General features: G+C 46.1%; 233 protein-coding genes, 1 tRNA gene and 1 pseudogene (1 of these 235 cut by a window edge). 54 read left to right on the top strand and 181 right to left on the bottom strand.

Translation table 11 applies throughout. The features are described 5' to 3' along the window. The 44 genes from ftsH to AOA56_RS06785 form a co-directional block, all read right to left on the bottom strand. Positions 1–1,354, bottom strand: partial view of an ATP-dependent zinc metalloprotease FtsH gene (gene ftsH, locus AOA56_RS07000; protein WP_053769243.1) — the 5' portion only. 488 nt of this gene lie to the left of the window's left edge; only the first 1,354 of its 1,842 coding nucleotides appear in the window; the start codon lies at positions 1,352–1,354; its stop codon lies beyond the left edge, outside the window. Positions 1,355–1,462: 108 nt separating this feature from the next. Further along, positions 1,463–1,972 carry a GNAT family N-acetyltransferase gene (locus AOA56_RS06995; RefSeq protein WP_024731882.1) on the bottom strand — a complete coding sequence of 170 codons (510 nt, stop codon included), beginning with the start codon at positions 1,970–1,972 and terminating at the stop codon, positions 1,463–1,465. A 130-nt stretch (positions 1,973–2,102) separates the two neighbouring features. Continuing rightward, entirely contained in the window at positions 2,103–2,855 is a 753-nt protein-coding gene (locus AOA56_RS06990; RefSeq protein WP_053769242.1) for an aminoglycoside phosphotransferase family protein, read from the bottom strand. Between the two features lie 93 nt (positions 2,856–2,948). Beyond that, the gene (adhE, locus tag AOA56_RS06985; protein ID WP_053769241.1) at positions 2,949–5,561 is read right to left on the bottom strand and encodes a bifunctional acetaldehyde-CoA/alcohol dehydrogenase; all 2,613 of its coding nucleotides are present in this window, start codon (positions 5,559–5,561) and stop codon (positions 2,949–2,951) included. Between the two features lie 234 nt (positions 5,562–5,795). Further along, positions 5,796–6,323, bottom strand: coding sequence for a bL17 family ribosomal protein (locus AOA56_RS06980; protein ID WP_024731880.1), 528 nt, complete (start codon positions 6,321–6,323; stop codon positions 5,796–5,798). A gap of 107 nt (positions 6,324–6,430) precedes the next feature. Further along, on the bottom strand, positions 6,431–7,390 hold the full coding sequence (locus AOA56_RS06975) for a DNA-directed RNA polymerase subunit alpha (RefSeq protein WP_024731879.1): 960 nt from the start codon (positions 7,388–7,390) through the stop codon (positions 6,431–6,433). A 39-nt stretch (positions 7,391–7,429) separates the two neighbouring features. Further along, positions 7,430–8,023, bottom strand: a complete 594-nt coding sequence (rpsD, locus tag AOA56_RS06970; protein WP_024731878.1) for a 30S ribosomal protein S4 — start codon at positions 8,021–8,023, stop codon at positions 7,430–7,432. A gap of 22 nt (positions 8,024–8,045) precedes the next feature. After that, complete coding sequence (gene rpsK, locus AOA56_RS06965; RefSeq protein WP_024731877.1) at positions 8,046–8,441, bottom strand: 30S ribosomal protein S11; 396 nt, start codon at positions 8,439–8,441, stop codon at positions 8,046–8,048. 35 nt (positions 8,442–8,476) lie between these two features. Continuing rightward, positions 8,477–8,845: a 30S ribosomal protein S13 gene (gene rpsM, locus AOA56_RS06960; protein WP_024731876.1), complete on the bottom strand. Its 369-nt coding sequence runs from the start codon at positions 8,843–8,845 to the stop codon at positions 8,477–8,479. Positions 8,846–9,115: 270 nt separating this feature from the next. Then, positions 9,116–9,229 (bottom strand): 50S ribosomal protein L36, encoded by a 114-nt coding sequence (rpmJ, locus tag AOA56_RS06955; protein WP_003022746.1) that lies wholly within the window; start codon positions 9,227–9,229, stop codon positions 9,116–9,118. A gap of 115 nt (positions 9,230–9,344) precedes the next feature. After that, positions 9,345–9,563: a translation initiation factor IF-1 gene (infA, locus tag AOA56_RS06950; RefSeq protein WP_004607275.1), complete on the bottom strand. Its 219-nt coding sequence runs from the start codon at positions 9,561–9,563 to the stop codon at positions 9,345–9,347. A gap of 25 nt (positions 9,564–9,588) precedes the next feature. Continuing rightward, positions 9,589–9,837, bottom strand: coding sequence for a KOW domain-containing RNA-binding protein (locus tag AOA56_RS06945; RefSeq protein ID WP_024731875.1), 249 nt, complete (start codon positions 9,835–9,837; stop codon positions 9,589–9,591). 9 nt (positions 9,838–9,846) lie between these two features. Then, positions 9,847–10,614, bottom strand: a complete 768-nt coding sequence (gene map / locus AOA56_RS06940; RefSeq protein ID WP_024731874.1) for a type I methionyl aminopeptidase — start codon at positions 10,612–10,614, stop codon at positions 9,847–9,849. Between the two features lie 2 nt (positions 10,615–10,616). Continuing rightward, on the bottom strand, positions 10,617–11,261 hold the full coding sequence (locus AOA56_RS06935) for an adenylate kinase (protein ID WP_053769240.1): 645 nt from the start codon (positions 11,259–11,261) through the stop codon (positions 10,617–10,619). Between the two features lie 71 nt (positions 11,262–11,332). Continuing rightward, positions 11,333–12,649 carry a preprotein translocase subunit SecY gene (gene secY, locus AOA56_RS06930; protein ID WP_024731872.1) on the bottom strand — a complete coding sequence of 439 codons (1,317 nt, stop codon included), beginning with the start codon at positions 12,647–12,649 and terminating at the stop codon, positions 11,333–11,335. After that, positions 12,650–13,090, bottom strand: coding sequence for a 50S ribosomal protein L15 (rplO, locus tag AOA56_RS06925; RefSeq protein ID WP_053769239.1), 441 nt, complete (start codon positions 13,088–13,090; stop codon positions 12,650–12,652). Between the two features lie 23 nt (positions 13,091–13,113). After that, positions 13,114–13,296 (bottom strand): 50S ribosomal protein L30, encoded by a 183-nt coding sequence (gene rpmD, locus AOA56_RS06920; RefSeq protein ID WP_024731870.1) that lies wholly within the window; start codon positions 13,294–13,296, stop codon positions 13,114–13,116. A 14-nt stretch (positions 13,297–13,310) separates the two neighbouring features. After that, on the bottom strand, positions 13,311–13,820 hold the full coding sequence (gene rpsE / locus AOA56_RS06915) for a 30S ribosomal protein S5 (protein WP_024731869.1): 510 nt from the start codon (positions 13,818–13,820) through the stop codon (positions 13,311–13,313). 22 nt (positions 13,821–13,842) lie between these two features. Next, positions 13,843–14,211 carry a 50S ribosomal protein L18 gene (gene rplR, locus AOA56_RS06910; protein WP_024731868.1) on the bottom strand — a complete coding sequence of 123 codons (369 nt, stop codon included), beginning with the start codon at positions 14,209–14,211 and terminating at the stop codon, positions 13,843–13,845. A gap of 17 nt (positions 14,212–14,228) precedes the next feature. Then, complete coding sequence (rplF, locus tag AOA56_RS06905; protein ID WP_024731867.1) at positions 14,229–14,771, bottom strand: 50S ribosomal protein L6; 543 nt, start codon at positions 14,769–14,771, stop codon at positions 14,229–14,231. 191 nt (positions 14,772–14,962) lie between these two features. Beyond that, positions 14,963–15,364: a 30S ribosomal protein S8 gene (gene rpsH, locus AOA56_RS06900; protein ID WP_024731866.1), complete on the bottom strand. Its 402-nt coding sequence runs from the start codon at positions 15,362–15,364 to the stop codon at positions 14,963–14,965. A gap of 147 nt (positions 15,365–15,511) precedes the next feature. Then, positions 15,512–15,697 (bottom strand): type Z 30S ribosomal protein S14, encoded by a 186-nt coding sequence (locus AOA56_RS06895; protein ID WP_024731865.1) that lies wholly within the window; start codon positions 15,695–15,697, stop codon positions 15,512–15,514. A gap of 15 nt (positions 15,698–15,712) precedes the next feature. Then, positions 15,713–16,252 (bottom strand): 50S ribosomal protein L5, encoded by a 540-nt coding sequence (gene rplE / locus AOA56_RS06890; RefSeq protein ID WP_024731864.1) that lies wholly within the window; start codon positions 16,250–16,252, stop codon positions 15,713–15,715. Positions 16,253–16,275: 23 nt separating this feature from the next. Continuing rightward, the gene (gene rplX / locus AOA56_RS06885; RefSeq protein ID WP_048620767.1) at positions 16,276–16,587 is read right to left on the bottom strand and encodes a 50S ribosomal protein L24; all 312 of its coding nucleotides are present in this window, start codon (positions 16,585–16,587) and stop codon (positions 16,276–16,278) included. A 14-nt stretch (positions 16,588–16,601) separates the two neighbouring features. Then, entirely contained in the window at positions 16,602–16,970 is a 369-nt protein-coding gene (rplN, locus tag AOA56_RS06880; protein ID WP_024731862.1) for a 50S ribosomal protein L14, read from the bottom strand. 36 nt (positions 16,971–17,006) lie between these two features. After that, a complete protein-coding gene (gene rpsQ, locus AOA56_RS06875; protein WP_024731861.1) occupies positions 17,007–17,261 on the bottom strand; it encodes a 30S ribosomal protein S17 in 255 nt (84 codons plus the stop codon). 14 nt (positions 17,262–17,275) lie between these two features. Continuing rightward, on the bottom strand, positions 17,276–17,482 hold the full coding sequence (gene rpmC / locus AOA56_RS06870) for a 50S ribosomal protein L29 (RefSeq protein WP_024731860.1): 207 nt from the start codon (positions 17,480–17,482) through the stop codon (positions 17,276–17,278). Continuing rightward, a complete protein-coding gene (rplP, locus tag AOA56_RS06865) occupies positions 17,472–17,909 on the bottom strand; it encodes a 50S ribosomal protein L16 (RefSeq protein WP_024731859.1) in 438 nt (145 codons plus the stop codon). Before rplP ends, rpmC begins: the two co-directional genes overlap by 11 nt. Further along, positions 17,909–18,565, bottom strand: a complete 657-nt coding sequence (gene rpsC / locus AOA56_RS06860) for a 30S ribosomal protein S3 (protein WP_024731858.1) — start codon at positions 18,563–18,565, stop codon at positions 17,909–17,911. The genes rplP and rpsC overlap by 1 nt, the downstream gene beginning before the upstream one ends. Positions 18,566–18,576: 11 nt before the next feature. Continuing rightward, the gene (rplV, locus tag AOA56_RS06855; RefSeq protein WP_048620766.1) at positions 18,577–18,963 is read right to left on the bottom strand and encodes a 50S ribosomal protein L22; all 387 of its coding nucleotides are present in this window, start codon (positions 18,961–18,963) and stop codon (positions 18,577–18,579) included. Between the two features lie 29 nt (positions 18,964–18,992). Then, positions 18,993–19,274, bottom strand: coding sequence for a 30S ribosomal protein S19 (gene rpsS, locus AOA56_RS06850; protein WP_024731856.1), 282 nt, complete (start codon positions 19,272–19,274; stop codon positions 18,993–18,995). 25 nt (positions 19,275–19,299) lie between these two features. Continuing rightward, entirely contained in the window at positions 19,300–20,142 is an 843-nt protein-coding gene (gene rplB / locus AOA56_RS06845; protein ID WP_053769238.1) for a 50S ribosomal protein L2, read from the bottom strand. 66 nt (positions 20,143–20,208) lie between these two features. Continuing rightward, on the bottom strand, positions 20,209–20,508 hold the full coding sequence (gene rplW, locus AOA56_RS06840; RefSeq protein WP_024731854.1) for a 50S ribosomal protein L23: 300 nt from the start codon (positions 20,506–20,508) through the stop codon (positions 20,209–20,211). Beyond that, positions 20,508–21,128 carry a 50S ribosomal protein L4 gene (gene rplD, locus AOA56_RS06835; RefSeq protein WP_024731853.1) on the bottom strand — a complete coding sequence of 207 codons (621 nt, stop codon included), beginning with the start codon at positions 21,126–21,128 and terminating at the stop codon, positions 20,508–20,510. Before rplD ends, rplW begins: the two co-directional genes overlap by 1 nt. A gap of 30 nt (positions 21,129–21,158) precedes the next feature. Then, positions 21,159–21,839: a 50S ribosomal protein L3 gene (gene rplC / locus AOA56_RS06830; protein ID WP_024731852.1), complete on the bottom strand. Its 681-nt coding sequence runs from the start codon at positions 21,837–21,839 to the stop codon at positions 21,159–21,161. A gap of 75 nt (positions 21,840–21,914) precedes the next feature. After that, positions 21,915–22,232 (bottom strand): 30S ribosomal protein S10, encoded by a 318-nt coding sequence (rpsJ, locus tag AOA56_RS06825; RefSeq protein ID WP_024731851.1) that lies wholly within the window; start codon positions 22,230–22,232, stop codon positions 21,915–21,917. Between the two features lie 688 nt (positions 22,233–22,920). After that, the gene (locus AOA56_RS06820) at positions 22,921–23,385 is read right to left on the bottom strand and encodes a glycine/sarcosine/betaine reductase component B subunit (protein ID WP_024731850.1); all 465 of its coding nucleotides are present in this window, start codon (positions 23,383–23,385) and stop codon (positions 22,921–22,923) included. 42 nt (positions 23,386–23,427) lie between these two features. Then, positions 23,428–24,198, bottom strand: a complete 771-nt coding sequence (gene prdD, locus AOA56_RS06815; RefSeq protein ID WP_024731849.1) for a proline reductase cluster protein PrdD — start codon at positions 24,196–24,198, stop codon at positions 23,428–23,430. 108 nt (positions 24,199–24,306) lie between these two features. Further along, a complete protein-coding gene (locus tag AOA56_RS16870; protein WP_024731848.1) occupies positions 24,307–24,552 on the bottom strand; it encodes a proline reductase in 246 nt (81 codons plus the stop codon). Between the two features lie 27 nt (positions 24,553–24,579). Continuing rightward, complete coding sequence (locus AOA56_RS16865) at positions 24,580–25,032, bottom strand: glycine/sarcosine/betaine reductase selenoprotein B family protein (RefSeq protein WP_024731847.1); 453 nt, start codon at positions 25,030–25,032, stop codon at positions 24,580–24,582. Next, on the bottom strand, positions 25,029–25,319 hold the full coding sequence (locus AOA56_RS06800) for a CBO2463/CBO2479 domain-containing protein (protein WP_024731846.1): 291 nt from the start codon (positions 25,317–25,319) through the stop codon (positions 25,029–25,031). Before AOA56_RS06800 ends, AOA56_RS16865 begins: the two co-directional genes overlap by 4 nt. A 22-nt stretch (positions 25,320–25,341) precedes the next feature. Continuing rightward, positions 25,342–27,207 (bottom strand): D-proline reductase (dithiol) proprotein PrdA, encoded by a 1,866-nt coding sequence (gene prdA, locus AOA56_RS06795; protein ID WP_053769237.1) that lies wholly within the window; start codon positions 27,205–27,207, stop codon positions 25,342–25,344. A gap of 113 nt (positions 27,208–27,320) precedes the next feature. Then, the gene (gene prdC, locus AOA56_RS06790) at positions 27,321–28,649 is read right to left on the bottom strand and encodes a proline reductase-associated electron transfer protein PrdC (protein WP_024731845.1); all 1,329 of its coding nucleotides are present in this window, start codon (positions 28,647–28,649) and stop codon (positions 27,321–27,323) included. A 176-nt stretch (positions 28,650–28,825) separates the two neighbouring features. After that, positions 28,826–28,923 (bottom strand) — tRNA-Sec (locus AOA56_RS06785). A 316-nt stretch (positions 28,924–29,239) separates the two neighbouring features. Between AOA56_RS06785 and AOA56_RS06780 the strand changes: the two genes are divergently transcribed. Then, positions 29,240–30,274: a proline racemase family protein gene (locus AOA56_RS06780; RefSeq protein ID WP_048620762.1), complete on the top strand. Its 1,035-nt coding sequence runs from the start codon at positions 29,240–29,242 to the stop codon at positions 30,272–30,274. A gap of 110 nt (positions 30,275–30,384) precedes the next feature. Next, the gene (locus AOA56_RS06775) at positions 30,385–30,972 is read left to right on the top strand and encodes a TetR/AcrR family transcriptional regulator (RefSeq protein ID WP_024731844.1); all 588 of its coding nucleotides are present in this window, start codon (positions 30,385–30,387) and stop codon (positions 30,970–30,972) included. Positions 30,973–30,990: 18 nt separating this feature from the next. Here the strand turns inward: AOA56_RS06775 and AOA56_RS06770 are convergent, their stop codons facing one another. The 10 genes from AOA56_RS06770 to yedF all read right to left on the bottom strand — a co-directional run bounded on the left by AOA56_RS06770 (position 30,991) and on the right by yedF (position 42,131). Next, entirely contained in the window at positions 30,991–32,973 is a 1,983-nt protein-coding gene (locus AOA56_RS06770; RefSeq protein ID WP_024731843.1) for a sodium-translocating pyrophosphatase, read from the bottom strand. Positions 32,974–33,111: 138 nt separating this feature from the next. Beyond that, the gene (locus tag AOA56_RS06765; protein WP_053769236.1) at positions 33,112–33,348 is read right to left on the bottom strand and encodes a putative Se/S carrier protein; all 237 of its coding nucleotides are present in this window, start codon (positions 33,346–33,348) and stop codon (positions 33,112–33,114) included. Next, positions 33,345–33,551 (bottom strand): sulfurtransferase TusA family protein, encoded by a 207-nt coding sequence (locus AOA56_RS06760; RefSeq protein ID WP_048620760.1) that lies wholly within the window; start codon positions 33,549–33,551, stop codon positions 33,345–33,347. The genes AOA56_RS06765 and AOA56_RS06760 overlap by 4 nt, the downstream gene beginning before the upstream one ends. Before the next feature lie 52 nt (positions 33,552–33,603). Then, positions 33,604–34,704, bottom strand: coding sequence for a YedE family putative selenium transporter (gene yedE, locus AOA56_RS06755; protein WP_024731840.1), 1,101 nt, complete (start codon positions 34,702–34,704; stop codon positions 33,604–33,606). Positions 34,705–34,724: 20 nt separating this feature from the next. Further along, on the bottom strand, positions 34,725–35,864 hold the full coding sequence (locus AOA56_RS06750; protein WP_053769235.1) for an aminotransferase class V-fold PLP-dependent enzyme: 1,140 nt from the start codon (positions 35,862–35,864) through the stop codon (positions 34,725–34,727). 168 nt (positions 35,865–36,032) lie between these two features. Next, complete coding sequence (locus AOA56_RS06745) at positions 36,033–36,938, bottom strand: selenium metabolism-associated LysR family transcriptional regulator (RefSeq protein WP_053769234.1); 906 nt, start codon at positions 36,936–36,938, stop codon at positions 36,033–36,035. Further along, positions 36,935–38,851 carry a selenocysteine-specific translation elongation factor gene (gene selB / locus AOA56_RS06740; RefSeq protein WP_053769265.1) on the bottom strand — a complete coding sequence of 639 codons (1,917 nt, stop codon included), beginning with the start codon at positions 38,849–38,851 and terminating at the stop codon, positions 36,935–36,937. Before selB ends, AOA56_RS06745 begins: the two co-directional genes overlap by 4 nt. 30 nt (positions 38,852–38,881) lie before the next feature. Continuing rightward, positions 38,882–40,276: an L-seryl-tRNA(Sec) selenium transferase gene (gene selA, locus AOA56_RS06735; RefSeq protein ID WP_024731836.1), complete on the bottom strand. Its 1,395-nt coding sequence runs from the start codon at positions 40,274–40,276 to the stop codon at positions 38,882–38,884. Positions 40,277–40,306: 30 nt separating this feature from the next. Continuing rightward, on the bottom strand, positions 40,307–41,356 hold the full coding sequence (gene selD, locus AOA56_RS06730; protein ID WP_082349889.1) for a selenide, water dikinase SelD: 1,050 nt from the start codon (positions 41,354–41,356) through the stop codon (positions 40,307–40,309). 169 nt (positions 41,357–41,525) lie between these two features. Beyond that, complete coding sequence (gene yedF, locus AOA56_RS06725) at positions 41,526–42,131, bottom strand: sulfurtransferase-like selenium metabolism protein YedF (protein ID WP_024731834.1); 606 nt, start codon at positions 42,129–42,131, stop codon at positions 41,526–41,528. 257 nt (positions 42,132–42,388) lie between these two features. Here yedF and AOA56_RS06720 point away from each other — a divergent pair, with 257 nt between their 5' ends. The 5 genes from AOA56_RS06720 to AOA56_RS06700 all read left to right on the top strand — a co-directional run bounded on the left by AOA56_RS06720 (position 42,389) and on the right by AOA56_RS06700 (position 46,203). Then, complete coding sequence (locus AOA56_RS06720; protein ID WP_024731833.1) at positions 42,389–43,255, top strand: class I SAM-dependent methyltransferase; 867 nt, start codon at positions 42,389–42,391, stop codon at positions 43,253–43,255. Beyond that, positions 43,252–43,866: a carbohydrate-binding family 9-like protein gene (locus AOA56_RS06715; RefSeq protein ID WP_242843440.1), complete on the top strand. Its 615-nt coding sequence runs from the start codon at positions 43,252–43,254 to the stop codon at positions 43,864–43,866. Before AOA56_RS06720 ends, AOA56_RS06715 begins: the two co-directional genes overlap by 4 nt. A 60-nt stretch (positions 43,867–43,926) precedes the next feature. Then, positions 43,927–44,658 carry a glucosamine-6-phosphate deaminase gene (gene nagB / locus AOA56_RS06710; RefSeq protein ID WP_024731831.1) on the top strand — a complete coding sequence of 244 codons (732 nt, stop codon included), beginning with the start codon at positions 43,927–43,929 and terminating at the stop codon, positions 44,656–44,658. A 72-nt stretch (positions 44,659–44,730) separates the two neighbouring features. Further along, complete coding sequence (gene nagA / locus AOA56_RS06705) at positions 44,731–45,846, top strand: N-acetylglucosamine-6-phosphate deacetylase (protein WP_048620756.1); 1,116 nt, start codon at positions 44,731–44,733, stop codon at positions 45,844–45,846. Positions 45,847–45,864: 18 nt separating this feature from the next. Then, the gene (locus tag AOA56_RS06700) at positions 45,865–46,203 is read left to right on the top strand and encodes a hypothetical protein (RefSeq protein WP_034594257.1); all 339 of its coding nucleotides are present in this window, start codon (positions 45,865–45,867) and stop codon (positions 46,201–46,203) included. Positions 46,204–46,334: 131 nt separating this feature from the next. On the opposite strand, the gene AOA56_RS06695 is transcribed toward AOA56_RS06700, so the two are convergent. From AOA56_RS06695 to AOA56_RS06650, 11 genes are all read right to left on the bottom strand, one after another. After that, a complete protein-coding gene (locus AOA56_RS06695; RefSeq protein ID WP_048620755.1) occupies positions 46,335–46,991 on the bottom strand; it encodes an HAD family hydrolase in 657 nt (218 codons plus the stop codon). Between the two features lie 21 nt (positions 46,992–47,012). Continuing rightward, positions 47,013–47,171 (bottom strand): hypothetical protein, encoded by a 159-nt coding sequence (locus AOA56_RS16110; protein ID WP_167337748.1) that lies wholly within the window; start codon positions 47,169–47,171, stop codon positions 47,013–47,015. A gap of 105 nt (positions 47,172–47,276) precedes the next feature. Next, positions 47,277–48,206 (bottom strand): serine O-acetyltransferase EpsC, encoded by a 930-nt coding sequence (gene epsC, locus AOA56_RS06690; protein ID WP_024731827.1) that lies wholly within the window; start codon positions 48,204–48,206, stop codon positions 47,277–47,279. A 181-nt stretch (positions 48,207–48,387) separates the two neighbouring features. Continuing rightward, positions 48,388–49,020 (bottom strand): GntR family transcriptional regulator, encoded by a 633-nt coding sequence (locus AOA56_RS06685; protein ID WP_024731826.1) that lies wholly within the window; start codon positions 49,018–49,020, stop codon positions 48,388–48,390. Next, positions 49,017–50,306 (bottom strand): hypothetical protein, encoded by a 1,290-nt coding sequence (locus tag AOA56_RS06680; RefSeq protein ID WP_053769233.1) that lies wholly within the window; start codon positions 50,304–50,306, stop codon positions 49,017–49,019. The genes AOA56_RS06685 and AOA56_RS06680 overlap by 4 nt, the downstream gene beginning before the upstream one ends. Positions 50,307–50,346: 40 nt before the next feature. Then, positions 50,347–50,940 carry a P-loop nucleotide/nucleoside kinase family protein gene (locus AOA56_RS06675; RefSeq protein ID WP_024731824.1) on the bottom strand — a complete coding sequence of 198 codons (594 nt, stop codon included), beginning with the start codon at positions 50,938–50,940 and terminating at the stop codon, positions 50,347–50,349. A 53-nt stretch (positions 50,941–50,993) separates the two neighbouring features. After that, entirely contained in the window at positions 50,994–52,793 is a 1,800-nt protein-coding gene (locus AOA56_RS06670) for an ABC transporter ATP-binding protein (protein ID WP_053769232.1), read from the bottom strand. Then, complete coding sequence (locus AOA56_RS06665) at positions 52,786–54,519, bottom strand: ABC transporter ATP-binding protein (protein ID WP_024731822.1); 1,734 nt, start codon at positions 54,517–54,519, stop codon at positions 52,786–52,788. Before AOA56_RS06665 ends, AOA56_RS06670 begins: the two co-directional genes overlap by 8 nt. 131 nt (positions 54,520–54,650) lie before the next feature. Then, the gene (gene pepV, locus AOA56_RS06660) at positions 54,651–56,015 is read right to left on the bottom strand and encodes a dipeptidase PepV (RefSeq protein WP_024731821.1); all 1,365 of its coding nucleotides are present in this window, start codon (positions 56,013–56,015) and stop codon (positions 54,651–54,653) included. A 215-nt stretch (positions 56,016–56,230) separates the two neighbouring features. After that, positions 56,231–57,232 (bottom strand): LacI family DNA-binding transcriptional regulator, encoded by a 1,002-nt coding sequence (locus tag AOA56_RS06655; RefSeq protein ID WP_238117678.1) that lies wholly within the window; start codon positions 57,230–57,232, stop codon positions 56,231–56,233. Continuing rightward, positions 57,204–57,899, bottom strand: coding sequence for a Crp/Fnr family transcriptional regulator (locus tag AOA56_RS06650; protein ID WP_048620750.1), 696 nt, complete (start codon positions 57,897–57,899; stop codon positions 57,204–57,206). Before AOA56_RS06650 ends, AOA56_RS06655 begins: the two co-directional genes overlap by 29 nt. 155 nt (positions 57,900–58,054) lie before the next feature. Between AOA56_RS06650 and AOA56_RS06645 the strand changes: the two genes are divergently transcribed. Continuing rightward, positions 58,055–58,795 carry an ATP-binding protein gene (locus AOA56_RS06645; protein ID WP_053769231.1) on the top strand — a complete coding sequence of 247 codons (741 nt, stop codon included), beginning with the start codon at positions 58,055–58,057 and terminating at the stop codon, positions 58,793–58,795. Positions 58,796–58,922: 127 nt separating this feature from the next. Here the strand turns inward: AOA56_RS06645 and AOA56_RS06640 are convergent, their stop codons facing one another. Together AOA56_RS06640 and AOA56_RS06635 are read right to left on the bottom strand one after the other, a co-directional pair. Further along, positions 58,923–60,056 carry a hypothetical protein gene (locus tag AOA56_RS06640; RefSeq protein ID WP_053769230.1) on the bottom strand — a complete coding sequence of 378 codons (1,134 nt, stop codon included), beginning with the start codon at positions 60,054–60,056 and terminating at the stop codon, positions 58,923–58,925. Between the two features lie 118 nt (positions 60,057–60,174). Next, entirely contained in the window at positions 60,175–61,200 is a 1,026-nt protein-coding gene (locus AOA56_RS06635) for a M42 family metallopeptidase (RefSeq protein ID WP_053769229.1), read from the bottom strand. A gap of 194 nt (positions 61,201–61,394) precedes the next feature. On the opposite strand from AOA56_RS06635, the gene ytvI reads away from it, so the two are divergent. Continuing rightward, a complete protein-coding gene (gene ytvI / locus AOA56_RS06630) occupies positions 61,395–62,486 on the top strand; it encodes a sporulation integral membrane protein YtvI (protein WP_048620746.1) in 1,092 nt (363 codons plus the stop codon). Between the two features lie 501 nt (positions 62,487–62,987). On the opposite strand, the gene AOA56_RS06625 is transcribed toward ytvI, so the two are convergent. The 4 genes from AOA56_RS06625 to AOA56_RS06610 all read right to left on the bottom strand — a co-directional run bounded on the left by AOA56_RS06625 (position 62,988) and on the right by AOA56_RS06610 (position 66,463). Continuing rightward, the gene (locus AOA56_RS06625; protein WP_048620745.1) at positions 62,988–63,638 is read right to left on the bottom strand and encodes a GNAT family N-acetyltransferase; all 651 of its coding nucleotides are present in this window, start codon (positions 63,636–63,638) and stop codon (positions 62,988–62,990) included. A 242-nt stretch (positions 63,639–63,880) separates the two neighbouring features. Further along, entirely contained in the window at positions 63,881–65,107 is a 1,227-nt protein-coding gene (locus AOA56_RS06620; RefSeq protein ID WP_053769228.1) for an MFS transporter, read from the bottom strand. After that, positions 65,082–66,215: a radical SAM/SPASM domain-containing protein gene (locus tag AOA56_RS06615; RefSeq protein WP_053769227.1), complete on the bottom strand. Its 1,134-nt coding sequence runs from the start codon at positions 66,213–66,215 to the stop codon at positions 65,082–65,084. Before AOA56_RS06615 ends, AOA56_RS06620 begins: the two co-directional genes overlap by 26 nt. Positions 66,216–66,250: 35 nt before the next feature. After that, positions 66,251–66,463, bottom strand: a complete 213-nt coding sequence (locus AOA56_RS06610) for a hypothetical protein (protein WP_053769226.1) — start codon at positions 66,461–66,463, stop codon at positions 66,251–66,253. 571 nt (positions 66,464–67,034) lie between these two features. Here AOA56_RS06610 and AOA56_RS06605 point away from each other — a divergent pair. Further along, the gene (locus tag AOA56_RS06605; RefSeq protein ID WP_024731812.1) at positions 67,035–67,481 is read left to right on the top strand and encodes an Hsp20/alpha crystallin family protein; all 447 of its coding nucleotides are present in this window, start codon (positions 67,035–67,037) and stop codon (positions 67,479–67,481) included. Between the two features lie 76 nt (positions 67,482–67,557). Here the strand turns inward: AOA56_RS06605 and AOA56_RS06600 are convergent, their stop codons facing one another. The 6 genes from AOA56_RS06600 to AOA56_RS06575 all read right to left on the bottom strand — a co-directional run bounded on the left by AOA56_RS06600 (position 67,558) and on the right by AOA56_RS06575 (position 75,191). Continuing rightward, positions 67,558–68,157 carry an ATP-binding cassette domain-containing protein gene (locus AOA56_RS06600; protein ID WP_053769225.1) on the bottom strand — a complete coding sequence of 200 codons (600 nt, stop codon included), beginning with the start codon at positions 68,155–68,157 and terminating at the stop codon, positions 67,558–67,560. A 1-nt stretch (position 68,158) separates the two neighbouring features. Continuing rightward, on the bottom strand, positions 68,159–68,932 hold the full coding sequence (locus AOA56_RS06595; RefSeq protein WP_053769224.1) for an ABC transporter permease: 774 nt from the start codon (positions 68,930–68,932) through the stop codon (positions 68,159–68,161). Next, positions 68,910–69,944, bottom strand: coding sequence for an ABC transporter substrate-binding protein (locus AOA56_RS06590; protein WP_053769264.1), 1,035 nt, complete (start codon positions 69,942–69,944; stop codon positions 68,910–68,912). The genes AOA56_RS06595 and AOA56_RS06590 overlap by 23 nt, the downstream gene beginning before the upstream one ends. A 126-nt stretch (positions 69,945–70,070) precedes the next feature. Further along, positions 70,071–71,636, bottom strand: a complete 1,566-nt coding sequence (locus AOA56_RS06585; RefSeq protein WP_048620714.1) for a xanthine/uracil/vitamin C permease — start codon at positions 71,634–71,636, stop codon at positions 70,071–70,073. A gap of 24 nt (positions 71,637–71,660) precedes the next feature. After that, positions 71,661–73,391: an adenine deaminase gene (gene ade, locus AOA56_RS06580; protein ID WP_053769223.1), complete on the bottom strand. Its 1,731-nt coding sequence runs from the start codon at positions 73,389–73,391 to the stop codon at positions 71,661–71,663. Between the two features lie 18 nt (positions 73,392–73,409). Beyond that, the gene (locus AOA56_RS06575) at positions 73,410–75,191 is read right to left on the bottom strand and encodes an adenine deaminase (RefSeq protein ID WP_024731806.1); all 1,782 of its coding nucleotides are present in this window, start codon (positions 75,189–75,191) and stop codon (positions 73,410–73,412) included. 362 nt (positions 75,192–75,553) lie between these two features. Here AOA56_RS06575 and AOA56_RS06565 point away from each other — a divergent pair, with 362 nt between their 5' ends. Beyond that, positions 75,554–76,486, top strand: coding sequence for a DMT family transporter (locus AOA56_RS06565; RefSeq protein WP_082349887.1), 933 nt, complete (start codon positions 75,554–75,556; stop codon positions 76,484–76,486). Between the two features lie 76 nt (positions 76,487–76,562). On the opposite strand, the gene AOA56_RS06560 is transcribed toward AOA56_RS06565, so the two are convergent. The 6 genes from AOA56_RS06560 to AOA56_RS06535 form a co-directional block, all read right to left on the bottom strand. After that, positions 76,563–77,534, bottom strand: coding sequence for an ABC transporter ATP-binding protein (locus AOA56_RS06560; protein WP_053769263.1), 972 nt, complete (start codon positions 77,532–77,534; stop codon positions 76,563–76,565). Beyond that, positions 77,534–78,553, bottom strand: a complete 1,020-nt coding sequence (locus AOA56_RS06555) for an ABC transporter ATP-binding protein (RefSeq protein WP_053769221.1) — start codon at positions 78,551–78,553, stop codon at positions 77,534–77,536. The genes AOA56_RS06560 and AOA56_RS06555 overlap by 1 nt, the downstream gene beginning before the upstream one ends. 10 nt (positions 78,554–78,563) lie before the next feature. Then, a complete protein-coding gene (locus AOA56_RS06550; protein ID WP_024731802.1) occupies positions 78,564–79,487 on the bottom strand; it encodes an ABC transporter permease in 924 nt (307 codons plus the stop codon). After that, positions 79,480–80,445: an ABC transporter permease gene (locus tag AOA56_RS06545; RefSeq protein WP_024731801.1), complete on the bottom strand. Its 966-nt coding sequence runs from the start codon at positions 80,443–80,445 to the stop codon at positions 79,480–79,482. Before AOA56_RS06545 ends, AOA56_RS06550 begins: the two co-directional genes overlap by 8 nt. An 81-nt stretch (positions 80,446–80,526) precedes the next feature. Next, positions 80,527–82,143, bottom strand: coding sequence for an ABC transporter substrate-binding protein (locus tag AOA56_RS06540; protein ID WP_053769262.1), 1,617 nt, complete (start codon positions 82,141–82,143; stop codon positions 80,527–80,529). Positions 82,144–82,463: 320 nt separating this feature from the next. After that, complete coding sequence (locus tag AOA56_RS06535; RefSeq protein WP_330376430.1) at positions 82,464–82,931, bottom strand: helix-turn-helix transcriptional regulator; 468 nt, start codon at positions 82,929–82,931, stop codon at positions 82,464–82,466. Positions 82,932–83,225: 294 nt separating this feature from the next. Between AOA56_RS06535 and AOA56_RS06530 the strand changes: the two genes are divergently transcribed. Both AOA56_RS06530 and AOA56_RS06525 read left to right on the top strand, forming a co-directional pair. Further along, entirely contained in the window at positions 83,226–84,023 is a 798-nt protein-coding gene (locus AOA56_RS06530; RefSeq protein ID WP_053769220.1) for a protein-ADP-ribose hydrolase, read from the top strand. A 53-nt stretch (positions 84,024–84,076) separates the two neighbouring features. Then, positions 84,077–84,586, top strand: coding sequence for a nitroreductase family protein (locus tag AOA56_RS06525; protein ID WP_034594318.1), 510 nt, complete (start codon positions 84,077–84,079; stop codon positions 84,584–84,586). Between the two features lie 282 nt (positions 84,587–84,868). On the opposite strand, the gene AOA56_RS06520 is transcribed toward AOA56_RS06525, so the two are convergent. The 4 genes from AOA56_RS06520 to acgA all read right to left on the bottom strand — a co-directional run bounded on the left by AOA56_RS06520 (position 84,869) and on the right by acgA (position 87,877). Continuing rightward, complete coding sequence (locus AOA56_RS06520; protein ID WP_048620818.1) at positions 84,869–85,762, bottom strand: SIR2 family NAD-dependent protein deacylase; 894 nt, start codon at positions 85,760–85,762, stop codon at positions 84,869–84,871. Between the two features lie 50 nt (positions 85,763–85,812). Then, a complete protein-coding gene (locus AOA56_RS06515; RefSeq protein ID WP_053769219.1) occupies positions 85,813–86,487 on the bottom strand; it encodes a 4Fe-4S binding protein in 675 nt (224 codons plus the stop codon). Between the two features lie 19 nt (positions 86,488–86,506). Beyond that, positions 86,507–87,544 carry a radical SAM/SPASM domain protein, ACGX system gene (gene acgM, locus AOA56_RS06510; RefSeq protein ID WP_053769218.1) on the bottom strand — a complete coding sequence of 346 codons (1,038 nt, stop codon included), beginning with the start codon at positions 87,542–87,544 and terminating at the stop codon, positions 86,507–86,509. A gap of 138 nt (positions 87,545–87,682) precedes the next feature. Beyond that, positions 87,683–87,877: an ACGX-repeat peptide gene (acgA, locus tag AOA56_RS06505; protein WP_024731794.1), complete on the bottom strand. Its 195-nt coding sequence runs from the start codon at positions 87,875–87,877 to the stop codon at positions 87,683–87,685. A 195-nt stretch (positions 87,878–88,072) separates the two neighbouring features. Here acgA and AOA56_RS06500 point away from each other — a divergent pair, with 195 nt between their 5' ends. Beyond that, positions 88,073–88,405 carry a winged helix-turn-helix transcriptional regulator gene (locus AOA56_RS06500; protein WP_024731793.1) on the top strand — a complete coding sequence of 111 codons (333 nt, stop codon included), beginning with the start codon at positions 88,073–88,075 and terminating at the stop codon, positions 88,403–88,405. A gap of 16 nt (positions 88,406–88,421) precedes the next feature. Continuing rightward, a complete protein-coding gene (locus AOA56_RS06495) occupies positions 88,422–89,531 on the top strand; it encodes an MBL fold metallo-hydrolase (protein WP_053769217.1) in 1,110 nt (369 codons plus the stop codon). A gap of 60 nt (positions 89,532–89,591) precedes the next feature. Here AOA56_RS06495 and AOA56_RS06490 read toward each other — a convergent pair whose 3' ends face one another. Further along, entirely contained in the window at positions 89,592–92,771 is a 3,180-nt protein-coding gene (locus AOA56_RS06490) for a UvrD-helicase domain-containing protein (protein ID WP_053769216.1), read from the bottom strand. 299 nt (positions 92,772–93,070) lie between these two features. Between AOA56_RS06490 and AOA56_RS06485 the strand changes: the two genes are divergently transcribed. The 4 genes from AOA56_RS06485 to pepT (AOA56_RS06470) all read left to right on the top strand — a co-directional run bounded on the left by AOA56_RS06485 (position 93,071) and on the right by pepT (AOA56_RS06470) (position 98,214). Then, on the top strand, positions 93,071–94,036 hold the full coding sequence (locus AOA56_RS06485; RefSeq protein ID WP_053769215.1) for a dipeptidase: 966 nt from the start codon (positions 93,071–93,073) through the stop codon (positions 94,034–94,036). A gap of 24 nt (positions 94,037–94,060) precedes the next feature. Further along, a complete protein-coding gene (locus AOA56_RS06480; protein WP_048620695.1) occupies positions 94,061–95,638 on the top strand; it encodes a YfcC family protein in 1,578 nt (525 codons plus the stop codon). A gap of 13 nt (positions 95,639–95,651) precedes the next feature. Beyond that, entirely contained in the window at positions 95,652–96,875 is a 1,224-nt protein-coding gene (gene pepT, locus AOA56_RS06475; protein WP_053769214.1) for a peptidase T, read from the top strand. 112 nt (positions 96,876–96,987) lie between these two features. Further along, entirely contained in the window at positions 96,988–98,214 is a 1,227-nt protein-coding gene (gene pepT, locus AOA56_RS06470) for a peptidase T (protein ID WP_053769213.1), read from the top strand. On the opposite strand, the gene AOA56_RS06465 is transcribed toward pepT (AOA56_RS06470), so the two are convergent. Then, on the bottom strand, positions 98,189–98,800 hold the full coding sequence (locus AOA56_RS06465; protein WP_024731788.1) for a TetR/AcrR family transcriptional regulator: 612 nt from the start codon (positions 98,798–98,800) through the stop codon (positions 98,189–98,191). The two genes, pepT (AOA56_RS06470) and AOA56_RS06465, sit on opposite strands and share 26 nt — an antisense overlap. A gap of 89 nt (positions 98,801–98,889) precedes the next feature. Here AOA56_RS06465 and pepV (AOA56_RS06460) point away from each other — a divergent pair, with 89 nt between their 5' ends. Next, positions 98,890–100,266 (top strand): dipeptidase PepV, encoded by a 1,377-nt coding sequence (gene pepV, locus AOA56_RS06460; protein ID WP_024731787.1) that lies wholly within the window; start codon positions 98,890–98,892, stop codon positions 100,264–100,266. A 112-nt stretch (positions 100,267–100,378) separates the two neighbouring features. Here pepV (AOA56_RS06460) and AOA56_RS06455 read toward each other — a convergent pair whose 3' ends face one another. From AOA56_RS06455 to AOA56_RS06400, 12 genes are all read right to left on the bottom strand, one after another. After that, on the bottom strand, positions 100,379–100,909 hold the full coding sequence (locus AOA56_RS06455; protein ID WP_024731786.1) for a hypothetical protein: 531 nt from the start codon (positions 100,907–100,909) through the stop codon (positions 100,379–100,381). Beyond that, the gene (locus AOA56_RS06450) at positions 100,900–101,526 is read right to left on the bottom strand and encodes a DnaJ domain-containing protein (protein WP_024731785.1); all 627 of its coding nucleotides are present in this window, start codon (positions 101,524–101,526) and stop codon (positions 100,900–100,902) included. Before AOA56_RS06450 ends, AOA56_RS06455 begins: the two co-directional genes overlap by 10 nt. Then, complete coding sequence (locus AOA56_RS06445; protein WP_024731784.1) at positions 101,507–102,364, bottom strand: DUF5685 family protein; 858 nt, start codon at positions 102,362–102,364, stop codon at positions 101,507–101,509. The genes AOA56_RS06450 and AOA56_RS06445 overlap by 20 nt, the downstream gene beginning before the upstream one ends. 64 nt (positions 102,365–102,428) lie before the next feature. Continuing rightward, entirely contained in the window at positions 102,429–103,775 is a 1,347-nt protein-coding gene (locus AOA56_RS06440) for a diguanylate cyclase domain-containing protein (protein ID WP_053769212.1), read from the bottom strand. Next, the gene (locus AOA56_RS06435) at positions 103,768–106,059 is read right to left on the bottom strand and encodes a bifunctional diguanylate cyclase/phosphodiesterase (protein WP_082349884.1); all 2,292 of its coding nucleotides are present in this window, start codon (positions 106,057–106,059) and stop codon (positions 103,768–103,770) included. The genes AOA56_RS06440 and AOA56_RS06435 overlap by 8 nt, the downstream gene beginning before the upstream one ends. A gap of 141 nt (positions 106,060–106,200) precedes the next feature. Continuing rightward, entirely contained in the window at positions 106,201–106,560 is a 360-nt protein-coding gene (locus tag AOA56_RS06430) for a hypothetical protein (RefSeq protein WP_024731781.1), read from the bottom strand. A 68-nt stretch (positions 106,561–106,628) separates the two neighbouring features. Next, positions 106,629–107,078 (bottom strand): NUDIX hydrolase, encoded by a 450-nt coding sequence (locus AOA56_RS06425; protein WP_053769210.1) that lies wholly within the window; start codon positions 107,076–107,078, stop codon positions 106,629–106,631. 25 nt (positions 107,079–107,103) lie between these two features. Next, the gene (locus AOA56_RS06420) at positions 107,104–107,820 is read right to left on the bottom strand and encodes a Type 1 glutamine amidotransferase-like domain-containing protein (RefSeq protein WP_053769209.1); all 717 of its coding nucleotides are present in this window, start codon (positions 107,818–107,820) and stop codon (positions 107,104–107,106) included. A 149-nt stretch (positions 107,821–107,969) separates the two neighbouring features. Next, positions 107,970–109,838: a beta-L-arabinofuranosidase domain-containing protein gene (locus AOA56_RS06415; RefSeq protein WP_152334137.1), complete on the bottom strand. Its 1,869-nt coding sequence runs from the start codon at positions 109,836–109,838 to the stop codon at positions 107,970–107,972. A gap of 21 nt (positions 109,839–109,859) precedes the next feature. Next, the gene (locus AOA56_RS06410; RefSeq protein WP_048620686.1) at positions 109,860–110,690 is read right to left on the bottom strand and encodes a carbohydrate ABC transporter permease; all 831 of its coding nucleotides are present in this window, start codon (positions 110,688–110,690) and stop codon (positions 109,860–109,862) included. 12 nt (positions 110,691–110,702) lie between these two features. Continuing rightward, positions 110,703–111,587, bottom strand: a complete 885-nt coding sequence (locus tag AOA56_RS06405) for a carbohydrate ABC transporter permease (protein WP_024731777.1) — start codon at positions 111,585–111,587, stop codon at positions 110,703–110,705. Positions 111,588–111,660: 73 nt separating this feature from the next. Next, complete coding sequence (locus AOA56_RS06400) at positions 111,661–112,935, bottom strand: ABC transporter substrate-binding protein (RefSeq protein ID WP_024731776.1); 1,275 nt, start codon at positions 112,933–112,935, stop codon at positions 111,661–111,663. 196 nt (positions 112,936–113,131) lie between these two features. On the opposite strand from AOA56_RS06400, the gene AOA56_RS06395 reads away from it, so the two are divergent. Next, positions 113,132–114,022, top strand: a complete 891-nt coding sequence (locus tag AOA56_RS06395) for a helix-turn-helix domain-containing protein (protein WP_024731775.1) — start codon at positions 113,132–113,134, stop codon at positions 114,020–114,022. Between the two features lie 137 nt (positions 114,023–114,159). Next, positions 114,160–114,801, top strand: coding sequence for a PepSY domain-containing protein (locus AOA56_RS06390; protein ID WP_053769207.1), 642 nt, complete (start codon positions 114,160–114,162; stop codon positions 114,799–114,801). A gap of 158 nt (positions 114,802–114,959) precedes the next feature. On the opposite strand, the gene AOA56_RS06385 is transcribed toward AOA56_RS06390, so the two are convergent. From AOA56_RS06385 to AOA56_RS06335, 11 genes are all read right to left on the bottom strand, one after another. Continuing rightward, entirely contained in the window at positions 114,960–116,321 is a 1,362-nt protein-coding gene (locus tag AOA56_RS06385) for an MATE family efflux transporter (RefSeq protein ID WP_053769206.1), read from the bottom strand. 157 nt (positions 116,322–116,478) lie between these two features. Then, positions 116,479–118,893 carry an ABC transporter permease gene (locus tag AOA56_RS06380; RefSeq protein WP_053769205.1) on the bottom strand — a complete coding sequence of 805 codons (2,415 nt, stop codon included), beginning with the start codon at positions 118,891–118,893 and terminating at the stop codon, positions 116,479–116,481. Beyond that, positions 118,890–119,564, bottom strand: a complete 675-nt coding sequence (locus AOA56_RS06375) for an ABC transporter ATP-binding protein (RefSeq protein ID WP_053769204.1) — start codon at positions 119,562–119,564, stop codon at positions 118,890–118,892. Before AOA56_RS06375 ends, AOA56_RS06380 begins: the two co-directional genes overlap by 4 nt. A 112-nt stretch (positions 119,565–119,676) precedes the next feature. Then, positions 119,677–120,909: a sensor histidine kinase gene (locus tag AOA56_RS06370; protein ID WP_053769203.1), complete on the bottom strand. Its 1,233-nt coding sequence runs from the start codon at positions 120,907–120,909 to the stop codon at positions 119,677–119,679. Beyond that, positions 120,906–121,610 carry a response regulator transcription factor gene (locus AOA56_RS06365; RefSeq protein ID WP_024731768.1) on the bottom strand — a complete coding sequence of 235 codons (705 nt, stop codon included), beginning with the start codon at positions 121,608–121,610 and terminating at the stop codon, positions 120,906–120,908. The genes AOA56_RS06370 and AOA56_RS06365 overlap by 4 nt, the downstream gene beginning before the upstream one ends. 27 nt (positions 121,611–121,637) lie before the next feature. Beyond that, positions 121,638–122,402, bottom strand: a complete 765-nt coding sequence (locus tag AOA56_RS06360) for a class I SAM-dependent methyltransferase (protein ID WP_053769202.1) — start codon at positions 122,400–122,402, stop codon at positions 121,638–121,640. Between the two features lie 72 nt (positions 122,403–122,474). Beyond that, positions 122,475–123,371, bottom strand: coding sequence for a Cof-type HAD-IIB family hydrolase (locus tag AOA56_RS06355; RefSeq protein ID WP_048620679.1), 897 nt, complete (start codon positions 123,369–123,371; stop codon positions 122,475–122,477). Between the two features lie 194 nt (positions 123,372–123,565). Next, positions 123,566–123,823, bottom strand: coding sequence for a sporulation transcriptional regulator SpoIIID (spoIIID, locus tag AOA56_RS06350; protein ID WP_024731765.1), 258 nt, complete (start codon positions 123,821–123,823; stop codon positions 123,566–123,568). Between the two features lie 142 nt (positions 123,824–123,965). Beyond that, positions 123,966–124,718 carry an MmcQ/YjbR family DNA-binding protein gene (locus tag AOA56_RS06345; protein WP_053769200.1) on the bottom strand — a complete coding sequence of 251 codons (753 nt, stop codon included), beginning with the start codon at positions 124,716–124,718 and terminating at the stop codon, positions 123,966–123,968. 19 nt (positions 124,719–124,737) lie between these two features. After that, positions 124,738–125,760, bottom strand: coding sequence for a DUF7309 domain-containing protein (locus tag AOA56_RS06340; protein WP_053769199.1), 1,023 nt, complete (start codon positions 125,758–125,760; stop codon positions 124,738–124,740). 39 nt (positions 125,761–125,799) lie between these two features. Then, a complete protein-coding gene (locus AOA56_RS06335; protein WP_053769198.1) occupies positions 125,800–126,432 on the bottom strand; it encodes a metallophosphoesterase in 633 nt (210 codons plus the stop codon). 77 nt (positions 126,433–126,509) lie between these two features. Here AOA56_RS06335 and AOA56_RS06330 point away from each other — a divergent pair, with 77 nt between their 5' ends. The 6 genes from AOA56_RS06330 to AOA56_RS06305 all read left to right on the top strand — a co-directional run bounded on the left by AOA56_RS06330 (position 126,510) and on the right by AOA56_RS06305 (position 132,816). Then, positions 126,510–126,851: a hypothetical protein gene (locus AOA56_RS06330; RefSeq protein WP_053769197.1), complete on the top strand. Its 342-nt coding sequence runs from the start codon at positions 126,510–126,512 to the stop codon at positions 126,849–126,851. 121 nt (positions 126,852–126,972) lie between these two features. Further along, the gene (locus tag AOA56_RS06325) at positions 126,973–127,359 is read left to right on the top strand and encodes a YbaN family protein (RefSeq protein WP_053769196.1); all 387 of its coding nucleotides are present in this window, start codon (positions 126,973–126,975) and stop codon (positions 127,357–127,359) included. Further along, complete coding sequence (locus AOA56_RS06320) at positions 127,360–127,725, top strand: nitrous oxide-stimulated promoter family protein (protein ID WP_048620673.1); 366 nt, start codon at positions 127,360–127,362, stop codon at positions 127,723–127,725. After that, positions 127,718–129,451, top strand: a complete 1,734-nt coding sequence (locus AOA56_RS06315; RefSeq protein ID WP_053769195.1) for an ABC transporter ATP-binding protein/permease — start codon at positions 127,718–127,720, stop codon at positions 129,449–129,451. The genes AOA56_RS06320 and AOA56_RS06315 overlap by 8 nt, the downstream gene beginning before the upstream one ends. Then, complete coding sequence (locus tag AOA56_RS06310) at positions 129,448–131,103, top strand: amino acid ABC transporter ATP-binding/permease protein (RefSeq protein ID WP_053769194.1); 1,656 nt, start codon at positions 129,448–129,450, stop codon at positions 131,101–131,103. The genes AOA56_RS06315 and AOA56_RS06310 overlap by 4 nt, the downstream gene beginning before the upstream one ends. A 378-nt stretch (positions 131,104–131,481) precedes the next feature. Then, on the top strand, positions 131,482–132,816 hold the full coding sequence (locus AOA56_RS06305) for a hemolysin family protein (RefSeq protein WP_024731757.1): 1,335 nt from the start codon (positions 131,482–131,484) through the stop codon (positions 132,814–132,816). 120 nt (positions 132,817–132,936) lie between these two features. On the opposite strand, the gene AOA56_RS06300 is transcribed toward AOA56_RS06305, so the two are convergent. The 11 genes from AOA56_RS06300 to pepT (AOA56_RS06250) form a co-directional block, all read right to left on the bottom strand. Then, entirely contained in the window at positions 132,937–133,365 is a 429-nt protein-coding gene (locus AOA56_RS06300) for a hypothetical protein (RefSeq protein ID WP_053769193.1), read from the bottom strand. Positions 133,366–133,374: 9 nt separating this feature from the next. Beyond that, positions 133,375–133,968: a TetR/AcrR family transcriptional regulator gene (locus AOA56_RS06295; RefSeq protein WP_024731755.1), complete on the bottom strand. Its 594-nt coding sequence runs from the start codon at positions 133,966–133,968 to the stop codon at positions 133,375–133,377. Between the two features lie 101 nt (positions 133,969–134,069). Continuing rightward, positions 134,070–135,191 (bottom strand): carboxynorspermidine decarboxylase, encoded by a 1,122-nt coding sequence (gene nspC / locus AOA56_RS06290; RefSeq protein ID WP_053769192.1) that lies wholly within the window; start codon positions 135,189–135,191, stop codon positions 134,070–134,072. Between the two features lie 10 nt (positions 135,192–135,201). After that, the gene (locus AOA56_RS06285; protein ID WP_053769191.1) at positions 135,202–136,404 is read right to left on the bottom strand and encodes a saccharopine dehydrogenase family protein; all 1,203 of its coding nucleotides are present in this window, start codon (positions 136,402–136,404) and stop codon (positions 135,202–135,204) included. An 18-nt stretch (positions 136,405–136,422) separates the two neighbouring features. After that, positions 136,423–137,280, bottom strand: a complete 858-nt coding sequence (gene speB, locus AOA56_RS06280) for an agmatinase (protein WP_053769190.1) — start codon at positions 137,278–137,280, stop codon at positions 136,423–136,425. Continuing rightward, positions 137,270–138,121 (bottom strand): polyamine aminopropyltransferase, encoded by an 852-nt coding sequence (gene speE / locus AOA56_RS06275; protein WP_048620667.1) that lies wholly within the window; start codon positions 138,119–138,121, stop codon positions 137,270–137,272. The genes speB and speE overlap by 11 nt, the downstream gene beginning before the upstream one ends. Positions 138,122–138,124: 3 nt before the next feature. Continuing rightward, positions 138,125–139,579: an aminotransferase class I/II-fold pyridoxal phosphate-dependent enzyme gene (locus tag AOA56_RS06270; protein WP_053769189.1), complete on the bottom strand. Its 1,455-nt coding sequence runs from the start codon at positions 139,577–139,579 to the stop codon at positions 138,125–138,127. 404 nt (positions 139,580–139,983) lie between these two features. Next, positions 139,984–140,406 carry a bacteriohemerythrin gene (locus AOA56_RS06265; RefSeq protein ID WP_024731749.1) on the bottom strand — a complete coding sequence of 141 codons (423 nt, stop codon included), beginning with the start codon at positions 140,404–140,406 and terminating at the stop codon, positions 139,984–139,986. Between the two features lie 28 nt (positions 140,407–140,434). Then, a complete protein-coding gene (gene rpiB / locus AOA56_RS06260; RefSeq protein WP_024731748.1) occupies positions 140,435–140,884 on the bottom strand; it encodes a ribose 5-phosphate isomerase B in 450 nt (149 codons plus the stop codon). Between the two features lie 203 nt (positions 140,885–141,087). After that, a complete protein-coding gene (locus AOA56_RS06255) occupies positions 141,088–142,587 on the bottom strand; it encodes a YfcC family protein (protein ID WP_024731747.1) in 1,500 nt (499 codons plus the stop codon). Positions 142,588–142,607: 20 nt separating this feature from the next. After that, complete coding sequence (gene pepT / locus AOA56_RS06250) at positions 142,608–143,828, bottom strand: peptidase T (RefSeq protein WP_053769188.1); 1,221 nt, start codon at positions 143,826–143,828, stop codon at positions 142,608–142,610. 209 nt (positions 143,829–144,037) lie between these two features. Here pepT (AOA56_RS06250) and AOA56_RS06245 point away from each other — a divergent pair, with 209 nt between their 5' ends. The 4 genes from AOA56_RS06245 (at position 144,038) to AOA56_RS06230 (ending at position 147,092) form a co-directional block, all read left to right on the top strand. Beyond that, complete coding sequence (locus tag AOA56_RS06245; RefSeq protein ID WP_024731745.1) at positions 144,038–144,739, top strand: helix-turn-helix domain-containing protein; 702 nt, start codon at positions 144,038–144,040, stop codon at positions 144,737–144,739. Positions 144,740–144,755: 16 nt separating this feature from the next. Then, a complete protein-coding gene (locus tag AOA56_RS06240; protein ID WP_053769187.1) occupies positions 144,756–145,526 on the top strand; it encodes a Cof-type HAD-IIB family hydrolase in 771 nt (256 codons plus the stop codon). 74 nt (positions 145,527–145,600) lie between these two features. Continuing rightward, on the top strand, positions 145,601–146,554 hold the full coding sequence (locus AOA56_RS06235; protein ID WP_053769186.1) for a radical SAM protein: 954 nt from the start codon (positions 145,601–145,603) through the stop codon (positions 146,552–146,554). After that, positions 146,544–147,092 carry an HdeD family acid-resistance protein gene (locus AOA56_RS06230; RefSeq protein ID WP_024731743.1) on the top strand — a complete coding sequence of 183 codons (549 nt, stop codon included), beginning with the start codon at positions 146,544–146,546 and terminating at the stop codon, positions 147,090–147,092. Before AOA56_RS06235 ends, AOA56_RS06230 begins: the two co-directional genes overlap by 11 nt. 91 nt (positions 147,093–147,183) lie before the next feature. Here AOA56_RS06230 and AOA56_RS06225 read toward each other — a convergent pair whose 3' ends face one another. The 11 genes from AOA56_RS06225 to AOA56_RS06175 all read right to left on the bottom strand — a co-directional run bounded on the left by AOA56_RS06225 (position 147,184) and on the right by AOA56_RS06175 (position 157,826). Beyond that, positions 147,184–147,570 (bottom strand): aldose epimerase family protein, encoded by a 387-nt coding sequence (locus tag AOA56_RS06225; protein ID WP_053769185.1) that lies wholly within the window; start codon positions 147,568–147,570, stop codon positions 147,184–147,186. Further along, on the bottom strand, positions 147,536–147,754 hold the full coding sequence (locus AOA56_RS16630; RefSeq protein ID WP_053769184.1) for an aldose epimerase family protein: 219 nt from the start codon (positions 147,752–147,754) through the stop codon (positions 147,536–147,538). Before AOA56_RS16630 ends, AOA56_RS06225 begins: the two co-directional genes overlap by 35 nt. A 13-nt stretch (positions 147,755–147,767) precedes the next feature. After that, the gene (locus AOA56_RS06215; protein ID WP_053769183.1) at positions 147,768–148,970 is read right to left on the bottom strand and encodes a class I SAM-dependent rRNA methyltransferase; all 1,203 of its coding nucleotides are present in this window, start codon (positions 148,968–148,970) and stop codon (positions 147,768–147,770) included. A 273-nt stretch (positions 148,971–149,243) separates the two neighbouring features. Beyond that, entirely contained in the window at positions 149,244–149,606 is a 363-nt protein-coding gene (locus tag AOA56_RS06210) for a heavy-metal-associated domain-containing protein (RefSeq protein WP_053769182.1), read from the bottom strand. 215 nt (positions 149,607–149,821) lie between these two features. Beyond that, positions 149,822–150,979 carry an ABC transporter substrate-binding protein gene (locus AOA56_RS06205; protein WP_053769261.1) on the bottom strand — a complete coding sequence of 386 codons (1,158 nt, stop codon included), beginning with the start codon at positions 150,977–150,979 and terminating at the stop codon, positions 149,822–149,824. Between the two features lie 71 nt (positions 150,980–151,050). Then, positions 151,051–151,824 (bottom strand): ABC transporter ATP-binding protein, encoded by a 774-nt coding sequence (locus AOA56_RS06200; RefSeq protein ID WP_053769260.1) that lies wholly within the window; start codon positions 151,822–151,824, stop codon positions 151,051–151,053. Next, on the bottom strand, positions 151,824–152,897 hold the full coding sequence (locus AOA56_RS06195; protein ID WP_053769181.1) for an ABC transporter permease: 1,074 nt from the start codon (positions 152,895–152,897) through the stop codon (positions 151,824–151,826). Before AOA56_RS06195 ends, AOA56_RS06200 begins: the two co-directional genes overlap by 1 nt. Before the next feature lie 343 nt (positions 152,898–153,240). Further along, a complete protein-coding gene (locus AOA56_RS06190) occupies positions 153,241–154,185 on the bottom strand; it encodes a DMT family transporter (protein ID WP_053769180.1) in 945 nt (314 codons plus the stop codon). Between the two features lie 18 nt (positions 154,186–154,203). Next, entirely contained in the window at positions 154,204–155,145 is a 942-nt protein-coding gene (locus AOA56_RS06185; RefSeq protein ID WP_053769179.1) for a putative ABC transporter permease, read from the bottom strand. 15 nt (positions 155,146–155,160) lie between these two features. Continuing rightward, positions 155,161–155,805 carry an endonuclease III domain-containing protein gene (locus AOA56_RS06180; RefSeq protein WP_024731734.1) on the bottom strand — a complete coding sequence of 215 codons (645 nt, stop codon included), beginning with the start codon at positions 155,803–155,805 and terminating at the stop codon, positions 155,161–155,163. Between the two features lie 11 nt (positions 155,806–155,816). Further along, a complete protein-coding gene (locus AOA56_RS06175) occupies positions 155,817–157,826 on the bottom strand; it encodes a glycoside hydrolase family 31 protein (RefSeq protein WP_053769178.1) in 2,010 nt (669 codons plus the stop codon). 176 nt (positions 157,827–158,002) lie between these two features. On the opposite strand from AOA56_RS06175, the gene AOA56_RS06170 reads away from it, so the two are divergent. The 5 genes from AOA56_RS06170 (at position 158,003) to AOA56_RS06150 (ending at position 161,539) form a co-directional block, all read left to right on the top strand. Beyond that, a complete protein-coding gene (locus tag AOA56_RS06170; RefSeq protein ID WP_053769177.1) occupies positions 158,003–158,854 on the top strand; it encodes an ABC transporter ATP-binding protein in 852 nt (283 codons plus the stop codon). Then, positions 158,851–159,582 carry an ABC transporter permease gene (locus tag AOA56_RS06165; protein ID WP_053769176.1) on the top strand — a complete coding sequence of 244 codons (732 nt, stop codon included), beginning with the start codon at positions 158,851–158,853 and terminating at the stop codon, positions 159,580–159,582. Before AOA56_RS06170 ends, AOA56_RS06165 begins: the two co-directional genes overlap by 4 nt. 71 nt (positions 159,583–159,653) lie before the next feature. Continuing rightward, positions 159,654–160,028, top strand: a complete 375-nt coding sequence (locus tag AOA56_RS06160; protein ID WP_048620817.1) for a GntR family transcriptional regulator — start codon at positions 159,654–159,656, stop codon at positions 160,026–160,028. 3 nt (positions 160,029–160,031) lie between these two features. Then, positions 160,032–160,895, top strand: coding sequence for an ABC transporter ATP-binding protein (locus AOA56_RS06155; protein ID WP_053769175.1), 864 nt, complete (start codon positions 160,032–160,034; stop codon positions 160,893–160,895). Further along, positions 160,892–161,539 carry an ABC-2 transporter permease gene (locus AOA56_RS06150; RefSeq protein ID WP_053769174.1) on the top strand — a complete coding sequence of 216 codons (648 nt, stop codon included), beginning with the start codon at positions 160,892–160,894 and terminating at the stop codon, positions 161,537–161,539. The genes AOA56_RS06155 and AOA56_RS06150 overlap by 4 nt, the downstream gene beginning before the upstream one ends. A gap of 63 nt (positions 161,540–161,602) precedes the next feature. Here AOA56_RS06150 and AOA56_RS06145 read toward each other — a convergent pair whose 3' ends face one another. From AOA56_RS06145 to AOA56_RS06130, 4 genes are all read right to left on the bottom strand, one after another. Then, positions 161,603–162,688 (bottom strand): M24 family metallopeptidase, encoded by a 1,086-nt coding sequence (locus AOA56_RS06145; protein WP_024731727.1) that lies wholly within the window; start codon positions 162,686–162,688, stop codon positions 161,603–161,605. A gap of 197 nt (positions 162,689–162,885) precedes the next feature. Further along, the gene (locus AOA56_RS06140; protein ID WP_024731726.1) at positions 162,886–163,194 is read right to left on the bottom strand and encodes an MGMT family protein; all 309 of its coding nucleotides are present in this window, start codon (positions 163,192–163,194) and stop codon (positions 162,886–162,888) included. 27 nt (positions 163,195–163,221) lie between these two features. Beyond that, complete coding sequence (locus tag AOA56_RS06135; RefSeq protein WP_053769173.1) at positions 163,222–165,108, bottom strand: heavy metal translocating P-type ATPase; 1,887 nt, start codon at positions 165,106–165,108, stop codon at positions 163,222–163,224. A 101-nt stretch (positions 165,109–165,209) separates the two neighbouring features. Further along, positions 165,210–165,428, bottom strand: coding sequence for a cation transporter (locus tag AOA56_RS06130; RefSeq protein WP_024731724.1), 219 nt, complete (start codon positions 165,426–165,428; stop codon positions 165,210–165,212). A 232-nt stretch (positions 165,429–165,660) separates the two neighbouring features. Here AOA56_RS06130 and AOA56_RS06125 point away from each other — a divergent pair, with 232 nt between their 5' ends. From AOA56_RS06125 to AOA56_RS06115, 3 genes are all read left to right on the top strand, one after another. Then, positions 165,661–166,044, top strand: coding sequence for an ArsR/SmtB family transcription factor (locus AOA56_RS06125; RefSeq protein ID WP_048620653.1), 384 nt, complete (start codon positions 165,661–165,663; stop codon positions 166,042–166,044). Beyond that, complete coding sequence (locus AOA56_RS06120; RefSeq protein WP_053769172.1) at positions 166,045–167,073, top strand: helix-turn-helix domain-containing protein; 1,029 nt, start codon at positions 166,045–166,047, stop codon at positions 167,071–167,073. Positions 167,074–167,275: 202 nt separating this feature from the next. Next, positions 167,276–169,930: a heavy metal translocating P-type ATPase gene (locus tag AOA56_RS06115; protein ID WP_053769171.1), complete on the top strand. Its 2,655-nt coding sequence runs from the start codon at positions 167,276–167,278 to the stop codon at positions 169,928–169,930. A gap of 83 nt (positions 169,931–170,013) precedes the next feature. On the opposite strand, the gene AOA56_RS06110 is transcribed toward AOA56_RS06115, so the two are convergent. Continuing rightward, entirely contained in the window at positions 170,014–170,613 is a 600-nt protein-coding gene (locus AOA56_RS06110) for an HD domain-containing protein (protein WP_024731720.1), read from the bottom strand. 211 nt (positions 170,614–170,824) lie between these two features. Here AOA56_RS06110 and AOA56_RS06105 point away from each other — a divergent pair, with 211 nt between their 5' ends. Beyond that, the gene (locus AOA56_RS06105; protein ID WP_024731719.1) at positions 170,825–171,010 is read left to right on the top strand and encodes a ferritin family protein; all 186 of its coding nucleotides are present in this window, start codon (positions 170,825–170,827) and stop codon (positions 171,008–171,010) included. 11 nt (positions 171,011–171,021) lie between these two features. After that, positions 171,022–171,282: a spore coat protein gene (locus AOA56_RS06100; protein WP_238117680.1), complete on the top strand. Its 261-nt coding sequence runs from the start codon at positions 171,022–171,024 to the stop codon at positions 171,280–171,282. 194 nt (positions 171,283–171,476) lie between these two features. On the opposite strand, the gene AOA56_RS06095 is transcribed toward AOA56_RS06100, so the two are convergent. From AOA56_RS06095 to asnS, 3 genes are all read right to left on the bottom strand, one after another. After that, complete coding sequence (locus AOA56_RS06095) at positions 171,477–172,448, bottom strand: P1 family peptidase (RefSeq protein ID WP_053769259.1); 972 nt, start codon at positions 172,446–172,448, stop codon at positions 171,477–171,479. 17 nt (positions 172,449–172,465) lie between these two features. Next, complete coding sequence (locus AOA56_RS06090; protein ID WP_024731717.1) at positions 172,466–173,011, bottom strand: GNAT family N-acetyltransferase; 546 nt, start codon at positions 173,009–173,011, stop codon at positions 172,466–172,468. 72 nt (positions 173,012–173,083) lie between these two features. Then, positions 173,084–174,484 (bottom strand): asparagine--tRNA ligase, encoded by a 1,401-nt coding sequence (asnS, locus tag AOA56_RS06085; RefSeq protein WP_270521466.1) that lies wholly within the window; start codon positions 174,482–174,484, stop codon positions 173,084–173,086. A gap of 1,099 nt (positions 174,485–175,583) precedes the next feature. Here asnS and AOA56_RS06075 point away from each other — a divergent pair. From AOA56_RS06075 to AOA56_RS06065, 3 genes are all read left to right on the top strand, one after another. Continuing rightward, a complete protein-coding gene (locus tag AOA56_RS06075) occupies positions 175,584–175,781 on the top strand; it encodes a type II toxin-antitoxin system HicA family toxin (RefSeq protein WP_024731713.1) in 198 nt (65 codons plus the stop codon). 38 nt (positions 175,782–175,819) lie between these two features. Then, entirely contained in the window at positions 175,820–176,224 is a 405-nt protein-coding gene (locus AOA56_RS06070; protein ID WP_024731712.1) for a type II toxin-antitoxin system HicB family antitoxin, read from the top strand. Between the two features lie 68 nt (positions 176,225–176,292). Then, a complete protein-coding gene (locus AOA56_RS06065) occupies positions 176,293–176,553 on the top strand; it encodes a competence protein TfoX (RefSeq protein WP_051411831.1) in 261 nt (86 codons plus the stop codon). Positions 176,554–176,920: 367 nt separating this feature from the next. On the opposite strand, the gene AOA56_RS06060 is transcribed toward AOA56_RS06065, so the two are convergent. The 19 genes and pseudogenes from AOA56_RS06060 to AOA56_RS05980 form a co-directional block, all read right to left on the bottom strand. Continuing rightward, on the bottom strand, positions 176,921–177,340 hold the full coding sequence (locus AOA56_RS06060; protein ID WP_024731710.1) for a very short patch repair endonuclease: 420 nt from the start codon (positions 177,338–177,340) through the stop codon (positions 176,921–176,923). A 15-nt stretch (positions 177,341–177,355) separates the two neighbouring features. Next, positions 177,356–180,595: a type ISP restriction/modification enzyme gene (locus AOA56_RS06055; RefSeq protein WP_024731709.1), complete on the bottom strand. Its 3,240-nt coding sequence runs from the start codon at positions 180,593–180,595 to the stop codon at positions 177,356–177,358. After that, positions 180,595–181,650, bottom strand: a complete 1,056-nt coding sequence (locus tag AOA56_RS06050) for a DNA cytosine methyltransferase (protein ID WP_024731708.1) — start codon at positions 181,648–181,650, stop codon at positions 180,595–180,597. Before AOA56_RS06050 ends, AOA56_RS06055 begins: the two co-directional genes overlap by 1 nt. A 1-nt stretch (position 181,651) precedes the next feature. Further along, the gene (locus AOA56_RS06045) at positions 181,652–182,956 is read right to left on the bottom strand and encodes a DNA cytosine methyltransferase (RefSeq protein ID WP_053769169.1); all 1,305 of its coding nucleotides are present in this window, start codon (positions 182,954–182,956) and stop codon (positions 181,652–181,654) included. Then, a complete protein-coding gene (locus tag AOA56_RS06040; RefSeq protein WP_024731706.1) occupies positions 182,937–183,191 on the bottom strand; it encodes a helix-turn-helix domain-containing protein in 255 nt (84 codons plus the stop codon). The genes AOA56_RS06045 and AOA56_RS06040 overlap by 20 nt, the downstream gene beginning before the upstream one ends. Positions 183,192–183,610: 419 nt before the next feature. Further along, on the bottom strand, positions 183,611–185,005 hold the full coding sequence (gene rlmD / locus AOA56_RS06035) for a 23S rRNA (uracil(1939)-C(5))-methyltransferase RlmD (RefSeq protein WP_053769258.1): 1,395 nt from the start codon (positions 185,003–185,005) through the stop codon (positions 183,611–183,613). Between the two features lie 162 nt (positions 185,006–185,167). Then, positions 185,168–186,252, bottom strand: a pseudogene (locus AOA56_RS06030) (M42 family metallopeptidase). 24 nt (positions 186,253–186,276) lie between these two features. After that, positions 186,277–187,626, bottom strand: coding sequence for a metallopeptidase TldD-related protein (locus AOA56_RS06025; RefSeq protein WP_053769168.1), 1,350 nt, complete (start codon positions 187,624–187,626; stop codon positions 186,277–186,279). Continuing rightward, a complete protein-coding gene (locus AOA56_RS16310; RefSeq protein ID WP_238117688.1) occupies positions 187,623–188,423 on the bottom strand; it encodes a TldD/PmbA family protein in 801 nt (266 codons plus the stop codon). The genes AOA56_RS06025 and AOA56_RS16310 overlap by 4 nt, the downstream gene beginning before the upstream one ends. Positions 188,424–188,558: 135 nt before the next feature. After that, positions 188,559–189,011 carry a PmbA/TldA family metallopeptidase gene (locus tag AOA56_RS16305; protein ID WP_238117681.1) on the bottom strand — a complete coding sequence of 151 codons (453 nt, stop codon included), beginning with the start codon at positions 189,009–189,011 and terminating at the stop codon, positions 188,559–188,561. Positions 189,012–189,027: 16 nt separating this feature from the next. Beyond that, on the bottom strand, positions 189,028–190,026 hold the full coding sequence (locus AOA56_RS06015; protein ID WP_082349881.1) for an ABC transporter ATP-binding protein: 999 nt from the start codon (positions 190,024–190,026) through the stop codon (positions 189,028–189,030). Next, complete coding sequence (locus tag AOA56_RS06010; protein ID WP_024731700.1) at positions 190,026–190,931, bottom strand: ABC transporter ATP-binding protein; 906 nt, start codon at positions 190,929–190,931, stop codon at positions 190,026–190,028. Before AOA56_RS06010 ends, AOA56_RS06015 begins: the two co-directional genes overlap by 1 nt. A 15-nt stretch (positions 190,932–190,946) precedes the next feature. After that, positions 190,947–191,522, bottom strand: coding sequence for an ABC transporter permease (locus AOA56_RS16625; protein ID WP_330376422.1), 576 nt, complete (start codon positions 191,520–191,522; stop codon positions 190,947–190,949). A gap of 66 nt (positions 191,523–191,588) precedes the next feature. Continuing rightward, positions 191,589–191,900, bottom strand: a complete 312-nt coding sequence (locus tag AOA56_RS16620) for a hypothetical protein (protein ID WP_330376421.1) — start codon at positions 191,898–191,900, stop codon at positions 191,589–191,591. A 10-nt stretch (positions 191,901–191,910) separates the two neighbouring features. Next, positions 191,911–192,834, bottom strand: coding sequence for an ABC transporter permease (locus tag AOA56_RS06000; protein WP_024731699.1), 924 nt, complete (start codon positions 192,832–192,834; stop codon positions 191,911–191,913). Positions 192,835–192,904: 70 nt separating this feature from the next. Beyond that, positions 192,905–194,359, bottom strand: a complete 1,455-nt coding sequence (locus AOA56_RS05995; protein ID WP_238117689.1) for a peptide ABC transporter substrate-binding protein — start codon at positions 194,357–194,359, stop codon at positions 192,905–192,907. A gap of 435 nt (positions 194,360–194,794) precedes the next feature. Then, complete coding sequence (locus AOA56_RS05990; protein ID WP_162224688.1) at positions 194,795–195,580, bottom strand: MurR/RpiR family transcriptional regulator; 786 nt, start codon at positions 195,578–195,580, stop codon at positions 194,795–194,797. Positions 195,581–195,673: 93 nt separating this feature from the next. Next, positions 195,674–196,618: a 3'-5' exoribonuclease YhaM family protein gene (locus tag AOA56_RS05985; protein ID WP_024731698.1), complete on the bottom strand. Its 945-nt coding sequence runs from the start codon at positions 196,616–196,618 to the stop codon at positions 195,674–195,676. Positions 196,619–196,639: 21 nt separating this feature from the next. Further along, on the bottom strand, positions 196,640–197,905 hold the full coding sequence (locus tag AOA56_RS05980) for a S1C family serine protease (protein WP_024731697.1): 1,266 nt from the start codon (positions 197,903–197,905) through the stop codon (positions 196,640–196,642). A 143-nt stretch (positions 197,906–198,048) separates the two neighbouring features. On the opposite strand from AOA56_RS05980, the gene AOA56_RS05975 reads away from it, so the two are divergent. The 3 genes from AOA56_RS05975 to AOA56_RS05965 are packed head-to-tail and all read left to right on the top strand — an operon-like array spanning position 198,049 to position 202,558. Beyond that, complete coding sequence (locus AOA56_RS05975; protein WP_024731696.1) at positions 198,049–200,424, top strand: endonuclease MutS2; 2,376 nt, start codon at positions 198,049–198,051, stop codon at positions 200,422–200,424. A gap of 10 nt (positions 200,425–200,434) precedes the next feature. Then, a complete protein-coding gene (locus AOA56_RS05970; RefSeq protein WP_024731695.1) occupies positions 200,435–201,136 on the top strand; it encodes a response regulator transcription factor in 702 nt (233 codons plus the stop codon). 3 nt (positions 201,137–201,139) lie between these two features. Then, on the top strand, positions 201,140–202,558 hold the full coding sequence (locus tag AOA56_RS05965; RefSeq protein ID WP_024731694.1) for a sensor histidine kinase: 1,419 nt from the start codon (positions 201,140–201,142) through the stop codon (positions 202,556–202,558). A gap of 113 nt (positions 202,559–202,671) precedes the next feature. Here AOA56_RS05965 and AOA56_RS05960 read toward each other — a convergent pair whose 3' ends face one another. Beyond that, the gene (locus AOA56_RS05960) at positions 202,672–203,808 is read right to left on the bottom strand and encodes a substrate-binding domain-containing protein (protein ID WP_024731693.1); all 1,137 of its coding nucleotides are present in this window, start codon (positions 203,806–203,808) and stop codon (positions 202,672–202,674) included. 188 nt (positions 203,809–203,996) lie between these two features. On the opposite strand from AOA56_RS05960, the gene AOA56_RS05955 reads away from it, so the two are divergent. Together AOA56_RS05955 and AOA56_RS05950 are read left to right on the top strand one after the other, a co-directional pair. Next, the gene (locus tag AOA56_RS05955) at positions 203,997–204,194 is read left to right on the top strand and encodes a DUF362 domain-containing protein (RefSeq protein WP_390497844.1); all 198 of its coding nucleotides are present in this window, start codon (positions 203,997–203,999) and stop codon (positions 204,192–204,194) included. 186 nt (positions 204,195–204,380) lie between these two features. After that, entirely contained in the window at positions 204,381–204,902 is a 522-nt protein-coding gene (locus AOA56_RS05950) for a helix-turn-helix domain-containing protein (RefSeq protein ID WP_024731691.1), read from the top strand. A gap of 75 nt (positions 204,903–204,977) precedes the next feature. Here AOA56_RS05950 and dnaB read toward each other — a convergent pair whose 3' ends face one another. From dnaB to AOA56_RS05930, 4 genes are all read right to left on the bottom strand, one after another. After that, positions 204,978–206,324, bottom strand: coding sequence for a replicative DNA helicase (gene dnaB, locus AOA56_RS05945; protein ID WP_048620642.1), 1,347 nt, complete (start codon positions 206,322–206,324; stop codon positions 204,978–204,980). A gap of 41 nt (positions 206,325–206,365) precedes the next feature. After that, the gene (gene rplI, locus AOA56_RS05940; RefSeq protein ID WP_024731690.1) at positions 206,366–206,818 is read right to left on the bottom strand and encodes a 50S ribosomal protein L9; all 453 of its coding nucleotides are present in this window, start codon (positions 206,816–206,818) and stop codon (positions 206,366–206,368) included. Next, positions 206,815–208,875, bottom strand: a complete 2,061-nt coding sequence (locus AOA56_RS05935; RefSeq protein ID WP_024731689.1) for a DHH family phosphoesterase — start codon at positions 208,873–208,875, stop codon at positions 206,815–206,817. The genes rplI and AOA56_RS05935 overlap by 4 nt, the downstream gene beginning before the upstream one ends. 96 nt (positions 208,876–208,971) lie before the next feature. Further along, a complete protein-coding gene (locus tag AOA56_RS05930; RefSeq protein ID WP_024731688.1) occupies positions 208,972–209,619 on the bottom strand; it encodes a hypothetical protein in 648 nt (215 codons plus the stop codon). Between the two features lie 162 nt (positions 209,620–209,781). Between AOA56_RS05930 and AOA56_RS05925 the strand changes: the two genes are divergently transcribed. After that, positions 209,782–210,429, top strand: a complete 648-nt coding sequence (locus AOA56_RS05925; RefSeq protein ID WP_053769166.1) for a YesL family protein — start codon at positions 209,782–209,784, stop codon at positions 210,427–210,429. Positions 210,430–210,514: 85 nt separating this feature from the next. Here AOA56_RS05925 and AOA56_RS05920 read toward each other — a convergent pair whose 3' ends face one another. Both AOA56_RS05920 and AOA56_RS05915 read right to left on the bottom strand, forming a co-directional pair. Continuing rightward, positions 210,515–211,204: a site-2 protease family protein gene (locus AOA56_RS05920; RefSeq protein ID WP_053769165.1), complete on the bottom strand. Its 690-nt coding sequence runs from the start codon at positions 211,202–211,204 to the stop codon at positions 210,515–210,517. 300 nt (positions 211,205–211,504) lie between these two features. Continuing rightward, the gene (locus tag AOA56_RS05915; RefSeq protein WP_048620633.1) at positions 211,505–212,296 is read right to left on the bottom strand and encodes a helix-turn-helix domain-containing protein; all 792 of its coding nucleotides are present in this window, start codon (positions 212,294–212,296) and stop codon (positions 211,505–211,507) included. A gap of 304 nt (positions 212,297–212,600) precedes the next feature. Between AOA56_RS05915 and AOA56_RS05910 the strand changes: the two genes are divergently transcribed. After that, on the top strand, positions 212,601–213,452 hold the full coding sequence (locus AOA56_RS05910) for a magnesium transporter CorA family protein (RefSeq protein WP_053769164.1): 852 nt from the start codon (positions 212,601–212,603) through the stop codon (positions 213,450–213,452). A gap of 90 nt (positions 213,453–213,542) precedes the next feature. On the opposite strand, the gene AOA56_RS05905 is transcribed toward AOA56_RS05910, so the two are convergent. From AOA56_RS05905 to AOA56_RS05895, 3 genes are read right to left on the bottom strand one after another with little or no spacing between them, the layout of a single operon-like run. Then, positions 213,543–214,544: an ABC transporter ATP-binding protein gene (locus tag AOA56_RS05905; RefSeq protein WP_053769163.1), complete on the bottom strand. Its 1,002-nt coding sequence runs from the start codon at positions 214,542–214,544 to the stop codon at positions 213,543–213,545. A gap of 15 nt (positions 214,545–214,559) precedes the next feature. Beyond that, on the bottom strand, positions 214,560–215,351 hold the full coding sequence (locus AOA56_RS05900) for an ABC transporter permease (RefSeq protein ID WP_053769162.1): 792 nt from the start codon (positions 215,349–215,351) through the stop codon (positions 214,560–214,562). A gap of 4 nt (positions 215,352–215,355) precedes the next feature. Beyond that, entirely contained in the window at positions 215,356–216,147 is a 792-nt protein-coding gene (locus AOA56_RS05895) for an ABC transporter permease (RefSeq protein WP_053769161.1), read from the bottom strand. 66 nt (positions 216,148–216,213) lie between these two features. Between AOA56_RS05895 and AOA56_RS05890 the strand changes: the two genes are divergently transcribed. After that, positions 216,214–216,489 (top strand): helix-turn-helix domain-containing protein, encoded by a 276-nt coding sequence (locus AOA56_RS05890; protein WP_053769160.1) that lies wholly within the window; start codon positions 216,214–216,216, stop codon positions 216,487–216,489. A gap of 85 nt (positions 216,490–216,574) precedes the next feature. Here the strand turns inward: AOA56_RS05890 and AOA56_RS05885 are convergent, their stop codons facing one another. Next, entirely contained in the window at positions 216,575–217,705 is a 1,131-nt protein-coding gene (locus AOA56_RS05885; RefSeq protein WP_053769159.1) for an aldo/keto reductase, read from the bottom strand. Positions 217,706–217,831: 126 nt separating this feature from the next. Beyond that, positions 217,832–220,054 carry a beta-L-arabinofuranosidase domain-containing protein gene (locus AOA56_RS05880; RefSeq protein ID WP_053769158.1) on the bottom strand — a complete coding sequence of 741 codons (2,223 nt, stop codon included), beginning with the start codon at positions 220,052–220,054 and terminating at the stop codon, positions 217,832–217,834. Between the two features lie 98 nt (positions 220,055–220,152). Here AOA56_RS05880 and AOA56_RS05875 point away from each other — a divergent pair, with 98 nt between their 5' ends. Continuing rightward, positions 220,153–220,839 (top strand): YesL family protein, encoded by a 687-nt coding sequence (locus AOA56_RS05875; protein ID WP_053769157.1) that lies wholly within the window; start codon positions 220,153–220,155, stop codon positions 220,837–220,839. On the opposite strand, the gene AOA56_RS05870 is transcribed toward AOA56_RS05875, so the two are convergent. From AOA56_RS05870 to AOA56_RS05835, 8 genes are all read right to left on the bottom strand, one after another. Further along, entirely contained in the window at positions 220,836–222,248 is a 1,413-nt protein-coding gene (locus AOA56_RS05870) for a DUF4340 domain-containing protein (RefSeq protein ID WP_024731674.1), read from the bottom strand. The two genes, AOA56_RS05875 and AOA56_RS05870, sit on opposite strands and share 4 nt — an antisense overlap. 11 nt (positions 222,249–222,259) lie before the next feature. Beyond that, positions 222,260–223,681 carry a GldG family protein gene (locus AOA56_RS05865; protein ID WP_053769156.1) on the bottom strand — a complete coding sequence of 474 codons (1,422 nt, stop codon included), beginning with the start codon at positions 223,679–223,681 and terminating at the stop codon, positions 222,260–222,262. A gap of 16 nt (positions 223,682–223,697) precedes the next feature. After that, positions 223,698–224,405, bottom strand: coding sequence for an ABC-2 transporter permease (locus AOA56_RS05860; protein WP_053769155.1), 708 nt, complete (start codon positions 224,403–224,405; stop codon positions 223,698–223,700). Beyond that, positions 224,402–225,346, bottom strand: a complete 945-nt coding sequence (locus tag AOA56_RS05855) for an ABC transporter ATP-binding protein (RefSeq protein ID WP_024731671.1) — start codon at positions 225,344–225,346, stop codon at positions 224,402–224,404. Before AOA56_RS05855 ends, AOA56_RS05860 begins: the two co-directional genes overlap by 4 nt. A 10-nt stretch (positions 225,347–225,356) precedes the next feature. Then, positions 225,357–226,190 carry a carbohydrate ABC transporter permease gene (locus tag AOA56_RS05850; RefSeq protein ID WP_048620624.1) on the bottom strand — a complete coding sequence of 278 codons (834 nt, stop codon included), beginning with the start codon at positions 226,188–226,190 and terminating at the stop codon, positions 225,357–225,359. A gap of 14 nt (positions 226,191–226,204) precedes the next feature. Beyond that, on the bottom strand, positions 226,205–227,107 hold the full coding sequence (locus AOA56_RS05845; RefSeq protein ID WP_082349878.1) for a carbohydrate ABC transporter permease: 903 nt from the start codon (positions 227,105–227,107) through the stop codon (positions 226,205–226,207). A gap of 124 nt (positions 227,108–227,231) precedes the next feature. Beyond that, positions 227,232–228,578 (bottom strand): ABC transporter substrate-binding protein, encoded by a 1,347-nt coding sequence (locus tag AOA56_RS05840; protein ID WP_024731669.1) that lies wholly within the window; start codon positions 228,576–228,578, stop codon positions 227,232–227,234. A 62-nt stretch (positions 228,579–228,640) separates the two neighbouring features. Further along, on the bottom strand, positions 228,641–230,614 hold the full coding sequence (locus tag AOA56_RS05835) for a glycoside hydrolase family 31 protein (protein ID WP_242843438.1): 1,974 nt from the start codon (positions 230,612–230,614) through the stop codon (positions 228,641–228,643). Positions 230,615–230,686: the final 72 nt, after the last annotated feature.

The raw sequence follows: 230,686 nt of genomic DNA, 5'->3' as shown, positions 1-230,686 counted from the left end.
TCCTTGGGATGATAGTAATCTTCTGTACCGGAGCCGAATGGGTCTGGAGCGCCGCCACAAGCGCATGTCCAACCTCGTGATATGCCACCTGTAATTTCTCCTTATTAGAAAGGACGCGGGTCTTCTTCTCGTAACCCGCAATGACAATTTCCACACTCGCCTCCATATCCGCCTGGGTAGCAAACCGTCTGTGTTCCCGGACTGCCTTGAGAGCCGCCTCATTGACGATATTAGCAAGCTCCGCGCCGGAAGCACCTGCCGTCATCTTGGCAATCTCTTCAAAGTCCACATTATCCGCTATCTTGATCTTCTTTGCATGGACTCTCAAAATATCCGCACGCCCCGCCATATCCGGAAGCTCCACCGGTATCCTCCGGTCAAACCGGCCCGGTCTCAAAAGCGCCGGGTCAAGAGAATCGGGACGGTTGGTCGCCGCAAGAATGACAACGCCCTTGGAGCCGTCAAAGCCGTCCATCTCTGTAAGAAGCTGATTCAGCGTCTGCTCCCGCTCGTCATTTCCATTGATCTGGCCGTCACGTTTCTTTCCAATCGTATCGATCTCGTCGATAAACACGATGCACGGCGCTTTTTCGTTGGCCTGCTTGAACAAATCCCGCACCTTAGCTGCGCCCATACCAACGAACATCTCCACAAACTCGGAACCGGAAATCGAGAAAAACGGCACGCTCGCCTCCCCGGCCACTGCCTTGGCAAGGAGTGTCTTGCCGGTACCCGGAGGACCTACAAGCAGGGCCCCCTTTGGCATGGACGCTCCGATCTCACGGTAACGCCCCGGATTGTGCAAAAAGTCTACAATCTCACTCAAAAGCTCCTTAGCTTCCTCCTCCCCGGCCACATCTGAAAAGTGGATACCTGAGTCGGACTGCACATAAATCTTGGCATTACTCTTTCCCATACCGAAAGCCATAGAATTGGCTCCACCCATCTTATTCGTCATTTTCTTCGCCAGCCAATTACCAATAAAAAGGAAAATAGCAATCGGAATCACATAAGAGAGCAGAAGGCTGATCCATACCGGCATCTGCTCCTCAATATTCTGCGAGAACTTCGCTCCGGCCTCATGCAGACGGTCCACAAGTCCCGGATCATTCATCACTCCAGTCTCGTACACATGCTTCTGATCCTTGTCCGTGAATACGATTTTCGTATCCTGTACCTCCACAAGACCGATTTCCCGCTTCTCTGTCATTGTCATAAATGTCCCATAATCCACTTCCTCCGTCCTCTGCTCCAGTATATTCGGAAAGAGAATCCCATTGAGCAAAAGAATGATCACTGCAACTACAAGCGCATAGATCAGAAACGGCTTCCTGGGGGATTTAACTTCTTTCATAGTGTATCTCCCTTCATTTGATTGTTTTAGTATAGCACTTGAACTGTGTAGAAACCATGGAAGAATTCTAAATCTTTTCTAAAAAAATTATGTAAATCCTTACCATCTTTATAACACGTTCTCATACGCATAGCGCAGGGATCCGTTGATAAGCCAGATCCATCCACAGTAGATGAAGCCATTCTTACAGAGCCAGCTTTGCATGATCTGATTGTCCGGATGCGTATCAATCCGAATGCTGAGCACTCCTCGCCTCCGCGCGGTCTCCCTGGCAAACTCCAGAAAGGCTCCTGCCGTTCCTCTTCTCTTGTACTCATAATGGGTGGCAATCCGGTGGATTACCATATACTTTGTATCTCCCGGCGTCAACCACTGTCCGTTCTCAATCCCGTCATAAGTCTTCTCCTTTTCAAAGGAAATAACCGCTGTGCCTAAAATGATACCCTTCTCCTCCGCCACATAGCTTTGTCCCTTTCTTATATCCTCCAGAATCACCTCCTCGTTAGGATAACCGTCCTGCCACTGGTCAACGCCCTGATCCCGAAACGACTGCTGTGCCATACGGATAATTGTCATCACCTGCCCCAAATCATCCTCTCCTGTCTCTCGAATGATCATCAAATCCCTCCCTTTTCTTACATTGTAACATTCTTTCCTCCTAAACAGTTAAAACTTGTTAGTATTTTTCGTTCAAGGCCAAAAAAACGCCGGATTCCGAAGAATCCGGCGCCATATGATGATAACTGATCTATTGGTAATCAAAGATATCAATCCATTTCATCAAGAACTCTTTTTCCATTACATGTTCCTTGGCAAGCTGTGCCGCGGCAACGATCGGAAGCCACTGCTGTACATACTGCTTTGCCGTATCACTCTTCTTGCAGAACAGATTCATGTATTTATCAGCTATCTTTTGATCTTTTAAAGCGAAAAGCAGGTATGTCATCGCAGCGTCCGCACTGGCGTTGCCCTGGGTAGCATGTGCCCAGTCTACGATGTGAAGGCTTCCGTCCTCGCCAACGATCACGTTGCTTGGATTGTAATCGCCGTGGCATACTTTATGATGCTTTGGCATACTGTCCAGTCTTGTCAGGAGTTCATATCTTGTTGTAGCGTCCACCACGTCTTTCAGGCTGTTGATTTGACGGGCCAGTTTATCTTTGAGCTTTCCTAAAAGCGGTGCGGTCTTGCTGTGGATCTCGAGCTGAAGGTCCACGAACTGCTCCATGTACTCATCTACCTTTTCCGGATGCTCTGCCATCAGTTCTTCCAGTGTTTTTCCTTCTTTATATTCAATCACAAGCGCCCATTTTCCGTCGATCTCATTGACACTCTTTACTTTTGGAATATTCAGTCCTGTCGCTTCCACTCTCGCCTGGTTCAGCGCTTCATTAAAGACGTCTTCCTTCGGATGAGTCGGCTCAAATACCTTTGCGATCCCCTCTTCGCAGCGGTATACTTTTTTGTACGGGCGTTCTACGATTACGTTATCCAGTTTCATAAGATTACCTCCTGTCTGTCAAAACTGTTTTTCATTTATGTCTATGATACCATAAACTCCTGCCGCATCTTGCATATGAAGTACGAGAATCATTTAGTTGCCGTAGTAGGATTTCAGGTAAAGCTCTTTGATTTCGCTCATCAATGGATATCTCGGGTTTGCCCCTGTACACTGGTCGTTGAATGCCTGCTCTACCATCTCATCCAGTGTTGCAAGGAAGTCTTCTTCCTTGATGCCCCATTCTTTAATCGTCTTCGGAATTCCGATCGCTTTCTTTAATTCTTCCAGTTTTTCACAGAATAATTCTACTGTCTGGGCGTCATCCTTTCCGCAGATTCCTGCAAATCTTGCCGCCTCAGCATATCTTTCCTGAGCGTGCGGATACTGGTACTGTGAGAAAGTTCCCATCTTCACCGGTACTTCCGCAGCATTGTAGCGGATCACGTTTGTCAGAAGAAGCGCATTTGCCACACCGTGTGGAATGTGGTGGAACGCACCAAGTTTGTGAGCCATGGAGTGGTTCAGTCCAAGGAATGCGTTTGCAAATGCCATACCTGCCATACAGGATGCGTTCGCCATTTTTTCTCTTGCAACCGGATCGTTTGCTCCCTTATCGTAAGCAGCCGGCAGATAATCAAAGACTGTCTTGATTGCCTTTAATGCAAGACCATCTGTATATTCTGTAGCCATGATGGATACATAAGCTTCAATCGCATGGGTCATCACGTCGATACCGGATGCGCTTGTCAGTCCTTTCGGCTGTGTCATCATGTTGTCCACGTCAACGATTGCCATGTTTGGAAGTAATTCGTAGTCAGCGAGAGGCCATTTTACACCTGTGTCCGCATCTGTGATGATGGCGAACGGTGTTACCTCAGAACCTGTACCTGAAGAGGTCGGGATCGCTACAAAGTAAGCTTTCTCGCCCATCTTAGGGAATTTGTATACTCTCTTACGGATATCCATGAAGTCCATTGCCATGTCTTCAAAGTTTGCTTCCGGATGTTCGTACATTACCCACATGATCTTTGCCGCGTCCATTGCGGAACCACCGCCGAGTGCGATGATCGTATCCGGCTCAAACGCTCTCATCTGGTCTGTACCTTTCATAGCGCACTGTAATGTCGGGTCCGGTGCTACTTCGTAGAAGCATGTGTGCTGGATTCCCATTTCGTCAAGCTTTGCTTCGATCGGTTTTACATATCCGTTTTTGTATAAGAAGCTGTCTGTAACGATAAATGCTTTTTTCTTGTGCATCTCTGTGCCAAGCTCATCCAGCGCTACCGGCATACATCCTTTCTTAAAGTAAACTTTCTCAGGTGTTCTGAACCAAAGCATATTCTCTCTCCTCTCGGCAACAGTCTTGATGTTGATCAGATGTTTTACCCCAACATTTTCAGATACAGAGTTTCCACCCCAGGAACCGCATCCAAGTGTCAGAGACGGAGCAAGTTTGAAGTTGTACAGATCACCGATACCCCCCTGGGATGACGGTGTGTTTACGAGTATACGGCATGTCTTCATCGCTGCCGCGTGTTTTGCCATCTTTTCTTTCTCTGCTGTGTCAACATAGAGAGAAGAAGTATGTCCGTATCCGCCGTCAGCAACAAGCTGTTCTGCCTTTGCAAGTGCCTCGTCGAATGTCATTGCCTTGTACATTGCAAGTACCGGAGAAAGTTTCTCGTGAGCGAACTCCTCGGAGATATCAACGGATTCTACCTCACCGATCAGAATCTTTGTAGTCTCCGGAACATCGACGCCTGCAAGTTTTGCGATCGTGTATGCGCTCTGTCCTACGATCTTTGCGTTCAGTGCGCCATTGATGATGATTGTCTTTCTGACTTTCTCGATTTCGTCTTTCTTTAAGAAGTAGCATCCACGGTAAGCGAACTCTTTCTTCACTTCCTCGTATACGCTGTCCAGAACGGTGACAGACTGCTCAGAAGCACAGATCATACCGTTATCAAATGTTTTTGAATGTATAATGGAGTTCACAGCAAGCTTAATGTCCGCTGTCTCATCGATGATTGCTGGTGTATTACCAGCACCTACGCCGAGCGCCGGTTTTCCTGATGAGTAAGCAGCTTTCACCATTCCAGGACCACCCGTTGCAAGGATGATATCTGCGTCTCTCATTACTTCGTTTGTCAGTTCCAGAGACGGAACGTCGATCCATCCGATGATACCTTCCGGAGCACCTGCTTTTACTGCCGCGTCAAGCACAACTTTTGCAGCCGCAATTGTACAAGCCTTTGCACGTGGATGTGGGCTGATGATGATCGCATTTCTTGTCTTTAATGCGATCAGTGTCTTAAAGATTGCTGTGGAAGTCGGGTTTGTCGTCGGAATGACCGCCGCGATCAGACCGATCGGCTCCGCCACTTTCTTGATTCCGTATGCCGGATCTTCTTCGATCACACCACAAGTCTTTGTGTTTTTGTATGCGTTGTAAATATATTCTGCAGCATAGTGATTCTTGATAATCTTGTCTTCCACAACGCCCATGCCAGTCTCTTCTACTGCCATCTTCGCAAGCGGAATACGCTGTTTGTTTGCAGCCATAGCTGCCTCAAAAAAGATCTTATCAACCTGATCCTGAGTAAAGTCAGCAAATACTTTCTGCGCTTCTTTCATCGCATTGATCTTTGCTACTAATGCGTCCACACTGTCAATGATTGCCGGTGCTTCTTTTTTCTTTGTCGCCATGCTTGTTCTCCTCCTAAACTCAAAACGTTGTTCGTTTCACTGTGCTTAGTATAGTATATCGTTAATTGTTTGTCAATCAATTCTTGATAATTTTTTAACAAGATATTCCCTTTCTCTTTTTTGCATAAAGCAACTTCCATTTTTCACAAATTCCACGGCATTTTGCATGAAAAAAGACGGTCCCCCAGAATTGGGGAAACCGTCTACATTTTTGAATCTTATTCAGATAACATATTATACTAACTCGATGAATACTTCCATCGCAGCGTCACCTTTACGCTGTCCGATCTTTACGATTCTTGTGTAACCACCGTTACGTCCTTCGTATTTCGGAGCGATCTCTGTAAATAATTTATTTACAAGATCTACTTCTTTTGCCGCTTTCTTCTTTCCGTCTGTTACTTCTTTTACCGGAACAAGAACCTTCAGCATCTGGCGGCGTGCATGTAATCTGGAAGGAAGATCCTTTTTGATCTTCTTCTCAACTTCGTCGTATACAGTTACTTTCTTTCCGTCTACTACTTCTTTTACACGCTTTCCGTCAGCGTCTTTACGGGCAACTTTTGCTTTGACAGTTACTTCTTCGTAGTTATCTTTTTCTTTTACAGCCATAGCGATCAGACCTTCAGCAATCTTTCGGATCTCTTTTGCCTTTGCTTCTGTTGTTCTGATCTTTCCATGATTTAAAAGAGCTGTTACCTGGTTTCTTAACAGAGCTTTTCTTAAATCACTTCTTCTTCCAAGCTTTCTATACTTTGCCATTGCTATTTTCCTCCATGTTTTACATCTGATTATGCAACTTCGGGCTTACTAGTCAAATGCCCTGCCGCGCACTTCGGGCTTACCGGCAGAAAATTTGGTATACGTTTCTATTCCTCACCCTGGCTTAGTTCCAAGCCGAGTTCTTTTAATTTTGCCAACACTTCTTCTAAAGACTTCCGTCCCAGATTACGTACTTTCATCATATCCTCAGGAGTTCTGTTTGTCAGCTCTTCCACGGTATTGATTCCGGCTCTCTTTAAACAGTTGTAAGAACGAACCGAAAGTTCCAGTTCATCAATACTCATCTCAAGTACCTTTTCCTTTTCATCGTCCTCTTTCTCAATCATCACTTCAGCAGCCTGAGCCACCTCAGAGAGGTCAATGAAGAGTTTCAGATGTTCGTTCAATACTTTTGCCGCAAGGCTCACGGCCTCGTCCGGAAGCAGGGTACCGTTGGTATATACATCCAGTGTCAGCTTATCGTAGTCTGTAATCTGTCCGACACGGGTATTCTGTACCGTCAGATTGACACGCTCTACAGGAGTATAGATAGAATCAATCGGGATCACACCGATCGGGAGGTCTTCCTTCTTGTTCTTGTCAGAGCTTACATAGCCTCTGCCCTTTGTAATCGTCAGCTCCATGTAAAGCTTGCTGTCTGCTCCACCGTTGAGTGTAGCAATCACAACGTCCGGATTCATAATCTCAATATCAGAATCCACCTGGATATCAGCGCCTGTTACAACGCCTTCTCCTTCAAATTCAATATAAGCTGTTTTGGGTTCGTCTGTTTCTGAAGTGTTTTTAATCGCCAATGTCTTCAGATTCATAATGATCTCGGTAACGTCTTCCTTCACTCCCGGAATGGAACTGAATTCATGCAGAACCCCGTCAATTTTTACCTGGCTAATTGCCGCTCCAGGCAGAGAGGACAGCATAATTCTTCTGAGGCTGTTACCAAGCGTTGTTCCGTAGCCCCTTTCCAGTGGCTCCACAACAAATCTGCCATATTTCTTATCTTCTGACATTTCTGTGATTTCGATATTTGGTTTATTAAAATCAAACACTATAAGTTCCCTCCTGCTATCAGCACGTTTTACGGGTTATTATTTAGAATATAATTCGACGATCAGCATTTCATCAACCGGTACATCGATCTCATCGCGTGTCGGAAGCTCTTTTACTGTTCCTTTTAAGCTTTCAGCGTCTGCCTCTAACCAGGCCGGTACAAGACGCCCGCCTGTTACCTCGAGGATATCTTTATATCTCTGGGAACCTTTACATTTTTCTTTGATTTCGATCACGTCACCAGCCTTTACAAGGTAGGACGGAATATTCACCTGCTTACCGTTTACAAGTACATGCTTGTGGTCTACGATCTGTCTTGCTTCACGTCTCGTTCTTGCGAAACCAAGACGGAAAATGATATTATCAAGTCTTGTCTCGAGAAGAACCATCAGGTTTGTACCTGTCATACCGTTCATCTGTTTCGCTTTCTTATAGTAGTTACGGAACGGTTTCTCTAATACGCCGTAGATGAATTTCGCTTTCTGTTTCTCACGTAACTGGAGACCATACTCGCTCATCTTTCTGTTTGCTCTCTTTAACTGTCTTTTGGACTTTTTATCAATTCCTAAATAAATCGGATCCATTCCGAGGGAACGGCATCTTTTCAGTACCGGAACTCTATTTACTGCCATGCTCTTATCCTCCTAATCAAAATTAGACTCTTCTGCGTTTTGGTGGGCGGCAACCATTGTGTGGTACCGGAGTTACATCTTTGATGCTTGTTACATCAATACCGCATGCCTGAAGCGCACGGATCGCTGCTTCTCTACCTGAACCTGGTCCCTTTACCATAACGTCTACTGATTTCAGACCATGTACTAATGCTGCTTTAGCTGCTGTCTCAGCCGCCATCTGCGCTGCATATGGAGTAGATTTCCTTGAACCTCTAAATCCCAGACCGCCGGCACTTGCCCATGATAAAGCATTTCCCTGTGCATCTGTCAGTGTAACGATTGTGTTATTGAAAGATGACTGGATATGTGCCTGTCCATGTTCAACGTTTTTCTTGACACGTTTTTTTGTTACTTTCTTTGCAACTTTCTTTGCCATTTAAACTAACCTACTTTCTTGAATATTGTCTATTACTATTTCTTCTTATTTGCTACTGTTCTCTTCGGACCTTTTCTTGTTCTCGCATTGGTTTTCGTCTTCTGTCCACGAACCGGAAGTCCTTTTCTATGACGGATTCCTCTGTAGCATCCGATCTCCTGTAATCTCTTGATATTCAGTGCGATCTCTCTTCTCAGGTCACCTTCTACAACCTGAGTTTCATCGATAACAGAGCTGATCTTTTTAACTTCTTCATCAGTTAAGTCTCTGCATCTCGTGTCAGGATTTACACCTGCTTCTGTTAAAATACGGTTTGCGCTTACTCTACCGATTCCGTAGATATAAGTCAGACCAATCTCTACACGTTTGTCTCTTGGTAAGTCAACACCTGCAATACGAGCCATACTTGTTTCCTCCATTTTACATGTTTTGTTTCATATTGTCTTTAACTGGGGCGTACCGTATTTGACGGAATACTGATGCGCCCAGGCATATCCGGTATGTTAAATATGCCCTTTCCGGCAACCTTTCGGTTAATGACCGCCGGTATTAGAAGCAATATACAATGGCCCTTTCCGCGGTGCCTTGTATATTTAAAATAGCGCTACACACTGCCTGGTGTGTCACACTATCAGCCGCCTAATTCATGTTCCAAATCACCTTGTTGCCAGCAATTAGCCCTGACGCTGTTTGTGCTTCGGATTTTCGCAGATAATTCTGATACTGCCTTTTCTCTTAATAACTTTGCATTTTTCGCAAATCGGTTTTACTGATGATCTAACCTTCATGTCAAATCCTCCTTTCATACCTTGTAAACCTACTGTTGCTGCCGTCTGCACGCACTTCACCCACGAACGGCATCTAATATTATAGTGTTTCTCTCTTCAAAAGTCAATACTTTTTTTACTTATCTCTCCAGATAATTCTTCCCTTGGATAAATCGTAAGGGGAAAGTTCCAGTGTCACCTTGTCACCCGGTAAAATCTTAATGAAGTTCATACGAAGTTTCCCACTGATATGCGCCAGTACCTGGTGCCCGTTCTCTAGTTCCACTTGAAACATCGCATTTGGAAGTTTCTCGACAACAGTTCCCTCAATTTCGATTACGTCAGCCTTTGACATGCTGTTCCTCCTTTTTCAATCCCTTTTACATGTGTTCTTTCTGATATGTTTTTATGAATAAACGGATCGAATCATCCGTCAATTCCTCCGTTTCCAACTTCTCGTGAATAAGCTGGATATGCATGACTTTCTTCGATTTCGGCTTCTCCATGGTACGGAGTGCTCCGTCCGCAAGCAAAAGCATCGGATATCTTTCTTCTATTATAATATACAGTTTTCCTTTATCATGCCCTGCAAGTGATCTTACAAGCGTTCCCGGTTCAAACTTCAACATCTAAGTCTCCTATTTGATGATTTCTTCTGATAGTGTCAGAATCTTCGGTTCTCCTGTGGTGATCAGAATGGTATTTTCATAATGTGCGGAAGGCTTTCCGTCTTTTGTCACCACCGTCCACCCGTCCGGCATCCATCTGACTTTTTCGGTTCCGAGATTTATCATTGGCTCCACCGCCAGCGTCATTCCTGCCCGCAGCTTCGGACCTCTGCGCGGCATCTCAAAATTCGGGATCTGTGGATCTTCATGGAGTTTCGTCCCAATCCCGTGTCCACAAAGCTCTCTCACTACACCGTAACCGAAACGTCTCGCATAGCTGCCGATTGCACGGGAGATATCATAAAGATGATATCCTTCTTTTGCATATCTCATACCTTCAAAGAAGCTTTGTTTCGTGACCTCTACAAGCTTTCGGACCTCCTCATCCGCATCCCCAAGGATATAAGTTCTGGCAGCGTCCGAATGATATCCTCGGTATATCACCCCCGCATCCAGAGAGATGACATCCCCTTCTTTGATAATTCTATGTCTGTCCGGAATTCCATGTACAACTTCCTCATTGACAGACACACAGATCGAGGCCGGATATCCATTATAACCGAGGAAGGAGGGGGTACATCCGAAGCTTCGGATGATCTCCTCCCCCAGGCAATCAATATCAGCAGTTGACATTCCCTCCTGCAGTTTACGGCCAAGTTCTCTATGAACCCGGTCAAGTATTCTGCCTGCTTCAGTCATCAACTCAATTTCTCGGGCTGATTTGATTTTTATAGACATCTTTATTCTCCCAGAATCTTTATAATAGATGCAAATACATCGTCGATGTCAACGGTACCGTCCACTTCACGCAGAATTCCCGCATGATGATAATAATCGATCAGTGGCTGGGTCTGCTCATGATACACATCGAGACGTTTCTGAACCGTCTCCGGCTTATCATCATCTCTCAAAATCAATTCTTTTCTACAGACGTCGCAGATATCCTCCTGCTTAGGCGCTGCATATGCAATGTGATATGTAGCCCCACATCCTACACATGCTCTTCTTCCTCCCATGCGCTTTACGATATTCTCATCCGGTACATCCACATTAATCGCATAGTCCATCTTCTCCCCGAGTGCTGCCAGCGCCTTGTCAAGCGCCTCTGCCTGCGGAATTGTTCTCGGGAAACCATCCAGTACATAACCATTTTTGCAGTCATCCTGCTTTACACGATCTACCACCAGATCCACAACAAGCTCATCCGGTACAAGGAGTCCCTGATCCATATATTCTTTTGCCTTTTTACCAAGCTCTGTACCCTCTTTAATATTCGCACGGAAAATATCTCCCGTGGAAATATGCGGAATCTGATATTTTGAGGCGATCTTTTTCGCCTGCGTTCCTTTGCCGGCTCCCGGTGCACCTAACATAATTACTTTCATACCGCGTACCTCCTTATTATCTCATTATAGAACTTTAACTCGCGAAAAAAACTTTCCGCGAGCTAAAATCATCAGGTATTTAAAAATCCTTTATAATTACGAACAAGCATCATGGATTCGACCTTCTTGATTGTCTCCAGAACGACACCTACAATAATAATCATGGATGTGCCTCCGAATGAAACATTTGCGCCGAATACACCGTTGAAGAAAAACGGAATAATCTGAACGATCACAAGACCGCACGCTCCAATGAAAATAATGTAATTCAGGATCTTTGTCAAATATTCAACCGTAGGTTTTCCCGGTCTGATACCAAGGATGAAACCTCCGCTCTTTTTCATATTGTTCGCGATTTCCATTGGGTTAAATGTAATACTCGTATAGAAATACGCAAAAAATACTGTAAGAAGGATATATACGATCAATCCCCACGAATACTGAATATTAGCCGGATTACACCAATTATTGGAATTCAGACCTTTCAGTATCTCACTTCCGATTCCGCTTCCATCTCCTTTTCCAAGAAAAGAAGCAATGACAATCGGAAACTGCATCAGGGATGATGCAAAGATGACTGGAATGACACCCGCCGTATTCACCTTCAATGGAATATTGGTGGACTGTCCGCCCATCGTCTTTCTACCCACCACTTTCTGAGAATACTGTACCGGAATCTTCCGTACCGCATCCTGCAGAATAATGACGAATACAATGACAACAAGCAGAACCGCAATAATGATAATCGCGGCAAGTGCGGCATTCGCAATGCTTTTTCCCTTGATGAACTGGCTGTACAGTCTCATAAAATCTGATGGTATTCTTGAAAGAATATTAATCAGAAGTACAATGGAAATACCATTGCCGACACCTTTTTCAGTGATGCGCTCACCAATCCACATCAATAATGTAGAACCTGCCGTCAAAGTTACAATGACAACTGCGGCATTTACAAAATTAAATTCCACGAGAAGCCCCTGACGTCCGAACCCGATAGACATAGCAGCGGATTCAATCAACGCAAGGCCTACTGTAAGATAACGGGTAATCGCCGTCATCTTCTTTCTTCCTTCCTCGCCTTCTTTCTGAAGCTCTTCCAGTTTTGGAATCGCAATCGTCAGAAGCTGAACAATAATTGAAGATGTGATATATGGCGTAATGCTCAGTGCAAAAACGGACATCTGTGTAAAGGAGCCTCCGGTGAACGCGTCGAAAAAGTTAAATGCGTCTCCGGTCTGGCTCGCGAAGAAATTCTGAATGTATGACGGATCGACTCCCGGTGTCGGGAGTTCGGATCCGAGCCTTACAACGATCAGCATTAAGAAAGTGAAAAACAATCTTTGTCTGATCTCTTCAACCTGAAATGCCCTGCGGACTGTCTGAAGCAATTAGATCACCTCTGCTTTTCCACCAAGAGCTTCAATCTTAGCTTTCGCGCCTTCACTGAAAGCGTTTGCCTGAACTGTAAGCTTTTTGGTTAACTCTCCATTTCCAAGAATCTTAACGCCATCTCTCGGGTTTTTCACGATTCCTTTTTCGATTAATGTTGCTACGGAAACAACTGTGTCATTCTCAAATGCTTCCAGAGCGCTTACATTGATACCAACGATTTCCTTCGTGTTTCTGTTTGTGAAACCTCTCTTCGGAATACGTCTGTATAATGGCATCTGTCCACCTTCAAATCCCGGTCTTGTTGCTCCGGAACGTGCTTTCTGACCTTTGTGCCCTTTTCCGGCTGTCTTACCATTTCCAGATCCGTGTCCACGGCCTCTTCTGAAATTATCGCTGTGTTTTGAACCATCCGCTGGTCTTAAATTTGATAAGTCCATTATGACACCTCCTTATCTGAATATTAAGCTTCTTCTTCCACTTTTACTAAATGTCTTACCTGCTGTACCATACCTCTTGTTGCAGCATTGTCCGGAAGTACCACTGTCTTGTGCATCTTCTTTAATCCTAATGCTTCAACTGTCTTTTTATGCTTCGGAATGGCACCGATTGTTGATTTCACTAATGTGATTTTCAAATTTGCCATGTTAAACGTCCTCCTTAGCCTACGATCTCTTCAATAGATTTGCCGCGAAGTCTTGCAACGTCCTCTGGAGTCTTTACATTTTTCAGACCATTCAGTGTAGCAAGAACTACGTTCTGCTTATTGTTTGATCCTAAAGACTTTGTACGGATGTTCTTGATTCCTGCCATCTCGATGACAGCACGAGCCGGACCACCCGCGATAACTCCAGTACCTTCCGGAGCGTTCTTCAGAAGAACAGTAGCGCTTCCGAATTTACCATACATATCATGGGTAATACTTTCTTCCTCATTCAGGGCAACTGTAATAATGTTCTTCATTGCGTCTTCTTTTCCTTTGCGGATTGCTTCCGGAATTTCTGCCGCTTTACCTAAACCTGCACCAACATGGCCTTTTCCATCGCCGACAACTACTAAAGCTGTGAATCTGAAGTGACGGCCACCTTTAACAACTTTGGTTACACGTTTGATTGACACTACTTTTTCTTCTAATTCTAACTGACTAGCATCAATATGATTACGTCTCATCTGTGTTTTTCCTCCTCAACTTCTAGAATTCCAGTCCAGCTTCTCTAGCTGCTTCTGCTAATGCTTTGACTTTTCCCTGATATATAAAGCCGCCTCTGTCAAAGACAACTGCTGTAATCCCCTTTTCCAGGGCCTTCTTAGCAATTACCGTTCCAAGATATGCTGCTGCTTCTACATTGTTGGTTTTTTCCAGTTCTGCCTTCACGTCCTTCTGAAGAGTGGAAGCTGATACCAGAGTGTTTCCAACTGTATCATCGATGATCTGAGCATACATATGATTGTTGCTTCTGAATACAGCAAGACGTGGTCTTTCAGCTGTACCGCTGAAACGGTTGCGTAACTTTCTATGCTTGTTTAAACGAACTTCGCTTCTTGATTTTTTGCTAACCATTTTCACACTCTCCTTACTTATTTCTTACCAGTTTTACCAACTTTACGTCTGATCACTTCATCAGCATACTTGATTCCCTTGCCCTTATATGGCTCCGGTCTTCTCTTATCTCTGATTTCAGCTGCGTATTGGCCAACTTTTTCTTTGCTGATACCTTTAACAATGATTTTGTTCTGTCCTTCCAGTACAGTCTCGATTCCTTCCGGATCTTCCATCTCAACCGGATGGGAATATCCAAGGCTCAGTGTCAGTTTATTTCCAGCTTTCGCCGCTCTGTAACCTACACCGTTTACTTCAAGAACTTTCTGGTATCCTTCTGTTACACCGATTACCATATTGTTGATCAGTGTTCTTGTAAGACCATGTAAAGATTTCATTTTCTTTAAGTCGTTCGGTCTTGTAACCACGATTGTATTGTCTTCTTTTTTGATTTCCATTTCAACCGGAAGTTCTCTTACGAGAGTTCCTTTTGGACCTGTTACAGTCACTTTGTTGTTTTCTGCAATTTCTACAGTTACTCCTTCCGGAATTGCAACCGGAAGTCTTCCGATACGTGACATAACGTATACCTCCTACACTTAAATTTTCGGAGCGGACCTGATCCGCTCTGTTTTCAGTTACTGCTGGGATTGTATCCCCTATATAAGGATGTTCTTTTCGCTAGGCTCGAAAGGACCTCGCCAAGCTCAAAGAACGACCTCACACTAACCTCGCACTGCGCTTGCGCTTGTGCTCGCTAAGTGTTCAGTGCCTACCATACAAAGCAGAGTACTTCTCCGCCGACGCCGAGCTTTCTTGCTTCTTTGTCTGTTACTACACCCTGGTTTGTAGAGATGATTGCTGTTCCAAGTCCACCAAGTACTTTCGGAAGATCTTCTTTTCCAGCGTAAACACGGAGACCCGGTTTGGAAATTCTCTTCAATCCTGTGATTACTTTTTCGTTCTTATCTGCACCGTATTTTAATGTAATTCTGATTGTCTTAAAGCTTCCTTCATCAATCAGATCATATTTTACAATATATCCTTCGTTTACGAGGATATCTGCGATTGCGACTTTCATTTTAGAAGCCGGTACATCTACTGTATCATGTTTTGCAGTGTTTGCGTTACGGATTCTTGTAAGCATATCTGCGATTGGATCACTCATAGTCATTTTCAATTTCCTCCTTATGGAATGCTTCCTTTTTGTTTGCTGACTGCGGATATCCTTTTTCAAGGAGTTCTCCGGGCCGTACCGGAGAGCAGCCTTACGCCCCACACGTCTCCCGGAAGGGAGAAATGGGAAAGCAGTGTTTGGGTCTTACCAGCTTGCTTTCTTAACTCCCGGAATTTCTCCTTTGTAAGCTAACTCACGGAAGCAGATACGGCAAATGCCATATTTTCTTAAATATGCATGCGGACGGCCACAGATTTTGCAACGATTGTATTCTCTTGTGGAGAATTTCTGTTTACGCTGCTGTTTGATTTTCATTGCTGTCTTTGCCATGATTTTCCTCCTTTACTACTTTGCGAATGGCATGTTGAACTGTTTCAGTAATTCACGAGCTTCTTCGTCTGTCTTAGCAGTCGTTACGAAGATCACGTCCATACCGCGAACTTTGTCAACCTTATCATATTCGATTTCCGGGAAAATCAACTGTTCTTTGATTCCAAGGGCATAATTTCCTCTTCCATCAAATGAGTTCGGATTTACACCTCTGAAGTCACGTACACGAGGAAGTGCAAGGTTGATCAGACGATCAACGAACTCGTACATCTTTTCACCTCTTAACGTAACTTTACATCCGATCGGCATACCCTCTCTGATCTTGAAGTTCGCCACGGATTTTTTAGCCTTTGTAGTAACTGCTTTCTGGCCTGTAATCGTCTCCAGATCAGAGATAGCAGATTCCAGAAGTTTGTGGTTTTCTTTTGCTTCACCGACGCCCATGTTAATCACAACTTTGTCAAGCTTCGGTACTTCCATAATATTTTTATATCCAAATTTCTTGATCAGAGCGTCTACCATCTCGTTCTGATACTGTTCTTTTAATCTACTCAAAGCGCTGGACCTCCTTTCTCGAATTAATCAATCACTTCGCCTGTTGATTTTGCGTAACGTACCTTTTTGTCTCCGTCCATCTTGAAACCTACTCTTGTAGCTTTCCCTTTGTGAACATACATTACGTTAGATGCATCAATAGGTCCTTCCTGGTGGATGATGCCGCCTTCCTGATTTGCAGCACTTGGTTTTGTGTGCTTTGTCAGCATGTTGACGCCCTCTACCAGAACTCTTCCGTTCTTTCTGTCAACGGAAATAACTTTGCCTTCTTTGTCTTTATCTTTTCCGGCGATCACTTTGACTGTGTCACCCTTTTTAATTTTCATAGTTGACATTCTCAGGTACCTCCTTATAATACTTCCGGAGCCAGAGATACAATCTTCATAAACTGTTTTTCACGAAGCTCTCTTGCAACTGGTCCAAAAATACGAGTTCCTCTTGGGTTTTTGTCTTCTTTGATAATAACAGCAGCATTTTCATCGAATTTGATGTAAGAACCATCTTTGCGACGTGCGCCTTTTACTGTACGGACAACGACCGCTTTTACAACGTCACCTTTTTTAACAACGCCGCCAGGTGTTGCGTCTTTAACAGAAGCAACGATCACATCTCCGATATTTGCATATCTTCTTGTAGAACCGCCCATAACACGGATACAAAGTAATTCTTTAGCACCTGTGTTATCTGCTACTTTTAATCTGCTTTCTTGCTGAATCATGCAGGTAACCTCCTTATATTCTGCTCCATCGTGAAATTATTTCACTTTTTCCATTACTTCCACAAGTCTCCATCTTTTATCTTTAGACAGCGGTCTTGTTTCCATAACCTTTACTTTATCTCCAATGTTGCATTCGTTGTTTTCATCATGTGCCTTTAATTTGTAAGTTCTCTTCACGATTTTGTTGTAAAGCGGGTGTTTCACATGGTCTTCAACTGCAACTACGATTGTTTTGTCCATTTTGTTGCTGATAACCTTACCAACTCTTGTTTTTCTCAGGTTTCTTTCCACGATCTGTTCCCTCCTTACTCAGCTTTTGCCATCTCAGTAATCACGGTCTGGATTCTGGCAATATTTTTTCTTACTTCTTTGATCCTGCTTGTATTTTCAAGCTGATTCGTTGCGTTCTGGAATCTCAGGTTAAAGAGTTCCTTTTTAGCAGCTACTAATTCTTCATTCAATTCTGAAACTGATTTCTTTCTTAAATCTTCTACAAATGCATTAATTTTCACTGTTATCACCGCCTTCTAAATCTGCGCGAGAAACGATTTTACATTTACAAGGTAATTTGTGCATTGCAAGACGCAGCGCTTCACGTGCAACTTCTTCCGGTACTCCGGCAAGTTCAAACATAACACGTCCTGGCTTAACAACTGCTACCCAGTATTCAAGAGTACCTTTTCCGGAACCCATACGCGTTTCAGCTGGTTTCGTAGTTACAGGTTTATCTGGGAAGATCTTGATCCAGACTTTACCGCCACGCTTGATATAACGGGTCATAGCAACACGGGCAGCCTCAATCTGGTTGGAACGGATCCAGCATGGTTCCATTGCCACAAGACCAAATTCACCGTTTGTGATTTTATTTCCGCGTAAAGCTTTTCCTCTCATGGAGCCACGGAACTGTTTACGACGTTTTACTCTTTTTGGCATTAACATTATTTATCGCTCCCTTCCTGATTAGCCTTTGTTGGAAGAACTTCGCCTTTGTATACCCAGACTTTCACACCTACTTTTCCGTAAGTTGTGTCTGCCTCAGCGAATCCATAGTCAATGTCTGCACGAAGTGTCTGAAGCGGAATCGTACCTTCGCTGTAAAACTCTGTACGAGCCATATCAGCTCCGCCAAGACGTCCGGAAACGGATGTTTTCACACCAAGCGCTCCTGCCTTCATTGTTCTGCTCATGCAGGACTTCATGGCACGTCTGAAAGAAATACGGTTTTCAAGCTGAAGTGCAATGTTTTCAGCAACGAGCTGAGCGTCTTTGTCCGGTCTCTTCACTTCTTTGATGTCAACGATAACTTTCTTATCTGTCATCTTCTGAAGCTCTGCTTTTACCTTCTCGATTTCGGAACCGCCTTTACCGATTACCACACCTGGCTTCGCTGTGTAAACGATGATCTTTACACGGTCAGATGCTCTTTCGATCTCGATCTTTGCGATTCCGGCACTGTATAATTTATTTTTAAGAAATTTTCTGATTTTGTGGTCTTCAACCAGATTGTCGCCGAAGTCTTTTTCTGCATACCATCTGGAATCCCAGTCTTTGATGATTCCGACTCTCAATCCGTGTGGATTAACCTTCTGTCCCATGATTGCCCTCCTTATCTTTCATCTAACACAAGTGTAATGTGGCTCATTCTCTTTTCGATTCTGTAAGCCCGCCCCTGTGCTCTTGGTCTGATACGTTTCATTGTAGGTCCTTTGTTTGCATAACATTCTGCAATGTAAAGGTTTTCTGGTGACATACCGTTATTGTTTTCAGCGTTTGCGATTGCTGATTCTAATAATTTCTTGATCAAGCTGGAAGCATATCTTGGGTTATATGTTAAAATACCAAGTGCTGTTGTTACATCCTTACCTCTGATGGCATCCAATACGAAACATGCTTTCTGAACAGAAACTCTTGCGTAGGATAACTTTGCAGACGGTCTCGTGTCTTTATTCGCGTTTCTTTCTCTTTTAATCTGAGATCTATGTCCCTTAGCCATGGATGAACCCTCCTTTCAAATACACGTTATTATCTTACTCTGGATTTCTTTTCGTCTTTTCCATGTCCTCTGTATGTTCTTGTAGCAACAAACTCACCAAGTTTGTGTCCAACCATATCTTCTGTGATATATACCGGAACATGTTTTCTTCCGTCGTGAACGGCGATTGTGTGACCGATCATCATCGGGAAAATTGTGGAACGGCGGGACCAAGTCTTGATAACAGACTTGTCTCCGGATTCGTTCATAGCTTCTACCTTTTTCAGTAAACTCGCATCTGCGAATGGTCCTTTTTTAAGTGAACGAGCCATTAGGTTTAACCTCCTTCAAAACTGTTTATTTGATAGCTTTTCCGTCACGTCTTCTTACGATCAGCTTATTAGACGCTTTGTTTTTCTTTCTTGTCTTAAGGCCAAGTGCCGGTTTGCCCCAAGGTGTAGACGGGCCTGGACGTCCAATGCCTGTCTTACCTTCACCACCACCGTGCGGATGGTCATTCGGGTTCATAACAGAACCACGAACTGTAGGTCTGATGCCCATATGGCGTTTACGTCCTGCTTTACCGATGTTGATCAGATTGTGTTCGCCGTTTCCGACAACTCCAATAGAAGCACGGCATACAAGCGGTACCATTCTCATCTCTCCTGACGGAAGACGAAGTGTTGCGTATTTGCCCTCTTTTGCCATTAACTGCGCGCTGTTGCCAGCGGAACGAACAAGCTGTCCGCCTCTTCCCGGATACAGCTCAATATTGTGAATCTGAGTACCAACCGGGATCTCAGAGAGTGGCAGGCAGTTTCCTACTCTTACTTCTGCATCCGGTCCGTTCATAATGGTCATTCCGTCTGTCAGTCCCTGTGGCGCAAGGATATATGCTTTTTCGCCATCTGCGTAGCAGATCAGGGCGATGTTTGCCGTTCTGTTCGGATCATACTCAACGCCGATTACCTTTGCCGGAATTCCATCTTTATTTCTCTTGAAATCAATGATTCTGTATTTTCTCTTAGCTCCGCCTCCGCGGTGTCTCACTGTGATTTTACCCTGAGCGTTACGACCAGCCGTTTTGCTTTTGGAGACAAGCAGAGATTTCTCTGGAGTTGTCTTTGTAATCTCAGCAAAATCAGATCCAGTCATCTGTCTTCTGGAAGGTGTATATGGGTTGTATGTTTTAATTCCCATTACTGTTTCTCCTTTCGTCTACTAATTATTTGTTTCACGGATTTGCACCGTTTATTTTCTCTAATCTTAGAGTCCCTGGAAGATCTCGATCTCTGCGCTTTCTTCTGTCAGGGCTACGATCGCTTTCTTCGTCTTAGCAGTCTTACCGTATGTCATTCCACGGCGTTTTGTCTTTCCATCGTTGTTCATTGTATTGACACTCTTTACCTTTGTGCCAGCGAACATTTTCTCGACCGCTTCTTTAATCTGAGTCTTGTTTGCTTCCGGATGAACAAGGAATGTGTATTTCTTGTCAGCCATAAGTCCCATGCTCTTTTCTGTAACCACTGGTTTCAGGATTACGTCATAATACTGAATGTTTGCCATTATGCGTACACCTCCTCGATCGCCTCTACAGCAGCTTTTGTAGCAACTACTGTGTTGTATTTCAGGATATCATACACATTGATTGTATTAGTCCGAGCTGTCTTTACATCAGGAATGTTTCTTGCTGAAAGCTCTGCGTTCGTGTTTCCTTCTTCTAATACTACTAATGCTTTGGATACGTTTAAATTGTTTAATGCGTTCTGGAAGTTCTTTGTCTTGATCTCATCGAACTTCATCTCATCTACTACGATGAACTTCTTTTCTTCCACTCTGGATGTCAGGGCGGATTTCAGAGCCGCTCTCTTTTCTTTCTTATTTAATTTGAAAGAGTAATCTCTCGGTGTCGGAGCAAATACCACTCCACCACCTGTCCACTGCGGAGCTCTTGTAGATCCCTGTCTTGCGTGACCTGTTCCTTTCTGTCTCCACGGTTTTCTTCCGCCTCCGGATACTTCAGAACGTGTCTTCGCTTTCTGAGTTCCCTGACGTTTATTTGCAAGCTGCTGTACAACTGCCATATGCACGAGATGTTCGTTCACTTCAACACCGAACACAGCGTCGTTTAAGTCAATCGTACCAACTTCTTTACCTTCGATATTGTAAACAGCTACGTTTGCCATTACTTATGTTCCTCCTTTCCTCTCAAAGACCTAAATGCACTTTACTGTTTCTTTGATTGTTACTAAAGATTTTTTAGGTCCTGGTACGGAACCTTTTACTAAGAGCAGGTTGTTTTCAGCGTCTACTCTTACGATTTCAAGATTCTGAATTGTGATCTTCTTGCTTCCCATGTGTCCCGGCATCTTCTTACCCTTGAATACTCTGCTCGGATCGGAAGCCGCACCGTTGGAACCTGCGTGGCGGTGGAATTTGGAACCGTGAGCCATAGGTCCTCTGTGCTGATTATGTCTCTTAATTGCACCCTGGAATCCTTTACCTTTAGAAATCGCAGTTGCGTCTACCTTATCTCCCACTGCGAAGATATCAGCTTTGATTTCCTGTGCAAGCGTGTATTCTTCTGCGTTGTCAAATTTGAATTCTTTTAAGAATCTCTTTCCGGATACCCCGGCCTTGTCCAGGTGTCCTTTTTCAGCTTTCGTCACACCATTTCTGTGAACAATCTCTTTCTTGCCGCTCTTGTCAATGTTGACAATCTTTTCTTTCTTATCAACGAATCCAACCTGAACAGCTTTGTAACCATCGTTCTCAACTGTCTTGATCTGTGTTACTACACAAGGACCTGCCTGAAGAACGGTTACTGGAGTCAGGACGCCCTGCTCGTTGAAGATTTGAGTCATTCCGACTTTTGTTGCTAAAATAGCTTTCTTCATTATGTTTACCTCCTGTGATTTACAGCGGAACGGAAAATGTATCCGTTCATCCTAAATTTTAGGAATACTGCTTTCTTATTTTTGTTTCATTTTGATATCAATGTACACACCTGCCGGCATTTCCAGTCTGGATAAAGCATCAACCGTCTTCTGTGTTGGTGTGATGATATCAATCAGTCTTTTATGAGTTCTTTGTTCGAACTGTTCTCTGGAGTCTTTGTATTTGTGAACCGCTCTTAAGATCGTTACTACTTCCTTCTTTGTAGGAAGCGGTACCGGTCCGCTCACCTTTGCTCCGTTTTTCTTTACAGTTTCGATGATTTTCTTGGCAGATGCATCAACAAGCTGATGATCATATGCCTTCAGTGTGATTCTCATTACTTGACTTGCCATAAAAAAAGTCGCCTCCTTTTCGTACTTTTAAACTTCAGTACGACAAGCGGTGACTGTACACTCTCCCGTGTGTGTCTGCATCAGACCACACGTTGTTACCATGTTTCAATGGATGTTATTGATTCGTACAGTGACTTGTCGCCAGTTTCCTAACTTGACATTCGCTCCGCGGAAAACCTGCCACTTACGGGCAGCAACCTCACGTTTCATCGCTATCATGTCACAGCTTTTTCAGTATATATGATAGGAAATAAATTTGCAAGCCCTTTTTACAATTTTTTGTATTTTTTTCAGTACACTCTTAGGATACTTTTTTCCGTTAAACTCTTGACACTCACCCGTTCTCATGCTATAGTAGTAATGTATTAGTACATTAAAGTACTAAACGATTGCATTGTAGTGTTGTTGATATTCCCCCAAAATATCAGCGACATCTCCAATTCTTATATACATCCTCTAGTTAGAGATTCCCCAGTTTTGTATATGTAGAAACTACAGTGTAATCAAGAAAACCTCTCAATGACATACCAAAATGAAAGGGCGGATGCGATCACGTATCCGCCTTTTCATTTTCTTCTATCTTCTATGTTATAATCGGGACGATTCTGTCCCGGAATACCGGAGATACTCCCTGTACAGCTCTTCATAGCCCATCGATGCACTTTCCAAAGAAATCCTGCGTGCTTTTCTACCGCTTCCTCATCTTCAGTTTCAACATAGCTGTTGCTTTTCTGGCGTCTATTCTGTCTACAGCGTTTTCACCGACTATATTTGTTTCAATGCCTTCCGGATTTTTGTTCATATCTACAATAGTATCCATATACGGATTGGTTACTACGAACTGAGCCGCCGTTCCGGTAAAGTGGATGCCTACCACCGGAATATTCCGTTTCCCGAGCTGCTCGATTGTATTTGTATAATCCACATCGCTGTTTCCCCATCCATCCGCGGAAATAATTACGCCGTCCGCACGCATTCCTTCTGCCCAGACCGCCGCTCTCGTACCTACGAGAACTTTATCCTGCTGATCCTGTGGTGTTCCTACAATGAGGACACCCATCAGATCCAGTTCCTCATCTGCCGCCACAACGTCAAGCAGAGGATCACGAAAATTATGCAGCGTTGTTTCTTTTGTAGATGGCCCGATTCCCATTCTTCCTCACTCCTTATCTAGCTTTTTATATGCTGCTCCTTGCTACTGCATGGAACGCAAAATCCCGTCCCGGTATTCGTTTGGCGTCACAAGAACCGGCATATTTCCCATGTCGATAATCGAGCGGCTCCCCTCCACGCCGGATGGCTCTTTGGCAAAGAGATGCATATCGTACATAGCTCCCTGTCCTGCCACCTGTTTGATAATCAGCACTTTCTTTTTGCCCGGTCTTACTACATCATAAAACTCGTGGCGTTCTGTGCATTTGTCCCCGTGAAATTTCCTGAGTTGTTCCCGGAATTCCTGAACGAACTCGTCACAGGCCCGATGCGCCGCCGTGACTCCCGCGCGGATCTGACCCATACCCTCCTGAAGAGTTACGTCGAATGTAATCATTGCGTCGTTTTCCCCTGGCGTTCCGGCTTTTCCATATTTCATCTGCTCCAGCAGATTTCCTTCGGAAGACCCAAATTCATGCGTCTGCTTACCCACCGTATCCACACCCGTGAGAATCACATAAACTCCGGTCAGGGTATGAGTGATTCCATCACCAATATCCCCAAGCACTTTCGCTGAAATCGGTATAATATCCATGATCGTATTCGTATACTGATCCCGTTCTTCCGGGCGGATGATCCGAAACGAGATATCAGAAATATATTCTTCTTTTCCACGTTTATATCGTCCGGAACTCTCTTTGTCCACAGTCAAAATACCGTTTTCCGTTACCTCGTTCTCGCTTCCCCACTGAACCTCCCGCACATGGTATGCCTTGATGACGAGCCTGCGAAGCTCTTTTGTTTCTTCTCCCATAGTTTTGTCCCCTCCTGCCATTTTGCTCATTCTTTCTTTATCATACCACAATTCCTTTATATGGAAAACGGGATCTGTACATTTCGTACAGATCCCGTAATTTTTGCATCATACTTTTGCAATATATTCAAATGGAAGTGAGACAACTTTTCCCGGAGTATCAATTGCAACAAGCTGCTCAAGCGTCGCTTTTACAATATCTCTCTGCATATCCGGATTGTTCGGTTCTCCGGCGTTTGCTCCCATCGGTACGAGCGGTGCTACCGCACGTGGTGTTCCTGTCTGACGAACAACAGGTGGAAGGGCTGCGATAATGATAGTCGGAATACCAGCCTCTTCAATCGCTCTCTGCACCAATACTGCAGAGCGGTGGCAGGTACCTCATCCAGCGGTGAGGATTACTGCGTCTACATCCTCTTCTTTGAACATCTGCGCTATGGCCGGACCAGTTTCGTGTTTAAATTTCTCCTGGTTTCCACCGCCGCCCATGAATCCTGCATGTACCGGAGCACATGCTCTGATAAATCCTTCTGCAGCAAGTTCATGGATTCTGTCGATCGGGAACATACAGTTGATGTCTTTGTTTACATCACCGTTATCATATCCACCATGTGAAACCATCAGTTCACTGGATGGTGTTGTATTTTCAATCTTTCTCCATGTGAAGTCTCCGGCAAGATTAAATCTTTCCTGGCTTTTCTTATGGACACCTGCTGCTGTAGCAAGAGCAACGGACATATCTTTGATCTCTTTTGTCACTGGAGCCCATACTGCCGGCGGAGTAATCGGAACAAAAATTTCAGATTGTAAACCTTTCACAACCGTTAAGCTCATTTTGAAACCTCCTCATTATTTTCACTCAGTTCACGCATCTCTTTCTGACGCCTCTTGTAAATATCCAGGTTACTGACGTATTTCTCGTTGATCTCCGGCCCCATCTGCTCTACAAAGCTCATGTTCCAGGCTACTTCCTGTCCAACTTTAATTGGATAGTCCGTAATGAGCATCCGCATCGGAATCTTCAGAAATCCGAGTCTCCCTTTCAGATCTACGCCCACACAGCCGTCATGCACCTCGACGATGACGCCTTCCATTCTGATGATTTTATCTCCATATTTCAGTTCCATACGCCACTACCATCTATTAATCATACTTTTCTTTTCTCTTCTGGCTCATCGGCAGAGACTGTTCGTTTGCGACAAGGTCAATCTTTTCTCCTGTCGCTTTCTGGATCAGCTCGATGTTGTTAGCCTTGACGTTCGGATTCCATTTCTTTTCTGCCGGTTTTACTTCCTCTCCGGACATCGCTGCCTTCAGCATTGCAATCGCACGTACAGCCTCTTCTTTACAGAGAGTATTGCATGCAAGTACTTCATTCTCGATACCGGATTCTGATTTATTGTTATCGACCATGTTTGTCATATACGGATTTCCGACAACAAGCGCACCCTGTACCGCGCAGAAAGATAACCCGACTACCGGGATGCCTCTCTTACCGATTTGCTCGTGATGACTTGCGAAATCAATGTGGTTGTTTCCAAATCCTTCTGTTGTGATAAATGCACCGTCAACATCCAGTGCCTCTACCGTCTGTCCGACACGTTTGGATACATAGAATTTCTCCGCATTGATCTGCGGGCTTCCTACAAAAAGGACACCGCAAAGATCAAGTTCTTCGTCGTGGAGCGCTTCCAGAACAAGCGGCTCCCTCCAGTAATGTCTGGACATCTCTTTGGATGCAGGTCCGATACATGTGAGTGCATGGATACATCCGTCGAGTACCTCCAGCGGAGAAGTCATAACCGGAACATTTCCAAGGTCTACGTTTGGCTTTGCGCCAAGTACGCCAACCGGCTCCATCGGAAGAATCAGGTTGTCATGCATTGCTCCCTGTCCCATGATCTCTTTTACGATAACGACTTTCTTCTTACCCGGATGTCTGAGATGTTCAAACTCTTCTGTATCTACAACAAGAGAGTCGTCCACTTTCTTTAATGCTTCACGGATCTCCTGTGTAATCACATCTGTCGCTGTATGTGCGGCAAGCGGGCCAGGACGCTCCATGTTGGTACCTTCTTTAATGATAACTTCTGTCTTGATGAAGATCTCACCCTTCTCCGGCGCTCCCGGACGTCCCCACATGATGTTCTCATCGAGGAATCCTTCGGAAGAGCCAAACTCACCGATCTGAACTCCGTTAGCGTCTGTTCCTGTCACCATCATAACAACACCATCAAGAACACGCGTTACACCGCTTCCGATTTCAGACTCGCCCTCTTTTGTAGCGATTGGCTGTACGTCCATGATTGTGTTGGAGTATGTGTGATACATCTCCGGTGTGATGATATCGATCTTTAAGCTGTTTACGAGCTCCTGTCCCGCAGCAGCCTCTTCTTCAATACCTTCCCGGATGTAAAGAACAGTTCCGTCGATCTTTGTCTCCGGGCCTCTCTTTACTTCTGTGATGTTAAAGTGCTTTCTTGTAAGTGTTCCCATCACTCTGGCTTCTTTTTCCTCAGCTACAGGTACTGCCTGTACGACCGGTGCAGGTATTCCCGCAGGTGCCGGAGCTGCTGCTCCCCCCATGATTCCAACCGGAATCTCCAGATTGATATCCTTTCCTTCGCCAATGTGAAGCTTGAACACTCCTCCCTGAACGGGAGCCGGTGCGGCAGGTGCGGCAGGTGCTGCCGGTGCCTCTGCCGGAACTTCCTCTGCCTTTGGTGTTTCCTCTTCAACCGGTTCTTCTGCTGCCACTTCTTTGTATCCCTCTACGACATCCGGTGTAAGCGCTGTAAGCGAATCACATGTTTTTTTCAGTTTCGCACCCAGAACCTGTTCAATTGTAAGGACACCTTCCAGATTTAAAAGTCCGGAATCCACCAGATCATCAAAGATCGCCGGATCTTCAAGATTTGCAGCTTCGATGGTGATGCCCTCTTCCGCCCTGCAGCAAAGTACGGCCGGATCTTTTGCGTGAGCTTTCGCTGTTTCAGCTGTAATTGACATGTTTTATTCCCTCCTTGATTTTCTCCTTCGGCTTTTCGCCGTTTTCTATATACAACCACACCGCATGGTGACGCAGAATGTGATGTACTTTTATGCTATACCGTTTCTTAAAACTATTTTCCTTCCGGAAGCTGTTCCACCTGTTTGGACACTCTCAGGAATCTGTATAACGGATGCCCGATCGTTCTCATTACATGGTCTGTCTGATGGAACACTTTCAACTTCATCTTCGGTGCGGATCCCATGACTGTATTGGAGCAGTCTGAGCAGTTGCCGATAATAATATATTCACATCCGTCCTTCTTGAACTGGATATTATTCTTGGCCTGTCCAGGACAGTTGCCCGGTCTCTCACACTTCAGCGGCGCACCAGGTTTATTCTCTATGGCCTGCTTACATCTTGCTACGGATGCTACAACTCCATTCATCTTCTCGCAAATGTCCCTCATGCGAGCCTCGCTGCCGCCGCAGGCGCAGACAAGAAGTCCAACTTTTGCCCCATGAAGATTCGGGAAATCAATGGTGACGATGATGCCTCCCGTTGTTTTCGTAACCGGCGCGTCCTCTGTGGTGGCGCTTCCTGTGAAAGGTCCTCCCATAATGATCTCTCCGTAGAGGCCGTCAATGCCGCCGGATCTTTCGATCATCTCTCCGACACTTGTCCCAACCGGAACATCCATATAAACATGCGGCTCATTTCCGCCGTTTAACTTACCGATCACTGTCATATTCTTTAAGAAGCACGGCTTTCTCTCCTCGATCGCCTCTGTCACTCTGGAGATCGTCTCCACATTCACCACGACCGCATTGGCAGCAGATGGAAGCTGTGTCGTCTCAAGCTCAATGCCAAGGCACTCCCTGACAACCGCACGTTCCTCTCCCATCGGGTAAATATCCGGAAGGAGATGGATTGTCATGGCTTTCTCATCTTTGATTGCGGTGCGGAGCGCGTCAATCGCCTTTTCATTTTTCTTCTTAATAGCAAAAATAGCTTTGTCAGCTCCGGCGATGTCCATACAGTATTTTACACCGCGCACGATCTTGTCGCTCTGCTGTTCGATCTGTCTAATGTTATGGTACAGTCCCGGCTCACACTCTGCCGCATTGATCAGAATGTATCCATGATCCAGATGCGCGTCAAGCTTGATACCTGTCGGGAATCCGGCTCCTCCCATTCCAACAACTCCGGCCGCCTTCACCATCTCAAGCGGTGTACCCTCCGGAATCTTCTCATACTCGTCCGGCTGTTCCTCGTCTGGCCGGATTACAATCCGGTCTTCCTTAATCTCTTCTACCACACCGTATACACTGGAGAAAATATTCGCTCCAAGTCCGGTTGGTTTTGCTACAAGTGTACCTTTTTTTACCAGGTCTCCGGCCTTCACTACCGGCTCACATGGTGCTCCTACGTGCTGACGCAGTAAAAGTTGAATGTTTCCCATAACAACATGCTCCTTTTCTTTATATTTTATGCGGGATGAAACATGCGGCCTGCAAATCCGTTCTTTCTTCCCATCGTGATCCACAGCAATGTTTGTTTATTGATAATATCTATAATGGCATCCCCTCCTGCTGCTGCCGGCGGATGCCTGTAAACCCTTATATCCGGGCTATTTTCTGGCGAGGGCATGTGGGAATCGAACCCACCCAGGACGCTCTTAACGCCCCACACTGGTTTTGAAGACCAGGAAGCACACCAGTTACTCATCTACCCCCATATTTCAAGATACGCCTCTCGACGCATAGACAATTTACCACAGTTCGCGGCAAATTTCAACAAAAATATTTTTATTTTTCAACCACTTGTATTTTAGCAAATAATCGTTGACTTTTCAAGGCTTTTCCCTCATAATTGTAATTACCGACTAGACGGCATACTAGAATAGGGTCTAGTTCCCGTTTTCTTCGACAAAACAGGGATTTTGACAAGACCTCCGAGACAGATTTGGAACTTGATTTTCTCTTTTTTGTCACATTTATATTTATTGACATTTTCTATAAATATTTTTACTTACTCAAAGGAGGATTTTTTATGGAACTGCATCCAAAATTAAACCTTGACAGCTTTGAGGCATCTTTTCTGGCTGTCGATACGCATACTGTAGGAGAGTTTACCCGTATCGTTGTTTCCGGTTTCCCGAAGCTTGAGGGAAATACGATGATCGAGAGAAAGCATTATCTCGCCGAGCATTATGATCATTTCCGTCAGGCTTTGATGTATGAGCCGAGGGGACACCATGATATGTTCGGAGCCATCGTAGTAGAACCGATCAATCCGGAAGCTGACTTTGGAGTATTTTTCATGGATACAGGCGAATACTTGAATATGTGCGGTCACGGAACCATCGGTACAGTCACGGCTCTTATTGAAACAGGCCTGATGCCAGCTACAGAGCCTGTGACAGAAGTTGTACTGGAGGCTCCAGCAGGACTCATCCGCACAAAAGCAGAAGTTAAAAACGGAAAAGTAGTCAGCGTTACTCTGACAAATGTACCGGCTTTCCTTTATAAAAAAGATTTAAAAACTGTTGTAGACGGCAAGGAAATCACCTACGACATCGCATTCGGCGGCAGCTTTTTCGCCCTGATCGATGCGGAACAGCCGGCTCTTAATCTCCATGTAGATCCTAAAACCGTACCATTTTTCCAGGATTTCGGGATGAAGCTTCTTGACAATGTCAACCGTGAAGTTGAGATCCAACATCCGACTCTGGATATAACAAGCGTGGATCTTGCTGAATTCTACTGTCATACCGACACACCAGGATGCAGCCGCCGTAACGTGGTCATTTTCGGAAATCATATGGCCGACCGTTCTCCTTGTGGAACCGGGACAAGCGCAAAACTTGCCACCCTGTACGCAAAAGGTGAAATCCAGATCGGGGAACCGTTTATCTACGAAAGCTTCATAGGTTCCAAGTTTAAAGGCGTTATCCTCGGCGAAGCAAAAGCCGGTGAATATGACGCCATTATCCCGCAGATCACTGGATCTGCCTACATTACAGGCCTTTCCACCTATGTCATCGACAAGGATGATCCTCTGAAATACGGGTTCCAGGTGGGCTAGGCAGATACCTCCGGGGATCTGACTGCAAAAAGGCGGGGCGGCAAACACCGTCCCGTTTTTCTTATTTCTATCAGCCATGTACATCAGCACAACAGAAAGGACTGACAGCCATGCCAAGAAAACGCTCATCAACCAAAAGCCGCATTGTCAAGGCAGCGTGGAATCTTTTTTATAAAAAGGGCTATGATGGGACTACTGTCGAAGATATCATCGCCCTTTCCAAAACTTCAAAAGGTACCTTTTATCACTATTTCAAGGGAAAGGAAGCGCTTTTAAATTCCATCTCAGATCTGTTCGACTCCAAGTATGAGGAGCTCCGATCTGAGATCGATCCGAACCTCTCCGCCTATAATACGCTTCTGTATCTGAATCGGGAGCTATTCCATATGATCGAGACAAGCATTGATGTCAATCTGATTGCTTTTCTCTACTCTTCCCAGCTCATCACGAAAGACCACCGCTCTCTTCTTGACGAAAACCGTCTGTATTTTATGTGGCTCAGAGAAATTATCTCAAAAGCGGTGGAGTCCGGAGAATTCTCCCCGGACTCCTCTACGGATGAGCTGTTAAAGCTCTACGCCATGTATGAGCGTTCCATGATCTATGACTGGGCGCTGTGCAAAGGAACGTATTCCCTTTCCCAGTACAGTTCCCGTCTTCTTCCTCATATGCTCGATACTTTTATTCATGGTATCTGACCTGTCTCTTACTATCTGCTAGAGCAGACTTCCGATGGAAAGGAACAGAGGAGCAAATACAAGGGATACGATCGTCATCAGCTTGATAAGGATGTTGATGGATGGTCCGGATGTATCTTTAAACGGGTCACCCACCGTGTCGCCAACTACGGCAGCCTTGTGCGCTTCGCTTCCCTTTCCACCGTGATGCCCATCCTCAATGTACTTCTTCGCATTATCCCATGCACCACCTGAATTGGACATAAAGACCGCCATCAGTACACCTGTCACAAGCGCTCCTGCCAGAAGTCCTCCAAGTGCTCCTGTTCCAAGAATCAGTCCTGTTGCCAGCGGTGACGCTACCGCCATAATTCCAGGCACCAGCATTTCCTTAAGTGCCGCTGTCGTGGAAATTGCCACGCAGGACTTGTAATCCGGCTTTTCTGTTCCTTTCATAATTCCAGGCATCGCCTTGAACTGTCGTCTTACTTCTTCAATCATCTGATATGCCGCCTTAGATACGCTCTGCATCGTCATGGACGAGAACAAGAACGGCAACATACCTCCGATGAATATACCGATAATAACTCGATTATCCAGAATATCAATCTGATCCAGATGCACCGCCTCTGCATAGGAAACGAACAACGCAAGTGCTGTCAGTGCCGCGGATCCGATGGCAAAGCCTTTTCCGATCGCCGCTGTTGTATTTCCTACAGAATCCAGCTTATCTGTAATCTGACGGACAGACTCATCCAGCCCGGACATTTCCGCAATACCACCTGCATTATCCGCAATCGGTCCGTACGCATCAACTGCCACGGTAATTGCCGTTGTAGAAAGCATTCCGACTGCTGCCAGCGCAATGCCGTAAAGTCCGCAACACTGGTACGCCGTAAAAATTCCCACACAGATCAGAAGCACCGGCGCCGCCGTGGATTTCATTCCAACTGCCATACCACTGATGATGGTGGTCGCCGCCCCAGTCTCAGACTGGGATCCGATCTCCTTGACAGACTTGTAATCCGCGGAAGTATACACCTCTGTAATCATTCCAATGAAAAGTCCTACTGCCAGACCGGAAATTACCGCGCCTGCGGCCCAGAGATTCCCAAACAGAGCGTAGCTGAAAATCAGTGATACAATCACCACAAGGGCACTGGAAACGTAAGTTCCCATTTTCAGCGCTTTATGTGGGTCAGATTTCTCATCTCCCTTGACAAAGAACGTCGCCAGCATGGACGCAATCAATCCCAGCCCGGAAATCAACAGCGGGTACGCGACACCTTTTGTCTTATAGTATACAATTCCAAGTGTCAGCGCGGAAATAAGCGCACCTACATAAGATTCGAAAAGGTCTGCTCCCATTCCTGCCACATCACCAACATTATCGCCGACATTATCTGCTATGACCGCAGGGTTTCTCGGATCATCCTCCGGGATTCCCGCCTCCACCTTACCAACCAGGTCAGCTCCGACATCCGCTGCCTTAGTGTAGATACCACCGCCCACACGGGCAAACAGCGCAATCGAGGACGCGCCGAAGCTGAATCCGGACAGTACGTCAATATCCCCTGTGATGAGGTAAATCACACTTACACCAAGAACGCCAAGACCAGCCACACAAAGTCCCATAACTGCCCCACCGGAAAACGCAATAGAAAGCGCCCGGTTCATTCCGGATTTCATGGCCGCGTTCGCTGTACGTACATTTGCCTTTGTCGCCACCTGCATACCAAAATATCCTGCAAGTGTGGAAAATGCCGCTCCGGCCACAAAACAGATAGCCGTCACGATGCTTCTTGTACCGACGCCGATCAGTACAAAAAGTACAATTACAAAAACTACCAGAATCTTATATTCTGCCATCAGAAACGCCCTGGCTCCTTCCGAAATCGCGTCGGAAATCTCCTTCATCTTTTTCGTCCCAGCTTCCTGCCTTGAAACCTTCATCGCCAGATAAACCGCAAATAACAAGGCCGCAATGGCAAATACCGGAACAAGTTTCATCATCATTGTCATAAACGATCTCCTCCCTTCCTGTATGACATTGTATGATTCTGTTTTGCGCTTTTTGCGGAAAAGCTTCACTTGCCGATGCTTTTTTCCTAAAAAACACAGAACCCGGATTCTCATAATGAAAATCCGGGTTCTCTCTTCTTATACCATGCAGTCATGGAGCTCTTCGTGCTCAATTCCGATCCGATCCATAATACCAATCACCGCGTCTCTCTCTTCTGGTTCAGCGCACCAAGCGAGTCCGCATCCTGCCGAGATCGCCCTCGGTACCGGAATCAGCCTTCCGTTTACTTCATGTTCCTTGCAAGCCTTCTCCATAGCCATCGCGTCTGCTGTCGTATGGAATGTTACTACTAACCTTAATTCTTTCTTTCTCATGGTTCAATCACAATTTCAAATTCAGAGCCCTTTTCTGTCACCGTAACCTTTCTGCCTTTATCTTTTGCGAATTTCTCCACATTGGTTCTCTGATGGGGCTCGCTTACAAGTACCTTTACCGGCTCCGTCGTCCCTTTGATCGCCTCTGCTGTCAGCATGATCGGCTCCGGACAGGAAAGTCCTCTGGCATCTACTTCCTTCATTTCATTATCATCCTTTCTCCTAGAATAACATACCTCAACCTGAATTGCCACACTATTTCGCCATTTTTCGCCTATTGGTCAATGCGATAATAAAACATACAACGATACAAATGATAACCGCGACCTGTCCTGCCGTACTGACTCCGCCTGCTGTAGCTGCCTTGTCCGCTGTCGCCGCACTAGCTGCCGCTCCGGCAAGGCCAAAATTATGAGATACCGCCGCTCCCACAAACAGACCTAAAACAGTCACTGCAGAATCGGAAGATCCCTGTCCTGCCAGAACGAGCTGACGAAGCGGGCAGCCTCCTGCGAGCACTGCAGCGAATCCTACCGCGTACATTCCGAGAATGTTCCATAGATGTGCGGAATGTGCGATTGGCTGTCCACTGAATCCCAGATGGAATCCGCCTGTAGCAAGATTGTAAATGAGCATTACAACAAATAATCCGGCAATTACGGAGATCAAGTCAAAGCTCTTTACAAGAATTATATCCCGGATACTTCCGGCAAAGCACATTCTGGATTTCTGCGCGAACGCTCCGAAGATCAGTCCACCGATCAGGGAAACAAAAATCGGAGCATGAAGCGCTCCCGGTCCTGCCCCCGGCTCGGAAACCGCAAGCAGTGTCGTCGCTACACTTAAAATCAAAATACCAACGAGTAAAAGCGGTAACACAGTTCCACTGGCGGCGTTGGTCTCATGCGCTCTTCCAAGGCTGAAGCCTTTCTTCAGGAAGAAGGCTCCCGTCGCGACTCCCGCCGCAAATCCGATCAGGGCAACCCATGCGTTTAAATCCCCTGCGGACATACGGATCACCATACGAAGCGGGCAGCCAAGGAATGCCAGTGAACCGATCATAATAATCATTCCAAGTACAAACCGAATCAATGGGGAAGATCCGCCTGTAGACCGGTATTCCTTTGTGGCTGCTGAAATCGCAAACGCGCCAACTACAATGCCTACGATCTCCGGTCTTGCGTACTGCACCGCCGAGGCACTGTGGAGCTTGAGCGCTCCCGCCGTATCTCTGACAAAACATGCAATACAGATCGCCATATTAGCCGGATTTCCCATCGCTGCCAGAACCGCTGCTACGATTCCGCAGACCACTCCTGCAAGTGCCAGTTTTTTCTTTGAGTCTGATAAATTCATTCTCTTTCTCCTCCTGTTTCCTATTCTTCTTTTGCGAGTTCTTCGACCGCACGGATGGCAGTCCGGATCTCCTCCTCTGTGTTAAAGTGAGAGAAACTGAATCGTACCGATCCTTGTTCTGACGTACCGAGCGCCTCATGCATCAGTGGAGCACAGTGGCCGCCTGCCCTGGTGGAAATATCATATGTCATCAGCAGTTCATCGCTGACTTCTCCGGAATCGTAGTCCCCGATATTGAGCGTCACAATAGGACAGCGCTCCTTTACATCGAAGTCCCCGTATACCTTGATGCCCGGAATGTTCCGCACGCCCTCATAGAACATCCACATCCACTTCTGCTCTGTTTCCCGGATCTGATCCATCCCGACACGTTCAATGTAGGCAACCGCCGCATTGAGCCCCGCAATCCCGTGTCCGTTAAGTGTCCCCGCTTCCAGAGCCGTCGGCATCTCGGTTGGATGATAGTGGCTGTACGTCTGTACACCGCTTCCCCCTGATTTCAGCGGGTGAATCGTCAGCCCCTCTCTCACATAAAGGCCCCCTGTCCCTTGTGGCCCCAGAAGCCCTTTATGCCCCGTAAAGCAGAGTACGTCAATGTTCATTGTCTTTACATCGATCGGGAATACTCCTGCCGTCTGGGACGCATCTACAATATAGAGAAGCCCGTGGTCGTGAGCCATCTTTCCGATTCTTCCGACGTCCAGCATATTTCCGGTCAGATTAGATCCGTGAGTCGTCACGATGGCCTTTGTCCTGGGCCTGATTGCCTCTTCGATATCCTCATAACGGATTCTGCCTTTCTCATCAGCTTTCACAAACGTCACATCTGTCCCTGCATCCTGCAGATCATACAGCGGACGAAGCACTGAGTTATGTTCCAGCATCGTCGTAATCACATGGTCTCCAGATCCCAGCAGTCCCCGGATCGCCGTATTGAGGCTCTCGGTAGAATTTAAGGTAAAGGCGATCTGCTTCGGCTCATCCGCTCCGAAAAGACGTGCCAGCCGTTCTCTTGCCTCATAGATAATTCTTGCCGCCCCCAGAGACGCTGTGTTGGCCCCCCGTCCCGCATTTCCAAGAGATCCCATTGCATGAACAACCGCCTCGATCATTTCCTGCGGCTTATGCATGGTAGTCGCCGCATTGTCAAGATAAATCATAATCTCCTCCTCCTCTGTTGTAACAGTTCAGTCGATCTCTCATTCCTGAATGTTACCCCTTGCTCTTTAGTATATCTTCTTTGTCAAAGCACGTCTAATTTAAAATGACAATAAAGCGGCCTGCTTATAGACGTATCCTATAAGCAGGCCTTCCTTTCCCATCTGCTTCTACTTTTTAATTTCGTACATTTCCTTTACAACCCGGATAAAACGCTCCGCCGATTTGGAAAGATGGAAATTCTTATTGTATACGATATTAATGTCTCTTCCTTCTCCTTCCCCCGGCACCTTGCGCCACAGCACTTTCCCTGCCCGGATTTCCTCTTCTGCCGCAAGCCTGGAGATAATGGAGATTCCCATACCATTCGCCACGGAACGTTTGATCGCCTCCTGGCTTTCCATACTTGCCACAATAGCGAGACGCTCCACATCAATACCGTACCACTTCAACTGCTTCTCCGCTTCTTTTCTCGTACCGGAACCTTCTTCTCTCATAATGTAAGGCTCATTTTTGAGCCAGCTTAGATCCTCCTTCTCCATAAGCTCACGGTATTTTCCTGTATTCGGCATAATAATAATCAGCTCATCTTTATAAAACGGAATGTATTTGCAAAACTTTCTCTCCAGTACAGTCCCGGAAAATCCGATATCCGCAGCGCCCCCCGCAATCAACTCGATTACCTTGGAGCTGTCTGTCTCGATCACTTTGAACTGTTCTTTCGGATACTTTTCAATAAACCGCGACAGAATCCCAGGCAGAATATACTGTGCCGGGACTGTGGACGCCGCAATCGTGATCTTTCTGACGTCAGACTGTCTCTCCCCGCAGAAACACGCCTCGATCTGTTCTTCCAAATCGATCATCTGCTTTGCGTAGCTGTAGAGGATCGTACCATCCTCTGAAAGACTGACTTCCTTTGTATTTCTGATAAACAGTCTTGCATCCAGTTCTTTCTCTAATGAGGCAATATGCGCGCTGATCGTCGGCTGTGTCAGGTACAGCTTCCTTGCGGCCTTGGAAAAGCTTTTCTTATCCGCGACGCATACGAATGCCTCCAACTGTTTTAAATTCATAGATATGCAACCCTTTCGCTCTCTGCTCCTGTTTTCTTTGTCACTTTCTGACCGTCCATATATTCCAGGATTGGCTTGGCACTCTTTCGGCTCGTATGGAACATATCCCGCACTTCAGCAATCGTAATCATCCCGTCTTTTGCAAGCTTTTTCTTGATCTTCTCTTTTGCCTGTTCCATATAGTCAGCCAGCGTATACATTTCATCGTTGATTTTTACGACAGCACCCTCGGAAATCAGCACCTGGAGGACGTCCTCCTTAGTCCCTTCCGAAAGCTTTGGAAATGTAATCTCAGAAAACCGCACAAAGTCATACCCCGCCTTCTCCAGCGCCTCCAGAATAGTCCGGGACGCTTTTTCAAACTCTGCGTCCTTTGGAATCATATAGTCCGCGCTGTGAAGATACTCTCCGCTTCGCCCGATCTTTCCTTCTTCGGTCAGCATCTCAATATACAAATCAAAGACGTTCGGCTTGACCTGTTTCATAAACCGCATATGAACCTCCGCCTTTGGTATACCAGGACGGTATGGATGTGCGCTGTGGAATGCTCTCAGCTCTTCCCGTATAGCCGCCGTCATGCTCTCCTGCGAGCTGATATGCCATACATATGTCTCTTTCTTCATCAGAAACACAGAGATCCTTCCCTCTTCCCTGAGCTCTTTTATATCTTCTTCCACTTCCTCAAGAGAAAGCGCTGTGATCTTCGCAAGTTCAGAAACCGATACCATGTCTTTCTCATGCTGGCGGATATGCAGCTCAATGACGTCAGCCGAGGATCCAGACTCTTTCTGTCGAAGCTCCTCAATTACATCCGGCTGGAACCGCTTTTTCCATTTCGGATTTGGCTCCAGGATCACGCCTCCCCCTATGGTCTCCATCGGAGAATAGAAGCGCACGACAAACCGGTCGCCTCTTCGCACCGCAATCTCCTCTTCCAGTCGAAGCTGTACAAAACCGCTCTCTCCCGGTCCGATTTCCTCTTTATCCAGAAGAACCGCACGACAGAGTACCTCGCTGGTCCCGGTAAAAAGATGAAGTCTGCTGTTATTCACCAAAATCCTCATAGAGGATGGCAGTACATTCAGACGTACATCCAGCAGATCCGTATTTTTCATATTCTTTGGAGGCGCCAACACGCATCCACGGTGGATCTCCGACTTCTTAATATTGGAAAGATTGATTGCCACACGCTGTCCGGCATAGCAAACGTCCACGCTCTCCCCGTGAACCTGAATGCTGCGGATCTTACATTCTTTTCCGTTCGGGTACATACACAATGTATCTTCCCTGCGGATAATCCCCGCCAGAAGGGTTCCCGTGATAATCGTCCCAAAACCGGACATCGTAAATACACGGTCGATCGGAAGACGGGGAATTGTATGAATGTCCTTCTCCGTTACTTCATTTTCAGTCATTTTCTGGATCATATTCACCAGTTCGGAAAGTCCCTCCCCTGTCGCGGCGGACACCTTCACCACCGGAGCAGACTCCAGAAACGTCCCTTTCAGTTCGTCACGAATCTCCTCTTCCACAAGTTCCAGCCATTCTTCATCTACCAGGTCGCACTTATTGAGGACAATAATACTCTTTTCAATACCAAGCTCGCCCAGGATATCCATGTGCTCTCTCGTCTGCGGCATGATACCTTCGTCCGCCGCGATAACAAGCATAACCAGATCCATTCCGACTACACCTGCTACCATGTTGTTGATGAAGCGCTCATGTCCCGGAACATCAATAATTCCCGCACGGTCCCCGTTTGGAAGATCAAAGTATGTAAAGCCCAGATCAATCGTGATGCCTCTTCTTTGTTCTTCCTCCCATCGGTCTGTATTTCTTCCTGTCAGTGCCTTAATCAGCGTCGTCTTGCCATGGTCAATATGACCGGCCGTTCCTATAATAATGTGTTTCATGCTTTTCATTCCCACTGTCTGTATCGTAATTTATAAAATCTCTTTTAACTCTTCTGTCACAATCTTCATCCGGTCCTCGTCTATGGTCCTTACGTCCATTACGATCATATCATTGAATGTCCTTGGAATAACCGGAATCTCAAGATGGCGCATCGCCGTCTCAAGCTCCGGCACCGTCATCTCGGTTGGCCGGATACAGACTGCCATACTTGGAATCCGCTCAAGCGGGAGAGATCCTCCCCCGATCTGGGATTCGCACGGCTGTAAGGAGATCTCGGCTTTTATCCCGGCTCTTACCAGCATCCTCCTGAAACGAGCCGCCGCCTTCTCTACGTCTTCCCGGGATCTGGTAATCATTCGAAGCACCGGAATTTTCTTCACCGCGTTTTCCTCACTTAAATATTCCTGTAATACCAACTCCAGCGCCGTGGCTGTAAATTTATCGATCCGAAGTGCTCTTGTCAACTGGTTTCTCTTCATCTTGTCGATATACTTCTTCTTTCCGACAATGATACCTGCCTGCGGCCCTCCCAGCAGCTTATCTCCACTGAAGCACACCACGTCCGCTCCCTTGCGGATGGAATCCTGCACTGTCGGCTCGTAGGTCAGTCCGTACTTGCTCAGATCGATGAGTACGCCGCTCCCCAAGTCTTCAATGATCGGCAAATCATATTCCTGTCCGAGCGGAATCAGCTTGTCGATTCCCACGGACTCGGTAAAACCGACAATCCGGTAGTTGCTCGTATGAACCTTTAAAAATGCCTTTGTCTCCTCTGTCACGGCATCCGCATAGTCGGAGTAATGCGTCTTATTCGTCGTTCCGACCTCCACAAGTTTCGCACCGCTTTGCTCCATCACATCCGGAATCCGAAACTTGCCGCCGATCTCCACAAGCTCTCCTCTGGATACAACAACTTCTCCGCCTTTTGCCATAGAACTTAAAATCAGCATCACCGCCGAGGCATTGTTGTTCACCGCCATGGCAGCCTCAGCCCCTGTGATCCTGCACAGCAGCTTTTCAAAATGGGAATAACGTTCCCCGCGCCTTCCCGCCTCCAGATCGTACTCCAGATTGGAATATCCGCAGGCAACCTCTGCCAGCCTTGCCATATGCTCTCTGCTGATCGGGGCACGTCCCAGATTGGTATGCAGAACCGTACCCGTCGCATTGATCACCGGCCGCATATCCGGCGTGTGCATCTTCTCCACCCGGCGAATAATTTCCGGAATCAGCCCGTCCACCAGAATGCAAAGTGTATTCTCCTCGTCAAGTGTACGGATCTGCTCCCGCACAAACTCCGTCTGCTCCCTCACGGCATCCATCACCGTATCTCTGTCAAAGCGGGCAATGGCTTCCTGAATTCTGTCATCTTCCAACAGTATGTCCACCTTCGGAATACTGCGGTAAAATCTGCTTTTGTCCATTTCTTTTCTCCTGCGCTCATCCCACACGTTCTAAACAAGCCGGATAAACGTATTGTCCTCCTGATCTTTTTCCAATACTTCGCCAATCATGGCAACTTTCGTATCCAGTCCCTTTTTCTCAAAATCTTCCATGACAGCATCTGCCTGTTCCGGGGCCACACTGATGAGAAGTCCCCCGGACGTCTGCGGATCATACAGCAGATCCACATAATACTCCGGTGTATCTCCCACATCTACATAACGGCCGGAATGACCTCTGTTTTTGTAGGCTCCCGCAGGGATCAGTCCCATCTTTGCATATTCTTTCGCGTCCTCAAAATACGGAATCTTTCTGACGTCCAGATTCAGGCAAACCTGACTTGCTGTCGCCATCTCCGCACCATGTCCCAGAAGTCCAAATCCGGTGACGTCCGTACATGCGGACACATCATATTTCTCCACAACTTCTTTTGCCTTTTTATTCAGGGAGGACATCACAATCTCCGCCTCATGGATCGCTCTTTGCGACGCCATCTCCGCCTTGATTGCCGTATTGACAACACCGTTTCCGATCTGCTTTGTCAGGATCAGCTTGTCCCCCGGTCTGCAGCCGTAGTTTTTGAAAATCTTCTTCGGATGAACAAAGCCGGAGACGCACAGTCCGTATTTCGGCTCGTCATCCTGGATGGTGTGGCCTCCCACCAGTACGGCGCCAGCCTCCATCACCTTATCCGCCCCTCCTTTTAGGATTTCTCCTAAAATAGAGGGATCCAGACAGTTCGGAAACCCGACGATATTCAGAGCCACTTTCGGCTCTCCTCCCATCGCCCACACATCGCTTAGCGAGTTGGCAGCCGCAATCTGTCCAAACATATATGGGTCATCTACGATCGGAGTAAAGAAATCAACCGTCTGGATCATGGCGATGTCATCCGTCACTTTGTAGATCGCAGCATCGTCCGCCGTCTCTATACCGACGATCAGATTGTCATCATGGAATTTTGGCAGCTTACCCAGAACCTGGGCAAGGGTCTCAGGACCAATCTTGGCGGCTCACCCCGCCGTCTTCGTCATCTGTGTCAATTTTACTTCCTTGATCATCTTGTTTCTTCTTCTCCTTTCGCGTATACTTATAGAAAAAACTTATAACTTGTTTATTATATCATAAACAGACCCAAGTTCAACCGGAAATCTCTGTTTTATTAAGAAAAAACAGGACTGGCGCATTCTGATGCCAATCCTGTCATATATCCGAATACTGTTTGTCTGATTATGGCCGGATCACTTTTGTCGCCTGATCCATCGTCTCCACAATACTGTACATATTCGTCACGGTTCCGACAGCAAGCTTCTCTTTCAGACCGTAGTAGTCAAGGCATGTCCCACATGTCATAATTTCAACGCCCTGAGCTTCCAGGCTCTTTAAGTCCTCCAGTGAGTCCGATCCCTCGGTCGTCAGAGTTGCTCCCCCATTATAGAAGAGCATCGTCTTCGGCAGCTCGTCAAGCTGTGTAACAGCAAAAAGAAAACCTTTCATCAGGACTTTTCCGAGCTCATCATTTCCGCTTCCCATTCTGTCGGAAGAAACAACTACGATTGTGCTGCCTCTCTTGTCCGGTATACAGGAAACTTCCTCACTGTCTTTTGCGGCACAAGCTTCCCCCATCGCAATAAGAATCCGGTACTCTTTCTCCGCCACCTTCTCGGATGTCACCTTGCCGCCTGAGGACTGAGCCATCTTCGTCACGTTCTGAACGGCAATCTCATTGTCTACCAGAACTTCAATCGTATCCGGCCCCGTCATTTCCTTCATTGCGTTTTTTGTTTTAATTACAGGAATCGGACAGCTATCGCCGATTGCGTTTACTTTTATCATCTCTTGTTCCACCTTTCGTGTTTGGTTCCGTTTCTACCGCTTATTTTAACACTAAGCCGATAGACGGTAAACGGATTTACTTATCGGTTTTTCTTATGATATCTATTTGCTTTTTCTATATCTTTACATCCGTTCCTTTCACTACCCAAAAAACATTGAGGTTTTATTTCTTTACTGGTATAATAAACAGGATTATGGAAAGCCATATATCACACCAAAACAAATGACGATATATTTTATAGAAAGGATACATGATCATGTGGATTGCAGATGGTTGGAAAGAATATGAAGTAATAGACTGTTCCGGCGGCGAGAAGCTGGAGCGGTGGGGCGATTACCTCCTGGTCCGCCCGGACCCGCAGGTAATCTGGAATACAAAGAAAGAAAACGAAGGCTGGAAACATCCGAACGGCCACTATCACCGCAGTAAAAAGGGTGGCGGGGAATGGGAGTTTTTTAGTCTTCCCAAGCAGTGGCAGATCCATTACCGGGATCTGATCTTTCATCTAAAACCGTTCAGTTTCAAACACACCGGACTGTTCCCGGAACAGGCGACAAACTGGGACTGGTTTTCCGCAAAAATTCACTCTTCCAATCGCCCGGTCAAAGTACTGAATCTGTTCGCCTATACCGGCGGCGCTACATTGGCGGCCGCAAAAGCCGGAGCACAGGTCACTCACGTGGACGCATCAAAAGGTATGGTATCCTGGGCAAAGGAGAACGCGGCGGCTTCCGGTCTTTCAGACGCACCGATACGCTGGCTTGTGGACGACTGTATGAAATTTGTGGAGCGTGAAATCCGCAGAGGAAACCGCTATGACGCTGTTATCATGGACCCTCCGTCCTACGGGCGTGGTCCGAAGGGAGAAATCTGGAAGATTGAGGATGCCATCCATCCTCTGATCCAGAAGTGCGCTCAGCTTTTATCTAAGGAGCCTTTATTCTTTCTGATTAATTCTTATACAACAGGACTGGCTCCTGCGGTACTGTCCTATATGCTTGAGACAGAGCTGAAGCAATTCCACGGACATGTAAATTCCCAGGAGATCGGTCTTCCGGTGTCATCCAACGGACTCGTGCTGCCGTGTGGCGCCAGCGGACGTTGGGAGTGTGATTACGTATGATGCAGCTTACCATCCTCTCTTCTCCGGATCAGATAACGGAACACGGCACCACATTTTCAGTTTCCCACCTTCTCTGGGGAACCAAGCATGCGCCTGCTGTCACGGGCTCGATTGGTTATGTACAGGAAGATGGATTTTATGTAGAGATGATCTGCGAAGAATCCGATCCGCTGCGCCGGTATGAGGGGCTGTACGCTCCGGTATACCTGGACAGCGCGATGGAGGCTTTCTTCCACTTTCCGTTTGTCGGAAAAAGAAAATCGGAGCCTTCGCCTTACCTCAACCTGGAATTTAACGCAAACGGTGCCCTCCTGGCCCAGTATGGATACAGCCGGACAAAGCGCACGCCCCTCTCTCCGGAAGAGTGCCAAAGTCTCGCATACGAGGCCAGCCTCTGCGGTGATTTCTGGAAGGTCCATTTTCGCCTCCCCCTCTCTCTTCTTAAAAAGATTTACGGAATCACCGGATTTCAGCCGGAAGACTGCTTTTCCTGTAATTTTTACAAGATCTCCGAAGATCCGGACATCGAGCACTACTCGGCTTTCTCCCCGGTACTGACAACAACCCCGGACTTTCACCGGCCAGAATATTTTGCTCCTGTCTCGTTCTGAAAGTACTTTCCTTTTTTATATGCTATACTGTAACTATCAAGCAAAAGGGGGATTTTAACAATGAAATTCTACGAAGAAAAAGATTACGATGCACTGAGCCGGAGAGCTGCCAATATCATCGCAGCTCAGATGACACTGAAACCGGACTGTGTGCTTGGTCTTGCCACAGGCTCCTCACCGATCGGGACCTACAAATGTCTGATTGAGAAATATGAAAACGGAGATATCGATTTTTCGCAGGTGAAGACAGCCAATCTGGATGAGTACAAAGGACTCACAAGAGACAACGACCAGAGCTACTACTATTTCATGCATGAGAATCTGTTTGACCATGTGAACATTGATCCTGCAAACACCAACATTCCGGACGGCACAAAAGAGGACAGCGAAGCAGAGTGTTCCCACTACGAGGAAGTGATCGCTTCCCTTGGCGGCGTGGATCTGCAGCTTCTCGGTCTGGGACACAATGGACATATCGGCTTCAATGAACCGGCTGCAGATTTTCCGCAGGCGACGCACTGTGTCGATCTTCAGGAGCGTACGATCGAAGCAAACAAACGCTTCTTTGCTTCCGCTGACGACGTTCCGAGACAGGCGTATACGATGGGAATCGGTACGATCATGCGTGCGAAGAAAATCCTTCTCGTTGTAAGCGGTCAGGATAAAGCAGAAACAGTGGCAAAAGCATTTTTCGGACCTGTGACACCGGAGGTTCCGGCATCCATTCTACAGTTCCATCCGGATGTGACGATCGTCGGCGATCAGGCTGCTTTTTCAAAAATTCCTCGGTAACATGCAATCAGGGATGCCGTACGGAAAGAGTACTTTCCCCGGCATCCCTTTCTTTCAAAAAGGAGTATCACTATGATTATCAAAAATGTAAAAGTATACGGAGAAGATTTTCAGTTTCATCCCGGAGATGTGGTAATCGAAAACGGCGTATTCTGTGAAACTGCTTCCAATACCGGAGAAGTGATCGACGGAGAAGGCGCTTACGCGATTCCCGGCCTCATTGACATTCATTTCCATGGATGTATGGGTGCCGACGTCTGTGACAATGATCCGGAAGCAATCCGCACCATCGCCGAATACGAGGCCTCTGTCGGAGTCACAACGATCTGCCCCGCCACCATGACACTTCCGGTGGATGATTTAAAAAAGATCCTGTCCACCGTCGCGTCCTACACAAATGAGAGCGGAGCTCATCTTGTAGGTTTGAACATGGAAGGACCGTTCATCAGCGTCTCCAAGAAAGGCGCCCAAGACGAGCGGAATATTATCCCATGTGACGCCGCCCTTTTTCGGGAATTTCAGGAAGCGGCCAGGGGGCTGATCCGCTTCATCGGCGTTGCGCCGGAAACAGGACTCGACCGTACTCTTGATTTCATCCGGGAAGTCAAAGGGGAAGTATCTGTCTCCCTCGCTCATACCAACGCATCCTATACGGATGCGAAAGCCGCATTTGACGCAGGTGCCTGCCATGCGGTTCACCTTTTCAATGCCATGCCAGCTTTCACACACCGGGAGCCGGGGGTTGTCGGAGCTGTCTTTGACAGCAAACACGTCTTTGCAGAGCTGATCTGCGACGGCGTTCACATTCATCCGGCCATGGTTCGCGCTGCTTTCGCAATGATGGGATCAGAGCGGATCTGCCTGATCAGCGACAGTATGCGTGCTGCCGGAATGCCGGACGGCTCCTACACATTAGGCGGACTTGCTGTCAATGTTTCCGGAAAGCACGCCACCCTGGCAAAGGGAGGTGCACTGGCCGGTTCCGTGACGAACCTTGCAGACTGTATGCGTACCGCAGTCAAAGAGATGGACATTCCTCTGGAGGAGGCAATCCGCTGCGCTACCCTCAATCCGGCGCGTGCCCTGCATCTGGAGCACCGCTATGGAAGTATCGCCCCTGGAAAGACCGGAAACCTGGTTCTTTTGAATCCGGATCTTTCCTTAAAGCAGGTCATCGTCAACGGCTAGACAAAGGAGGTGCCGATTTTGAATCATCAGGATTTCAAATCTCGACCCGGATTTCTCTATCGTACCGGAGAGCGCTATTACTATCTTGGCAAATGGATCTGCCTGGAGTGTACGGACTATGAAGTAACGGATTCCCTCTATATGTATGAGCTTGCGTACAAGGAGCACAATCTGTCCGACCTGAATGTTTATTTTCAAAAAATCAGGGCATACAGCGACTTTGCCCTCGTCCCTCCATTTAACAAGGACGAAGTCTACCGGGCGCAGGATCTCCTCCTCGATAGTCTGAATGAAGAGCATACCGAAGATCTACGTCGGCAGATTGGCATGTTTGAGGAGTGCTTCCGGCAGTTTTAAACTGCTTATGCATACTCAACACGTTTCTCCGACAAAGCTCCCCGGTGTAAGTATATCCACTTATCACATTACCCGTAGGAAGAAAGCGCAAAACAGCCGTACAAAGGTCTCAGTTCTTTGTACGGCTGTTATTATGCATTTAAAAGATCAATCACATCTGCAAGGGAGGCGCACTGCCAAGTACAAAGCCTGCGGATCTCTCCGTCCGGCTGTACCAAATCCGGCACAACTATAGTCCGCATCCCGGCTGCGTGGGCAGAACGGATTCCGTTCGGAGAATCCTCAAGCGCCACAGCCTCTTGGGGTGCTGCTCCCAGCGCCTCGCACGCCTTTTGGTAAATCTCCGGGTCCGGCTTGGCATGAGTCACCATATCCCCAAAGACAGCAGCGTCAAAGTAATCCCAAATCCCGCCGTCTTGTAAAAGATGAGTAGAATACTCCCGCCTGGAAGATGTGGCAAGCCCCAGCAGATATCCATGCTCTTTCCCGTAAGATAAAAGAGCCTCTACTCCCGGCTTTTTCGGTACCCCTTCCTTCTCTTTGAGTCTGTGAAAGATTTCCCTGGTCATCTGATTGAACTGCTCCCCCGGAAACTCCTCTCCGAATACGCTCCGAAAATACTCACTCCGTCTTACTACATTAAATCCCAGCGTATGATAAATGTGATCCCCAATCCCAGGATACCCCAACCTTTCTCCGGCAATATACCAGGATTTCTGCACTACCCGCTCCGAGTCAAACAGAAGTCCATCCATATCAAATACCAGCGCCCTAATCTTTGGCTCCATCGTCTCTCATCCTTTCCGCCCCTATAATTTCCCGCTTCCCATAGCATCCTTCACATAGGAGGTCACATCCTCAAGCTTTTTCAGAATTTCCTGGCGCTCTTCCCATTCTTCTCCATGTACGTTAAGATCCACCAGCGCCTGTTTGACTTCTTTTAATTTCATAATAAGTTCCTGTCCCATAAAGTTTCCCTCCTTGTCTGTTTTTCTGTTTTTATTTTACTACTTCCCGCTGCCAAGGTAAAGCAAGATTTCTCCCAGGCAGAACAGCCTCCTTCCCTTTATACTCTAACTTTCCCACTCCCACAGATCCTTCCGGTCTTTCTTCTCTTTCTGCGTCTTGAACACCAGCTCAGCACTCTTGGCGCTCACTTTCGTGTACGCCGGCACCGTTTCCGTAATAAAGGTATTTCCTCCGATGATGCAGTGTTCCCCAATCACAGTCTCTCCGCCGAGAACCGTGGAATTGGAGTAGATCGTCACGTTGTCCCGGATCGTCGGATGACGCTTTAGCCCGGAAAGCTGCTGCCCATTTCTTGTGGAAAGCGCTCCCAGAGTTACACCCTGGTAAAGCTTCACAAAATCTCCGATCTCCGTCGTCTCCCCGATGACAATGCCGGTGCCATGGTCAATAAAGAAATAATCCCCGATCCTTGCTCCCGGATGAATATCGATCCCTGTCCTCCCGTGGGCGTATTCGGACATAATCCGCGGAATGAACGGAATCTTCTCCTCATAAAGCACGTGAGCGATCCGGTATACATACACTGCAAACAGACCCGGATAGGAGAAGATGATCTCCTCCTTACTCTGAGCCGCCGGATCCCCGTCAAATCCGGCTTTCACGTCCTTTAACAACTGCTGTTGAATCTGTGGAATCTGAAGGAAAAAACGATCCGTTACCTCTCGGGCCCGGGCTATCATGTCCTCCTCCCGCCCAGGATCTGCCTCCTGATAGTGCAGTGCAATCGTGATCTGTTCCTTCAGCGCCTCATATAGATGGTTGATCCTGTATCCTACATAATAGGTAGTATCTGGTTCCAGCGCACTGTCCCGACCAAAATATCCCGGAAAAATGATCTGTCTGAGATCTCTTATAATGGCGATCACTGTTGACCGGTCTGGGAGCATCCTCCATTTCTTGGGCATAAAGAGCTCCTCGGTGCGGTAATTTTCATTTAGCTTTGCTGCGACTTCATTGATTGTCTCTTTTTTCATATCGGCTCCATTTTCTTTTTGCTTTATTATAGTACAGTTTCCTTTCAAAGACCATACTTATCACAATAGAAAAAAGCAGGAAGATCTTTCGAAACCTCCTGCTCTTTTATGTGAGTTTGTTATAGCAACAAATGACAACTCCATTTTATTTTAAAGTTGTTACTTTTGCAAGTACTTTTTATCAATCCGGATACATAAATTTCCGAACCCGGTCCGGGCAGTCCTCATCTCCGGTGTAATAGATAATATCATTCTTGCGGAATACAGCCTTCGGCCCAGGAGACATCATCAGCACCCCGTTTCGCCGGATCGCGATTACCGTCGCGAACGTTTCTTGCCAGAAATCCACTTCCCCCACAGTCCGATCCAGATAAGGCGTTTCCTCCGTGACCACCATCTCGTACGGAATAAACGGGTTTGTCGAACGATATCTCTCAATCTGGTCAATCATCTCTGTCAAATAATCATAGAGCACTTCTATCTCCTGCTGCTGTCGCTTTACACTGTCGAGAATATTCCGCTTCAGATTATGGATGGACCGTGTCTTTTCCTGCTGCTGGAGGAAATTCTTCGCATTGTCCATCGATTTGATCAGCACCCCGCTATTCTTCTCGATTGTCACCACATCCCAGTCTGCAAGGATGCACATTGCCCTGCGCGCCGTCTCAGACGAGACGCTGTACTGACTTCCGATGGCAGAACGGGCATAGATCTTCTGACCTTCCTGATAAATGCCATTGACAATCTTGTAGGCAATATCCGTCGCAATCTGCTGATACTTTGGGATTCCGTTATCTGCCCTTTTCTTACTCACACTGTCTCATCTTCCTTTCTTTTCTGGCTCTTTGTCTCATCTTCACGGATCACGGAACAAAGCTCAGGAGATGTGATCTGAGCATCCCAGCAGCTACAGATTCCGTCTTTGTTGCCCTCGCACCAGTTAGAACTTGTGCAGTGCATAATAACGCCCGGGACAGCAAACATCCCGGCGTAACGCCCCGAAATTTTCCCGGCCTCCTGTCCGGCCACATACCCGTTGGAAACAAGGAAATGCCTCGGTGCATATGGTGCGAAATCCCAGTAGCATTCATCGGTTCCATGTCCCGGAACCGAAATGCACCAGTACTTCCGATGAAGAGGCACGAGTCCATCTTCATTTTTCTCTAGCCAAACCGCCCATTCTTTCCATCCGTTTCCGGTGTAAAGGAAATTCTCTTTCCCATCCTCTCCAACATGGAAAATCAGTCCCGTCCGGTCGTGGAATGTCCTTAGCAACTCCACACTCTCCTGGAATCGTTCCGCCATCCCCAGAAACCGCTCGTTTCGCCGAAGCTTTCTGAAATCTGCCCGGAACCCCCGGACTTCCTCTTCTAGCTCTACCGGGATATGTTCCCCGTTTCTCGGAATCTCCTCCATACCTGAAAGAGCCACAAGCCGCATGAAAATCTCCCGCATCCTTGCCGCTACCTGTACCAGTTCTTTCCACATCCAGCGATCCTGCTCATACACGGCTCCTGGAATCCCGATCTCCCCAAGCGTTTCCTCCAGATCCTTTCTAAGCCGTGTCTTCTGCGGCCAGAGCACCTGGATGTCCCCGACCTGATCTCCCCGCTTTAACAGTCGAATCGGACAGGAAATAGTCAGAAGCACTTCCATCAAGCCGGAGAGTGTTACGGCCTTTCCCGGCAGAAAACAGCTCCTGGAGAGATCCTGAAGCAGCAAAAGTGCCAGCAATTCACTCATCCATCGCTCAGAGAACAAATCGGGAAGACAGACTGCCTGAATTCCCGCACTTTCCTCTCTTACAATCTGTAAAAAACCACCGACGTGTTCCGGGTCAAACTGGGTAAGAAAAACAGTACAGCCATTCCTTCGGATATCCCCTCCAATCTCACGAAAGATTCCGGCGCTGTCCCTGCCGTTGATCTTCTTATTTCTCGTCCCACAGTTCACCGCAATTCTTTCATCTCCCTGTCCCAGGAGAAAACACTCTCCCAAGCCCACATTGTACATCTGTATTTCCATCATCCGGCCCTCTCTTTTGTCCTGTCTTTCCTCTGGTCTTCCCCTTACACTTGACAGGAGATTCCCTGTCGCCACGGCGGGAATCTCCTGTGTGTTCATCTGACCGACTCTGATATTAATCTTCGTCCTGAAGCTTTCTTACTACTTCCTTCATAGATTTGCGGAACTCCTCTTCGTTGGAATTGTAGAATAAAAGAAGCTCCTGGTCTTTGCTCTTGTCGTTGAGCTCTTCCGGGATGGAAAAATCCGTCTTTGCCATATATTCATCCCAGTGCGCCAGCTTCCACGTATCCCGATCGCTGTTTCTGCGGATCATTCTCTTCTTGCAGATCTCGGGATCTGTCACGACCCAGACCACATAAAGTCTTGCGTTCTTTCTCATCAGATCCTGGCGGAGGCTCTCCATAAATCTTGGGTTTCTGACCTCCCTGGTGAAGGGTGCATTGATCAGTGCAATATCATCGTACTCCAGTGCGTCTACTGCCATATCGAGAATCGCCGCATACTCATAATCACGAATATGCTCCTCGAAGAAATCCGAACTTCTGTCGTACGGCTGTCCGGCTACCTCAAAGATCTGCCGGCTCAAGATAATGAGCGCATCCTTATCCAGGTATACGACGTGGTTCAGCTCTGCCGCAAGCTTCATGGCAACATAGGTTTTCCCACATGCCGGTGGGGAAGTCACTAAAATGAGTTTCTTTTTCATGGATCCCTACCCCTTTCCTCATATCAATCTATGCTACTATCATACCACAGTGTCTAGAAAACCTCATCAAAATTTTGGCCGGCAAACTGTGAATGATACAGCTTTTCATACATTCCCTTCTTCTCCAGAAGCTCTTCATGCGTTCCCTGCTCCACAATGTCGCCGTCTTTTAAAACAAGGATCATATCCGCATCCCGGATCGTGGAGAGCCGGTGGGCGATGACGAAGGACGTCCGTCCCTGCATTACTCTGTGCATCGCCTCCTGAAGTCTTCTTTCCAGACGGGTATCTACCGAGGAAGTGGCCTCATCGAGAATGAGGATCTGCGGGTCCTTGAGAATCGCTCTCGCTATCGTTAGAAGCTGCTTCTCACCCTGAGAAATATTGTTGGCCTCTTCATTAATCAGAGAATCATATCCCTTTGTCAGCGTCCGGATATAATGATGGACGTTTGCCATTTTCGCCGCGCTGATAATCTCATCTTTTCTGGCATCCAGCCTGCCGTAACGGATATTGTCGTAAATGCTGCCTGAAAACAGCCACGTATCCTGTAGCACAAGAGAAAACAGGGAGCGTAAATCTTCCCGTTTCATGTCCCGGATGTCGACACCATCAATCTTGATGGCTCCGCCCTTTACATCGTAGAAACGAAGAAGTAGATTCATCAGTGTCGTCTTTCCTGCTCCGGTCGGCCCTACGATGGCAACTGTCTGCCCACTCTCGACTTCGACGTTGACATCCTTCATCAGAAGATCTTTGTCATAGCCAAACCGTACGTGCTCAAAGCTGACATTGCCTCCGACGGACGCCTTATCGATCTTCACAGTTCCCTCCTGTACCTCTTCCTCCTCAGATAAAAGTGTAAAAATTCTCCGCAGTGCGGAAAACGCCGCCTGCACCTGGGCAGAAAGCTGAGATACTTGTGACAATGGATCGTTGATCTGCCACACATAACGAATGAAGGCCTGAAGCTGTCCAATGGTGATCACTCCCTGAATCACCTGTAAGCACCCGACCACCGCACAGGTTCCGATCGTTAAGTAAGTCACCAGCGATACACACGGGGAAATCAGAGACGACACAAACTGTGCCTTAAATGCGGAATTCCTCATTCTCTCATTGACGTCCTCAAACTGTCTCGCCACATCCTCCTGTTTGTTGTAACTGATGATCTCATTAAATCCACCGTAGAGCTCTGTGATAGTTCCATTTAACTGTCCTACGGTTTTTTGTTGAAGATCGAAAAGATCCTGTGAGCGTTTGACGAATACTTTCGTAATCAGTATCACAAGTGGGATAATCACAAGTGCAAGCATAGTCATCAGCAGATTGATCCGCAGCATCATCGCAACCGCAAGAATAAATGTCAAAATCCCGCTGATAACTCTTGTAAGCGTCTGTTGCAGCGCATTACTCAGTGTGTCGACGTCATTTGTCACACAACTGAGCACATCCCCGAACGCATGCTCGTCAAAATAACTCACCGGCATCTTCTGGATCTTCTTCTGAAGCGCCCCTCTGAGATCATGCATTGTCTGCTGAATGGCATTTGTCAGAAAGAACGCCGAAGCAAGAAGCAAAAGAGCCCTTGTAAGATAACTGCTTCCAAGCACTGCCAGCACACGGAACACCTTATCAAAATGGACATGTGCTCCGCTGACGCCCTCCAGGATGTCCGACGCGTCATTTGCAAGCTGTGTTGTCGCCATCCCTTCGATGGTCGGATTCATTGTATAGAGTGCTGTGGCCAGAATCGTGGCGAGCACCGCCACCAGAAGTTTTCCCTTGTATGGGCTGATAAAATGACCCATTCCGTTGATACATGCCCTCCAGCTTATCTGTTGTCTATTCATACGCCAGTTCCTCCTCACTCAGCTGAGAAGCCGCAATTTCGTGATATACGCCGCATGTTTTCAGCAACTCTTTATGTGTCCCCTTTCCTACAACCTTCCCTTCATCCAGCACAATGATCTGATCCGCATCCATAATTGTAGACACACGCTGGGCGACGATCAATACAATTTCGTCTGTCATTTCTTTTTTCAGTTCTTTCCTAAGCTTTGCGTCTGTCCGAAAATCCAGCGCGGAAAAAGAATCATCATAAATATAGATGTCGGCATGACGGACAAGTGCCCTGGCAATGGAAAGCCGCTGCTTCTGTCCTCCGGAAACATTGCCCGCACCCTCAACGATCCGCTCCTGAAACTGTCCCGGTTTCTCCATAATAAAGTCGTAAGCCTGGGCCACTTTGGCTGCATGAACGACTTCTTCCATAGTCGCCTCACGGTTGCCGAAGCGGATATTCTCCTCGATCGTACCGCTGAACAGATTCGCTTTCTGGGAGACAAATCCGATCCGGTCACGGAGATGATAGATGTCCATGTCCCGGACGTCCACTCCGTTCACCAAAATCCTTCCCGCTGATACATCATAAAATCTCGGAATTAATTTAATCAGCGTACTCTTACCGGATCCGGTGCTTCCGATGAAAGCAACCGTCTCTCCGGATCCGGCTTCAAAGGAAATATGCTGAAGAACTGCCTCTTCCCCATCCGGGTAAGCAAATGTCACATCATCGAACACAATACTTTTCTTCTCTGTTTCCTTCTTTGTGTGGTCCGGGTGGTTCTCAATGATGGATTCCGTCTTTAATACCTTCCTGATGCGCTTTGCGGATACATTCGCCCTTGGATACATCATAAACACCAGGCAGAACAACAGCACGGAGAACATCGCATGAAATACATAGTCCATAAACGCAATCAGCTTGCCGACCGGTAATGTGCCCGCATCAATCATAAAACTTGCCACCACGTAAATCGCGATGATCGCCATATTCATCATCCAGAAGAAAATCGGATCCGTCGAAGACATTAGCTTGAACAGCTTCTTCGATTGCTTCATAAAGTTTACATTTTCCTCATCAAACCGTCCGGATTCATATTCATCATTATTAAAAGAACGGATGACCCTGATTCCGGTCAGATTCTCTCGAAAAATCCGGTTGATAGAGTCCAGTGAAGATTGCTGTCTCTCACTGATCGGAGAGGAAATCTTCCCCACAATGATCACCCCGATAATAATCAACGGGATCGTGGAGATGATAATCAGCGACAGATTCAACGATGTACGGACTGTGAGCATAAAGCTTACCACAATCATAACCGGGGTCAAAACTGCGGTTCTCAAGATGACGTTCATAAACATCATAATCTGGAATGCATCATTATTGGTTCTTGTAATCAGAGAAGCCACACCGATTTCATTCATCTCGCTGTGGGAAAAGGTCTGCACCTTCCGGAATACGTCCTGTCGGATGTCATGTGCGACTCCGGTGGAAATCCTGGCGCAGCAATAGCCAAGAAGAATCGTTCCGCAGACACCAACAAGCGAGATGACGGCCGTCAGCGCTCCCATCTTCATCAAAAATCCTCTGTCCTCGTTCATCACACCCTGATCGATCATATAGGCAATGATCGTCGGAATCCCCAGCTCGACCAGTGCAAATCCAAAGACAGAAATCACGTTTAAAACGAACCAGAGTTTGTACCGTTTCAGGTACTCCAAAATCAGTTTCAAACTATAACCTCCCTCATGCAAAGTGTTGTAAATCCAATGTATCATATTAAAAAAATTCCGGCAAGAGCGGAAGGCATTTTCGCAAAAAAAAGGATTCCAAAGCTTTGGAATCCCTTTTCCGAAAGACCAATTTATTTCTGTGCGATCTCATACATCGCTGCCGCGATAATCTGGTAAGACAACATCATCTTCTCTACATCGGCACACTCGTTCGGCTGATGGATTACGTCCGGTTCTCCCGGGAACGTCGGTCCAAATGCAACCATATTGTCAAATGCTTTTGCGTATGTACCGCCTCCGATTGCAATCGGCTGATCGTCTCTTCCTGTTTCTTCTTTGTATACTCTCATCAGCTTCTGAATCAGCTCGGAATCCTTCGGCACATATAAGAGCTTTCCTTCCGATTCCACATTAGCGTTCAGTCCATAAGCCTCCGCATGTTTCTTTACATGTTCGATCAGCACTTCCCGATCCCCATTCTTCGGATAACGAATATCCAATGTGAAGAAAAGCTTCTCCGGAGTACAGTCTACTACGCCAAGATTAAGTGTTGTCTGTCCGGTCTCTTCATCTGTCCAGCAGATATCAAGGGATTTCCCATTGGTCTCTGTCCCGATCTTCTCCAGAATGAAGTGGATCATCTGCTCCAGATCTCCGCCGATCCCGGCATCTTTTACTGCCTCAAACAGTTTAACCGCAGCATTGACACCTTTCTCCGGCGTACTTCCGTGAGCGCCCATTCCTTCTGCAACAATCGTTGTCTTGCCGTCTTCTTTGGTAACGGTGATTCCTTCTGTTTCTTTTACATCCAGATCGCCTTCCACTACCATGGTACATCTAGGTGTTACGACATTCTTTGCCGTACCTCCCTGGATGGAAAGGACTTTGATATTGGATGGATTTTCTATCTTTTTTGTTACTTCCCAGAAAGACTGTCCTTTCTCACAAAAGATGACAGGGAACTGTCCGTCCGGTGTAAATCCAATCGCCGGTTTCTCTCCGCCTGCCTCATTGTAATGACGTACACAGGAAGAACCATTCTCCTCGTCGGTTCCGAAAATGACACGGATTCTTCTGTCGATTTTAAGATCCAGGTCTCGAATCGCTTTCAATGCGTAAATCGCGCCGATCACCGGGCCCTTGTCATCCAGGACACCCCGTCCGTACATCTGTCCGTCGTGGATCTCGCATCCAAGCGGCGGGTATTTCCAGCCTTCTCCAAGTGGAACGATATCAAGGTGACCCAGGACTGCCGCCATCTCCTCACCGTCTCCATATTCGATCCATCCCACTTTATTGTCCAGGTTGCCAGTCTTAAATCCAAGCTTCTCCCCCAGCGCCAGTGCGTGATCCAAAGCCTCTTTCGGCCCTCTTCCATATGGTGCGTCCTCTTCCGGAGCGCCCTTGACGCTCTCGATCGCAATACTTTCTTTGAGGGAGGCGAAAATTTCATCTTTAAGCTCCATCATTTTTTCATTCAGTTTTTCATATCCCATTGCTATAACTCCTTTCGCTGAACAACTTCAGCATAGTAACTCACAGAATTATTTTATAATATTCCTCTACAAAAGGCAAGAGATATCAAACGATTTTGGCAGAGCATTTCTTATCATCTGACAAATAAATAACAACTAGAACAACAATGAATTTCCATATCGGAACTTGTAAAGCAATCTTTGCGTTTCTGGATCATATCTACTGAAAAAGTTTTTTAATATTCCACGATCCGGTATCCCAGTTTCATCTGCATCGGCACCTGATTTCCATGCTCAATAGCGTCCAAAAGCATCTCTGCCGCCTTGACTCCGCTTGTTTTATCGTAAAAGTGAACGGTTGTGATACCATCGGAGACTGCTCTTAAAAAGCGGTTGTCACCAAAGCCTGTCACCTGAAACTTTTTTCGTTTGTCGGGCTTTCTTTCTTTTAAAGCCTGCATCACGCCCGCCGCGATCGTATCGGTGGCACATGATAGGATATCGATATCAGGCTCTTTGTCCAAAAGATCCTTTGCCTGATGATATCCGGATTCCACAGAACATTCGGCGAGCCGGTATCGCTCCTTCATCAGTTTGATCCCCTGCTCTCTCAACCCGTCCCGGAAGCCGTCCTCTCTTGCCTGCCCCGCTACCCTGTCATCTCTTGTCACACCGATATAGGCGATCTCTTTCTGTCCGCTTGAAGAGATTTTCTCCGCCAGTGCCTTTGCCGCCCCATAGTCGTCATGATACACGCAGTTTGCCTTATCCGTGTACTGGCCAATTACCACGATTGGCACTCTACTCTGCTCAAAAAACACTTCATGCTTTCTGGAAATAACTGTCGCGATCAGAATGATCCCATCCACCGGATAGTTTTCAAAAAGCCTCATAGTTTCCAATTCTTTGTCCGATTGGTTGTTTGTCACAGTCAAAAGCATCTGGAACTGCTTTTCCGCCAGCACCTCTCCGATGCCATCTGTCACCCTCGCAACGGACTCGGAACTAAGCCTTGGTGCGACCACTCCAATTAGCCTCGCCCTTTTGGTCCGGAGATTTCTCGCCTGGGCAGACGGATGGTATCCCGTCTTCTCGATTGCCGCACGAATCCGCTCCTTTTTCTCCTCGCTTATATACCCGCCATTTAAGTATCTTGAAACAGCCGCACTGGACACCTGTGCAAGCTGTGCAATTTCTTTGATTGTCATGTTACCTATGATCTCCTTTTTCCATTTCATGTACTGCTTCATCCTCTGTATGAAGAATAAAATGATGTTTCCGAAAGGTCAGTACTCCCTCTCTTTGCAGCTTACCAAGCACCGCCGAGAGTGCGCTTCGGTCCGCCGCCAAATAATCCGCAAGCTTCTGCCGGTCAAATGGAATATCAAACTCCCGGCTACCTTGTTTCGCCGCCTGCTCTCCCAGGTAAGAGAGCACCTTCTCCCGCAGGGTTCTTCTGGAAAGGTGGGATACGCGGTTTGCCAGAAACAGGTTTTTCTCGGCCAGGATGTGCATCATATTTTCTACGAGTCTCCCCTTTCCCCTTCCGCCTCCTTCGGGCCGCATCATCTGTCCGTAAGAAATCCACAGGATTCTCGTCTTCTTTGCCGCCTCCACCGTCACCAGAGAGGGCTCCCCGGATGCCGCAAACGCCTCGGCGAAGATCTCTCCTGGAAACCCCTGTGACAGAAGAGTCGTGCTGCCGCTGAATTCTTCTTTCAAAATTACGATTCCGCCCTCCAGCACGATCCCGAAGTCCCTTGGCACTTCCCCGGCAAAGAGCAAGATCTCTCCTTTTTCATAATCCTTCTCTTTCACCTGCATCTCCCGCAGAACCGCCCCCATCTCCGCTTCTGTCAACCCCGAAAAGAGCGGGCACCGGGATAATATCTTTTTTTGCTCCATGTTTCTCCTCCGTTGTGATTACAACCGACTCTTTTTCCAGAGTGTACTATTCTATGTTCAAGAAGTCAAGCTGTTGTCGGTAAAACCAGACCCATCTGTCTGAAGACAGCATACCAATCATTTACCTTGGCAAAATCAGACGAAGGAGGATCATTATGGTCAGAAAAATCATCAAAATCAACGAAGCGCTCTGCAATGGTTGTGGCCTTTGCGCCAAAGCCTGTCACGAGGGAGCTATCGAAATGGTAAACGGGAAAGCAAAACTGGTACACGAGCACTACTGCGACGGTCTGGGGGATTGTCTTCCTTCCTGTCCTGTGGACGCAATCTCCTTTGAAGAACGGGAAGCCCCGGCTTACGACGAGGCCGCAGTCAAAGCAGCCCAGAAAGAAAAGAGAATCCCGCCACAGCAACATGCATTTGACGATACACTTGCCTGCGGCTGTCCCGGCAGCATGGCAAAGCAGATTCGAAAAGAACCTCAGGGAGCCTGTTCACATACACCGACTATGTCCCCATCAGGAAATCCGGGGCAGCTCTCCCAGTGGCCGGTTCAAATCAAGCTGATGCCGACGAACGCTCCCTATTATGACGGTGCTCATCTTTTGATAGCCGCCGACTGTACTGCCTACGCCTACGGCAATTTTCATCAGGATTTTATCCGGGGACGCATCACTCTTATTGGATGCCCAAAACTGGATGAAGGAGATTATACCGAAAAGCTGACCGCTATTCTGTCACAAAATGACATTAAGAGCCTGACTATCGTCAGAATGCAGGTGCCTTGCTGCAGCGGACTGGAACGCGCGGCTGTCCAAGCACTTAAAGGCAGTGGAAAATTCATCCCTTGGCAGGTTCGGGTTATCACCTCGGAAGGCCAGATTCTCGACTACTAACCGGAAACTTATCTTAACACATTTGATACTGCAGCCTGAAATGTATTTCCATCACTGGAAGTGCAAAAAATCAGGAGGACGTTTACGAGCGTCCTCCTTTTTTCATCTTTATATTGTTTTCTGCTCTTTATTTTCGGATCAGCTTTCGGATCACACAGAGCACAATACCTGCAACACTGCATCCGAGAATGATTCTATCCGCACGGTCCACGACTTCCAGCGCCAGCTTAGCCCCTGATAAAACCTGCGGACTTTCCGGAACCAGTGGAATGACAAAGCCTGCCGCTGCCGCCAGAATGGCGAACAGAATAAATGCTGTCAGTCCCCGTCCGGTATCATAGCTTCTGAGACGGTTTCCATCCGGCATCCTCTTGCCTCCAAGGAGCCAGATAGCGGATAAAATACCAAACAAAAGTAAAAATCCTGCAATTCCAAGGTACAATGCCTCGGCATAGTTCCTGTCCGCAGCTACCCGCCAGATCTCCCCCAGCGTATTTCTCTCCGCCCAGAATTCCTCCCAAAGCTTCAGAACAATAATCGCCATCGCCGCAAAACTGCCACATTTCAGAACAATAGAAACTCCTTTTCCTACTGCCCTGCCTGCCGTCTTTCCAGCTCTTCCGGCCGCACGTCCGGCCGCTTTTACCGGTCGGGCCGCCGATCCTTGCTTCTTCTGTCTCGGCTGTGGTTCTCTGTTCTCCCGGCTCTGCTGGCCGGCTCTACCGGCCGACTGATTCTCTCCAAAAGAGCGCCCTTTTTCCGTCTGTCTTCTGCCTTTACTTCCCGCTTCTGTCCTCTTTCTGCCTGCGCTCCCCGGCTGTTTCCGGTTTCCAGTTTCCGGACGCTTTGCCTCTCCGGCTGCCGGTCTCTTCCCACTTCCTGAGAGCTCCCCGGATTTGCCCTGAGGGTCTCTCCTTCTTACCTTCCCATTCGGGCTATCCGAAACTGTCTGTGCTGACTGTCCCTGTGCCTTAGGAGTGGAAACATCTCTTTTATCCTGATTCAGGTTCCAATTCTCCACGTCTCTCCAGTCTTCAATCTCAAACGGCTCGTCATCTTCCTGAGCGCTTGCTCCGTCCATATGTGTCCCGGCCCCGGCAGTTGTCTCGTTTACAGATATATCCGACCAGATCTCCGTTGGTTCCTCCGTCATCATTCCCTTGTCTTCCTCATCCAGCCATTCTACATCCATCCAGTCATCCTGTCCCGGATGTTTCTCCCGACTGATGTGGTCCTTAATCCGTCCTCCCTTATGTTCCATACGTTTGTGTCTCCCCTTCCGTATTTCAGATTTCTTCGGTAACAACAGTATTTTATCATGGATTATTTCGGAAAGACCGGTTTTCACATTTTTTTAAGAAATTTAAGTAATTTGTAACCTATCCCAGATATTCCTCCAGGAGAAGCATCGTATTCTTCACGCCGTCCACATGGCTTCTTTCATATCCGTGAGAAGCGTACACACCTGCCCCGATCAGTCCATGGCGCACATCGTAGCCCGCAGTCAGCGCCGCGTCAGCATCGGATGAATAGTGAGGATACACGTCCACCGCAAAGTCTGCTCCGGATACTTTGGCCGCCTCAATCAGGCTGCTCACAACATCATAATGATAAGGCCCTCTGCTGTCTTTTGCACAAATAGATACCTGATGCTCCTTACATGAGAGGCCGTCTCCGACACATCCCATATCTACGGAAAGCACTTCTTTGACACCGTCCGGAATCGAGGCAGATCCTCCGTGCCCTACTTCCTCAAAAACAGTCATATGAAGGTATGTCCTTCTCTTTGGCGTCACCTGATCGTCTTTCAGATGCTTTGCGTATCCAAGCAGCATTGCTGTGCTGAGTTTGTCATCGAGGAAACGACTCTTGATATAGCCACTCTTTGTGATGACCGTCCTTGGTTCAAAACAGACAAAATCCCCGGCCATAATTCCGAGAGCCTTTGTCTCTTCGTTGGAGTTTGTCATCTCATCCACCACAATCTCCATTACATCATATGTACGCATCGTCTCCGCGTACTTTCCATTGACATGAACGGAAGCATTGCAGAGCTGGCATGTACCGTCATAGATCCGTCCGTCCCGTGTACGGATACGCACCGTCTCTCCCTCTGCGGAATTGGCGCTGATACCACCAACCGGGGAAACTTCCAGACATCCGTTGTCTTTAATCTTAGTGACCATGGCGCCCAGTGTATCAACATGGGACTCTACAAAAATAGCATTGTCTGCATCCTCTCCTCCAAGGTCTGCGATCACGCCCCCTTTTACCGTACGGTGAGCAGGAAATCCGAGTGTTTCAAACTCCTTTAGCAGATAATCTGTCACGTCCTTCGTGTATCCGGACGGGCTGTCGATTGCCAGCAGATTTGTAAGCTGGCCAAGTACATATTCCATATTCATTGGTTGATCTCTCCTTTCTCTGATACTGACTATTATATCATCCTGCGGACCCTTTTTTCTACCCATCCAGGCAAAGGATTTTTGCGGATTTTTGATTTTCTTTTCCCTGCGGTTCCTGTTGACACACCTCCTGTTCTTGGATATTCTTATACTATCAGATTACAATGAATAAATAACGAGGTTACCAAAAAGAAATGGAAAAACGCAGAACATTTATCATCAACTTTTTGTACTTTGCAATCATCGTAGCACTATCCCTTTTCGTGCTGAGATTTGCGTTGACGCTTCTCTTTCCGTTCGTTGCGGCACTGTTTATCTCCTACGTCTTAAGACGCCCGATTGACTTTCTCGCCGCCAAAACCAGACTTTCCCGAAAGGTTTCCGCTATCCTGATCGTTCTGATTTTCTATGTAACGATCGGCACCTTACTTGTGCTTGGAAGCATCCGTGCCTTTTCCTATGTCAGTGACCTGGTACAGCGGCTTCCGCAGATCTATCTCCGCTATGTAAGCCCGGTGATGACGGATCTCTTTGACGAACTAGAGCACGCGCTCTCCCAGGTAGATCCTTCGATTCTGGAGACTGTGGATTATCTGTGGGACCAGCTAATGCAGTCCCTGCGTTCCCTTGTATCAGGCCTTTCACTCAGCAGTATGGAAGTGATTTCCGACTTCGCCTCCTCCCTGCCTATGCTATTTATCAGGCTGGTGCTGATGGTAATTTCAACTTTCTTTATCGCAATGGATTATGAAGCTCTTTCCGCTTTCTGTATGCGGCAGTTAAATGAAAAGGCCCAAAATGTCGTGATGCAGATCAAGCAGTACGTGGTCGGCACCCTTTTTGTCTGTATCCGTTCCTACGCTCTGATTATGAGTATCACTTTCGTGGAGCTGTCTGTGGGACTCACCCTGATTGGCATCCGTAAATCCGTATTCATCGCCTTTTGTATTGCGGTCTTTGATATTCTTCCGGTTCTCGGCACCGGCGGCATCATGATTCCATGGGCTCTGATTTCAGCCATCCTGGGCGATTATCCGGGCGCTGCCAAACTAGCTGTCCTCTATGTATTTATTACTATTGTACGGAATATCATCGAGCCAAAAATCGTAGGCGGTCAGATCGGATTGCATCCGGTAGTGACTCTTGTCAGCATGTTCGCCGGAGTCCAGCTCTTTGGTGTGGTAGGACTCTTCGGTTTTCCGATCGGACTTTCTCTTCTCACTTATCTGAATCGGACCGGCACGATTCACCTCTATCGGACCGGGGATGAAACTAAAAAAATATAAATATGCTGCCAGTAAAAATTTCATACTATACATTCCAAAGCGGTTCATCTTACAAGAACTTAGCATTTTTAAATTTTAAAAAAATTAGCACTCGAGTGTGAAAGCCTTGGAAATGAGCTGGTTTTTATGTTGATGCTGAAAGATATTCTTGCAAGAGTGTGGAAGAACACAGGGAAAAAGAGGCTTGGAAAATAGATAATGGAAACTCAGGGCGGGAAACGGGCAATACGATAGAACCGCTGCCTCCTCCGCATTTATGTTTCAGAAACGGCTGCCGTTGTGAATACTTTTAGGCATTTATAGAACACTTTTGCGTCCGCTTTATCCTATACTTATCCTTTATCTAAGTACCACCAGAAAATGTGTAAATCTGACCACCGGAAACGGTGATCAAAAAATAGAGCAATACTCATGTTTACAATGCTCCTTTCCTGCCAATATACAAAAATCCCCCTTAATATCCTTTGGAATGTATACTTCGTATAAGGTTGGCCGTTTATGTCAATTGTAGCTTACATATCTATATAAAATTTCATATGTAGCAAAACCTGCTTTTTTATAGCATTTAATAGCGGCAAGGTTTTCACTCCAAGTTTGTATAAAAATCAATTTATTTTGAACACTACAGTATGACTTTAAAAATTTACTGCCTAACCCCTTTCTCCGAAATATAGGATTTATCTCATAATCATATATTCCTATGATTTCATCATCCTCAATTGTGCTGAATTTCCCTATCTTTAAATTTTTATACCAAATGAAATAATAATGTGCATTAAATAATTTTTTTCTTTTTATTTCACATTCTTGTTTCCAGTGTTCATAATTTAATTCAGAAAACCGAAAATCTCCATTTGAACTTTTTGTTCCATTAAAGATAAAATTAATATCAAAACAATACTCGGGGATATAATTTTTTAAAATTTCAATCTTTGTGAGTTGGGAATTGGTTTTGTTAGAGATTCTATAACACTTGCTACTAGGTAGGAAATCATTTGAATATACCGCTACAAAATTAAAATCAATTGAATTATTATATGGATGACTAATGAATATATTATTACTACATTTTTTTATTTTACATCCAATACTTTCCATCCATTCCAATTCATTGTTCAGGATTAAGCTAGATAAATCGATATTTTTCATCATTATATTTAACCTTTCCAATTTTCTAAAATATGACATATAATAGAATAGATAATATAATTCCTGTATATTGTAAACCGGTTTTCTCTAGGCTTATTGAACATATAATATAAATAATCCAGACCAGAGTGCTTCACTTGTACGATCATGGATGGAGCTAAAAGTATCCGTTTTGTCATGCCTCATATAGTATAGTTTAGCCTCCATCAATTCCTTGTTACAGTATCATACGTAAATAGTCATTGTTATATTTTTGTAATACTCTTACAATTTAGCCTTATATGATTTAAATTCTTATTAAAAAGCATTAATAATAAACCTATCAAAAATATGCCTGATAAATATAAAAATCCATTTACATAGTTACTTGTGAGGAATTGAGTTCCAATAGCAATGCCGATGGTAGGAGACATCAAGATAAGCGTGTCAATCCCTCCCAGTATTTTCCCACGATTATCCGCATCAATTGTTGTGATGACATAACTAAATAAAGGCTGTGTTAGGGAATCGAACATTCCATATATCAAGAAGAGAAAGCCCGTCAGAAAAAAAGGACATATTGGAATACACAGCATACACACTCCACAAGCCAACATTGCCAGTTTAAAAAGTCTGCTTACATAATGACCAAATTTATTTACAATCATCAAACCAATAATTTCACCTACAGCCATCATTGACTTTATAACCCCAAGGGTAATTGAACTTTTTGATTGAACAGAAAACATGACCGGCAGAATATTCGGTACAAACCCATATGCCAAATTTAATAAAAACATAATGATAACCATGCTCCTTAGCAACGGGGTCTGAAAAATGGAATGATATGAGATTTTTATATCTTTTACTAAAGAAATCATCAAAACTTTGCTGTTGTTAATCCTTTTTACGTTTCCCTTAGAATCACTTAACCGGCTTATTAAAAAAGCACATACAAAAAAACTGGTTGTATCTATTAAAAACAAACCCTTTCCTGAAACCCAGGTAATCATCCATCCTGCCACCGCTGATCCAATAATATAAATTGTCCTGGATAACATTGTTACAGTAGATTGAAATTTGATAAATATTGTCTTCTCGAATCTTTCTGCTGCATAAGTTGTATATGCTGATGAAAACACAGTATTACATATATCATTTAACAGTATGAAAAAAATGCAAAGACTGATATGCTGAATTGCAAAACCGTAAAAACACCAAAACAAAAAAATAATAGCTCCTGAAATACTGTTTACTGCAATCATCAACTTCTTTTTATTAAACCGATCAATCATAATCCCAACGATAAGAGATAAAATCCCCCGGAAAGCGAGGGATCCTCCTATCATATATGCAGCATTCATAATATTTCCAGAGTCATATGTCACTTTCCAAACAATAAACAGATCGAACAGAGTATCCCCGACAAAACTAATCAGGATTGAAAGCGTGAGGGTTTGAAAATCATTATTTTTTATAAATATTTTCTCCATAGTACTCAAGAGCAAACTTATAATAACTACAATTATATTTACAAGGTAAATGATTCGTAGCCTCTGCCCTACATCCACCCCCACAAAAATATTTTAATTCGCATTTTTGACAGCTTTTATTATTATCGACTAAATCTTTTTTTATTAATTCTTTTCTATGAATTAGTATATCATATACTGCCTCCGTATTAAATATATTTGTTATCAAATCCGTTTCTCCATATCTTTTTACACAAGGATATACATTACCATCCGGATGAATACTTAAGGATGTGATTCCCGCTCCGCAGTGCGTTACAGGAAACCCTTCATTTCCGAACATCATATTATCTGCAAACTTTACTATTTCAAAGGCTTCCGTAACATCAATATTATAATGGCTTTGAAGGAAGTCAAGTAATTGACGAAGTTGATCTATTGTTGGCTTCATATCATCCGAGACCTTTTTTACTATAAAAAAACCTGCTGAAATACCTTTTTGATGAAAAAAATGATAAAATTTTTCAGACGTTTTGATAGATTCCCTTGTCAATACCTTCATTATACGTATGTTAATTTTTGCTTGTATTAGGTCAGGTAAAATATCAAAAACTTTAGTCAGTTGTCCGTAACCCCTAGTTTTTGCATTGTCTTCCTCATTTATATCATCCAGACTAATCTGTAAACATATTCGAGGATCATTGAGAAGTGAGATGTTCTGTTTGTCAATAAGTGTTCCATTTGTGACAATAGTAATTTCTGAAATGTTTGGTATGGATTTTATTGATTCTAAAATTTCCCAAAAATTAGAATTACACATTGGTTCACCACCGATTAAAGCTATAGACCGGCAATTTAACTTCACTAACTTTTTTAGGATAATATCATTTTGTTCTTTACTAATATCAATATTTTCACTATGAGAATAGCAATAAGAACAATGCATATTGCATTTTTTTGTAATGTTGTAATAAATTGTATCGAAATAATTTATTTGCTGAATATAGGAGAAATATTCGGCATAATTCTCAAAAAATCCTTTTTTTAATTTTTCATTTTCTGATTTATAATAATAACGAGTAAATTCATCAAAATATATTTTGCCATTATTTGTGTTTATTTCTTTCATTTTTTCCTCCCTAAGGTGCCAGACGAATAAAATATTTATGCTGTTCTTTCTGCCTTCAGATTTTGAGTCGGTTGTATTGGTTTTAAATCAGGAATTCTAGGTGGGCCACTAGCCCCCTTTTTACTAGCACTGCAAGAAAAAATCTTTAAATCCTTCTCCTTAATTTCAGGTTGAAAAGTGTAAGTATTAAATTTTTCATTACTATTTGATACATTATCGCCGTACATTAATAATTGTGAACCTTTCATTATTTTTCCTCCATAATCTCTCGTCTGGCACCAAATTTAGTATGGTATTAGGTCAAAAGCATTTCTCAAACTTACCAACCTACAAATCTTTACACAAATTCTGTATACTTACGGATAATACACATAGTTTCTTTAATATTATATAAAACGGAAAGCCAAGAACTCTGTGTAAATTTTCAAACCAATTTGTTCTACAATACGTTTTATATATAATATTATATTCTTTTACAAAATTCAATAATTTTATTATTTTTCATCATTTTTACATTATTTTTTGTTTTTTTGCGTATTTTAACAAAGCCATTTTATATTTCTGTGCATTTTTCACAAAAACAAAAAGCTCTTTATATATAGACGCATAAATATTTAAAATCTTTCGTTTTTCTAGTTATAAGTTAATGATTTTTTTCAAAAATATTAGCACTCACCTCTTGACACTGCTAATAACGTGTGCTATATTACACATAGAACAAATGGAACGGGTTAAAAAGGCCCCCCACAGTTCTGAAACACCACTCTCCTCCGAGAGTGATTATATAAACATTTTGTCAAATGAAAGGAGACATGACTTATGATGATGCCTAGTATTTTTGGAGAAAACTTATTTGATGATTGGATGGATTTCCCGTTTCATGATGATTTCTTCCGTGGGACTCCTGCTTACAAAAAGAACGCAAAATCAATTATGAAGACAGATATCCGAGACACTGAGGATTCATACGAACTGGATGTTGATCTTCCAGGATACAAGAAAGACGAGATCAGCGCACAATTAAAAGACGGATATCTGACGATCTCCGCATCTAAAAACACAGAGAATGAGGAGAAGGATAAGAAAGGTAACTACATCCGCCGCGAACGCTACAATGGTACAATGAGCCGGAGTTTCTATGTAGGTGATGCCATTCACCAGGACGACATCCACGCGAAGTACGAAGATGGGATTCTGAAACTTTCGATTCCGAAAAAAACAAAACAGGAGGTAGAACAGACCAATTACATCTCCATCGAAGGTTAAATATACAAACATCCTACGGGAAAGGGGACAGTCAAAACAGACTGTCCCCTTTCCTTTTTACTTGTATGAAGTTTTATTACATCTTAAAGAGTCTGCCGCCCATTTTCCCGGCCTCACTCCGGTCATGGGTTACAAAGATCACTGTCTTCCCGAAGCATTGCTTTTTTGTATACTCTATCACCAGCTCTTTCGTCTCCTCATCGAGTCCTTTAAAAGGCTCGTCTAAAAAGAGCACATCCCACTCACTGTAAAGGGCACGTAAAAGCGCTGTCCGCTGCCGCATCCCGCCGGAAAACTCCCGCACCGGCTGATCCTCGCATCCGCCAAGTCCCACCGCCGCCATAGCCTTGCTGATCTTTGCCTCCAACTTTTTGTCTCTGCCCCACGGCTTTTTCCCGCGCACCAGCCGGATATTTGCGGATGCGCTTAAGTTTTCGCACAGCCTATCCTCCTGAAAGACCATACTGATTCTTAAACCTTCCAGCCCTTCAATCTGTCCGGAGTCCACCTTCTCCAGCCCTGCCAGGATGCGCAGCAGAGTCGTCTTTCCTGCCCCGGAGGGCGCCATCATGCATGTAGTCTGTCCTTTTTGAAAAACCGCCGAAAAATCCTCAAAGACCGTGTGATCTCCATAGCTCTTTGAAAGATGTGAAATTCTGATCTGTCCTTGTTCCATCTTATCGCATCCTTTCCAACCTGATAACGGCACCGTCCACCATTGCCAGAAACAGTTTTTCAAACAGCAGGCTGATGAGGACAATCACCACCGTCCATGCAAACAGATCCGGCGTATTGAGATATACCTTGGCATTGTAAAGCTTTTCCCCGATGGAACCGTCTGGAATCCCGATGACCTCTGCCGCCACCCCGGCTTTCCAACAGAGTCCAAGGCCGATGGAACACCCGGTTCTGAAAAACGGCAGTACTTGGGAAACATAAATGTAACGGATCCGCACTGCGTGGGGAAGTGCGAAAACATCTGCCATCTCGAGAAGCTTAGGATCCGTACTGAGAATACCGTCCAACACATTCGTGTAAAGAATAGGAAATACCATCAAAAATGAAATCACTACCGACAAATTCCGGGATGGCACCCAGATGAGCACAAGAATAATAAAGGACGCCACCGGCACTGCCTTGACCACCATTACCGCAGGAGCAAAAAACTCACGGATTCTCTCAAATTTCGCGGAGAGTCCCGCCGCAAGAATTCCGGCCGCTGCTGCAAGAAAAAAGCCTCCCAGAATCCGTACAAGAGAAAAGCCGATGGAGCGCCAGAACTCTGTTTCCATGACAAGTCCGGTCAGTCTTTCCAAAACGACGACAGGGGATACCAGCAGGATCTCCTGTCCTATCCACACACTGACTGCCTGCCACACAAAAAGCCAGACTGCTACAGCCCAGAACCGGATCGTTCTCTTTTTCTTTTTATTCGCTGTAGTAGAACTCATCTTCTGGTAACGAGCCTCCTATCGATTCCGCATTAGCATCATAGAGCACCTTGAGATAACCGGAGAGCTGTTTCTGCATCTCCTCCCCTGTGACGCAGACAATGTTACATTCCGGCAGTGCCTTCTTGGCCACTTCCTCTGTCACAATCTCATACTGCCCCACCAGTTTTGCCGCCTGATCCGTGTCCGCATTGACAAAATCCACAGATGACGCATATCGCTCCAGGAAATCAGATACTGCCTCCGGGTGTTTCTTTACAAACTCAGTACGAGCGATAACCACTCCGGTTAAAAGCGTGCTTTTCTCTTCCTTATTCTCCTGCGTCTTATCCCATTCCTCAGTCAGATCGAGAGCTACACGAATAGCCGGGTTCTTCTTCTGCGCCGTTGTCACAAATGGCTGCGGAAGCATCGCAATTCCACTCGGATCATTGGCAAGTGCCGCTACACATTCAGAGTGCTCGCTTTTCCACTCGATTGTTACATCTGAGGCAGGATCCATACCATTTTCTTTTAAGATATAGTTGAGCGCATATTCCGGAGTGGATCCCTTTCCGCTTGCATAGATCGTCTTCCCTTTCAAATCCGCTGCGGACTGTACCGTTTCCCCATTCTCTACAATGTAAAGAACACCAAGAGTATTGACCGCCAACACCTGCACCTTTCCTTTCGTATTGTTATAAAGTATGGATGAAAGATTCGCCGGAACCGCCGCAATATCCAGATCACCCTGCACCAGCTTTGGTGTTACTTCATCCGCGGAAGCAGCGATTTGAAAGCTGTAATTCTCACTCTTTACCTCCCCCTTGTCTACATCATCCATAAGTTTGACCATTCCCATTGCCGTGGGTCCTTTCAAAGCGGCAATCCGGACATCCACCGGGGTACTGGTTTCTTCCTTCTCTCCCGTATCTTTTATGGTCTCATCACCCTGTGCCTCTCTCGGGCCGCAGCCTACAAGAGCCGCCGCAAACAGAGCCATAACAAGAAGCCATGAACATATTTTTTTCATCATATTCTCCTTTCCTCCTTTTCACATTCACACATCCCTATGATAAGACAATTTCAGGCTCCGGACAAGACTCTTTTCCGTCTGTCCGAAGCCTGATGCTTCTCAAATCAAACCAATATTATAATTTTAAACATACTCAAAATCATCCGGCCCTTTAAACCAGCTATTTCTTCCCAGATGGAGAAGAAACGCAAGCACAGCAATAATCAGATAACCGATCGCAAACAGGGAAGTCGGATAGAATCCAAGCTGTGCGCTGTGTATGAATCCGAAACACGCAAGCACATAGCCGACAAGCGCCGTAACTCCTACTTTGTGAAGCTGTTTCTCAATAATAAAGACGGTCATCGTTCCCAGCAGAATTCCAATAATGATTGCTCCCGCCTTCACTCCCGGCACACCGTTCCACATCACCCCGGCATCCTTAATCATCTGCGTCACTTCCGCATTATACCCAGATGTACCATCCGCCAGTATTTCCGTACTGTATCCCGCAAGACCGGCTACTCCCGTAATCTGAGTGTACAGGTAATCCGCAACCGGAGGAAGCATGGCGACTGCGATAGCCGCATAATGCTTTACCGGGCAATCTTTGAAAGCCTGCGCCACCATAACAACCGCACACCAGAGGAAGGTTACCGCACAGACCGCCGGTGGAACCATGTTGCTCAAAAATGTGAACAATCCAAAAATTCCGGCTGCCCCAAGTACCAGACCCGACACGAGAGAATAACCGATTCCCGCATGAGATTTCTTCAATCCCGCATGACCAAGCCATACCGTATTCGGGATCACACCCCCGCAAATTGCGGAAATCATCGTACAGATTCCATCCGCGAACTGTGTCTCCCGCACATTGTAATTGTCCCCGGCCGCATTGGCCGCTTCTACATTGTCCATCGTTTCGATGAAATTATAAATCTCTACCGGAATCACGATTGTCAGATATGGAACAACGACGGTAAATCCATTAATCAAATGCTGGATACTGTTGACCGGATTTGGGATATAAAATCCGACACCGCTGAAATCCACGGAAGTCCGGCCCAGACAGAACGCATAAATGATACCACCCACAATGGCTACTACAAGCGGCGGGATCTTCTTCGGGAACAGATATCCCCCGAAAATTCCCACAAACGCTACAAACAGAATCGGAAGTCCTACCACCGGATCTCCAAACACATCAAAGACTCCCTGTGTTGCCATCCAGATAAATCCAATTCCAGCTACCGTACCAAGGAGAGCGGCTCTTGGCAGTCTCCGTTTCATCCACGGACCAATGAATCCGCCCAGAGCCTCCACAGCTCCCCCAATAAAGCAAGCCGCGACAGCCGCCGACCATGCGAGCATCGGATCGTCCAACGCATAGTGGAGCGGCATAATCACCCCGTACAGCATAACAAACATAGCCGGAGTGGATACTCCGGAAGGAAGCGCCGTGACATCCGCACGGCCTTCTTTTTTGGAAAGTCGCCGGCCCATAAACGCATAATAAATCCCACTAAGCATCAGTCCAACGGACATGCCCGGTATGACGGCCCCGTATACAATCTCATCCGGCCATCCCAGCACCCCTGACAAAGTCGAAATGACAATCAGATAGTTTACAATATTGTTTGTAATGGAATAAGTCATTCCACCGATATCGCCACGTTGAAACCATGGCACAAGTGTCTTTTGTCTGCTCATCTTCTTTCTCTCTTCCTATTCATTTTATGCTTCTGTACTGATAAACGAAAACGTCGTCACGTCAAACAGCCCCATATCGGTCAATTTGATCTCCGGAATGACTGCCAGAGACATAAAGCAAAGCGTCATCACCGGCTCCACATCCCCGCAGATTCCAAGCTCCGAATATGCCTTCTCATGGATATCCGTCAGCTTCTGATCCACCCACTCCCCGCTGCAGTCACTCATCAGGCCCGCAATCGGCATTGGCATACTTTCAATAACCTGTCCGTCTTTCACAAGAACGATACCGCCCTCTTGTGCAATCAGAGCGTTGACGGCCGCCTCCATTTCCTCGTCGCTGACGCCCACCACAATTATATTGTGGGAATCATGAGCAATGGAAAGCGCGACGGCACCCTCTTTGATTCCATAACCTTTCAGAAAGCCGCACGCTACATTTCCTGTTCCCTGATGCCGTTCTACTACTGCGGTTTTCACGATGTCCACCTTAGGATCCCGGACAAATTCCCCGTTTTCATCCAACTGAATATCCGCCGTCTCTTTCTTTGTCACAACACCGCCGGGAAGGATGCCGATGACATGGACATGCCCTGATTTCAGGTGCATTTTGAATTTCTCCTTTGAGAAATCCTCCACCACAACACTCCCTTTGACGGAGGAAATATCGTGAAGATGGACTTCCTGCAGATAGGTCCCTTCTTCTGCAGTCAGTTCTCCCGCAATCCATACCCGGTTGACATGGAACTCTTTCAAATCGTCAAGAAGTACAAGATCCGCCCGATACCCCGGTGCAATCGCTCCTCTGTCATACAGCCGGAAACACTCCGCCGCATTCAGCGTCGCCATACGAATGGCCGTCACCGGATCCAAACCTTCCTCAACGCAAATTCTCAAGTGATTGTCCAGATGCCCTTCATGGAGAATGGTCTTTGGCTGGCGGTCATCGGAGCAAAGCAGACATCTTCTGCTGTTCTCAGGCGTCACCCCCTGCAGGAGGGTTCTTAAGTTATGGCAAGCGGATCCCTGGCGAAGCAGAATATACATCCCCCGCTCCAGACGATCCTTCATCTCCTCTACAGTAGAGCACTCGTGATCCGCCAGAATTCTCGCCGCCGCATAGGCGTTTAGTTCCTTGCCGGCAATCCCAGGTCCGTGTCCGTCTATGATCTTCCCTTCTTCTTTGGCTGTCATCAACTTATCAAGCACCGCGTCATCCGCACCAATGACTCCCGGAAAATTCATAAATTCACCGAGCCCCAGAATCTCTTCTCTTTTGATCGGTTCTTTCATTTCCGGAGCATTCAAAACTGCACCCGCATGTTCAAACGGGGTGGCCGGCACACAGGAAGGAAGCACGTATTTCACGTCCAGTTTCGTCCCCTTGGCAGCTTCCATCATATAGTTCAATCCCCGGATTCCACAAACATTGACAATCTCATGTGGATCTGCAATGATAGTCGTACCGCCGTGCGGAACGAGCAGACGGCCGATCTCCTCCGGACTGACATAGGAAGATTCAATATGAATATGGCTGTCGATAAATCCAGGCGCCGCATATCGTCCTTCGGCGTCGATCACTTCTTTCCCTTCGTACTCTCCAATTCCCGCAATCTGATCTCCACAGATGGCAATAGATCCTTCTGTGATATTTCCGGAGAATACATTGACAATCTTACAATTTTTGATCACAACATCCGCTGGGATTCGTCCCGCCGCTGTATCAATAAGTCGTTTTAATTCATCCTTTTTCATGGCCGTTACCTTCTTCTTTTATTTTTCCATTACTTCCAGAACAGGTTCAAATGTGGTAAGTGCTGTATAGTCTACCGGACCCGCGTCCGTGATCGCATAATCTGGAATCGCTGTGATCGGCAGGAAAAACATATACATCATCGGATCAGGAAGATCACTTCCAAGACTTCTAGCCGCTTGGTCAATCTTCTTCTCCCATGCCGCAATTTCTTCCGGCTCCAGATCGCTTACAATTCCTCCAACCGGAAGCGGTAAAAATTCCAGAATCTTGCCATCTGCCACAACGACCTGCCCGCCGCCTTGTTCAATCACATAATTAGCCGCAACCGACATATCCTCAGCGCTCACTCCCATGACAACCAGGTTATTGTCGTCCGGCGCCGCAGAGGACGCCATTGCGCCTTTTTTCAGTTTCCAGCCGGAACAAAACGCAAGAGACTTATTTCCGTTTCTACCAAACCGCTCCAAAACAGATACCATCGCTACATCCTGCTCCGGATCCGGCAGAACAATTCCATCTTCTACTTTCAGTACGACGTCTCTTCTTTTTCTTACAAATGGACCTTTGACATCCATAGCCAGTACCTTTGCTTCCCCGTGTCCGATTTCCACCTTGTATTCAAAGTCTGCCGGGATCGTCTTTTTACATTTGAGTTCCCCTTTTAGTATGGAACTTCTCTCCGGCGCGTCTAACTGATAGGTAAGCTTGTGGTCTTTTGCAACCATGTTTCCGTTCGTCATAACTTCCTCCACCTGGAATTCGTGGAGATCATTGACAAAAAGAATATCGGCAATTCTGCCCGGACATATGGAACCTACCAGATGATCAATGCGGTATGCTTCCGCACTGTTGATGGTTGCCATCTGGATGGCCGTCATAGGCTCTACCCCTGCTTTCATCGCAAGACGCACAACATTGTCCAAATGTCCTTTTTCCAAAACATCGCTTGCGGTCACATCGTCTGTACAAAAGCTGACACGGCGTGCAAAAGCCGGATTCACTTCAGTCACAGCCTTCATATTTTCTTCCAGGAAATGTGTGACAGAAGATTCCCGGATCAGCATATGCATTCCCTTTCTCATCTTCTCTACCACTTCCTCGTGGGTGTAGCTTTCATGGTCAAGACGTACGCCCCCGCACAGATAGCCGTTCAGATCGTTCCCTCTTGCCATTGGAGCGCATCCGAATACCGGAAGGCGGTTTTTAAATGCCTCTGCGATTGCCCCCAGGGTATTCTCATCCTCTTCCTGGAGGAACTCTCTTACCGTCTCCCAAACGCCGAAACATTCCGGCCATTTCTGGACTTCCTGATGAACTTCTTTTGTAAAATTAAACGCGACCGTTGATTCCGGAATCGTATACGGAGTCTTATATGGCGCTCCCCAGAATACTTTCAGCGGGCTCTGCTTTACTTCCGCCAGAATCTCTTTTAATCCTTCCAGACCAGATACCGAGATGTACTCATCCAGACCGGAAATCATACTCGTCGTTCCTCTTGGCACAACCGCCTTTGCATAACTTGTGATACTGAGCTTACTACATTCACTGTGAATATGTCCGTCGATCATTCCCGGCACCAGATATCTGCCCTTCGCATCAATGATTTCTGTGTCCGGCCCAATGTACTCTTCCACATCGCCGACCGCCACGATCATATCCTCGTATACGGCGATATCTGCCGGATAGATCTCACTGGACATGACATTAACAAGCATCCCACCGCGGATCACTTTGTGAGCCGGGATCTTTCCCCGTCCCGCACGGATCATTTCCTTCAAATTTTCCACTGTTCTTTCCATTTCAAATCCTCCTTGCACCGCGCTCTCTTTTGAGAGGGTTTTCTTAAAGCTGCCTTTACTTCCCGCCAATTCCCCGGAAAATAAAAAAGATACATCGGCCAGAGGCTAAACAGGTTTCCCGTCCTGCGAATGTATCTTGAAGAATTTTCAACTATATTTGATTGTGCCAAAAGCTTCCGCTTTCTTTCGATTTTCATCATATCATAATCCGATAGGCTTGAAAATATATTAGTATATTATATTTTCAGATGATTATTTATTAGAAATACTTATATTTCATAGCTTTTTCGGCTGTTCTGCATTATAATACAAAAAGCAGCCGCATTTCCGCGGAAATACCCAACCAACAGAAAGGATCTGACATGAAGAGTCATTTTACACCCCATAAAGATATCACAGGCACCCTTTCCATCCTTCTCGCCACATTGTGCTGGGGATTTTCCGGATGTTCCGGTCAGTATCTCCTGCACGATCTGGCTCTCCCAACCCCCGTCGTTCTCTGCATCCGACAGATCAGCGCCGGGATCATTTTGATTGCGCTGGATCTCCTTTTCCGGAAATCCACACAACGGCACGCCTCCTGCCGTTCCTCCATCCGGACATCCAAAAAGGATTTGCTGATACTGATCTTTTTCGCTATTTTCGGTATCTGTCTGACACAGTATACCTTCTTCATGGCGATCTATTATTCTGACTCCGGCACAGCAACCGTCCTGCAGTACTTGTCTACGATCCTTATTTTCCTCGTCACCTGTGTGCGTACAAAAACACTGCCCACAAAGACAGAATCTGCCGCTGTTCTGGCTGCTGTAGCCGGCACTTTTCTTATCAGCACCGGAGGGCGGCCGGGAAATCTTGCCATCTCAGGGTACGCCTTGCTTTTTGGTGTGATCTGCGCTATCTCTTACTCCACCTATACGCTGATTCCGGGACGGATTGTCCGCACGTACGGAGCCAAATATGTAGTGGGGCGCGGGATGCTGATCAGTGGAATTCTCCTCTCCCTTTTTGTCCGTCCATGGACATACGAGATCCCGCTCTCTTCCGAGGTGATCCTTGGCTTTTGCGGACTGATCCTGGTGGGGACTGCGGCCGGATCAACCTTTTATCATTTTGGTGCGTCTCTCTTGTCTCCTGTCAAAGCAGGAACCCTGGCAAACTTTGATCCGGTTTCTTCTGTACTCCTGACCGCCCTTTTGCTTGGTACAACTTTTACGGCAACAGATCTTGCTGGTTTCTTCTGTATCATCGGAGCCGTTTTTCTCTTGCAGCTTTGCCGTGGGAGACTGACGTAACGAAAAGGAAGCAGTGCCAAATCCGTCTTCTCCGGTTTCTGGCTCTGCTCCTTTCTTTTGTCTTTTTTCACTCATGCTATTTCTTCTTGTAAAGATGGCACGCTGTAAAATGTCCCGGCACCGTCTCCATAAGCTCCGGCTCTTCCTGGTGGCACTGCTTGGATGCATGGATGCACCGGGTACAGAATCTGCATCCTTTTGGCGGACTCACCGGACTTGGCGGTTCGCCTTGAAGATGGATCCGGTTCACCGATGCCATCTTTCCCGGCTTAGGCAGAGGGATGGCGGAAAGCAGAGCCTGTGTATAAGGATGCATTGGATGGGAGTACAATTCCTGGGAATCTGCAAGCTCTACTATCTTACCCAGGTACATCACTCCTACCCGGTCCGAAATATGTCTCACCATCGACAGGTCGTGGGCGATAAACACACTGGTAAGTCCCCGTTCCTTCTGAAGCCGGACAAGCAGATTGATAATCTGTGCCTGCACAGATACGTCCAACGCGGAGATTGGCTCATCGCAAAGAAGAAATTCCGGATCCACCGCAAGAGCTCTGGCAATTCCGATTCGCTGCCTCTGACCCCCGGAAAACTCATGGACATACCGCCCTGCGTGTTCCGGATTCAATCCCACCTGACGCAGAAGCCTCTGTACCATCGTCTCTTCCTCCTTTTTGGATGATACCAAATGATGAATCTGCATTCCTTCCGCAATAATATCATGTACTTTCAGTCTCGGATCCAGGGAAGAATATGGGTCCTGAAAAATCATCTGAACCTTTCTTGTAAATTCTTTTCGTTCCTGCTTTGTCTGCTTCCGGATATCCTTTCCATCATAAAGTACTTCTCCGCCCGTGGCATCATAAACGCCGATACAGGTCCGTCCGCAGGTTGTCTTCCCACATCCTGATTCTCCCACAATTCCAAATGTCTCTCCTTTGTAAATGACAAAGGAGACATCATCAACTGCTTTTAGCTCTTTCTTCCCGCCCAGTCCAAAATATTTTTTCAGATGCCGGACTTCCAGAAGCGGTTTTCTTTCTTCCATCATTCTATCTCTCCTTCATCAAATGTGATGTCTGTATAGCCAGATTCTGGATGATACAGCCAGCAGAATACACTGTGGTCTTTGCTGAATGTGTACCGGGGCGCCTCTGTTTCCAGACAGATCTTCATACAATGGCCGCACCGCTCGGCAAACGGACAGCCTTTCGGAGGAAGAATGAGATCCGGCGGGGTCCCTTCGATTGCCACAAGCTTTTGCTTGGACCCTAACTCCATATCCGGTGCCGCTTTCAGAAGCGCCCAGGTATAAGGGTGCTTATGTTTTTCAAAAATCTCTGTACACGTCCCGGTCTCCACTACTTTTCCAGAATACATAACCACAACCCGGTCGGCGCTGTTGGCCACCACACCTAGGTCATGGGTAATCAAAATAACCGTCATGCCAAGTTTTTGCTGAATCTCAACCAACAGATCCATGATTTGCGCCTGGATCGTCACATCCAGCGCTGTGGTCGGTTCATCCGCAATCAGAATTTCCGGATTTCCGGCAAGAGCGGTCGCAATCATCACCCGCTGTCTCATTCCTCCCGACAACTCATGGGGATACTTCTTCACGCATCCCTTGGCGTCGGCAATCCCGACCAGTCTCAGCATCTCCAACACCCGCTTTTTCACTTCATCCTTTCCAGCTTTCTGATGATTTGTGATGTTCTCTGCAATCTGCTTTCCAATCCGCATCGTAGGATTCAGCGCCGTAAGCGCATCCTGAAATACCATGGCACATTTAGCTCCTCGATAGCTTTCCCACTCCTTTTCCGACTGTTCCAGCAGGTTCTTCCCTTTCAGCAGAATCTTGCTCCCTTCCTTGATTTCCCCCGGAGGCACCTGGATCAGCCCCATAATTGATTTGGCCGTCACAGATTTTCCGCAGCCTGATTCTCCCACGATGGCAAGCGTCTCACCCTTTCTCACGGAAAAGCTTACTCCCCGAACCGACTGCACTTCTCCGGCATATGTATAGTAGGATATTTTCAAATCCTCTATCTTCAGTAAATCGTCCATACTCTCACCTCTATTTCGTCATCTTTGGTTCCAGCGCATTACGAAGGGCGTCTCCAAGAATATTAAAGCTCATCACAGTCGCTACGATAAAAATTCCCGGAAAAACCGCAAGCCATGGCGTATCCATAATATAAACCTGGGCTCCTTGAAGCATTGTTCCCCAGGATGCCTTTGGGAGCTGAACTCCCAGTCCCATGAAGCTCAGCGTCGATTCTGTCAGGATAGCCCTCGCCACCGCAAGACTTCCCGCCACAATGATCGAAGAGCTCATATTCGGCACGATATGCCGGAACATGATTCTTACATTACTTGCCCCCAGATGCTTCGCCGCCAGCACAAAATCCCGCTCTTTCAAAGACAGCGTCTCCGCCCTGGTGATTCTGGCAATCTGGCACCACTCAAACAATCCCAGAATAATAACCATGGAATACACTTTTGGCGGAAACAAGGCGTTGATGACTACCATCAGAAGAAAACTTGGCACCGACATAAAGATATCCGTGAACCGCATCAAAAATGCATCCACTTTCCCTCCCATATATCCGCTTACCGTTCCAATCACAGTCCCGATCACGACGGACATAATCATGGAGAGAAAGCCAACGGTCAGGGATATCCTGCCCCCGTAGAGCGCTCTTGTAAAATAATCCCGCCCAAGCTCGTCCATTCCGAACCAGTGCTTGGTAGACGGCGGCTGAAGTTTGCTCAATACATCCTGCTCATCCGGATCATAAGGGCAAAGAGGCGCCAGAAGGGAAGCGATAATAATGATGGCAAGAATCACACAGCATACTATCGCCAGCTTATTCTCCCTAAGAGATCGTAAGACGTCCCGGAACACGCTTCTTTCATATCTAGTCTCTGCCCGTGCCTCTTTCTTTTCCACTTTATCAAAACTATGTTTATCAATTCTTATCGTCTGATTTTTATCCATTATTCTTCCCCATCCCCTGCTTAATTCTCGGATCCGCTACTGCATACAGGATGTCCGCCAGAAAATTTCCCAGAATCAGGATTGTACAGGAGAACATCGTGAATCCCATAATCAGCGGATAGTCTCTGGAGTTCACCGCATCCATGGCAAGCCGTCCGATCCCCGGCCAGGAAAACACACTTTCAATGACAAACGAGCCGCACACCAGCCCTGCCAGATTGATCCCTACCAAGGTGATAATCGGGAGCAGGCAGTTTTTTAGGACGTGGCGGGTCAGGATCCTATATCTGCTCGTCCCCTTAGATCTGGCCGTCAGCACATAGTCCTCCTCAAGCTGTGAAATCGTACTGGAACGTATATATCTCGTAAACACTGCCGTGTTGCTGAAACTAAGTACAACAGCCGGTAGTACCAGGTGACGAAGAAGATCCCACGTCGTATCGACATTGACCGTCCTCATCCCACCGCTTGGTAGAATTTCAAGAGTCAGTGCAAAAATTATAATCAGAATCATTGCCAGCCAGAACTGAGGCACTGAAATACCAAAGTAAGACAAAAAACTGATAATATTGTCTGTCATTTTATTCTTTTTCAGCCCCGCCCAAAGCCCAAGCGGAATTGAGACAAGCAGCGAGATAAGAAGCGCCGCCCCCATCAAAATCAGTGTAGCAGGAAGCTTCTCCGCCAAAAGCTCTGTGACCGGACGATTCTTATAGATGGAGGTACCGAGGTCTCCCCGGACGACATGACCTACCCACGCCACGTACTGCTTTACAATATTTCCATCTACACCATATTCTTCCCGAATTGTCTGAATCTGTTCTTCCGACATCCCTGGTTTTACATAGTTCTGAATCGGATCTCCCGGTGCGGCATGGATAATCAGAAATGAAAAAATACTGACAAGAATCAACACCGGGATGAGCTGCAAAAATCTTTTTATGATATAGTTTCTCATATTTTCTTCCTCTTCCTGTGATACAGATAAGTATCAAGAAAGACCGTTTATTGAAAATTAAATAAACGGTCAGTCTCCTCTCTAATTTGTCATATGAATCTTTGTATAATCCTCAAAAATCGGCACCCTCATAATCTCATTCAGCCCTGTAAATTCCTTTCTTGCCGTAATTACATAGTTGGTATTCGCCATCGGGTACATGGAGTAGTCCTCATTCATCTGTACCTGAAGCTCTTTATAATACTTGTCACGGTCTTCTGTTGTCAGAGCCTGGGATGCTTTCTTCCAGAGTTCTTTTGTCTCCGGACTTACATAAAAACCGATTTCCAGATTGTCACCTGTCCAGGAAGTCAGTTTGGATGCCGGGTCTGCATTTAACTGATCCATTCCGTTTGTCGCGAGATCCCAGGAAGTATCCTCCACCGGAGTTCCTGTGATCCAGGATGCAAACAGGTGCTGGAAAAAAGCGGAAGAGTCCACGCCTTCAATCTCTACGGACACTCCGATCTCTTTTAGCTGCTGCTGTACAATCTGTGCTGTCTCCTTCATATTCGGGCGGTTCTGATTGTAGATATAGTGTAGCGTCTTTTCTGTAAGACCTGTCTCCTCGGCAAGCTTTTTCGCTTCCTCGATATTCTGCTGATATCCTTTCATCTCGTCATTGTAGTAAAGGTTCTCCGGAGAGCAGAAGTTCGTTGCCGGGATAGCAAGATCTTCAGAACCGTATGCTCCCTGCACAATCTCCTCATTATTCAACGCAAGAGCGATAGCCTTTCTCGCATTGATATCTTTCATGTTCGGACTCTGATAATTGTAAGCCATGTAATTCAGACGGCCTTCCGGAATATTGTAAACTGTGTACTCATCATCACTCTGGTACTTTTCAAGCTTTGTCTGACTTGTGATTCGCATCATGGAGAGCTCTCCGCTCTGAAGTGCAGCTTCCTGAGCGCTCTCATCCGGCATCACTTTAATCACCACTTCGTCCAGGCTCGCCGGCTCTCTGTAATAGTCATCATATTTTTCATATACGATGCTCTCGCCCGCATTGATTTCTTTGAGTTTAAACGGTCCAGAGCCAATTCCTTTTGTAAGAGCCTCCGTGTTATCAATGATATGTGTGTTGCCGTCAAATACATGTTCCGGGAAAATCTGAAGACGTCCAAACTCTGTTTCAAATGCACTGTAAGGCTGTGCTAATGTCAGATTCACTGTCAGATCATCTATTTTTTCTGCCGTCAGATCATTTCCATCATATCTGACATTGCTGGCATCTGTTGCATTGGACCCATCCTGCAGCACCTTGATAGAAAAGATCACATCATCTACTGTGATCGGTTCCCCGTCATGCCAAGTCATTCCATCCCTGAGCTTCATCTGATAATGGCATCCATCATCCGCCACTGCCTCCAGACTCTCAGCCAAATACCATCTTGTCTCATCCTTATTTACAATGAACAGCGGATCATAGCACGGACCGTAGGTCATCAGTCTGTCGTCCGCCCCATAGGCATCATACGGGGTCAGACAGTTCGTCGTATCCGCATTGACCGGAACAATAAAGGTTCCTCCGCCTCCTTCACCCCCGCTTCCGCTCGCCTGCTTGTCTCCCTTGCCGCTTTGATTTCCGCCGCATCCGGCAAGCATGGAAACTGCCATCGCTGCTGTAAGAAGCGCAGTCAAAATCTTCTTTTTCACTTTCATTTCCTCCTCGCACAGTAAAAATTCATAAACATTATATTTCCCCCAACATTTTTCTGGCAAATTGTTTTTTATGATATATGCATAGCATTTTTCTATAGATTGTTCTTGCATTTTTAATGCGGAGTTCTGGTTCAGGCGCCTCTTGAAAATATCGACGCCTATATGATGCCACAAGACAATGTGCGAAATACCCGGTACAGCCATCGAACTGGGAGCAAACATTCACCACACATTCCCTATAAAAGTATAATAAAAAGTACTTGCTCACTGTTTCCAATGTGCAGGCACTTTTCTTTTATATTCTCATATCTGTTTTAAGATTTCTTTTCACTTCGTTTCTTCCACACTGTCGCCAGAATATCTTTAAGCACCAGCATGGAATTGAGTTCGTCATATCCGTATTCCTTTTCCAAGCGGATGAGAAGCTTACATAATGCTTCCGCATAGTAGGTGATATTCACTTCTTTCTGGTACGATTCGAGAATCGGGTATTTTTTACTCCACGCTTTTGTCCAGTCGATCTTGTTCGTCACCTCATCACGCATACGCTCGATGGTCTCCTGAATCTCCTGAAGATCCACGTCAAATTCGATCAGTTCATCTAATGCCAGCCCATACAATATCGCAAGCTGCTTTGCCTGCCGGATATCCGGCAGCGTCTCGTCCGTCTCCCATTTAGAAATCGTCTGTCTGCTCACTCCAATCTTTTCCGCTACATCTTCCTGAGAGAGTCCCTTTTTCTTCCTTGCATGGTATAGATTATTTCCCAGATTCATCATCATTCCTCCTGTCCTTTGATGCTTTTTATTCTACCTGTTTTCTGACCTGGTTACCAGCAGTAGTCCTGTACAATTTTGCCCGGTTTGTTGGCAGGGACAGATATCGTCCTTAAAATAGCAGAGCAACACGCTGCCCTGTATGTAAGGTTACTTTTTTATAACTGTTGACTCTCTGTTTTACGCTCTTTATACTCTATAGATAGTTAGAGTAATGGTGAATAATAAAAAGCGGATGGATTACCCTTTGCTCCCCTCAAAGAAGACCGAATTTGTTCGTCAGGAAAGGAAGAATGTGCAATGAATCAGAGCGAACGGAGACTGTATCTGATTAAGTCTCTTTTAAAGGAAGAACCCTCATACCGGAGAACACAGATCCCCCAAGGGACAGAGAAACAGGAACTCCTCCTACGGGGGCTTCTCAATGTACGACCACCCCGCCCGGTGGATGAGGAATTCTTGAAGATTCAGGATGCCTATCTTCAAGAAAAAACAAGAGAAAAAGGTGTAACGGATCTTGCAGATCTGGCCCCACACTCGGACGGCCTCTATCTGTGGCAGGGGGACATTACCGCCTTGAAATGTGACGCCATTGTCAATGCCGCCAACAACGGAATGACCGGATGCTATATCCCTAACCACCATTGTATCGACAACTGTATTCATACATTCAGTGGTGTACAGCTCCGGCTTCTCTGTGAAACGATGATGGAAAAACAGGGCTTTCCAGAACCGACCGGGCGAGCCAAGATTACTCCCGCCTTTAATCTCCCGTGCCATTATATTCTACACACGGTAGGTCCGATCGTATCCGGCCCTCTGACCGAGACACATTGCAGACAGCTTGCTGACTGCTATCATTCCTGCCTGGAACTTGCTTCCTCACATCGTCTGAAAAGCATTGCCTTTTGCTGTATCTCCACTGGCGAGTTCCACTTTCCCCGAGAGAAAGCGGCCCGTATTGCCATACAGAGCGTCCAGGATTATCAAAAGACCGATCCAATCATTAAAAAGGTTGTCTTTAATGTTTTTCAAAAGGAAGACTACGAAATTTACAAGAAACTTCTGACGGATTGTTCAGACGGATTTGATTCTTAATCGTCACGGCAGTATAATAAGAGTAGCGAAATCATATGAAAGGAGTGCATACTGTGAATTGTTCAGAAGTGATTCGTGAAAGACGAAGTATTCGAAAATACAAAGAAAACGTCACCATTCCCCAGGAAGATTTTGAGAGGATGCTGGAAGCCGCCATGATGGCGCCAAGTGCGTGCAACACAAGACCGTGGCAGTTTTTTGTGGTAATAAACAGGGAAATGATCGCAAAGCTTAGGGAGGCTCATCCATTTACTAAAATGCTTTCCACTGCTTCTGCTGCCATTGTAGTCTGTGGCCGTCCGGATCTTCAGGAGGGCGTCTGCAAAGAATTCTGGCCTCAGGACTGCGGCGCCGCCATTGAAAATCTTCTCCTTCAGGCAAAAGACCTGGGATATGGAACCTGCTGGTGCGGATGTTATCCATCTATGGACCGGGTAGAAAAATTGCAGGAGATACTGGGCACGTCGAGTATCCCGGTTGCCATTGTAGCCGTGGGAGAAGCGGACGAAGCCCCGGCTCCAAGGGGACACTTTGATCCGGAACGTGTGACATATCTGCGGTGAATATATCAATTTCTTAGGAGATGACTGATAGATCAATACACATTTCACAGAAATGATGAGGAAGAACCTGAAGCATCTGTTAGAATAAAAGGATCTGGTTTGACAGCTTCTCTTATTATGTTTTCATTTGATAGTCACATAATACAAAATCGAGTCAATCAGGTCAGTGCATCTGACTCGATTGACTCGATTCTGATGTAATTGTTTTGGTAAATAGCTCAACAAGCAATGCAGATAGAATAGAGTATATCTCATATTATAATTACTTTAAATCGGTTATTTTTACTTTAGTTTTTTTAGTATTTCTCCAATATCCCCATCGATACAGACAGAGCGTTCCTCAATTTCTTCTGGTACACAGGTTTCTCCCAGGTTCACACAGACATAAACCGCCTCTTTGTTCTTCGCCGTCATCCTCCAAAAAGAATATTTCACTATCCCCGGCGTATTAAATCCTACCCCCAGTTCCAACAGCAGCACCTTCTCGTTTGCGTGTCTTCTTAGAAAATCCACATAACGGTCAGACGCTTTTTGCCATCCCTCGTCTTCCACAAACGTGTCGTCCGCACGCAAGTTCATCGTCATTGGCCTGCCGCATCTCGGGCAACATGGGATCAGTTCTTCCGGCACACGCATGACCAATCGTCCACACTCTGGAAAAATCAACGTGCCGTCCGCCCCGATCGTAAATCTCTGCGCCAGTACCATCTTTTTGACAATCTCCCTGTTTTCATATGTGCTCCGATGGCATGGCATACTGCACTGAAACAGCCCATAGTCCCCCTGTGTATAGAAAAGCCTGTTCTTATCAAATCCAGTCTTCTGAAAACAATGATCCACATTAGTAGTCAGTACAAAATAGTCTTTGCCCTTCACAAGCGTATGAAGTGTTTGATAGACGCTTTCAGGGGTGTCCATATATCGGTTTATCCAGATATAACGGCTCCAGAATGCCCAGTATTCTTCCAGCGTCTCATACGGGTAAAATCCACCTGAATACATGTCGTGAAATCCGTATCTCTGCTCAAAATCCGCAAAATATCTCTGAAACCTTTCTCCAGTGTAGCTAAATCCCGCAGATGTGGAAAGTCCGGCTCCTGCTCCTATGAGTATCGTGTCCGTATCTGCCCATATTGATTTCAGTTTTTTCATACTCTGCCCCCTTGTGTTGTCCATCGTTCTCTCCGTCTGCTTTATCCGACGTTCTGCCAACATATTCTTTCACCTCATAATCTTTTGACTGCAGAAACCGGGCAATGCTCATAGCAATTTCCACAGTGCAGGCAATGTTCCGGCCGAATCCGGTATGGTACGCCTGGTTCAATACATCTTTGCGGACAGCTTCCCTGGCATATTCCACACCCGATACATGCATCTGTGATACGATATCCTTTCATCCGCACCCTCCTTTTTCCTGGCTCTACGTCTCCTGCTTCGACTTCCGCGGCATTTTCTTGTTTCGTTTCGATTCCACGTCCCAGTATATACGTTTCCCGGAAAATCGGGGAGACTCCCAGATGAAAATACTCGATCTGAGCGTCTCGGATTTCAAAGATAATCCCAATATCTCTTGTCTTCCCAGGATAGACATTAGCCAGGTAGGGCTGTTCGGCAAAAATCAAATCCATCCATTTTTTTTGTTCCTCTTCTGCGGTCTGTTTCGCCCTGGAGGACAACCGGATCATTTCTTTATACTTACTGTACCCAAGGATCTGCACCCGCCCGTCCTCCAACAGTTCGCGGCAAAATTCTTTTCCTCTGGCGGTAAAAAAATAGATAGCGTCCTTCTCATAATGGATCGCACTGATATTGCGGATCTGCGGGGCTCCTTCCAGATCGACCGTCGCAAAAGCGAGCACACCGATGTATTGCAGTTTCTTCAAACATGTTTCTAAATCCATCCTGGCTTCCTCCTCTAACTCACATAGCTATTTCCTTCCAGCACTGTGGATCTGCCGCGTAGAAGTTCCCTGTCTGACCGCTTGCCACAGCCGGACAGCCCCGGCACCAGGCCAGCAATTCACATTTTGCACATTTTTCAAACTTTGTATAGCCTCGGTAAGTTTCCATCTGGCAAACCCAGACATCCGCGATCCGATCAGTAAAGGCATTTCCTACTTTACTGTTCTGTACTCTTCGGCACGCATAAAGATCCCCTGTCGGCAAAATCGTCATATGGCAGTTTCCACAATTACAGCCTCCGTAAACCATTCCATCCTGAGCGTTCTTAGGAATCTGAAACTGTCCTGTCTCATACTCATACAACGTCCAGAGATGATCCTTTTTATTAAAATAGGTATGGCACCTCTGTGCCTCGTACATCTTGAACTTCCGGTCACATTCTTCCAGAAGGCTTCTATAACGAAGAGGCGTAATCCCCACTTCCTTTTCCTCACTGGTCGGGCAATATCTTGCGAAAGCGAACACGTCCGCATCGTGAGCCACTACGATATCGATAATGTCCGGGATCTCATCGATATTCGTACCTGATACTGTCGTCATAATTACAGATCGGATTCCTGCTCTCCGAAGGCAGTCTATTTTCTCCAACGTAATGTCAAAGCTTCCCGGCTTGCGGAACCAGTCGTGAGTCTTTCGCATTCCATCCAGAGAGAGCTGGTATTTCTCACACCCGTATTCTTTCATTCTCCTGCAGGTTTCATCATTTAGATGAAACGGATTTCCAAGAATTGTAAACGGAATTTGATGTTCTTTCATCAACGCCAATAGTTTCCAGAAGTTCGGGTGCAGAATCGGATCGCCTCCAGTCAGATAAAAGTAGGGAAAGCGGTCGTACACCTTACAGAAATCCAAGCAGTTGTAAAATGTCTGTTGTATCTGTTCCCACGTCATCGCATCCAGTTTTTTACAGTTGTCCTCCGAAAAAATATAGCAGTGCTTACACCGCTGATCACATTCGTCTGTGATATGCCACTGAAAAGAAAAATACTGTTTCATTATCCCTCTCCTTTTTTTGATCCCACTCTATCTCGACCGATTTTTGCCGGAGCCCTGTTTCTACACCCCGGCGTACAGCACTGCCGGGGCTTCTCTAATAAATAATATGATATTCTCACATCACTGTTGTAACATGTGCTACTTGTCCGCCGCTCCGCAGGCTGTGCCACATGCCGCAGGTGTTTCTTCCGGTTTGTCCGCCGCTCCGCAGGCCGTGCCACATGCCGCAGATGTTTCTTCCGGTTTGTCCGCCGCTCCGCAGGCCGTGCCACATGCCGCTGCCGTACCTTCTTCCATCTTTTTACTCCAACTGAAAAGATTGAAAAGTGCCATATTGTTGTTCCTCCTTTTGTTTCATAAAACTATTTCCTGTCTGCAAGATCAGTGTACTCTATTCCCTCCGGATACAAAAGTACGCACAATTCTATTACTTAGTTACCTTTTTATAACCCACGGTTTTCACTGGTATGTTCCATTGTGATTTGATATAATATTTCTGATAAAACGATTGAGACGAGGTGACATGAGATGATGACAAAAGAAGAAATGCCTGCCTGCCCGGTGGCGACAACGGTTCAGTTGATCGGAAGTAAATGGAAACTTCTGATTCTTCGGAATCTCCGTATGCGTCCATGGCGGTTTAACGAGCTACGAAGAGATCTGGAGGGTGTCAGCCAGAAAGTGCTGACAGACAGCCTGCGTGCCATGGAGGATGACGGTATTATTACAAGGACAGTTTATCCGGAAATTCCTCCGAAAGTGGAATACGCGCTTTCACCCCTGGGAGAATCCATGTCTCCTATTCTGGACGCGATGGCTCAGTGGGGTACAACGTACCAGCAAATGATGATGAACGAATGACAAAGGAGGTTCCAATATGATCCGAAGTTTCTTACCCGTTGGACAGGGTGCTTTTTATACAGAACAATTTGACTGTGGCATGAACATCGTCTACGACTGTGGTTCTTCGACGGGCAAATCCGCCGTTGAGAAGCAGATCGCCGATACGTTTGAGCCGAGGGAAAAGATTCAGGCGGTATTTATTTCCCATCTGCATGAAGATCACATCAACGGGCTTCCATTTCTTCTCTCCTACTGCTGTGTGGAGAAGATTTATCTGCCGTTTCTGACAGAGGAAGAGATTCTACTGACACGGCTGATTGCTCATCTGGAAAATACCGAATCCACCTTTCTGGCAGATCTTCTTGAAGATCCTTTACAGGCGGTGGAGCAGTATACATTACCCGTGGACACAACGACGCCGGAACTCTTTTCCGTCATGCCTGTGGCCTCCAACCTCAGAAACCGGGGCAATACCACGGCCATCCCCTCGGGAAAAGCTCTGGCGGATTTGAAAACCTCACGGAAAAACTGGGTTTACGTGCCATATAATTTCCAGAATACCCGAAGAAGCAAGGCCTTTTTCCGGGGACTGAAGAAAAACGGATATGACAAAAAGACACTGCAATCCTATCTGGAGACGTCGGACATTTTTTCCTATGACTGGAACGATATCCGTAAGATTTACCAGACATACGCACCAGGAAGCTTGAATTCCAATTCCCTGGTCGTCTACTCCGGTCCACAAATTCCGGACGTCAAAATGGTGCGTCCATATCACTTTTTCCTTCCTGATCTGACGAGTCCGCAGTCTGGACGCAGAAACGCTTATCCTGACGGCTGTCTGTTTCTGGGAGATTACGACGCCAGGACGGAAGACAGCTGGAAAGAGCTGACTGATTATCTCTCTGATTATATGCCATCCGTGGGAACAGTCCAGGTGCCGCACCATGGTTCCAAGCACAATTATAATGAAGCGCTCTCCTGTGGGCAATTCCTTTTGATCATCAGCGCCGGATATCAAAATAAGTACAGACATCCACACGCAAAGGTGCTGAAAGATATGCTGATGAAAAAAGTACTGCATTTTTGGGTGACAGAACAGGTCGGAAGCATGGTACAGTTTCAAATTGACGAAGAAGTATAAAAAAAGAGGAGAACAGTGCTTGATATGCTTTCTGTCCTCCTCTTTTTTGATTAGAATGGATTACTCAAACAGACTCATCTGATGCCATGTCTCCTGCTGTTTTTTCGGGCCCGCTGTTTCTTTTGTGATCCGGTGTTCTGGAATCTCTGCCAGAAATGGGCTCGTTTCACCTGTCGAGGTCAGCACCAGCTCTTCCTTTGCCCTCGTCATACCTACATATAGAAGCCGCCTCTCTTCTTCCCAGTCCGTCTCGTAGTATTCACTTTCCAATGGAATTCTGCCTTTTTCTGCCCCATAGAGGAGCACTGCCGGGAACTCCAGACCTTTGGAACCGTGGAGTGTCATCAAAGTGACAGCCTCGGCGGTATACTGCTTGTCCCCGCACCGTTTCAAGTCGCTCTCCACACCAAACTCCAGCATCTGCAGTAATTCTTCCAGTGTCTTATAGCATACCGCGATCTGAGATAACTTCTCCATTGCTTTTACTTTTTCCATTCCCATCTCATGAATCCATTCATTCAGAATCTCCGCCGGACTTTTTCCTGCAATCCGCTCCTGCCAGGACCGTACCGTCTCCATGAACAGTAGCTCTCCAAGAGGGTTTCCCTGTTCATCTGAAAAAAGAGGACTTGCTTCTTCTCTTACGGCAGTCTGCCCCGAATCCAGAAGGCAGCGGAAAAACGCAGCACTTAAGCGCACCTTCTCGTCCTTTAAAAACGATTCCCTTCCTGCCACCACATAAGGAATCCCCTCTTTTCGCAGGCATGTTTCCAAAAGTTCCCCTTGCCTGTGCGTTCGGTAAAGAACCGCAATCTCATGGAAACTTCGCACCTTCCGTTCTTTCTCCCCGGAGGTTCTCTGCGCCTCCAGCATCCCGACGCCGCCAACCATCCGTCCGATCTCTTTCGCCACGGCGATCGCTTCTCCCATTTCACCTGCTGCCTGTATCAGCCGCACGTTTTCTCCGTCCTCCCTATTCGGATGCAGGATTCTTTTTTCACCCGGATTTTCTGAAATCACTGTCAGGGCACTATCAAGAATTTGAGGTGTACTCCTATAATTTTCATACAGCCGGATCACTTCCAGTTCCGGGAAATCCCCCTTCAGCCGTTCAAAACAAAGAGCGTCTGCCCCACGGAATCCGTAGATCGCCTGATCCGGGTCCCCGATCACAAACAGGCTGGTGCCGCCTTGATTCCACTCTTTCATCAGTTCGTACTGTATCGGATTGATATCCTGGAATTCGTCGATCAGAAGATAATGAAACGGCGCTCTCCACCTCTTTTCATCCGGGTGATCCTTGAGAAGCCGTACAGTCTCCAAAAGCAGATCTTCAAACCCGTACCATTCTTTCTCCCGCATTGCCGCGGCATAAGCCCGGTACGCTGCTTCCCGGTTTCGCTCTATGGTCATTGACTTACGATCGCCTGTCCTTCCTCCCAGAATCTGATCTGCTTTCCATGCTTCCGTCTGGGCAAGAAATGTTTTTGCTTCCTCATCGATCCTGTACTGTGCCAGAATCTCTTTCGCCAGTCCGATACATATTCTTTCGTCCGCCAGGAAAACACTTCGTCCCCGATCCTTCAGGAACTGAAGACAAATCGCATGAAATGTTCCGATCTGTATATCCCGGTTATCTATCCTCTCCCGGATTTCGCCCGCTGCCTCGTTTGTAAACGTCACGGCTGTGATCTCTTCTGGCGGCACCTTTTTATTTTCCAGCAAAAAGGACAGTCTGGCAATCAGTGTTGTCTTTCCGGTTCCCGGTCCCGCGATAACGGCAATCCGTCGTTTTCCGGATACAGACGCCTGTGATTGCTCTGGATTGAGTGCCTCCGGACGCTTCTCCTTAGATAAACGCTTTTTCTCGGAACTCTTCTTTTCCACTACAGGTACGACAGCCAGTTCCCGGCTGATTTCTACGTCTTTTTTCCGATCTTTCTTCTCTGTTTCCCCTGTCAGTCCCAACGTACCTAAGAAATCAATCTGTCCTGCGATTTCGCCCCGCTCCTCTTCATCAAATATCTGAACCTTCCCGTACTCGCCGTCAAAGCCCGGATTCCACCGGACTTTCCCTAACCGAAGCCGTTCGATACCCTCCGCAATCAACCGCCCGGAAATCCGACGGATCTCCTCCACCGGGACATTTCTTAAAATCTCAAACTCTGCGCCCAGCCTTCTGGTCAACTCCTGATATTGTCTCTGCACGCCCTTGCTCGCGGCGCTATGCCCGACAGCCGCCCCGATGATCTCCGGAAGCGGTATCAGACTTTCAAACCTCTTGGCTCCAGGCTTCTGGTAATCCTCCGCCCGGTCTGCCATCTGCTCAATCCGATGGGACACGCCAATGGTAATTTTCCGCCCGCATACCGGACAGATCCCGCCGTATTGTACTGTTTCCTTGGGGCTGAGACAAAGCCCGCATTTGCGGTGCCCATCCATGTGATACTTGCCCTCTTCCGGGAAAAATTCGATCGTCCCAAGAAGTCCTTTTCCAGTATCCAGTGCTGTTTTCAGCGCCTCGTAGGAGAGCTCGGTATCCAGAAGATTCGCCTCTCTCCCGAGCTTCGCCGGAGAATGAGCGTCAGAATTAGAAATGAGCTGAAACCGATCCAGCGCGGACACTCTCCAGTTCATCGGAGGATCCGAAGATAACCCTGTCTCTACGGCGTGGATATGTCCTGCAAGGTCTCCAAAACATTCCTCCACAGAATCAAAACCGGAGAAGGCGCCAAACATGGAAAAGTGCGGCGTCCAAATATGAGCCGGCACATAGATCGCCTCCGGGCAAATTTCCAGAATCATCTCCAACAGATCGTGACAGCTCACACCAAGAATCGGTCTGCCGTCGGAATGGATATTTCCGATTTCTTCCAGTTTCCGGGAGATCACCTCCGCCTGTTCGAGATCGGGAAGCAGAATCAGACTGTGTACCTTCCGCACTTTCCCGTCCTGCTTATAAATCGAGCTGATCTCCCCGGTAATCACAAACCGCGGGATCTGATCGTCCGGCGCCGAATCTTCATGAATCCGGTATTCCTCTTTCAGAACATAGAATCCGTTTTTATCCCACTCCAGCTTTTCCTTTAACTCCTCTCTCCAGGCCGGATGTGTGAAATCCCCGCTTCCTACCAAATGAATTCCTTTTCTCCTCGCCCATAAATCCAGGTGCTCCGGCGTACAGTCCCTGCTTGTCGCCCGGGAATAACGAGAATGAATATGTAAATCCGCAATATACATCGCTTTCGACTCCTCTTTCGTAAAAATAAGACTAAGAAAAGTGTACCTCTCTTTGCTTTTGGGGTCAAGCAAAAGGCTTCCCCTTTTCCTTGCGTTCTGTTCTGTTTCGTCTAAATACCCAAATTTATTTCCACCTTCTCATAAGTAATTCACAAAAATTCTTTCTTTTTAACAAATTAATTGACTAAAATAACGAATCTATTATAAAATACTTGTTACAAGATAGCTGAACATGTTCACCGAATACATTCAATAAACTTGTTCAGTTCTCTGAAATACTTCATACAAAGGAGGGACGCATGAACCTTATTGACTTTCATTGCGACACATTGATGCGTTTATATGATATCGCCCAGCATCCGGATTCCAATGAATCACTCTGGCAAAACAACGGTCAAATCGATGTGTCCAGATTATTAAAATCAGGTTATGCCGCACAGTTTTTCGCATGTTTTTTATGGCTGGAGGGATCGTGTGTAAAAGACAGTTTCTACGAAGATGCCCTTGCCATGGCGGATATTCTGCACCATGAAATCAAACGCCATCCTGAGCACATTGCTTTTGCGGGAAATTTCAAAGACTATCAGGAAAATCGGAAGCGCCACCTGCTCTCTGCATTTTTGACCGTCGAAGAAGGGGGAATTCTGGATGGCAATCTCATGCGGTTAGATGCTCTATACGAAAAGGGAATTCGTATTCTGACACTGACCTGGAATTATGAAAACTGCATTGGTTATCCCAATATCATTCCCAAGTACCGGCAAAAGGGACTGAAGCCATTTGGTCTGGACGTCGTTTCCAGAATGGAAGAACTAGGTATGATCATCGATGTCTCCCATCTGTCCGATGGAGGATTTGAAGATGTCTTTAGCCACAGCAAACGCCCATTTATTGCCTCACACTCTAATGCACGTGAAATCCTGAACCATCCAAGAAATCTTACGGATGAAATGATCCGGAAAATTGCGGAGAAAGGCGGCGTTATTGGTCTGAATTTCGGAGGAGAATTTTTGCAGAAAACCGGGCGCAGTACTGTCGAAGCCATGCTTCCACATATTCGTCACATACAAAATGTTGGCGGGCATGAGGTTCTGGCGATTGGAACCGATTTTGACGGTGTGGAAGAAGACATGGAAATCCGGGGCTGCCAAGACATGCCCTACTTGATCCAGGCTCTGGAAAGGCACGGACTTAGCGCTTCTGAAATTGGGGGAATTTGTTATGAAAATGCGGAGAAATTCTTAAAACGCTACTGGGAAAACTAACAAGAAAAAGGAAGGGAAGAAAAAATGTCTGAAAAGAAAAAGAAAAAACAACTGTCTTTACCGCCTGCACTCATCATTCTTTTTATTGTGTTGGCTTTTATCGTTGTACTGACCTGGTTTGTTCCAGTGTCCACTGTTACTGTCAATGACGCCGGCGAACAGGTCGTGCATTACAACACCATGACCGGAGAAAATGGGGAACTGATTAAAAATGCCGGAACTCAGCCGGCCGGAATCTGGGATCTGTTTCTCGCCCCAATCAAAGGCTTCCAGTCAGGAGCCGACGTCAATTTTTCCATTTTGATTTCCGGTGCGTTTCTGGCAATCATCAATGCAACGGGGGCGATTGACGCAGGAATCGGCGCACTGCTGAAAAAATTGAGCGGAAAAAAATTGATCGCTATCTTGATGTTTATCTTTGCCATGATGGGAACCGTATACGGATCCTGTGAAGAGCTCCCTGCATACGCTCTCGTGTTGATTCCTCTCTGTGTGACTGCCGGATATGATGTTGTAACCGGAATCATGGTTCTTTTCGGCGGCGCCGCCATCGGAAATATGGCTTCTGTCGTCAATCCGTATGCTACCGGCGCAGCCGTGGCTGCCATCGGTAATTCCGATCTCTCCCTTGGAACCGGTATTGTCATGCGTATGGTTTTGTTTATCGTCATGTATATTGTCGGAACACTCATGGTAATCCGGTATGCGGAAACTGTCAAAAAGAATAAAGAACGCTCTGTCATCGCAGGTTGTACCGGAATTAAAGACCTTCGCTCCGGCAAGGAGGAGAGTGGGGCTCTTCCCTTGAACAGACGGCGCGTGATTTCTCTTATCATCTTCGGTCTTATGGTTCTTATTATTGTTTTAGGCTATATTCCGTGGAGTTCTATCCAACTCTCCGATGGTAAAACTATGTACGATGTCGTGAATTATCCTGCCATGTGGATGATGGATCATGTCCCGGCTCTTGGAAATTTCCTTGGTGCGGACAAGTTTACTTATCTGGGAGACTGGTACTTTGATGAATTTTCTATTGTATTTTTGATTGGTTCGGTACTGGTAGCTCTTGTCAATCGAATGACATTAAAAGACTTTGTAGATAACTTCATACAGGGATGCTGTGATCTGTGTTCCCTTACCATTATTGTCGCCGTCTCCCGTGGTGTGTCCGAAATCATGGGATCCAGTACAGAAGGTATGGGAATCACATTTGTATACTGGATTCAGAGCGCGCTTCAAGATGTTCCGGTCTGGGCATTTATTGTGGCTGCCGTTATTGCTTACATTCTGGTCGGACTTCTTCCTCTTGGAACAAGCTCCGCTTCCGGTATTACCATGCCGGTACTTGGCGCTGTAGCAATGGCTTTGTTTGCGGGTTCTTCGATCGGTACCGAGGCCGGACAGATGCTCCTTGTTTCTGCCTTTACGGTAGGATTTAATTTCTGGTTTGTTGTCTATCCAAATGCTCCGCTGATGGGTACTCTGGAACTGACAAATGTACCATATGAACGTTTTTTGAAACTTTCCATTAAGTTTTCCACCGTATTACTACTTGTAGGAACTGTTGTAATGATTGTATCTCCATATTTGGGACTGGTATAAAGGAGGAATTTCCATGAAACCTATTGTAGAACGTTTTTTCCGCTATGTCGGGATTGATACACAATCCACCTGGGAAGCCGAAACTGTTCCGGCCTCCTCCAATGAATTTGTCCTTGGCCAGATGCTTGTAGATGAATTAAAGGCTCTTGGAATTGAGAATGCCTGGATGGATGATAAATCCTATGTATTTGCCAAAATTCCTTCCAACCAGGATCACCCGGTTCCGCCGGTTGCTTTTTTCGCTCATCTGGATACGGCGCCTGACGAAAGCGGAGCCAATGTAAATCCGAGAATTATAGAAAACTGGGACGGTACAGACATTGTTTTAAATGAGGACAAACAGATCATTCTCAGCAAAGAAGAATTCCCTTCTCTCCAAAACAGCATCGGAAAAGACCTGATTGTAACTGACGGCAATTCCCTTCTTGGCGCGGATGACAAAGCAGGAGTAGCCGAAATCATGGATGCGGCAGAGTATCTCTGCACCCATCCAGAGTTCCCTCATGGGGACGTCCTGATCTGTTTTACCCCGGACGAAGAAATCGGAAACAGTACAGAGTATATTCCCATCGAGAATATACCTGCCAAATACGGTTATACGATGGACGGCGGCGAGTTAGGTGAGATCAACTTTGAGACATTCAATGCCGCGACTGCTATCGTCACAATCCATGGCACCGCAATCCATCCGGGTGAAGCAAGAGGAAAAATGAAAAATGCGATCCTTCTCGCCAATGATTTTATCAATCATCTTCCATGGAGAGAGAGTCCGGTAAATACGGATGGATACGAAGGCTTTTATCATGTCACCGATATCAATGGCACTGTGGATCGTGCCCAGTTGACGATCGCTCTGCGCGATTTCACGGATGAGGGATATGCACGCCGAAAACAACGGGTACAGGAAATTGCGGACCACCTCAATCAGTATTATGGTGAAAACACGTTCTGTGTAGAAGTAGATGACTATTATTTTAATATGGGAAAAGAAGTGGAAAAATATCCGGAAGTAAAAGACTATGCGCTCAAAGCGATGGAAATGGCAGAAGTCACACCGGTCATTCTTCCGATCCGCGGCGGTACGGATGGTTCCAGTATTTCCTTTATGGGAATTCCATGCCCGAATATTTTCATGGGATCCGCCAACTCCCACTCCATCTATGAATACTGTACCATTCAGTCAATGGAGAAGGCTTCCGAGATCATCCGCAATATTATCTGGCTGTTTGCGAGGTAGCAGAAAATACCACGGCTGTTTCTTTTCTCATTATTGTTGAAATCTATATTTAGTGATATGATGATAGAAACAATAAATGCAAACCGAAATGTATACAGAAGGGAAGATGACTATGAAGCCAATAATCAGCCGTTTTTTCAGGTACATATCCATCGACACACAGGGGGACGATCAGGCATCCTGCTGTCCAAGTAATGAAAATCAGCGTCTTCTGGCTGATCTCTTGTGCGAGGAGCTAAAAGAATTCGGAGTGACCGATGTCCGGGTAGATGAAAATAGTTTCTTATACGCAAAAATTTCATCCAATCTGGACACTCCCGTGCCTTCTGTGGCTTTTCTGGCACACCTTGACACGAATCCCTGGGTCATCGGCGAACATATCCACCCGCGGATTGTCAGAGAGTATGATGGCGGTGACATTATCCTGAATCAACGTAAGAATCTGGTTTTAAGTCCTTCCAGATATCCGGAACTCCTCTCCCATGTAGGGGAAGATCTCATCGTAACAGACGGTACTACTCTGCTTGGCGCGGACGGAAAAGCGGGTATCACAGAAATCATGGAAGCGGTCCGTTACGTGACGGAGCACCCGGAGCTGAAACACGGTGACCTTTATATTGTATTCACTCCTGATGAAGAGTTAGGATACAGTACAGATTATATCAATTTGAAAGAGATCCCTGCCGATTTCGGATTCACAGTCGAAGGAGGAGGGCTTGGTGAAATCAATATTGAGAACTTTAATGCGGCTACCGCAACAGTAACGATTCATGGACATGGGATTCATCCTGGCGTGGCCAGAAATACGATGAAAAACGCGGTTCTTTTGGCACATAAGTTTATCTCCTGTTTCCCGGAGAGCGAGATGCCGGAAAACACGGACTCCTATGAGGGATATTATCATGTCAGTGATATCCGTGGAGACGTATCCCAATGTATTATGACATACCATATCCGTGATTTCAGTGCGGCCCGATATGAAGAACGCAAAAAACTTCTTGCCAAAACTGCCTCATATCTGAATCTTCACTATGGCGCAGGTACTTTTGAAGTACAGATTGATGATTACTATCTGAATATGAAGAGAAAAATTGACGACCATCCGGAAATTTTGGAAACCGCGAAAAGAGCCGTTACGATGGCCGGAATTACGCCAAAGCTGGTTCCCGTGCGGGGAGGAACAGATGGGGCTGTCATTTCCTTTGCCGGTTTCCCTTGTCCGAATATCTTCTCCGGGGAACAAAATGGCTTCAGCGTATTTGAATATATCTCTGCCCAGACAATGGAAAAAGCGGTGGAAGTCATTATCAATATTATCCGGTTATGTAAAGATTTGTAAGGAACTGCCTTAAATCTTCCAAACATTCTTCTCTCGTTTCGGAAAAAGAGATGTCCTCCGTGACCAGCCAGTGAAAGAGATAGCCCTGAATTTTTACAGCTATCGACTTTGCAAGCTGGTCCGGACCCGCTGTTCCACCAATGCTCTTTTCTTTCAAAAACAAACCTGACGCCTCCCAAAGCAGTTGGAAAAACGGCTGTCCTTCGGAAAGCAGCATGTCTTTCTTCTGTGACAGCGTAATTCGATAGATCTCACTTAAAAGCTCTTTCTCGAAAGAGACCTCCAGTTGTTCCCAAAAAGCTTTCACTAAAAATAATAGCATTTTCTCCGGTGTATCATTGTTCTGGATCGCCGCACTGTCCTGAAGCTTCTGGTTTACCTTGGAATATAAATCCAGAAGGATGTCATCTTTGGAGAGAAAATAAAGATAAAAGGTACCAACGGAAATTTCCGCATTTTGGCAGATTTCACGAATCGTTATTTTACTGTATCCTTTTTTCCGGATCAGGAAAATTGTCGTATCAAATATTTTTTTCTTCGTCAAAACTGCCTGTTCTTTTCTCGTAATATAGTGCTTTTCCTTCAAATGTACACCCCCTTCTGAATCTTTCTAGTTTTTATTTTAATATAGTCGAAAAAAAGTGTAAAGTAATTTTAAATGTAAAGGAGTATCCTATGAATTTCAAACAATCTATTCAAGCTGAAAAAGAAAACATCATCAAAAGTATCTGCCAACTTGTCTCCATTCCAAGTACAGAAGGACGCCCTGCTTGCGGAATGCCTTTCGGAGAAGGTCCCGCCAAAGCACTTCAATATGTGCTGGATCTGGGAAGAAACATGGGATTTCATGTTGAAAATTTCGACAATTACGCTGGACACATTGAATTTGGTGAAGGTGAAAAGACATTGGGAATCCTCTGTCATGCTGATGTTGTTCCATGCGGAGAAGGCTGGATCTGCGATCCTTATGTTCCTGAAATCATTGACGGTATCCTCTACGGAAGAGGCGTGCTGGATGACAAGGGTCCTCTCATTGTCTGTCTCTATGCTATGAAAATCTTGAAAGATTTACAGATCCCTCTGGGCAAAAAAGTCCGGCTGATCGTAGGAACGAATGAGGAAACCAACTGGGGATGTATGGATTACTATTTTAACCAAAAACACGTACCATTCCCGGATCTCGCCTTCACTCCCGACGCTGAGTTTCCGCTGAAATACGCAGAAAAAGGCGTCTTACAATATGAACTTACCATGCCGCTTACCGGGGAAATCTCTTTTTCCGGAGGCAATGCCGTCAATTCCGTACCGGAAACAGCTACTGTACTCCTGCCATCTTCCTGCCTTTCTGATTTGCTCGCAAATCAGTCTGCTCTTGAAAAAGAGTACGGCTGCAAACTTGATATGCTGGCATCTGAGGACGGGATTCATCTCACTGTTTCAGGAACAGCGGCACATGCTGCCCGTCCGGAAATGGGAATCAATGCAATCACTGGTGCCATGGCTGCGGTTGATTCTCTGCACCTCCAGGGTGATCTTGGAGCAGCGGCTGATTTTTATATGAAATATATTGGAAAAGATCTCTCCGGGCAACACATCGGAGCAGGATTTTCAGACAATGAATCCGGTTCCCTGACCTTTAATGTCGGAAAAGTGACTGTGAGAGATCACAGACTGATTCTTTCCATTGATAATCGTGTTCCTGTTACATACTCCTGCCATGATGTCACACTAGCTGTCCAGAAAACGATTGCAAAGACCCCGTTTTCTCTGGAACACGAGTATGCTACAGATTCTATCCTGATTCCACGTGACAGTTTTCTTGTCACGACTCTGATGGATGTTTACAAAAGGATCACCGGAGATATAAACGCCAAGCCGGAAGTAGACGGGGGATGTACCTACGCACGGACAATGCCAAACTGCGTCGCTTTTGGAGCACTTCTTCCTGGTCAGCCGAACACTATGCACGAAAAGAATGAGGGGCTTCATGTCCGTCTGATTGATACCTGGATGGAACTCTATCTGGAAGCCATCTACCAGCTTGCAAAGTAAAATTTGCACCGGTTTATGATAAATCCACAAATATAAAAACAGCCAGCCGCACCGGCGTCCTGCCCTTGGTTCGGCTGGCTGTTCTATTTTCCAGTTCTTCTATATTCAGCTTTTAAAACATCCTTCCCCGGATCTTTGTCCAGACATGTGACTGGACATACTCGTATGCCCGGTCATAGAGAAACAGGGCAATCTGCCCTGCAAGCCAGATCCCTGCTGTCATAGCGAAAGACAGTTTCTTTCCTCCGAGAAGAATCTCATCAAAAAGCACCAGCATCGGAATGTACATAACGTTAAACACAACGTACTTAACCGCCCAAAAAAGGGACTGGCGCTGAGTGCTGGCAGATCGCCCCAGAAATCTCCATGCCTCCTCGATTATCACGATATAGAGTCCCATCGCCGCAAAAGAGAAGACATAAAACTTGTTTGGAGCAATCAAAAATCCCAGCAGGACGTCCGCTACATAAAAAGCCGCGCCCGCTTTCATCCCGAATTCCCGGATGACAATCCCCACGAAAAATGAAGCTGCTGCCAGAAGAAACAGTGTGTTCGTCTCGATGACGCTTCCAAGCGACATACATACGACCGAAAGCGCCAGAAAGAGTCCGCAAAATGCCATCATCTTTCCTTTTACATGCATGAACAAAGATCTCCTCCCATACATTCACATAAGCTGTCCGCAAGCCACAGATCACAACACATATTTCCGGTACCACAGGAAGAATTTCCTCCATAACCGCCTCCATATGGATTGTTCTGATATCTTCTGCTGTTCCAGTCAAGCTGATTTAATAATTGGCGGTACTGCACATTATTCGGCTCCATATTCACTGCCTGGGCGGCATGTTCTCTTGCCACTACCAGATTGCCAATCCCGGCATTCGCTGCTCCGCTCGCATAGTACCACATCGCTGTCCGGTTCGGCATCCGGTCGAGCAGATTCAATGCCTCCCGGTAACGTCTGCTGTTGATATAATTAAAAACCGCCTGCATCTCCACGTCAGTGCTCCCTCCACCGTAGGAAGAACCTCCACCATAAGAATAGCCGCCGGAACTTCCTCCGGATGCACGTTCTTTCATAATTTCATCGTATGCTTCCTGCACTTCTTTGAACTTCTCTTCTGCAAGATCTGCCAATGGATTATTCACATTGGCGTCAGGATGATATTTTCTCGTCAGTTCTCTATATGCTTTTTTTACTTCTTCGTCAGATGCATTCTGGGGAACACCCAGAACATCATACGGATTTTTCGACATTCTCCTGTTCCTTTCTTTCCTTCTTTTTCATCTGAATCAGCTTATAACGATTCCACACTCCATCATACAGGATATTTCGTAAAATGTCTACATCCAAAAGACACGGGAGCTTCTCAAATTCTGCACTGCACTCCGCAATCATCATACAGAGAATCCTTTTGATCCTCTCCTCATAGTCCGGTTTCTCCGACAGAGGAATGAGCGGATTGTAACAATGTTTCTTTTTATCTTCCTCTAAATCATCATACGCATCCATCAAATAGATGAACTTGCCGAGAAAAAATCCGATTTTTCGCAGTGTCTTTTCCCACACATCCTTTCGATAGACAAAAAGCTCCTCCATCATCCGGCCAAAATATCCGGAAATCCGGTCCAGGTCAGTACAATTCTCCTTTTCACATTTACGGATCGCCCGCAGTGTTTTTTGGATGATCCGACTTTGGCGCGGATATTCCTCAATAATAAAACAGGCTTTCCTTTTCAAAACACCCTTTCCAAAGAACGCCGCTGCCTTTTTCTCATCTGCCCAGTCGTCTTCCAGATGATAATACGCCAGCAGAAGATTCATGTCCGCCGCATATTCAGTCATTTCATTTCGCCTCATTGTCTGCTTCTTCACCGGATGCACCTTACACCTGTGCTGCTCTATTCTGCTCTCACATTCATAAAGTGAGGTCAGAAGTAGAATTGCAAAGGTCATGTCATAGGTAAGTGTCATCTGCCCGGAAAAACCGTATTTCTCTTTCAGCGTCTGGCACAGACCGCAGTAATAGGACCGATATTTTCGGAAGTCCTTGATTTTCAGTTCTGGTTCACATACTGTCACATATCCAAACATCACACCACTCCTGTCACATATTCTGTCCGCCCCTCTACCAGGCCTTTCCTCCAGTTCATTTTCTTTATTCTGTCTTCATCTCCACAATCTTGAACTGTCCTTTGCAATTATGCTTCACTTTATATAATACCTGATCCGCTCTTTTATAAAGCTCAAGGAAAGATGTTGTGCGATTATATTTTACGCCGCCAAAAGACAGGGAGGACCGGCTCAGTGGATACTCCTGCTCAATCTTCCTCAGATACCTCTCACTGATCTTCTGAATCTTCTGCTCAATAGCCGCGACACTGCTACAAGGGTAAATGAACACGACGAATTCATCCCCGCCGATCCGGATCACCACATCGTCCCGCCGGAAGAACTGCCTCAGCGAGTCCGCTATATACCTCAACACTTCATCTCCCTCGTGATGCCCGTAAATATCATTAACCGCTTTGAAGTTGTCAATATCCATCATCAGGAAAATATATGGATTCCCGTTTCCGAACCGCTGTGTCACCATGACCTCACCTCCCCTGCGGTTATAAAGTCCGGTGAGCGGGTCGGTTACGGACTCCATGAACAGATGATTCTTAATGCGGACATTTTCCGAAATATCCACAATCAAATTGATGACCGCCTTCTTTTCTCCCTGAATGTCAATGATGCGCCCCCTGTCGTACACCCAAAGGAAATTCCCGTCTTTTTTCAGCATCCGGTACTCGACTTCAAACTCTTTTCCTTCCCTGCACTGCCGTTTCACAGCAGCCATCACTTCTTCCAGGTCCTCTTTCCAGATGCGGTTCAGTACATTGCCCCCCGTTTTTTTCATAAACTCTTCGTATGTATATCCAAGCAGCTCCAGAAGCTTGTCACTCACCAGATAGATCGGATACCCCTCTTCCATGTAGGCTCCGATCAGCCCATTCGGCATCACATCGCAGATCATGTCCCAGATCTCCCTTTTCGAAATCTGATCCAGCTTTCCCCTCGGCTCCGATAGAATGTGGAACGGAAAGCGCTCCTCTTTCTGGATATAGCCTCTGTGTAAAACAGAAATTCTGTAAACACCGTTCTCCCGCAGTACAACAGCAGTCAATTTCGCCATGTAACGTTCTTTCCTGTCCGGAAGAATCAGATGGATCTTACAGGAACAGTCCCACGTATTCTCTCCTCGCGCTTTTTCCCTGTAATCGGAAATCTCATATAACGTCCTGTTCGGTATATGGCGGAGCTTTTCCCTGAAAGAGCGCTCAAAATTCTGCCTGTCAGCTATGGATTCTGCCGTTCCCACGAAAAAGACGTCTTCTGTCAGTAATTCTGCCGCCCGTTTCACGTCCCGCCTGCTCAACGCATATTCATAAAATTGAATCAACGTCTGTAGAACCGGACTTCTGTCTGAGGTCATTCTTGCACTTTCTTTTTCATTCATTAGCCGCACTCCCTCTTTTTATTTTCATATACTTTTCATCAAATTCCACCGTACTTACCGGCCTGCTGTAGTAGAATCCCTGTCCATAGTCGCATCCCAGACGCCGGATCAATGCCTCGTTCTGTTCTGTTTCCACGCCTTCTGCCACAGTCGAAATCTGAAGCCGCTTAGCCAAATCCACTACCTGTGCCATAATAATCTCCTGCCTCTTTCCCTCTTCTCCCGTGATCGCAGACAAGAACACCCGATCCATTTTCAACTCATCAATATGAATCCTTCCAAGTGTATTAAAAGACGAGTATCCACTTCCAAAATCATCCATGGAAATACGGAATCCTTTTTCTTTCAGCAGATCGATTTTACGATTCAATTCTTCCATATTTCCTACCGCAAGCCCCTCCAGAATTTCCAGTGTAATAAGCTCGCTCTTAATATGATACTTTTCCAAAATTCCACAGAGATTTTCGATATAATCCTCCTCATAAAAAAGGAGCTTTGACTGGTTCACTGATATCGGGATCGGCTCTATCCCGTCATCTGTCCATTTCCGTATCTGACGACAGACTTGTTCTACCATATACATATCCAGACGGGCGCAGAACCCATTGCTCTCAAACAGCGGAATAAACTGATTAGGATAAATCATTTTCCCCTCTTCCGTAAACCATCTGACAAGCGCCTCCGCTCCTCCAATCCGCCCGGTTCTTACATCAAACTTCGGCTGCAGGAACATCCGAAACTCCTTATCCCGCAGCGCCTGATACATATGACTCTCAATATAATTCTGCAAAATTTCCTGTTCATGTAATTCCACATCGTACACCCACACGTTGTTCCGGTCCGACCCTTTCGCGGTCTGGAGGGCAAACATTGCGTGCGTCATCATCATTTCCGCGGAACTGTCGTCCCTCCGAACCGCAACACCGCAATAAAGACGAATCTGATAATTATGATGCTGCCCCAGTGAAAAGGCGCTGATCTCCTTCATCATCATGTATATTCTTTTTTTGATTACTTCTTCGTCCTGTTCCAAAAGCATGATCCAGAAAAAATCTCCCGTATCCCGGCAAAAATACTCTCCCGGCCGGATGTTCCTCTCCAGAACCTGCCTGATATAACATAAAAGCATGTCCGCCTGTGCTCTTCCGAAAATTTCGTTAATAAACTTAAACTGATGGATATTCAGTACTCCGACGCTATACTCGCCGGACTCCTGCGTCACTGTTGTCATTTCCTGTATGAAGCGCGCCGCATTATACGCCCCGGTAAGGGGATCGTAATAGGCAAGTCGGATCAGATGTTTGTTATTCTTCCGTAGCATCGTGTAAACATAAAAAATAAGAAAACTATTCATCACCAGTAAAGTAATAAACACAACCCTCGTCACCTGAAGCATCTGATAAACCGGAGCATTGAGACCATGCATCGTATCTACACAAAACAGATACCATCCATTCATTCCCACCGGTTCCAGATAAATCTTGTACGTCGTCCCATCGTATACGAACTCACTGAACACACCTTTGTCCGCATCCATAGCTGTTTTGATTTTCTTCTGTTCCTTTTCGGTAATATAGTCTCCTTCAAAAATGTTGCTTACCTTTTTGTCAACAAGATTTTCTCCCGTTCTAATCAAAAACTTCCCTTCCTTGCCGATCATATGGATATGGCCATGGCCATTCATTGTTGTCTTATCATCCAGGATTTCCTGAAACGCACTGACTCCGTCGGTTGCGCAAAGCGCTCCGACGATCTCGTCTCCATCATAAACGGGCACTGCATAGCCAAACACCTGCTTCTTCATCGAATCGTCATAGTACATTTTGGAGACTCCACTTTCTCCCTGCCATGCCTGTTCGATCACTTCCTGAAAATTTGTTTCCAGATTTTCCACCCGAAGATCTCTTTCGATGTTCTGATTGGCAGTCACACGAATCCCCTCTCCGTTCCGTGTGAAATACCCCATCCGAATAAAGCTGTTATGATTATTGGATTCATAGAGACCTTTGGCAAAAGCCTCCGCGTCGATTTTATCGATCGTGTTGCTGAATTTAAAAAAGCTCGCCAGTGTCTGCAGCGTCTGTAAATCCGAATTCACTTTCCTGAGCACACCCGCCTGATATTCCTCAGCCTCCGACATCATCTGACTTGTCATTGTTCTCTTTTGTACTCTACCCAACGATGCGTTAAGAAGACCGCTTCCAACAAGCAAAATAACGCCGATACCAATCATTACAGCCGTTATTTTTCTCAACTTTCTTATTAATTGTTTTTCACTCATCATCGATCTCCCCTTAATACGTCTTTATCATAAAATAGCATGGTGACAGTGTCAAGAATCGTCGAAGAAAAATATCTCCGGCCAACTCTCAGAAGGCCGGAGAATCATCATCCCTGATAATATCATGTTTCTTTATGATTTCATTTATACCAGAAGCTCATCTTTTTTTGAAAGAATTGCTTCTACAGCCGCACATGCAGGGCAGTCACAGTATGGCTTTCCCTGGGCAACAAGCTCCTTTCCATGAGCTGCAACTTCTTTTGCCTTTTCTACACCAAATACCTGAGCACCTGCCTCAGACTCCGCAAATGCAACAAGCCCATCTGCCGTCACAATGTCCTCCTCCAGCTCAGCGATATAGTTCTTCGTTTCCTTGGCTTCATGCTCTGTTCCGACAGCGTCAAGCCATGCCTGAGCCGCGTCTTTTGCCTCCTGGCTGCATGATGGAGCGGCAATCAGTTCTTTCGTCTTTTCTACTACATAATTTAATGTTTCCTGAGTCATACGGTACACACCCTTTCTTTGAATTTTTCTTCCATTATTGTAACACAATTCTTCCGATACGTCACAATCTATTTTGACGGGATTTCCAGATTCTCCCTCCTTTGCATCTCCCGAATCAGTCTTGGCTGAATCTCCGGATACGTCCAGTCCTGTGGTAACTCTTCTGTAATCAAAATTTTCTCGATCTCACTGTGGAGCTCCGTTTCAAATTCCCTTACTTCCGCCGTGTAGAGCATCCCCATCGTTTCTTCTTCCTCTTTCCCATTGTCATATGCAGCCGCCACCGAGTATACGCAGACCGGAAAAAGATCAAAATCTGTCGCCCCGGTTTCCTCGTAGAGCTCTCTCCTTGCCGTCTCGTCGATTGTCTCTCCCGCTTCCCGGTGTCCGCCAGGAACTTCATACGTCTCCCGCTCCCGGTGCTTACAGAAAACCCATTTCCCATCATGCTTTGTAATGATTACTGCAAACTTCAGGCGACTGTCATCCGCCTTTTCATAAAATCTAACTTTAATCAAAATTCATGTTCCTCTTATTTTGTTTCTAGTTTCTCTTCCATGTGATTGACATTTTCGGGTGCAATTCCTGCCGATTTCCATTCTCAAATAGATAATACGGGCTGTCCCCAATGATCTCGATAGCTAAACCGTTCAGAAAAAGTGTATCCTCCTCGGGCAATGCAATCACAGGACCACGGGTTTCAGAAAAATGGAGTAATGCTTTTGTATATTCTACTGTTCTTGCTTCGTTCTCTTTCTCCGACAAACAGGAACTCTTATTCATGTAATGGGCGAACAAAGACATCCCGTTCAATACATCAAATCCTTTTGTATCCATGAGCCCAACCTCATTTTTGTCCATACTTGCACAACTGTCAATATCATATCCAAAAAGAATCGCCCCGGCACTCCCCCCGAATACAATTCCATCATTTTCAATATACGCTTTGATTTTCCCAAAACATCCACTCGTTTTCAAATCTCTCAGCAATTTGTATGTATTTCCGCCACCAATAAATATGGCGCTGTATTTTTCCAATTCTTTTTTGAAAAGTTCCTCTACGCTTCTCACCATTTCAATCGCCGGCACACGTACCTCTCTCAACTCACCTTGGATCCATTTCTGACAACTTTCATAATTACCCTCCATGGCAAGCGGGATGTAAAGAAGCGGCTTCGTGTGATCCACAATTTGATCCAGCCGCTGATTCGCCATTCGCGTCTGCTCGCCGTCTCCGCCGCCGCATAAGAAAATCCGCATAATAACTCCTCCTTTCACAATTTCATTATATCATCTTTTCGTCCCAAAAGAAATGATCCTTTCTTCCCAAATATCTTTATTATGATTTTATAAATACTTTTACAGTAAAAATCCTCCGGATTGGTTTCCGGAGGACTCATTTTCCTGTCTTATTCATAATATGGAAATTGTGAAATGCGTAAATGGGTACAACCGAATGGGATCAGCGTGATCTCCTCTTCTGGTTCTTCTGTACGCACCGGACTGGTCGGAATGGTTCCCGTATTGCCCCCATACGCTTTCCATTCTTTGACTTTTCTGGCTTTTACTTTCAATACAACCGGGGGATGGTTTTTCTGGAACGGGATTCTCCCCATCATCTGTTCCAATACTTTGACTTCTCCCTCTTTCGCAAGAGCGTAGTTCCATGGTGTGTCCGATGTCACCTCATAGTCTGTGACTCCTCCACATTCCCGGAATCCTTTCCAATTTTCCTGCATATTCAAGGCAAAGACAAGAGGCCCTCTCTCGATAGCAATGCTGTCTCGATACCAGGCCGACCATCTGATTTGAGCCTCCCAAGCTACTGTCACCACATCCCCTGTCTGGAACTGTCTTTCCAGAATCAGAAAGCCGTCTTGTGTCCGCACGGCCTCTTCTTCGCCATTGATCGTAACATGAAATCGTCCACACCACCCCGGAATCCGTATTTTCCACTTTATCGGCACATTCCCTGCTTTGTGAATAAGATATTCTACTTGAAGTCCCGCCGGATAGTCCGTTTTTGTTTCTATTTCAATCATTTCCTCGCCCTCGCCTGTACACAGCCGGCTAGGTGCAAACACCATAGAAACAAGCGTATCCCCTTCTTTGTACCAGAGACTTTGCACAAGCTTCGGCCAAGCCTGATGCATATTCGCCGTACAGCATCCGAAGTTGGGCTCCAGGCCGTATGTATTGGAGTCTTTTTCATTATTAAACCAAGGACGTTCCTCGTTTGTTGCCCGAATCTGATTGGCCTGCTGGAGATACTGATGTCCCGTATAATCTTCCGAAAACATAGCCGGATACGCATTGTAGGCCAGCCGTTCCAGTAAGTCCCCATATTTCGGATCTCCAAAAATCTCCAGACTCATTTCCAAACTGAACATATACTCCGCAATCGAGCAAAGCTCCGCTCCACGGGCCGGATCATTCCCTGCCAGATGCTCATCCCCATTGACAGCACCTGTAACAACGCCATGAAACCGGGTCAGATCCTGGATCGCCTTTTCTAATATTTCTTCTCCGCCCTGATCCCGGAAATAAGTCACCAGTGCCGGATACTTCAAGGCCATCGTCACATTGACAATATGTGTCTGGTGGAACTGCATCAGATCCATCAGAAGATCCTTAGAGAAAAACTCCATCTTCTTCCAATTATAATAGCACTCCGTCGGTCTCACAAATGGAAGATTTGAGAAAAAATCATTCCAGTCCTCTCCCTGGTCGATTACCAGACTTGCCAGATCTCTCAGATACGGCTGAGGATCTCTTTCATAGAGCCATTTTATCGAGACCAGAAGATCTGCAGCTCTTGCTTTCCCCCAGCCTTCCAAAGGCCGATTTGGAAGCTGCTTTCGTTGATAATGAAAATACCGGTGCATAAAAACAAGAATCTCCGGTTTCTCCGTGATTTCATAATACTGAATCAAGGCCTTCAGCATTACCATTCTGGACCACCAGTCTTCCTTACTTGCCCTGGGTCCAAAGTTTCCTTCTTCATCCTGGCTCTGTAACGTCCAGTTTATAAACTTCTCTGCGGTCTTTCTTAGTTTTTCGTCATCCAGATACCAGGAAAGCGGGATAATTCCATCCAAAAAATACGGCGCCCGCTCCCAGTTTTCACCTGTTCCTCCAAGCCATCCACTATAGCTTCCCAGACTGTCCCACATATCATGCAATTTCCCAGAAAGGCCTCCTGCCTGAATTTTTAGTTGCTCCTTTAACCAGCCCAGGGGCATCACTTCCCTGATCCCCATCATCTGCATTTTTTTCATACCTGCGTTTCCCTCCATTGTCTATTTGATTGCTCCGCCGAGCATCCCTTTGATAAAGTACTTCTGTAAAAATACGAACAACACCATAATGGGCGCCAGACCAATCAGGGAACCGGCTGTCAGAAGTCCCCATTCCGTTCCATACTGTCCGATGGCCATATTCGTCAATCCTACATTAAATGTCTTAATCGCTTCATTATTTGCAAATACAACCGCAATCAGGTAATCATTCCACGTCGTATAGGCGGAATAGATGAAAATCGTTGCGATCGATGACCAGGTCGTTGGCATCATGACTCTCCAGAATACCGTCATCTCCCCTGCCCCATCAATTTTCGCCGCGTCCCGCAGCCCATCCGGGATCATATCAAATGCGTTTTTCATCATATATACCGCAAACGGGGTCTGAAACGTGGCATAAATCAGGATCATGGAAAGCCTCGTATTGGTCAAATGCAGGTTTGCCATAATGGAATAAAGCGGAATCATCAGGGTTTGAAATGGTATCATCAACGCCGCAATAATTAGTAACATCCAAATGCGCCCTCCTGCTACTTTCAGTTTGGAAAATGCATATCCTGCCAACAGACTGACAATGGCTACAACAATCATAGTCACCACGGTCGTCACAATGGAATTTTTCAGATAAGTCAAAAATACGCCGTCATTCCTCATGAGAATTTCCTGAAAATTCCCCCAACTGATTCTTTCCGGAAACAGGCTTGGTGGCTGCTCATAAATCTCATTTTTATCTTTTAATGCTGTTATAAACGTCCAGTAAAGCGGCATTAACATAATCAATGCCAGGATCGAATTGGTGATGAATTTTGCCGTTCGATGTTTTCTTTTCATGCCGCACCTCCTCTATTCTGTCGGATCTTTCAAAAGTCTCATCTGAGCAAAACTCAGCGCCAACATGATCATCAGCAGCACAATCGTCATGGCAGATCCATATCCAAAATTATAATATTTAAACGATGTATTATAAATATAATGTACCAGCGTCGTAGTTGTCTCCGTCGGTCCACCTTTTGTCATAATCAGAAATTGTTCAAAGGCCAGTACCGATCCTATTACAGACATGATCAGCGCAAGCCCCACCTGGGGACGGATAATCGGTAATGTAATATGAAAAAACTGTCTGGCTTTGGATGCGCCATCAATCGCGGCGGACTCATAAACCTCTGTGTCCACAGACTGAAAGGCTGCCAGAATAATGAGCATCGAAAATCCTGCCATCTTCCACGTAATCATAAATACGATCGCCGGAAGTGAAGTCTTTTCTGATCCCATCCACAGAATTGCTTCATCAATGATATGAAGCTTCTGAAGAATATAATTCAAAATTCCATACAGATCGTTATAAATCCAAAGCCAGATTAGACTACAGGACGTCATAGAAATGACGACCGGTGAAAAATAGATGGTCCGAAACAGCGTCACACCCTTAAACTTCCCATCAATCAGAAGAGCAAGAATAAACGCCATGAGAAACAGTGCCGGTGTGACAAACAGTGTATACTTCATTGTAAAGAGTAACGACGTCCGGAACTGATCGTCCGCCAACAGTGTCTGATAGTTTCCCAGTCCCACAAATGTTTTTTCACCGAGCAGCGGCCATTCAAAAAACGACATGGCAAGCGACTGTAAAAACGGAAGACAGAAAAATATAAGGTTCATCACAATCACCGGGCAGATGAAGAGAAACGGAATCACGGATCTGTGCAGTTTCCCTTTTTTGTTTTTCATGTTGCACCTCCTTGTTTTATTCAGGAAAGAGTGCCTTTCCGGACAATTCTGCTTCCCAGGCACTCTTTTTGCACTAATTCATAATATCATCGATTTCCTTTGCCGCATTATGAAAGGCGTCCTTGGCCGTTGCCTTTCCCATCAGACAGCTTTGTGTTGCATTAACAAGCGGCTGGTTCATCTCATTATATTTTTCTGATTTGGAAGCTCTCGATACTTCCAGCGCCTGTTTCAGCACATCATAATACTCAGCCTTTTCATTGAAGTATTCATTGTCAAACAAATCTGTTCTTGCCGGAAGCAGACCGTTCTTTGCAAACAGCTCTACCTGCACTTCTTCACTCAGTACATATTCCACAAAGTCCCATGCCTCTTCCTTATGTTTAGACTGATCCATAATAGCGATCAAATCGCCGCCTCCAAAAGAGGAGTATTCTCCGTCGTCTGATCTCGGAATCAGTGATACTCCAAAGTCAAAGTCCGGATACTCTGTCAGGAAAGTATAAAGCTGAGAATTTCCAAGGATTGTCATACTTGCCTTACCGCTTAAGAAAGCATCCTGGGATTCCGACCAGGAATAGGTCGTCACGCCCTCCGGAGTCACATGGTACTCATTCGTCAGATCATTATAAAGTTCAAGAGCTTCTACGGCCTCCGGCTGATTGAGAAGACAGGTTTTCCCATCTTCACTCAACAAATCTCCTCCATTACTCCAGATAAACGGAACAAACGTAAACATCTGCTCACCGCCGCCCGCGTAAGTGTACCCATAATGTCCGTCCCTCGTCAGCTTCTGTGCGTAATCAACCAGCTCTGTCCAGGTTTCTGGTCCTTTGGACGGGTCCAGTCCGGCTGCCTTAAAATGTTCTTTGTTGTAAAACATAACGGAAACATCCGGCGCAAACGGAATCGCATACTGCTTACCGTCACTTTGTCCAAGCTCTACCATTCCTTCACTGAACGCATCTTTAAAATCCAGTGCCTCAAACTCTTCCGATACATCTGACAGCGCGGAAATGGAATTGTAATATGGCGCCAGAATATCATCCAGAGATACAATATCCGGTACTTCTCCGGAGGAGATCGCAAGGGTAAGCTGGTCCGTCAGTTCCGAATCCGGATAAACCACGGCGTTTACTTGCACTTCATCCTGCTGCTTATTATACTGTTCAACCGCTGCTGTCACCGGTGCTTCCATCTGCTCTCTGATCCAGATTGTAACTTCGGTCTTTCCATCCTCTTTTTTGCCGGAATCCGAACTGCCGCTATTTCCCGAACATGCTGCCAAGCCGGCACAAAGCCCAATACTCAGTGCAATAGAAATAAGTCTGTTTCTTCGTTTTTTCATAATCTTTCCTCCTTCTCTTCATTTGTCGCTTTGTTGTCAATATTTAGCTAAATATCTCTTCTATATTCAGATTATAGGTTGCGCACATGAGAAATTCAATGTATACTATTAACATGTTTCTATGATAAATTTAGCATAAATTTATTTATATAATATAATATTTTTAACATTCTCTTTTTCAGAAAGGAGTCCTTCTATGATCTATATGCATTTTGAAAGCCCTCCCACTCCTCACTTTATTTCTGCGGGAGAAGCACTATATAGACGGGGAGACAGACACAAAAAACGATCTTCTATCGGAGTATTTGATATGCTGTTTGTTGTTTCCGGCCGTCTCTATCTTATGGAAGAAAATCAACATTATATAATAGACGAAAATCAACTCCTTATTTTGTCCCCGGACAAAATTCATCAAGGATATAAATTGTGTGATTCTGAGACGAAATTCTACTGGCTGCATATGGGTTGCGCAGGCTCCTACTATGAATCCGAACACCTTCATCCTGCTAAAAAGATTGTCAATAAATCATTATTCCGCGATACGATGTTTTATATTACTCTTCCTAAATACATACAGCTTACCGAGGAAAAAGGGAAACTTCTAAGAAGTTTTATTGAACCGCTTCTGATGTTTTCGATTAATAAATACAGTAATGCTACCGAAAAATTCCGAACCCGGCTCAACCCGCTTCAACAACAGCAACACTTTCTGAATATCCTGAATCTGCTTAACACCGATTCTAAATTCAGTAACGCGCCTGACGACCTGGCGGCCGAAATTATGCAGTATATGCAAAATCATTATCACACTAGCTTTACTATGCAGGATCTGGCTCGAAAATTTAATTTCCATCCAGTTCACATGATCCGGTGTATGAAAAATTCATATCATGTCACGCCGATCCAGGCTCTGACGACGATCCGGCTGGAAAAAGGCAAGGAGCTGCTCCTGACGACTGCGATGAGCGTCCAGGATATTAGCGAAGCAGTCGGCTTTTCCTCCTGCTCCTATTTTATAAAACAGTTTAAGGCGGCTTATCACACAACGCCCAGCCAGTTCCGCCAGGAAATACAATCGCATTTCTAAAAATACAAATAGAGCAGACAGAAAAATAAAAAAATTTTTAATTCTTTCATCTTTCTTTAATCTTGGGACACTATACTGATATCAACAACAAAAAAGAACCCGAAACGATCGGGAAGAGATAGAAAGGAGATTTTATTATGAAAAAAAGATTGATTGTTACTACAACTCTTACCCTCGCGCTCCTCGGACTCGCTGCAGGATGCGGCGGGAGCGATATCGGTGAAGCCAAGGCAAAAGAAATCGCCCTCCAAGACGCGGGCGTGTCTGAATCCGATATTTCCAGATTTCAGTCCTCCAAAGACCGGGACGATGGAAGAACATTATACGAAATCCAGTTTGCATCTGACAATACGGAATATGAATACGAGATCAACGCAAAAGACGGAGAGATTCTTAATTACAGCACGGAAAATCTAAACAACAATGGAAACAGCAACGCCGCGGCCAACGGCACTGATGCGGGTCAGACGCAAAATAATACCCAGAGTAATGCACAGAACAACACGCAGAGTAATGCACAGAACAACACACAGAATAGCGGGCAGAACAATAGTGGAACTACCCAGAATGTAAATGTTCAGATTTCCGAAGCAGACGCAAAAGCAGCCGCTTTAGAGCGTGTTCCGGGTGCTACAGAACAGGATCTTAGAATGGAATTAGACCGTGACGATGGAAAGTATATCTATGAAGGAGATATTATTTACCAGCAGAAAGAATACGAATTCGAGATTGATGCCAATACCGGGAACTTCCTCAAATGGAGCGAAGAACGGGCATAATCCGAATCTGAGGAGAGACTGATCTCCCCAGCACAACAATCAGAAAACGGCTGTTGTACTCTGGTTCCAGGGCCAGTCACAACAGCCGTCTTTTTTGTGCCTTTCATTTGTCCTTTTACCGGCCGCTAGAAAAGCTTCGTACTCCTACGAATTCCATGTTACACGATAGCCTGATGTTTCCATTTTCCGCTTTTCAGCCGGAGAAGGAAACAGACGGCGCGGGCGATCCAGTCTACGATCATGGCTACCCAGACGCCGAATACCCTCATTCCCATATAGCGCCCCAGAATATAACTGAAGACGATACGGAAAATCCACATAGAGGCCACCGATATAATCATACACATCCTTGCGTCTCCTGCCGCCCGGAACATGGCCGGCGTCGTAAAGGACAACGGCCAGATTAAAATGCTGCATACCGCATAGAATGTTACAATCTGTGTTGTCGTAGCCGCCGTGACTTCTGAGAGATGGTATGCTTTCAAAATCCAAGGGAGAACAAGCACAACGATTCCGTTTGTTACAAGCATACTAAGGTATGTAATCCCCATCAGCTTTTTTGTGTAATATTTGACCTGCTCATAATCCCCCGCACCCACACAACGGGCAATCACCGTCGTCACACCAAGAGCGATCGCCATTCCTGGGAGCACCTGAAATGAAGCAATCGTATTGGAAACCGCATTCGCCGCAATAGCAAAAGTTCCAAAGGTAGACACAAGACTTAGGACGATGATCTTTCCGAGCTGAAACATACTGTTTTCCAGGCCATTTGGAATTCCGATTTTCAAAATACTTTTAATCATCTTCCAGTCGAAACGATAAGAAAGCGAACGCTCCATGGATACCACCTGATCCGGACGCATTAAGAGCATTACAATCAAAATCGCCGCTGTCATTCTGGATATGAGAGTCGGAATTGCCACGCCTTCTGTCCCCCGGTGAAAACCATAAATCAGCACTGCATTTCCAGTCACATTGATGACATTCATAATCATGGATACCCGCATAGATACTTCCGAATTTCCCATTGTCCGAAAGATCGCAGCTCCGCCATTGTACAGGGCAATGAATGGGATTGATGCCGCCACAATCATCAGGTAAATATCCGCATGGCGCATAACATCCTCCTCGATCTTGCCAAACACCCCATGAAGAATCCATGATTTACACAGATAAATCAAAATCGTGATAACTACCGCACAGATCGTAATAAACCAGATCAACTGCGTCGCCGCCTGACTTGCTTTCTTTCTCTGCTTCTGTCCCAGATACTGTCCCGCCACAACAGCACCACCTGTTGCCAGTGCCGCAAACACATTAATTAACAGCACCATGATGTTATCTACCAGAGACACACCAGAAACAGCGGCTTCCCCGACACTTGCTACCATAATGCTGTCCGCCATTCCGACCAGCACCGACAGAAGCTGCTCGATCACCAAAGGGATCAAAAGCGCCGTCAGATCCCGGTTACTAAACAAATAACCAGATCTGTCCACCTTCTCTTTTCCTCTCATTTGTAATCCCCCTTTTCACATAAGTTCTATTATAAAACTTCTAAGAGGAGGATACAATCCCTATTATCGTTGAAGTACCAAGAGAGACGTGGGACATATCCCGCTACACCGAAGTTTGTATCGGAATATGTCCCTGATTTACAAATCTACTGCCGATTTATTCCTGATAACGAATCCGTTCTACGATGGATTCTTTTTTAATGTTTCTGCTCAGGATGAAAGAGAGTGAAATCTGTAATGCCGCCAAAATAACGACCATTGCCATAATTTCCACCACCGGGACATGGTAAACGTCGAGCCCGAAGTATCCGTGATCCCTCCCGTAGCAGAAGAGCGCATAACCAGCCGGCATCCCGACAAGGAGCGAAACAAGGATACTGCCCGCGGTGAAGAAAATCCCTTCGCTTCGGAGCATACTGTTCATCTGACTGTTTGTCATTCCTAATGCCTGCATCACACCCAGTTCCCGTTTTCGTGTAACAATGCTGATAATCATAGTGTTTGCCATGTTCATAAAGGCGATAAGCCCCACAAGAAGAAGGAATCCGTATGCAAGGGTTTCAAACATACCGAGGGTGCTTTCTGATGTCTTTAATGTTCCCTGGTAGGTGCTAAACTGGTAATGCTGCTTCTTATCAAGGAGTGTCTGCAGCCCAGATTCCACATCCTTACAGTCCTGTGGGCGGCAGTCCACCCAAATCGTACTGATGCTTTTCCCTGAAAGTCCCATCTTCTCGTAAGTCTTGTCGGTAATGCACCAGTCATAGTTGGTGCTTCCAAATGCTCCTGCCAGTTTGCCTTCAAACGGCGCCTCGCCGCTTCCATTTGCCATGTTCATGGAGACGGTCTCCCCAATTTTATATCCGCTATCTTCCACAAAATAGCTCCAACCATAAAGAATCTCGTCATTGCGGGAAGCACTTTCGTAATCAACCGTTCCCTTTAAGGATCCTTGGTATGCTTCGTCTTCAAACTGTTTTTGATTCAGAACACCAATGGACTGGAGATTTCCTTTCTTGTCCTTCGCATACATCATGTAGCGCACCTGTACGTCCGTCACACCGCTGATATCCTTGATCTGTTCCACCAATTCCTCATCCAATGGATTATCTTTTAAAATAGCATCCAGATTGTTCTCCGGATAGGCGGTATCACTGGTGCTGTAGGTGAGATCAATCTGAAACTGTCCGTACGGGACCTGTTTTCTGGCGTCGTATCTTGTACTGACGTTTCCTGTAAAATTGGCGGCTACGACAAAGAGCACACAAGAAAGCCCCATAGAAATGATAGTAGTGGCAGTACGCTTTCGGTTCATCGCCATATTTGCCTCGGTTAGCTGCCTCACACTCATCTGCTTTTTCCCTTTGCGGATGCCTTTATTCTTTTTCTGGTTTCCCTGGAAACGGATTGCCTCTACCGGGGAGATTCTGGAAATCACTTTCATAGGACGTTTCAACGCAATCCAAACAGTGATGACTGCCGCTGCCGCACAGAGTACAAGAATCGGAATGGAAATCATATTGACCTGCACTCCATCGCCAAACGTCTGGCTCTCCTTGAACCAGAAGTTCATAAAGGCGATAGAAATCCACGTCCCTACTACAAGTCCGGCCGGTACTCCCAAAATCGTGAGTATCATTCCTTCCCGGAACACCAGCTTTTTCATCTGCTTCTTTGTCGCGCCAAGCGCCCGTATCTTTCCATACTCCTGAATTTTCTGTACAAGCCCTACCTGGAAAATATTGTAGATCACCATTACGGCAAAGAATATGACCACCAGTGCGATCATCGCGCAGCCTGCAATCATTTCCATTCCCGGATCCAGCACCCACATGGCGAAATAGGAATTCTCCGACGCGCGTTCCGGATTGATACCACATTCTTTTGCCAGATCTTTGATCGTCATCTCCAAAGTAGAGGAATCCACACTCACATGATCAGATAAGGAAAAATAGGTACTGTACGTCCGTTCTTCCGGCGCATAGAGCGATTCAAAGCAATCCTTGGAAACATACGCGCTGTAGGATTGGTTTTCCTGTTCTTCCATTGTCTGGCTGAGAATTCCACTGATCACAAATTCCTTGGTTTGATATGTTTCATTGGTATTTCTTCGGAATGGGATTTCTACTGTATCCCCGACTTTGGCATCCTCATAGCCAAGGCGCTCAAACATTGCTTTCTGTCCCACAATTTCATTTTCTGCTTTTGGAAACGCTCCGGTTTCAAGCTGTTTTTGAAGGTTTGCCAGATCAATCGTTTCCTCATCCATCCAGACCATAGAAATGGTCCTTTCATTTTTTATTGTTCCAACAGTCGCTGCTCTACCGATACGGTCAAATTCACTTCTCTTTTGCATCTCCTGGATTTGTTCCTCGGTGACGCCCGCATAGGAGCCATAATAAGATCCGTAAAATTCCCGTGCGTTGGTTCTCTGAAATTTTATATTTCCATACCCGAAAGTTGCAATCGCAGAAAGAAGTACGGTCGTAAGGAAAATCGAAAGCACGATGAGGATACTTCTTGTTTTATTTTTTTTGTTATTACTAATTGCAAGTCTTGTTATCATCTTCATCTTAACTCTTCCACCTTTCCGTCTTCGATCACCAGAATCCGGTCCGCAATCTGGGCAATATCTTCGTCATGAGTAATCATTACCAATGTCTGTCCGTATTTTTCTACTGACATCCGAAGAAGTCCCATCACTTCGTCACTCGTCCTGGAATCCAGATTTCCCGTCGGCTCATCGGCAAACAGAATGTCAGGCTTGGATGCGAGAGCTCTTGCAATCGCTACCCTCTGCTGCTGCCCTCCTGAAAGGGTATTCGGAAGATTGTGGAGTTTCTTCTCAAGACCCAGTGTTTTTACAATGTCCATGGCAAACGCCTCGTCCACCTTCCGCCCATCCAAGCCGATCGGGAGTACTATGTTTTCCCACACATTGATGGAAGAGACAAGATTGAACGACTGAAAAATGAAGCCGATCTTTCTTCTGCGGAAAACAGCTAACGCATCGTCCTTATAGGAAAAAATGTCTTTTCCACGGATAAACACTTTCCCGCTTGTCGGCGTATCCAGCCCACCAAGCATGTGGAGCAGGGTACTCTTTCCAGAACCGGATTTCCCCACAATCGCAACAAACTCCCCTCTCTGTATCTCTATGTTGGCGTTTTGTACCGCCCTTACTTCGTTCTCCCCACTTCCATAATATTTACACAAATCCTTTGTTCTCAAAATCTTATCCATATCATCTGATTCCTTTCCTTTCTTTTCTGTCTCCTATCATATCATCTAAGTCTTTCATTTTCCTTTCAAAAAATAAAAAAAAGCCTTACAGTTTTGTAAGACTTCTCTTTTACTAGAGCGGAAGCTGTATCACAAACACGGAACCCGGTTCCTTTGTCATCCTGCGTGCATCCAAAGAAATCGTACCGTTGTGACCCTCGATAATCCTTCTTGCAAGATACAACCCTACTCCGGAACCCTCCTCTTTCTGAACCAGAGGTGCCTCGCCCCGGTAAAACCTCTGAAAGACTTTGTGGTAATTTTCCCGTGGAATTCCGATTCCCTCATCTTTTACTTCCAACCGAAGAAAAGATACGGTCGTGGCCGCCCGGATTGTGACTGTGGATCCAACGGGACTGTACTTGACAGCATTATCCAGAACATTAATCAAGGACTCACACAGCCACTTCGGATCCCGCAAAATCAGGATCTCCTCCAGACCATCTTCCGCATCCATCTCGATTTCAATCTCTTTCTTCCTCGCTTTTTCCCATATGCGGTTGATCGCTTCCAGCAGAACATCAAAGGCCCTCCCCTTCGTCAGCTTCAATTCAATCATGCCTGTCTCCAGCCGTGAAATATTGACCAGCGCCCCGATTAACTGCTCCAGACTCTTCATCTGTCTTTCCAGGCGGCTTTCAAACTCCTTCCGCTCTTCCACGGTAAGATCCTGATTTTTCAAAATTTCCAGACAGGAATGAAGCGCCGCTACCGAAGTTTTAAGCTGATGGGAAATATCGGTGACAAGCGTTTTTGTCTCTTCTTTTTCCTTGTGCGCCTGCTCTTCCACCATTTCCACATAGCTTCCAAGAGATTCCAGCTCATCCAAAAGCCGGTTGTCCACTTCATCTTCCTCATACCAATGCATGAGATCCTGACGGTATACCCCCTCCCGGATCCTGACAAGCCATTCCGACACTTTCCGGCTCTGTGTCAAATTCTCCTGCCTGTTCCTGCGCTTTTCAAAGTACAAAATGACTGCAAAACCAAGCCAGACAACAAAAGCTCCACCGGCAATCCAGACACTGTTTTTCATCATCCGCACTCCCTCCCGGTTATCTGCGGCCGTCTCGTATCCATACTTCTTTAAGATCTCACGCCCTTTGTCAGAGCCCATTGTCTCGCCCTCTTTTAAAATCTGGAACACTTCCTCTTTCGGATCGTCCGACGCAATCAACTGTGCCTCTATGGAAAGGTAATGAAGATACGTCTCGTATTCCCGGAAAATCAGCATCCCGGCGACCATCCCAACCACAAGAAACCCGATGAAAAGTTCTGTGATATACCGTTTTGTGTCCCACCTCATACGCTGCTCCTTTGTCTTGTTTGACAATTCTGATCCCAGATATATCCAAGTCCCCGGATATTGCGGATGTACTGTGGATGCGCCGTATCCGGCTCAATCTTCTCCCGCAGTCTCCTGATATTGACCGCTACAGTATTTTCGTCAGCAAACTCGCCGTCCAAATCAAACAACTGCTCCAGAATTTGATTCTTGGACAGAATCTGCTTCGGGTGCTCCAAAAACAGCTTCAGCATCTTCCACTCATTTTTTGTAAAGGAAATATCCTCCTGTCCTTTTCGGGCACTCATCCGGGACATGGAAAAGAGCAGATCTCCCGACTCCAGCTCGTCTGCCGGACTTTTCTGGTACCGCTTGAAAAAGGCATTGACCTTCAAAACGAGCACCGACAGACTAAACGGCTTCGTGATATAATCATCCGCTCCCGCTTCATAGCCCATAACCTGATCTATCTCCGTATCCATAGCTGTCAGGCAAATCACATGAACCAAACTGGTCTTGCGGATCCGCCGGATCAGATCGAGACTACTCCCGTCCGGCAAATTCACATCGCAGATCATAAGCTTTGGTTCCTGCTTTTGAAACAATTCCCATGCTTCCCGAATTGTCCCGGCGTTTTCGACCTCGTACCCCTCTTTTTTCAATGTAAACTCAATCCCCCGATTGACACTTTCCTCATCTTCCAGCAACAAAATTTCCGCCATGTATGTCTCTCCCTTGTCTGCCCAAATTTACTTCTCTTTTGTAGCCCGCAGCGCCAAAAAAGTTGGGATGCCGTGTTCATGCAGATTGCCCTCACCATTGGTGTCCTCATATAGGTGAGTCAGTCTGAATCCCGCCTGCAAAAGCCCTCCCACCTGCTCTTCTATCGTATGGGAAAACTGAATTCCATCCCCACACTGCATCGCTTCCTGATATAGCACCGGGTCTTTTAACGGATTGTATGGTAGTCCATGCACAAGGCGGGTTTCCGTCTCGTCAAAAATATAATTGATTCCATTATCCACTCCTGCCAGCAAAACACCACCCTTTTTCAATACCCGGTGACACTCTTTCCAGATAGGAAGAACCTCTTCCACATAGCAGTTGGCAACCGGGTGAAAAATAAGATCAAACGTCTCGTCCGCAAACGGAAATTTCTTTGTCATATCCGCTTTCACGATCTCAATCTCGTATCCTTCCCGACGGGCAACCATCTCCTCACTTGCCAACTGCCGGTCTGAATAATCCAGCACCGTACAGATACCGCCACATGCGGCGAAAATCGGCATCTGTTGTCCTCCCCCGGAGGCAAGTCCAAGAATCCGGCTGCCGGAAAGCTGTGGAAACCAGGATTTCGGCACCGGTTTTGTCGGCGTCAGCACCATATCCCAGTCACCTTTCATTGCCCGTTCATAGACTTCGTGAGAGATCGGCATCCCCCAGATCCAGCCATCATCCACCCACTGATCGATGGTCTTTGCATTTTCTTCTGTATAACCTTTCTTCTCTGTCATCACTCTTCCCTCCTTGTGCATCACTTATCCTTCGCAAAACAATTCCTTGCCCCGTATGCACCTATCATTTTCCTATTTGATTCCTTCTTTTTTCAGTAAATCCAATTTCCCTTCCAGTACAAGCTCCATTGCATAAGCCGCACCATCCTCGTCGTTACTCTTTGTCAGGAAACCGGACGCCTCCCTAATCTGCTCATGGGCGTTCGCCATGGCAACCGCCGCGCCAAATCCTGCCCGGAACATAGAAAGGTCATTCAGACTGTCTCCCAGAACCATGACATCTTCCTTCTTGTACCCCAGGCTTTCAATATAACGTAAAATTGCCGGTCCTTTCTGTGCCTCTTCATCTGTCAGCTCCAAATTGTTGAAAAAGGAAGACGCCACTGCAAGTCCCGGAATCCGTTCCACTTCTTTCCAGATATCCTGAATCACTTCCCCGGTTTTCGCAGTAATGAACACTTTATAGATCGGTATCTTCTTCTCCAGAAGCTCCTCCAGACTTTTCACCCGGTTCATCCGCCTCATCAACTGTTGAAACTGCTCGGTGGCCCGGATCTCCTCATCCCTGCTGCCGCCGAAAAACAATCTCGACTCCTCCAGGATCTGCCCCTCCAAATCCTCTGACTCGGTCAACACCAGATCCCTTCCTGTCGTGCAAAATCGAATCGACGCCGGAAACTGACGTACACAGGAAACAATCTCTCCAAAACAGGAAGGATCCATCGGAATTGTCTGCAACAACTCCCCCGCTTCATTCCGAATCTCAGCTCCGCTGCCCGTTACCCAGTCACAGCAAAGCGGAAATCTCTTCAATGTATCCGACGCCGACGGGAAATCCCTCCCTGTAGCAATCATAAAACGGATTCCCGCCCTTTGTACTTTCTGTATGATATCATAGGTTCGCTTCGAAATCGTATGCTCTGAATTCAGAAGTGTCCCATCCATATCTGACGCTATCACCTTTATCATATCATCACTCCCTGCCTGCACACGATAGCCGTAATTATCATAACAAAAGATTTCTTTGATTTCAAGAACCGGGGGTGGGGACATCCGATTTCCCAGAAAGCCGAGAAACATGCCCCTCTATAACGAAAAAGAGAAATGAAGAAGTAAAAAGAGCCAATGTTCCTGGCTTTGCAGCCAAAAACATCAGCTCATTCTTAATACATATGCTTTCCTTTATATTTTTCACGGGTCGCCATTCCACCCCGGATATGGCGTTCGGATTTATTCAGATCCAGCACTTTTCGCGCCTCCCCCGCAAGCTGTGGATTAATCTGTTTCAAACGCTCCGTTACGTCTTTATGTATAGTACTTTTACTTACCCCGAATTCTTTTGCCGTCTGCCTCACCGTTGCATTATGGTCAATGATATAATGTGCGATTTCTACCGCCCTCTCCTCGATATATTCCTTCATAGAATTCCTCTGCACTCACTATTTTTACAATGTATGCAAAGAAATTCAGCATCATTCATACATTTAGATAAAAGGATCCTTTGCCCTTTCCAATAAATCTATTTCTACCTCGGGTTGACTCAGAAACATACAAAATTTCTTTTCACTCACTTTTTTTCAGTGCCTCACTCAGACTATACGGCACTCCTCTCGGCCCTCTGACAGCATAAATACCATATTCTTCTCTCAGCTTCTTCAAAGGAAATCTACCCGGCTCATATCTTTTCAACATTCTTATTTTCATCAATGCGGTGATTGTCAGATTGTGAGCACCATGCTTATATGGAATCTCTGTCTCCAATACCTCACATTGATATAAAATTGCTGAAACAGGAGCCGCTGCATAGATAAATATGGTATCCCCTGTTTTGATACCCCTGCCCTGTTTCCAGTCAATTTCCCGGGTGTCATCAAACGCATGTAATATATCATAATACTTAGGATTTGCAGGAACAATCCATTCCTTTGGCGGTCTGATCTTCTGCTTTTTCTGCTTTGATGCTGTCACCGCATAACTTTCATCGATCCACTGGCATATCTCATCAAAAGGAACCGTGCCATCCAGCAGAATAGAAATCCAGTTGCTGCGACTGATATGATACCCGTAAAAATAACCAGGACGTTGTACGAGCATATTGACAAGCACCGGATCCCCCAGTTTCACATTCACGATATCTACCCGTTCTTCACCTTTTAATCCGAGTTTCTCCCTTGGGACATTCATAATCAAAGCAAACCATTTCCCGTTATCTCCATGGCGCAGAACCGGATAGTCCGGAAATGTAGAAAATGGATAATCCGGTTCTGTTTTATATTGGTCTTTTACATACTTAAATATTTTTTCTCTCATTTTCATTCCCCATTTCCTTCCTTTTCTACATCCGGTTTTCCACCTTCCGCATAAATGCTTCAATCTCCCCTGTTCGTCTTAATTCTGTCTGGATGCCGAACTCCTCACACATTCCCTCCAGCGCCTTGATGATCCATGGGTTCCCGGAAACGATTTTCCGCATCCGTCCTTGCTGCCGCAAATGGCTCAGGAAAAAGCTGGAAAGGATTGATAGTTCTGTCTCCTTCGGTTTCAGGAAATACCGGGTCATAAGCTTTCCTGTTTGCTCCTCCACCGCAAGAAAAAGAAAGGGATTTCTTGGCCGTCCCGCTTCCTCATCGTTCTGTGCAATATGTGTATAGCAAAATTCGACTTGGACTACTTTCCCTGTCAGCGGATAATTTCTGACTTCCTCTTTGAGCTCTTCTTTCTGGATCTGTATCCCCAGGTACGGACGGTGCTGCTTTGGAAAATGGACCGGAAACATAGTCCACTGTCCGATTTCCTCATTAAAAATCCGACAAAGTCGTTCATCTCCATCCCATTTCATTGGAAGTTTCTTTGCCTCCAGTGCCCGGATACACATAAACAGATTACGAATCGTTTCCGTCATCATGGAAACCTCGTCAAAATCCGGTGTAAACGGTAAATATCTCGACTTACAAGAAATAAAATGCGGCCACATTTCTTCTTTCGCCATCGGCAGATTCAGTAGATTGGAAATTTCTTTCTGAGAATTCGGAACATCTGATTTTGCCCCATAATGGCAGACCAAGGCTCTCCGGTCAGACATGGCGTAGTCTTCTGAAAGCTCTGATTCTTCTCCTTCTCCCAATCCTTGGATCATTGTCAGATCCTGCCACCCCCTGAAACCGGGATAAATCTCAATTTCTTTGTCTTCCTCGTTTTCCTGCCCCAGAACCCGGATGAACACCGGCTCTTTCTCACCTTTTAGCTGAATGACCACATGCTGTTCTTTTGTCAGATAGTCCCATGGCTTTATATCTGCAGTCCGACAGGCCACTTCATAAAGCTCCCACCACATCTTTAAAGTAGCTTCTTTTCGCATCTTCCTTCTCCTTTGCTTGCTTTCTCTGCTTTTTGTTTTTTACTCTGTCCGAAAAAGGGCCTCGCGCCGCTTCTGATTCAGCACAATCCACTCATCCAGGGACAAAGGCTCATAATCCGAATACATACAAAAGCAATTCAACATGTTGCACGGGATCGGCTCTTCTGTTCTCGTATACATATTTACCCTCCTTGCCTCCTTCGTTTCCCTGATAAATCGGGAAACGAGTACTTCATCAAAGCTGTTGTGGACATGTCCGTACAGCATATAAGTGCGGTCGTTCCCTTCCTGATCTTTTCGGTACTGCCCGTGATAGCAGAATACCGGGTAATGGCACAAAATGACGCTCCGTTTATAATCCTTCATCTCCGCATAAGGCTTAATCCACACGAAGCGCTCCCGTTCAAAGTCCGAATCCTTCAAATAATAATCATGGTTTCCTTCGATCAGGTAAAGTCGCCCGTGCAGCCGCCTCAGGATTTCATTTGTCTTTTCGCCCTTTTCCATGGAAAAATCCCCCAGAATCACGACTTCATCTCTTGGTCTGACCTTGTGATTCCATTTTTGAATCATATATTCATTCATTTCTTCCGCATCCGCAAACCCTCTCTGATCCATCTTCTCATTGAGGCTCCGATGGAAAAAATGGCAGTCCGCTATATAATATCTCATCGTATCGTCTCTCTCCCTTGCACTCTTCCTTTCTTCATATTACAATAAAGGCACCAATTTTGAAAGGAGAGTTTTTCATGATAGATAAAGAAACCGAACTTAACATGACGGACTGGGAGTTGTCCGAGGATTATTATAAGGAACGCGAAGGGAAACAGGAGCTGAAGCTTGAGGATTTTATGATGGGGGAAGATGAGATTCCATCTCTGGTATCCGGGGAGGAAACAGATCCCTTGCTGGCTCAGACAATCTCCGATGTGAAAAATGTCCTTTCTGTCTGTCAGGAAGGGAAATCTGTGCCGGAAATCGCCCTTGCCCTCTCCCTAAAAGAAGAATATGTCCATACCATTCTCTACTGTGCCCAGGGCTTTTCTGAGGATGATCCGATTGCTGTAGCACGTCTTGTTATGATGTCCTGACGAACATTCAGGTGCTTTCCACTGTCTCTTTTATTTTTTACTTGAAATCCGTATACCCCGTATGTTAGGATAGACAATGCAGTTAGTTAAAACTACCCTCAAATGTATTACGGAGGTTCTTATGAGACAAAACCCTTTTAAAATTCTATGGTTAATATCCGCATTTCTGACACTTACTCTGGGTGCAGTCGGGATTTTTCTTCCGGTAGTCCCGACTACCCCGTTTTTGCTTTTATCCTCATTTTGCTTTGCCAGAGGGTCCGAACGCTTTCACCGCTGGTTTCTTGGAACGAATTTATACCAAAAGCATCTGGACAGCTTTGTGAAGGAACGGGCCATGACGCTAAGGACCAAACTTTGCATCCTGCTGCCGGCGTCCGCCATGCTCATTATCGCCATGGTTCTGATGTCCAGTTTACCATTCCGTATTTTGATCATCTTTTTGATTCTTTTTAAATACACATATTTTTTCACAAAAATTAGGACTGTACGAGAGGAGGATTCGTGAATGGAACATTCTTTCATGGCTGCTGATAAAAGGGAACGGGAAAAACAGGTCGTTGCCCTTATGATTTCTCTGTACTGCCGAAAAAAACACCATACCCTGAAAGGCCGGCTCTGTCCGGAGTGCGAAGCTCTTCTCTCCTATGCTCATCTTCGCTCTGACCGCTGTCCATTTATGAAGACCAAGACGTTTTGCAGTAATTGTCAGGTTCATTGTTACAAACCAGAAATGCGGGAAAAGATCCGGGAAGTGATGAGATTCGCGGGTCCCCGCATGTTGCCGCGTCACCCACTGATGGTAATTGACCATATGAGCTGTTCCATCAGGGAAAAGAAAAAACAACAGAAAGGGAAAGGATACTATGATTAAAACAAGGCTAATGAAGCTTTTAAAGGGATCGGAACGATATATCGCCCAAAATGTCCTCTGGCAGTGGCTTGCCCTTCTTTTTCAGATTGCGGCGATCTTTGCCGCCGGAACCTTTTTACAAAGCATGATGATGGAACATAGCGACACTGTACTTTTTCTGAAAACCGCCCTCATTGTGTTCTGTGCGTTTCTCGTCCGGTTCTTCTGTGAACGAATGGCTGCCATTTCCTCCGGAAAAGCAAGCGCCGACATCAAGCCTGTGCTGCGCCGTCAAATTTATGAAAAACTGCTTCGAATAGGCGCCTCTTACAATCAGAAAATCCCAACTTCCGAGGTAGTGCAGGTCACGACCGAGGGTGTGGAACAGTTGGAAATCTACTATGGAAAATATCTGCCGCAGCTTTTCTACAGTCTGCTGGCTCCTGTTACACTGTTTGTGATCTTATGTCTCATCAGTTGGAAAGCCAGTCTCGTACTTCTGATCTGCGTTCCTTTGATCCCGGTTTCCATTGTAGCTGTGCAGAAATTCGCCAAAAAGCTGCTGAACAAATATTGGGGAATTTATACAGAACTTGGCGACAGTTTCCTGGAAAATCTTCAGGGACTTACGACGCTCAAGATTTACCAGGCGGACGGCCGCAAAGCTGATGAAATGGACTTGGAGGCAGAGCGTTTCCGAAAAATCACCATGAAAGTACTGACTATGCAGCTCAATTCTGTCAGTGTCATGGATATCGTCGCATACGGGGGAGCCGCCATCGGTATGATCGTCACCATCCTCGAATATGGTAACGGCGCCGTGGATTTTGCGGGGGCCTTTACAATGATCCTGCTTGCTTCGGAATTTTTTATTCCTCTGCGGCTGCTCGGTTCTTTCTTCCACATTGCCATGAACGGTATGTCCGCAAGCGATAAGATTTTTCGGATTCTGGACATGGAGGAAGAAGCAGACGGAACACAGAGTCTTACCGACGGTCCGATTTCTGCGGATCTTCGCCATGTAGCATTTTCCTACAACATGGAAAAACCTGTACTGCGTGAAATCTCTATGACGATTCCTGCCGGAAGTTTCGTCTCCCTTGTGGGTGTATCCGGCTGTGGAAAAAGTACTGTCTCCGGCCTGCTGACCGGAAAGCTCCGACAGACTTCCGGTGAAATCCGGATCAATCAAATTCCGCTCACAGACATTAAGGAAAGGGATTTGATGCAGTCTGTCACTCTGATCCGCCACAACAGTTATCTTTTCAAAGGAACGGTACGTGACAATCTGCTCATGGGAAATCCGGACGCCTCCGAAAGCCAGATGAAAGAAGCTCTTGAAAAAGTCCGTCTCCTTGACTTCCTGGATGGGCAAAAAGGGCTCGATACAGAACTTGATGAGCAAGGCAATAATTTTTCCGGGGGACAGCGCCAAAGGCTTGCTATCGCACGGGCTCTCCTACATAACACACCAATGTACATCCTGGACGAAGCCGCTTCCAATATTGATGTGGAAAGTGAGGATCAGATCATGGAAGTGGTGCGGGAACTGGCAAAGACAAAGACGGTCCTCTTTATCTCCCATCGTCTCGCCAACGTTACAGCCTCAGACTGTATCTATATGATGGAAAATGGAATGATCTCCGAGAGCGGAACGCACGAGGAGCTGATGCGTCAAAATGGAAGCTACGCCGCCATGTTCCGGCGGCAACAGGATTTATGCAAGATCAGGGGGTGCAGCGAATGAAACGTAGAAACGGATTACAGATTATGGGAAAACTAATCGGGCTGGTACGCCCGCTTCTTCATGTCATGCTGGGAGCTATTCTTCTTGGTGTAGCTGGATATCTATGCGCCATTTTCCTCACCGTCCTGGCAGGCATGGGGATCTTGAAACTGTCAGGTTTTCTGGATGGATTCTCTCTCCCGGTATTGTTCGCCGTTCTTGGAACCGCGGCAGTCCTGCGGGGTGTCCTGCACTATGGGGAACAAGCGTGTAACCACTATATCGCCTTTAAGCTGCTGGCTCTGATCCGGCACCAGGTCTTTGCAAGCCTGCGACGTCTCTGTCCGGCCAAACTAGACGGCAAAGATAAGGGAAATCTGATCTCTATTTTGACAACGGACATTGAGCTTCTGGAGGTGTTCTATGCTCATACGATTTCCCCGATCGCCATCGCGGTACTCACCTCTCTGGTGATGGAAATCTTTTTCTTTTATTACAGCATACCTGCTGGGCTTTTTGCTCTCTGCGGTTATCTGGCAATCGGCGTCCTCATTCCAGTCTGGAATTCTGGTAAAGGGTCCGGACAGGGAATGGTATTCCGGAATCAATTTGGTGATCTGAACAGCTTTGTTCTGGACAGTCTGCGTGGTCTGGATGAGACGATCCAGTACGGCTGCGGTCAAAAGCAGTTGAAAGAGCTGGAGCAACGCAGCCGGAAACTGAATGAAAAGCAGACCATTTTGAAACAACTGGAAGGAACCCAGCGGGGTCTCACAAGCCTCCTCATTCTCTTCTTTTCCTTTGGTATGTTGTTCTTATGCGCCCTGCTCTACCGGAGTGGACTGATGGATCTGACAGGTGTGTTTCTGTGTACGATTTTAATGATGGGATCGTTTGGGCCTGTGGTAGCGCTCTCCAGTCTTTCTAACAATTTGATGCAGACGCTGGCAAGCGGAGAACGGGTGCTGAATCTTCTGGAAGAATCGCCGGAAACGGAAGACATCACCGGACAGGAACACACCCGGTTTGACAATATTACGTGTAAAGACCTTCATTTTTCTTATGAGGACGAACAGATTCTCTCCGGCTACTCTATCTCTGTCCCGAAAGGAAGCCGGGTTGGCATCCACGGAAAAAGCGGATCGGGAAAATCTACCCTGCTAAAGCTGCTTATGCGTTTTTACGATGCAGATCAGGGCTCTATACGCATCGGGTCAAGGGAGATTGACTCCATCAATACAACAGAGCTCCGGGATATGGAGAGCTATGTGACACAAGAGACCAGCCTGTTCCACGATTCCATCGCCAACAATATTGCCATCGCAAAGCCGGACGCCTCCCAAAGCGAGATCGAGGCAGCCGCAAGAAAAGCCTCCCTACATGAATTCATTCAAAGCCTTCCGGATGGGTATGACACTATGATAGGCGAACTTGGCGACACTCTCTCCGGCGGAGAAAAACAGCGGATCGGAATTGCCAGGGCCTTCCTTCACAATGCTCCGCTCCTGCTTCTGGACGAGCCCACCAGCAACCTGGACTCTCTGAATGAAAGTATCATTCTCCATTCCCTCGAAGAGCTGGGCACAGACAAAACCGTGCTCATTGTCTCCCACCGGGAGTCCACCATGGCCGCAGCCGATATTGTTTATGAAATGTCCGGACGGGTGTCCTGACGGAAGCCAGAGGAAGCCGTAACAGCCTTTTTCAATTTTCACCATTGACATTCCTCTGTTCATCCGATATAATAACTGCGATATCTGCAAATTGCAGAGGATTATTTTCAGAAAGGATGTATTACATTTTTATGGACGACTCAAGCGACAGTGATTCTGAGCATCATAATTGTGTAAAAATGAACATAAATACGAAGAGAAGGTATAGTCTGCCGTTTTGTAAAACAGTAGACTATACCTTTTTGTGTATTTTTATCCGATTGCGGCTATGACGCCTTAGGATGTTTCATTTTTATTTTTGCTTCCGGTTTTTCCACTGAGAAGCATAGATTTTTTATATTTTTACACATTATATGATGAATAAAGGAGAACTGAATTATGAATTCTATTGTACCCCAACTATTATTGCAGGTTATTTTAATTTTTTTAAACGCGTTTTTTGCGGCGGCGGAGATTGCCGTAATTTCACTCAATGCTACAAAGCTTAGGAAATCTGCAGAAGACGGTGACAAAACATGCGCCCGTCTCTTAAAGTTAGTAGAGGAGCCTTCTGGTTTCCTCTCCACGATCCAGATTGGAATTACACTGGCCGGTTTCCTCGGCAGTGCGTTCGCGGCCGACAACTTTTCCGGTTATCTGGTGAACTGGGTATATCAGGATCTTGGTTTCCACGCCCTCCCGGTTTCCGTACTGGATACACTTTCCGTCATCGTCATTACCATTATTCTTTCGTACTTTACGCTGATTTTTGGTGAATTGGTACCAAAACGGATTGCTATGCAGAAATCCTTTGCCGTGGCAAAATTTGTCTACCGTGTTGTTTCATTCGTAGCTCTGATTATGAAACCGGCGGTTGCTTTCCTCTCCCTCTCCACAAACGTGGTACTGAAACTGTTCGGTATGAAAACCGAGGCCGAAGAGGAAACTGTGACCGAAGAAGAAATCCGTCTCATGGTCGAGCTCGGTGAGGAGAATGGTTCCATCGACAGTGATGAAAAAGAATGGATTCAGAATGTGCTGGAATTTAATGATACGATTGTCCGCAACTGTATGACTCACGAATCGGAAATCATCTCGGTTTCTGTTGATGCTTCCGATGAGGAGATCACCCAGCTCATCACGGAATCCGGACTTTCCCGGTATCCGGTATACGGGGAAGATCTGCATGACATTCTTGGTATCCTCAATGCCCGTACATTCCTTCTCTCCCGGACAGAAGGGCATAGCCCGGACATTAGAACCCTGCTCCAGCCAGCCTATTTCATTCCAGAGACTGTTCATGCATCTACTCTCTTCCGAGATATGCAAAAACAGAAACTTCATATCGCCGTGGTAGTAGATGAGTACGGGGACACATCCGGTATCGTCACACTGGAGGACCTGGTGGAAGAGATCTTTGGAAATATTTATGACGAATTTGACGAGAATGAGCCGGCGGAAATTGAACAGATCCAGGAAAATCTCTGGAGAGTCACTGGCACGACTGATGTGGATGACCTCGCCAGGATACTGGACGTAGATCTTCCGGAATCTTCGGACTACACAACGCTTGGCGGAATGGTATTCAGCAATCTGAAAACCATTCCAAAAGACGGTACGACAGTTGAACTGGACGTCGGAGAGATCCATATTCATGTGGATGCCATCTCCAAACGCCGGATTCAGTCCGCACTCGTTTCTATAACACCGAAGCAGATAAAAGCAGAGGAATAATATCCGGAAAGCGTATTCAAAGGTATTTGACGCAACACGTCTTATCACATTGATACAAAAGGCTGCCCATCCTGACGGAACTTCAAACAGTCCCGTCAGGATGCGGCAGCCTCCTTTTTATCATTTATGATCCTTTTCCCGGAAGACTATGTAGGTTCTCCCATAGTTTCCCCACCAGGTACTTTTCGGATTAGTAAAATACACTGTAGAAAAGAGCATCTCACTGTCATTGAGCTTTACAAGCAGGTGAAGCAGTTCCTCCTTTAAAGGAAAGAAAACCCCGTCAGCCTTTTTTCCCAGCTTCGCTAGAAAGGCCAGTTCCTCTGCTGAGAGCATATTCCGGATCTTTTCTTTTGCCTCCTTGGGAAGTGTAAAATAATAAAAATCCGCCCAGGCGTTTTCCTCTCCGCAGTGTCTCCATTCTTCCAGAAGCCTTTCCAGCGCTTTCCCCGCTGGGAGAGTCAGTTCCTCCCAGTCGCAGCGGTCGAATCCATCCTGTATCTTATCCAGATAGATTGCTCCCGTCTCTTTGAATTGTTCGATTTGCATGTACGCCTCCTATCTCCGGATTCTCGGATGGGTCTCACGGATCACACTCATAATCAGCCGGAATGACATATCTGCCATCTCTTCCGGTGTTTCCGAATCCTCCGGATCCTTCTGGAGCCAGGAACGGATCAATCCAACGCAGCCGGACAAACAGAATCGGTAAGAATATTTCAGCATGTTCATCTCATTGGGAAACTGACGTTTCAGTCCGGTCAGACACTTTTCCCCCACAAGATCCTCTACCTGCTGTACAAAAGACGGATCCCCGTTTTTACCCATCAAAGAGCGATAAAGCTTTCGGTTGCTTCCAAGGGAGAAAAACACGTCTTTCATAAATACCACACTTTCCTCAGAAAACGGCTCCGGCGGGTAGCTCTCCATGACCTCGGCAATCTCCTCGATGAGCTCCCGCTTCACATTTTCCAGCATATTGGAAATATCGGAATAATGCAGGTAAAAGGTTGAACGGTTGATATGAACATACTCCACCAGCTCCTTTACCGTAATCTCCTGTATACTCTTTCTGGTCATCAGGTCCGCAAGTCCCTCTTTCAGCCTTGTCTTTGTCCTGGCAACCCGTTTATCGATCTTTTGCTCTGTCATTCCTGCATCCCCCTGTCAGTTCTAATTCTCACTATAATACAAAAGTAACAGCAGCGCAAGCCGCGAATCTGAGCTCAATGGCTGAATCGTTATATGTTTTCTTACAGACGGCGTTTAAATTCCTCATAGCCAAAGCTTCGGATAATCTGACAGTCTCCAGCTTCTTCCAGTACAATATCCGGAAGTTTCATGCCGTTGAATGTATTATTCTTTACCATCGTGTAGATCGCCATATCCTGAAACTCCAGCCGTTCTCCTGGCGCAAGCGGATGACAGAAAGAATAATCTCCGATCACATCTCCTGCAAGGCACGTTGGCCCTGCCAGACGATAGGTATATGTCTCTTCTCCCGGCAGATCTGAGTCTTTGAGCGGCGGGCGGTACGGCATTTCCAGCACATCCGGCATATGACAGGCAGCGGAGGTATCGAGGATTGCAATCTTCTTTTCATTTTCCACGATCTCCAGTACCTCCGTCAGTAGCGTACCGGCGTTTAAGGCAATGGCTTCCCCAGGCTCCAGATAAACTTCCAGTCCGTAAGTTTCCTGCATATGGCGGATACACCGTATAAGCCTTGGAATATTATAATCTGTTCTCGTTATGTGATGTCCGCCGCCGAAATTTATCCATTTCATCTTCGGCAGCCAGCGGCCAAACTTCTCTTCCACTGCCTTTAATGTCACTTCCAGAGCATCGGAATTCTGCTCACAGAGAGTATGAAAGTGAATTCCTTCGATCCCCTCCATTAACTCTCCACTTAACTGCTCCCTCACTGTCCCAAGCCTGGACCCTGGAGCACATGGATCGTAGATAGCATGCTCCTTCTGCGTAGAACACTGCGGATTGACCCGGATTCCCGGACTTTTCCCAGCCTGTCTGATCCGTTCCTTATACTTCCGAATCTGGGAAGGTGAGTTCAGTACGATGTGACCGCAGAGCGACAGTATCTCATCAAATTCTCCTTCCTTGTAAGCCGGGGAGAAGATGTGGTTTTCTTTCCCCATCTCCTCCGCTCCAAGTTTCGCCTCATAGAAGCCGCTGGCCGTTGTGCCATCCAGATATTTGCCGATGAACGGGTACAAGAAATACATAGAGAACGCTTTTTGGGCGAGCAGAATCTTGCACCCGGTTTCCTCCCTGAGTCTTTTTAAAATCCGCAGATTTTCCTCCAGCTTTTCTTTTTGTACAATATAACACGGTGTACGAAGTTCTTCTTTTCTCATATTGAAGTCCCTAATCTACAAGCTGCGGGTTCTCACAGATCTTCCACGGAAGCCCCCACTTATTGAGTGCATCCATGAACGGATCCGGATCAAACTCTTCCATATTATAGACTCCCGGTTTCTGCCAGGTGCCGTTCATCACCAGCATGGCGCCGATCATCGCAGGCACGCCTGTCGTATAAGCAACCGCCTGAGAGCCCACTTCCTTGTAACACTCCTGATGGTCACAAGTATTGTAAATGTAAAGTGTTTTTTCCTTACCGTCTTTCTTTCCGATGAAAATACATCCGATATTGGTCTTCCCCTTTGTTCTCGGCCCCAGTGTGGACGGATCCGGAAGAACCGCCTTTAAGAACTGCAGCGGCACAATCTCCCTTCCTTCGTACAGGATCGGCTCAATGGAAGTCATACCAACATTCTCCAAACATTTCAAATGTGTCAAGTAACTCTGTCCGAAAGTCATAAAGAAACGGATTCTCTTGATGCCTGGAATGTTGAGTGCCAGAGACTCAATCTCCTCGTGGTGCAGCAGATACATATCTTTCATGCCTACCTCCGGAAAATCATATTCCCGCTTGATCTCCATCGGTTCCGTCTCCACCCAGTGGCCGTCTTCCCAGTAAGAGCCCTTAGCGGACACTTCCCGGATATTGATCTCCGGATTGAAGTTCGTCGCAAACGGATAGCCGTGATCTCCGCCGTTACAGTCCAGAATATCAATATAATGAATTTCATCAAAATAATGTTTCAGGGCGTAAGCAGAAAATACGCTGGTCACACCCGGATCAAATCCACTTCCAAGAAGGGCTGTGATCCCTGCTTTTTCGTATTTTTCTCTATATGCCCACTGCCATTTGTACTCAAATTTTGCGGTATCTTCCGGCTCGTAATTTGCTGTATCAACATAATGTACGCCAGTCTCCAGACAGGCGTCCATAATCGCCAGATCCTGATACGGTAACGCCAGATTTAATACAACGTCCGGCTGTACTTTCCTGATAAGTTCTACCAGGTCCGTCACTTTGTCCGCATCTACCTGCGCGGTCGTGATTTTTGCTTTTGATTTCCCCTTCAACTTTTCTTTTAATGCGTCACATTTGGACACTGTACGGCTCGCGATACAGATTTCATCAAAAACCTCACTGTTCATCGCACATTTCTGAATCGCTACACTTGCGACACCGCCACATCCGATTACCAACACTTTTCCCATAATGATTTCCTCCTTCTTCTATCTGCCGATTGCCAGCAACATTTCTCTGATAATTTTACATGCCACAGCCGTGGACACCCCACTTGCATCATATGGCGGACACAGCTCATTCACATCACACCCTACGAGACAAACATTTTGACAGACAGCAATCACCGCCCTCTGCAAGGTCATATAATCAATTCCTCCCGGCTCCGGCGTCCCTGTTCCCGGAAAGACCGACGGATCCAGTACATCCAGATCCAGCGTAAAATAAACCGGTTTTCCTTGAAGAGATTCCACTGTCTCTTCCAGCCCTTCCAAATCAAATGGGTGCAGGCTTGTATGTCCTGATTTCGCCCATTCAAACTCATCCTTTTCTCCAGAACGAATTCCAAACTGATGAATCCTTCCGTTCCCCAAAATCTCCCAACAGCGCCGGATCACGCAGGCATGGGAAAGCCGAACCCCCAGATAATCCTCCCGCAGATCCGTGTGGGCATCCAGGTGAATGATGTGAAGATCCGGATACTTTCTTGCCGCAGCCCGAATACTTCCCAGTGTCACCAGATGCTCTCCTCCGATCAGAAACGGAAGTTTATCGTCCTTTAGAATTGTTTCTGCCCGCTCTTCAATGACCGCGAGCACCTTTTCGGAATCTCCGATGGCAAGCTCCAGATCCCCACTGTCAAAGATATGACAGTCTGTCAGATCCCGGTCCTGATACGGACTGTAAGTCTCAAGTCCCCAGGAGTCGCCTCGGATGGCCGGACCCGCAAACCGGGTTCCCGGCCGAAACGATGTGGTAGAGTCAAAAGGCGCTCCAAACAGAACGACCCGCGCCTCGTCATACTCCGCGTCACATCCGAGAAAGCTCACAATATTTTTATTCAACATCTTTTAATAATTCCTCCACATACACCGGGAGCGCAAACACACCTGCATGCAGTCTCGGCTCATAATATCTTGTACTGATTCCCTGCAGTTTCCATGCAATGCCATTCAAATCATCTAACGGATGGTATTTCTTGGACGCAAAGCCGAACAGCCAATGACCGGAAGGATAGGACGGAATATGTGCCTGGTATACCCGGCAGATCGGGAATGTCTCCACGATCCGCTTGTGCATCCTCTGGCACTGGAACGCTTCTTCCGCATAAAACGGGCTCTCGTTCTGATTGATCATAATGCCGTCTTCTTGCAGAGCATTATAACAGTTTCCGTAGAATTCTTTCGTAAACAGTCCCTCTCCCGGTCCAAACGGATTCGGAGAATCAATGATGATAAGGTCGTATTCATCGGTCTTGGAACGAATGAAACGCAGACCATCCTCATGGTAGATCTCCACCCTCGGATCCGTCAGGCTGCAGGCAATCTCCGGAAGGTATTTCCGACATACCTCCACAAGCAGAGGGTCGATTTCCACCACATCGATCGTCTCCAACGTTTCATATTTAATCAGCTCCCGAACGACGCCGCCGTCCCCTCCGCCAATGACAAGGACCCTCTTCACATCCGGGTGTACCGCCATCGGGACATGGGTAATCATTTCATGGTAGATAAATTCGTCCTTTTCCGTCAGCATCAGATCCCCGTCCACCACAAGCACCTTGCCAAACTCTGTCGATTCCAGGACATCAATTCGCTGATATTCGCTCTCAGCACTGAATAACTGCCGCTCCACCCGAAGGGACAGTCTGGCATGGTCGGTATGTTCATCTGAAAACCACATTTCCATATCTTATTCCTCCCTCAATACGTTGAGACGCCCGATCCTTTCATCTTCCGGTCCGGTCATGGAGCATCCTTTTTCTTTCGCATAAACAATGTAATCAATAATCTTATCCGTGATTTCCTCTCCAGGGGCGAGAATCGGAATTCCTGGCGGATAACACATGACAAATTCGCTGCATATTCGACCTTTTGTCTCCTCAAGCGGCAGTGATTCCTTGCTGGCGTAAAAGGATTCCTGTGGCGTCATCACAACCTTGGGCGGAATATATTCCTGGGAAAGCATCCCGGTCTTATCCTTGTGATGCCTCCTCTTGATATCTGCCAAAGCGCTCACAAGACGCTCCACCTCCTGCTTACGATCACCAATAGAAAGGTATGCCAAAATGTTTCCAAGGTCTCCGAACTCTATCTGAATATCATACTCATCCCGCAAAATATCATAGACCTCAATTCCCGCCAGCCCAATATCCAGCGTATGTACCGAAAGTTTTGTTGTATCAAAATCAAAAATACTGCTTCCGTTTTTCTTTTCCCCTGCGAAAGCATAGTAACCGCCGATCTGATTGATCTCTTTTCTGGCATATCCGGCAAGCTCCATTACTTTTCCAAATGATTCCTTACCTCGGAGCGCCAGATTCCGTCTGGAAATGTCAAGACTGGAAAGCAGCAGGTAGGACGCACTCGTTGTCTGAGTCAGGTTGATAATCTGTCTGACATATCCTGCATTGACATTCGGTCCTGTCAGCAAATAGGAACTTTGCGTCAGACTGCCTCCGGACTTGTGCATACTCACCGACGCCATGTCTGCCCCTGCCTTCATGGCTGATACCGGAAGGTTTTCCCCAAAATAAAAATGGGTTCCATGGGCCTCGTCCACCAGCACTTTCATATTGTACTCGTGTGCTAAATGGACGATTGTCCGCAGATCAGAGCAAATGCCGTAGTAGGTCGGATTGTTCACAAACACTGCCACAGCGTCCGGATTTTCTCTGATCACCTGTTCCACCTGGGATACCCGCATCCCAAGAGAGATACCAAGATGATGATCCACATCCGGATTGACATACACCGGCTTTGCTCCGCAAAGCACAAGCGCATTGATGACGCTCCGGTGGACGTTTCGGGGAAGGATAATCTTATCTCCCTTCTTACAACAGGACAGTACCATGCTCTGTACTGCCGACGTGGTCCCGCCCACCATCAAAAATGCATGGGCCGCCCCGAATGCTTCGGCTGCCAATTCCTCTGCCTCTTTGATCACGGAAACTGGATGACAAAGATTGTCCAGAGGTTTCATCGAATTGACGTCGATCCCTACACATTTGCTGCCTAAAAGCTCTACAAGCTCCGGATTGCCCCGCCCATGTTTATGTCCCGGGACGTCAAACGGAACGATCCTCATTTTTCTGAATCGTTCCAGCGCCTCGTAGATCGGCGCCCTTTTTTGCGCTATCATATCCATATCTATCTACTCCCTTACGTCTTTGATCGTCGCCTGTTTTCTTCAAACTAAAAAAGACACAGGCATACGGCATACCACCATGTACTTGTGTCTTTCTCTATCCTCTCACGCACAGAAAAACGTGCGGATACTGATCCTATTTCCCCATTTTCAGACAGATATTGGCGTAGAGTCTATATAGCAAATATTTTTACTTTTACTACTCTTATTGACCGTTTCACAAGTTGTGTATGCTGCTCGCACACCGGTTATAAAGTAACCAACTTATAAAATTTGAGCTTCTAACTCAATCAATAATGCAGCCCGTGGCCGCTAAAAAAATATTTGCATGGATCACTTTACGAATATCTGCTTTCCATACGCGTTCATTCTACCATGGGAGTCCTGAATATACAATAGCTTTTTTACAAAATTTCGCTGTTCTGCCGCATATTTCTGTACTCTGCCACAGAACGGTCGAAGCCTTTGATATGACGGAACAGCCAATCTGTTACCGTCTCATTGAGTGCCCGGACAAATGTGTCTGTCGGACCTTCCTCTTCCTCCAACATGGCATGAAGCTCCTCTACCGCACGGCGAAATTCCTCATGCTGTGTCTTATGCTCCGCAAATCCCGGGTAACTCATCTCCTCCTGTAGCTTTTCCTCAGCCTGGAAATGAAAGTCTGTGTAATCCGCAAGGTAATTTAACAGCTTCACAGCCGTCGCCTTATCCCTGTTCGTCTCACATGCTTCCTCCAGGGCGGCGATCTTTCCAATAAGCTCCTTATGCTGATTGTCGATCATCTCATTTCCCGTAACCAGAGTTTCGTCAAATACTGCATACATCTGTTTTTCCTCCTTTTCCTTTTTCGGCTTATTCGGCCTCTCTTTTTTCAATATCCATGATCATGTCGACCCGTCTCTGATGACGTCCGCCTTCAAATTTTGCACTCAGAAACTCGTCGACAATCATCTTGGCAAGCTCGATTCCGATCACCCGTGCACCAAATGCCAAGACGTTGGCGTCATTATGCTGTCTGGCAAGTCTTGCTGTGTACGGCTCGCTGCAAACGACTGCCCGGATCCCGCGTACCTTGTTCGCCGCAAGGGAAATGCCAAGTCCGGTACCACAGATCACGATCCCAAAGTCCACATCCCCTGCCGCTACCGCACGTCCGACCTTCTCCCCGTAAACCGGATAGTCACAGCTTTCGTGAGAATCCGTCCCGTAGTTTACGACCTCATATCCTTTTTCTTCCAGATATGCGGCTATGTCCTGCTTCATCTCCACAGCGGAGTGATCATTTCCAATTCCTATTTTCATAATCGTTCCTCTCTGTCTTTCTTTTGTTGCTGTTCTGGTTTTATTATACTTGGTTTAGGCTGTTTTTACAATGCAATGTAGTTTGTTTTTCAACATTGATATCGTTTCTATATTTCTACATACAAGAAGCCCGGTGCTCTTCGTCACCAGGCTTCGTCCTGTTTTGTTATTTCCCGACTTTTTTGTTTCGCTTGCATCCTAACTCATACAAAAAGTTGAATTACAAGCATCACTGCGCTGAATCCGGCTGTGATGCCCATCAAAGGCATAATAAATTTCAGCCATTTATCATATGTCACGTCTACCATCGCCAGGGAGGCCAAAATCAATCCCGCCGGGGTGATAAAGGAAATCAGTCCCAGTCCATATGCATATGCTGAGACAATCGCCGCCCTTGATACTCCTACAGTATCTGCCAGCGGCGCCATGATCGGCACAGACAACACTGCAAGCCCGGAAGAGGACGAGATGAAAAATCCAAGTACAATAAATACAAACATCATCAGAATAATAAAGATGATCGGGTTCATACCGCTGATGGCGCCTGAGAAATATGCAAGAATTGTATCGGAGACCATACCATTTTCGAGTATGATATTGATTCCCCTTGCAACACCTACAACGAGTGCCACACTCATTAAATCTGCCGCGCCGCCGATAAACTGATCCATGAAATTTTTCTCGCCGATTCCTGATGTAAAGGCCATAATAATTGCACAAGCAAGGAAAAGTGCGGTCATATTGTCAAACCACCACTGCTTTGTTACCAGACCCCAAACAAGAACCGCAAAGGTAATTCCGAAAACAGCCAAAGTCAGTTTCATCCGTCCTGTAAACTTGGGCACTTCCCCCTGATGGCCAAATTTTTTCATATGGTATTCGTACTGATCGTAGCAGATCGATTGTGACGGATCTGCTTTGACTTTCTTTGCATAACGTAAAATATATACGAGCGTAATGATCAGGCCGATCGCCAGTGCTACAAAGCGGATTCCCATTCCATCCGCCAAGCTGATACCCGCCGCATTCGATGCATTTCCCACGGAAAACGGATTGATGGTCGGGAACATCGTTCCTATAGACGATCCCATATAAATTGCCGCAATACATACCATAACGTCATACCCTGCGGCAAGGAAGACAGGTACCAGAATCGGGTATAGCGCAATCGTTTCTTCGGCCAGTCCGAATGTTGTCCCTCCTGCCGCGATAATGATGGTAATCAGGATAATCAAAAGATATTCTTTCCCTTTTGTTATTTTGGACAACACCGCAATCGCTGAATTAAACGCCCCCATATAATTTAAGACTCCGATACATCCTCCCAGTACAAAGATGAACAGGATAATATCGATAGAATCGTACACCCCACTAATTGGCGCAAGAAGAATCTGAAAAATCCCTTGTGGATTTTGTTCTACTTTCTCATATGTTCCCGGAATCGCAACCGGTTTACTGATAGTACCATCCAGAAACTTATCCAGATTTCCGGTTACACCAAGTTCATCTAATGTCTCCTGCGTCGGTTCCATTTCTGTAATTTTACCAACTGAATCGGTAATTTCAAACATATTTGACTGCGCATTATAAGCCAGCTTAGAGTAAAGTCCTGCCGGTACAACTGCCGTGAGAATCGCCGCAAAAATCAGGACAATAAATAGTACAGTCAACGCAGACGGAAATGACAGTTTTTTCTTTTTCATTTCTCGTTTCCTCCTTTCTTTTATGAATTAGCAAAGATCTTTACAAGCTCCAAAATGATGTCTACCACCTTTTCCATTCCTTCGACAGTAATATGCTCCATCGGTCCATGGTAACCATGTCCCCCGGTCCCCAGATTCGGGCATGGAAGTCCTTTAAATGACAGCTTACATCCATCTGTGCCGCCCCGGATTGGACAGATAACCGGTGTAACGCCCGCTTTCATACATGCCTGTTTTGCGTTTTCAACCAGATAAAAATGATCTTTGATGACGGATTCCATATTTCGGTATTCATCTTTGATTTCCAATTTTACCGTACCGTCTCCCCATACTTCATTCATCGTTTTCTCTATATGGCGAAGCGTATTTTTTCTAACAAGAAATTCTGGCTCGTTGTGATCCCTTACAATATATTCGGCCTCCGCATGTCCTTCATCACCATGGATACTCAGCAAATGGTAGAATCCTTCATAGCCTTCCGTATATCTCGGCGTCTCATAGCGCGGAAGCATCTGGTTCATCTCACACGCCAGAAGAACCGCATTGATCATCACATGTTTTGCTGATCCTGGATGCACACTTTTTCCTTCAATCGTAAACTTTGCCTCACAGGCGTTAAAATTCTGATACTGAATCTCGCCCTCTCCGTCCCCGTCCAGTGTGTAGGCAACATCCGCATCAAAAGTATCAAAATCAAAGTATGCCGCTCCCGTTCCACACTCCTCATCCGGAGTAAAAGCAACGCTGATCTGGCCGTGTGGAATCTTTTCTTCTATCATTGTCTGAAGCATCTGCATAATTTCCGCAATTCCCGCCTTATCATCAACCCCAAGAATTGTGCTCCCATCTGAAGTGATCAACGTCCTCCCTTTCAATTCCTTCAGATGAGGGAAATCCTTAACACTCAATATTCTTCCACATTTCTGAAGAGTAAGATCTTCCCCGTTGTATTGTTTTGTCACAACCGGTACGATTTCCTCTTCACAGAACTCCGAAACCGTATCCATGTGCGCTATAAATCCTAGTTTTTTACAATCCTCATACCCTTCGGACGCTCTTAAAATTCCATACACAAAACAACGCTCGTCCAGAACGACCTGATCCATTCCAAGTTCTTTTAATTCCTCTACAAGAATCTCAGCAAGGTTAAACTGGCAGGTTGATGTCGGTACCGAATCCGCCTTTTCATTACATGGCGTTTTAATGGAAATGTACCGCATCAGTTTTTCAGTTACTCCCATGTTTCATTCTCCTTCCAAATACCTTTTTCATTATTTTAGATCATTTTCTGTTCTCCCGCAAATCACCGTTGTTTTCTTGACATGAAAATTTTCTCCATGATATTATAAGATGAATAAAAAAATACTTGGAATTTAAGCCATTTTTACATTTTCCTTCAGGCCCTGTGCATAATACACAAAAAAATCGATTTTTAAGAAAGGTTTTTGACATGAACGTCAATGAAATTATTGGAAATAACCTAAAAAAATACCGTTCTGCCTATAATATGACTTTAAACGAGCTTTCAGAAAGACTTCATAAAAGTATTTCTACAATTTCAAAATACGAAAAAGGATCGATCGCTATGGATATTCCTACATTTCTTGAAATATCCCAGATCTTTCAGATTTCTCCTTCCATCCTTCTGTCCGGTGCTTTCACATTATCGGAGGATCACTCCCCTACACAAAAAGAAGCGGAAAGATTGTATATGTATACCTACAGCGGAATGGAAAAGGAAATCATTCAGAGTCTGATCGAACAGTTTCCACCAGACACTCCGGATCTGCCCTGGCAGGCTCATGTTTATAATGACATCAAAGATTTTAACAATCCCGGAAATTGTAACGGATTTTATACGGGAACTTTTTTAAAGGACGGCTTTCTCGGAACCTATATACTGCATAACCGTGTTTCCGAATCTGAACATGTTATGATTTCCTGTGTTAAAAACCTAGTAAATCCACGGCAGCAGCTTGGACTTGTCTCCGGACTTTCCAATTACACAATGCTCCCTGTCACATTTAAAACAGTCATTTCCAGTGTGGAAGTCACTGACAAGAAATTATTGACAGATCTGCTTCTTTTTTCAAAAGAAGATTTTAAAATTATAAAACAATTACAAGCTATTACGATTCAGAATCTCAGATAAAACAGGAGGATTTGTAATGATACGTCTGATAGCAAGCGACCTGGACGGTACGCTTCTGCAAAACGGGGCCCAAGTACTATCCCCGGAAATTTTTAAACTTATCCCCGCCCTGAAGAAGAAAGGAATTCATTTTATAGCGGCAAGTGGACGGCAGTACGCCAATCTCCGCCGGCTCTTTGCTCTGCTTCAGGACGAGATTTCCTATATTGCCGAGAATGGTTCCCTCTGTGTCCACGAGGGAAAGGTGGTCTCCTCCGGGCAGATCGACCGAGGCCTTGCCAATGAAATTATTCTGGACGCAAGACATCAGCCGGACTGTTCTCTTTTATATTCCAGTCCAAAGAAATGTTATGTGGAAAAGGGAAATGACCGTCTCTATGATCACATAAAAAATCATGTGCGCTATGATGTGGAGATGGTGGAGGATCTGACAACGCTAGACGCTCTCTGTCTCAAAGTCGCCATCTGCAATTTTGACGGTGCTCATCTTTCCTTTGATTATTTTCGGGGTAAATATAAAGACCGGATCAAAATCGTAACGTCCGGAAATATCTGGTTTGATTTTATTGCGCCAAACGCCGATAAGGGCATGGGGTTAAAAGCGATTGCGTCCCACCTTGGCGTCCTTCCGGACGAGTGTATGACATTCGGAGATCAGTATAATGACATCGAAATGCTTTCGTTTACTCCTCACAGCTACGCCATGGCAAATTGTGCCGAGGGGGTGGAACGCTATGCGGCTCATCAGACAGAGACAGTAGAAGAACAGCTCCGGATGCTGCTGTAACCGGGCATTGTTTATAAAATGTGGAAAGAATTGACCAGGAAAAGTCTATAATTAAGAAGAAAGGAGTTCTGATCATGTCAAGCCAGCGACACCCCGCCATAACAGATCTTCAATCCTTGTACAAAAACTGCACCCTCTGTCCAAGGATGTGCGGCATTGACCGTACAAAAAGGAGGGGAGTCTGTGGATGTACAGAAATGCTTACAGCGGCCCGTGCCGCTCTTCATTTTTGGGAGGAACCTTGTATCAGCGGTACCCGTGGCAGCGGAACTGTATTTTTCAGCGGCTGCACACTGAAGTGCTGCTTCTGCCAGAACTATCCGATCAGCCAGGAAGGTGTTGGAAAAGTCATCTCCATAAAGGATCTTGCCCACATTTTTCTTGATCTCCAAAGTCAGGGTGCTCACAATATCAGTCTGGTAACCGCAGATCATTATCTGCCCTCTGTCCTCGAGGCGCTGGATCTGGTGAAACATAAGCTGACGATCCCAGTTGTCTATAACTGCAGTGGATACGAACGGCCGGAGATCCTCAGACTGCTTGAAGGCTACGTGGATATTTATCTTCCGGATCTGAAATACTATGATATCGGCATTTCCCGAAAATACTCCCGGGCAGAAGACTATTTTGTCTACGCCTCCCAGTCCGTCACAGAAATGATCCGTCAGACCGGATCTATACGTTTTGATGAGGATGGCATTCTGCGGAAAGGCGTCATCCTGCGGCACATGGTGCTTCCCGGCCAGAAGGACGACTCGATCCGGCTTCTGCACTGGATGAAGACTCACTTGGAAAAAGGCAGTTTTCTTCTAAGCCTGTTAAGTCAGTACACCCCTTTTTACCATGCCTCAAATTACCCGGAAATCAACCGGCGTATTACAACTTATGAATATGAAAAAGTTCTGGATGAAGCCATACGGCTCGGTCTGACCGATGGCTACATGCAGGAAAAATCCAGTGCCAGGGAGGAATACACGCCGCCCTTTGACCTGGAAGGAATCGAAAGGAGTAATTTCCATGAAATATGAACACTCAGGCAATACGCATACATTACATTTCAGCCACAATGTACTGGCATTTCTTTACATCGTGCTTGGCATTGTCCTTTTAGTGAAACCATCGGAACTGACACGGCTTTTCTGCGTCTTTGTCGGCATTGCGGCGCTCCTGTACGGAGGGGTACGGCTTTTTTCCTACCTTCACCGCAAAGAATCCGAGTCCGCTTTCCAGACCGATCTCATATTGGGCGTCATCCTGCTTGTCATCGGTATCATCTGCCTCGTTCGACCGCGGATCATCCTCTCCATTCTCCCATTTATTCTGGGAATTGTCATACTGCTGGATGCGGTCAACATCCTCCAGCGCTCTTTCCGCCTTCGGAAACTTTCCTACGACAGATGGTGGGTAGCCCTGATTCTGGCTCTTTTGCTGGCGCTCCTCGGCATTACTCTGATCGCCAATCCATTTGAGACAACGATTCTTTTCGTTCAGTTTCTCGGATTCACCCTCCTGGCAGACGGATGCTTTGACTTGTGGGGGAATTACCAGTATAGAAAATATCTGTAAAAAATACCGGTTTCTTCGGTGTTTCACGCACATATTCATTCAGCTGCGGACAGATGCTGTTTCTGTCCGCCGTATATGCTATTCCTGTTTCCTAGCCTAACGTAATCGTATAAGATGCTTCAAAGCTTTCCCCTGATGCCAGAGTATTTCCCCACTCCCGTTCTTCCAGTTTCTTCTGGAAATTCGTCCGGTCGCATCTTCCGTACCACGGCTCGATACAGACAAACGCCGCTTTACCGCCCTTAGGGGCCCAGATACCGAAAAGCGGCGCCTCAAAGGCCACCGTTACATAAGGATTTCCATCCGGAGCAATCAAAGACACCTCGTGGGCCTGATCATGTTCCATCACAAGGGCATCCTTTGCGAATAAGTCCTCCACAATTTGCAGTTCCTGATGTTCGAGCACATAGTTCACTTTCTCCTCTGTCAGAAGCCCTCCCTCACTAATCAGGCTGGAGACAATCGGTCCTACCCTCATAGACGCTCTCCTGATCACGGTAATTTCCAACCAGCGGGAAAAGCACCGGGGACGTCCGTTTCCAGAAAGCCGGATCTCCTTCCCACAGATACTCCAGCCCTGTGCGGTTATCCTTTAAGGACTTCATCTCCGCCCCCAGAGAAGCGATCTCCACTGTCAATTCCCCGTTTTTTAAATAATACATCTCTTTTCCTCCTTTAATATTCCCGGCACACCTGGAAAATATAAAACTTCAAATAGTATGATTCATCCGCAGCCCAAAGAATCGGATGATCCGGTGACTGCGTTCTAAACTCCACCTGCCGAAGTCTCACATGTACATTTCGCGCCGCCTGGGCGATCGTTTTCGTAAACAGTTCGTAATCCATAAAATGTGAACAGGAACAGGTAGCAAGGAATCCGCCGTCCTTTACAAGCTTCATCCCTCTCAGATTGATCTCTCTATAGCCCTTCACCGCATTTTTTACTGAGCTCCGTGACTTGGTAAAGGCCGGAGGGTCAAGAATCACCATGTCAAATTTCTCCCCCTGTTTTTCCAATTCCGGCAAAAGCGCAAATACATCCCGGTTCATAAATCTCACCCGATCTGAAAGTCCGTTGAGCTCTGCGTTTTTCTCCGCCTGCTTTATCGCCAGCTCCGACGCGTCCACACCAAGCACACTAGAAGCTCCCGCAATACCCGCATTAAGCGCAAAGGATCCTGTGTGAGTAAAACAGTCCAGCACCTTTGCGTCCTTACATAGTCTCTGAATTGCCAGACGATTATATTTCTGATCGAGGAAAAATCCTGTCTTTTGTCCATCCTTTACATCCACAAGGTAACGGACGCCGTTTTCTACAATCTCTACATCTGTATCAAATTGACCATCAAAGAATCCGCTGACCTTAGAAAGTCCTTCCTTTTCCCTTTCCTTTGCGTCACTTCGCTCATATACCCCATGTATCCGGATTCCATCCTCCTGAAGAATCTCTCTGAGAATCCGGATCAGCAGTTCCTTGTACCTGTCAATTCCAAGTGCCAAAGCCTGGAACACCAACACGTCCGAAAACTTGTCAATTACCATTCCCGGCAGGAAATCCGCCTCACCGAACACAATACGGCAGCTTGAAATATCCACAGTCTTCTTCCGATATTCCCATGCGTCCCGAAGCCTTTTCGCGAAAAACGCCTCGTTGATCTCCTGATCGATATTCCTCGTCAACATCCGTACCCATATCTTGGAATGGCGGTTGATAAATCCACGTCCCAACGGATATCCATCAAAATCATGGACGAGGACGATATCACCATCGTCAAAATTTCCCATCACACTTTCAATCTCATTGTCAAAAATCCAGGCTCCTCCGGATTTCAGCATCCGGCCTTCACCTTTCTTCAATGTTACAATCGCTTTATTCATACGCCAGTCTCCCATCTATACCAATCTTTCTCTATCATACCATATTCACCTGTTTCCGTCTCCCCTCTCCAGCATATTCGGACATTTCTTGTAACCAGTCAGCCATGGGCCTGACATAACGCACTTGGCTATAAGCGAAGATTTAGCTGCGCAAACAGCGAAAAAAACCGAATCTCAACTGTATGGCTAAATAGTTATCATTTCCTTTTTTCAGAAAAACAAAGAGAAATATGTCACACACTGTACTGCGACATATTTCTCTTTTCCATACATTTACTGTATTCCTGTCACCTTATATCCCGCCTCTTCAACGGCATCCCGGATCTTTTTATCGGAGATTTCCCGGTCATAAGATACAATAGCCTGCCCCTTTTTGTAATTGACCTTTGCCGCTGCCCCGTCGATTTTATTAATGGCTCGGGCAACTCTATCGGCACAATGCTCACAGTGCATCCCGTAGATCTTGACGGTCTTTTCTCCCATCTTCGGATGTAAGAGTTTTTTTCTCTCCGCCTTGATCAATCCTTTGCTCCCTCCTCCGCAGCAGCCACCTTCTCCTTTAAAATGTTTGATACTTCCTTTGACCGCAAAAATGATGATGACAAGGACAAAGAGTAAGATAATACTATCCGCCATGCATATTCCTTCTTTCCTTTTTCTCAAGACGCAATTTTGATTAGTCGCCCCTAACTAATTGTTAATTTACTACTAACCGTTTGTTTTGTCAAGGTCGTGCTAAAACTTTCATCACCGGACATCCCCCATAGCCAAAAGCGTGCGGCCCCTTTCGGGAACCGCACGTTGATCTATTTTTTCTCTATTCCTTACCGAAGATTCCTAAAACGGAGAAATTATTCCTCTTTTTGTTGGATTGTCAATACCGCGTTGTCTGGCTCTACCGGATCACCTACTGTCAAATCGCCCATCTCAGAATCCGGACATATTTCTGTCCATGCCATATCCATCACTTCATCAACGGTCAGATCCTTCTTTGTAATAATGCCAAGACGCAGATAGTCCTCCGCAATTTTACGCAGGGATTGCTCTGTGAATGCATCGGAAAGGCCAAAGTGCAGGGAATCCCAGAACTCCTGCTGTACTGCCTGTTCACCAGTCATCTTATCCGTATCGTACATAAGCTGTACCGCATCCTCAGAATTCAGACGGGCATATTCTCCGGCACGTTTGATTGCTTTTACAATATATTTTGCGTGAACCGGATTTTTCTCGAGGAAGTCATTGTTCATCGCTGTTACACAACATGCCTCATCCTGGAATTCTGGACTGTATGTGATAGAACAGATCATCCTCATGTCATCCGGATAATTTGCCATTACAAAGTAGTCAGAGAAAATCGTAGCATCTACTTCTCCGTTTTCCATTCCCGCTACAGTTGCCGCATTGTCTTCAATATTGGTGAATTCTACATCTGTTGTCGGATCAACACCGTACTCGTCCAATAAACGATAACAGATGTTCTGATCTGAGTTCCCGGTTCCATCATGGATCGCAATCGTCTTTCCTTTGAGATCTTCTACCGACTGAATATCGCTGTCTGCCGGCACATAGATGGATTTACACCCAATATGCGCGCCGCATACGAATGTCATTTTGACACCGTTTGTAACCGGCACGAGCATAGTCGCAATGTGGTCTGTCCCCCACATACATTGCCCGGTTCCAACGGTCTCCACAACAGACCCGCCCTGAACATATGTTGCGTTGATGCCGTACTCTTCATAATATCCCAGCTCTTCCGCAAGGTATTTTGCGGATACGCAGGCTCCGCCGTTAAACAAATAATTGAGCTCTGTTCCGAATGCAGGCTCTTTCTGCATTGCCTCCCAGTCTTCTTCTGAGACAGCCTCTGGGCGTTCGGTTGTCTTTGTCGTTTCTTTCGTCTGCTTTTTGCTTGCCTCTTTTGTGTTGTCTCCACTCTGGCCACATGCCGCGAGGGATACTGTCATCATGGCTGCCAGCATTGCAGCCGCCATTCTCTTCATTTTCATAATTTTTTTCTCCTTCCTACTGATATTTATTCTAAAATCCGACTTCTTTTTTCCGGATTGCAGAACCACAATTATCCTCTTCCCGCAAAATGAAGTCTGTTTAAAATCTCATTCCGGTACTGTACAAAGGTATCGGATGAACGGTCCCGCGGAAATGGCTCCTTGATCTGAATATCTGCCACAACCCGTCCAGGATTTGCGTCCAGAACAATAACGCGTGTTCCCATATAAATCGCTTCATCCACATCATGTGTAACCATGATGGCAAGCTGTTCTTTTTCCTGCCATATTTTCAGGATCTCATCCTGCATATTCATTCTCGTAAAAGCGTCGAGTGCTCCGAGCGGCTCGTCCAGCAGCAGAATATCCGGCTCGTTAATCAACGAACGTACCAATGCAACTCTCTGTGCCATACCTCCGGAAAGCTGTCCTGGATAATCATTCCGAAATTTTTCCAGGCCAATCACCTTGATCATTCGCTCGACTTTGTCTTTATTTCCCTTTAATCTACCCTGCATCCTGAGACTAAACGCAATATTATCCCAGACAGTCAGCCATGGAAAGAGCGTCGGCTTCTGAAAAACCATCCCTCTTTCCGGAGACGGCTCCGTGATCGTCTTGCCGTCCACGGTAAGTTTTCCTGTCGTCGGCTGAATCAGTCCGGCCACCAGCCTTAAAATCGTAGATTTTCCACATCCCGACGGTCCCACAAGGCTGATGAATTCGCCGCTTTCCATCGTCAGGTTGATTTCGTTCAGCGCATGTGTTACTTCATCTGTTTCTATTTTTTCAAAACTCTTTGAGACATGATCCAGTCTCAAAGAAACTCTCTTGTTTTCTGCCATCATTTTACAACTCCATTCTGCCAGCGCAGTACCCGCCGTTTAATTAAATCCAGGATTTTTGTTACAACTGTGAAGATAAAACAGATGACAAATAATGCCGCAAACATCTTGTCATAGCTTGCCCAAGATTTTGCCCATGTCATATACCAGCCAAGTCCTGCTTTTACTCCCATCATCTCCGCAACCATAATTGCTGTACATGCAGAACTCATTGCCTGCGTACATCCCTGTAAGATGGATGGCATTGCATGTGGAATGGCTACTCGGAAAACAAGCTGTCTTTCCTTGGCGCCAAGCGTTCTTGCCGCTTCAAAGAAGTCCTTGTCCACATTGGAAATACCTGTCATAGATGCCACGGTCACAGCAAACCAGGACCCAAGAGCAATGATAAATACGGCACCGCCAAACAGCGACGTCGACACAACCATGATAATCGGAATCCAAGTGGATGTCGGAATCGGCCCCAGAAATTTGATAATGGGATCAATCCAGTAGCGGACCTTCTTTGAGTATCCGCATGTGATCCCTGTCACCAGTCCAAGTGACACACCAATAAAGTATCCCAGAAACAGCAGTCGCAGTGTATGCAGTGTACTCTCAATCAGATACGCCTTGTCATCCCAGGCAATATTCAGGATATAATTCATACACGGCACAAACGGCTGTGTCAACACACCGGTTTTCAGCGTCAGATAGTCATATCCTGCCAACAGTAAAAACAGCGCTGAAAAAAGCGGCGCTCGATACCGGCACTTCTCCAATATGTTTTTATTCCCTCTGAGCTTACTGATGCCTCCTACCGTCATGTAAACGATATAAGCCACAATCAGAATAATCAGAAGTCCAAGATATGTATAGATATCCTGATTCTGATTTCCATTTGGAATCAACATATATTCCAAAATGGCAATCATTCCACAGACAACTGGAAGAACCACAATAATCGAGTCCAGTACTTTCTGCCCGGTGGTTTTTTCCCTTGCCTCCAGGTCCCGGAGTTGTTGTCTGGTCAATTTGCTCAGATCCTCCGAATCTTCTTTCTGTTTTCTGCCCGATCTTTTATCTAACGCCATGCTTCACACTCCCTGCCTTTTTTATCTCAGACTTCACCCAGCCTGATTTACATAGATAGTTTATCATAAGAAAATATTTCCAGTCGAATTGATAATTTCTTAAAAATCTTTGTTTTTATTTGTATTTTCTATAACAACACTGCTATTTCTTTTAATATATTATAGTGAAGTTATTTTTATTGAACAAAAAAGCCGGATAAGAATGCAGACTTCGTCTGCCTCTTATCCAGCTCCTCATTTCCAGCGGAGGATTCACTCTCCGTACAAGTGTGTCACACATATGAGCTTTTCTGTTGTTTGTCAAGAAAGAACTTATGTTCCTGATTCTTTCCTTAAACTTCCTTTATACCTTTGCTTCTCCCTGTCGTTTCCACAGGTTTACTACGATGATTCCGATACAGACGCACAGGAGCGCCAAAAGATTTTTCACTGAAAATGCCTGACCGCCCTCTCCCAGAAGGAGCGCGGATAACAGCACTCCGATCACCGGATTGGTAAATCCGTAGATCGCTACTTTAGACACCGGATTATATTTCAGCAGAATCCCCCATAGCGCATACGCCATGGCCGACAGAAATCCAAGATATAGCAAAAGCAGCGCCGATGGCACAGTGAATCCCGATAGTCTCCCTCCCATAGAAAATCCGATTCCAGAGAGGATGATTCCTCCAAAGAGGAACTGGTATCCGCTCAGCATCACCGGATCGTCCTTTTGAGAATATCGCTTCAGATAAATCGAAGAGATGGCATAGAACAGGGCCGCAATAAATACGAATCCCTCCCCGTTCAGATGCATCTGTGTACCAATCCCGCCTCCGCCGGCATTGGCGATTACCACACCTGCCAATCCGATCACACAGCCAACAAATGTCGGAAGCGTCATCTTCTCCTGCCGGAAAATGAAGCAGGCAATCAGAATTGCCAATAGACTATTCGTCCCGGTGATGATCGATCCGGTCACTCCGCTTGCATGAGCCAGTCCAATATAAAAGAAGAGATACTGGATGACCGTCTGCATCAGACATAGTTTAAAAATATTTCCCATAGAACTCTTTTTTGGAAGCAGAATCTTTTTTTCGATGACACTTTCAAATACAATGCTTAACACCCCAGCCAGAGTGAAACGTACTCCAGCAAAAAGGATTTGTGTACTGACATCCTCAGAACCGATATGTAAAAGGCCGTACCCCATCTTGATGCACGGGAAGGCGCTTCCCCACAAGGCACAACTGATGATAGCAAAAACTGCCACCACCCATGGATTCGTCAATATCTTTTCTTTTTTCATGTTTTCTTTTCCTCATTCCTATTTCTTTTTCTTAAGCATTTCCTGCACCTGCTTCAACGCCTCCGCGTACTTTTTCGATACGGTATTCGGGTTGCGGTGCAGAAGTCTTGCCGAACGTCTTGCCGAACGGTTTGTCAGCGCGCCGATATTTTTCCATTCCTGTTCGATCTGGGCTTTCACTTTCTGAAGCTCCTCTCTCTTTTCCTGTCCTGCCTCCATGTACTCGTTGACCTTCTCCATAAGCTCCACAAGCATTATACGGCGGTTCTCACGCTGACGTTCCATAATTCCCTCCAGAAATTCTTTCCGTGAGAGTCTTCTCGCCTCACGTCTTGCCTGATACTGGAGTACACCTTCCTCCGCAAAAGCAGAGACAACCTCCAGCCTCTTCTGAAGCCTGTGGATCTTTTCGTTGCTGTCTGTCAGACGTGCCAGCAGGTCCCGCAGATCCATTGCCTCTCCAAACGAGAGAGTAAAATCCACCGCAAAAACCGAGGAACAGACGACCGCCACAATCTCCGCCATCCGGTCTGGAATTCCAAGAACCAGCGTCTCAACCGGCACATGAATTCCCCGCACCAGAAACACCGAAAAGGCTCCCCATCCTAAAGAGACGGGCAGGCAAATATAACCATGAACATTCAGCGGCAGATGGCTGTAATCCCAGTAGCGCACCCGGAACAGCCGTTCCATACAGGCCCCTGTCACATATTCCAGAAGTGTGGCTCCCACCATCCCGAAAAGAAAGATCAGACCGATCTGATCCCGTACAGAAATCGTACACAATAGAACGATGAGCGCCCCGCTTCCATAAATCGGGAGTACCGGTCCATGCAGAAATCCCCGGTTGACCCATTCTCTTTTTCTCACAGACACATAGAAGCACTCCCAAATCCAGCCGATCAGACAGTAACAGAAGAAAAATAATACCCACTGAATAAAAGTATAGTGAAATACCAAACCGTGGATCCCCCCTTATTCGCCTTTCACTCCATTTTTTTCACAGATCTCTTTCAGACAGCAACGGTCACAGTACGGTTTTGTTCTGGCCGTACATACCTCCCTGCCGTGGTAGACGAGCCGGTGGCAGAAACTGCTCCCTTCTTTTGGCGGCACTAGTTTCCAGAGCTCCATCTCCACCTTTTTCGGGTCTTTTATCCCGTCCACAATGCCGATCCGGTTCACCAGACGAATACAATGGGTATCCGTCACAATGGCAGGTTTTCCGAAGACATCTCCCATGATGAGATTGGCGCTCTTCCTTCCCACACCCGGCAAGTTCAAAAGAGCGTTAAAATCGTCCGGCACCCGGCCGCCGTATTCATCCCTCAGTATCTTCATACAGGCGCTGATATCCCTGGCCTTACTCTTTCCCAATCCACACGGCCGTACAATTTCCTCGATCTTATCCACAGGAGCCTCCGCCACCGCATTGATATCCGGGTATTTTTCATAGAGATCCTGTACCACCACATTGACCCTGGCGTCTGTGCACTGCGCCGCCAGCCGTACACTGATAAGCAGCTTCCACGCCTCGTTATAGTCAAGCGTACAGTCCGCATCCGGGTACTCATCCCTTAATCTGTCAATAACTTCTAATGTCAGTTCTTCTTTTGTCATCTTATTTCTCCCTACCCTTCTTCTGTTGTAAACAAAATGGAAATATGATCCGGATTGTCATAATCTTTTCCGTATCCATCATCGTGGTAATATTCGTAGGATGCCATGTTCCCTTTTACATAGGAAAGAAGGCGTACATTCTCAAAGTCGATCTCCTGTGTGCACTGAGCCGGCTTTGCCAATGGAATACAACAGTCCGGACGCAGAAAAAAGACCACATCTGTCAACGGTACATCGATATACTGATGTCCTGCCGGACAAATCCTTGTCTTCATCGTCCCATCCTGCAAAAACCGCACAAGCTTCATCTCCTCCGGCAGATAGACGTAGCGGCCTCTCGCATTCTGCTCACAGACCGGCGCCAGCATCAGCTCATTGCCAAGGAGAAGCTGGTCTTCCACCTGTGAAGCATACGAATCCTCCGGATAGTCAAAGGAAAGCGGCCGGAACATCATTTCGTCCCGTAAAGCTGCCTTTATGTATTCACTGTACAAATATGGAATCAGCCGGTAGCGCAGTCTGATCACATGGCGGAATCCGTCCGTCTTCTCAAACTGATACACTTCCTGCTGTCTCGTCCCTGCAGCAGAGTGATTCCGCATCAGCGGAGTAAAAATACCAAATTCCAGCCACCGCATGAGAAGCTCCTCCGTCGTATCCGCTCCAAATCCGCCAATATCTGCTCCCGTATAGAGGAAACCGCACATATTAAGAGACGGCATCATCTTGACATTCAAAAGCAGGTGAGACCACCAGGACTTATTATCTCCCTGCCATACCCCGCCATACCGATGCATACCGATATAGGACGAACGAGAGAACATCAAAATCCGCTTCTCAGGTTCCAGACGCTCGAACGCCTCCCCCGCCGCTCTTGTCATATTGTATCCGTAGAGGTTGTGTACCTTGTCATGGCGGATCCTCACACCGTCCATATTGTGATAAAATGCCTTATAATCCTCCTCGTTGTTGGACAGACCGCTTACCAGCCCCTGAAACTCAAAGAAGCTGTGCAGATCCAGATTCTTGCCCTTATAATCCTCCAGCTTTTGCATCACTTCATTCAGCCGATCCTCCGTATAGAAAATAGACGGCTCGTTCATGTCATTCCAAAAGCCCTCGATCCCCTGCTCCAGAAGGAATCGATACTGATTTCCAAACCAGGCCCTCGCCCCGGTATTTAGCATATCCGGAAACATTGCTTTTCCCGGCCAGACTGCCGCCACAAATGGTGTTCCATCCTCTTTTGTACAGAAATAACCTTTCGCCATTCCTTCCTCATAGACCGGATAGCCCTCCTCTTGTTTCACGCCCGCATCGATGATCGGCACCAAATGAATATGCTCCTCTCTCATTTCTTTCACGAAATCCGGAAAATTTGGAAAGGTCTTCGGATTCACCGTGAAATCCTTATAGCGCTCCATGTAATCGATGTCCAGGTAGACACTGTCCAGCGGAATGTCGAGATCCCGGTATCTTTTTACTACCTCACGGACATCATCCTCGCTTTCGTACCCCCATCGGCTCTGTCCATATCCAAACGCCCAGAGTGGCGGAATGTAGCTGCGTCCGATCAGACAGCGGAACTGCCTGACAATATCCTTTACATCCGTTCCGGTAATCACATACACATCCAGGTTCCAGTCTGATGCTTTCACTTTCAGCTCGTCGGATTTCGTATACCCGATATCGAAACTCAAAATGCCCGGATCATCTACAAACACACCAAATGTCTCCTGTCCATCCACTACGAGGAAATTATGAGCGGCATAGAGAGACCGCTTATCCTCCATATGCTCCGGGTCATCCGTACATTTGCTCACATAGATCCAACCACGCTTATTGATTCCCCGCAGGTTCTCTCCGAGCCCATACACACGGTCGCTTTCGCCCATCTGGTATGTCAGTGTCATTTCCTTTGTATCTACCGCAAAGAAAGGCATTGGTTCTGCCCCGGTCTCCGGCTTTTCCAAAACTGCTTCTGTCTCTATGCAATTCCCATATGTATATCTGCTGATCATATCCCTTTTTCCTTTCCTTATTTTATGCATACTCCTATCTAATCACTGTTTTTTCCTGTTGTCAAACAGAAGTTATTTTTTTTACTAAACTGTATATATGATATATTGACAGAATTGTCAGTCCATGCTATACTGCACTTATCATTTAAGTACAGTATAGACAAGGAGTGAGATTTATGAGTACAGAATATCTTTCTTTTCACCATCTGTCCAAAACCTTTCAGAAAGATCCTGTTTTGAAAGATATCAGCGCCACTTTGGAACGAGGCCATATTCTTGGTTTCCTGGGACCAAGCGGTGCCGGAAAAACGACAACCATCAAAATTCTGATCGGACAACTCCGCCCCTCTTCCGGAGAGGCCTATGTACTTGGAAAGCGCTGTCAGGACATCGACGAATCCATCTACGAGCAGATCGGTATTGTCACGGATGAGAGCGGCGTCTATGAACGTTTGTCCGTCTATGACAATCTGAAATATTTTGCGCGGCTGTTAAATGTCCCCTTAAGCAATATTCCGACGCTTCTAAATCGGATCGGTCTCTATGAACACCGCAAAAAGGCAGCCGCCAAGCTTTCAAAAGGTCAGACACAGCGCCTCATTCTGGCCCGTGCCATCCTGCACCGTCCGAGGGTACTGTTCCTAGATGAGCCGACCAGCGGACTGGATCCGGCTACTTCCATGGAAATCCATAAGATGCTCCTGGAACTGAAGGATGCGGGAATGGCTATTTTTCTGACGACCCACAATATGGAAGAAGCCGCCAAGCTCTGTGACAATGTAGCCCTTTTAAACGAGGGTATTATCGTAGAATATGGGAATCCCAAAGACATCTGTCTCAGACACAATATCCACAAGAGGTACCGGGTCCGTCTCCATGATGGAAGCATACATGAGCTTGCACAGAGCGAAGAGAGCGCCCGGGCGATTGCAAACTGGCTCGCTCAGGATCAGATCGAGACGATCCACTCCTGCGAACCGACATTGGAAACCGTATTCTTATCTGCAACAGGGAGGTCTTTATCATGAAAACGATTCATCTTAGAAAATTAAGCGCCATTATGGAGGTGAAAAGCCGCACCCTCTTTAGCAAAAACCTGATCATTATGCCAGCATTTTCCCTTGTATTTACATGGCTTCTTAAAATGATCTATACCAATATGTACCCGGACCTTGACTTTGGCAGCTATGCCCTTTCCATAGGACTTTTGATGAATACCTCCATGACCGGCATCTACTGTGTCGCCGCATCACTGGCTGAAGAAAAAGAAAAACATACCCTGCGTACACTGATGACCTCTTCAGTCAACGGCCTGGAGTTTTTTATCGGTAGTCTCCTCCCCGCTTTGCTTCTGCTGATGATTGTCAATGTTCTGTGCGTATTTCTTGCCGGAGTCTCCTTTACCCCCGGCGGATGGATAGGATTTCTCTTCGTTACAGCCGTATCCTCCCTCATCAGTTGTATAACCGGTATGATTTTTGGGATCTTCGCACCAAACCAGATGACAGCCGGAACACTCACTACACCGTTATTGCTCGTCCTGATGTTAATTCCGATGCTCTCCCAGATGAACGATACCCTGGATACGATCTCTGGATATCTGTTCACAGGAGTACTTTACGAAGCACTTGGGAATCTGAACAAGGGACAACCTCCTATAACGATGAAGGGAACTCTTGTTCTCATCCTGGAAGCGTTGATCTCAGCACTGCTTTTTCTGACTCTGTACCGAAAAAACGGCTTTGAGTCAAATTAATTTTGACTCCGGCCTTGTTATCAGTTACACTGTACAAAGATAAAGATACAGTCGGAAAGAAAGGTGATACTGTGGAGATCCTTCTGAGCAACTCCAGTGACAAACCCATTTATGAACAGATTACATCTCAAATAAAAGAGATGATTATGAAGGGAGAACTAAAGCCCGGGGAGGCCATGCCTTCCATGCGTAAACTTGCTAAAAGTCTGCATGTCAGCGTCATCACAACTCAGCGTGCCTACGATGATTTACAGCGGGACGGTTTTATTCTCACCGTTCCCGCAAAAGGCACCTTTGTTTCTACGCAGAATCAGGACTTCATTCGGGAAGAAAACCTACGCAGAATTGAAGCACACCTCACAGATGCCGTCAGCCTCGCAAGAGAAAACGGCCTTTCTTTGGATGAGCTGCGCTCTACACTTGAATTGATTTACAGGGAGGACTAATCCATGACGCACGCACTTGTAATTGAAAATCTGACAAAGCGTTATAAAGACTTTACACTGGACAAGATCTCCTTCTCCTTACCTCAGGGCACCATCCTTGGAATTATCGGAGAAAACGGTTCCGGGAAATCAACTCTGATTAACACGATGCTGGGAATCATTCCCTCTGACTACAGTCGGTTGGATATTCTGGGAAGGGATTTGAAAACGAAGCCAAACGAGATCAAATCGGATCTGGCTGTCATTTTCGACGATGCCGGTTACGATGAATATTTTACTCCACTCCAGATCGGACGTTTCTTGTCTTATGTGTATCCGAACTGGAATATGAACATGTTTCGTTCCTATCTGCACCGGTTTGGACTTCCGGCAAAAAAGCGCCTCAAGACCTTTTCCCGCGGGATGCGAACCAAGCTTGAATTTGCCATCGCATTCAGTCACGATCCGAAATTTCTCATCATGGATGAGGCTACAAACGGATTGGACCCCATCTTCCGGGACGAGATTCTGGAGCTTCTGCGGGAATTCAGTGAGGAGGAAAATCACACTGTCCTGATCGCTTCTCATATCACAAGTGACCTGGACAAAATCGCAGACTACGTAGCTTTCCTCCATCAAGGGAAGCTTCTCTTCTTCCAGCCATACGATAAACTGCAAAATGAGTACGGTATTCTTACCTGTAAGAACTCGTTTCTTTGTAATCTGAATCCAGCGGATGTCGTCTTCTACCGGAAAGAAGAATACAACTGCCGAGTACTTGTAAAGAACCGCTTTGCCCTTGCAAAGATTTTCCAGGACATGGAAATTATTCCGGCAACCCTGGAAGATCTGATGCTGTTTTACACAAAAGGAGAGAAACTGGAATGAAAGGGATTATTCTGAAAGACTTTTATGAGAACTATATCATACGAAAAAATCTGATAAACTGGATTTTAGGTATTATCATGCTGATTGTGGTGGTAGCCGTGTTCCGGACGAAATATGTTTTCGCCCTCTCCTGCGGACTCGTTCTGCCGCTTCTTGGAACTTCCATGCTGCAGTTTTCCATGGAACAGGATGACATCGCCCATTTTTACAAGCTTGAGAGAACGTATCCGCTGACGATCCACCAGATCGTCCTTGCCAAATATATTCTGGCCCTTTTGTGCATCGGCTTCTTTCTCCTGGTCTCCTTTGGACTGTCTTTTCTCTACGTCTACGGATACCGGGTGACTACTTTCAGGGAGGGTCTGCAAATCTGGGCTGCAGGAATCCCGGTGGGGCTTACCTTCCTCTCCATTACATACCTGGGTTACTTTCTCTTTGGCGCCAGAAAGGGCATCATTCTGTATGTGGGGGTAACGGCTGTTTCAGCCCTGGTGTACGTCACCTCGTACTACGGCTTTGGCGTTCTGGAACTGCTGACAATCGATCGGACATTACTTCTGGTGATCAGCTATCCGGTCTCCATTATTTTGGCATTGGGAAGCTATCTTCTATCCGTTCGTTGCTACGGAAGAAGAATCAAATAAACAGCAGCTCCATACTGAAAAGTAAGGCGCGGGAATCAACCCGCGCCTTAACATATTCTAAACTTATTCTTCCGGAACTACAATCAGATCCTTTGTAAAATGGTTGAGCACTTCGCATCCGTCCTCTGTCACAATAACAAGGTCCTCAATACGAACTCCAATGCCTTCGTCCATCAGGTAGATACCAGGCTCGATGGAGAATACCTGTCCGACCTGAATGATATCTTCATTTACAGAAGATACATCGCCATATTCATGGTCTTCCATACCGATGGAATGTCCGGTTCTATGTGTAAAGTATTCACCGTATCCCTTCTCTGTGATGTAGTTACGGCAGGCAAGGTCTACGTCGCACATTCTCGCACCCGGTCTTACCGCATCGATACCTCTCTGCTGTGCTTCTTTAACAACCTCGTATACTTCTCTCGCCTTATCGGAAACCTCTCCGATGAAGACAGTTCTCGTCATGTCAGAGCAGTAATCATTTAAGATACCACCGATATCCAGAACTACGCTGTCACCACGTTTACCCTTTGTATCATCTGTCACATGATGCGGATCCGCGCCGGATTTTCCGTACGCTGTGATAGGATCAAAGGAAACTCCGGAATGTCCGGACGCTGCGTACATCTCGCGAACTTTCGCGTTCAGCTCATTCTCTGTATATCCCTTTACTACAAGCGGAATCAGCTCTTCCATGATCTTGTCATTTGCAAGAGATGCTTCTCTCATCAACTGCTGCTCATGCTCATCCTTTACCATTCTGACATAATCCACAATCATGGAACCATTAAGGAACTTGCTTCCTGCGCCTAATTCCTGAAGTCTTAAAAGGAATCTTGCCGGCCAAACCTTATCGATACCGATCGGTTTGTCCTTCTCAACGAATTTGCTCAGGATCTCAACAGCATCCTCAACATCATCGTACCATACGAGCTCTACGCCCAGGTCTTTCTCCTGTGGGAATAATTTGTTGATTACCAGTTTATGATTTCCGTTAACATTCAGATAGAGAGCTAACATTCTCTCTCCTGGATGAATCCATTTCCCTGTTAAGTAATAAATGGTCGGCGGATCGGAAATGATCATCTGAGGCATTCCCTGCTCTTCCATTTTAGTTAAGATTCTTCCTAATTTTGCTTGATCCATTGCTAATACCCCACTTTCAATATGTATTTATCTAGCTGTATTTATTATAAGCTTGCCCCAGTTAAAAGTCAATCGTCTGTCAACAGGAACACAAACACCGTTTCAGTAACTCCTTTATTGTCTTTTTCTATATATATTTATCGGAGGTTTCTTCTGTATGTACACTGCATGGGCGCTGATCCTACCGCCATGCGGCCTCAGCAGTCCCAACGGCAGCGTTTTAAGTCCACGTGGTTCTCATCTTTAAATGGAACATCCTCATCGTCCAGCAGAAACCGCTGCTCCCGCCAGCCTGGTGCCAGACGCCCCGCATGGTTTACTACTCGGTGACATGGATAGTTCCCATAATACGATGCCATGCCAAGCACTTTTCCTACCAGCCTTGCATTTTTCTCCCGGCCGATCAGTCTTGCAATCTGACCGTAGGTGGCAACTTTTCCCTCCGGAATTTCCTCCACCACAGATAAAATCTCATAGATCAGCCCTTCATCCATTCCCTGTTTCATATCGGAATCCTGTTCCTCCTCATTTTGCTACAGCTTTTTTACAAAGAGCGCCCGGATGGCATTGAGTACCGCCAGGATCATCACCCCAACATCCGCAAAAATGGCAAGCCACATATTTGCGATACCAATGGCTCCCAGAAACAGGCAGATCAGCTTGATGCCGATGGCAAAAACAATATTCTGGTAGACAATGCCAAGGCATTTCCTGGAAATCCGGATGGCTTTTGCAATCTGCATCGGATCGTCGTCCATCAGAACCACGTCTGCCGCCTCGATGGCTGCGTCCGATCCCATGGCACCCATGGCAATGCCAATATCCGCCCGCCGAAGAACCGGAGCGTCATTGATACCGTCACCTACAAAAGCAAGCTGTTCCTTTTCTGGCTGTTCTTTCAAAAGCGCCTCCACTTTCTCTACTTTATCCGCAGGAAGCAGTTCGCTGTACACTGTATCAATTCCCAGGTCTTTTGCCACCTGATCTGCCACCTTTTTAGCGTCCCCGGTAAGCATTACTGTCTTACGTACGCCCGCTCTTTTCAGCATCCGAACGGCCTCCTTGGCACGCGGTTTCACAATATCGGAAATCACGATGTGTCCTGCATACTGACCGTTCACCGCCATGTGAATGATCGTTCCCACCGAATGACAACTCCTGTACGGAATACCAAGATGATCCATCAGTTTATCGTTTCCGGCCGCCACTTCCACTCCATCCACCAGCGCAGTGACGCCGTTTCCGCTGATCTCCCGGATATCCGTCACCCGCGTCCGGTCAATCTCTTTTCCGTATGCCTTTTTCAGACTTTTACTGATCGGATGAGAAGACGCACTCTCCGCAAGCGCCGCATATTCCAGAAGCTTCTGATCTTCTATCTCATTGTGATGAATACCATTCACTTCAAATACGCCCTGCGTCAGCGTACCTGTTTTGTCAAAGACAACCGTCCTGGTTTTAGACAATGTTTCCAGATAGTTAGATCCCTTCACCAGAACTCCCGCATTGCTTGCTCCACCAATTCCCGCAAAAAAACTAAGCGGAATACTGATGACAAGCGCACACGGACAACTAATGACAAGGAAGGTCAGCGCCCGGTAAATCCAGGTTTCCCATCCTGCTGGAAGTCCAAGTACAATCATACGCACAAGCGGTGGCATAAACGCTAGTGCCAGTGCCGCATAACAGACGGCCGGTGTATAAACCCGCGCAAATTTTGATATGAAGTCTTCGGATTTTGATTTACGGGAACTTGCATTTTCTACCAGATCCAGAATACGGGATACGGTCGACTCCCCAAATTCCCTAGTCGTCCGGACTCTCAGTACACCTGTCATATTAATACATCCGCTGATAATATCATCCCCAGGTTTCGCGTCCCTTGGAAGACTTTCTCCTGTGAGCGCACTTGTATTTAAAGTAGAATCTCCTTCTACGATCACACCATCGATCGGCACCTTTTCTCCCGGTTGTACAATAATCATGCTTCCGATCTCCACCTCGTCTGGATCCACTTTCTCAAGTCTGCCATCCAGCTCCACATTGGCATAATCAGGCCGGATATCCATCAAATCGCTGATATTGCGTCGGCTCTTTCCCACCGCATAGCTCTGGAACCACTCTCCTACCTGGTAAAACAGCATTACGGCAATAGCCTCCTTATAATCCCCACTCTTCTCATAAAGTGCCAGGGCTATTGCTCCGACAGTCGCCACCGCCATCAAAAAACACTCGTCGAAGACCTGACCGTTTTTAATCCCTTTGATTGCTTTCCATAAAATATCATACCCGATGATCAGATATGGAATCAGATACAGTACAAATCGGATCCACCCTTGCGCCGGGACAAAATTCATTGCAATCAAAAGCGCAGCAGCAGCCAGAATCCGAACGAGCATGATTTTCTGCTTTTTCCTCATCTTTTTTCCTCCTATTATATATGTTCATATATTCATATGTTGATTCTAAGAAACGCACCGCAGAAACAGCTCTCCACGGTGCCTTTTCCGAAGGAAATCTTCTACAGAAAGATTTCACAGTCGGATTCTACTTTCTTACAGTTTTTCAGAACTTCCTGCATCACGTCTTTCGGATTCTCTCCATCCTCAAACTCCACATTCATCTTCAAAAGCATGAAGTTTACTACTGCGTCTTTCACTCCGGGGGTACGCTTTGCGGCATCCTCCATCTTATTTGCACAGTTTGCACAGTCCACGTCAATTTTATAACTCTTCTTCATCTTTTCACTCTTTCCTTTCTTTTACTATTATTCAATTAAGCAATCGTTTAATTGTTGTCTCTATCTTATCACAACTGCTGCCACGGTCAATGGGCTTAACAGAATCCCTTCCAAACCGGTCAAATCTATTTCCATTTGGGCAAAAACAGTTTCTTAATTTTGCTCCCTTGGCTCCTTGTTTTCTTGACTGTGGACTGTTATAGTAAATGCAGTAGCAAAGGAGGCTTGACTTATGAAAACATTACCCCATGACCATGGCCAGAAATTCGAGCAGATGTGCGAACAGATTCCTGGACCGGAAGCGTTCCAGATTGTGGCGGATCTATTTAAACAAATGGGAGATCTGAGCCGGGTGCGGATCTTCTGGCTGCTCTGCCACTGCGAAGAATGTGTCATCAATATCTCTTCCCTTATGGAAATGAGCAGTCCGGCAGTCTCCCATCATCTCAAGCAACTGAAAATGACCGGACTGATCATCAGCCGCCGGGAGGGTAAAGAGGTCTATTATAAGGCTGCTGACACGGTACAGGCACAGATGCTCCACCATATGATCGAGCAGGCTATTGAGATTTCCTGCCCTTATTCCATTGACGACAGACAAAAGGAGGACGCATAAATGAAGAATGAACCGTTACTTCAGATTGCCTCACACCTCTGCCACATTCCGGGAGGCACATTCATGGTAAAACAACACCCGGCAGACACCAAAAGATCCAGTCTGTTTATGGATTCTTTCCAGACACGGACGTCCGGCAAAGGTCGGATGGATATCTACCAGGTCTTTCCCGGCATCCATCTCTCGCTGAATCTCTTTCTGGCGGATCAAGTATCTTTTCGCCACAACGCCGACCAGCATATCCTGGAAATCACTCACTGTCACCTGGGGCGCATCGGCTGGAATTTCCATAGCGGGACTTCTGTTTATCTGGGAAGTGGAGACCTCTCCCTCCAGAGTACCGACTGCTGTGCCGATTCCGTTATGGCGTTTCCTCTTGGATACTGCGAGGGAATCAGTATTTTTATTCATTTAAAAAATCTCTCGGACCATCTTCCACCTGTACTTGAGGACGCTGGTCTGGATATCAACCGCATAGACCGGCTTTTCTGCCGTGGCGATACATCCACCGCCTTTCCGGCCAGCCCAGATATCGATGGAATCTTCCGACCTCTTTACGGCCTCCCGGAACATCTCCGTCTACCGTATTTCCGGCTGAAAGTCCAGGAGCTGCTTCTGTTTCTCTCCCGCCTGTCCCCGGAAGACTCCGGACTTGCCCAATATCAGTCCCGGCAGACCGCCTTGATGCAGGAAATCCATCATCAGCTCACCGAACACCTGGACCGCCGCTATACGATTGAGGAACTTTCCCGGCAATATCTGATCAATACATCCTCTCTAAAAGAGACATTCAAGGGTGTCTACGGTATGCCGATTGCTACCTATATGAAAGACTACCGAATTCACAAGGCGATGGAGCTATTGCAGCATACTGACGAGAGTATCGCCGAGATTGCCGCCAAAATCGGGTATGAGACACAGGGGAAATTTACCAAGACATTCAAGGACTTCACCAACCTTACACCAAGCACCTATCGGAAAAAATACAGGGAGGGGACTTTACCGTACGACAGAAAAAGGACAGACTAGCAGCGGATGTCTGTCCTTTTTCTGTGTGTCTTCTTCCATTTGGGCTAATTTTACTTCCAATCGGGCAAGTCAAACAACTCTGTTTTGGATTATACTAGAATCATGCATATACATATACCCCGTATATGTGTACGCAACCAGCATAGAAATGAAATGGCCGTGTATGGTAATAAAAGTGGTACGGCCAGAAAGGAGAATCGATATGCAGGAAAAATACAATGTGACCGGCATGAGCTGTGCTGCCTGCTCTTCCCGTGTGGAAAAAGCAGTCTCGGCTCTTCCCGGTATGAAAGAGTGTTCGGTCAACCTTCTGAAAAACAGTATGGTTGTTCAATATGATGAAAAGACATTAACTGGCACCGATATTATTCAGGCCGTAGAGAAGGCCGGATACGGCGCCTCCCTTCTGACAGGCAGCCAGAAAAAGGCAACCAACGTGTCTACAGAGCAGTCTGTTTCCGCTAACGCAGCCAAAAAAGAGTACGAGACTATGAAGCGTCGGGTCATCTGGTCCTTCGTCTTCACCGTTCCCCTCTTTTACATTTCCATGGGAAAGATGCTCGGCTGGCCACTGCCGGGATATTTTTTGGGAATGGAAAATTCTATGATTTACGCGTTCACCCAGTTTTTACTTTTGATTCCGGTCGTATTTATCAATTCCAAATACTTCCGTGTCGGATTTAAGACGCTGCTTCACCGCTCGCCAAACATGGATTCCCTGATCGCCCTCGGTTCCGGGGCCTCCCTCGTTTATGGCGTCTACGCGCTGTATAAAATCGCGTATGGCTTTGGACACGGAAATGTGGATCTCGTGCACCAGTTTTCCCACGACCTTTACTTCGAGGGCGCCGGAACGATTCTGACGCTGATTACCCTCGGCAAGTTTTTGGAAGCCCGCGCAAAAGGGAAAACATCTGACGCCATCAATAAGCTTCTGAATCTTGCGCCAAAGACCGCTACGATACTCCGGAATGGTGTGGAGTCCATCATTCCGATAGAAGAGGTAGAAAAAGACGATATCCTGATTGTCAAGGCTGGAGAATCCATCCCGGTGGACGGAATTCTCACGGACGGTACGGCCTCCATTGATGAATCGGCCATAACTGGAGAATCCATCCCGGTGGATAAGCAGGCCGGCGATAAAGTCATCGGCGCTACCGTTAATAAAAGCGGATACTTCCAGATGCAGGCAACCAAAGTCGGGGAGGAAACCGCCCTGGCACAGATTATCCGTCTCGTCGATGAAGCAACTAGCTCCAAAGCACCCATTGCCAAGCTGGCAGATAAGGTAGCCGGCGTCTTCGTCCCAATTGTCATTGTAATCGCTATCATCTCGGCTGTTGTGTGGATGATCTGCGGCGCCACTTTTGAATTTGCCCTCACCATTGCCGTCTCCGTTCTGGTTGTCTCCTGTCCGTGTGCTCTCGGACTGGCCACGCCGACCGCAATCATGGTCGGAACCGGGCGGGGCGCTGCCGGTGGTATTCTGATCAAATCCGCCGAAGCTTTGGAGACTGCTCATTGCGTCCAAACCGTTGTCATGGACAAAACAGGCACCATCACCCGGGGTGAACCAGTAGTCACGGATCTTGTCTGCGAACCTGACATACCAAAGACACGACTTTTGCAGATAGCCGCCTCTCTGGAAAAACTTTCGGAGCATCCACTTGGCCGCGCCATTGTGGCAGAAGCAGAAAAACAAAAGATCTCCTACCTCCCTGTCCATAATTTCCGCCAGATACCAGGACAGGGCATCAGAGGAATGATCGAAGGCATAGAGTACCTTGCCGGAAATCAGAAAATGATGGATGCATTTAACATTCATGGTACTGCTCTTGAACAGCTCCAAGATCGCATGGCTTCCGAGGGGAAGACGCCATTATACTTTGCGGGAGCCGGAAAACTGATCGGCATCATCGCCGTGGCAGACGTAGTAAAACCGACAAGTCGTCAAGCCGTTAAAGAATTGCAGGATATGGGGATTGAAGTCGTCATGCTCACCGGAGATCACAAAAAGACCGCTGAGGCTATCCGCCGCCAGGTCGGTGTGGATCGTGTCATCGCTGAAGTCCTCCCGGAGGATAAGGAACAGGAAATCCGCCGCCTCCAAAAGAGCGGCAAAAAGACTGCCATGGTCGGCGATGGCATCAACGACGCTCCGGCCCTTGCCAGAGCAGATGTAGGAATTGCCATTGGCGCCGGAACAGATGTGGCGATGGAATCCGCCGATATTGTTCTGATGAAAAACGATTTGTTGGATGTTGCAGGCGCTATTGAACTGAGCAAAGCAACCATCCGCAATATCAAAGAAAACCTCTTCTGGGCTTTCTTCTATAATATTATCGGCATACCGGTTGCGGCCGGATGCTACTATGCCGCTTTCGGTCTGAAGATGAATCCGATGATCGCCGCCCTCGCCATGAGCTTCAGTTCCGTCTTTGTTGTGAGCAACGCTCTGCGCCTGCGCTTCTTCAAACCAAAGCACGGAACAGCAACCACACCGGCTGATATCGGGTCCACCTCTGAATCCGTTGTTGTCACGCACACGACGATAGCAGAACATGTCTCCCGCGAGGAAGCTTCCTCCCTGGATGACTGCTGTCAAAATAAAATGAATCAAACACAAGGAGGTACCACAATGAAAAAAGAACTCTCTGTAGAAGGCATGATGTGTCCAAATTGCGTGAAACACGTCACCAACGCACTGAACGCCATCGAAGGCGCCGCTGACGTTACTGTCAGTCTTGAGGCAAAAACCGCGACACTTTCCGTACCGGAAACCGTTACCGATGAGATGCTGAAAGCAGCCGTTACCGAAGAAGGCTATAAAGTGACCGGAATTCGGACGCTCGCATAAAAACGCGCCATCCCCAAAAGAAGCCGCGGAGGAATCCATGTCTTCCTAATCATGGATTCTTCTCCCGGCTTCTTTTTCTTTTTTCACATTACAACTTCATACAGCGGCTTTCCCATCTTCTTCTCAAAGTATTCTTTTAACGCTATATTTCTGTCCCACTTTTCCTGCGGATAATATCCATACCGGCTTTTCACGTCATTCATTCGTTCGTTAAGCGGCACAATTCCCTCTGCTGTGGCAATCGCGTCACAAAGTTGAATCAGATAATCATACTCATCATATTCCATGTTCCCAAGCAGCTCCTCCAACACCTTCTGATCCTCGTCTTCCAGATCAAACTTGCCAATATAATCTTCCATCTGCCGCAAATTGAACGAATGACTCAGCGCTACTCTGGCGGCTCTTTCCCAGCCAAGCTCCATCAGGTAACGGTAACCATCGTAAACATGTGCCAGATATGTAACTCCATACCTACGGCCAATATCATGTAACAATCCACATATCACCGCCTGTTCCACATCCAAATCCGGACATTGCGACGCAATTTTTCCTGCCGCCTCCGCCACAAACTCACTGTGCCGGATCCACGGCCCCGGATTTTGTTTCCCCGCCTCAAAAAGTAAGACTTTGGCGGCGGTAAGGGTATGGGATTCCGTAGAAGTAGTTCGTTGCTTTTCGTTCATTTTAACCCCCTTTTCTTCTCCAGATCTGCAACATCATTCTGAAATCTTTTTCTCCAGTTTACCAAAATACGAAAAAAATGGATAGACAGGATCATCAAATTTTTCTTCTTTTCCACAGCCAATTCGCAGGAAGTGCAATAAAATCCGAATAGAAACTGAATTTTCGTACACCCTATTATTGTAAGAATAATCGATAAAGGAGGTCACCACCATGGCACAGTTGTCAGAAAAAGAGCTGTCCGCTCTGAATGATCTGCTTGCGGACGAACAATTATTAACAAAGAAATTCTCTATGTTAGCAAAGCAGACTAATGATTCGGAAATTCAGCAGAAATTTGAACAGATATCCCAACAACATCAGGGACATTTTAATGCTTTATATGAGTATTTGAAATAGGAGGTATGACGATGCAGGATTTTACAGACAAAGAAATTTTAGGAGACGGTCTTTCCACACAAAAATCTACTACAGAAAAATTTAATACCTTTGCCGGAGAATGTGTCCACGACGATCTGAGAGGAACCATGATGAAAATTTTGGAGCAAGAACACTCTATTTCCACCGATGTATTTAATATGATGCACCAGCGTGGTATGTATGAAACTCCTCCGGCGGAAGAGAAAAAAATCATGGAAGCAAAACAGAAATTTTCCCAAAGCGTAAAATAAAACAACAGAAAAAATTATAAAAAAGAATCCTGTTTGGCAGGATTCTCCGCCTGCGGCGGGTCGCTTCAGCGGCAGCTTCCACTCCGCCGCAGTGCGATCCGTACGGAGCGTTTCTCATTTCATAGGAAACTGCGTTCCTATGAAATGAGAAAGGAGCCCACAGACGGGCTCCTGAATACATAGGTCGAAAATGCTTACTTCTTCGTCAACAGTTCCCTCGTCGCCGGATATCCGTAAGCACTGTCGGCATGTTCCACTGCTCTTATAATCGCCTCCGAGATCACCCTTGCGGCTAAAGTACCGACCACATCCAGATCTGCGTTGACCTCGCCAAGCGATACCGCATAAATACTGTCTCCATCTGCAGTAGTGTGAACCGGGCGGATGGAACGGGCATAGCCGTCATGTGCCATTCCGGCAATCTTTCCAAGCTTTGTCTTATCAAATCTGGCATTTGTAAAAAATACGGCGATCGTTGTATTTCCTACGAATTTATTATCCATCACTTCATTGATATTCAGCAGTTCCATCTCAGAATCACCAAAACTTCTCTTGTTCTCCGCTAACAGTCCGGCTACTTTCTGACCTGTCTTCCAATCATAGACGTCTCCAAGCGAATTGACAGCAACAACAGCGCCCGCCATCAGGGCGCCTGACTTTACCGCATAGCTTCCGATTCCGGATTTCATACAGAAATCCATACCCTTTAGCTTCCCGACTGTAGCGCCTGTACCTGCGCCATAATTTCCATCCTGATAGTTGAAAACCTCAGCATTTTCACAAGCGCAATATCCCATCTTCTTATCAGGACGAATCCTTTCGTCCCCCACACTCAGGTCAAACAGACAGGATTGGCAGACCAGAGGAACTTTTGTGACGCCCACATCGAACCCGATATCTCGTTCCTCCAGATACTCCCTCACTCCATTTGAAACTTCCAGCCCAAACGCACTTCCACCGGATAGCACAATGGCATGGATCTTTTCCGCCGCCGCCATTGGCTTTAACAACTCGCTTTCTTCTGATGCCGGTCCTCCTCCCCGTACATCAAGTCCGGCCGGAGCTCCCTTTTCAAAGAGAAATACCGTACAGCCCGTTCCCGCATCTGTATTTTCCATATTCCCGATTTTTAAATTCTTGAATTCCGTAATAGGGATTTCGAACATCATTGGCACCGCCTTCCTTATACGTTTCGTTTCAGCCATTCTTTTTTTGTCATACTGTTCACATGTTCTGTACGAATTTCATGCAGGAGCGGAACGTCAACATTTTCCGTTGTCCATTGATAGCGAAAACCAACCTTTTCCTGCACACGCTTTGATTTCTCATTTCCGGCATAATAAGCACACCAGATTCTGGCCATACCGATATCCTCAAAGCCGCGGCGAATAAGCTCCGACGCTGCCTCCGGCATCATGCCTTGTCCCCAAAACGGCTTACCGAGCCAATAGCCCAGCTCACACTCATCGTCCCGTGTCGTCAGATTTGTATGGCCGTTAAGCATCAGCTCGATACTGCCGATAGCAATATCATCTTCTTTCAGGCATATCGCATAACATTCTTTCCCACAAAAAACATTTTGGATGACCTCTTTGCTCTCTTCCAGACTTTGGTGCTGCGGCCATCCGGCAGCCGGCCCCACATCCGGATCACTTGCATATTGAAATAGGGATTCCACGTCCGATTCTCTCCACGGACGAAGAATCAATCTTTCAGTTTGTAGAACCATTGCGAACTCCTTTCTGTCAATAACATATTTCTACCTCTATTTTAGCAGCTATCCATCTTTACACAACAAATGTTAATATTCACAGTTTCCCTGTGTTCTGTGAAATGGAATGACGTCTCTGATATTTTCCATCCCGGTCACATAGATCAATAAGCGTTCAAAACCCATGCCAAATCCTGCATGCTCACAGGCGCCGTATCTGCACAGATTCAGATACCACCACATACTATCAGCGGAAATACCAAGTTCGTTCATTCTTGCCAGCAAACGGTCGTATCTTGTTTCTCTCTGGCTGCCGCCCATCAGTTCGCCAGCACCAGGCACAAGCAGATCCACCGCTCCAACTGTCTGTTCATCATCATTTTGATACATATAAAATGCTTTGATGTCCTTTGGCCAATCATAGATAAAGACAGGCGCCTTGAAATGTTTTTCCGTAAGATATTTCTCATGCTCTTTGGCAGTATCTTCACCGTACTTTGGTTCAAACTCAAACTGTTCGCCGGATTCTCTCAAAATACGAATTGCTTCCTTATGGCTCACTCTGGCAATTTGGGAGTGTATCACTTTCTTCATTCTCTCTCTGAGCGGCAGTTTTGTAAAGTTTTCCAGAAACGTCAATTCATCATCGCATTTCTCTATAATATATACAAGAATCGTTTTCAGGAAATCCTCCTCCACATCCATCAACTGTTCCAGATCACAGAATGCCATCTCCGGCTCGATCATCCAGAACTCCGCCGCATGAGTCTTGGTATTCGAATGTTCCGCCCGAAACGTAGGTCCAAAAGTGTACACATCGCCAAATGCCATCGCAAATACTTCTGCTTCAAGCTGCCCGGTCACTGCCAGGGAAGCATGCCTTCCGAAAAAATCATCCTTACATATTTCCTCAAAAGTCTTTTTGTCGCCGGATTTCACATCGGCTATATCCAGCGTCGTGACCGTAAAGGTATTTCCCGCCCCCTCCGCGTCATTTGCGGTAATCAAAGGAGTATTTACATACAGAAATCCTCTTTCTGTAAAATAGGTATGGATCGCCTGTGCCGCTACACTTCTGACACGAAATACAGCCTGGAATAATCGCGTTCTTGGCCGAAGATAAGCATTTTCCCGTAAGAATTCAATCGAATGGCGCTTTGGCTGTAACGGATAGTCCTCCGTGCAGTCACCCAGAAGCAAAACATCTTTCACATTCAGCTCAATCAGCTCCTTTTGAAATCCGGGTTGTACAATACCTGTTACCTCAATGCACGCGCCGTTGCGTAATCCTTTCAGTTTCCCATCCGCATCTTGCTCTGCTGTGTAGACCAACTGCAATGATTTGAAACAACTTCCATCATATAATTCGATAAATCCCATATTCTTCTGCTTACGGTGGTTTCGGATCCAGCCTCGAACTGTTACTTCTCCCTCGATTTGCGTTGCTTGTCCTGAGAACAACTCTTTGATTTTCATACTTTTTTTGCTCATACTGCATCTTTCCTTTCAAAAAATAGTTTAGCGGAACGGATTTCTGAGCATCATTAACGGGAACGCCAAAAGACACATCCCCGAATTGTAAGCGGTAGCTAATATAAAAAATCCGTCCCTGTTTCCAAGGACGGATCAAATCCGTGGTGCCACCTTAGTTCGTCTGTGTCTCACAACATAAACCTCGATAAGTACGGACATCTATGCAGACTCAGAAAAAGTACAGATAGCCATCGATACTCCTGCGCTGTAATGGGCGCTCCCATCATAGTCTCAGCATTGCCAATCAATGCAGTCGGTATGCAGCTCCAAGGCGTTATTCGATTCCTTTGCAGGAACTTTGAATTCTCAAAATATCTTTCCTTGTATCCACTCTCAGCAAACGGGACTCTCTGTAACAACTTCAGATACCTACTGGTTCTCTTCATCGCTTTCTCTTATTTGATTATTTATTGTAACACAGTTCTCTTTGTACCGCAAGGTAGGATGTAAGATCTGTGAACGCTTTTTTCAGTAACTATTCTACTTTCCGACAATAGACAGCATCCTTTTCGTTCGCATAGGATAAAATTCTCTTTACATACAATCTGCTTACAAAAAATGTAAATACTTCAATAATAATAAAAGCAACTTTGTGAATCCATGTCAAATTATATAGATAACCCAAGTAATGATTAAAACATATTACAAGAAACGGACATAAAATCATAACCCCTAACATTAAGAAATAATAAACGTAGTTCGTCTTATTCAATCCTCTTTTATCTTTTGTTTCTTTATAAAGATAATGATCGAACCCTATTGAATATGGATAATTTGCTATTATGAAAATATAACGTATTTACGCCGTTTTTCGGCACTTTTGTCACAAATTTGTTACAAACAAAAATGTAAAGATTAATAAGAAAACATTATTAGGATGAAAGAAAAGCCAAAGATGATACAATATTTTCTCCCTCCGAAGTGTATGCCCTCGGAGGGAGTCACAATGTGATAATTCTTGTTTTGTTCCTTTTAACAAATATTATAATATTTGTTATTTTCTTTGACAAATATAATTATATTTGTTATAATTTATATTGTCAGGAGGGTATCATACATGAAAAGTTATTCATCAAGAGAAGTCATCAAGGCTCTTCAAGCCGATGGATGGTATCAAGTCAATGTAGTTGGAAGTCATCACCAATTTAAGCACCCAACCAAAAAGGGGCGAGTAACGGTAAAACATCCAGACAAAGACATACCTCGCAAAACTCTTGACAGTATTGAAAGGCAATCGGGGCTACGCTTTAGATAGCCCCTCTCTCCTGACATTCATTTTAAGGAGGTTATCACATGAAAAAAGTTGAACGATACTTTTATCCTGCTATTTTTACTTATGAAAATGGCGAAGAAATATCTGTGGTGTTCCCAGATTTAGATTGCGCTACAAGTGGGATCAATGACGATGACGCTCTTCTTTCGGCCCGTGAGCTTCTTGGAATTGTTCTTTTCGGAATGGAAGAAGATAAAGAAGAGATCCCGGCTCCGACCCCGCTTTCTCAAATTCGTACAGAAGAAAATGAACGTGCAGTATTAATTGATGTGTATATGCCATCTATTCGTATGGCTCAAGTAAACAAATCTGTAAATCGGACTGTTACTTTGCCGGCATGGCTTAACTCTGCCGCATTAGAAAAAAATATTAATTTTTCACAAGTTCTTCAAGACGCTCTTAAAACACAGCTTCATATCAATTAAAAAGGAGGGAGATCATCCCTTCTTTTATTTGTCACTATTCATCAATTTTTAATTATTATTTTTTCTAAATAACATATCGTGCAATGATGGGAGAATTTATTATCTATTATCGTGGAAAAATCGTTGGCGGTATATATGATGATAGGTTACTGGTAAAACCAACAAAGTCTGCAATTTCTTATATGTCGACAGTTACTTATGAAATTCCATGCGAAAATGCCAAAGAAATGTTATTGGTGGAAGAAGTTGATAATAAAGATTTTCTGACGGGGTTATTTGATGTGATGTATGATGAACTACCAACGCCAAAACCTAAAAAGAAAAAATAAACGGCTTCTAGTTTTACAATTTCATATCTATATATACAAAGCAGTGAGTCTTAGGATTGACTGTTTTTTAATAAAAGACACCTCGTAGGTCAATGGTGTCTTTTTAGTGCTGTTTTATTATCATATCAAGGCTCATTCAATCGTGGTAAATTCGTGGTAAAATGAATGATTTTCTATACTTCAAAATGCTTGAATGTATAATATTTATGAGGATAATCAAAAATTAGATATAAAATTTAGGATTAATTACTCTAAATGCCAATTTCTAACCCCCTTTATTCTGTTTCTCATAAATATTCATGTGCAAGAACGAAACCGCAGTTTTTTTATATTTCTCCGGACCGACATCATTTTCATCGCAGTAAAATTAATGATGTTCTATTTCATTGACAAGGGATATTAATCGTTCCTTTCGTTTGGATTTACTGGATATCTCACATTCCCATAAAACGATTACATACCACCCCATCTCCTCAAGCTGACGAATTTGTACAGCGTCACGTTCAACATTTCTTTGAAGTTTCGCCTTCCAATAATCACGGTTCGTTTCCGGCAATGCAGCAGATTTGCACCCCGGATGCTGATGCCAGAAACAACCGTTTACAAAAATTACCGTATGATACTTCGGGAGCACAATGTCCGGTTTCCCAGGATATCTCTTATCATTTTTACGATATCTAAATCCTTTTGAAAACAAGTATTTTCTTATCGCTTCTTCCGGTTTCGTGTTTTTGCCGCGAACATGCGACATGATATCACTCCGTTTTTCCTTTGAAAATTTGTCCATATCCTTGTCATCCTATTAATCCTCGTTTACAACTAGCGGCACAACCCCATTTAATATTGGCGCAATCATTTCATCAAGTTTCTCGACATATTTTTCATGAATTGCAATCGTATTAAGAAAGTCAAGCAATCTCCTCATATCATCCCCCGTAAACTCACAATGAGTAAAATCATAAGAGTTAAACTTCAGCCATACTGCCTTAATAACATCATATCCGGAAATATTAAGCCGCTGGAGTGAAAGCGGACAATAAACTTTTATTGTTCTATTTCCATCCGTTAATAGCAACAATTCATTTTCCGCATCAAACGGATGCGGAACATTTTTAATCTGAAATCCAGCAGGAACTGATTGCATGAGGAAATCGTAATCAAAGCCAAGAATGTTTTCGGGGCTAAAATCAACTTTTTCCAAATCAGCAATGCTCTTTCCTATTTCCGATATATTCAAAAAGAGTTCCTTATCTGACACAACAGGTACTCTCGCCCTCTTGTCTGACTGATTCACAGTAAAAAGAGCTCCTTCAAAATCATCCAAATATACTTGAGAACACATTACCGCATATACATAAAATACAATTTTCTTAGCGGCAGTTTCTTCAGACATCCCGATCATGGAGACAACCGCACTCAATATTTCAGGAGCAATGTTAGTTGACATGCCTCCTTGTCTATTGGGATATTGATTCATATAAATATGCGAATTGCCTCTTGTACACATATCATTATCCGGATAATACCAACAAAATGATACAAATTGAGAGAGCGTCGGATTCAAGTCTTTTGGCGCATGCGCCATTGCGAATCCGACAGTATTCTGATCCGAATAAGCTTTGATGATTTCCGGACGTAATCTTGTCCCGCCTCCACCAATGCGACTATATTTCAGCAATACTTCTTTCCACAGCAAAACATTCGAGGTTAGAAACGGTCTGAACGAATAAGAATGAATATTCTCTGTAAGCATCTGATCCATAACCCGTTTGTCTCCACAGCCATTCAAAGCATTTTGGAATGCAACTATTTTTTCCTCCTTTGGCGGTCTATCTTGCTTTGAAAACCAAACGCTGGCTTCAGAAGCACCGTTTAAAGCAATCTCCCTGCTTCTTCTTTTTAGCATAGGCGCCTTAACATGAGTAAAAATCGCCGTAGGCGCTAATTTAATTCCAGAACAATGATTTAAAAAAATAGCATTCTGCCCGTTTTCATTACTGACCGGCCAGAACTTTTTATACATTTCAGTGTCAAAAGGTTTAACAGGAGAAAACGCAACCGTATCCGTATCAATGCCGTACTCTTCAAATCTTGACGCTATATTCGAAATATCATCGCTTAACAAACGTTCCTTATTGCCTCGCATACTATGCGAATAATCGCAATAGTGAACCACTCTAATAGGCGCATCATCCCCGTATTTCCTTGTCAACACAATCACAGCACGGCCTTGAAGCGTGTGAAACAAACTGTCGCTGCGCACTCCCGTCCTCGCATCGGCATCTACAGCAACTGCCCAAACATCTGAAAAGTGCTCACAAAGGTATTTTCTTGCATATTTATAGGACTCTGCTTCCAAAAATGACAGTGGAACAATAAGTGCAAGTACAGAATGATTTTGTGAATCCAACAGTTTCTTACAACTCCATCTCAAAAACTGCATAAACGGATTATTAATTTGTTTCTGGATATTCTGTCTTCCGCGGCGCATTGCCTCTGGCGGTCTAAAATCCTCCATAAGCCCATTAATGATAGAAAAATCATCAGATATATTCTCACGCAAAGTGTCCGAACACGGTGGATTCCCTATTACAAGTTTCAACGGCAAGGCTGAAATCTTGTTAGCCTGCAGAAGTTCTCGCCCTTCAATGGAGTCCTCATTTGCTTCTCCGTTAAATACACTGTTGCTTAGCGTGTTGGCAAGAAGAATTTTAATCTTGTTGTTTTTCTTACCATTTTGTTTCTCCAGTACAGCCATTCGATAATTCGCAAGCATATACGGAGCGGGAAGAATTTCGATTCCACAAAGGTTATATGATCCGTTACCGGGATCGTGACTAATTAATGCCTCCATAAAAGAACCTGTGCCGCAACACGGATCTACAATGGTGTTTCCATCGTCATATATGCTCTTCCCCGGAAAATTTTCTGCGACAACATAGTTTACTAACTTAACAACAAAATCCGCAAGAACCTTAGGAGTATAATATGCGCCGAAATCAAAGCGGGACTTTGCATCATATTTTGAAAGAAACAATTCAAAAAGTTGATGATAATCCGGATTCAGCAATTGTTGATCCGTCATTTTAATAAATGACAAAAATTTTATACATTCGTCAATACGTTGGTTAATAAAGAAACTCTTGTCAGCATGATCCCGCAGATACAGCATAAGATTTCTAAACGGCGTTAACGCTTCTCCTTCTGACAAATCCTCTTTGATATAAGCATTGATCTTTCGTTCTTTTTCAGCAGGCGAATCTTCCGATGCACATAGCACTCTATGAGCATAAAGCAAGCAAAACATTATCACCTGCGCTGTAAAATCAGCGAAAACTTCGCCAGTTCTTAAATTTGAATCATTATGGTTGTAAACCAGTTCTCGCATACCTTGAAGCAATACTATAACTTCGCGCTCATTCTCGTTCATAGCTTCCTCAAGAGGAATATTGACCAATTCTAAAATATCATCAGCCAGCATTCTTGTTCTTACCGCAACAAGTTCTACCAGCTTTGCTTCGTTAACTTGTTGTGGAGACGGATTCTTAAAAAACTCGCGCATATAAACTTCAAATCGTGCATCGACCTTTTGAGCAGACCAATCCCTTGTACGCATTTTGTCTTTGTCTATAATGGAAATAACCGTAGGCTCCCTATCCCTATCCATACAAAACACAAAGTCAATACCATCCGTGATGATAAGCTTATGCCCTAATGTAAGGTACTTTTTTATTTGAGCAGCATACGGTCTTGTATCAAAAGGTTCCTCCGAAAGTCCTTTTCCTTCAATGTATCCATAAATGCCCATAGTATCCTTGTTATGAATACGCCAGTCCGGCCGCCCAACTCTGCCCTGCGTTGTCGGTTCTAGAATGACATCTATATCATCATCAGGATTAAACTCCTTTGCAAGAGCCCTTTCCATTGTATCAAGCGGCATTCGATACGATAATTCAGCCGTATACTGCCTACTGTTCGTTGCGTTTTTGTACTGCTCTTGAAGGGCTTTCAAGTACGCTTTAAGAATCGAATTATATGACATTACTCTTCCTCTCTTCTCTTATAACACTCAATAATGCTTCTGCCGATTTGTTCAGCTAATGTAGGAGGAACGGCATTGCCGATCTGTCTTGCTATATCAACTTTATTTCCTGTAAACCTAAAATCCATCGGAAATGTTTGCAGTAAGGCTCCCTCTCTTAATGAAACGCTTCTGTCTTGATCGGGATGTCCGAATTTTCCTCGAGTAAAGCTGTCGAATCTTGCTGTAATTGTAGGTGCGACGTCATCCCATTCCATCCTTCCGTAGACATTCCTATATCCAATAACAGAACTGTCTATTTTGTGGCAATCGGCAAGAAGATCTTCCGGCAAATATTCGCGTCCCTGTCCTGGTTTTAATGCTCGAATTCGTTTTAAATTAATATCTGAAAGCTTATCTCTTCGATGCAAAGGAATACCGGGATAATCACTCCCGTCCATCAGAGGCTCTGGCAATGAGCCGATTGTATCTCTAACGGTACGATGCTCTCCGTTCGGTTTTGGATATACATAATAAACACCCATATCCGTTCTTTCCCCAACGATAATGTATCTCTTTCTCCTTTGCGGAACACCATAATCTTGAGCATCCAAAAGGTTTATATGCACCTCATATCCGATGCCTTTTAACTCATCTATTAACTGTTCAAGAATCGTTTTCCCGCGTTTCCCGGCAATTCCAGTAACATTCTCCATAACAAAGTATTTAGGGTACAGCTCATTAACAAGCTGTGCGTATTTAAAAACCAGTTGATTTCGAGAATCAATATCGCTTCCCCGTCTTTGGATCGAAAATCCTTGACAAGGTGGACCTCCTGCAAGAAGAAACAGTTCGCCCCTTTCCATTTTACATATTTCCAAAGCCTTCCCCTTCAACATGTCAGTGATATCTGCAACAAGTGCAGGATGGCTAAAATACTTTTCGTTTTCTTTTATTGTCTTAATGCATATATCATCGATGTCAAAACTTAAACGGATATCCAATCCGGCTTGCTGTAATCCAAGACCAAGTCCTCCTGCTCCGCAAAAGCTGTCAACACAAGTATATTCAGACATACTACTCCTCTTTTCGCTTGATTTTTATTCCGGCAATAACGCTTGAATAAGAACTGCTGACGGGCTCCTCTATGGATTTAGGGCTGTTTTCCAATTCCTTGCTTGTCGGCTCCGACGACATCATCTCAATCAAAATATTCGATGCTATACCCGTTGCAAAGAGAGGTGGAACAGCTTCACCTATTTGTCGGTAAATGTCATCCGATTTTCCCATAAATTCAAATCCGATTGGAAAGCTCTGCAACAACGCAGCTTCTCTTGCTGTAAGCCCTCTGTCCTGCACCGGATGAGTATATCTTCCACTCGCCGGATTACGCGCGTAATGAGTTATCGTAATTGAAGGACGATCCCAGTACAGCCGTCCATAGGTATCTGAGAATCCTTTCGTCCTGTCAAGGCAAGCAGGACCTACACCCGCCGGCCTATTTCCTCCATCATGCGGGACTTGCTTAAGCACTTCAATCGTGCTCTTTTTATGCGCCGCACTCTTGTGCATGGGATCTCCCGGATCAGCCACACCTGCATGTACAGGATTTAATCCTCCAATTGCTTCCCGTACCGTTCTATAATCACTTGGTTCAAGATATCCTTCAGGCAACAAAAAATTCTTTTTCATACCAATCACAATTGAACGAAACCGTTCCTGCGGGACACCAAATGAAGCTGCATTATAAATGTTTTCCTTGACAATGTATCCGTCTTGAAGAAAATGCTCCTTTGCTGCTGAAAAATAATTCCAGTATCTGTTTGATAAAAATTCAGGAACATTTTCCATAATAAATGCAATAGGCTGAATATAACTCACGATTTCCGCAAAAACATTAACCAGATTATTCCTTATATCATCTTCTTCGTTCCAATGCTTTTTTCTATGTGATGTAAAACCTTGACATGGTGCACACCCAATCAGAACGGTCGGTTTGCTTTTATCATACCCAATGTTGTCGAGAAACTCCTTAAGCATTTTCTCATTCTGTGCAAGCTCAATAATGTCACGGTTTATGACAGGCGTCCCATAATTATGTGCATAACTCTCTGCCGAAGCCTTATTGATATCACAACCACCCAAAAAATTAAACGCCGGTATAATTTCATTTATTGATGCAAATCCAAGCGAAGTCCCTCCAGCACCGCAAAAAAAGTCAATTAACTGAATCGGATTACCCGAATAAGTATTTTTGTCCAATGGCATGAAGCATTTCTGTTTCTCCTGCGCACATTTTAGAAGTTCCCCTTTTAACGCTCTCAGATCATGCTTCCCCCAGTTTTCTTTAGAAAAATAATTTTTAAGAAGGTCTATGTTCATCGACTGCCCCTCCTTGAACGGTATTGTTTTGCTCCTCATCGACTATTTCCATGATATCACCGACATCGCAATTCAAAGCGCAACAAATTTTATCAATCACATCCGTTGTCACTCTCTCGTTTTTCCCAAGCTTAGCCAATGCATTTGTGCTAATTCTGGATGACAATCTAAGATCTTTTTTCTTCATATCTTTGTCAATAAGCAACTTCCAAAGCTTTCTATAACTTACCGCCATCGGGTATTCCTCCACGCATTTTTATTACAACATACTAATAGATGTTAATATTATATCGCAAATCCAACTGTTTGTCAATCAAAAAATTGGTATATTCAATTTTCAATTTAGCTTTTCAATTTTTATGTACAAACATCCCTTTACTATTTGGAACTTTAGCCAAAAACATCATTGCAAGATTTCAGTCAGAAAAATGTAATGCTAGACTTTCCCTCAAACACTCATTTTATATTCAATAATTCAAATCTATACAGTCTTTATCATTTTTCCCGTTTCGCCAAAAAATTTACTTTTGCCAAAAGATAATTTTCGCTCTACTCAGCAGCCTATCCCCCTGGGTAAATCAGTTTCCGCATTGCCATTCTGCGGAAACTGAAACACACATCCATTTTTGTCCTTAATCGGCAGAACCCTTTGATTTACTGAGCTTTTTTCGTCAGCAGAGCGACAGTCTCCACATGCACCGTATGTGGAAACATATCCACTGTCCTCACTTTTTTCATCTCATATCCATTTCCGCACAGATATTTCAGATCTCTTGCCAGTGTTGCGGAGTCGCAACTCACATATACGATCCGTTTCGCTTCCATCCGTACCATCGTCTCCAACAGCCGCTGATCACACCCTTTCCTCGGCGGATCCACCACGATCACATCCGCATGTGCGTGTTCTTCCGGATGTTCTGTTTCATACTTTCGGTAATAATCTGGCAGGACTTCCTCGGCTTTTCCTGCATAAAACTCCGCATTTTCAATTCCGTTGATGTCAGCGTTTTTCCGGGCGTCCTCGATGGCCTGCGGTATAATCTCCACACCGTAGACCTGTTTTGCCTTTCCGGCAAGGAACAAAGAAATGGTACCGATTCCGCAGTAGAGATCCCATACCGTCTCGTTTCCTGTCAGTCCTGCGTACTCGCATGCAAGACCATAAAGCACTTCCGTCTGCACCGGATTGACCTGATAAAAAGACAGCGGAGAAATCTGATATTTGATTTCTCCAATATAATCCGTGATATACTCTTTTCCCCAGAGCAGCCGGATTTCTTTTCCCATGATGACGTTCGTATTATCACAGTTGATATTCATTGTGATGCTTGTCATGCCGGGAAGTTTTCTAAGACGCCCGGTTAGTTCATCCGTATGAGGGATTCTGGTACCATTTACGATGAAGCAGACCATGATCTCCCCTGTGTGAAAACCGGTACGAATGAGCACGTGGCGAAGTAGTCCTCTCCCGGTTTCCTCACTGTACGCAGGAATCTGAAATTCTCTCATAAAATCCAGTACTACTTCCAGCACTTGGGTATTGATTTCTTTTCCCAGGGCGCACACCATATTCGGGATGATCTGGTGGGTTCGTCCGGCATAAAATCCCGCCACCGGGTAGCCCTCCCGGTCAGTTCCGATGGGGTATTGTGCCTTATTCCGATAGCGGAACGGTTCTTCCATGCCACAGATCGGTTCCATCACCCGACCCAGAAACGCCCGGTCAAATCCTCCAATCCGCTCTAGGTTGTTTCGTACTTTTCGTTCCTTAAATTTTAGTTGCTCACCATAATCCATCTCCTGAATCTGGCATCCGCCGCACTGACGTGCCACCGGACATTTTGCTTCTTTTCTTTTACCGGATGGCTTTAAAATCTTCATCAGTCTGGCATAACCATAGTGCTTTTTTAATTTAGTGATTCTCGCCTCAATCACATCCCCGACAATGGCGTCTTTAACAAAGAATGTCACGCCTTCAGCTTTTCCAATCCCTTCTCCGCCTACTCCTATATCCTCTATTTCCAGTGTAATAAAATCATTTTTCTTCATCGATGTTTCCCCTTTTATATTGCAAATCCGGTCTTTCCTCATTGCTTCTCTTACCGCCCATTATACTCGACTTTTCGTTTTGGTACAAGAAAAAGCAGCACCGCAGGGGCTTACCCCGGATCCTGCCATTTCCTGATTCTTCTGTCTCTTCTTTTCTCTTTTCTATTTTGTTCCCAGATATGCACAAAGCAGATGGAACGTATTTTTCACACCGTCCACGTGACTTCTTTCGTATCCGTGGGAGGCATAGACACCAGGTCCGATGAGTGCGTGCCGTACATCGTATCCGCTTTTTAAAGTTGCCTCCACGTCGGATGTATAGAACGGATACACATCCAGTGCGTAGGAAACCCCGGCTTCTCTTGCCGCCTTGACAAGCTCTGTCGTAAGCCCATAGTGATACGGTCCACCGCTGTCTTTCGTACAGATGGAGACTTCCTTTTCAGTGCAGGAAAGCCCCTCTCCTACACATCCCATATCCACGGAAAGCACATCCGTAACATCTGCCTGGACTGAGGCGCTTGCCCCGTGCCCGATTTCTTCAAATACGGTAAAATACTGATATACCTTACGCTTTGGAGTCTTCCCAGTCTCTTTGAGATACTTGGCATACCCCATCAAAATGGCAGCGCTCAGTTTGTCATCCAAAAATCTGCTTTTGATGTATCCGCTCTTTGTAATCTTCGTAACCGGATCAAAGCAGACGTAATCTCCATTATCGATCCCAAGCTTTTTCACATCTTCTGCCGAAGCCACATCCTCATCCAGCACAATCTCGATATTCTGATAGTTGCGGACAATCTGGTTGAATTCTCCGTTCACATGATAAGACGCATTGACGAGCTGACATGTGCCCTCGTAGACTTCCCCGAATCTTGTGCAAACCCGACAGTTTTCCGTCTCCAAAATGTGTGCGCTCACGGCGCCGATCGGTGAAAGGCGAAGTCTTCCATTGACTTTGACTTCCGCAACGACGGCTCCCAGGGTATCCACATGGGCAGCCGTCAGAATAGCGCCCTCCTGTCTGGACGGTTCACTTTGATCCTGCACCTCTTTGGCTTTTCCGCCGCCAAGTGTTACAAGTACTCCGCCTTTCTGCGTGGATACAGGTTCATACCCCATCTTCCAGTATTCTTCCATCAGATATGCACTCACCCGGTGGTATATCCTGATGGGCTGTCGATGGCAGTCAGCTCCTGCAATTTTTCTAATATCCATGATAAATATGGTTCTATATACTGTTCCATGTCCTGTTTCCTCCTCTATTTTCTTTATGTTCCCGATACGGTCAGCTCTCCTGTCATAAGATCTGGAACCAGTACGCTTGCCGCTGCCGCTCCTGTCACAAAGACCTCATCACCGACCTGCCGCACCTGGCGGAGTACTTCAAAAAAGTCGCCGGAAATCGTCACTTCCCTAAATGGCTCTGCCTCTTTCCCAGCCCGGATACGTCGTCTGCCCGCAATGAGGGAAAATTTACCTGTCCTTGCGTCAGTTCCCGCAAAGACACCATCCACGTGGGTGATGAGAAGTCCCTCTCCCATCGCTTCTTCCAAGCAATTTCGTGTCGTGATATTTTTCTCTTCCATGCCGAGTACCAGTGTTGTGACCCCGGTTTGCACATCCTCCCGGATCCCAGGGTGAAAGCCATTCCCTGTACTTTCCACCCCCGCCTTTTTCGCTGTTTCTTCATTATACAAAGGCTGACAAAACACGCCGTCCCGGATCAAATCTTTTTCTGTGACAGCGTTGCCCTCATCATCCACTGTCCGCAGACTCTTCCCCCTGCTCCATCCTGGCACTTCCCGCAGCCAAAGCCCCGGTGCGGCAATCTGCATGTTCTCCTTTCCGCAAAGCGGGCTTTCGTCTTTCTGAAGATTTCCTGCAAAAAATGCGCCCAGGTAAGCATCCAGCAATTCTGCTGCAACCTTGCCGCCAAGGATGAGCGGATACCTGCCGGACGGTAGTTTCCCGCCACCGACAGAGGCTTTCGCCTCCCGGATGACACGCCGGACACAGGATGTGACATCCATCCCGGACAGATGACTTCCGTAAATACAATCTGTGGTACTTGCCCTTGAACCATTTGCTTCAGCGACTACTCCGAATGTAAAGCAATGATAGCCGTCCCGGTCACAGATCATATGCATCTCTTCGTCCACCATCTGGATATCCCGGCAAACCTGTTCGTAGGTACAGCGGGACACATGCGTTATCATCCGGGATTCTTCCGCCATCTTCCGCACTTGTCTCAATGTTTCTGTGATCATATGGGGTTCATCCCAACAAAACGTCTTCTGCTCCCACTCCCGCGAGATGTAGCAAACCGCCCTGCCTGATGCCTCCCCATACACTTTGGCGGTCTTTTGCAGCATCCAAATGACATTTTCGGTCTCTTCCAGGTGATTCGTATAGATCCGGCATCGATTTCCTTCGTATACAGCTTCGATACTGTACATGGTATCATCTGCCTCTTCCCGCCGCAGGTCTTCTCTGCCAACGACTGAAAAGAGCTGCCTCCTTGTCCGAATCCGGTAAAAGCGAATGGCTTTAAAGCCCTCCGCTTTTAATGCTGTTCCAAGAGCGAAAAATACATTCTCTGTTTCTTCTATTTTTGTCATACCTGATCTCCTCCCACCGTCATCTTTCCGATCTTGACTGTCGGCTGACCTGCCCCGATATAGATGGCGCCGCTTCCGGCATAGCAAAACCCCTGCCCCATGGCAGCATCTGTTCCGACCATCTCTACCTGGTTTAAGATTTCTCTCCCGGTTCCAATCAGAGTGGCGTCATGTACCGGACATACAATCCGCCCGTTTTCAATCAGAAATGTTTCGTTGGTGTGAAAATTGAATTCTCCGGTAACCGGATTTACAGACCCGGCATGAATATTTTTCACATACAATCCAAACATCACAGAGCGGATCATCTCCTTAGGATCATCCTCTCCCGGCATCAAAAAGGTATTCGTCATTCTTGCCGCCGGAGCAAAACGGTACGTTTCTCTCCTGGCGGATCCGGTCGGTGGCATCCCCAATCTTCTGCCATCCAGCCGATCCACGAGACATCCTTTTAAGATCCCATTCTCTATCAGCACGTTGCGCCTTGTCGGAATACCCTCGTCATCGATATGAAGAGATCCCCACGCTCCCGGCCTCCTTCCATCGTCCACCAGCGTGACTTTGGGGGAGGCAATCTGCTCCCCGATCCTGCCGGAAAACTCGGATCCGCCATCTGCCATATTGGTCGCTTCCAATGAATGACCGCACGCCTCGTGAAAGAGCAGCCCACCAAACCCATTTGCGACAATCACCGGCATCCGCCCTGTCGGACAAGGTCTTGCATGGAGCAAGGTGGCTGCTGATTCTGCCGTGTTTCTTGCCGTCTCCTTGGCATCCATAGAGTCAAAAAGTTCCATCCCGCCCAAAATGCCAGGTCCTGTATAACTCTGTACCGCCTCACAGCTATCCTTAGCAAACGCCTGGACAAAGAGTCTTGTGTTACACCGCTCATCCAGAACATTGCATTCTTCTGTATTTCTGATACAGACCTGCTATCGGTCCTGGATACAGGATGTCTGCATCCGCACGATACAAGAGGCCTCCTCTTCCCCGGCGTGAACGATTCCCCGTAAGATCCCGACAGTCTCCTGGTGGGAAGTCCTCCGGCTGACATTCGTCCGAAACACCTGCTGCCTTTTGGGGAAGCTATCTTTACCGCTGAATGTTCTTATATGTGCCCGATCGTTCCAGTCTGAGAGCGCCCCTTTCATCTTCCGAAAAAGCACGCCCTCCTCCGGATGAGAAAAGGTCAGATAGCAGCTTTTCGTTCCTTTTAGGATTCGTACTCCCAGACCTGCTTCCTGCCCTGCCAGGATGGTGGGCGTCTCCTTTCCTGCTATGCCAATTTTTGTGTACTCCCTTTCCTCTTCAAAGATTTCGGCGTAATCTCCTCCACGCGTCATCGCATAGTCCAGGATCTTTTCCGCCAGCTCATTCGATATCATTGTCTGTCTTTTCTCCTTAATTGTCGTAGAGGTGGCACGCCACAAAGTGATCCGGTTCTACTTCTCTTAACTGGGGGCTTTCGTTGGCGCACCGTTCTGTCGCATACCGGCACCTGGTCCGAAATTTACATCCGCCTGGTGGATTCAGCGGGCTTGGTACCTCCCCCTCCAGCTTGATCCGTCCTGTCTCTGTGTCCGCTTCCGGGTCTGCCACCGGAATGGCAGAGATCAGTGCCTGTGTGTACGGATGTTTCGGCACGGAATAGATCGGCTGCTTCGGTGCTAGCTCCACGATGGATCCCAGGTACATGACGCCCACCCGGTCCGAGATATGCTGGATCATGGACAGATCGTGAGAAATAAACAAATACGTCAGTCCCATTTCCTTTTGCAGCCTCATCAAAAGATTCACCACCTGCGCCTGGATGGATACGTCCAGTGCCGAGATCGGCTCATCGCAGACAATAAATTTGGGCTCCACTGCCAGGGCTCTGGCGATCCCGATTCTCTGTCTTTGTCTCCCGGAAAGCTCATGGGCAAACCGGTTGGCATACTCGGTGTTCAATCCGACTTTCAGAAGAAGCTCATTGACACGGGACTCCTTTTCTCTGTCGGAGAGCTTCATGTGAACATCCATCCCCTCAGAGATAATCTCCCCGATCGTCATTCGCGGATCCAGGGATGCGTAAGGGTCCTGGAATATGATTTGGACATTCTTTTTAAAATGAAGTAGTTCTTTTCCTCTCAGCCTGGAAATATCCTGCCCCTCAAAAAGAATCTTCCCCGAGGTAGGCTCATACAACCGGATCATTGTCTGCCCGGTGGTTGTCTGCCCGGTGGTTGTCTTCCCACAGCCGGACTCACCAACCAGCCCCAGTGTTTCCCCATGTCTCATGCGAATATTGACGTGATCGACCGCTTTGACATATTGCTTTCTTCCTGCCTTGAAGTATTTGCACAGATCGATTGCCTCCAAAATATATTCCACTTTCTTCGTTTCCATCTTTTCTCCCATTATCTTTCCTCCCTGTCGTAAAAGGACTTCACTTTCGGCGCCTTTGGATACATCAACCAGCAGGATACTTTATGGGTATCGCTTAAACTGGTCTCCATCGGATTCTGCTCCTTACAGATTTCCATGCAGTATTCACACCTGGATGCAAACGGGCACTCATTTAGTGGAAGAATCAGATCCGGCGGCGTTCCTTTCAGAGCGTACAACTCTTCTTTGGACGCATCTCCCTTTTTCGGCACAGAGCTTAACAGCGCCCATGTATACGGATGTTTGCTCTCGTAGAAAATCTCTTTTGCGGTCCCCCGCTCCAGGATCTGTGCCTGGATCGTCACGTCCAGCGCCGTGGTCGGCTCATCGGCAATGAGAATCTTCGGGTTGCAGGCAAGCGCCATAGCGATCATAACTCTCTGGCGCATCCCACCGGACATTTCATGTGGATAATTGTCCACCCGTTTTTCTGCGCTTGGAATGTTGACCATTTTAAGCATACGAATCGCCTCTTTCCGTGCCTCGGCTTTCTTCATATTACGGTGCAGCATCAGGCTTTCCATGATCTGTTTTCCGACTTTCATCGTCGGGTTTAAGGAGGTCATCGGATCCTGAAAGATCATACTGATCTCGTCCCCACGGAGTGCGTAGATCTCTTTTCCGCTCATCTTCATGACGTCTTTTTCGTCACAGATGATTTTGGATTCCGGCTTAATCTCTGCTACCGGCGGCTTTAACAGCCGCATAATCGATTTGGCTGTGACCGATTTCCCGCATCCGGACTCTCCTACGAACGCCAGAGTCTCGCCGCGGCTCAATGAAAAGCTGACGCCGCGGACTGCTTTGACTTCCCCTGCATAAGTATGAAATGATACTTGAAGGTTTTCCACCTCCAGGATATTCTCTTTGTTTTCCATCTTCGTTCCCCCCTATTATTTTCTCTGCTTCGGATCCAGCGCGTCACGAAGCCCGTCCCCCAATAGGGTAAAGGACAGCATCGTCAGCGCAATCATAATTGCCGGAAACAAAAGCTGGTACGGATAAAACATAAAGTTCTGCTGTGCCGCCGTGGAAAGCGCTCCCCAGCTTGTCTGCGGAGCCTGGATGCCAAGTCCCACATAGCTTAAGAACGCCTCCGAGAAAATGTATCCCGGGATATCAAAGGTGATGGCAACGATAATCAGGCTCATCGTGTTCGGAATCATATGTTTCAGAATCGTCTTCATCGGCGACACCCCAAGGGCGTTGGCTGCCAAGACAAATTCCTGAGATTTAAGCTGTAACATCTGTCCCCGGACAATCCTTGCGATCCCGCACCAACCGGTCAGCGTCAGTGCCACCAGCATGGTGCCAAGGCTCTTGCTGTCGGTGACGACAGAGATCAAAATGACGATCAACAGATACGGAACACTTAAAAGGATCTCCACGATCCGCATCATCACGTCGTCCACCACGCCGCCAAAGTACGCTGCAATCCCACCGTAGATGGAGCCCACGATACTTGCCACAAAGGCGCCCACCAATCCGATGATGAGAGAGACTCTTCCTGCCTGCCATACACGGGCAAATAGATCTCATCCCAGATTGTCTGTTCCAAACCAGTGCGCTGCGCTTGGTCCCTGGTTGATGGCATTGGAGTCAATTTCTTCAAATTCATAGCCGCTGATTGCCGGTCCGAAGAGAATAAAAAAGATGAGCACAATCAGAATGATCGCTGCCACCAGGGCGATCTTATTTTCCTTGAATCTGCGCCACGCATCCTGCCAGTAGCCGATTCGCTTCCTGGCAAGGGTCTCCCCTGCATTCTCGTCAATCCCGATGACGCGGAATTTCTCGTCCGGTATGTCCGGTATCATTGCTTCGTTTCTTTTGCTTTCTGCTGTCATAACCTACCTCCTACTGTACACGGATTCTCGGATCAAGAAGACTGTATGCGATGTCGATGATAAGCTGCGCCAGAATGAACAATCCCGCCGCAAAGATCGTCGTACCGATAATCATCGTATAATCACGGTCGTTGATGGAACTGATGTAGTAAAATCCAAGTCCTGGAATACCAAAGATCTTCTCCACTACGAAAGACCCGGTAAAAATGCCGGAGATCTGTCCGCCCAGAAGTGTGATACACGGTAAAAATGCATTTCTGAGTACGTGCTTACGGATGACATTGAATCTGCTCACCCCTTTTGCCTCGGCAGTCAGAATGTAGTCCTGTCCCATGACGTCCAGCATGTTGGATTTTACATACCGGGCGTAGGTGGCAATGGTGCCGAAACTCATAACCACCGCAGGCATAATGATGTTGGATGGCTGCCCCCATCCCTGGGTCGGCAGTACCTGAAGTTTCACCGCAAAGACATACTGGAATAAGGAAGCGAGAATAAACACCGGAACGGTAATTCCCACGATGGCAATAAACATCACGATGTAATCCGGCCATTTATTCTTCTTTAAGGCTGCGATAATTCCAAGGATCACACCGATGATCAGGCCAAACACCAGGGCAAGCCCGCCTGGTACGACAGACACCTGAGAATTTTGCAGGATCGTATCGGTGATGGAACGCCCAGGATACCGAAGCGATTCTCCAAAACTTCCTTCTGTCACAAGATTTTTCATAAAAATTGCGAACTGCTCATAGACCGGCTTATCAAGCCCATAGGTCGCATAATAATTTTCCCTCGTCTGCTCCGGAAGGTTTCTTGCCATGTAGGACAAAGGATCTCCCGGGATACTGTGCATCAGGAAAAAGGTTGCCGCTGTAATAATCAGCATGGTAATCAACATATAAATAACTCGTTTTGCTATGTATTTCTTCATGTCATGCCTCCTAATGATAGAGAAAGAGCCGCCGCCAGTTCATACGTGGCGGCGGCTGGCTTTCGGTCTGCTATCTTCCGCTTGTGTAGACTTTCTTCATGCCCATCGTGTTGAACGGGCTTGTCGAAATGTTCTTCACGTAAGAATAAACAAATCCATGGTACACTTCGTTTGTCACCGGGCAGACCGGACATTCTTCGAGAAGAATCTGCTCCGCCTGTTTGTAAAGCTCGGTCCGTTTCGCTTCATCCATCTCTTTGGAAGCCTGGGTAATGAGTTTGTCATACTCTTCATTTACCCAGAAAGTCGGGATGGATCCGGCATCAGATTTCATAATTTCCAGCATGGAAATCGGATCGTTGTAGTCGATTGTCCAGGACATGTAACCCATCTGGTAGTCACCGGAGTTGATCTTGGACTGGAACGTTCCCCATTCATTCTGCTCCAGCTCAATCTTCACGCCAAGCACGTCTTCATATTTTTGCTGGAAATACTCGCCATAAGTTCTAAGCCACTGTGTCGTTCCTCCTACGCTTAAGGTCACGGTAATCTGGGACGGATCATCTCCAAGCCCCAGCTCTTCCATTCCTTTTAAGAGCAGTTCTTTTGGATCCTGATTTGCCATGATATCTTTCAGCGGGGTCTCGCCGACCTGTTCTCTGTAGGAGCCGTTTTCCCCTGTACTCACCGGACCCATTACCCAGCTGTAGGATGGCTTATGCGTGTCAAAATAAATGGTGCTGTTGATATCCTCTCTGTCCATCGCATAGGTAAATGCCTTACGGATATTTTCGTTTTGGAACAATTCATCCTTTGTGTTGAAGAAGTGGCATCTCAGCGTAGTGTTTTCATATTCCAGACTTTTCACTCCGTCTTTTTTTGAGAAGCGGTCGATCCATTCCGGTGTACCGGAAGAACAGGTGTCAAGAGATCCACTGTCAAAGGAATTGTAAACGGTCGTCTCTTCCTGGATGATCTTCCATGTCACCTTATCCAGATGTACGGAATCTGCATCCCAGTAGTTGTCATTTTTGCTGATCGTAATCTCGGAGTTGTGTGTCCAGGTATCCATCTTAAACGGTCCGTTGCACACGATGTTGCCAGCCTCTGCCCCGTAAGTATCCCCGTACTTCTCCACGATATCCTGTCTTTCCGGGAGCATCGCTCTTGTGTCCGTTAGAGAAAGGAAATAAGGCGTTGGCTGTTCCAGTGTGATCTTCAGTGTCTTGTCATCCACTGCCTTGACGCCAAGCTCGTCCACAGACATTTCCCCGTTGTTGACAGCCTTTCCGTTTTTAATACAGGTAATCAGATACGAGTTCAAAGAGCCGGATTCCGGATCCAAAGTCCGCTTGATACCGTATACATAATCCTCGGCTGTCACCGGCTCTCCGTCTGACCATTTGTTGTCGTTTAAGGTAAAGGTCCAAACAGTGCCGTCGTCGTTGGACTCCCAGCTTTTTGCACCTGCCGGGACTCTCACGGTCTCCCCGTCCTGTTCGTCCATTCTTGTCAGCGGCTCCATAATGTTCAAAAGGACACTCCAGCCGTATGTGTCATTTCCTTTGACACTGTCCAATGTCGTCGGATCCGCGGACATATACGTGTTATAATGTTGATCCGCATCTAGCTGGTTGCCGTCTACTTCGACATCACTTTTTGCACTTTTTTGTCTCCGCCTCCACATGCCGCAAGGGAACCCACAAGAACACCTGCGATCAGGACTGATAACAATTTCTTTTTCATGTGTACCTCCTCCTGTAATAAGATTACTTGTTTATATTTTTATAAGTATAGCACTTACTATATATTGTCTATATATAAACAAAGGCGGATTGCAAATACTATATTATTTACAGTTTTTCTCGATACGTTTTGTGCAAACCATCTAATTTTTCTCGTCTCACAGAAAAAGCAGGATCCTCTCATTTGGAGAGAATCCTGCCTGTTCTTTGGCTCTCTATGATTCCAGAAGATCATTGATCTTCCGCTCTTTTTGTGGGTTCTTTTTGTCCTTTTTACGAATCTTGACGGCTGACACCAGCAGATTGACAAGAAACATCGGCGTGGACAAGGTGTTCAGAAATGCCCGTGTCATGGACGGTGCCGCCAGTGTGAGGTCTGCCAGTTCCGCCACTTCTGCTTTCGGGTCATCAGTGATGGCCAGAATCATCGTGTGATTATTCTTTGCGTACTCTGCAAGTTTCAATGTCATAAAATAATAGTCCGGAAAAGAAACGGCTACCATGACCGCATCTTCGTTCAGCTCAGAGAGTACGCCGTATACCTCTTCATTCAGCTCGGTATTGACTACGCTGGCATAGCAGTCACATCCATACAGATAGGCGACCATACACTGTGCCAGAAGATACGAGATACCTCTGCCGCAAATATAGATCTTTTTCTTGCTAAGCAGCATCCCCGCAGCCCGGAAAATATCGGTGAGATTGACTTCCTCCCAGAACTGTGCCGTCATCTGCACCTCACTCTCGCCCACTTCTTTCAGGAACTTCCGCTCGTCCTCCGACTCATACTCCGGAATACTCTCAGTGTAAAAATTTTTCTCATCCAGTACATCTGTCTTCCGCTTTGCGATTGAATTCTTCCGGAACTCATATTTCAGTTCATTGAAGCCGTCAAATCCGAGGGACTGGCACGTCTTGAGCACCGTGATCTCCGTCACCTCCTGACTACTGCTGAGTTCCCGCAGCGTAATGTAGGACATGACCTGGGGATTTTTCTCCATATACTCCGCCACCATTCACTGCTTTCTGGGAAGGGACGCTTTCTTCTCCGAAATAATATCTAAAATGCTTTCCATATCTGCTCTTTCTGTTCTCTACGACAAGCTCGATTTTCTTAGATTAGACTCAAACAATCGATTGTATCCGAGCCATTCCGTCGTATGTTTGTCTTTCAGGATCTCTTTCATCGTCTGCATCCTGGCGTCCGTCATATCCGCCAGATTCAGCGCCATTGCCTCCGCAAGGGCCGGCTTCTTCGGGGAGCCATACTCCAGCTCGCCATGGTGTGACAAAATACAGTGCTTCAGCTCGCTTGCAAGCTTTGGAGGAAAACCAGGAATCGCACGAATTGCCTCATCGAGCATCTCTACTCCGATAACGATATGTCCCAGAAGCTGTCCATCGTCTGTATAGTCATTCTCCGGAAATGCGGATAGCTCCTTTGTCTTTCCGATATCATGGTAAAGTGCCGCCGCATAAAGCAAATCCGCACTCAGAAAGTCATACGCCGCCGCATAGTAACGGCAAAGATTCAAAATACTGACCGTGTGCTCCAACAGCCCGCCGCAGAAGCCGTGGTGAACGCTCTTGGCCGCGGAGTGGTTTTTAAATTTCCGGATAAATTCCTCATCCTTCACAAAGTAATACTCTACCGACTGTTTAAGGTATGGATTGCGGATCATATCCACAAAGTTGAGCAGGTCTTTATACATTTCCTCCACGTCCCGGTCGCTCGTCGGCATGTAGTCAGCCAGAATATATTCGTCCTCGTGGGCTTTTCTGAGCTGCTTGATATTGAGCTGTAGATTATTATTGTAGGTCGTCACTTCGCCCACAACCTCAACAAAATCTTTCTCGTCATAGTCTGCGATCCCGTTGGAATTCGGATCCCAGATCTTCCCGTCCAAAGTCCCTGTCTTATCCTGCAAGATCAGGTTATCATACGGTTTCCCGTTTCTCGTCTCCGCACTTCTCTTTGATTTACATAAGTAAATTGCACGAATGGTTTCTCCTTCATGCAGTTCCTGAATATATCTCATTTTTTTCCTCATTTCTAATCTTTATTCCGCACTGCCCAAAGTCACCTCAAAGTGGACGTCCACATAACCGTCAGAGCCTCTGCGTTTTCCCTGAATCACGGTCTGCCGCCCGGACCGATAGTCCAGAAGTTCGTCTTTGAGTCCTTTGAGCGTATAAATTTTTGTATCACCGATCTCGGTCAGAATGTCGCCGCTCTGGATACCTGCCTGCATGGCCGGGGAATCCGGCATCACGGAGCTTACATATATACCTTTCGGCATATCCTGGCTGTCTGCGATAGCGTCTGATACTTCGGTTCCGTTGATACCCAAATAAGCAGCAGAAACTCCGTTTGAAAGAAGCTCGATCTCTTCTTTCAGCTCAGAGACCGCAAAAGCACTCATTACGCCGTATCCGCTCTCATCACCTGCATCAATCAGCCCGATAACTTCACCACTCAAGCTTACCAGTACACCGCTTGCACCTTTGGTCCAGACCATATCAGTCTGCAAAATCTGATACTGGCCGTCGCAGAGATACCTTTGTTCTTTCGTCCCGCTGATCACGCCAAAACCGACTCCATCTTTCGTCCCAAAAGGAGAGCCAATGGCAATCACCGGATCTCCCGTGGATATGAGATTAGAGTTACCAAGTGTGACCGACTTTGCCTGGAGAGAAGTATTCTGGGGCAGTCTGGACTTCTCTACCGCATAGACTGCAATACCAAGATGTTGATCCTGCTGCTTTAAAGAGGCTGTCACCTCGTTACCATCGTAGAAAATAGCCGTGACCGGAGTCCCTTTCTGGTAAATGCAGTCGTTTGTCAGAATCAGAAGCTCCACACCATTATCAGCTACGATAACCCCAGAGCGTCTCTGTCGTGTCTCTCCGGACAGATCCTCGAAAGTCTCCTCCGTCTTTCCCTCGATCGACACGATACTCTTTTCCACTGTGGCTGCAATCTGATTCATCTCATCCATCATCTGCCCGTAATTCTCGATCGTCAGCACCGGAGCCGCTGTCTGCTCTTCTTTCTCCTGGCTTTCGTCTTCCCTTTCAGTCTGTTCATCCTTTGGAATCGTGACATTGGTCTTTGTATTGCCGATATGCTCACTCGCCCATGGTTTGACCGCAAAAAAACTAACACACGCCATCAGTCCGAAAATCAGTCCCAGGCCCGCGACCTTAAGAATCTTTATTGTTGCCACCCGCTTATCTATCGGGGGCTTCTTGATCGTCTCTTTCAAAAAGGAATAGGATTCTTTCTCTTCCTTTTTCTCATCATCATCTTGAAATTGGGCAGACATTGTTGTTCTCCTTTAACATCCCTTTTTATAGTATACCGTAACACTTCCCAATGTTCAACATTTAACCTTTTTTTCTCCTTTATTTTAGATGGCAAATAGGTTAAAATGGTATTTGACAAAGTATGTAAAGACAGGGGATTTTCATGAATAGTAAGACATTACGCAAATTAGAATATAATAAAATTATCTCGCTCCTTGCGGATCATGCTTCTTCTGAGAGCGGAAAGCAGCTTTGCCGGTCGCTCCTGCCACAGACAGAACTGTCTGCCATCGAGCAAATGCAGGAGGAGACCGCGGCAGCCTTTACCCGGATCATTAAAAAAGGCAGACCGTCTTTTGGAGGATGCGTCCCTGTAGAGGCATCCTTAAAGCGGCTGGAGCTGGGAGCCTCCCTTGGATCAGGTGAGCTTCTTTCCATTGGACGCCTTCTGGACTGTGCAGGACAGATCAAATCCTACGGTCGCCATGAGACAGTCGATGAGTTTCCTGACTGTCTGGATTTTTATTTTCAACGTCTTGAGCCTGTAACCCGTGTGGCTTCCGAGATCCGTCGCTGTATCCTGGAAGAGGATGTAATTGCGGACGACGCAAGCGCCAATCTTCAGAAGATCCGCCGGAGTATTCAATCCTTTGACGGGAAGATTCACTCTGCCTTAAACAGCATGGTCAATGGCTCCATGAGGAATTATCTTCAGGACGCTATTGTGACGATGCGGGGAGACCGTTATTGTCTCCCGGTCAAGGCAGAGTACCGTAGTCAGGTCAAGGGGATGATACACGACCAGTCCTCTACCGGCTCCACCTTATTCATTGAGCCAATGACCGTTGTGAAGTTGAATAATGATCTCATGGAGCTGCACGCCAAAGAACAAGAGGAGATCCAGGTAATTCTTTCCACTTTAAGCTCCATGGCAGCCGAGCACTGTGAGGAACTGCGGGTAGACTACGAAGTACTGACCACACTGGATTTCATTTTCGCAAGAGGCTCTCTTGCAGTAGACCAGAATGCCTCACGCCCGGTGCTGAATCAGGAGGGACGGATTTATATCCGGGAAGGCCGTCACCCTCTTTTAGACCGGACAAAGGTTGTTCCTACCACAATCTGTCTGGGAGACGACTATGATCTTCTGATTGTGACCGGGCCGAATACAGGAGGAAAGACGGTTTCCTTAAAAACAACCGGACTGTTTACTCTCATGGGGCAGGCAGGTCTTCACATTCCTGCGCTGGACCGTTCCGAACTTGCAGTCTTTACCGAAGTATATGCGGATATCGGGGATGAGCAGAGTATAGAGCAGAGTCTGAGTACTTTCTCTTCCCATATGACAAATATTGTATCTTTCCTGAAACAGGTTGATGAACATTCTCTCGTCCTATTTGACGAGCTTGGCGCCGGAACCGACCCGACTGAGGGGGCGGCTCTTGCCATTGCCATTCTTACGAGCCTCCACCGGCGGGGAATCCGTACAATGGCGACCACTCACTACAGTGAGCTGAAAGTCTTCGCTCTAACCACCGAAGGCGTGGAGAACGCAAGCTGTGAGTTCGACGTGGAGACGCTCCGTCCGACATACCACCTTCTGATCGGTATTCCCGGAAAGAGTAATGCCTTCGCCATCTCCAAAAAGCTGGGACTTTCGGATGAAATCATCGAGGAGGCAAAGACACACTTAAGCGACCAGGAAGAATCCTTTGAAGAGTTGTTAAGTGATCTGGAACACAGCCGACGTACCATTGAGCGGGAGCAGGCAGAAATCCGGGCCTACAAAGAAGAACTGGAAACGCTGCGACGCCGCACAAAGGAAAAGCAGGAAAAACTCGACGCCCAAAAGGAACGGATCATTCGGGATGCCAACGAAAAGGCAGAGCGGATCCTGCAAAGCGCCAAAGATTATGCGGATGAGACTATGCGGAATTTCCGCAAATTCGGGAAAGAAAATATTTCTGCCTCTGAAATGGAAAAGGAGCGGGAAAAGCTCCGGCAGAGAATGGCGAAGACCTCTTCCAAGGTCACACTGGAAAAGGCACAGCCGAAGAAAGCCTACAAGCCGTCCGACTTTAAGCTTGGGACTTCTGTCCGGGTGCTGAGTATGAATCTTACGGGAACGGTCCACACGCTGCCGGATTCCAGGGGGAACGTAGAGGTACAGATGGGAATTCTACGCTCCAAAGTCCCGATCACGGACCTGGATATCATCGAGGAAACGGCTTCCTATACTTCAAAGCAGACCAGGCGCACCTCTTCTGGTAAGATGAAGATGGGAAAATCGTTGACTGTAAGCCCGGAAATCAATCTTATCGGAAGAACCTCGGACGAGGCCGTGGCGCTTCTGGACAAATATCTGGACGACGCTTACCTTGCACATCTCAGCCCTGTTCGTGTCGTACACGGGAAAGGAACCGGAGCGCTTAGAAACGCTGTTCACCAGTATTTAAAGAGGCAAAAACATGTCAAATCCTATCGTCTTGGCGCTTTCGGCGAAGGCGATGCAGGCGTCACTATTGTTGAGTTTAAATAGGGAGGAAGTTATGACTACAAAACAGAAAATCTTAATCGTAGACGATGATGAAAATATCGCGGAGCTTCTGAGTCTGTACCTGACAAAAGAATGTTTCGATACACAGATGGTCTATGACGGGGAGGAGGCACTTCGGGCTTTCGACTCGTATCAGCCGAATCTGATTCTGCTGGATCTGATGCTGCCTGGAATAGACGGATATCAGGTCTGCCGGGAAATCCGTTCCAGATCCAACGTACCGATCATCATGCTCTCCGCTAAGGGAGAGGTCTTTGACAAGGTGCTTGGCCTGGAACTTGGTGCGGACGACTATATTATCAAACCGTTTGATTCTAAGGAACTCGTTGCCCGGGTAAAAGCCGTTCTGCGCCGGTATCAGCCGGCCAAACCGGAGACAAACGATGTTTCCAAAGGGAAATGCGTCGAATATCCTGGCATTTCTATCAACCTGACGAACTACTCTGTCGTTGTAGATGGACAGCACGTGGATATGCCTCCAAAGGAGCTGGAGCTTTTGTATTTCCTTGCAGCTTCTCCGAATCAAGTGTTTACAAGAGAACAGCTTCTCGATCAGATCTGGGGATACGAATACATCGGCGACACCCGGACTGTGGATGTCCACATCAAACGTCTTCGAGAAAAGATCAAAGATCATAACGGCTGGAGTCTCAGTACTGTCTGGGGAATCGGGTACAAGTTTGAGGTAAAATAAACTATGCACAGCAATCTGTACTTAAAATTTATTATTCTGTATATCATATTTGGATTTCTAAGCATCTTTACAGCCGCCACTCTGGGAGCGCAGCTCGTCCTGGACACAATCCGGGACGACGATGCCTCCCGGCTGTACCGTGAGGCCACTATCCTCGCCACAGACCAACTTTCCGACTATTATTCGGAGGATATGTCTTTTACTGCTACACGGACGCTGTTAAACGGCGTCAATATTTATCTGGAGGCAGATCTCTGGCTCACCGACACGGATGGGAATGTCCTTCTGTCCGTCTCCTCTTCCGGGACGGGAATGGTACCAAAACAGATTCAGGATTTTGATCCGGCGGAGGCCGGCGGGGAACAATATCTCACCGGAGATTATCATGGCTATTATTCCGATGAAGTTCTGACGATGATCGTACCGGTAACAGAAGGGTTTTCCACAAAAGGTTATCTTCTCGTCCATAAACCGCTCTCCTATTTTGAAGAACAGCAGCACAGCATCATGGTCTGTGTCTATATCACACTGATCGTCATCTACGTGTTGTCCTTTATGATTTTCCTAGGCATCCATCTGTTTATCTATCTGCCGCTTCGTAAAATCACAGAAGCGGCCAAACAGTATGCCTCAGGCAATCTGGACTACGAGATTCCGGTTAACTCTCAGGACGAGATCGGTTATCTATCTGCTTCACTGAACTATATGTCTACACACTTAAAGGACATGGAAGACTATCAGAAAAAATTTGTGGCCAATGTTTCCCATGATTTCCGTTCTCCACTGACCTCTATCAAAGGATATATCGAGGCCATCGCAGACGGCACGATCCCGGTGGAGCTCCAGGGCAAATATCTTAATATCATTCTGTTTGAGACGGAGCGTCTGACTGACCTGACACGAGATCTGCTGACACTAAATGAGTTTGACACAAAGGACCTTCTTCTTAACAAGGAATCCTTTGACCTGCACGAAATGATGAAGCAGGTCGCCGCCTCCTTTGAGGGGACCTGCACGTCCCGGAAAATCTCCATAGAGTTGTTGTTTGCTTCACGGGTGCTTTATGTCCACGCTGACCGGAGCAAAATCCAACAGGTACTGTATAATCTTCTGGACAATGCCATCAAATTCAGCAATCCTCAGTCCACTGTCACCATTGAGACAACGGAGCGCGGGGAAAAAATCTTCACGTCAGTACGTGACTACGGAATCGGTATCCCCAAAGAGGATCTAAGCAAAATCTGGGAGCGGTTTTACAAGAGTGATCTTTCCCGTGGAAAAGACAAAAAAGGAACTGGCCTGGGACTTGCCATTGTCCGTGAAATCATTCAAGCTCACAATGAAAATATCAACGTCATCAGCACCGAGGGCGTAGGGACGGAATTCATCTTCTCCCTCCCAAAATCCGACGCCGGGAGATAAAGATTGCACAAGTAAAATGAAATGAAAATTTAAAAAAGTACAGAATCGCCAGAACCGGCATTTGCCGATACTGGCGATTCCTAGTTAGGGGAGTTTTATACCTCCCTTTTCTCTTAATACAGCATATTCTTAATTGCTGTTTCTTCCATATTGTCCTGAGTCACCCAAGCATATCCGGTGTCGACGTTCGCTTCATTTCCCATATCCAGTGCAGAGCGTGCCGCTGCCACCACAGTAGCGTAGCCCATGCCATATGGATTCTGTACGATCAGTCCGTCGATCTTGCCGTCAGACAGCGCTTCCGTCAGCGTCTCCCCTCCGTCAAATCCGATAATCCGAATATCGTCCCGCTCCGCGGTTTCACAGGCATCAATCACCATCTCTGCTGTCTCTTCGTTGGCCGCAATACACCCTTTTGCGTCTGGATGGTCAGCAAAGATCTGCCGCAAGACCTCCTCGTCTGTGATTTCCCCCGCTTCCTTTTCAAGCTTCGCGGCTGTGTCCTCTTTCAGGCCTTCCAGCTCATCCATGTAATAGACCCCTCCTACCTGGATATTCGGATACTGCGTCTGAAACTGATTCACCATTCCCGCCTCTCTCTGCTTTGCAGATCCGGAAATATGATCCTGAATGAATAGAAGAACCTCTCCCTGCTCTTCCATCATCCCTGCCATTTTGTCCGCAGCCGTTGCCCCTGCCTCCTGATTATTCGTAGAGACTAAAGCCATGATCCCCTGATAATCGCTCGGAGAATCAAACTCCACGATCGGGATACTATTCTCCATGGCCAAATCGAACTGCACTTCACATGCCGTCTTATCAATAACCGCGATCCCGACGGCGATCGGATAACGATCCAACTCCTCGTCCAGAATATTGATCTGCTCGTCCACGTCTCCTTCGTGACTTGGAGCATTATATGTGACTTTGATTTTGTCCTTTCCACTGTATCCCAGAGCTTCATTCAGCTCGTCCACCGCATCCTCGGCCCCGCGCTTTATTTCGTCCCAGTATACAGAATCCTCGGATTTCCCGATGATGGATATGTAGCTGCCCTTTTTAAGCTTCAGGCCCTCCACAGTACTATACGCCTGCGGCTGAATCATATTCAGTTTTGTCTGATCTGCTGACTCTTCTTCTCCCTGATCGAGTACCACGCTATCTTTATCGGATGTATCCTCGCCTGCACAGGCTGTTCCCAGCAATGCCGTACAGAGCATGACTGCCATGACTGCGATCTTTTTTTTCATCGTTATTTCTCCTGTTATTAAAATTACTACCCTACACTATACACCAATTTTTCTAAAAATGCATAAAGTTTTTCTTAATTTTTCCAGGGGCTTTTTGGGTCAAAATGCTTTTGTATTAAATTAAAACCACGAATTTACTTGTATAATGAAATTTTTTGTATTAAAATAAAGTCACCATATTACATGGAATGTTTAGAATAAGGAGGATACATACTATGGCACACGTAATTAGTGATGAATGTGTAAGCTGTGGAGCTTGCGAAGCTGAATGTCCAGTTGGCGCTATTTCTCAGGGAGCAGATCACTACGAGATCGATCCGGCTGCTTGTGTAGATTGTGGTGCTTGTGCAGCACAGTGCCCGACAGGAGCTATCTCCGCAGAATAATTTCAGTTCGTTTAGTACGTTTAAATGAGGATACCGTCATCCCCCTTGGGATGGCGGTATTTTTTCTACACCATACGCCAAATCCATGTCAGAACCCGTCGAGAAGTTTTTGGGATTTCTGCCCCATAATATGTTATGATAGAGGTGCAGCATATGTGTATAAAAAAATTAACAGGGGGTTGTTGTATGGGCGAGGTTCAGTATATGGTTTCAGAAGCTGCCAAGCGCACGGGCGTGGACGAGCGTCTCCTCCTCTACTGGGAGAAGCACCTTTGTCTGCCGTGTGGCCGGACTGAAAACGGGCATCGTTACTATACCGACGAAGACATACGGCTGTTTAGCTGTATCAAGGAACTATTAGAGCAAGGCATCCGGATCGGTGACCTAAAGGACGTTATCCCGGATATTCTACATACGAAAGAGGCTTTACAGAATAAGTCGAAGGAGGAAACACCGGAATCACTTCTGGCTTCTGTCCTTCGGACCGTGCTGGCGGAAAACAATCCGATCCTCGAAAAACAGATCAGTGAAACGATTACAAAACAAGTATCCCAGAATATGAGTTTCCTGCTCCAAGCGAAGGAACGTCAGGAAGAAGAACGCTACAGAAATCTGGATCACCTGATCCGCCAGCAGCAGCTATACCGGAAAGAAAGCGTCAGGACTGCTCCGTCCCGCTTTTTCCACCGGCTGCTTGGCGAAGCCTGATCCCATTACGAAAAGTGCTGCCGCATCTTATCATCTGACAGGATGTGGCAGCACTTTTCTTTTATCCTACAGGAACTATCTTTCATCTTTCCGAAGGAAATTCGCGAATTTCGTGTAATTCGGAAGCCATGTCAGCTCGACTGTTCCAATCGGACCGTTTCTCTGCTTCGCTATGATAATCTCCGCTATATTCGGGCGGTCGGTATCCTTGTGGTAATAGTCATCACGGTAAATAAACATTACAACGTCAGCATCCTGCTCAATAGCTCCGGACTCACGAAGGTCGGAAAGCATCGGTCTGTGATCCGGTCTTTGCTCCACCGCCCGACTGAGCTGTGACAATGCAATCACCGGAACATTGAGCTCACGGGCAAGCGCCTTTAAGGAACGGGAGATATCGGAAATCTCCTGCTGCCTGGACTCGCTTCGCCCTCCAACACTTCCGCTCATTAACTGTAAGTAGTCGATGATGATCAGCTCCAGACCATGCTCAAGTTTATACTTTCTGCACTTGGAGCGCATCTCCGAAATGGAGATACCCGGTGTATCGTCAATAATCAGATTAGACCGTCCAATAATTCCGGCTCCTTCTATCAGCTTCTCCCAATCCGTATCTTTCAGATTTCCCGTTCGCAGCGACTGGGAATCCACCTGGGACTCCAAGGCAAACAGACGATTGACGAGCTGTTCCTTTGACATCTCAAGACTGAAAATCGCAACCGTCTTTTCGACCTTAAAGGCAACGTGCTGTGCAATATTCAGGACAAACGCAGTCTTACCCATGGACGGTCTTGCCGCCACGAGAATGAGATCCGACGGCTGGAGTCCGGACATCTTGTAGTCCAGATCAATAAATCCCGTTGGAATACCGGTGACTGTGCCCTTACTTTTGGAAGCCTTTTCGATCTTGTCAAGAGCATTAAGCACGACCTGGCGGATTGGTACATAGTCCCCTGTATTTCTCTTCTGTATCAGCTCAAAAACATCTTTTTCCGTTTTCTCCAGGATCCCCTCCAGGGGCTCCTTCGCCAAGTAACAGGTATTGGCAATTCCCTCTGTCAACCGGATCAGTTTTCTAAGCATCGACTTTTCCGCCACGATATCCGCATAGTACTTGACATTGGCTGAGGTGGAAACTGATGTCAGAAGCTCCCGGACAAATTCCAGACTCTGGATTTCCTCAGGCACGTCCTTTTCCCTTAATCTGTCCTGAAGCGTAATCAGATCCACCGGCTTGCCTTCATTATAGAGCTCCACGATCGCTCCGAACACGACGCCGTAAGTAGTCTGGTAAAAATCTTCTCCACTGATGATCTCGGATGCTGTCATAATCGCCTCTTTATCCATCAGCATGGCTCCCACAACAGACTGTTCCGCCTCGATGCTGTGCGGCAGGACTCTCTTAATCAAAGCCTCTTCCATCTTAAATTCCTCCCGTTGTCATTCCTGCTTTTGGCAGAATCCTATGCTTCCTGCACAGAGACTTTCAGCTCTGCCGTCACCTTTGTGTGAAGCCGTACCTGGATCAAATGCATTCCCAGAGATTTCACAGGCTCTTTCATCTGAATCTTCTTCTTATCAATATCATATCCGAGCTGCTCCTTTACCGCAGCCGCAATCTCCTTGGAAGAAATAGAACCAAATGTTCTTCCGCCCTCCCCGGTCTTCATCTTCAAAATGACCTTCTTATCCTCTGCTTCGATCTCCGCTTTTAGAGCCTGCGCCGCCTCAAGCTGCTCCTGTGCGATCTTTGCGTCATTCGCCTTCTGGAGCTTGAGATCATTTAAGTTCTTCCCTGTCGCTTCTACCCCTTGGTTTTTCTTCAGAAGGACGTTTCTTGCGTAGCCGTCTCTGACCTCTACGATCTCCCCCTTCTTTCCAAGCGACTTGATATCTTGTAGTAAAATTACTTTCATACTGTGATGTCTCCTCCTTCAATCATATCGTCAATGATCTGTTTGAGCGTTTCAATATCGCCCTCCAGATCCGTATTTTCAAACTGAGCGCCGGCACTGTTAATGTGCCCGCCTCCCCCGATCCGCTCCATAATGATCTGTACGTTGATCTCATCGATGGAACGTGCGCTTACATATACTTTCCCGTGGTACTCAGTCAGGACAAACGCTGCCTTCACCTGACTGATATTCAACAGCTCATTAGAAGCCTGCGCTCCCACGATTGTCGGACTCTCGATGTCCTCCTCCGCACCTCTTGCGATAATGAAGCAGTCGCGGTAAATCTCCGCCCGCCCGATAATAGCTGCCTTCGCCCGGTACGCCTCCAGGTCATCCCGGAAGATCTTGTGTACATGGGTAACGTCCGCGCCGTTTCTCCTCAGGAATGCCGCCGCCTCAAAGGTACGGACTCCGGTACGGTTCGTAAAGTTGTTTGTATCAATCATAATTCCGGCATAAATGCAGTTTGCCTCAATCGGGTCCAGCCTGATATCGTCTGAAATGTACTGTAATACTTCCGCTACCATCTCACATGTGGAAGACGCGTACGGCTCCACATAGGAAAGCACTGCATTTTCGATCGCCTTACTGCCCTGCCTGTGATGGTCAAGCACCGCAATCGTCTTTACCATACCAAGCAGCTCCTCGCACTCAGTAATCGGTGGTTTGTTAACGTCCACCACGACCACCATCGTATTGTCATCCACAAGCCGAAGCGCCTCCTGGGAATCTACAAACATATCCTCCGGATAATGGTCGTTTTCCTTAAACTCATTATAGAGCGGCTTCAAAGAAGCGGTGATATCATTGATCACGATATGCGCCTTCTTCTCCATGCTTGCCGCGATCTTGTAGATGCCGATAGCGGCCCCGAAAGAATCGGAATCGCCAAGCTTATGCCCCATAATCAGTACCTGATCCTTAGCGATCATAAATTCACGCAGTGCCTCGGCCTTGACTCTCGCCTTGACCCGCGTATTCTTGGATGTCTGCTCCCGCTTGCCTCCGTAATACTTGATGCCGTCCTGGTTTTTGATGACCGCCTGATCACCTCCCCTTGCAAGCGCAAGGTCGATCGCCACACGGGCATAATCATAGCTCTGTCCGTACGTCTCCTCGCTGAATCCAAGCCCGATACTTAATGTCGCCGGAATCTTGTTGCCGACGCTGATTTCCTTTACATCGTCCAGGATGGAAAAATGATCCTCCTCCATCTTATGGAAATAAAAATTTTTAACAATGATAAAGTAGCGGTCTTTCTCCAGCTTCTTAACAATTCCGTCCATCCTCGCCACATACTGGTTGATCTTCCTGTCAATCAGCGCAATCAGAAGCGACTGCCTGACCTCCTCAACACTTTCGATGACCTCGTCGTAGTTGTCAATATAGATCAGTCCGGCCACCAGCTTCTGATCCTCAACTTCCGCCACTGCCTGGTTCAGATCCGTGACGTCATTCATATAGAGGGTGATAAAGTACTCTTTCCCCTCCGGTATCTCAAGGACAGGCTCCTTCTGGCTGAATCCTGTCACCGGAACCTTACACAGATCCACGCTGTAGTCCCGGCCCATGTAGGAAACCTCAAGCCTCTGTCCTTCCTTTTCCTCTTTCGGAAACACACTTCGATTCAGCTCTGGGATGTATTTGCTCAGGTACGTGTCCGGTCTGAATCCCGGCCCGATCGCCTCCGCAAACTGGCTGTTACCCCAAAGTATCTTTCCATCGTCCATCAGAATCGCGTATGGTATGGCCAATTCCCGCAGCAGGATATCCTGCACACCGCTGTACTGCGTCGCAAACTCCACCAGCTCCGCAAAAATCAGGGAGCGGTTGTTCACATACAGAATGAATGCGATAATCGCATAGATGATGACAAATATGCTCATCAAGAACCCTGCGCTCTGATCCACCATGTAGATCCAGATATTCATGGCAATCAGAAGAATCGTCATAACCACCGGCCATTGCATATACAACTTCAACTGGCCTTTAAAATGAATCGTTCCTTTTTTGTTCATCTCTACGTCCTCAAATCCATAAAGTTGCAAGGTCTATTATATCACTTTTCAGGCGTTTTTGAAAGCAGTTTATCTGTTTTGAGCTGTAAGCCCCTGTCAGGAGGCTTTCGTAAGCAGCATTTCAATAAACTCTGCCGCCTGTTTCTCGTTCTGTGCATTACTCATTACGCAGACGTAAGCCGGCTCATAGACCACTCCGACTTCCTGTGCCATGTAATCGCTTCCCTCCAGGATCAAGGCGTCTCCCTGTACTTTACCACTCGCAAGAGCCTCCTCTGAAAGCAGATCCTCCAAGTTTAAAAAGCTGTTCTGATCCGCATATGCTTTGTAAACTTCTTCCGGGCAGATCAGGATGTCTACCGCCTCGGCCCCAATCAGGGTGGAAAGAGCAATATTGCTGTTATAGTCGTCCGTCGACCCGCTTAAATTAGCGTTGATCTTGACGGCCTCATTCTTCTTTCCTGTCCCCAGAAGCTCCAGAATCTCCTTTTCCAGTCCGGTTCTGTCCGTGCTTTCTCCTCCCAAAATTGTGAGGTTTAACAGTACTTTCTGGGTAATCCCATGATACATCTGCACTCCGACGACGATCAGCACCACGATCACCACCGGAATCAGCAGATATACTTTATAGTACATCCACAGATACTCCAGTTTCTCCTTTAGCGTCATTTGGCTCATCTTTTCGGCTTCAAATTTTCGCTTTTCCTTGCCGCTCATCTGACGCTCGTATTTTCTGTCCAACATGATGTTTCCTCCTGTCGTTGTATTCTATTATTATGATAAATATTCGTCAATATGGCAAGTGAATTTTTTGTGTATCCATCCTCTTTTATTGATTTTTACCTTGTTTTTCGCTATACTGTCTCTTGATGATCCGTACTTCGGATCGTACGAAGGAGGTTAATTATGAATCGTTTATTTAGTCTGGACAATCCTTTTATGCAGTTTCTCTCAAAGGTCTGTGATCTTTTGATTTTGAATGTGATCTTTATTTTAAGCTGCATTCCTTTCATTACGATCGGAGCCTCTCTGGCGGCCCTCAATTCGATTTCCTTAAAGCTTGTGCGCCGCGAGGATCCGTACATTGTCAAAGGCTTTTTCAAGGCATTTGCGTCAAATTTTAAGCAAGGCACTGTCGTGTGGCTGATCAGTGTTGCGCTGTTTTTCTTTTTCCGCTATGATTATATGATCGCTTCCTCCATGAAAGGGGATCTCTTTTTCGTTGTCCGGCTTCTTCTTCTGATGATTATACTCGTGCTGGCGGCTGCCTTTTTGTACGTGTTCCCGATTATCGCCCATTATGTCTGTACGACCAGACAGGCAATCCGCAATGCGTTTCTGATGTGCATGGGACATCTGCCATACACACTCATTATGTTTGTATATTTTGGGATTATTGGATTTTTGCTTTTCTTTTCCACAAAGACATTCGGCTTTGTCATTGCCATCAGTATGATCTGCGGATTTTCCATTACCGCATACATCTGCAATATTTGTTTCAGCCGGATTTTCAAGAAATATGACCCGGAAGAAGAATCGGATCCAGCCGAATAGCGCAAAAAATGACAGAAAAGAATACCACAAAAACAGCAGGTCTCCGTCAGTGTGACAGAGATCTGCTGTTTTGGTTTTATTTTTATTAAAGGATGGTCCCCCCGCCCTGAGACTGCATTTGCACGCCAAATCCAAGGACCTTTTCCACAATCTCCCACATGCCTCCAAGAATCGTACTATTAGCCATTGTAAGCGGACGGCTGAGTACCCCGCTTGCAAGAAGGAGAAGCAGAATCCAGGTTCGGTAAGGCCTGATCCTCATATAGAAATACTCCACTCGCGGCACAAGCTGCTCCAGGACATTGGATCCGTCCAGCGGCGGAAATGGAATCAGGTTGAAAACACCAAGTCCCGTATTCATCACCGCCGAATAATAACAGAGCAGATAGAGTGTCTGCATCAGCTCAGAAGTAGCGTTTCCGAAACGGAGAATCAGTCCGCTTCCCAGTATCGAAAGAAAGGCAAGGATAAAATTCATCACCGGACCCGCCAAAGAGACAAGAATGATTCCCTTCCTCCGGTCCCGGTAATACCTGGTGTTGATCCGTACCGGCTTCGCCCAGCCCATATGAAAAAAGAGGAGGCAGAGCGTCCCGATAAGATCCAGATGCCGAAACGGATTGAGGCTCATGCGCCCATCCACCCTCGGAGTCGGGTCACCCAGACGCTCCGACATCCACCCGTGAGCAAATTCGTGAGCCGTGATGGCGATTAGAAGCACCGGTGCCATATATACTATGTACCGTAATTGTTGCAGATAATAGTTAAGATACATCGATCATATTCCTCCAGCATTACATATATTCTATGATTCTAGCACATATGACACATTTTTCAACCCGAGGAAAATGAAAATTTTCTAAAGCTTTTGCAACTACAAACCCTTTCATGTAATTTTTATATCCGTATTCTTTTCTTATTAACTCTGTCGTTTATCTTCCTGATGATTTCCGTCCTTATTTTGGGAACCCGGTCGCATGTAAGAAGTCCATTCGTCTCCTGCTCCACATCAGCAAGCTGAGTATAGCAGAACCCTGCTATACTATCTGAAGCACAAATGGCATCCAGAAGCTTTTTACCACATGGTGAAAAGTCTTTGAATAACAGACCAGGTTTTTGGAAATTCACCAAGGATCATTTTTTTCACAATCGCAGGATTCATATCGGAAAAGTTGGAATCTTGTAAGAGCAGCTCTTTCACACCATGTACACTATTTCCAATCGCAATATGTGCGTGAGCGTAATTTCCAAGTGCGATCTTGTTGGCAACCGCACAATTACCAAGAGAATACACTCCCACAGCAAGATTACCAAATGCAATCACACCAACGCAGATATTCCCTCCCGCCACAAGACCTACAGACAAAGCTCCCAGGGAAATCAACCCAAGACTTACCGCCCCAAAAGAGAACAGGCCTGCCGATGCCACTCCAAGAGAAAGAAGACCTCTTGCTACAATACCGATACTAAGGATCCCCTTTGCTTTGCAGCCAATCGCTAACACTCCTTTTGCCGTCGTCATCTTAAAATTCATCCGTCCACCCATCCGTGTGCCTTGAAAACAGATATGATAAAGAGGCAGCCCCAACAGAGTATGCCGACTCTTCTTCTCAAATTTCCACGGTTTCACTTCCTGATAATAAATCACTTTTTCTTCTTTATCATTTTCCACCTGGTCTTTCAGCAGATAGTCACAGGAAACATCAAACAACTTGCTCATCAACAAAATTTTATCCACATCCGGCTTGGAAACCCCAAGTTCCCATTTCGAGACCGCCTGTCTGCTGACCCCCATCTTCTCTGCAAATCCCTCCTGAGAGAGGCCCTCCTTCTTCCGAAGCATCTGAATTTTCTCTGATAATTCCATACCTGTATTATCCTGCCTTTCTTATTTTGTCTGCTTACATGTTAGCCGAAATCCAGAGATTTTTCCAGCAACCGGACACGGAACATTGTCAACCGGCAGTTGCAGTCTGCTGTTTTGCGGGGTTCCCCTCCCTCTCTTTACGTTTCTGTACTATTATAAAACCTTTCTGCCAAATCCACAACAAGATCTCCTTTCTGGTATTACTTTTCAAAAAATAGAATCTTTCATCATAGTATCTCTTTCCTTATTGTGCTAAAATCATGCTATCCTGAAAATGATAAGTCGATCGATCGGAGGTAGAAACATGCAGAGAGTTTTCTTATTTCAAAAAGAAGATAACGAGTTAGACGGAATCCATATTGACAATGTGGGAAAAAAGATTTTGAAGGAACATCTTCTTACACGCAAAACGGCTTCCTTTGAATGGTACCCGGATTTTGATTTATGCAGTTTTAACTGGTACGATATCAACAGCCCGGAAACCGATACAGAAAGAATTTTAATTTATTTCAGCAGAAAGGACTTGTTGGTCTATTGTGAAAATGCGGATACACAGGTTCGTATGACGAATTTTTTCGGAAGTGAAAACAAAAATACTGAACGGCAGCTCCATGATTTTCTCGTCGGACTGCTTGCATGCGATATGGATTATATTGACAATTATGAAGATCTTATTACTGATACAGAAGATATTGGTATCTCCTCACACAGCCAGGACTATATGTTGAAAATTCAGGAATATCGAAAAGAACTTCTACGATTGAAAAGATATTATACACAGCTCCAGGTAATTTGTGACGGACTCCTTGATAATGCAAACAATTTGATCTGCGAAGATGGGCTGATCCATTTCAATATCGTTCATAACCGGATAGACCGCTGCCATGCCGCGGTATTAAATTTACAGGACTATGTGATGCAGATGAGGGAGACATATCAGTCTCAGATTGACATTGAACAGAATGAACTGATGAAAGTGTTTACACTGATTACAACCTTATTTCTGCCGCTGTCTCTTATGGTAGGATGGTATGGAATGAATTTTCACAATATGCCGGAACTTTCTTCTCCATGGGGGTATCCCGTATTTATTATCGTAAGTATCGGGATCAGCTTAGGTTTGATTCTATATTTTAAAAAGAAAAAATGGTTTTAGGCAAACAGACGCAAAAATCTGTAACGCCCATAAAAGAAAGCCTGAAATCCGACAGCCTCCTTATAGCTGACGGTTCCAGGCTTTTTTCTTCTAGCCGGTCTGTCCATTATCCTTCTTTACAATATCCCGGATAATCGATTCGATATCCTGTCCATTGATAGATACATCCAAAATCCTGGATTTCTCCGCAACCCGGTTCATAATACTCATACTCTCATATTCTTCCGTGTTAAATTCCAGCACAAGTTCTGACTCCTGCGAATGTAAAATCCTCACTCCAGGCATCTCAAACTCTGTCACGCCTTTCCATGGATTCCGCTCTAGTTCTAACCGGATCTGTTTGCGTCTGTCAAAGTTTTTCCGGACGTTCTCAATGTGATCATCCACTACCAGTTTTCCATGATTAATCAGAATAATCCGATGACACAACGATTCGATATCCTGGAAATCGTGAGATGTTACAATGAATGTCGTCTTTCTTTCCTCATTCATCTGTTTAATGAATTTACGAATTCGGTATTTGGATTCACTGTCCAGTCCAATCGTCGGTTCATCGAGAAACACAATCTCCGGATCATGGAGAAACGCCGCCGCGATATTACACTTGATTTTCTGTCCAAGGGAAAGCTGCCGTTCCGGAGTACCAAGCAATCTCTCCATCTCCATCAGTTCCGTAAACTCTTCCAAGTTCCGCCGAAAACGTTCCTCGGGAATCTCGTAGAGTGTCTGGAGCAGTCGGTAGGACTCCATCACCGGCACATCCCACCAGAGGACAGAACGATTACCAAATACCACCCCAATCTTCTTATTAACTTTCATCCGGGCTTTCGTCGGCTCCATTCCATTCACAAGAACTTGTCCCTCTGTCGGTGTCAAAACGCCAGAAAGCATCTTAATAGTGGTGGATTTTCCACTTCCGTTCGGGCCTACATAGCCGACGGCCTCTCCTTTTGCAATCTGAAAGTTTATATCGTCTACCGCCCGAAATCTTTCATAGTCTGGATGAAACATGGACGCCAACTCCTTTACCATAGAACCCGGATCCCTTTTTCTTTTATATTCCTTTACAAGATGACTGACTTCTATCTGCATATCTTCTTCCTCCCCTTACGTTCCTGTACTATTATATCCCTTGAGCCCCATTCGCCAGAGTACTGATGCAATCACCACCGTCAGCACAGCCACACACGGCAGCAAAATCATCACCGGCATCCGTGTCTTCCCAAGAAGCCCCAGGACCGGGTAGTATGCCACAAACCCAAGCGGCAGGATATAGGTAAACAGTCCTTGAATCGCCGTCGGGAACACCTGAAGAGGATACTTGACAAATTCCCGGCAGGTCTGTACGAGAACCGCAATATCATCCCCCTGTACAATCCAAAAATTAAGGGTATTAAAAATCGTATAAATTCCAGAATTGATCATCGTACCGCAAATGATATATTCGATCAGCAATATGATTTCCCGCACGCCGATAGAAAGTCCGATTCCCCGGATAGACCAGACAAGGATCCCCACATACACAGCCATACTCAGGATAGCCTGAAAATGCATCACCTGGCCAAGCATCTGTATAAACGGGGATGCCGGACGAACCAAAAACGTATCCATCTCGCCCCTCCGAATCATCTTATCAATGGCCCAGACATTATCAAAAAAAGCCTGACCCATGGCTTCAATTACCGCACACATAGAAAACAAAAGACAGATCTCGTAAATCCCCCAGTCTCCCAGATGACCGGTCACCCCAGCCACTGCCAGAATCCCGACGAAACCACATGCTTCCCGGATAATCATGGAAATGAACCAGATCATTGTATCCGCCGGATACTGAGTCATACAAAGAAAGCCGATTCTCATATAGCGGAGCCAAAGTTTTGCATAATATTTCATTCTCATACCATCAGCCTCCCTGTACCACGACTTTTTTCATTGCAAAGCGGTAGAATGCCATCGCCCCGGTTCCAAGAAGAATCACCCACACGATCTGAAGTCCCAGAAAAGAAAACGCCTCCGTCGCTGTATATTTTCCAAGATAAATCTGAACCGGCACTGAAACCATCCCTGCAAACGGCATATAGTCTAATACTCTCGCCACCCCTTCCGGGAACAAAAAAAGCGGAACAATCCCTCCGGAAAGGATCGACATCAGCGCTGTTTTCGTATATCCAAGTCCATACGAGCTTAAAGTAAAGAATGACACCAGCCCCACCATGATCTCAATCCAGAACATCAGTCCAATGGAAATCAGTACACTGGTGAAAAACAGAATTAAATTCGCCGCGCTGTCCGGACCGATGCCGCCCAATATCAGGCTTGCGAGAATAGTAACCGGAATTCCTTTGAAAAGGAAAAAGAAAAGGAATTCCCCAACTCTTTTTCCAAAAAGTGTAAATACAAGTGGCACCGGCCTCAGAAGCTCTACGACGATATCTCCCCTCTGGACCCATTCAGCGAATTCCCGATTAATCCCACCGGAGAACTGGGAGGACAACAGCCTGGAAAGAATCACATACGTTGTGATCTGTGCGGCCGTAAACCCGTGCAGTTCATCCCTGGATTGAAAGACATATTTCCAGAGGAAATAGTAAATGAGGATCGAGACTGCTGTTCCAAAAATATTAAACCAGAAGGCTTTGATATATGCAAATTTTGTCTGAAATGTTATTTTTATCAGATAGCATAACTTTTTCATAAACCTTTTTCACTCCCTTTTCCTAGATCCTATCACTTTCACCGTTTCCTTTCCATAAATGAACATATGCGGATTCAGGATATTGCTGATTACCTTCACCTGAATTCCCACTATGTCACCGCCATCTTTAAGCAAAAGTATAATAAGACTCCGAAGCACTATCTGACCGAGATCCGGATTGAAAAGGCAAAAACTTACCTGATAGACACGGATTATTCGTTACAGATCATTGCAAATGCGGTGGGACTGGAAAATCCTTTTTCCTTTTCCCGGCTTTTTAAATCCATGACCGGATTCTCTCCATCGAAGTATAAGAAAGTATGTCCGAACTGGTTTGAGTAAAATATTCTCAACAATCTTGAGGGTTCCACATAACACGTGGCCCCACAAGACAATCCTTCCTGCGGGGCCCACTGTTCCTCTTCTCTTATGCTTTCAGTCTTGCGCTGAAATCGGACATCGCCTCGGAGATCTTGATCTGCTGTGGGCAGACCGCTTCACAACTTCTGCATCCGACGCATGCTGTCGGACGTTTCTCCTCCGGAAGAGTCCCCAGTACCATCGGCGCGATAAAGCCGCCTCCTGTAAAACTATGCTCATTGTACAGACTGATGAGCTTGGGAATATCAAGCCCTTTCGGGCAGTGGCTTACACAATAATGGCAGGCGGTACATGGAAGTGTGCCGTCCAGCATCGTTTTTGCCACGGACAAAAGACTGTCCATCTCTTCTTTGGAGAGCGGTTTTTCTGTCTCAAAGGTCCTGATATTCTCTTTCAGCTGCTCCATATTGGACATACCGGAAAGTGTTACCGTTACTTCCGGAATAGACTGAATAAATCGAAACGCCCAGGCCGGGATTTCCTCATCCGGGCGTATACTCTTTAAAGCCTTCTCATATTCTGCCTTCAGGGACGCAAGCTTTCCGCCCCGCACCGGCTCCATCACCCATACCGGAAGATGATACTCCTTCAGCAGTTCCACCTTTGATTTGGCGTCCTGAAACGTCCAGTCCAGATAATTAAGCTGAATCTGGCAAAACTCCATCCCTTCTCCGTAAGCGTCCAGAAAACGCTTCATCACATCATAATTTCCGTGTGCGGAAAAACCAAGGTGACGAATCCGTCCGTTTTCCTTTTGCTTCATCAGATAGTCATAGATTCCGTGGGATCGATCCAGATAAGCATCAATATTCATCTCACACACATTGTGGAAAAGATAGAAATCAAAGTAGTCTACCTGGCATTTCTCCAGTTGTTTTTCAAAGATCTCTTCCACTTTATCCATATTAGAAAGATCATATCCCGGGAATTTGGATGCCAGATAAAAGCTTTCTCTTGGATAGCCACTTAGAAGCTTTCCCATCACAAGCTCTGAATTTCCATTGTGGTAACCCCAGGCGGTATCGTAATAGTTGATCCCATGCTCCATCGCATAGGCAACCATCCCGCCCGCTGCCTTTTCATCGATCCGTGCGTCATCACCGTCCATCACCGGAAGCCGCATGGCCCCAAGTCCGAGAGCGGACAGTTTCAAGTCCTGAAACTCTTTGTAAATCATTGCACTACCTTCTTTCTTCCTATTCCATGTTACAGCCGGTCGTCTTCCGGCAATACATACTTTCTACTCTTTATTATAAATTGTCAGGAAGAATCCCGCAATGGCTTTCATCGTAAGCTTACCAGTCTACCGCTTAAAATATAAGTGTGCCGGTTCCAGGTCTACCTCCGGGAAGGGAACGAATTTCAGTCCCTTTGCCATAAAGTGAAATGGCTGCCCATCCGGCCGGAACTGATCCAAAGGCGGAAGCTCCAGGAATTCCCGGCTATCTGAAATCGCCGCCAAAAGATATGGTCCACAAGCCAGGTTTACCAAATGATCATTTTCCTCATTGGTTACGAGTCGTAGTCTGACAGGCAGTTCCAAACGGATTTCCTCACCCTTACGGCATGGAGAGAGCTGTACATATCCTTGATGCTGTTTCACTTTCTGTTCCATTTGGTTTCGGAATACACGTGCGTCTCTGCCCCAGAAAGGCAGATGAATCATCAAATTGCGCTCCATATCCTTCCCGCACCGAATCACAACACTTCCCTTTTCCATTTCCGTGGAAATCTCCAGATTTTCTTCTCCGGACAGCACCGAATCTACCATCAGATTCACATAGACATTTTCCTGATCCGAAGCATAAATATGTTCCATATAACGGAAACGGCTCTCCATTCCCGTCCCATGGCAGCATGTATTTTCATCTGTAGAATATTCCTTCCTTCCACCCGGACAAAGCGGCATGAAATACGTTGTTCCGCCGTCCACGGCATGACTGCTGCTGGCAAGAATATGGTTGCACAGTGTATTTTCATAGTAATCCATCCATCGTCCATCCGGATTGTACTCAAAAAGCTGCCCTGTCAAACGAAGCATATTGTAGCTGGCGCAGCTTTCCGCAGCCTTCTCGGTCAAGTAATCGCAGGTAGTTCCTGCCCGGTGAAACATCTCTGTTTCTCCTGTACCACCAATACAGTAAATATGTCCTTCGGTTACAATCTCCCAGAAATGACGACCCACATCAAAAAAGCTTTTTTTCCCGGTTGCCTCATAAAGATTCATGGCGCCGATCACCTGAGGGATATGCTGATTCGCATGCATATCTTCCAGGGTATCACAGTTTTCTTCCATCGGATAATACAGCTTTTCATTGTAAAACATCCGTGCCGCCTCGAGGTGTTCCGGTTTCTTTGTAATCTGATAAAGCTTTGCCATCGTTCCAGACATTCCTCCGAATTCCCCCGCGATATACATGGACCACATCTTTTCCCTTTGCTCCCGCGTAAGCCGCGAAAGACGTGCATAAACCCAGTCACCCAGCGGAGAAAGGATCTCCAGCGCCATATCCGCTTCGGCCAGAAGATAACAGTCTTCCAACCCAGCCATAATTTTGTCCAGCGTATAGTACGGCGCCCAGATTTCCGGATATTTCGTATATTGTTCAAGCAGGTCGAATTGTTCTTCGTCATATGCGCTTAGAAATCCCGGATGGATGCCTTTCTGCCCCTGAAACGCATCCTGACATTCTTTTAAGCCGGTTACCATCTCCCCGATCTTCTCACGGAAACGTGTATCCCCGGTCGCCGCATATGCCAGCGCAAGTCCGGAAAGATAATGTCCTGTCGTATGTCCTTTGAGCTTACAGCTTTCTTCATCCCACCCGGTCATCGGAGCCGCCCCACATGTGTCCAGTCCTGCTGCTTTTCGGAAATTATAAAGCATCTGCCCATCATCCACACCAAGCAGCCAGTCCAACATATATTGCTGATATTTCTGGTAGAGCGTCCCTTTCTTCAGGCGTACATCAGAAATAGGAAAGAACCTGATCTTCTTCTCTTCCCCTTTTTTCTTCTCTACGTGATCACGAAAGGTAATACGTGCCAGCGCTTTCTTTTCACTGTCCTCGATCTTTCCTTCTACTTCCACCATACCTTCCCTCTCCAAAATCTCAGCCTCTTCCCAGATGACCGGAACCGTCGTCTGACTTCCCTGTGCCGTATGAACAATCACGACTGACGGCAAGCGATAGGAATGTCCTGTCTCTGTCACCAGGGAAACGGGGCGGATTTCCGTCACGGTCTTCTCCTTCGCCTCCTGAAGTACCGTGACCGTAAACACTCTCTCCCCCGTACATTCCCCATACAAAGCTTTTACGGTCAATATCACCTTACGGTTGCCCATTCCATGCAAAGGACGGTGTACGGTTCCATCTTTTTCAATAAAACGGCTTTCCCCTGTATCCCAGGTAAAGGTCGATCCATATTTCCCTTCCAAAGGAAGTTTCAGATTTTCATCTACTGTATTTAAGTTTCCTATATAAATCGCATCCAGGTCTTTCTCAATGATTTGCTCTTTTTCCATCTGGTTTCTCCTTTTTTCTATCTTCTCCCTTTCCTGTTTGACATTTTCTTGCAATATGGTATACTGAATACAGTATACAATATACAGAAGGGAGGATTATGATGAATCATTTTTTTCATGTTAACGGTCCTGTATTTACTTTTTTATCGAAGTTCTGCGATGTACTGATCATCAGTATTCTTTGGACCCTTTTCTGTCTTCCGGTGGTGACCGTCGGTCCGGCTTGCGCCGCACTTTATCACACAGTTCATAAATCTCTGTTAAAGAGTGACGGCTATATACTGCCCACTTTCTGGAAATCTTTTTGTTCCAGCCTGAAACAAGGGATCCTACTGACCCTGTTATGTTTATTCATCAGTGTATTCTGTGTACTCAGTTATTTCTTTATTACCGCGGAAGGACAAAGTCAGATCTTTGTTATTCTCTACTTTGCGCTTCTCATTCTGGCAGCTTTCCTTCTTCTAGTACTTGTGATGTACAGCTTTCCGATCCTATCACGGTTTTATATGCGATTTTCCGTAATTTTTAAAACATCGGTCGCTCTGGCTATAACACGGATCGGCTTTACCTTGCTGCTTGCCGTCATTTTTCTTCTTTGTGCTGTGACAATGTTTGTCGCACCATTCACTCTTTTCTTTCTCCCTGCCTGTTATGCCATGGCGGCAGAACGTCTGATTGAACCAGGTTTTCAGAAAGTATTGAAAGCGAGCGCCTTGGCGGAGCACCCGTCAAAGTCTCCTGCCCCAGGCAATTCATCGGAAGATCCATCCGGCCAGAAATCCTAATATCTGGCCGTGATTTCTTCTCCTTCTGTCAATCTCTTCAGCGTTTCCAACATTGTCTCTACCTGAGAGGCAGATAAACGGAACCCCCGCTCTTTCTGATTGAGTTCTCCATAAATCTGCCGGGATCCTTCTTCGTAGCAGACCAGCACATCTTCCGTTCCGTCCTGATACCGGTATCGAATCCCTAAAAATTCTTTCATAGAAGATGTATCAGGAAATCCGTCAAATAACACTTCATCTGCTGACATACCTGCTAATGTATAGTAAAAGTTTCTAAAAGAATCCCCATCTGTCTTTGTTCCATCACAAGTAATCTGCTCCGTTTCTTCTCCCACATGTTCAAACCGGAATCTATGCGTCTTACCACCTTCCGTAATTACCAGTTCCTCAATCGTCTTGATATCCGGAGCTAATACCGTACGGCTCAGAAGGGTTTCCTCTGTGTATTCCAGCCACGGGAGATCTTCCTGACTACATAAGTAAATCACATCCGTATCTCCTGCCATCACATACACCTGACCGTTTTCCGGTCTGGACGCAGCAAGAGTAAAGGATCTCGTCTGATCAGCTCCATCCGTATACTCTACCTGGAGTGTTCTCCACGGACTGGAAAGCCCCATCTTTTCCTTTTCTTCCTCAGAAGGATGCACCGCCTCTACTGTTTTTGCTTCTACACCAAAAAGAACCGGAAACACATCACTTGTCACTTCCGCGTCGGCAGGATATGTAAATGGAGAGACAAGCTCGTACGAATTGACTGTATATCCGGCCAGTTCCTGACTTTTTGCATAGGCAAGTGTCAGATCATCTTCACTCTCTCTGGAAATGGTCATCCGTGTTACGAGTATGCTATTCTCTCCGTCCGTATCGTCCGGAGTCAATTTCTTTGATATCAGACCGTTTTCCCCGGAAAGTAATCCGTCTACCTTGCTGCTTTTGACCGTCCATACCTGATCCATCCAAAGGATGTATCGAGACGGGTCTTCCTGATCAGGTACCTCATCCCCGACAGAAATCTCAATTTTTTTTCCGTTCTCTCCGATCACTTCTGCCTGTGCCTTTGGAGTTATCAAACCAAAATCTGACAATCGTTCTTTTCCATCCGTCACCTTTTTTTCTGTCTTCATATTCTCCAGGTCATCCCGAATCCCATCTGCCAGCTTTGTATCGAAAGGCAGATCCTCCATTCCTTCCGCCTCTGCTTCATCATTCTCCCAACGGAGAATATATCCCCCTTGTTCATTTTCCACACGGATTTCCTGAATCCTCTCCTTCCCCTTCCATACGGAGGTTTCTGCTTTTTGATCTTCTTCTCCGGTCTCTTCCGGGTTTCCCAAAATAAACCAAATAGCTCCCAGAATCACCAGACAGACCCCGATGACTCCTGCTGTGATCCACTGTCTCTTCATCTTTCACTACCTTACCTGTGTCTTCTTCTCACCCATATCACAACTCCGGCCACTAAAATGACTGCCGGCAGTCCAGCCAGGAACATCCAACTATATGTTGTTGTTCGTGCCGCTGTCATCGTATGATTCGCCGCAGACAAATCCTTTTCCGGAATATGTAAGCTTGTCTCATTTCCTGTCAGTTGGTCAAATACCCCCAGAATATATCTTCCGTTCGCAAAGGTTGTTCCTGATACCAATGTTCCGTTAAAAGCCAGAGACGATCCGGAAAGCACTACATTCGATGTGGTTACTTCTGATCCGTAAAAATGATGTGCGGATTTCACCATTCCCTTAACGTCTCCGGTAATCATGTCCTCCGTAACTTTCTCCTGATCCAGCGTCACCTTTCCCGAGGACTCGGAGAAATCCAGAAGCACCTGGGTCTCATATCCGTCTTTTTCTTCAAACAAAACATCTACCGGACGACAAAGCGCCAAAACCGTAATATCCTTTTCTGACATTCCAGTCGCAAAATTTTTCTCCGCATACTGCGCTACCGGATAATAAATTTGATTATAATAAAGTCCGCTTCTGGCTTCAAACGCATAGCCTTCTTCCGCGTCAAGTCCCCATTCCTCCAGAAACGCTTCCAGATTCAACAGAGTCCCTGTATTCGGATCCAGGAAAACAAACAGATTCCTTCCCTGTTTTCCATCATTGTCAAGCCATGCTGATATTTTTCGAATACTGTCTTCTTCTAAATCGTTCTGCGGCGCAAACAGAATGGCCGCAGAAGCGTTATCATCCAGTTCTTCTGTTAAAAGTGATCGTCTTATTATCTCATATTGATTGCCTTCCAAAAGGGTCGTAAGACTGGAAGGTTCTGTATCTTGATACCCGTCCAGTACCATAATCCGGGTCTTCTCCTGTGATGTCACACTCATCAAAGCACCCGTTACCTTTTGTTCCACACGGGACGCTGTGATCGAACTTCCGGTCGTATCATAGTCATAAAGATCCTGAAATGAAAGGACTTCCTTCTGCTCTCCTGATTCCAGAATGATATCATATGCTCCCAGTTCCAGATCCGGGTACTTGGATACAAATGTCGGATTTTCCGTAATATCCACAAATTCCAAAGTAATCCGGTCTGAATTTCTTTCATATTCCAGTAAATTTTGGTATGCCTGTACTATGTAATAGCTTCCGGTCGCCATGTCTTCTTCATTTACAAGAACAGTAATCTTTACATCCTGATCTAACTTTTTGAGCCACGAAACACTCTGTTCTGAAATTGCGTACCTGTCGTTTGCCGTCAAATCAAACTTCAGACCAAACCGTTCTGTGGCCCGTTCCGCTACCCATACCAGAATGACTGCCAATAAAACGCCCAGAATTGTAACAAAGGCCGACCAGATTCCATACTTCCATCGATTCTTTTTTCTGTCCATGTCTCTCCTCCTTTTGTTACTGCCCACTCCATCTACGTCTTTCCAGAGTATGGACTGTTAAAAAGAAAAACAATGCCGCAAAACTGAAAAAGAGCATGAAATCGGAAAACTGAAAGATTCCCATGGTCAGATTATAGTAACGATCGTAAAATGAAATACTGTAAAGCAGTTCCTGCAAGGCAGGAAACGGTACTACCGCAGCAAGAGAATTCAGGGAAATGACTACCAGCATACATGCAAATCCTCCGATAGCAGCGATAATCTGGCTTTCCGTCTGGGCTGAAATAAACATACACAAAGCAATCCCCGCCATTCCCATTACAGAAAGTCCTGCCAGATTTCCCCAGAATATCGCCCAGTTGATTTCTGAAAAAGGTGCGAGAGCAAAAGCATGAAGAATTGTGACTCCGATTCCCATAAGAAATACAACAACTGCAGCCATGTATTTTCCGGCTACAATTCCTCCCAGGGAAACGGGAGCCGCAAACAGCATCTGATCTGTCTTCTGTTTTCTGTCTTCGCTCATCAGCCTCATTGTCAGCACCGGAGTAAGAAGCAGGGTTACCGTATATAAAAACGTAAATTCATAGCTCATTTCCGCCTGTCCGTTTAGAATCAGCACGCTGTATTCATAGCCGGCCAGACAATAAAACGCTGCCAGATAGACGTATCCCGCAGGCGCAATAAAATAAGACGCCATCTCTCTTAAAAATACCGCTTTCACTGTTTCCTCCCCTCCTTCTTCCCGGTCAGTTTAAGGAAAATATCCTCCAGGGACAAGTGTACTCCTGTGATCTCAGTAAGCAGCCACGGACTTTGTTTGATTTTAGCCGCAATCTTCCATCTTACGTCGGTCTCATCCTCTACTTGCAGTTCAAATGAACAGCTCCTCTTATCTTGGCAAAGAATACGGCTGACTTTCAATACACCCGGAACCTCTCGAAGCGCCTGTTCTACTTCCCTTTCCGGTCCGGCAATACAAACTTTTAATTTTTTTCCAGATAATGTTTCCTCCAGATGCTTCGGTGTATCATCAGCCAGAATCCTTCCTTTTTGGATTACGAGGACACGATCACATACCGCCTGAACTTCCGGCAGAATGTGAGAAGAAAAAATGACCGTATGTTTTTTGCCCAGTCGTGTAATCAGATTTCTGATTTCCAACATCTGTACCGGATCCAACCCGGAAGTCGGTTCATCCAGAATCAAAATTTTTGGTTCCCCGATCAATGCCTGAGCAATCCCGATCCTCTGCCGATACCCCTTGGACAGATTTTTGATTACCCTGTCATACACATCTGTAATATAGGCTGCTTTACATACATCCTCTATATGTTCTTTGTAAGGAAGACGGCATTTTTTCAGACGGTAAGCAAATTTTAAATACTCCTTTACCGTCATGTCTGGATACAGCGGAGGGTTCTCCGGGAGATATCCTAATTCCTTTTTCGCCTGAAGAGGCTCTTCTAAAATCTCATGCCCGTTCAGCCGTACTGTTCCCCCGGTGGAGGAAAGATTCCCCGTCATAATATTCATTGTTGTCGTTTTCCCCGCCCCGTTGGCTCCAAGAAGCCCCAGGATTTCTCCTTTATTCACATCAAAACTGATATGATCCAGAACCCTTTTGGATCCGTAGTTTTTCACAAGCTCTCTTACTTCAATCATTGTCTTACTTCTAGCCTTTCATTCCGCTCATGGCAATACCACGAACGATATATTTCTGACAGCATACAAACAGAATGATAATCGGAATCAAAGCTAAAATGGATCCCGCCATAATCAGGTCGTATCTGGATGTAAAGGAATTCCGGAATGAGGAAAGTCCCATCTGTACTGTAAATTTCGCATCTGTCGCAATGTAAATAATCGGTCCCATAAAGTCGTTGTAAGAACTTTGGAACTGGAACACCGTCAGAGTCGAAATGATCGGTTTACAAAGCGGCATAAAAATCTGCCACCAAATCCGGACATGGCTGCATCCGTCTACAATAGCCGCTTCTTCCAGTTCCTTCGGCAGCGTCATAAAGAACTGCCTTGTCAGGAAGATAGAAAACGGGGTCCCGAACATGGCCGGAACGATCAGTGGAACATAGGTGTCATAAAATCCCAAATCCCTGAACAGAAGAAACCGCGGAATCAATGTGATAACAAACGGTACCATCATCGCCGCCAGAAAACACATGAAGATCTTGTCTCTTCCCGGAAATCGAAGTCTTGCAAACGCATATCCGGCCAGGGAAGAAAAAATAACATTAAATAATGTACTTGGTACAGCAATCTTCATACTGTTCAGAAACATTGCCCAAAAGCTGATACTTCCACGGGACGCGGCCTCCGTAAAATTTTCCCATTTCCACTCGGTCGGGAAAAAGGTCGGCGGATAAGCGAACAGTTCCCTCTGACTTTTAAACGCGGAAACCACCATCCAGATAAACGGGAGGGCTACCAGCGCCGCCACGATAATCACAAGAATATAAACCAACATATTTTTTATTTTTTTGCTCGTCACGTCTTCGGCCTCCTCTATGCATCGTATTCCCGGTTGAAAAACTTATTCTGAATCAAAGTAATCGCCATAATAATGACAAACAGCACGGCTGCCATCGCACAGGCATATCCCATCTTATTGTACTCAAATGCGTTAGACCACAGATAGTAGGATACTGTATAAGTAGAATATCCCGGTCCTCCCTTGGTCATAATAAAGATTTCCGTATACATCTGGAACGCGTCAATCACTGCCGTCAGCATAACAAAATAAATAGAAGGCATGATCAACGGCAGTTTAATATAACGAAGCTTCTGGCACGGAGTAATACCATCCAACGCCGCCGCTTCATAAAGACTTTCGTCAATGCCCTGTAAAGCCGACAGAAAAATCAGCATATTGTATCCCGACCATTTCCAGGTTGACATAATTGCGATCGCTACCAAAGAATATTTTTCATCTGTCAGCCATCCGATCGGATCAATTCCGAAAATTCCCAGAATATAATTCAAGATACCGTAGTCTGTGTTGTAAATCCAAACCCACAAAAGCGCTACACATACAATCGGGCAAACCACCGGCAAATAATAAAATGTCCGGAAAAATCCCGATCCTTTGATCTTTCTGTCAAGCAGAAGGGCAAGAAGAAACGAGGTAATCACAGACATTGGGACATAGATGATAACCCATTTAAATGTGTTCACGAGAGACGTCCGGAACACCTCGTCTCCTATCAGTGTTTTATAGTTTTCAGTTCCGATAAATTTCGGATCCTCAAGCACATTCCAGTCAAAAAAACTGATGAAGAAAGACCGGAGAATCGGATAGTACATCAGAATCATCAAACTGATCAGTGGGAGAAGAATAAACAGATATCCTGTCAGCGCTTCTTTCCGTTTCAGCGTCATACCTCTCCTAACAGTCATATTATTTTTCATAGGCTCATATCTCCATTTCTCTAAACCGAACTTGCAAAGCTCTTTTTTCTGAAAGAGAAGGGCATCCCGGCTCCCCTGGATGCCCCGTTTTTCACCCTAAAAGGCTCTGTTTACGTAACAGTTTCTACTCTGTAAATACAGTAGAATTTGCCTGTTCGTCAATCAGTTTCACTGCTTCTTCCAGCGTTGTCTTTCCTTCAAACGCATCGGACAGACGGGCGGTGATAATATCGCTGTACTCAGACCATTTTCCTGTCTGACAAGCTTCAATCTGGGATTTGTTGCCCAGATATTCCGCGGAATTGATAAACGCGTCTGCTGATGGAGGAGTATTTACATAATCTTCATTTGCCATCAGATCAGAATAGACCGGAAGTGACAGTGCGGATTCCATAACAAGCCCAAGACCTTCATCACTCATCTGGAAAGAAAGCAGGTTGGCTGCCACGTCTTTGTTTTCACTGCTGTTTGCAATACATACCATGCTACAAATAAATGGACAGGTCCGTGTTGTCCCTTGCGGCATTTCTACAGCGTCCCATTCAAAATCACATTCTGTGCGGAATGACGGGATTACCCAGCGGCCGGATGGATACATCGCAACCTGTCCTGTAATAAACAACCGGTCTTCGCTGTCGCCTGTCGCAGATACAGATCCTGGAGACGGTGCGGATCCGGCCTGAACAAGATCGTACATCACACCAAGTCCCTCCATTGCTTCCGGGCTGGAAAGATTCGATTTCCCATCTGCAAACCAGTCTGCGTCATAGTTGCCCATCCAGTTGATCCAATCTGCACGATAATTGTTAATCGCGGTACCATAAACGGTTGTACGATCTCCGCTCTTCTGTGTCAGTTCTTCGGCAATCTTCTTGTAATCGTCTACCGTCCAGTCATTGGTCGGAACATCCACACCGGCTTCCTCAAACATATCAAGATTGAGATACATGACATAAGAAGTCCAGTCTTTCGGGAATGCTACCTGTTCCCCGTCGATGTTACCAAATTCGAGAACACCATCGATAATGTCCTCTGTCAACTGTGGGTACTCTTCGATCACGCTGTCCAGTTCTGAAAGCATACCTGCGTCTTTGTACTTTTTCACACCGGATTCTCCTACCCAGAACAGGTCAGGCAGATCGTCCGCTACCGCCAGAGTCTGAAGTTTTGTGTCATAGTCGGATGGTACATACATCTGCTCTACTTCTACGTCCGGCGCATACTGTTGGTAGGTGCTGAACACGTTCGCGTACATTTCTCTTTCGTAATCGTCTCCGGAGTGCATGTACGTTACCTTCCCACTTAGATCCGCTGCCTTTTTGGCGCCTTCCCAGTTGGTGTCTTCCGCGGATTTTGTCTCCTTTTTCTCTTTTGTGTCATCGCTTCCGGATCCACCGCATCCGGTTACAGATAACGCCATCGTCGCAGCCATGAGGAACGCCAGTGATTGTCTCAGTTTTTTCTTTTTCATATTGATTCTCCTTTCCTTGCTGGTGTTCTATCATCGGTGCCTGAGGCACAAATGATCCATCATTAATTGAAAATTTCCGGTTTGAGATTTGTTCCCTTTCTCAGAAACAGTGGGATTTTATCCAGAGGCGCTTCTACCGTAATCCAGTCTCCTCCTCCGTACTCTTTTCCTGTGGCGGCGTCAATCCAGCTTTCCCCTGCCGGCAAATACACCCGCCTCTCTCTCATTCCGTTTTCATAAACCGGACACACCATAATGTCCGGACCGAATAAGTACTGATCAAAAATTTCGTAGCAGATCTCCTCTTGGAAATCAAAAAACAATGGCTTCATTACTGGAATTCCTTTCTCAGAAGCTATTCTGAATTGTCTGGAGATATATGGTCTCAGTCGTTCGCGGATCATCACGTAATGTTCCATAATCGAATACGCTTCTTCACCATAACTCCATAGTTCGTTCGCTCCCCCAGAATAGCAAAATCCATCCATCGTTACCGGAGGCGATACCGGTCTGTCCTTTTTATCACGAAACCCGTGCATCCTGAATACTGGACAGAAAGCCCCAAACTGGAACCATCGGATCATACATTCCCTGTATTCCTCCGAATCCGGATCTCCCCCGTGGAACCCTCCAATATCGGTGGTCCACCATGGAATTCCACTGACAGCAACATGAAGTCCTGTCTTAATCTGTCTTCGAAGACTATCAAAATCCGCACAGATATCTCCGGACCAGAGTACAACCCCGAATCTCTGACTTCCTAAAAAGGCACAACGTATCAGATTCAATATCTCATTCTGCCCCTCTGACTTTTGTCCATCATAGAAGGTCTTTGCATAGTAGAATGGATATAAACTGCTTACTTCCATTCCGTTCCCAATCCAGTAACGTAGATTGTCATAATCGTATGGTCCGATTTCCGGTTCTGCTTCATCCAGCCAGAAGTTTTGAATTCCCAGACTGTAATAATGTTCTTTCACTTTCTTCCATACGAACTCGCGTGCGGATGGATTTGTAGAATCGTAGTAGGTCTCCGCTCCCCTGCAGTATACCAGTGCTCCCGGTCCACGCTCTGCACGGATCAGCATATTTTGCTCCCGCATCTCGAAATAATTCTCACTTCTTGGATCCACTGTTGGCCAAATAGAAACTAAAAGATGGATTCCCATCTCTGTAAGTTCTTTTACCATAGCGGCCGGGTCCGGCCAATACGCCTTATCGAACTTCCAATCACCTTGCTGCGGCCAGTGGAAGTAATCGCACACAATCATAGACAGCGGTATCCCTCTTTTTTCATATTCCTTTGCTACTGAAAGCAGTTCCTCCTGAGTTTCGTATCGGAGTTTTGACTGCCAGAGTCCGGTTGCCCACTCCGGAAATTCCGGGGCAAATCCTGTGAGACGACAATAGCGGTTTTCTATCTCCCCCGGATTGTCTCCCACGATTACCAGATAATCAATCTGTCTCGCCGCCTCTGCCACCCACCTGGTCTCAGATGTGCCAAATTCCACCCGTCCAATAGCCGGATTATTCCATACAAATCCATATCCTTTTGAAGAAAGGACGAAAGGAATCGTGCTCTTTGTATTCTGCTGACATAAATCCAAGGTGGCTCCTTTTAGATCAAATAAATCATGGGCTTCCTGCCCCAATCCAAAAAAGTGCTCTCCAGCTCTGGTACAGAAGTGCTGCTCCAAATGAAAAAGTCCTCCCGTTTTCCCCCTAAGGACCCTCGCTGGGGTATCTCTTTCCATTCTCCATAGCTCCGAGCAAAGCAGCTCTCCCTTCTGATTCCAGAATGAAATATGTCCTTGCCCTGTCACTTTGACCAGAAGATTACCATTTACCATTATGGTATCTGTCCCCTCTTTTTTGATGGTTGCCTCGCTCTCTTCCTTTGGAAGTAATGTCCAATCCAAATCCTGAATTTCATCAGCGGAAACCCGTACACGTACTATATGCTTTCCATACGGTTCAATCTGTACATGTTCTCCTTCATTCATCACTATGATTTTTGTCTTGATTGTCCTTACCATTCCCATCCTCCTGTCAGTCTGATTTTGAACCCATACCCCTGTTTTCACAGATTCGCAGAGCTATTTACTCTG

The organism is Sellimonas intestinalis (genome assembly GCF_001280875.1).
In the GTDB taxonomy this organism is placed as follows: Bacteria; Bacillota; Clostridia; order Lachnospirales; family Lachnospiraceae; genus Sellimonas; species Sellimonas intestinalis.
This window is presented reverse-complemented; position numbering and strand designations above follow the sequence as displayed.

Excerpts from the sequence above, each read along its gene's own strand:
- AOA56_RS05955 (WP_390497844.1), top strand. The coding sequence starts at position 203,997 with ATGTTTAGAATAAGGAGGATACATACTATGGCACACGTAATTAGTGAT.
- AOA56_RS06070 (WP_024731712.1), top strand. The coding sequence starts at position 175,820 with ATGAAAAAAGTTGAACGATACTTTTATCCTGCTATTTTTACTTATGAA.
- AOA56_RS06240 (WP_053769187.1), top strand. The coding sequence starts at position 144,756 with ATGATACGTCTGATAGCAAGCGACCTGGACGGTACGCTTCTGCAAAAC.
- AOA56_RS06620 (WP_053769228.1), bottom strand. The coding sequence starts at position 65,107 with ATGGAGAAAATATTTATAAAAAATAATGATTTTCAAACCCTCACGCTT.
- asnS (WP_270521466.1), bottom strand. The coding sequence starts at position 174,484 with ATGAGCAAAAAAAGTATGAAAATCAAAGAGTTGTTCTCAGGACAAGCA.
- AOA56_RS06140 (WP_024731726.1), bottom strand. The coding sequence starts at position 163,194 with ATGAAACAGGGAATGGATGAAGGGCTGATCTATGAGATTTTATCTGTG.
- AOA56_RS05930 (WP_024731688.1), bottom strand. The coding sequence starts at position 209,619 with ATGTTGGACAGAAAATACGAGCGTCAGATGAGCGGCAAGGAAAAGCGA.
- AOA56_RS06515 (WP_053769219.1), bottom strand. The coding sequence starts at position 86,487 with ATGGATTTAGAAACATGTTTGAAGAAACTGCAATACATCGGTGTGCTC.
- AOA56_RS06635 (WP_053769229.1), bottom strand. The coding sequence starts at position 61,200 with ATGAATATGGAATATGTACTTGGCCAGCTTACAAATCTGCTGGCAATC.
- AOA56_RS06655 (WP_238117678.1), bottom strand. The coding sequence starts at position 57,232 with ATGAAATGGAAAAAGGAGATCATAGGTAACATGACAATCAAAGAAATT.
- AOA56_RS06450 (WP_024731785.1), bottom strand. The coding sequence starts at position 101,526 with ATGTCGAAAAATCCGTATGATGTTCTGGGTGTTCCCCAGAATGCATCT.
- AOA56_RS06380 (WP_053769205.1), bottom strand. The coding sequence starts at position 118,893 with ATGAAGATGATAACAAGACTTGCAATTAGTAATAACAAAAAAAATAAA.
- AOA56_RS06605 (WP_024731812.1), top strand. The coding sequence starts at position 67,035 with ATGATGATGCCTAGTATTTTTGGAGAAAACTTATTTGATGATTGGATG.
- rplW (WP_024731854.1), bottom strand. The coding sequence starts at position 20,508 with ATGGCAAACATTCAGTATTATGACGTAATCCTGAAACCAGTGGTTACA.
- AOA56_RS06230 (WP_024731743.1), top strand. The coding sequence starts at position 146,544 with ATGAAATATGAACACTCAGGCAATACGCATACATTACATTTCAGCCAC.
- AOA56_RS06945 (WP_024731875.1), bottom strand. The coding sequence starts at position 9,837 with ATGTTGAAGTTTGAACCGGGAACGCTTGTAAGATCACTTGCAGGGCAT.
- AOA56_RS06195 (WP_053769181.1), bottom strand. The coding sequence starts at position 152,897 with ATGGCGTTAGATAAAAGATCGGGCAGAAAACAGAAAGAAGATTCGGAG.
- AOA56_RS06000 (WP_024731699.1), bottom strand. The coding sequence starts at position 192,834 with ATGAAGAAATACATAGCAAAACGAGTTATTTATATGTTGATTACCATG.
- rpsM (WP_024731876.1), bottom strand. The coding sequence starts at position 8,845 with ATGGCTCGTATTGCAGGTGTTGACTTACCAAGAGACAAACGTGTAGAG.
- AOA56_RS06565 (WP_082349887.1), top strand. The coding sequence starts at position 75,554 with ATGAAGAGTCATTTTACACCCCATAAAGATATCACAGGCACCCTTTCC.
- rpsK (WP_024731877.1), bottom strand. The coding sequence starts at position 8,441 with ATGGCAAAGAAAGTTGCAAAGAAAGTAACAAAAAAACGTGTCAAGAAA.
- selB (WP_053769265.1), bottom strand. The coding sequence starts at position 38,851 with ATGAAACACATTATTATAGGAACGGCCGGTCATATTGACCATGGCAAG.
- AOA56_RS05970 (WP_024731695.1), top strand. The coding sequence starts at position 200,435 with ATGACTACAAAACAGAAAATCTTAATCGTAGACGATGATGAAAATATC.
- rplD (WP_024731853.1), bottom strand. The coding sequence starts at position 21,128 with ATGGCAAACGTAGCTGTTTACAATATCGAAGGTAAAGAAGTTGGTACG.
- AOA56_RS16865 (WP_024731847.1), bottom strand. The coding sequence starts at position 25,032 with ATGAGCTTAACGGTTGTGAAAGGTTTACAATCTGAAATTTTTGTTCCG.
- prdD (WP_024731849.1), bottom strand. The coding sequence starts at position 24,198 with ATGGGAGAAGAAACAAAAGAGCTTCGCAGGCTCGTCATCAAGGCATAC.
- rplX (WP_048620767.1), bottom strand. The coding sequence starts at position 16,587 with ATGTCAACTATGAAAATTAAAAAGGGTGACACAGTCAAAGTGATCGCC.
- AOA56_RS06145 (WP_024731727.1), bottom strand. The coding sequence starts at position 162,688 with ATGGATCAAGCAAAATTAGGAAGAATCTTAACTAAAATGGAAGAGCAG.
- nspC (WP_053769192.1), bottom strand. The coding sequence starts at position 135,191 with ATGAGAAAAGAAGAACTTCGTACACCGTGTTATATTGTACAAAAAGAA.
- AOA56_RS05905 (WP_053769163.1), bottom strand. The coding sequence starts at position 214,544 with ATGCAGATAGAAGTCAGTCATCTTGTAAAGGAATATAAAAGAAAAAGG.
- AOA56_RS06285 (WP_053769191.1), bottom strand. The coding sequence starts at position 136,404 with ATGGGAAAAGTGTTGGTAATCGGATGTGGCGGTGTCGCAAGTGTAGCG.
- AOA56_RS06150 (WP_053769174.1), top strand. The coding sequence starts at position 160,892 with ATGAAAGGGATTATTCTGAAAGACTTTTATGAGAACTATATCATACGA.
- rpsC (WP_024731858.1), bottom strand. The coding sequence starts at position 18,565 with ATGGGACAGAAGGTTAATCCACACGGATTGAGAGTCGGAATCATCAAA.
- AOA56_RS06320 (WP_048620673.1), top strand. The coding sequence starts at position 127,360 with ATGGAACATTCTTTCATGGCTGCTGATAAAAGGGAACGGGAAAAACAG.
- AOA56_RS06625 (WP_048620745.1), bottom strand. The coding sequence starts at position 63,638 with ATGATGAAAAATATCGATTTATCTAGCTTAATCCTGAACAATGAATTG.
- AOA56_RS06265 (WP_024731749.1), bottom strand. The coding sequence starts at position 140,406 with ATGTATGCAGTATTTGACGAAACTCTGGTTACGGGAAATGAGATGATC.
- AOA56_RS06535 (WP_330376430.1), bottom strand. The coding sequence starts at position 82,931 with ATGATGATGAATCTGGGAAATAATCTATACCATGCAAGGAAGAAAAAG.
- pepT (WP_053769213.1), top strand. The coding sequence starts at position 96,988 with ATGAAGCCAATAATCAGCCGTTTTTTCAGGTACATATCCATCGACACA.
- AOA56_RS06420 (WP_053769209.1), bottom strand. The coding sequence starts at position 107,820 with ATGCGGATTTTCTTATGCGGCGGCGGAGACGGCGAGCAGACGCGAATG.
- AOA56_RS06235 (WP_053769186.1), top strand. The coding sequence starts at position 145,601 with ATGTCAAGCCAGCGACACCCCGCCATAACAGATCTTCAATCCTTGTAC.
- AOA56_RS05855 (WP_024731671.1), bottom strand. The coding sequence starts at position 225,346 with ATGATTGAAGTAAGAGAGCTTGTGAAAAACTACGGATCCAAAAGGGTT.
- selA (WP_024731836.1), bottom strand. The coding sequence starts at position 40,276 with ATGGACAAAAGCAGATTTTACCGCAGTATTCCGAAGGTGGACATACTG.
- AOA56_RS06105 (WP_024731719.1), top strand. The coding sequence starts at position 170,825 with ATGGCACAGTTGTCAGAAAAAGAGCTGTCCGCTCTGAATGATCTGCTT.
- AOA56_RS06270 (WP_053769189.1), bottom strand. The coding sequence starts at position 139,579 with ATGGATATGATAGCGCAAAAAAGGGCGCCGATCTACGAGGCGCTGGAA.
- AOA56_RS16310 (WP_238117688.1), bottom strand. The coding sequence starts at position 188,423 with ATGGAACTTTTTGACTCTATGGATGCCAAGGAGACGGCAAGAAACACG.
- AOA56_RS05840 (WP_024731669.1), bottom strand. The coding sequence starts at position 228,578 with ATGAAAAAGAAAAAACTGAGACAATCACTGGCGTTCCTCATGGCTGCG.
- AOA56_RS06345 (WP_053769200.1), bottom strand. The coding sequence starts at position 124,718 with ATGAAAATGAGAGAAAAAATATTTAAGTATGTAAAAGACCAATATAAA.
- AOA56_RS06055 (WP_024731709.1), bottom strand. The coding sequence starts at position 180,595 with ATGTCATATAATTCGATTCTTAAAGCGTACTTGAAAGCCCTTCAAGAG.
- AOA56_RS06545 (WP_024731801.1), bottom strand. The coding sequence starts at position 80,445 with ATGAGAAACTATATCATAAAAAGATTTTTGCAGCTCATCCCGGTGTTG.
- nagA (WP_048620756.1), top strand. The coding sequence starts at position 44,731 with ATGATTATCAAAAATGTAAAAGTATACGGAGAAGATTTTCAGTTTCAT.
- AOA56_RS06410 (WP_048620686.1), bottom strand. The coding sequence starts at position 110,690 with ATGAAAAGAAAACATCGAACGGCAAAATTCATCACCAATTCGATCCTG.
- AOA56_RS06365 (WP_024731768.1), bottom strand. The coding sequence starts at position 121,610 with ATGGCGGAAATTTTGTTGCTGGAAGATGAGGAAAGTGTCAATCGGGGG.
- speE (WP_048620667.1), bottom strand. The coding sequence starts at position 138,121 with ATGGAAATGTGGTTTTCAGATGAACATACCGACCATGCCAGACTGTCC.
- AOA56_RS06500 (WP_024731793.1), top strand. The coding sequence starts at position 88,073 with ATGATGACAAAAGAAGAAATGCCTGCCTGCCCGGTGGCGACAACGGTT.
- AOA56_RS05990 (WP_162224688.1), bottom strand. The coding sequence starts at position 195,580 with ATGGAGAAAAATCCCCAGGTCATGTCCTACATTACGCTGCGGGAACTC.
- AOA56_RS06300 (WP_053769193.1), bottom strand. The coding sequence starts at position 133,365 with ATGCAAATCGAACAATTCAAAGAGACGGGAGCAATCTATCTGGATAAG.
- AOA56_RS06750 (WP_053769235.1), bottom strand. The coding sequence starts at position 35,864 with ATGATTTATCTTGACAATGCGGCGACTACCATGCATAAGCCGCAGGAA.
- rlmD (WP_053769258.1), bottom strand. The coding sequence starts at position 185,005 with ATGAAGAAAAATGATTTTATTACACTGGAAATAGAGGATATAGGAGTA.
- AOA56_RS06110 (WP_024731720.1), bottom strand. The coding sequence starts at position 170,613 with ATGAACGAAAAGCAACGAACTACTTCTACGGAATCCCATACCCTTACC.
- rplI (WP_024731690.1), bottom strand. The coding sequence starts at position 206,818 with ATGAAAGTAATTTTACTACAAGATATCAAGTCGCTTGGAAAGAAGGGG.
- AOA56_RS05875 (WP_053769157.1), top strand. The coding sequence starts at position 220,153 with ATGATGAATCATTTTTTTCATGTTAACGGTCCTGTATTTACTTTTTTA.
- AOA56_RS05915 (WP_048620633.1), bottom strand. The coding sequence starts at position 212,296 with ATGGAATTATCAGAGAAAATTCAGATGCTTCGGAAGAAGGAGGGCCTC.
- AOA56_RS16620 (WP_330376421.1), bottom strand. The coding sequence starts at position 191,900 with ATGACAGCAGAAAGCAAAAGAAACGAAGCAATGATACCGGACATACCG.
- AOA56_RS06390 (WP_053769207.1), top strand. The coding sequence starts at position 114,160 with ATGAAAAAAAGATTGATTGTTACTACAACTCTTACCCTCGCGCTCCTC.
- AOA56_RS06640 (WP_053769230.1), bottom strand. The coding sequence starts at position 60,056 with ATGGAACATAAGGGAGGACGGATTAAGGACCACATCAGTCGGGAGAAA.
- rpsE (WP_024731869.1), bottom strand. The coding sequence starts at position 13,820 with ATGAGACGTAATCATATTGATGCTAGTCAGTTAGAATTAGAAGAAAAA.
- AOA56_RS06360 (WP_053769202.1), bottom strand. The coding sequence starts at position 122,402 with ATGACAGAGAAGAAAGGTTATACAGAAGAAAATGCAAAGACCATCGAT.
- rpmJ (WP_003022746.1), bottom strand. The coding sequence starts at position 9,229 with ATGAAGGTTAGATCATCAGTAAAACCGATTTGCGAAAAATGCAAAGTT.
- AOA56_RS06695 (WP_048620755.1), bottom strand. The coding sequence starts at position 46,991 with ATGGAGCCAAAGATTAGGGCGCTGGTATTTGATATGGATGGACTTCTG.
- AOA56_RS06480 (WP_048620695.1), top strand. The coding sequence starts at position 94,061 with ATGTCTGAAAAGAAAAAGAAAAAACAACTGTCTTTACCGCCTGCACTC.
- AOA56_RS16110 (WP_167337748.1), bottom strand. The coding sequence starts at position 47,171 with ATGGGACAGGAACTTATTATGAAATTAAAAGAAGTCAAACAGGCGCTG.
- AOA56_RS06060 (WP_024731710.1), bottom strand. The coding sequence starts at position 177,340 with ATGGACAAATTTTCAAAGGAAAAACGGAGTGATATCATGTCGCATGTT.
- AOA56_RS06215 (WP_053769183.1), bottom strand. The coding sequence starts at position 148,970 with ATGAATAAAGCGATTGTAACATTGAAGAAAGGTGAAGGCCGGATGCTG.
- AOA56_RS06995 (WP_024731882.1), bottom strand. The coding sequence starts at position 1,972 with ATGATCATTCGAGAGACAGGAGAGGATGATTTGGGGCAGGTGATGACA.
- AOA56_RS06990 (WP_053769242.1), bottom strand. The coding sequence starts at position 2,855 with ATGAAACTGGATAACGTAATCGTAGAACGCCCGTACAAAAAAGTATAC.
- rpsH (WP_024731866.1), bottom strand. The coding sequence starts at position 15,364 with ATGACTATGAGTGATCCAATCGCAGATATGCTTACAAGAATCCGTAAC.
- AOA56_RS05900 (WP_053769162.1), bottom strand. The coding sequence starts at position 215,351 with ATGAGAATGAAATATTATGCAAAACTTTGGCTCCGCTATATGAGAATC.
- AOA56_RS06165 (WP_053769176.1), top strand. The coding sequence starts at position 158,851 with ATGAAAACGATTCATCTTAGAAAATTAAGCGCCATTATGGAGGTGAAA.
- AOA56_RS06405 (WP_024731777.1), bottom strand. The coding sequence starts at position 111,587 with ATGAAAAACAAAAAAGGGAAACTGCACAGATCCGTGATTCCGTTTCTC.
- pepT (WP_053769214.1), top strand. The coding sequence starts at position 95,652 with ATGAAACCTATTGTAGAACGTTTTTTCCGCTATGTCGGGATTGATACA.
- AOA56_RS06010 (WP_024731700.1), bottom strand. The coding sequence starts at position 190,931 with ATGGAAAACAAAGAGAATATCCTGGAGGTGGAAAACCTTCAAGTATCA.
- yedF (WP_024731834.1), bottom strand. The coding sequence starts at position 42,131 with ATGATAAAAGTAAACGCAATCGGCGATAGCTGTCCGATTCCTGTAATT.
- AOA56_RS06330 (WP_053769197.1), top strand. The coding sequence starts at position 126,510 with ATGATAGATAAAGAAACCGAACTTAACATGACGGACTGGGAGTTGTCC.
- AOA56_RS05845 (WP_082349878.1), bottom strand. The coding sequence starts at position 227,107 with ATGAAAAATAATATGACTGTTAGGAGAGGTATGACGCTGAAACGGAAA.
- rpmD (WP_024731870.1), bottom strand. The coding sequence starts at position 13,296 with ATGGCAAATTTGAAAATCACATTAGTGAAATCAACAATCGGTGCCATT.
- rplP (WP_024731859.1), bottom strand. The coding sequence starts at position 17,909 with ATGTTAATGCCAAAAAGAGTAAAACGTCGTAAACAGTTCCGTGGCTCC.
- AOA56_RS05870 (WP_024731674.1), bottom strand. The coding sequence starts at position 222,248 with ATGAAGAGACAGTGGATCACAGCAGGAGTCATCGGGGTCTGTCTGGTG.
- AOA56_RS06760 (WP_048620760.1), bottom strand. The coding sequence starts at position 33,551 with ATGAAGGAAGTAGATGCCAGAGGACTTTCCTGTCCGGAGCCGATCATG.
- AOA56_RS06520 (WP_048620818.1), bottom strand. The coding sequence starts at position 85,762 with ATGGACAACACAAGGGGGCAGAGTATGAAAAAACTGAAATCAATATGG.
- AOA56_RS06125 (WP_048620653.1), top strand. The coding sequence starts at position 165,661 with ATGAAAACATTACCCCATGACCATGGCCAGAAATTCGAGCAGATGTGC.
- AOA56_RS06770 (WP_024731843.1), bottom strand. The coding sequence starts at position 32,973 with ATGACAATGATGATGAAACTTGTTCCGGTATTTGCCATTGCGGCCTTG.
- AOA56_RS06585 (WP_048620714.1), bottom strand. The coding sequence starts at position 71,636 with ATGAGCAGACAAAAGACACTTGTGCCATGGTTTCAACGTGGCGATATC.
- infA (WP_004607275.1), bottom strand. The coding sequence starts at position 9,563 with ATGTCAAAGGCTGACGTAATCGAAATTGAGGGAACTGTTGTCGAGAAA.
- rpsJ (WP_024731851.1), bottom strand. The coding sequence starts at position 22,232 with ATGGCAAGTCAAGTAATGAGAATCACACTGAAGGCATATGATCATCAG.
- AOA56_RS06430 (WP_024731781.1), bottom strand. The coding sequence starts at position 106,560 with ATGACTCAGGAAACATTAAATTATGTAGTAGAAAAGACGAAAGAACTG.
- AOA56_RS06090 (WP_024731717.1), bottom strand. The coding sequence starts at position 173,011 with ATGGTTCTACAAACTGAAAGATTGATTCTTCGTCCGTGGAGAGAATCG.
- AOA56_RS06445 (WP_024731784.1), bottom strand. The coding sequence starts at position 102,364 with ATGTTTGGATATGTGACAGTATGTGAACCAGAACTGAAAATCAAGGAC.
- AOA56_RS05965 (WP_024731694.1), top strand. The coding sequence starts at position 201,140 with ATGCACAGCAATCTGTACTTAAAATTTATTATTCTGTATATCATATTT.
- AOA56_RS06765 (WP_053769236.1), bottom strand. The coding sequence starts at position 33,348 with ATGAGAAAGAAAGAATTAAGGTTAGTAGTAACATTCCATACGACAGCA.
- AOA56_RS06130 (WP_024731724.1), bottom strand. The coding sequence starts at position 165,428 with ATGAAGAAGAGTTATAAAATTGACGTGGACTGTGCAAACTGTGCAAAT.
- AOA56_RS06045 (WP_053769169.1), bottom strand. The coding sequence starts at position 182,956 with ATGAACATAGACCTTCTTAAAAATTATTTTTCTAAAGAAAACTGGGGG.
- prdC (WP_024731845.1), bottom strand. The coding sequence starts at position 28,649 with ATGGGAAACATTCAACTTTTACTGCGTCAGCACGTAGGAGCACCATGT.
- rplR (WP_024731868.1), bottom strand. The coding sequence starts at position 14,211 with ATGGTTAGCAAAAAATCAAGAAGCGAAGTTCGTTTAAACAAGCATAGA.
- AOA56_RS06650 (WP_048620750.1), bottom strand. The coding sequence starts at position 57,899 with ATGGAGCAAAAAAAGATATTATCCCGGTGCCCGCTCTTTTCGGGGTTG.
- AOA56_RS05985 (WP_024731698.1), bottom strand. The coding sequence starts at position 196,618 with ATGAGATATATTCAGGAACTGCATGAAGGAGAAACCATTCGTGCAATT.
- AOA56_RS06180 (WP_024731734.1), bottom strand. The coding sequence starts at position 155,805 with ATGACAAAAGAAGAACTGACATTAGAAGTTATTGACAGATTAAGGGAT.
- AOA56_RS06120 (WP_053769172.1), top strand. The coding sequence starts at position 166,045 with ATGAAGAATGAACCGTTACTTCAGATTGCCTCACACCTCTGCCACATT.
- ade (WP_053769223.1), bottom strand. The coding sequence starts at position 73,391 with ATGAAAAAGGATGAATTAAAACGACTTATTGATACAGCGGCGGGACGA.
- AOA56_RS06615 (WP_053769227.1), bottom strand. The coding sequence starts at position 66,215 with ATGAAAGAAATAAACACAAATAATGGCAAAATATATTTTGATGAATTT.
- rplB (WP_053769238.1), bottom strand. The coding sequence starts at position 20,142 with ATGGGAATTAAAACATACAACCCATATACACCTTCCAGAAGACAGATG.
- AOA56_RS05920 (WP_053769165.1), bottom strand. The coding sequence starts at position 211,204 with ATGTATCTTAACTATTATCTGCAACAATTACGGTACATAGTATATATG.
- AOA56_RS05895 (WP_053769161.1), bottom strand. The coding sequence starts at position 216,147 with ATGAAAAAGTTATGCTATCTGATAAAAATAACATTTCAGACAAAATTT.
- AOA56_RS06335 (WP_053769198.1), bottom strand. The coding sequence starts at position 126,432 with ATGAGATATTATATAGCGGACTGCCATTTTTTCCATCGGAGCCTCAAT.
- AOA56_RS05880 (WP_053769158.1), bottom strand. The coding sequence starts at position 220,054 with ATGGAAAAAGAGCAAATCATTGAGAAAGACCTGGATGCGATTTATATA.
- AOA56_RS06595 (WP_053769224.1), bottom strand. The coding sequence starts at position 68,932 with ATGAGTTCTACTACAGCGAATAAAAAGAAAAAGAGAACGATCCGGTTC.
- AOA56_RS06555 (WP_053769221.1), bottom strand. The coding sequence starts at position 78,553 with ATGGACGATTTACTGAAGATAGAGGATTTGAAAATATCCTACTATACA.
- acgM (WP_053769218.1), bottom strand. The coding sequence starts at position 87,544 with ATGAAACAGTATTTTTCTTTTCAGTGGCATATCACAGACGAATGTGAT.
- AOA56_RS05910 (WP_053769164.1), top strand. The coding sequence starts at position 212,601 with ATGCAGAGAGTTTTCTTATTTCAAAAAGAAGATAACGAGTTAGACGGA.
- AOA56_RS06670 (WP_053769232.1), bottom strand. The coding sequence starts at position 52,793 with ATGAATAGACAACAGATAAGCTGGAGGGCATGTATCAACGGAATGGGT.
- AOA56_RS06210 (WP_053769182.1), bottom strand. The coding sequence starts at position 149,606 with ATGGCGGATAGTATTATCTTACTCTTTGTCCTTGTCATCATCATTTTT.
- AOA56_RS06295 (WP_024731755.1), bottom strand. The coding sequence starts at position 133,968 with ATGACAGAGCAAAAGATCGATAAACGGGTTGCCAGGACAAAGACAAGG.
- AOA56_RS06895 (WP_024731865.1), bottom strand. The coding sequence starts at position 15,697 with ATGGCAAAGACAGCAATGAAAATCAAACAGCAGCGTAAACAGAAATTC.
- AOA56_RS06485 (WP_053769215.1), top strand. The coding sequence starts at position 93,071 with ATGAACCTTATTGACTTTCATTGCGACACATTGATGCGTTTATATGAT.
- AOA56_RS06025 (WP_053769168.1), bottom strand. The coding sequence starts at position 187,626 with ATGACAAAAATAGAAGAAACAGAGAATGTATTTTTCGCTCTTGGAACA.
- AOA56_RS06675 (WP_024731824.1), bottom strand. The coding sequence starts at position 50,940 with ATGAAAAAGAAACTCATTTTAGTGACTTCCCCACCGGCATGTGGGAAA.
- AOA56_RS06100 (WP_238117680.1), top strand. The coding sequence starts at position 171,022 with ATGCAGGATTTTACAGACAAAGAAATTTTAGGAGACGGTCTTTCCACA.
- rplO (WP_053769239.1), bottom strand. The coding sequence starts at position 13,090 with ATGGACTTATCAAATTTAAGACCAGCGGATGGTTCAAAACACAGCGAT.
- rpsS (WP_024731856.1), bottom strand. The coding sequence starts at position 19,274 with ATGGCTCGTTCACTTAAAAAAGGACCATTCGCAGATGCGAGTTTACTG.
- rpiB (WP_024731748.1), bottom strand. The coding sequence starts at position 140,884 with ATGAAAATAGGAATTGGAAATGATCACTCCGCTGTGGAGATGAAGCAG.
- AOA56_RS06355 (WP_048620679.1), bottom strand. The coding sequence starts at position 123,371 with ATGATAAAGGTGATAGCGTCAGATATGGATGGGACACTTCTGAATTCA.
- AOA56_RS06370 (WP_053769203.1), bottom strand. The coding sequence starts at position 120,909 with ATGAGGTGGGACACAAAACGGTATATCACAGAACTTTTCATCGGGTTT.
- AOA56_RS06560 (WP_053769263.1), bottom strand. The coding sequence starts at position 77,534 with ATGGAAGAAAGAAAACCGCTTCTGGAAGTCCGGCATCTGAAAAAATAT.
- AOA56_RS06395 (WP_024731775.1), top strand. The coding sequence starts at position 113,132 with ATGATCTATATGCATTTTGAAAGCCCTCCCACTCCTCACTTTATTTCT.
- AOA56_RS06610 (WP_053769226.1), bottom strand. The coding sequence starts at position 66,463 with ATGAAAGGTTCACAATTATTAATGTACGGCGATAATGTATCAAATAGT.
- rplF (WP_024731867.1), bottom strand. The coding sequence starts at position 14,771 with ATGTCACGTATCGGAAGACTTCCGGTTGCAATTCCGGAAGGAGTAACT.
- AOA56_RS05935 (WP_024731689.1), bottom strand. The coding sequence starts at position 208,875 with ATGAACAAAAAAGGAACGATTCATTTTAAAGGCCAGTTGAAGTTGTAT.
- AOA56_RS05890 (WP_053769160.1), top strand. The coding sequence starts at position 216,214 with ATGCGGATTCAGGATATTGCTGATTACCTTCACCTGAATTCCCACTAT.
- AOA56_RS06820 (WP_024731850.1), bottom strand. The coding sequence starts at position 23,385 with ATGGGAATCGGGCCATCTACAAAAGAAACAACGCTGCATAATTTTCGT.
- AOA56_RS06530 (WP_053769220.1), top strand. The coding sequence starts at position 83,226 with ATGAATCAGAGCGAACGGAGACTGTATCTGATTAAGTCTCTTTTAAAG.
- epsC (WP_024731827.1), bottom strand. The coding sequence starts at position 48,206 with ATGAAAAAAGAGACAATCAATGAAGTCGCAGCAAAGCTAAATGAAAAT.
- pepT (WP_053769188.1), bottom strand. The coding sequence starts at position 143,828 with ATGGGAGTAACTGAAAAACTGATGCGGTACATTTCCATTAAAACGCCA.
- yedE (WP_024731840.1), bottom strand. The coding sequence starts at position 34,704 with ATGAATTTATCAGACTCAAAGAAAAAACTGGCACTTGCAGGAGTGGTC.
- AOA56_RS06135 (WP_053769173.1), bottom strand. The coding sequence starts at position 165,108 with ATGAGGAAAAAGCAGAAAATCATGCTCGTTCGGATTCTGGCTGCTGCT.
- AOA56_RS06980 (WP_024731880.1), bottom strand. The coding sequence starts at position 6,323 with ATGGCAAAGTATAGAAAGCTTGGAAGAAGAAGTGATTTAAGAAAAGCT.
- AOA56_RS06575 (WP_024731806.1), bottom strand. The coding sequence starts at position 75,191 with ATGGAAAGAACAGTGGAAAATTTGAAGGAAATGATCCGTGCGGGACGG.
- speB (WP_053769190.1), bottom strand. The coding sequence starts at position 137,280 with ATGTTGAATAAAAATATTGTGAGCTTTCTCGGATGTGACGCGGAGTAT.
- AOA56_RS06050 (WP_024731708.1), bottom strand. The coding sequence starts at position 181,650 with ATGTCTGAATATACTTGTGTTGACAGCTTTTGCGGAGCAGGAGGACTT.
- AOA56_RS06115 (WP_053769171.1), top strand. The coding sequence starts at position 167,276 with ATGCAGGAAAAATACAATGTGACCGGCATGAGCTGTGCTGCCTGCTCT.
- AOA56_RS06375 (WP_053769204.1), bottom strand. The coding sequence starts at position 119,564 with ATGGATAAGATTTTGAGAACAAAGGATTTGTGTAAATATTATGGAAGT.
- pepV (WP_024731787.1), top strand. The coding sequence starts at position 98,890 with ATGAATTTCAAACAATCTATTCAAGCTGAAAAAGAAAACATCATCAAA.
- AOA56_RS06205 (WP_053769261.1), bottom strand. The coding sequence starts at position 150,979 with ATGAAAATGAAGAGAATGGCGGCTGCAATGCTGGCAGCCATGATGACA.
- AOA56_RS06255 (WP_024731747.1), bottom strand. The coding sequence starts at position 142,587 with ATGAAAAAGAAAAAACTGTCATTTCCGTCTGCGTTGACTGTACTATTT.
- prdA (WP_053769237.1), bottom strand. The coding sequence starts at position 27,207 with ATGTCAATTACAGCTGAAACAGCGAAAGCTCACGCAAAAGATCCGGCC.
- AOA56_RS05975 (WP_024731696.1), top strand. The coding sequence starts at position 198,049 with ATGAATAGTAAGACATTACGCAAATTAGAATATAATAAAATTATCTCG.
- AOA56_RS06310 (WP_053769194.1), top strand. The coding sequence starts at position 129,448 with ATGAAACGTAGAAACGGATTACAGATTATGGGAAAACTAATCGGGCTG.
- AOA56_RS06720 (WP_024731833.1), top strand. The coding sequence starts at position 42,389 with ATGTGGATTGCAGATGGTTGGAAAGAATATGAAGTAATAGACTGTTCC.
- AOA56_RS05925 (WP_053769166.1), top strand. The coding sequence starts at position 209,782 with ATGAATCGTTTATTTAGTCTGGACAATCCTTTTATGCAGTTTCTCTCA.
- AOA56_RS06715 (WP_242843440.1), top strand. The coding sequence starts at position 43,252 with ATGATGCAGCTTACCATCCTCTCTTCTCCGGATCAGATAACGGAACAC.
- AOA56_RS06645 (WP_053769231.1), top strand. The coding sequence starts at position 58,055 with ATGGTCAGAAAAATCATCAAAATCAACGAAGCGCTCTGCAATGGTTGT.
- acgA (WP_024731794.1), bottom strand. The coding sequence starts at position 87,877 with ATGGCACTTTTCAATCTTTTCAGTTGGAGTAAAAAGATGGAAGAAGGT.
- AOA56_RS06245 (WP_024731745.1), top strand. The coding sequence starts at position 144,038 with ATGAACGTCAATGAAATTATTGGAAATAACCTAAAAAAATACCGTTCT.
- AOA56_RS06400 (WP_024731776.1), bottom strand. The coding sequence starts at position 112,935 with ATGAAAAAACGAAGAAACAGACTTATTTCTATTGCACTGAGTATTGGG.
- AOA56_RS05950 (WP_024731691.1), top strand. The coding sequence starts at position 204,381 with ATGGGCGAGGTTCAGTATATGGTTTCAGAAGCTGCCAAGCGCACGGGC.
- rplC (WP_024731852.1), bottom strand. The coding sequence starts at position 21,839 with ATGAAGAAAGCTATTTTAGCAACAAAAGTCGGAATGACTCAAATCTTC.
- AOA56_RS06490 (WP_053769216.1), bottom strand. The coding sequence starts at position 92,771 with ATGTATATTGCGGATTTACATATTCATTCTCGTTATTCCCGGGCGACA.
- AOA56_RS06175 (WP_053769178.1), bottom strand. The coding sequence starts at position 157,826 with ATGATCAGCAGATATACATATGGGAATTGCATAGAGACAGAAGCAGTT.
- AOA56_RS06095 (WP_053769259.1), bottom strand. The coding sequence starts at position 172,448 with ATGTTCGAAATCCCTATTACGGAATTCAAGAATTTAAAAATCGGGAAT.
- AOA56_RS06440 (WP_053769212.1), bottom strand. The coding sequence starts at position 103,775 with ATGAATGAAAAAGAAAGTGCAAGAATGACCTCAGACAGAAGTCCGGTT.
- pepV (WP_024731821.1), bottom strand. The coding sequence starts at position 56,015 with ATGGGATATGAAAAACTGAATGAAAAAATGATGGAGCTTAAAGATGAA.
- AOA56_RS06340 (WP_053769199.1), bottom strand. The coding sequence starts at position 125,760 with ATGCGAAAAGAAGCTACTTTAAAGATGTGGTGGGAGCTTTATGAAGTG.
- AOA56_RS06325 (WP_053769196.1), top strand. The coding sequence starts at position 126,973 with ATGAGACAAAACCCTTTTAAAATTCTATGGTTAATATCCGCATTTCTG.
- AOA56_RS06455 (WP_024731786.1), bottom strand. The coding sequence starts at position 100,909 with ATGCATGTAAAAGGAAAGATGATGGCATTTTGCGGACTCTTTCTGGCG.
- ytvI (WP_048620746.1), top strand. The coding sequence starts at position 61,395 with ATGGAAAAACGCAGAACATTTATCATCAACTTTTTGTACTTTGCAATC.
- AOA56_RS05995 (WP_238117689.1), bottom strand. The coding sequence starts at position 194,359 with ATGGAGCCGCTGACAAGAATGGACGAACAGGACGGGGAGACCGTGAGA.
- AOA56_RS06040 (WP_024731706.1), bottom strand. The coding sequence starts at position 183,191 with ATGGCGGTAAGTTATAGAAAGCTTTGGAAGTTGCTTATTGACAAAGAT.
- AOA56_RS06780 (WP_048620762.1), top strand. The coding sequence starts at position 29,240 with ATGGAACTGCATCCAAAATTAAACCTTGACAGCTTTGAGGCATCTTTT.
- AOA56_RS06225 (WP_053769185.1), bottom strand. The coding sequence starts at position 147,570 with ATGAGGGTAGGACCGATTGTCTCCAGCCTGATTAGTGAGGGAGGGCTT.
- rplV (WP_048620766.1), bottom strand. The coding sequence starts at position 18,963 with ATGGCTAAGGGACATAGATCTCAGATTAAAAGAGAAAGAAACGCGAAT.
- rpsD (WP_024731878.1), bottom strand. The coding sequence starts at position 8,023 with ATGGCAGTAAATAGAGTTCCGGTACTGAAAAGATGCCGTTCCCTCGGA.
- AOA56_RS16305 (WP_238117681.1), bottom strand. The coding sequence starts at position 189,011 with ATGATATCGAATGAGCTGGCGGAAAAGATCCTGGACTATGCGATGACG.
- AOA56_RS06075 (WP_024731713.1), top strand. The coding sequence starts at position 175,584 with ATGAAAAGTTATTCATCAAGAGAAGTCATCAAGGCTCTTCAAGCCGAT.
- AOA56_RS05865 (WP_053769156.1), bottom strand. The coding sequence starts at position 223,681 with ATGGACAGAAAAAAGAATCGATGGAAGTATGGAATCTGGTCGGCCTTT.
- AOA56_RS06550 (WP_024731802.1), bottom strand. The coding sequence starts at position 79,487 with ATGGATAAAAATCAGACGATAAGAATTGATAAACATAGTTTTGATAAA.
- AOA56_RS06305 (WP_024731757.1), top strand. The coding sequence starts at position 131,482 with ATGAATTCTATTGTACCCCAACTATTATTGCAGGTTATTTTAATTTTT.
- AOA56_RS06415 (WP_152334137.1), bottom strand. The coding sequence starts at position 109,838 with ATGAAAAAAATGCAGATGATGGGGATCAGGGAAGTGATGCCCCTGGGC.
- AOA56_RS06155 (WP_053769175.1), top strand. The coding sequence starts at position 160,032 with ATGACGCACGCACTTGTAATTGAAAATCTGACAAAGCGTTATAAAGAC.
- spoIIID (WP_024731765.1), bottom strand. The coding sequence starts at position 123,823 with ATGAAGGAATATATCGAGGAGAGGGCGGTAGAAATCGCACATTATATC.
- AOA56_RS16630 (WP_053769184.1), bottom strand. The coding sequence starts at position 147,754 with ATGTATTATTTAAAAAACGGGGAATTGACAGTGGAGATCGCTTCTCTG.
- AOA56_RS06600 (WP_053769225.1), bottom strand. The coding sequence starts at position 68,157 with ATGGAACAAGGACAGATCAGAATTTCACATCTTTCAAAGAGCTATGGA.
- AOA56_RS06200 (WP_053769260.1), bottom strand. The coding sequence starts at position 151,824 with ATGGCAGAAAACAAGAGAGTTTCTTTGAGACTGGATCATGTCTCAAAG.
- AOA56_RS06385 (WP_053769206.1), bottom strand. The coding sequence starts at position 116,321 with ATGAGAGGAAAAGAGAAGGTGGACAGATCTGGTTATTTGTTTAGTAAC.
- AOA56_RS06170 (WP_053769177.1), top strand. The coding sequence starts at position 158,003 with ATGAGTACAGAATATCTTTCTTTTCACCATCTGTCCAAAACCTTTCAG.
- AOA56_RS06315 (WP_053769195.1), top strand. The coding sequence starts at position 127,718 with ATGATTAAAACAAGGCTAATGAAGCTTTTAAAGGGATCGGAACGATAT.
- AOA56_RS06935 (WP_053769240.1), bottom strand. The coding sequence starts at position 11,261 with ATGAAAGTAATTATGTTAGGTGCACCGGGAGCCGGCAAAGGAACGCAG.
- AOA56_RS06435 (WP_082349884.1), bottom strand. The coding sequence starts at position 106,059 with ATGATGAGTGAAAAACAATTAATAAGAAAGTTGAGAAAAATAACGGCT.
- AOA56_RS05885 (WP_053769159.1), bottom strand. The coding sequence starts at position 217,705 with ATGATTTACAAAGAGTTTCAGGACTTGAAACTGTCCGCTCTCGGACTT.
- adhE (WP_053769241.1), bottom strand. The coding sequence starts at position 5,561 with ATGGCGACAAAGAAAAAAGAAGCACCGGCAATCATTGACAGTGTGGAC.
- map (WP_024731874.1), bottom strand. The coding sequence starts at position 10,614 with ATGTCTATAAAAATCAAATCAGCCCGAGAAATTGAGTTGATGACTGAA.
- rplN (WP_024731862.1), bottom strand. The coding sequence starts at position 16,970 with ATGATTCAGCAAGAAAGCAGATTAAAAGTAGCAGATAACACAGGTGCT.
- AOA56_RS06015 (WP_082349881.1), bottom strand. The coding sequence starts at position 190,026 with ATGGGAGAAAAGATGGAAACGAAGAAAGTGGAATATATTTTGGAGGCA.
- AOA56_RS05960 (WP_024731693.1), bottom strand. The coding sequence starts at position 203,808 with ATGAAAAAAAAGATCGCAGTCATGGCAGTCATGCTCTGTACGGCATTG.
- AOA56_RS06745 (WP_053769234.1), bottom strand. The coding sequence starts at position 36,938 with ATGAATTTAAAACAGTTGGAGGCATTCGTATGCGTCGCGGATAAGAAA.
- dnaB (WP_048620642.1), bottom strand. The coding sequence starts at position 206,324 with ATGGAAGAGGCTTTGATTAAGAGAGTCCTGCCGCACAGCATCGAGGCG.
- AOA56_RS06495 (WP_053769217.1), top strand. The coding sequence starts at position 88,422 with ATGATCCGAAGTTTCTTACCCGTTGGACAGGGTGCTTTTTATACAGAA.
- AOA56_RS05835 (WP_242843438.1), bottom strand. The coding sequence starts at position 230,614 with ATGGTAAGGACAATCAAGACAAAAATCATAGTGATGAATGAAGGAGAA.
- AOA56_RS05980 (WP_024731697.1), bottom strand. The coding sequence starts at position 197,905 with ATGTCTGCCCAATTTCAAGATGATGATGAGAAAAAGGAAGAGAAAGAA.
- nagB (WP_024731831.1), top strand. The coding sequence starts at position 43,927 with ATGAAATTCTACGAAGAAAAAGATTACGATGCACTGAGCCGGAGAGCT.
- AOA56_RS06775 (WP_024731844.1), top strand. The coding sequence starts at position 30,385 with ATGCCAAGAAAACGCTCATCAACCAAAAGCCGCATTGTCAAGGCAGCG.
- AOA56_RS06190 (WP_053769180.1), bottom strand. The coding sequence starts at position 154,185 with ATGAAAAAAGAAAAGATATTGACGAATCCATGGGTGGTGGCAGTTTTT.
- AOA56_RS06590 (WP_053769264.1), bottom strand. The coding sequence starts at position 69,944 with ATGAAAAAAATATGTTCATGGCTTCTTGTTATGGCTCTGTTTGCGGCG.